The organism is Eubacterium sp. 1001713B170207_170306_E7 (genome assembly GCF_015547515.1).
Classification (GTDB): Bacteria; Bacillota; Clostridia; order Eubacteriales; family Eubacteriaceae; genus Eubacterium.
The window spans coordinates 115,344-346,029 of record NZ_JADMVE010000005.1 but is presented as its reverse complement, the minus strand read 5'-3'; the positions used below and the strand labels follow the sequence as shown (position 1 = coordinate 346,029).

Here is a 230,686-nt window from a genome sequence, read left to right as displayed (position 1 = left end):
AGCGCGTGATCAGCACGTCCATCTACAATAAAATGACCCATCCCACAGCCATTCAAAGGAAAACCCAGACCACTGCCGGCTTTATCCATCTGCTCACCCAGTCCATCGTTGATGAAGCCTACGATGATACAGAAAGACTGCTGGACGAATACTTTGATTACGCCAGAAACCAGATTCTTTATTATGGGCAGATATAAAAAGACAGGCTTGAGAGCGTCTGCTTCAAGCCTGTCTTTTTTGATCCTCCGGAAATGAAACACGAATCGACAGTATATTCTGCTCAAGGCAGGCGTCCGCTGTGCCCCGCATTTTTTCCGCCAATAATTTTACAATATAAAGCCCCAGTCCGGTGCTCCCGTCATTTCTGGAATCATCCGCTGTGTAAAAACGCTCAAACAGCCGTTCCATGTCGGGCGGGGTATCTGGTTTTACTCCGTTGGCGACGGTCAGAATGGCTGTCCCATATTCTTCCTCAAGGGTGACGGTCATGCTTCCCACTGTGTATTTCAGCGCGTTGGACAAAAGATTCTGGACAATACGCCGAAGCGCTGTACCATCCCCCACCACATACAGACTTCTATGCCCGAGCCGGATATCCGGTCTGAGGGCGGCCGCCTCAAATCTCGGAATAAAATCCACCACCGCTTCTGAGACAATATTGGTAAAATTAACGGGTTCCTCCGCGAATTTCGTCTGGTTTGATTCCATGACGGAAAGCTCAAAAAAGCTTTCTACCAGCTCCCGCATGGCATTGGCCTTTTTCAAAATCACCGCTGCCTTCTCCTGCTGTTCCCCCTTCAAGCCACTGCGCTCAAGCATCTGAATATAGCCGATGATCGCTGTCAGCGGGGTCCTCAGGTCATGGGAAACACCCGCGATGGAATCTCGAAGCCGCTGCTCGTTTTTGCGCGTGTCAATGCGCAGCTGCTTCTGAAGCTCAAGATTCTCATTGATCTGAGCGGCCAGCTCATTTAACCTGTTATCCACTAATGTGAGACTGATTTTCTTTTCAGTCCGCCCGGCCGATAAACCTTCCAGCTGGCGGCTTATGCTCCTTATCTCCCGCCGCATAACCCCTGTCCGAACCGTTAATACCACTACCGCTATGGTCAAAATCACAATGATTCCCAACATTGGCCTCACGCTTTCTTTTTTTCTTTATTTTATCTCTCTGTGAAAAAAGAAACAATAGGCTATGCAGAGAAATACCAAATTGTAGAAAATAGCCACCATCAGGATTTTCAGAATTTCTTCCAAAGTTACATTGACCAAAACTGAATACTGCTGCAATGTGAAAGGTAAATAGAATAGTGTTATTCCCTTTTGCGAAAGCACTGCAACAAGAATATACTGACCAAATAGTATCAACGCAGTAACGACTGCTGTAATTCCAGATTTTTGAAAGACAAATTTCAAAGCCAGAATAAAGTTAAAAATTGCACAGTTGATTAAAACCGTTAATATAACGATTCGTCCTATATATATTCCAATGGTATCTGAATGCACGCCCAAATATAATGGCATTCTGATCATTTCAATACAGATTCCTGATATTGGAAATAAGAACATTAAAATATTCATAAAAATCAAAAAAGAAACGACTTTTGCTGTAAAAATGCCTAATCGGCTATGTCCGGCGGTAAGGGCGGTTTTCGCTGAAGGGCCGTCTGTATCCTGTCCAGCGAAAAAAGCACCAATACTGCTGATTCCAATGTTCCAGATACCTGACATTAATAGTATTGTGCTAAAAACCCTTAATGCGTCAATTTTATCATTTCCTGCAATGCCCACCTGGTTTTCAAAAAATCCCAATGTTAGATACGACGCTGACAAAATCAGCAGCACTACCACATAAAAAAATTTATTGTGCAAAAGCTGATAAAACTCCACTTTAATTAAGTTAATCATTATATTACCTTATTTTATCTCTCTCTTTCTGAACACGCAATACCCTGCGCCCAAAAGCAAAGCCATAAAGCCCAGTGACAGCATCAAGATCAGGATAACCTGAGATGTTTCCAGAGGCGTAAGCACCGCTGCTCTGGCCATATAAGGCGGCAGCCACAGCGGCGCCAGGTTTCTTGACAGGAAAAATACCATTCCAAAGGCCTCCAAAATAATCATCAGCGTCGCACAGGCCGTCGTCTTGGCCGCATCCTGAAAGATGGCCATCAACAGGATGGAAACGCTGAAAACCGCGCAGTTTGCCAAAAATACCATCCCCGTGACTCTGAGGAGATATCCGGCAAAGGGCTCTGTAACCACGCCTTTGTCGAACCCATGCATCAGACCGGTGACAACGAGTCCAGCGAAAGGGTAAAGAAACATTACCACATTGACAGTCAGCAAAAATACCAGCGCTTTACAGAAATAAACCGAAGCGCGGCTGTGTCCCGCGGCTATGGCAAGCCCCAGCGTTTTGTCCCCGGCGCTCTGTCCGAGCATCAGAGCACTCATGGCCCCAGTGACAATGAGCCACATGGTAGAATCGTAGACCATTCCCCCAAAGACAGATAATCCATCGGCCATCGCTGTGCCAAAGGGACTCGTATCTCCTATGTACCCCGAGCACATCAGTGCGCCGAAAACAACACTGACTCCCGCCATCAGATAAAACAGTTTGTTACGGATAAGCTGATAAAACTCCATTTTGATTAAAGCAAACATCTTGTCATCTCCTCTATTTCAGCTCACGCTTTGAAAAAACCAGGCAGCCCAGACCCAGGAACACCGCCAGAAAAGCAAGATTGATGCCAGCCGCGGTCAGCCATTCCGGACTTCCCATGTCAAAAGACATTGCTGAAATCAGTTGGTTAACCGGCAGCACCCAGCGCAAACGCTCAGGCAGTCCAGCAGCAGATGCCACAAAAATATGCAGCAGCAATGAAAGAACTGCAAACAGCGTGGTCTTAGCCGAATCCCTGAAAATCACCAGAAACAGGAGCGGCGCGCAGTCAACCGCACAGCTGGCCAGAATGCAAATGACCGCTGTCCCGAAAAGGCTGTCAAACCCCGCCGGAGCCTGTCCGCTGCCCAGCGCACGCAAAAGCACAACAAGGCCGCCGGCAAGGACATAGGCTGCCATATCCATTAAAATGAGGATAAAATACGCAGCCGCTTTACTCATAAATATTGCCCGGCGGCTGTATCCTGCTTCCACCGCCAGACAAACCGTCTTTTCTGTGAAGCTCCTTCCCAGGTAAATAACGGCACAGACAGAAACGAGACCGCCCACAATAAAAGCTTCTGTCATCATCTGGGCAATGACCATTCCCCCGCTTTGTCCCGCAGCCATTACCGCTTTTACCGATTGGCTGTTCATTTCTGAAAAGCACATAAACAGGCCAAAAACCGCGCTGCCTGCCAGCAAGCCCCAAAACCACCGGGATTTCCTGAGCCGGTACCACTCCATTTTTAACAGATTAAGCATGGCGCACCTCTACTGTAAAGCCCGTCTGGCAAAGCAGAAAAACGCGCCGGCTCCCAACACCGCAATCCAGCCTGCGCCTGCTCCTGAAATCAGCCACAGCGACGCTGCCGGCAGTATCTCAGACAGGAGCAGCCGCTCCGCCGCCATGGGAATTACGTAATTCAAAAAGCTCAGCTTTGCCCCATAAAGATTTAAAACAAAGGTCAGAATCCCAAAAATAAACAGCGCGATACCAATGGTCTTTGCGACATCCCGGAATAAAAATCCTAAAAACAGGCCAAAAGCCATCGAAGCCGCGTTGAGCACCAGAACAATTCCGGCTGCCTTTATCAGATACAGGACAATCTCAGCGGACACAGGCCCACCAAAACCAAATGCCAGGCTGTGAAACAGAACGTTTAATACCGGAAAAGCCAACATCAGCACTTCGCAGCCGATAAAAAACACCGCGGCCTTGGCTAAAAAGACCTGAAGCCGGCTGTGGCCTGTCTCGATTCCATAAAAAATGGTTCCCTCGCCAAACTCACGTCCGATGAACAGCCCGGGAAACACGCATACCGGCAGAATCAATAAATTGGCGTTATGGAGCGCCGCTCCCATAACCTGCATTCCCGTAACGCTGTAGCCGTCAAAGCTGATGCAGCTTCCCAGAAACACCGTCACTGCCAGCACGGCGTAGAAGGTTTTATCCCGCCAGAGCTTGTACCATTCCAGCCGAAGCAGATCACCCATTTTTCCGTCCCCCGATGCTCTGCAGGAAATAATCCTCCAGACTGTCTCCCCGGACGCTGATGCCTGTCAGAAGCAATCCGCCCTGCGACAGGGCTGCCGATACGGCGCGTACCTCCTCCAGATGGTCGTAAAGCTTGATCGTCCCGTCCGGCATAACCTTATAATTATCGGTGTGCAGCGATTGCTCAATGACCGCGGCGGCTCTGGCCGTATCATCCACCTCTATGGCAATGTGCCGGCGGCACCGCTCATCCAGCTCCTCCTGTGTCAGCGCTTCGACAATATGCCCCTGGTCGATAATAATGAAATGGTCCACTGTCTGGTAGAGCTCGCTGAGAATGTGGCTTGAAATGAGCAGCGTGGTGCCGCGCTCTGTATTCAGACGTTTTAAAAGCTCCCGAATCTCCACAATCCCCACAGGGTCCAGCCCATTGATGGGCTCGTCAAGAATCAGAAATTCCGGATCGCTGATGAGGGCCATGGCAATGCCGAGCCGCTGCTTCATCCCCAGCGAAAAATGCCTTACGGTTTTCCGTCCGGTATCCGTAAGCCCCACCAGCTCCAGGGTTTTCTCCACCACCCGCTTGTCCGGAATTCCCCGCAGTATGCGCTGGGCCTCCATGTTCTGCCTGGCCGTCATCCCCTGGTACAGCGCTGGTGTTTCCACCAGACAGCCCATACGCTTTCTCCCTTCCCGCAGTCCTTTTTCTTCACGTTTTCCAAAGAGGGACAGCTCTCCAGCAGAAGGATAGGAAAGCCCGCACACCTGCCGGATAAAGGTTGTCTTTCCCGCGCCGTTCTGGCCGATTAATCCGTAGGTTTTCCCTTTCTCAATGGTCAGGCTCAAATGGTCAAGGGCTTTAAAGCTCCCATAGCTTTTACACAAATCTGTCGCTTTTAATACAATTTCATCCATCGGTATCACTCCTTTTCCTTGATGTCCTCATTCTACGCCGCAGGTTTAAAGAAGTTCTTAACCCATTTCTAAAGAAAACCTTAAATCAGTTCATCCGGTACCCCATGCCCCAGACCGTTTTGATATACTCTGTTTCCGGGTCAGCGGCTTTCAGTTTATTTCTGAGATTGCTCATGTGCACATTCAGGGTATTGTCCTCGCAGGCATACTCCTCATTCCAGACACTCTCAAAAAGGTTGGCCTTTGAAAAAACCTTGTGGGGATAGCGCATCAAAAGCTCCAGAATACTGTATTCCTTGGCGGTCAGCGGCAGCTCCTGGTCATGGACGATGGCCGTCTTTGACTCTGTATCCAGCGTCAGCTTCCCGACGCTCAGAACCTCTGGCGCGCTCTGGCTTTTTCTGCTGCCACAGCGCCTGAGAACTGCCTCTACCCGCACCAGTACCTCGTCCAGATCAAAGGGCTTGGTCAGGTAATCGTCTGCCCCCAGGTGGAAAAGATCAAGCTTGGTCTGTACCGTATCCTTGGCCGAGATGACAATGGCCGGCAAATCAGAGAAGTGCCTGAGCTCCTGCAGCACTGCGTCCCCGCTTTTATAGGGCAGCATCAAATCCAGTATCAACAGATCATAGCTTCCGCTTCTCAGTCTGGCGAGCCCTTCCATACCTGTGAATACTCCCTCTGCTGCGTAGCCCTTTGCGCTCAGCATCTCACACAGCATGCTGTTGATCTCCCGGTCGTCCTCGACCACTAAAATCTCCGTTCGCTCCATTTTTACACCGCCTTTATTTACAATGAATATATTCCTCTACCTGATCCCAGGGAACGTTAAAACCCGCGCCGTGAGAACAGAAAACCGAATCCGAGGTGTTCTCCACATCGTGCTTTTTGTCATAACCGATGCGCAGGATGACCGCCTCCGCATTATGGCAGGGCTCATAACCGGAAAAGGATACCCTGAGCAGTCCCCGGCCTTTGGTGAAGGACAGGAGCTCCTGACTGTAATTCATCATGGATGCCACCGGACAGAAACCGGTAATCACAGCCTGGTCACCCCATAGCTCGGGCGCTTCAAAACGCCCGGCCATTTTCTGGACATCCGACATAACGCGCCCCATGGCCTCTGACGGAACGTCGATCTCAAACCGGTAAACCGGCTCCAGCAAAATGGACTCTGCCTGCTCCAGCCCCTGGCGGATCGCGCGGTAAACTGCCTGCCTGAAATCGCCGCCCTCGGTATGCTTGAGATGGGCCCGCCCGTTAACCACAACGATACGCATATCTGTAATGGGCGATCCGGTCAGCACACCCCTGTGCTCGCGTTCAAACACATGGGTTTTTATCAGATTCTGATAATTGGCGTCCAGAATATCCACAGAGCATGCGCTGTCAAAAATAATGCCTGCACCCGGCGCGGCGGGCTCCAGCCTCAAATGTACCTCTGCGTAATGCCGAAGGGGCTCAAAATGACCGTAGCCAGTCACCGGAGCCGCGATGGTCTCCTTGTAGAGAATCTCACAGTCACCAAAACGGACCGCCAGTCCAAAGCGTTCTCTCACAATCTCCTCGAGCACCTCCAGCTGAATCGCGCCCATAATGTGGATATGTATTTCCTGAAGGCTTTCACTCCAGAGCACCTCCAGCATGGGGTCCTCGTCCTCCAGCTCCTTAAAGGCCTCAAGCACGGTTCTTACATTCAGGCCTTCATCATAGATGACCCTCGCTGTCAGCAGCGGCACAGTGGCGTAGTCGGCATGGTACCGGTTTTCACCTATGCCATCGCCAGGACGGGTGCCGCTGAGCCCTGTTACCGCACAGAGATCGCCGGGTGACGCTTCTGGCACCGTGATGTACCGTCCGCCGCTATAAATCCGGATTTCGTTGATTTTCTGCCGGACAGGTCTACCTTCCCTGTCCTCACCGGTCACCACTTCATCCTTGACCCGCAGCCTGCCCGCTGTCACCTTAACAAAGCTCAGCCTACTGCCCGCACTGTCATGAAGTATCTTATACACCTGCCCGCTGAAGGGCTGCTCTTCCGGGTTTTCTTCATTATGGAGCAGCTCTGTCATCGCTTTGATAAAGGGCTCAATTCCCGTATCGTTTAAGGCAGAACCAACAAAAACCGGAAAGATTTCTGTCTCTTTAAACAGCCGGCGCAGGGCTTTCTGCCAGACTTCGGGCTGGTATCCCTCATCCAGATAAACCTCAAGCAGGGCTTCATCTCTTTCCGCTACTGCCTCTGCCAGAGCGGTCTCCATGAGGCCCTCCTCGTAGTGCCCGGTAAACAACAGACAGTCCGAACTGCATTTTCTTTCCAGTGCTTTCATGACTCCGGGCACATCCGCACCTTCCCGGTCTGTTTTATTGATAAAAACCAGCGTGGGCACCCCATAGCGCCTCAGGAGTTTCCACAGCGTTTCGGTGTGGCTCTGAACTCCCTCCACGCCGGATACCACAATCACAGCCGCGTCCATCACCTGGATTGAGCGCTCGGTTTCCGATGAAAAATCCACATGCCCCGGGGTATCCACCAGATAAAAGGTATCTTCCCCGATTTCAAAGACTGCCTGATCCGAAAATATGGTAATGCCCCGCTCACGTTCGATGGGATGATGGTCCATAAAGGCGTCCTGGTGGTCCACGCGGCCAGGCTTCCTGATGGCCCGGGTGTGGTACAGCAGCTGTTCCGAAAAGGTCGTTTTTCCGGCGTCTACATGGGCCAGAATTCCTAGTACAAGCTTCATAAAATCTCCTGTAAAATCTGCTTTAGTGTGGGTCTATTATATCACTGGGACTTTGGACGCACAAACTAAAAAAGCTGCCCGAAGGCAGCTTAATGAAATTTATAGGTTGACGGCGTCTTAATCGAGTGGCGCTCTCGATGCAATCACGCAGGCTTTATCGCGGCTGGTAATTGCATATGAGAGAGGCTGTTCCAAACTGCGCCAGTATTTTTCTTTTTTATGATATCTGCTGTTCCTCCATGGGCTCAGTCATCAGTGTCGGGTCAAGGATTGTTTCCAGCTCTTCCTGGCTCAGCAGGCCCCTTTCCCTGACAATCTGAGAAACCAGCTTGCCGCTTAAGATCGATTCCTTGGCAATGTCTGAGGCTTCCTTATAACCGATATACGGGCAAAGGGCCGTAACTGTGACGATGCTGTGCTCAAGCAGCTCCTCACACCGGTCCTCGTTGGCGGTAATGCCGGTAATACAGTTGTCGATAAAAGTGGCAATGCCATTGGTCAGGGTCTCGATGGATTCAAAAAGGTTATAGAACAGCACAGGCTCAAAGGCGTTGAGCTCAAGCTGTCCGGCTTCGGCCGCCATGGTAATGGTCAGGTCATTGCCGATAACGTTAAAGGCCACCTGTGAAACCACCTCTGGTATAACCGGATTGATCTTGCCCGGCATAATGGACGAGCCGTTCTGCTTAGCCGGCAGGTTGATCTCCGCAAAACCGGTTTTAGGGCCGCTGGACAGCAGCCGGAAATCATTGGCCATTTTAGACAGGGTAACCGCCGCTGCCTTCAGCGCGCCGGAAACCGAAACAAAGGCGTCGAGGTTCTGGGTCGCGTCAATCAAATCCTCTGCCAGCACCATGTTGAAGCTTGTCGTCTTTTTCAGGTTCACGGGAATCCGCTTTAGATATTCCGGATTGGCGTTGATGGCCGTACCGATGGCAGTGCCGCCCATATTGACAATACAGAGCTCATTCTGGGTCTTTTTCAGCCGCAGGGTATCTCGGTCAATGGCGGAACGGTATGCATTAAAGGCCTGGCCCAAACGCATGGGAACCGCATCCTGAAGCTGGGTGCGCCCAACCTTTATAATATCATCAAACTCAATGGATTTCTGCTTTAAGGCTTCTCCCAGACGTTCCATCTGGAACAGCAGCTTCTGGGTGAGCTTGAGTCCCGTAATCTTGCCCGCGGTCGGGTACACGTCATTGGTGGACTGCGACATATTCACATGGTCATTGGGGTGGACAATGCTGTAATCTCCCTTTGTGCCGCCAAGCTTTTCAATGGCGATGTTTGCCACTACCTCGTTGGCGTTCATATTGGAGGAGGTTCCCGCGCCTCCCTGAATGGGATCGACGATGAACTGATCATGGTATTTTCCTGAAATCACGTCATTACACGCCGCGATGATGGCGTCAGCGATTTCTTTATCTAACTCACCGGTTTCATAATTCGTCATGGCCGCAGCTTTTTTAACCTGTACCAGGCTGACGATCAGGTCCGGATGGAGCTGCTTTCCGGTAATGTAAAAATTCTGTTTTGCCCTTAAGGTCTGTACACCGTAATAGGCGTCGACTGGAACTGGAAGCGCTCCAATCGAATCGTGTTCAATTCTTTCCTGCATTTTAACCCCTCTACAAAAAATGTATTTACTTTATGGACACATCATAACGCCGCACATCCTAAAAATCAATGTGCCCTAATAAAGTTTTACCTAAAAAATAACTGTTTTACAAGGTTGAAACCGATTTGTTACATTTATCTTTCAATGATTGGCGATTGTCTCTATTTCGAGGACAGTTTTGAAGATTATATCCAGGCTGGAGGTCCCAGATTAAAAATCTGCAACACCAGCCACAGCGATACTACAGGCAATAATCTTAACCTTTGTCAGCTTTATCCCTTTAATAATACGCTCCATAAGCATGAGAATAATCACCTTCCAGCTGACTTTAAACATGCTGCGGTCTTTTATTAAAATCCAGCTGCCGAAGAAAAGAAGCATAATCGTCGCCACCACAAATCTTGGGATGGAGCAGGCCTTAATCGTGAATTACTGCTCTGGCTACTTTATCCTGCCGGAACAGCTGAAGCACATGAATTATTTTAAGGTTAAATTTCTGAACCGATAAACCAAAACCAAAAGCCCCGCGGCGTTTAAGAAGCTTCTTAAACGCCGCGGGGCTTTTTCCGCTAAAACAGTTCAAAGGGACTGCTTCCGGTTTTATTCAGATCCTTCAGGTTTTTCACCGCACCGCAGACCATGCTGCGGACAGCCTCCTCAGTATAAAAGGCCATGTGCTGGGTCATGGTAACATGCGGAAACTGGCGGATATAGGCCATATCGCGATTGCTGATAATATCAACGGTATGATTGACATGATAGATGCCATCCTCATGCTCAATGACATCCAGACCCAGCGCGCCAAATTTTCTTTTTTCGATACCGTCAATCACATCTCCCACATCCATCAGGGATCCTCTGGCGCAGTTGATGAGCACCACGCCGTCCTTCATTTTCGCAATGCTTTCCCGGTTGATCATATGATAGGTGGTTTCCAGCAGTGGCGTGTGCAGAGTGATCACGTCGCTTTCAGCGTATAGGGTATCCAGCTCCACATATTTTGCCATATCGGCCACAGAGCCGTTTGGATAAGCGTCGTAAGCGAGAATCCGGCAGCCGAAGCCCTGCAGAATCTCGATGACTGTCCGGCCGATGCGTCCGGTTCCCACAACACCCACGGTCATGTTTTTGAGCTCGCGTCCCTCCAGCCCATCCAGCGAATAATCATTGACATTCCCCCGGAACATGGCCTGCTTATACTTTCTTAAGGACATGAGCATCAGCATGACGGTATACTCGGCAACGCCGGTCGGCGGGTAGCTGACATTACAGATTCGGATGCCCAGCTCCCTGGCGTATTCCAGATTAATGTGATTGTAGCCCACGGTGCGGGTACAGTAAAACCGAATTCCCGCGTCCCGCATAAGATTTAAAATCACACGGTCGATGCGGCTGTGTCCAAGGCTTGTCACGGCGGTGCAGCCCTCGGCAAAATCAAAGGTCTCCACATTCAACGGCCTGCTTGTAAAAACCAGCTCTACGCCATATTTTTCAGCAGCTTTCTTAAAATCCTCGATCTCGTCCTTTCGTACTTCAAAGGCAGCAATTTTCAGCATATTTTTCTCCTCGCTACAAAATTTCTTTTTAATAATGATATACCCAAAATCAAATTGCGGAATAAAATTTGGGGTTGTGGTATAATAAAACCACTTTTGTTTGGAGGTAACTTTATGGATCACAGCAGTAAACAGACCGTTTTAAAACAATACTTTGGCTACGACACCTTCCGGGAAGGACAGGAATTTCTCATCGACACGATCCTGTCCGGGCGGGATGCGGTGGGCGTCATGCCGACAGGCGCAGGAAAATCCATCTGCTTTCAGGTGCCTGCCCTGCTGATGGACGGTATGACACTGGTGGTCTCTCCCCTGATTTCCCTCATGAAAGACCAGGTCGGGGCCCTTACCCAGTCCGGTGTTCCCGCCGCCTTTATCAACAGCTCACTGAGCAGCGCTGAATACCGGGAGGTGCTCTCAGATATCCGCCAGGGCCTGTGTAAAATTCTCTACATTGCTCCGGAGCGCCTTTTGGCCGAGGGCTTTCTCAGCTTTATCCGCGAGCAGGATATTGCCATGCTCACAGTGGATGAAGCCCACTGCGTATCTCAGTGGGGTCAGGATTTCCGTCCCTCTTACCTTCAAATTGACCGTTTTGTCAAAAGTCTGGACCACCGTCCCATTCTCTCTGCCTTTACTGCCACCGCCACCGAGCAGGTGCGCCGCGATATTGTGGACCTTCTGGATTTGAAAGAACCCGAGGTGCTGGTGACAGGCTTTGACCGGAAAAACCTCTACTTTGAGGTTCAAAAGCCTGCTAAAAAGCTGGACACCCTCCTGGCTGTTCTGGCTGACCACCGGGATAAAAGCGGCATCATCTACTGCGCCACCCGCAAAAGCGTCGAGGAAGTCTGCGATAAAATCTGCGCTGCAGGTTATCCCGCAGTCTGCTATCACGCAGGCCTGCCCGACGCGGTGCGGAAGAAAAATCAGGATCTGTTCATCTATGATGAAAAGCCCATTGTAGTCGCCACAAACGCCTTTGGTATGGGCATTGACAAGTCCAACGTCTCCTTTGTGGTGCATTACAACATGCCTGGCGATATGGAAAGCTATTATCAGGAAGCCGGGCGGGCTGGCCGTGACGGCGAAGCCGCGGACTGTATCCTGCTGTACAGCGGACAGGATGTGCGGACTCAGCAGTTTTTTATCGAGAACGCTGGCCGGGAAAGCGGCGATCCCGAAACCGACGCGCTTTTAAAGCAGCGTGACCGCCAGCGGCTGAAGGACATGACCTTCTACTGCCATACCAACGACTGCCTAAGAGGCTATATGCTGAAATACTTTGGCGAAGAGGCTCCAGTCTGCTGCGACCACTGCGGAAACTGCCAGACCCAGTTTGAAATCCTGGACATCACCATTGAGGCCCAGAAGATTCTGTCCTGCATCAAGCGCACCGGGCAGCGCTTTGGCATTAAGGTGGTGGCGGATACCCTGCGCGGCAGTAAAAACCAGCGCATCCTCAGTCTCGGCTTTGATAAGCTCTCAACCTATAGCATCATGGCGGATGTCAGCGAAAAACGTATCCGGGATATCATCCATTACCTGGCGCTTGAGGGCTTTATCCACATCACCGATGACGAATACCCGGTCATGCGCTTTGGCCCCCGGGCCCGCGATGTGCTCTTCGGCGGCGAGCGCATTGAAATGAAGCTGCCAAAAGAAAAAGAACCTGCTCCCAAAACGGCCAGAGGCAAAACGAATGCCGCTGCCGAGACGCTGGAAAATCCCGGACTTTTCGAGCGCCTGCGCAGTCTGCGCGGTCAGCTTGCCGCCGAACAGAACGTTCCGGCCTATGTGGTCTTTTCAAACGCTGCTCTCACCGACATGTGCCGCCGCCTGCCGCGAAGCAACAGCGAATTTCTTGAGGTTTCCGGCGTGGGCAAAGCTAAGCTCGAGCGCTATGGCGAGGCCTTCCTCAATGAAATCCAGGACTGGCTTGAGGAACAGACACAATAAAAAGCAGGAGGCTGTACCGCGCAGCCCCCTGCTTTTTTCATATCTTACTGACCAGATTGTAGATACGCTCATATTCAAGCATCAGATTGTCATACACGCTCAAAAAAGCCTCGCAGCTGCTGTCCGCGTTTGCCATCACCGTATCGTAGCGGTCGATCACCAGATTACAGATTGCCGGACAGAGCTTTCCCTTTTCGCTCTGTTCCTCCAGCACCCCAATGATTTTTTCCTTTGGGAATGCCTCCTTGTAGCTTCTGCGCTGCCGCAGCGCGCTGAGCACATCGGCAATGGCTACGATTTTCTGGTTCTCACTCAGGTCGGCTTCCTTTAATCCTCTGTGGTAACCGGAGCCGTCCAGCTTTTCATGGTGCCGCACTGCGATCTCGCAGATATCGTCGGCCACAGCGCCTCTGAGAATATCCTCCGAAATCTGCACATGAGTTTTCATGATCTTCATGGCCTGTGGGCTCAGCTTTCCGGGATATTCCAGTATTTCAAGGGGAATGGCGATCTTACCCACATCGTGGAGCAGCGCACCGTAATAGACCCTCACCTTTTCCTCGGGCGTGTAGCCCAGAAGATTCGCGATTTCAACGCTGATTCCCACCGTGGTCACCGTGTGCGTAACCGTGTACTCACTCCTGAAGTCAATGGAATAGGCCAGCATCTGAAGATAAAGGTCGATGTCCTCTGGCGACAGCACCAGCCTGCTCTGAATCTCCGTGATTTCCCGCTCATAGCCGCCGCTGTTTATCTGATCAATGATGTGGTATTTCGCGTTGGCTTTTAAAAACATCTCCACATGTGCCGGATCAAACCGGCTGCCGGCGCCTTCGGTAATTTCTTCCAGATCAAAAACTCCGCCCCGGCCCTGCATGCTGATATCCACCCGGTCTGTCAGCTTGATCATCAGGGCGATGTCCTTAAAGGCGCTGTCAACCTTATCATAATGGTCATAATTCAGGTGATGAAACAGGATCGCCTCCGCCGGTTCCTTTAAAGGCGACAGGTACTTTAAAAAAAGATAGCCGTAAATTGAATGCTCCCAGACATTGTCTGCCTCAAACTTGACCATTTTGTCAATCTCGTCGGTTTTGTACGCACCGATATCATGAAAAACGCCAAGGTTAAAGATTTCAAGCGCTTCCTCCTCACTGTAGCGTTCACTGTCCCTGAGCATCTGGTACAGCATGTAGCCGACCCGCTCTCCGTGATTTACAAGGCGCTCATCCACCAGACCGAGGGTTTTTCTCACGATCTGAACCGCGTCCCCGCCCCGGATAATCTCTGTCTTCCCAATTTTTTTCATTCCTTTTCCCCTCGCAAAGTTTATGGTTCATTATCGCATAAAAGCTTTTTCTTTTCAATGCTGAAACAAAGCTGAAAGCCGGAGCTTCCCGGAGGGATTTCATTGTGGCAATATCCCGAGGGTGCTATAATGCATAGGTATAAACACAAAATATTAACCAGGAGGTGTACACAATGACACATCTTAAAAAGACGCTTACGCCTGAACAGGCCAAAAAACTTTTTAATATATTACAGGAACGTTTCATAAAAAATATGGACCGCCACAAAAATCTTGAATGGGAAAAGCTGCGCATAAAGCTGGAAGAACATCCGGAAAAGCTGTGGTCCCTCAATGCCATGGAGGAAACCGGCGGCGAGCCGGATGTCCTCGGCTACGACCACGAAACCGGCCGCTACATTTTTTATGACTGCTCAGAAGAAAGCCCGGCCGGCCGCAGAAAGCTCTGCTATGATCAGGAGGCGCTGGAGAGCAGAAAGGCAAATAAGCCGGCCGACAGCGCCGTGGCAGCCGCGGCCGCCATGGGTATTGAGCTGCTGACAGAAGCGCAGTACGCCGCATTACAGCAGAAAGGCGCATTTGACACTAAAACCTCCAGCTGGATTCTGACACCGGCGGAAATAAGAAAGCGCGGCGGCGCTCTGTTCTGCGACAGGCGTTATGACCATGTTTTTGTTTACCATAACGGCGCAGAATCCTATTATGCAGCCAGGGGCTTCCGGGGACGGCTAACCGTATAGCGCACCGCCCCAGTGCCGTGAATAGCTTCTAAAATAAAGTCTGCACCAGAAGCATATAAATGACGGTTCCGGCGCCAATGCTCAAAAGAGTATTTTTCTTCCATTTGTGAAGCGCTGCAATGCAGAGGATGGCGATCAGCTCAGGAAGGCCGTGGAAGCTGCTGCCAAAGGCATCCTTGAGACAGTAGACGACCAGCAGGCCGATCACCGCGTAGGGAAGCACGGTTCCCAGATACCGGATATAGGCCGGCGGAGTCTTGCCGTCAGGAAAAACCAGAAACGGCACCGCACGGGTTAATACAGTCCCGAATACAACGACCAGAATCGTGATGATACTTTGCGCGGTGGTCATCACAGGGCCTCCTTTTTTCTTTTTCTTCTCTCCCGGCTTAATGAAAAGCAGAGAATAATGGCCGCCATTGACGGCAGCATAAAGCTCTGGCTGCCGAAGAAAAGCAGGCAGACCAGCGAACAGCCAATCCCGACAAGGGCGGGCTGATGATTGTCGGTTTCCTCCCACTGGTTGATGAGCATAACCACAAACAGCGCCGTCATGACAAACTCGATCCCTTCCGTATCAAAGCGGATGATGTAGCCCAGAAGGCTGCCCAGCATTGCGCCTGACACCCAGTAAATATGGTTGAGCAGGGTCACAAAAAACATGAACCAGCCGCGGTCAATTCCCGGCGGCGGTGTTACTGTGCAGTTAATGGAAAAGGATTCATCGCACATCCCAAAGATCAGATAGAGTTTTTTCCAGCCGCAGTTCTTATATTTTTCCAGCATGGATAGGCCGTAAAACAGATGTCTGGCGTTTACCATAAGCGTCAGGAAAAAGGCATAAAGCGGATTAAAAGCTGACAGCAGCAGATTAACCGTGACAAATTCCATGGAGCCCGCAAAAATAAACAGGCTCATGAGCGTTGGATAAATGAATGAAAAACCCATGCTCCTCATCAGAAGCCCATAGGACATTCCCAGAAACAAAAACCCCACACAAATCGGTATGGTAAACGGCAGGGACGCCCTCAGTGCCTTTATCCTCATCCATCAATACCTCCTTTTATTTATCCTTGATTTTCCGTGAAAAATTGAATACAATAGCATTGTCAGCATAGCTTACAATCGTTCGGTATATCCGTCAATCGTCCTTTATATTATACGATCGTCCAATATATTTGTCAAATCAAAAAGGAGAATTCTATGGAATTAGGCAAAATCATTGCATTTAATCTCAGAGAGCTGCGAAATGAGCGCAATTTAAGCCTTGGCCAGCTCTCAAAAGAATCGGGTATCAGCAAAGCCATGCTCTCAGATATTGAAAAGGGCAGCAGCAACCCTACCATCAACACCATCTGGAAAATCGCCAACGGGCTGAAGGTACCGTACACAAGGCTGATCGAAGGCGTTGAAAAAGAGGCCGCGGTGATCCGAAGATCCGAGCCCGAGGCCCAGACCGGAGAAACCGGCGCGTACCGTGTCTACTGTTATTATAAAACCACCCCGGTACGAAACTTTGAGCTGTTTTACGTGGAGCTGGACGCCGGGGCCTCCAACAAATCCATCGGGCATTCCGAAAAGGCCCAGGAATATATTTACATTATCAATGGCGAGCTTGTCCTTGACACCGAAAGCGGCGATTACACGCTGCAGGAGGGAGATTCCATGGTTTTTGACTCCTCCATCAGCCACACCTATATCAACCGGCAGGACACGCTTTTAAGATTTATGGTCATTAACTATTATCCCCATTAGCTTTCACACTATGAGGGATCACTCATAATGCCCATGAAAAGCGGAATGCCGCTTTCATTATCCATGATAAAATAAGCATAGGGTGAATCCAGAACCAGCTCTACAGGCCCCTTCTGATCTTCCATCGGCAGCGCGGCCATTTCCATTTCCACCTCTGTGGCCGCGGCGGCTTCTGTTCCGCTTTCGTCCACCTTGACAGCCGATTTCTGGAGGACCTTTGACACAAACAGCGGAAAACCGTTCGTTGTCCCCATTTTAGAGAAGTCCGCCTGATTCTTATCAAAAATTATATCGAGTCCCATATCTGTGAGCAGATCGTTCATGTCAAGCTGATCATTCTGCTCAAATTTCGGCATGTACAGGTTCACCACCCGCGATTCGGATGTAGCCAGAGCATTATTGAGCGTGTCCTTCTCAAAGGCAGCGGCAAAATCATGGATATGCTGGCCGTCAGTTGGCCGAAGCGCGACAAAGGATTGCTTGCCGCCATTGTAAGACAGCTTTATGCCCTCGGCATTCTCTGTCTTAATATACTGCGTCCGATCCTTATAACTGTTCATAAAGGGAACCGTCACTGTTGTGCCGTTCTCTCTGTAGAAGGTTCTCTCTCCGGTGCTGCTTTCCTCAAACGGCCTGTCCCACACGCCGTTAAAATACAGCGCGTTGAACAAAAGCATGGCCTTGTCGCTTTCGGGCGCTTCATCCAGCATCTGCGGAATCATCCCGTTGGTTTTCTCCGATACCCAGCCGTTAATATCATCCGCAGACTCGCTCAGCACCGCTTCAAATATTTCCGCTTCATAATTTTCCCTGACAATACTGACAAACGGCTCCTTGGCTGAAAAGCTCTCATCGAGCCATATGGCGTTGGCGATATCCACCCTTCCCCCGTCTTCAGATTGCATCCTGAGCTTTGGAATCAACTGCGCACAGGCGGTGTTCAACTGTTCTACCGGCATGCCGAGCACCTGCTCAAAAGCCGCCTGTGTCGCTGCGTCTGAGCCGTTGGCTGTCATGGCCAGGGCGAGATAGGCCGACGCCGGTGAAATCAGAAGATTATCCTCCTCCGCTTCGGCAGTTTTGGCGTAAAGCTCAGCGGCGAAATGGCTGTATCCGCTGCCGCTGTTGATCAGAATATCCGGCACAGGCGCGGGCGTGGGGGCAGGCGTCGGCACAGCGCTCGGCCTTGTCTCTCCCGCTTCTGTTTTTTCCTTTTCCGTACAGGCGGTAAACATTCCCAGCGCCATCACGACAGCAAGAATAAGGGCGATTCTTTTTTTCATTTTACTTCTCCTTTGCGTAAAGCCTTTTGCTCATTATACATGATTACTGCCAATAAAAAAAGCAGATCCCCTTCTTTCAGGTCATCTGCTTCGGGCTACAGGCGCAGCCCCTTTATATCCTTAATCCGTGACAAAATAACATTACAGCTCATCTCCCGGATACCCGGCAGGGCGTAGATCACGCGACTCAAAAAATCATCCATCTCCTCGTTGCCTGCGGCGACCGCATGGACGTGGAGCTTGCTTTTGCCCGACACCTGGTAAATCTGGGTGACCAGATCATTTTGATCCAGAAGCGCCACCACCTCTGTAAACCTGGAGGGCTCCATTTCGAGCTCAAAATAACAGGAGATGGCCCCGCTGATCTTCTGAGGATTGATGATCGTTGTGTATTCCTCAATGATTCCCCGCTCCTCAAGGGCACTGATTCTGGCCTTAACGGCCACCCGGGACAGACCAACCGCTTCACCGATATCTGAATAGGACATGCGCGCGTTCTTAATGAGCAGATTCACAATCTGCTGGTCTGTTTCATCTAATCCGCTTAAAAACATGATGCTTCTCCTTTTTGAACAGTTTATTTTATCTTACCGCGTTTCACAGCAAAAGGCAAGGCTTTCTTTCCGAAAGTTTTTCTTTGACTTTTTGCTGTTAAAGAAATATAATATCTACAAATAGTAAGTTTTATATTCCGAATCGAAAGGATATTTTATTATGCAAAGAGACCTCACCACCGGAAGCGTCACCAAGGGGATGCTTTTATTCGCCGGTCCCATGATTCTCGGCAACCTGCTCCAGCAGCTTTATAATGTGGCGGATACGCTCATCGTCGGCCAATTTCTCGGCGCGGGGCCGCTGGCGGCGGTAGGCTCCTCCTTTACCCTCATGGTCTTTTTAACCTCCATTATTCTTGGCCTTTGCATGGGCAGCAGCGTTGTTTTTTCCATGCTCTACGGCGCAAAGCGTGAGAATGATCTGAAAACCAGCTTCTTTATCGCTTTTGTGTTCATCGCTGCCGTTACCCTTGTCATCAATGCTCTGGCCTTTGCCCTTATCGACCCGCTGCTGGGGGCACTGCAGATTCCCGCCGCCATTCTGGAGGATACCCGCGCCTACCTGCTCATCATCTTCGGCGGCATTGGCTTTACCTTTATCTACAATTATTTCGCCTCGCTGCTCCGGGGCATTGGCAACTCTGTGGTGCCGCTGGTCTTTCTGGCTGTCTCGGCAATTTTAAACATTGTGCTTGATCTTGTTCTGATCCTGCGCTTTAATATGGGGGGTTCCGGCGCGGCGCTGGCGACCATAACGGCCCAGGGCGTCTCAGCGGCCTCCATCGGTGTCTACAGCTTCTTGAAAATTCCGCTGCTCCGCCTGAACCGTACGCACCTGCGGTTCAACCGTGCCATTGTGCAGGATGTGGTACAGTACTCTCTGCTCACCTGTGTCCAGCAGTCCATCATGAATTTTGGCATTCTCATGATCCAGGGACTGGTTAACAGCTTTGGCGTACCGGTCATGGCGGCCTTTGCCGCCGCGGTAAAAATCGACTCCTTTGCCTACATGCCGGTACAAGATTTCGGCAATGCCTTTTCAACCTATATTGCCCAGAATTACGGCGCCGGAAAGGCCGACCGTATCCAGAAGGGTATCCGCTGTGCAATACTGGCGGCCCTGGTGTTCTGCATTTTTATCTCTGTCATTGTTTTCTTTTTCGGCAGCGCTCTGATGCTGATTTTTGTCAGGCCAGAGGAAGCCGAAATCATCGCCATCGGCACCGGCTATCTTAAAATCGAAGGCGCCTGCTACTGCGGCATCGGCTGTCTTTTCCTGCTCTACGGCCTGTACCGCGGCATTGGCCGCCCCGGCATCTCCGTGGTGCTGACAGTAATCTCCCTCGGCACACGGGTAGCGCTGGCCTACCTTCTGGCTCCGCTTCCCGCCATTGGCCTCCTGGGTATCTGGTGGGCGATTCCCATCGGCTGGTTTTTAGCCGACATTACCGGACTGCTCTACTGGCGATTCCGGCACAGGCGGCTCATGCCAAAATGCCAATAAAGTTTATCCTGAAGAATATTAAGCATTCTCCGGCACTCTCAAGACAGTGCACTATTTGATGAAGCAGAGTTGGTGTATCGTTTTTTACCAGCTTTTTATTTTGAAGCATAAAAAGGGAGCTCCCGTTCCAGTAGATTATTTTTCTACTTTTGCGGCAGTTCCCTATTTTGCGTTAGCGCTAAAATTGAAATAGGTGGAACGATACCAGGTTTCACTGCTGGCAATAAGGCTTCCCTTGCGGTTGGTGTAGGCGTGACGGGTACAAATGAGAATGCTGTTTTGTGGCAGACGCAAATGAGAAGTGATAAAAGCCGGGGCCCTTCGCCCTTCGATGTATAATTTTTTTTCCACGTTATGGAGAAAAACAGAATCGGCGAAAAGCTTCACAATACGTTGGTTATTGCTCTCAGAAGGCGCGTGCCGGGGTTTTTTTCTTAAAAAGAAGCTGCTGCATTGGAAGGCGGCGGGAATTCCCGAAGAAAAATACAAATACTCACAGTTAAAGGCCCAGGGGGCCGGACTTTCCGCCATCGATACGAAGGTCTGGGACAGCAGTTTTCTTTCGTTAAAACGAATGTCGTAATCCACCTCGTCAAAATGGAGAAGGTAGTCATTTTTTTCAGGACGGCTGATAAAATAACCAACCCGATAAACATTTTTAAGGTAAGACTCATCACAAAGCGTTTTGAGGGCCTTGCGCAGCGTCGATTTGCTCACCTGGTAATCGGCCATGAGGGTGATCTCAGAGGGCAGCTTGTCGCCGGGACGGTAGACTTGGGTTTGGATTTTATGTTTGATGTCGTTGACCAATTTTCTGTAGAGGGGCTGTTCCATCTTTTACCTCCGCAAACTTTCCATGGATAATTCACAGTGCATCTGCAATGACGTGATGGCAAAGTACCGGAGCGACCAGGCCAGCGGCTCATCCTCGTCATCGTTGATAAAGGTTTCAATAAGGCAAACAGGCGTATTTTCCGGGAGATTGAGATCTGAAACCTCTGGTGGACCGGTTTCCGTAACACCACAGGTGATTTTTTTAGAAATATCGTATAACGCCGTGTTCTGACCCAGGATATCCGTAAGAACAGCGCTTTGGAGGGTGTCTTCATCGATGACCATACCGCTAAAGTAGGGGAAAAAGTTTTCCTCGTAAGCTACACAGGTTTCCCCGGAATAAAACAGGCGCTTGATGGCCACCACATAGCGATCGCCGGGAACCCTCAAATTGTAGGAGATATCCACGTTGGGCAAGATCAAATCCACAGAAACCAGCTTTCCGCTGGTAATTTTCATTTTAAAAAGATTTTTTTCGTCGTAGGTCCAGGCATAAAGGTTGCGCCGTTTTTGGTTGACAAAGTATCCTTTGCTGGGAACTGCGTAGATGTAGCCCTCATCGGCCAGGCGGATGAGAGCTTTGCGGACCGTCACCCGGGCGGTTTGAAACTGCTTGCCAAGGGAGTTTTCCGAGGGAAGCATCTCGCCCACCATAAAGGCTCCGCTTTCAATGGCATCCCGAAGTTTTAAATAAATTTGATTATGCAGCGTTTCCATATTAAACCACCTAAATGCACCATGACTGGCAAATTTCCACACCCTGTTTGATGTCTGCGGCAAAGGCGTCTGCACCTGTATAGGTACAGGCATCCGCCGTGACGGGGTACCCGCCGATAAGAAACTTCACCCGACTACGTTCACCGCTTTTTTCAAAAAGGCGGATGACAGCGCTCATCTGCTGGATAGATTGGGTGAGAATACCGCTGAGGGCGATGATGTCAGCTTGGGTTTGGCAATATTGGTTTAAAAATACCTCCGGTGCAACGTCGACGCCCAAATCGATGACATGAAAGCCTGAAGACTGAGCTAAATCCATAAAAAGCTCCTTGCCAATGTCGTGCATATCGTTTTTGACAGTGCCCAACAGGATCGTATACCTTTTTGAGAGAGTGGTGCCACCGGAACTGGTCTTCATCTCTTTAAGCTTAAGGACATCTTTAAAAATCAGTCCAGCCATGATGAGATCAGCCAAGTAGTAATGCTTTTGCTGGTATAACTCGCCCACTTGGACGATCCCCTCTTGGATGCGTTCGATAATTTCGATGGGTGATACGCCTTCACTGCGAAGAAAGCAGACGATTTCCAGAGTTTTTTTGTCATTGAGGGCAATGATGGCGTCGATGAGTGGATCTTGCATAAGGGTGCCTCCAAAAAGTTCTGTATGATTGAAAGGGGTAAAGCCAGTGACCAGCCTTACCCCTTTTGAGTATGTTTTTAATTATATCACAGAAAATTTTGCTTTACCAGTTACAAAAATTTTCATTTAGGCCATGAGGATCGTATAAACAAATTCATTGACAAAAGCTTCGATATCATCCGGATCAGTGAGACCCAGAAATTCAGTGGCAACACGTTCAATGACAGGACGGTTTAATGTTTTTTCTTCCATATTAATTAATCTCCTTGTTTATTTATAAATGCCGTATTCGTTGGCAAAATCGAGGGCAGCTTTTAAATTTTCTTTCTTGGCGTCGATAGGGAAAGTCAGCGGAGTGGATGGTCCAAGCATATAACCGCCGCCGGGCGCCAGATCGTCGATGAGTTTTTTAACCATGTCGATACAATCCTGTTCGGTGCCGTGGTAGAGGGTGTTGGTATCAAGGCCGCCAACGATGGACATGGTGTTGCCAAGTTTTTCTTTGACAAGTTTTAAGTCCTTCATTTCGAAGATGCCCGCGATATTGGTCTTTGGTAATTCTTGGAGAAATTCAAAAAGATGGCCGTAATCTACTTCAAATTCAAAGAGAATGTTGTGACCCATGGCAACGATACCTTCAGTAAGTTTTTTGAAGGAAGGCCAGTAAACTTTTTCAAAATCTTTTGGTGTCAGGAAGGTAGGGAGGTGCATGGGGCAGAAGAAGGCTTTATGAGGCAGAACCTTTTTTGTGGCTGCGTATTTAAGAATACCGTCAACCATGGCTAAACCCGCATCCCGTACTTCTTCCGGACGCTTTTTAATGTCCCGTACGATACCGCGGAAATCACGCAGCAAGTCAAAAATGATGTCTACAGGATTAAAGTAAAGCTGGGCATCCTGGAGAACAACAATTCCAGCTTCTTCTTCAAATTTTGCACAATAGGCGCCGTAGGTCATATTGCTCTTCATCATACCGACGATTTTCTGGTATTTTTCTTCGTCATCGTTGCCTGCCAGGGTTTTGTAACGACGTGGATAGATTTCTTCAAGAAGGTAGTTGAAAGGATCTTTTATGAATCCAGGATAATCCTCGGGCTCCATAATCGTCACATTTTCAGGATTGATTTGTTTGATAAATTCTTCATTGACAACGTGAACACTGCCGCCCAAAGCTTCAATACAAGGAGAAAGCACCAGGTTCTGCGGTGTGTAGGGATAATAGGTACAATCGTAATTCAAATCAGCAGCCACCTTTTTTGAAATGTCCATAGCTTTGTCATAATCTGTAACATCGGTGGGTTTGAGGCCGAGGTAAAAGGGCGAATAGGCTTCGGCAGCCAGGAAAATCGGCACCTTATCCGGAATTTCGCGTTTGAAAGTTTTTGCGACGCGTTCTTGACGTAACTTAAGTTGTTCTTGTGGATTGCTCATTGTGAGAGTCCCCTTTCAAAATAATTCTAATGTATTTAATTTTTAGTTCCTACTGGTAGATACTAAATATTAAATACATTATAAATTGTTTTTACGAAAATGTCAAGATAATTGTAAAAATGAAATTTTATTTGAAGAAAATGGAAAATTTATGACTAAAGATCGTTTGTACGATTTAATTAAATATAGAATATTACTGTTTTCTGAGCTGCAAAGGCGCAGAAATAAAAAAACACCGAACCGCAAAACAACGGTCCGGTGTTTTTATTTTTACAAAATAATATTCTGCTGCTTCCCTGCCATCCAGGTTTCAATATTTTTAAAAACAATATCTGCCCGGATTTTCATGGACTCTTTGCTGGCAAAGGCAATATGCGGCGTAATGATGGTATGCTTTGCCTTGAGCAACGGATGCTCTGCCGGGAAAGGGGGTTCCATTTCCAGAACGTCGATGCCGGCTCCGGCGATTTTACCGCTGTTCAGCGCATCGGCCAGTGCCTGTGAATCGACCACCGGGCCTCTGGCGGCATTGATCAGATAGGCGGTGGGTTTCATATAAGCGATGGTCTCCGCGTTGATCATCCCCCGCGACTGGTCTGTCAGCGGACAATGCAGGGTGACAATATCAGACTGCTCAAGCATTTCTTTTAAAGGCATATAGGTGATATAATCCGGCTTGTTCCTGCCGCTGCCAAAGCCATTGTAAGCAACGATATTACAGCCGAAGGCATGGCAGAGCTCAGCGGTACGGCTTCCGATGGCTCCAGTACCGATAATCCCAACGGTTTTTCCCTTGAGCTCACTGCCCACCAGGCCGTCCTTGGTTTTCCCATCACGGGCGCGGGCATCCATCTGCGGGACATTGCGCAGCAGGGAAAGCATCATTTCGATGGCCAGCTCAGCGACAGACTCATTAGAATAGCCGGAGGCGTTGCTGACAGCCACACCTTTTCTTTTAGCGGCCTCCAGGTCCACGTGGTCTACCCCGGTAAAGGCAACATCAATATATTTAAGGTGCTCGCAGGCCTCAATAACCTCACCCTTTAAAGGCATATTGGCAATCATTAAGATGTCTGCATCCCTGGCTTCCTGAATTTGAATTTCCGGATCGTCGTTTCGTTCATAGGCTTTAAAGCTGTGGCCCGCGTCGGCCAGGGGCTTTACCAGCGCCTCCAGCGTTTCGCTGTCAACCGCCAGAGATTCTAACAATACAATGTTCATGGTACTTCCTTCTTTCTGAATCAATTATTACTCATAGTGTACCCCTAAAAGCTGTAAAAATCAATGGCCTGACCACTTACATTCTGACAATTCCGCTCACACCCTCCAAAGCGCCGGAGAGCAGCTCGCACACCATGATATTTTCCTGGTGATCCTCCGGCAGATCAAGGGAACAGCGGATATTATAAAGAAAGGTCGGGCCAAAGCCAAATCGCCTGTAATAGGCCGGATCGCCCAGCAGGAAGACTGCTTTATACCCCATATTCCGCGCTTTTTCCTGTCCGGCGCGGATCATTGACGCGCCAATGCCCTGATCCCGGAAAGACCGCAGCACAGACACCGGGGCCAGCAGCAGGGCTTCAAAGCACCCGTTTTCCTGCTCGACGATGGTTTTGGTAAACATAACGTGCCCCACCAGATTCCCGTCCTCCTCAGCGACGAGGTCCAGCTCTGGTATATAGGCGTCGCTGTTCCAGAGCTTCTCTGCAAAATCCTGTTCAGTGCCGTCGGCAACCCGGGCTGTCGCAAAGGCGGTTTCGATCAGGTCATAGATCAGGGGATGGTCATCGGGGACGGCCTGACGTATTTTCATGGCGGTTCTCCTTCTCTGCTTGGTTTTTCTCATTATAGCAGGATTTCCGCCCGATTTCACTATATTTAAGGTTTTTACACAGGGGTACAGGCGAAGTGCCCCGGCGACACCTCGTGCCATACCGGCTGTGCCTCGGTTTTTTCTGGCCTGTACCCAGCATGGCTTTGCCGCTGCCCCATCCCGGGGTCAGGAACCGGAATGGCCTCAATGAGGCTTTGGGTATAGGGGTGCACCGGGTGGCTGAACAGCTCCTTTCCCGGCGCCAGCTCTACCAGCCTGCCATGGCGCATCACCCCGATCCGGTCACTGATGTACCGCACCATGGCCAGGTCATGGGCAATAAACAGACAGGTCAGTCCACGCTCCTCCTGCAGCTTTTTAAAGAGGTTTACGATCTGGGCCTGGATGGACACATCCAGAGAGGCGATGGGTTCATCCGCGATGATGAGCTGTGGGTTCAGGGCCAGCGCCCGGGCGATGCAGGCCCTCTGGAGCTGCCCGCCGGAAAATTCCGATGGGTAGCGGTCCATCACGCTGCTGCTGAGACCCGTGAGTGCCATGAGCGCTGCTGCCTTTTCACGAAGCTCCTTTTTATCAGCTTTTTCGCCGCGTATTCTAAAAGGCTCGGTAATGATCTCGCCGATGGTCATACGGGTATTGACAGCCGACGCCGCATCCTGAAAAATCATCTGCATTTCCCCGGTGATGCGTCTGCGGTTTTTCCGGTAGACCGATTTATCTGAAATTTCCAGTCCCTCAAAACAGACGGAGCCGCCGGTCAGCTCAAAAAGGTGCATCAGCGCTCTGCCGGTCGTCGATTTTCCGGAGCCGCTCTCGCCCACCAGGCCAAAGATTTCGCCTTTGAGAATATCAAAGGAAATGCCGTCCACTGCCCTGACGGTGGTGTGCTTATCCAGCCTGTAATATTTTCTGAGCTCCCGGACTTCTACCAGCTTTTTCCCGTTCATCCAAAAACCTCCTGCCTCTTAATGACCCGGCCGTTTTCCACGCTTACCGGCGGCTCAATCCTGGGCGCCCGCGGGTCGAGCAGCCAGGTTGCAGCGTAATGTGTCCCGGATATTTTAAACATGGGGGGCGCTTCCTCATAGTCGATGGCCAGCGCGTAGGGGTTGCGCGGCGCAAAGGCGTCACCCCTGGGCGGATTGATCAAATCCGGCGGCGTGCCGGGGATGGGGTTCAGGGTTTCCTCATCGCCGTCGGTGGACGGCAGCGATGACAGCAGTCCCCAGGTATAGGGGTGACGCGGATCATAAAAAATATCATCAACGGTCCCGAGCTCCACCAGTCTGCCGGCATACATCACCGCCACCCGGTCAGCCATCCTAGCCACCACTCCCAGGTCATGGGTGATAAACAGAATGGCCACCCCTGTCCGTTTCTGTATTTCCTTGAGCAGTTTCAATATCTGGGACTGGATGGTGACGTCCAGTGCGGTTGTCGGCTCGTCGGCAATCAGAATATCCGGGCCGCAGGCCAGCGCCATGGCGATGACACTTCTCTGAAGCATGCCCCCTGAAAATTGGTGGGGATACTGGTCAAAGCGCTTTTGAGCCATGTCGATGCCCACCTGCTCCATCAGCGAGACGGCCAGCTTTCTGGCCTCTGCCTTATCGAGCTTTTGATGTGCCCTGACCGCCTCCACAATCTGGCTGCCAATGGACATCGTCGGGTTTAAGGAGGATACAGGGTCTTGAAAGATCATGGCGATCTCCTTTCCCCGAACCGCCTCCAGTGCTTTTTCCGGCAGGCCCGTGAGTTCCCTGCCCTTAAAGAGGACTGCACCGCCGGCCACCCGTGCCCGCACCGGCAGAATCCCCAGAATGCTCTTGCAGAACACGGACTTCCCGCAGCCCGATTCTCCCACAATGGCCAGGGTTTCACCCGGCTTCAGCGTCAGGCTCACGTCCCGCACCGCGTGGACACAGCCCTGATCTGTGTCGATATTGACGGACAGGTTTTTAATATCCAGTAAGGTTGTCATCTTATGCTCCTCTTCGTGAAAAATGCAGAAAGGAGAACTGCGCCGCTGTTTCATGCGACTCAATTCTCCGCGTTCAATTTAATTCAAAGTCCAGTCCGCAATGTTCCAGAAAATACCGACACCGTGATGGCCTAAAATGGTGTCTGGCGTAATCCCCTGAATATTGGCCTTGGCAACGTAGATGGCGTCCACATAAGCGATGAAGGTATAAGGCATATCCTTTGTCAGCTCTTCCTGAAAAGCCTTGTAGTATTCCATTCTCTGCGCGTCATTGTCGGTTTCACGGGCTTTCTGAAGAAGGTCATCTACCTTCGGATTGGAGTATCCGCTGTAGTTTGAGCCTTTGTCTGTCCCGAATACCTTGTAGGTGTGGTCATCTGGATCAAAGGGGCTTCCCCAGCCGATGAGATAGGTTTCCTGTCCGGCCCAGTCGGTTTCGGCATTGACAGAAACCGTCGCGTCCACACCGATGTCCTTCAGGTTCTGCGCCGCGACATTGGCAATGTCCACACGCACCTGATCGCCCTCTGCGATGTTGATCTTGAAGGCCAGGCGGGTTCCGTTCTTTTCATAGACGCCGTCGCTGCCTTTTTTCCAGCCCGCTGCCTCCAGCATTTCCTGGGCTTTGGCCGGGTTGTAATCAAATTTTTCAATGTCCGGGTTGTTGTAAGGCCCTGCCTGAAGCGGCGAGTAAGCCAGCTGCCCTTCCCCTAGCAGCACCGAATCAATGATAGCCTGGCGGTCAATGGCGTAGCTCAGGGCGTTTGGCAGCTCTCGGTTGTTTTTAAACAGATCATTGTTAAAATTATACAGAATCCCGCGGTAGTCGGCTGTTTCCATATCGTAAATTTTAAATTCGTCATTGCCTTCAAACTGCTTGGCATCGTTCGGCGGTACCTGCGCCATGTCCAGCTCGCCGGATTTCAGCTGCATGGCGCGGGCTTTGGTGTCCCCGACAATTTTGAAGATCACTTTGCCGATTTTTGGGGCGCCTGCGTAATAATCATCAAATTTTTCCATGGTAATGCTCTGGCCTTCATCCCAGGAAACAAGCTTGTAAGGGCCGGTGCCGACGGGGTTGCGGTTAAAATCATTGGTAGCCAGGTCCTTGCCCTCCAGCAGGTGCGCCGGCAGAATACCGATGGTCAGGTAATCCAGCATTGCGACGTTGGGCGCTTTGAGGAAAATCTTGACTGTCTGATCGTCCGGCACTTCAATTTTCGTGATGTCCTCATAGTTTGATGCGATTTCTGAAGCATTGTCCGGATTCATGATGGCTTCCAGTGTAAACTTGACATCCTTCGCTGTGAATTTCTCACCGTCCTGCCATGTAATACCATCCCGGATGTGGAAGGTGTAGGCACTCTCCGCGGCGTTCCAGTCCCAGCTCTCTGCCATTCCCGGAACAACCTTGTCATTTTCATCGTGGGCGGTCAGGCCGGCGAACAGAAGCAGGTTGATTTCGCCGTGCTCATACAGCGCCGGGTTGATCGCGGTGTAATCCTGGCTGCCGTATACCAGCGTGTTGCCATCCTTTGCGTCTATGCCGGCTGTCTTATTGCCGCAGCCTGCAAATACTGCTGCTGTCATCACCAGGGCAACGCCCAGAGCCAGCAGCCTTTTCAATTTTTTCATTTCTTTCTCCTTTTATTTTTATAACAGCCTCTGCTGTTTTAAACTAAATTTCCCGCATACCGCGGTTGTTACGCTTGCGGATATAGTTTCCGATATCCGTAATGCAGACCAGTGTCACCACCAGGAAAAGCCCCGGTATCAGAATAATCCACCAGTCGTTTGATAAAAGCGCCTGATCGGCGTTTGACAGCATACTCCCCCAGGAAATAATCTCAACGGGAAGCCCGATGCCCAAAAAGCTCAGCGTCGCTTCTGTGCCGATCGCTGCGCCGATATTTGTGACCACCATGAACATAATGGACGATACAAAGTTTGGCAGCAGGTGCCAGCGCAGAATGTAGAAGAAACCGCCGTCCATGGTTTTTGCCGCCAGAATATAATCCGCGTTGCGGATCTGCCGGACCTCGCTACGCACAATTTTTGAGATGTTCATCCAGCTGGTGATGCCGATGACAAAGGCGATGGTCAGGGGACCAGTCTGGCCGATGATGGCCTGGATAAAAATGACGATCAGGATGGACGGAATACTCAAAATAATTTCCGTGAGCCGCATCATTCCATCGTCGATCCATTCGTTTGAAAGGCCGCTGATGCTGCCATAGACCACAGCGATGAGCGTGGAAAGCGCCGTTGCCGCCAGACCGATAAACAGGGAAATGCGCCCGCCGTACCAGATCATGGAAAAAACATCCCGGCCCATCATATCTGTGCCAAAATAAAACTGGCTGCCGGGCGGCGCCGCCCGGTTGGCCAAGTCCATGTAAGTGGGGTCATGGTTCATGACCGCCTCACAGAACACACAGCCCAAAACAATGGCCGCCAGCAGGCCAATGGCCATAAAGGGAACGCCCTTAAGACGTTTCAGCCGTCCTCTGGCAGATGGTACGGCCAACTGCTCCAGCGGCCTGTAGTCTGGACCAACCAGCTCAAAAGCGTTTTTTTTCACAGCAGCTCACCCCTTTCGTGCTTCATGCGCGGGTCAATCCTGTCATTGATGATCTGGGCGACCATGTTTGAAAACACCACCACCATACCGGTGAGCAGACACAGCACCATGAGCATGTTGTAGTCGTGGTACTTGGCGCTTTCAAAGCTCAGTGTTCCCAGCCCCGGATAAGAAAAGACCTTTTCCACCACATAGGTCCCGCCGATAATGTGCGGAACCGATATGGCCATAATACTGATAAAGGTCGGCATGATGTTGCGCAGACAATGCCGCCATACAATCTGCTTCCAGGACATTCCCTTTGTCTTACAGAGCAGCACATAGTCCTTGCGGATCTCCTCCAGCATCCGGTTGCGCACCATATATGTATAGTACCAGAGATGCCCCAGAACCATGACCGTCAGCGGGAGGATCAGGTGGACGGCGCGGCTCGCGATACTGCCCGCCTGCCCCATGGCGTAGGCCCCGCTGGAGGGCAGGAGCTCCAGATTGATGCTGAACACCAGTATCAAAACCAAGGCCACCCAGAAGGAGGGAATACAATTGGTGATCGTCCCGATCTTGCAGATCACCCGGTCCACGGGCGAATCCTCATGCATGGCGCAGAACACGCCCAGAAGCAGTGCCAGCGCAAATGTCAGAATATAGGACAATCCGCCTAAAATCAGCGTGTTCGCCCAGACGCCCTCAATAACGCCCATGACATCCTGCTTGTACTTAAAGGAAATTCCAAAGTCTCCATGAAAGGCGTCCTCGACCCAGATGCCGTACTGGGCCCAGATCGGCTCGTTCAATCCCAGCTTTTCCCTGGCCTTCTCCTGCTGCTCAACGCTCATGCGCTCAACACTCTCGCCGTAGTATGCCCGAAGCGGGTCCCCCGGCGACAGACGCGCCATATAAAACACAATCAGCGACAGCAAAAAGATTACCAGAACAAACTGCAGTATCTTTTTTAGAAAATAAACCAGATTGTTTCTTAATCGCACTCCAATACCCACTCCCCCGTTCCGTAAAAAGCAAACAAAAAAGCCATGAAAACCGTCCGCGCCTTCAGCGCAAAACGAACCTTCATGGCTCTGTTATCTTTATTAATTGATTTGCACGGTTAATATACCATGAAAAATATTCAGTGTCAACAAGTATATACAGGCAAGGGTTATTTTTTTGAAAACGTCCTCTTGATTTGCCACAGCGCCGGATTTTCAAGAAGGATTTGAGAGGATTCAGAAAAATATTGGTGTTTTGGCGCTGTGGCTTCTATACAAACTCCCCTGAGGGACAGTACAGGCTTTATTCCGGCACGACCATTTTATAGCCGTTAATGGTGCCGATGCACACCGGCATCTGGTAAACCTCGCCGATACACTCGCAGGTCATAACCTCCTGCCCGCCGTAAGCGTGGACACTGCCGTCCTTTAAAAACAGAAAACGGTCGCAGTAGCGCAGAGCCATATTCAAATCATGGATAACGATAATCACAGCGATGTTTCTAGAATGGCAGATCTTCTGCACCAGTTCGAGCACCTCCAGCTGGTTTTTTAAATCCAGACTGCTGGTCGGCTCGTCGAGCAGCAGAACCTCAGGCTCCTGGGCCAGCGCCCGGGCGATCATCACCTTCTGCAGCTCCCCGCCGCTCAGCTCGTCCAGATAGCGGACCGCGAACTTTTCAAGGTGCATCTGGCTGATCACGCCGGATACAACAGCCTCGTCCTCCCGGGTGACACCCCATTTGATAAAGGGAATTCTGCCCAGCATCACCGCCTCAAACACTGTGACCCGGCTGTTGTCATTCTGCTGCGCCACAAAGGCCATGTGCCGGGCAATCTCCCCCTGCTTCATGGCAGTGATCTCCAGCCCATTCACACAAACCACCCCGCCGCCCGGCGACAGGATGCGGTTCAGGCATTTCAGCATTGTGCTTTTTCCCGCCCCGTTATTGCCGAGAATGGCAATACAGTGCCCGTCCTCCACATCAAATGAAATTTGATCAATAATTTTTCGGTTGGGTGTATAACCAAATACAAGATCCCTGACCTGTATCATCGTTTTGTGCCTCCCTTGAATAAAAGATACAGAAACAGCGGCGCGCCGAGAAATGAGGTGATGGCGCCGATGGGTAAGATGACCGGCGCGATGATCACCCGTGCCAGCACGTCGCCCAGGAGCAGCAGCACCGCCCCGGCCATGGCTGAGGCTGGCAGCAGCCAGCAGTAATTATTGCCTAAAAACCGCCGCATAATGTGCGGCGCAACCAGCCCGATAAAATTAATAATCCCGATGAAGGATACGATCACCGCCGCGGTCAAAGCGCAGACCAGCATATTGATAATCCTGGACCGGGCCACATTGACGCCAAGGCTGGCGGCTGTCTGCTCACCGCTCTCCATGGCGTTGTAATGCCAGCGGTTAAGCAGAAAATAGATCAGGGTGATGAGCACCACGATTGCGATGATCTGTACTTCTTTCCAGCCTGTTCGCCCCAGATCGCCGAAAGTCCAGAAAACCACAGAGGCCAGCTGGACATCATCGGCAAAATACTGGAGCAGCGTCGTTGCCCCGGTAAACATGGCGCTGAGCGCCACGCCACAGAGCACCATGGCTTCCGGCGTAATCCTGCGGAAACGGGAGAGCACCAGAATCACAACCGAAGCGCTGATGCTGCCGCCAAAGGCGCAGATGGTAATGAGATAGGGATGATTAAAGCTCATGCTGGCCGCAGTGCTGCCCTGCACGCCAGCTCCCAGAACGATGATGGCAAAGGCTGCGCCAAAGCCCGCGCCCTGCGAGATCCCCAGGGTTGTGGTGTCTGCCAGAGGGTTCTTGAGTATTCCCTGAAGCACTGCTCCGGTGACGCCGAGACCTACACCACTCAGCACCGCTGTCATAATCCGCGGCAGCCGGATATTCCACATGACCATGTTGTTCTGCCTGGTCGACTGTCCGCCGATCGCCCTTAGAATATCACCCATGTTTAAATCCGAGGAGCCTGCTCTCAGTGAAAACAGCATCGCCAGCGCCAGAAGTATTCCTAAAAGCGCCAAAACCATGATATTCCTCTTTTTAAGGGCCTGATAATCCTTAAGCTCTGTTTTCTCCGCTCCGGTCATCTTTATTATTCTCCCAGTGTGATTGGTCTGAAATTAAGCCCGGCGTCTTTAAGCTTCTGGCTGTAGGGCACGCCCAGCATCTTTTCTGTGATCTCATCGGTTTTTTTCGTAATGTCCACATCCGCAAAGGCTTCCGGATAAACCACAGTTCCCACATAATAGGCGTTCGCCAGAGCCAGCTCGGTATTTGTCCCGTTAAAACGGTAGGCCACCTGGGAATATACCTTTTTGTCCTGCACTGCCCTCAGTTCATTGTAAAAATCCGGTCTCACCGTGTAATCGTCATTGACCAGCTTCAGATTACCCGCGTCTAAAAACAGATAATCCGCATTCCATTTAAGAATCTGCTCGAGATCAACGTCAAAAGCGCCCTTCTTGCCGGTTTCATCCGCTACGTTTGTAATACCGATCGCTGAAAACGGCGGATAGCCCGCCTCAGTCCCTTCAATGCCGTGGGCTCCTTTGAAGGACACGGCGCCGCAGTAGGCTGTTGGTATTTTGTCCTGCGGAATATCCCTGGTGCGGCTCTTCAAATCCTCAGCCACTGATTTCATATAGCCGACCACTTCCTGGCTGCGCTCCTGTTTTCCCAATACGTCGCCTACCAGATTCAGCGCGTCATAAATCTCATCGTCAAAAACCTTATCGGTGACCGGCATGGTGACAACCGGTATCCCGGTTTTAGTCTGCAGGTCATCAGCGGCCTTGCCGTCGTTGGAGGTAATGATCACATCCGGCGCGGCTTTCATGAGCTCTTCCTCATAAGGTGTTCCGCTGTCTCCAATGACGGGCAGCTTCTTAAGGTCTTCCTGATACGCGTAGCTGGCCGCCTTGGTGACCGGCACGTCCAGGTCATTCTGCTCTACACCGGCCAGCTGGTCCACGCCGCCGTCATACAGAATATAACGCAGCGCGCCCACGCCAAGGGGCGCTACCTTTTTAACCTCGGCGGGGATGGTGACCACGCGTCCCGCCGCGTCAGTAATTTCACGTGTGCTGGCTGTGCCGCCGCTCTCGGTGTTTCCGCCGCTGCATCCCGCCAAAAGCAGGGCGGTTAATAAAACAGCGGCCACTGCCTGTCCCAGTCTCTTTTTCACTTTCATTGCTTACCTCTCCTTGTCTACCAGCCTCTGTTGTAGGGCTTAAAGCAGTCCTCACAGACTTTCCGGCCCTCCTGCAAATGGATTTTATGTTCCGGTGCGCCCTCGCCGCAGATATCACAGTAAATGGTGTTAAAGATCCGTGCCTTTTCCGGCAGATCAAAATCCGGTACCGAAAATTCAAAAATTTCCTCCACTGGCGCATCCAGAAGGTAGTACATATAAGCCTCCCTGTCCAGCTCATGGTTTTTAGGTTTCATACACAGCCGCACCTTTTCCCCGGTCGTCCGGTTAAAAAACGAGAAGGCCTGCTTGCCGGTTCCCCGGTATAAAAGATTCCCTTTTCCCATCGTACAGCTGAGAATGGCCTGAACCGCGTCGACACCGCAGGCGTCGTTCTCGGTGACACAGACAATTTCCTCGTCCTCCGACTGGCCAATTCCCAGCTTTAAAACCGCCGCTTCACTTGCCTTGACCCCAATGGCCAGTCCCGGACAGGCGTGCCCGTGAAAAGCCACTGCTTTTTCCCATAATTCTTGATTCATTTTTTCCTCCAGTTTTAATGGTTCTGTTTAAACGCGCGCATCAAACTTTTCCACAGACTTATGAATCACACCATTCTCCAGAATGCTCGCTTCAAAAAACAAAAAACGGAAGGCTCCACAGAGCTTTCCGCTATGTTCAGACTGGTTCATCCAGTCTTGTATATACATGTAATCCATTTACTTAAATCATACAGGATTCCTGACAAATTGTCAAGCCATGATTTTTTTGTCTCTCAGCTTAAAACTAAAAAAGCCGGTGACGCGTTTGCGCACCAGCCTATTTTTACTCAACCGGATCATGGCTTAAAAGGTACAGCGTCAGGATTTCCTGGGCGTACTTGGCCTTTTCAGGCGTGCAGCGTTCCAGAAGCTCTAAAAGCTCTGTGTATTTGACGCCCTTGTACTCTCTCGGGCCATATAAGATAGCGTCCGGTGACATTTTCAGAACATTACAGAACCGGTTCAGGCTTTTTAATGAGAAGCCCTTTGTGCCCAGCTCAATGTCAGCCAGAAAAGTGGGCGTAATACTGATTTTACGGGCCAGCTCATCCCGCGACATGTTTAAGAACGTGCGTTGTTTTCGTATCCGCTGGCCAATCTCTTTGTGATTGAGTTCGATCATATGATTCCTCTCCCTTTATTTTTATTTTCCCTATAAAACATTATATACTCTTACCGGATCGTTTGCAAGCGTTTATTATTTATCATACTTTTATTTAAACTAATTTTTAGGTATTTTATTTTAGTAATAAAAAACGGCGGCAGCAGCCGTCGTTTTTCATCGGGTATCCAATCTCTCTATTAAAATGAGTACGTCTGCTCCACCAGGCACTCAATTCAACCAACTTTATTGAATCCTATTTCACTTTACTTACTTCTTTTTTTTATATTATAAACATTTTTTTTGAAAAATTCAATATTATATTCAAAAAATTTGATTTTCATTATGCCACTCTGTTGCTTTGATTGAAGATATTTTTCCTTATACATCAAAAAAGCAGGCTCAATGCCTGCTTTTAGTGTCTATTCATATTTACCATAGGTTTTTGCGACTTCAACCATTGTTTTCGCGTGCTCAAAATCCATCTGCGCCGGATATTCGCAGCCTGTGGCCAGTACAAAGCCGCCGTCTTTTTTATAAGTGTCGATCTGTTCCCTGCACTGCTTAATCAAGTCTTCCTTGCTGGTGACCATGAGCTCACCCGGGTCAATATGCCCCAGAAGCGTGGTCTGGTGGCCGTATTTTTCCTTGAGCTCTTCCATGCTTTCGCAGTCATCTGGCAAATACAGGAAGGAGATCAGCTCAGGGTGCATCCGCTTGATCTGAACGTCGAAATAGATACCGTCGCCGCAGTTGTGGATCATCACCATTCTGCCGGCGTCATGTACCAGCTGTGCCAGTTCTTCGATGTATGGTCCTTCAAAATCATCCCACATTTCCTTGCGCATAATCGTCTTGGAGGAAAAAAGGGTATCAAACATAACCGCATCCGCTCCGGCCTCGATTAATGCCGTGCAGTATTCTTTGAGGGTATCGGTGATCGCTCTCAGCGCTTTGTGTACTTTTTCAGGATGCATGATCAGATCCATAAACATATAATCATGGCCCCGGAGCATGCCGAGAATTCCCAACGGACCAAAAACAAAGGCTACCACCGGCTTGGTTTCTCCTCTGGCGTCCACAAGCATTTTGGTCATACGGATCATCTCACTCATGCGCGGTGTTTCTCTCGGGTTGATCACCGGCAGTGTCTCATAGTCATTTTCAGATTTCAAAAAGAAGTCATTGTGGTCCGGGCAGGCTGCCTGATCCTCATAATAGATCATCTTCATTCCCCAGTCTGCCGCCTCCACAGATAAATCCACCAGGGTGCAGATACAGTCCACGTCCAGCAGATCCGTGGCTTTGATAATGGATTCCGCACACTTATCCGCATCCTTTGTCCATTCTTCGTAATTACAGCCAATGGTCTGACGCGACGCACTGTTGATCAGCGGATAAACCGGCACATGGTCTGCTTCCTTATGCTGAAGTGTCAGTGTCATTCTTTCTCTTGAGTTCATTCTCACATTTCTCCTTAATTCTTTTGTTTTTCAGAAATAAAAGCTTTCGTCCTTATGAGATTATTATAATCCCAGCGCTCTTTTAAGTATTGTTTTTAAATCGGTATTTTTGTAAAAAAGCAAGCGATTTCACCACACGATGCCACATGTTCTTTTCAGAAAAAACACAATTTTGGTAATCTTTTATGCTTTTTTGCACTCTTTTAGCCGATTTTACTTAAAGCTTTTATTCGTTTTCAAAATATGCTATTCTAAGCTCAAAGAAAAGGAGAATACCATGAACACTTTACCGAAGCTCTTTCTTTTTTCAGGCTTTCTGGGCTCGGGGAAAACCACCCTGCTCAACCACACTGCCCACTATCTGACTGAAAAGGGATTTAAAATTGCCATGATTATCAACGAGGCCGGAGAAACCGGCATCGATAACCTGTATATGAAGAAAAAAGGCTATGCGGTCAGGGAGCTCTTCGGCGGCTGCATCTGCTGTACGCTGGCACAAAATCTAAAGGAAATGGTTCTGGACTTAAACGAGCACTTCAGTCTCGACGCCATTCTCATGGAGCCTTCCGGCACCGCCAGTCCCAAAGCGTTATATAAACCGCTGTGCCAGGCCGGCTATGCCCAAGAAGCCATCCACCACATTTCTATTCTGGACCCTCTGAGGACCGAAATGTTCCTCGCCATTCTGGAGCCGCTCCTCGCAGAATCCCTGCCCCTTGCGGAAGGTATTGTCCAGAATAAAATCGATGCCGCCACCCTTGAGATGCTGGCCTTTTCCGATGAAGTCCGGAACCGCTTTAACCCGGCTGCCCCGGTATACCGTATGAATTTGCTGGATGGCCTCTCTTCGGGGTATTGCAGTTATCTGGACGAGGTGCTCTCACCGGACGCACCTTCCTGAAGCACCGCCGGAAAACGCATGTTGGGATAGACCCGCTTCATCAGGGGATCAGGATATTTGTGGTCAAACAGAACGGCCACGGCGTTTGACGCGGGCACTGCCCTTGCCCTTTCGGACCATCTTGCCACCGCGAGGCCGGAAACGGCCATGTTGACAGCCATAAAAATTATCAGGATCCAGGTCAGGCGCACGCCGGTCTTTTTGGGGATTCGCTCAACACCCTTTGACAGCAGAGGATAAAAGACCTGTATCCATAGAAGGCCGAGCACGCCCCAGAAAAAGGCAAACATGAGATTGGTCCGGCCGTTAAGATTCATGAACGTACCGCTGTATTCCCAGGACAATGTGCCAAAGCTCATCTCCTGCACCAGGCTGCAGAGGTACTCGACCGCTCCGCCCAGCAGCATACTGCCCAAAAAGATCCATATACGTCCCTTTTTAGAAAGCCGCTGAAGCCCCAGTGTCAGTGCCACAGCCCCAAAACCGTACACAGGATTAAAAGGACCGTAGAGAACCCCGCTGCGGCTTTCAATACAGGAACGTGTCCAGCAGCACCAGAGAGTTTCCACAATAACGCCCAGAACGCAGCCCAGCAGGAAAATCCAGAACAGCTTGTAAAGGCACAGCCCTTGCGCAAAACCGTTCTTATCCACTTCTTCCGAAGCGGTCCAATCTTTAAAAGTTCGCTTTAATGTCTGGATCATTGTCCCGGCCTCCCTTGTTTTATAGCTTTATTGTACGCGCAAAAAATAAAGAAAGGCCTACCTAATTTCTTAAGAATTATTAAATTAATCTTTAAGCATAAAAAAACCGCTGCTTTCACCGGCAGCGGTTTAAAAGGTTACAAAAACTTCCGTATCTCCCTGAGCACAACCTCCATCTCCAGAGGCTTTGCCAGATGGCCGTTCATTCCGGCCTCCCGTGTCGCTTTGACATCCTCCGTAAAGGCATTGGCGGTCATGGCCAGAATGGGAATCGCAGCAGCATCCGGCCGGTCCAGCTTCCGTATCGTCCGTGTGGCTTCCAGCCCGTCCATCACTGGCATCCGCACATCCATCAGGATCATATCATAATAGCCCTCGGCTGAACCTGCAAAGCGGCGGACCGCGCTTTCTCCGTCCTCCTCGCTTTCAATCTCAAAACCCTCCATCCCGAAAAGAATTTCAGCAATTTCCATATTCAAGGGGTTATCCTCTACGATCAAAAGCCGCTTTCCCTCAAAGCTGCCCAGTGGTTTTTCAGGCTCCTCTGTCTTTTTTTCTTCGGCGGAGGCTTCCGGCCAGTTTCCATCATCCTCTACAAAAGGCAGCTCGACGGTAAAACAGCTTCCCCTGCCCGGTTCACTGGAAATAGAGATGCTCCCGCCCATCAGGTGTACGAGGTTCCGGGCAATGGAAAGCCCCAGGCCAGTGCCCTCCTGTCCCTTTTCGCCCGTGTTTCCATCCTGCTTAAAGGGCTCGTATATATGATTCAGAAATTCCTCAGACATGCCGATCCCGTTGTCCTCAACCTCAAACCGGATCACACTCTTCTTGCCCTTTTTCCGGTCCTCATTGATACGCAGGGTAATTTTGCCGCCCTCAGGCGTATATTTCACCGCGTTGCTGAGCAGGTTCATCAACACCTGATTAAGCCGAAGGCTGTCGCCATAATACTCTGTCTCCATATGGGCCGGCAAGAGCACGCTAAACCGCTGATTCTTTTCCCTGGCCTGCGCATCAATGATGGCTTCCATTTCCCGGACCAGCGCGTACAGGTCAAAGGACTCACGGTTGATGGTCATTTTTCCGCTCTCAATCTTTGACATATCCAAGATATCATTGATTAAAGAAAGCAGGAAGCCGGCTGAAGTCTGGATTTTATGAATACAGTCCTCGGTTCTGGCCAGATCGCCGATATTGGCTTCGGCTATGGACGCCATGCCGATAATGGCGTTCATGGGCGTCCGGATATCGTGGGACATTCTGGACAGAAAATCAGATTTGGCATTGTTGGCCTGCTCTGCCAGGTTCAGAGCATCCAGAAGCGCGTTGCGCTTTCGTTCCTCCTCCCTTCGCACATCGTCCACATCGCGGAAGGTCAGCACCATGGTCCGCTCCTCGCCGGCCGCGCTTGTCACCAGAACGCCGATCATCTCCGTCCAGCGGTAAATGCCGTCCGGTGTCAGCCGCCGCATTTCCCGGACAATGATCTTTTCTCCGTCAGCGACGCTTTTCCGGATACATGCAAGCGAAAAGGCCTCCCGGAACATCTCCCGGTCGTCGGGATGTATCAGGGCATTGCAGTACGCGATATTCTGGGAATCAAAATCGCCCTGCACCGGAAACTCTGGAAAGGAGTTGTCGAACTTTGCGGTTGTGTAGGTGCCGTCCTCAAGATCAAGGAGCATGCACTCGCCAAAAAGAGTGGTAACGCCTGCATTAAAGGCTTCCCATTCCTGCTCCAGCCGTTTCCGGCTGTCAATTTGAGAGAGCATCAGGATTGCCTTTCCGCTGTCTGAGGTGTCCCCGGCATGAAGCAGCATCACGTTCATCCAGTGGTAAACATTGTCCTCATCCTTCTGTCTGAGCTCAAGCTGCAGCTCCCGTTTGCCATCCGCAAAGACCCTGAGCGCGTTTTCCCGGTCAAAGGTTTCTCTCAAAACGCCGCTGTAGAAGGGGTGCGTGAACCGGACTCCCAGCTCAAGCAGATCATCGTAGCGGCCGTACTCAGCCTCAGGAAGCCAGCAGCGCTCGTTATAGCCAATGATCTCGTAGGTGTTGCGGCATAAATCAACGGAAATGATCAGCCCGTAAACCTTGAGCGCCGCTGCGGCGAGATGGTTTCTTCTTTCCTCTGCCCTGCGCTCTGTTTCGGTTAAAACATGTGGCGTCACTGAGACCAGCACCGCCGGAATTTTGTCCTCCCACATCATTTTCGAGGCGGAAATATCCACCACTTCACCGAAGGGGTCATCGTAATTGATGGTGTTGTTCCGGTCTTTGCCCTCAAGGCCCGGGAGAGGACAGTTGCCGCAGGTACCGGCCCACAGCTCATGACAAACCGATCCGACTCTGGCGTTTGGTGTAACTTCCTTCACCCGGTCGTTAAAATATAATATCCGATGATCATCCTGACGAATCACATAGATTGCTGTTCCACCCAGATTATTGAGAATGGATTCAATGGTATTTTGTGTCATGCTGCTCCCCTCCTTTTTAACGGATCGGACTTTTTCAAAATATTTTATGCTTATTATGATCTATTATAAGCATATTATCAAGAATTTACAAGCATTCAACGCTTTCTTAATAGGACTGTAAAATAAAAAACAGCGGCTTTTTATAAACCGCTGTTTTACTTCAGGTCTGTTTTAAAAGAGCCTGCACCTGGCTCTGCTTCTGGAAAAGCGCACATCCGCCGTCATGCTCGCCGCCCACCAGAGCCTCCTGCTGCAGGCTGGCGAAAAACGGGGAGTCCAGCACCTCCAGCAGGGTGTGCTGCTTTAGGCTTCTGTCCGAATAGGGCGAAAACGGACAGGCCTCCGCCGCGCCATAGGCATTGATGTGGAAAAAACCCCGTCCGGCCGCCAGACAGCCGCCCATATGCTTTTCATCACCTGGAAAGGAGAGAAAAATTATCCCCGGCCATGTCTCCCTGAGAGCCGTCTGCCGCTGCTCCAAAACCATCCGCTCCGCTTCCGACGGCGCCAGCGAGGCACTGCTCTCCTCCACTGGCACATACTCCACAAAGAAAGCAATACGGCAGCCCTGTCTGTCGAGATTGCTGATAAAGGCGTCGCCGGTAACCGTATGAAGATTTTCCCTGGTGACTGTAATGGAAACGCCAAAGAGTATCCCTCTTTTCCTGAGACGCTCCATAACTGCCTGAACCGCCCGATGAGTCCCTTCGCCGCGTCGGCCGTCGGTCTGTGCTCTGTCGCCTTCAATGCTGATAACCGGTATTAGATGACGGTTTCCGGCAAAAAAATCCGCAGTGGCCTCGTCAATCAGCAAGCCATTGGTAAAAACCGGAAAGACCAGCTCTCTTACCTGGGCGGCCGCCTCCAGTACATCACGCCGCGTAAGCGGCTCGCCTCCTGCCAGAAGATTGAAGGAAACCCCCAGCGCGGCCGCTTCTTTAAATATGTTCTGCCATTCTGCCGCGGTCAACGACCTGTCCTCACCGGAGCCGCAGATGCCGTTGGCCCGGGCATAACAGCCTTTACAGTGAAGATTGCATTCTGTGGCAATGCTGGAGATCAGAAAGGGCGGAATGTGGCGTCCCCGCAGCTCGGCGGCCTCGCGTTTTTTCATGGCCTGCGCAAGCCGGTCCCGAAGCTTCAGAATAAAGGCGGTCTCTCTGGGATTTCTGAGGGTTCCTCTGACAATACCCGCCGCCAGCTTTTCAATGGCGTTATTCATATAACGCGTAAGATCTTTATTCTGCTTCATGGATATTCTCCCGCACATCATAAAGCGCCGCGAACTGCCGGACATGCCTTTCCAATGTCAGCATCACTGCTTTCATATCTGTAACCCCGGGCTCAAACTGGTTGAAAATCATATAGATGGGGCCGTGGAACTGCATCGCGGCCATTCGGGGATCGGCCCTGACAAAATATCCGTTGTCAATCATCCAGGCAAAAAGCCGGGCCTGGTAATCAAGAGCGCCGTCAATAAACATTTTCTGGTAAATAGCCTGTACCCTCTTGTTATTAAAGCGCTCAATGGACAGCATCCTGAAAAACTTAAAAAAGTAGTCATCGCAGAGGTACTGCTCTACTGACGCCAGCACCATTTCGACCAGACCGTCAAGGGTTTTCATATAAGCCATATTCTCAATGACGTTTCCCTCAAGGTGTTTTGGCGAAGCAAACTTCCCGAAAAAATTATCGGCGCGGGTATCATAGGTCTCGACCAGCTCGTCAAAAATCGCCTGTTTGCCTTTATAGTGATTGTAAATGGAGCTCTCCTTTATACCGGCCGCCCGGGCAATATCCCGAACCGATACGGCGCTGTAGCCCTTTGAGCTGAACAGCGTCAGCGCTTCACTGGCAATCCTTTCCTTTGTGTTCATAATATTCTCCTCAATAAAAAACTAACGATCGTTCGTTTTTATTATACACGAACGATCGTTAGTCTGTCAACAGGCCTTAAGGATTATCATTCCCATCTGAAAAAGCGGATGGAAACGGCAATGCAGACCACTGCCAGAATCACCATTACCGCAATCGGCACCGCAGCGTTTTCGATGGGCAGACCCAGTGCGGCGTTTTTCATGAGCTTTACTCCCTGGGTCAGGGGCATGATATCCGCCGCGTGCTGAAGGGCTGGCGGCATAACCTCATAGGGCAGGGTTGCCCCGGAAAAAATCAGCATCGGAAAATATAAAACGGTGCACAGCAGGTTGGCTGTCTTCATGTTTCCCGCCACGCTGGCCACCAGCATTCCCAGGCTGTAGATGGAGACTGTGACCAGCAGAAAGGACAAGGCAAAATAAAGGAGCGAGCCGCCCTCCCAACTGCCGCCGAACATGCGGCATATCCCATAAACCAGAGCCATGGCGACAAGAGCGTAAACAAAATTGACCACCATCTGTACAAAGAGCAGCATGCCCGGGCTCACGGGTGTGACCTCAAAGCGCTTGAGTATCTTCCGGTGGCGGTAATCCGCCAGGGAAAGGGGCAGCCCCATCAGTCCGGTCGCACAGATGCCAATGCCCGAAAGCGCCCCAAAGGACTGCGCCATAAAGGAATACGCTGCCCCGTCAAAGGCCGGCTTTGCTCCATAGATAACGCCAATAATCACAGCAACGACAGCTGGTGAAAAAAGACCAAATAAAATTAGGTTCATGGCCCGGATGGAGAGCTTGAGCTCAATCCAGAACAAACTTTTAAACGCGCGCATCATCGTCACCTCCTGTAAACCAGAGATAAGCGTCCTCAAAGCAGCCGCAGGGGCTTTTGGCTGTTATCGCCTCTATTGTTCCGCAGATCTGGGTTTTCCCTCTTTTCAGAATCAAGGCCCGGTCGCACAAAACCTCCACTTCGTCCATAAAATGGGAGGTCAGCACAATGGTCAGCCCGTCCTTTTTCAATTCCTTCAGGTAATGCCAGACCTCCCGGCGGGCCCGGGTATCCAGTCCTGTGGTCAGCTCGTCCAGAAAGACCAGCTCAGGATTTGGGATCAAGGCCAGCAGCACGGAAAGGCGCTGGCGCTCTCCGCCGGACAGCTGGCTTACCTCCTGCTTCTCAAAGCCCTGGATGTCAAACACCTCAAGCAGCTTCTGCCAGTCTGCAGGCTGCCTGTAGAGAGCGGCTGTCATCCGGCAGACCTCGCCTACCCGTATTTTATCCTGATAGCCTGTCTCCTGAAACTGGACGCCGATGCTTTCAAAAAGTTGTTTTCTTTTTTCATAAGGGTTGATTCCCAGAACCCTTACCGTTCCGGCATTTGCTTTTTTTACGCCCAGCATACACTCGATGCTGGTGCTTTTTCCGGCGCCGTTTGGCCCCAGAAGTCCAAAGACCTCTCCCCGGGCCACGCTCAGGCTCAGGCCGTTTACAGCCGTTACGCCGCCGTAGTTTTTACTCAGGTTCTGCACCTGTAAAACTTCTTCCATTTTCGCACCTCCTTTTATCTCTGCCTGAAAATTATATGCCATAGGCGGTAAAAAGGCTTGACCGCACTTGCGAAAAAACAGTGTTATCCACAAAAACACAGAAAATCCTCCACATATCCACAGTTTTCGCCAACAAAAAAGCGGCCGAAGCCGCTTAATCAGCGTGATTTTCAGTTTTTCACTGCCCTTACCGGCCGTGCCTCTATGTATCCCCGGTAGCCCTGGGGCTCCAGTTGAAAGCGCGGGCCATCCTCATCTGCCCATTCAAAGCCGTAGAGCTCAGGTTCATAGCCGTCAATTACCGCTTTGATGTCCTTAACCGCCTGATAAAATTTTTCATCCTCGAAAGGCTCTCCCTGAAAGACCATCATTTTGCAGGGCGGCAGTTCTATTAAATCGAACCCTTCGGCCACTGGGCCGTCATAATCCACAGGAAGCTCTACCCCCTGTGCATAACGTCCGGTATCCGCCGGACGAAAACGCTTGGGCATCCACAGCCCTACCGGCTCGTACAGGGCTTCCTTGACGCTGCACAGCACACCCCAGATATCACAGCCGACCTCCTCACAATAGGCAAAGTACTCTCCGGCTGATTTTGCCCACTTCACCATCAGCTTGCGGGCCGGCCTCTCAATAACCTGAACAAAAACCGTGTCGACCTGTTTTTCATAAATTTTCATGCGTTCCTCTCCTTCCTTCATGGTGAGATACCAGTCCTTTACCGGGTCTGGCATAAACAACTTGATCGGCGGAGGATTTTTGCTGTAGCGCCGGGGTGTAATGCCAAAGGCCTTTGAAAAAGCACGGGTGAAGCCCTCATGGCTGTCAAAGACAAAATCCAGAGCCACGTCCACCACCCTCACCTTTTCTTCGTCCCGCAGCTTGAGGGCTGCCTGGCTCAGGCGCAGGGCGCGGATATAGTCAAAGGGCGGCTTTCCTGTCAGCTCCTTAAAAATCCTGGAGCAGTGAAATGGCGAATAGCCCGCACAGTCTGCCAGCTCCTTCAGCGTAATGGTTTCTGTCATGTGCTTTTTGATATAGTCCTGCATTCTCTGAACCGCCAGCACCTTTTCTTCCCGTTTCATCAGCTCACCTCCGTTTTACCAGTATAGCCTTATCTCTCAGGAACGTCTTGACCGCATTTGCGAAAATTTTCAGCCGATTTCGAGGGTCAGCGGCATACCGATCACAATGGCCCTGGAATCCGGACCGTGCCCGACTTCCCGGGTTTTGGCAATGGGCATGGCCTCATTGCGGACGACCGCTTTTACCAGTTCTGCGATTTCCGGTTTTTCCTCTGCCTCCTCCATCTTCGTGAAGCTTCCCAGAATAATTCCGTTTATCTTGTCAAAAACCCCCATCTGACGATATTGATTGAGCAGTGAGACCATCCGGTCTGCGCCGCCGCTGTAGCTTTCGAGGAAAAGCAGCTTGTCTGAAAAATCCGGCAAATAGGGTGTGCCTGCCAGCTTGAGAAAGCATCGGATATTGCCCCCGACCACAACACCCTCCATACGGCTGCCCTGCAAAAACTCATAGTCGAAATCAAACAGGGACTGCCCGCCCTGGAACAGAGAGTCCTTAAAAAGGCTGAGCTGCTCGACCCGGAAGTCATAGATCAGATTCCGTATCTGGTACAGATATCCCGGATGTCCGGTTTCTTTATAAATGGCGTTGATCACAGCCGTCACATCGCTGTAGCCAAAAAAGGGCTTGGCGTTGTCCTTAAGCACCTGATAATCCAGATATTCCAGCACCTCATTGGCAAGGTCTCCGCCCGACAAATCAAAAATAGCCCTGATCGCATTGTCGCTGTAAAAATCCATCAGCGCTCTGGCTTTTTCCTGGGCTGTTCCGCTGAAATAACGGGATTTTTCAAAAATATAAGGACTGCAGACGGGGTCCAGGCCTGCCTGTCTCAGGGTTTCAAGTAGTTTTTCCACATGGGTCCGGTTGGCTGCGGGCTGCGCGTTAGAGCAGGCGACTATACCAACTTTATCTCCGGCTTTCAGTTTCATTGGTGTTGCTCCCTTCGTCAGTAAATTTGCCCTGCTGCTTGGCGCTGTGCCTTTACGAGGACATCTTATTTCCATTATAGTATGAACCCCAGTCTTTGTCTATTGTTAAGTTTTTGACTTATTTTTTCGGCAGCTTCAGCAGTCGTGCGTTGATGGCAACAATGACGGTGCTCAGGGACATCAGCACTGCCCCCACGGCCGGGCTGATGACTATCCCCTGATAATAGAGCACGCCTGCGGCCAGCGGCAGCGCCACCACATTGTAGGCTGTGGCCCAGATCAGATTCTGTACCATCTTCCTAAAGGTCGCCCGCGAGAGCTTTAAAATGCCAACCACATCCAGAGGATTACTCTTAATCAGAATAACGTCCGCGGTCTCAATGGCCACACTGGTGCCCGCGCCGATGGCGATACCGAGGTCCGCCCTGGCGAGGGAGGGCGCGTCATTGACACCGTCGCCGGTCATGGCGACTTTGCGCCCGTCTCGGTGAAGCTCGTCAATCTTCGAGACCTTATCCCCCGGCAGTACCTCGGCAAACACACTGCTGATATCCAGCTGCTGCGCCGCATAGTCCGCGGCCCGCCTGTTATCTCCTGTAAGCATGATGGCAGTGACCTCCATCTGCTTCAGCTCGTCCACTGCTTCCTTCGCTGTCGGGCGCACTCTGTCGGACAGTGCGATAAACCCCAGCAGTCTGTTGTCGCGCAGAATAAACACCACTGTTTTCCCCTCTTCAGCCAGTTTGTTGTAGGTTTCTTGATCAAAGCCAATGCCCTCGTGCTTCAGATAACCCGGGCTGACAATTTTAATGAGATGGCCGTCCACACTGGCCCGCAGTCCCTCACCAGTCAGATTCTGATAATCCGTTACCCTGAGTACTGCAAGGCTCCGCTCTTTTCCCGCCTGCACAATTCCTCTGGCGATGGGATGCTCAGAATTTGCCTCCACCGAGGCCGCAATGGTCAGGAGCTCGTCCTCCGAAACGCTGTCTGCCTGTATGTCCGTCACGCCAAAGCTGCCTTCTGTCAGCGTGCCTGTCTTGTCAAACACCACTGTATCCAGATTCCGGGCGTTTTCAAAGGCGGCCCGATTGCGGATCAGCAGCCCGTTTTTCGCCGCGAGGCTGGTCGATACCGAGGTCACCAGCGGCATGGCAAGGCCAAGGGCATGGGGGCAGCAGATGATAATGACTGTCACTGCCCGGGTAACGGCAAAATTCAGGTTTCCCTCAATCACCAACCATGAAGCAAAGGTGACAATGCCAGTTACCAGCGCAATGTAAAACAGCCATTTAGCCGCTTTGTCCGCAAGCCGCTGTGTGTTGGATTTGGAGGCCTGAGCGTCCCTCACCAGGCGGATCACCTGGGATAAAAAGGTGTCATTTCCGACATGGCTGACCTTAAACTTCAGAACTCCATCACCGTTGACAGAACCTCCGATCACCTCGTCCCCCTTTTTCTTTTCGACCGGTACGGATTCTCCGGTGATCATGGCCTCGTTGACCTCTGAATCCCCTTCATACACCACGCCGTCAATGGGAATCTTCTCCCCGGGCTTCACAAGCACGGCCTGCCCGGTTTTCAGCTTGCTGACCGGCATGTCCATCGTTTCGCCGCTGTCCATAATCATGTGGGCATTTTCGGGCATGAGCTTTGCCAGTTCCTCCAAAGCCTTTGATGCGCCCATCACCGAGCGCATTTCAATCCAGTGCCCCAGCAGCATAATGACAATCAGGCTCGCCAGCTCCCAGAAAAAATCTGACCCCTGCACGCCAAATACCGTTGCCGCGCTGTAACCATAAGCGACAATAATCGCCAGGGCGATCAGTGTCATCATGGCTGGAGATTTCTGTTTCAGCTCATCCTTAGCGCCTTTGAGAAAGGGCCAGCCGCCGTAAAAAAACAAAAATGTTGACAGCGCCAGCAGGACATAGGAATCCCCCGGGAAACGCCAGTCGACGCCTAAAAACATCTGGATCATGGGCGAAAGGATCAGGATGGGAATCATCACGATCAAGGACACCCAGAACCGTCTTTTAAAATCCTGAACCATCATCGCGTGGTGGTCCATGCCGCCCATCTGCATGGATGAATGGTCCGTTTCGCCCATCCCCTCCATGCTGTGGCTGTGCTCCATTGTATGGTGTGTATCGTTCATGGTATCGCTCCTTTTTTAAAAGGTATATACCCTGAATTCCGGTTTCACATCATATCATCATCTCCTTAGACCGTGCCGTTTCCGCCTGATATCCGGTCAGCTTTACCTGAACTAACATTCCATTCAACGTATCTTAATGAAATTCAGGGTGTTCCATAGCACGTTTGACCAGAAGCGGTTGAATTTTTGGATATGTCCATTGTTCTTCATCAGGCAGGACATCAAAAAGCCTGCGCTGTTCAATTTCCAATTCCGGCATCGGGCCAAAGGTGTGGATCTGTGCCAGATAAAGCATACCGAAGGTCTCCTCTTTTTCACCTGTCACCGAATAAACGCAAACTGGCAGCAGGTCAAAATCCACTGCGCCCGTTTCCTCATAAAGCTCCCGCTCTGCTGTTTCATCAATGGTTTCACCCTTTTCCCAATGCCCGCCAGGGCATTCGTAGGTGCGGCGGTCACGGTGCTTACAGAACACCCATTTTCCCGCATAACGCGCTATGATAACTGCGTATTTAAAAAAATAATCCTCTGATGCTTTATAAAACCGAACCTTTGGCATATTGTCAATCCTCCGTTCAAATCATTTTCTTTCTCAATTATATCGGCCTTTACTTTTTAAAAAAAGCCCCTATCTTGCATTCGGACAATACGCCCGTCCTTTACCACCACGGTGCGGCTGCCGCACTCGGCGGATTCGGCGGAGTGTGTGACCATGAGAATGGTTACACCGCTTTCGCGGTTAATACGCTGTAACAGCGTCATGATCTCTCCGCCGGTCTTGCTGTCGAGATTTCCGGTGGGCTCATCAGCAAAAAGAATCTCCGGGTCATTGACCAGAGCGCGGGCAATGGCAACACGCTGCTGCTGGCCGCCGGAAAGTTCGCGCGGTGTGTGCTTCCTCCGGTCTGTAAGCCCCACAATTTCCAGCAGATCCTCGAGGCGGGGCTGCAGAGCACGGCGGCTTTTGCCGTCCAGCAGCACGGGCAGCAGGATATTTTCCTCAACCGTCAGGTTTGGTATCAGATTGTAAAACTGAAAAACAAAGCCGATATCCCGGCGGCGCATCAGGCTTTTCCGCCTGTCGTCCCACCGTGAGATATCCTGTCCCTGCAGGATAACACTGCCCGAGGTCGGCGCATCAAGTCCTCCTAAAATATAGAGCAGGGTACTTTTTCCAGAGCCTGACGGTCCCATGATGGCTACAAATTCGCCCCGAAATATTTCCAGGGAAATATCTTTCAGAACCGAAGCCGATACTTCTCCCATCTGGTAATCTTTAATGACATGGCGGGCTTCCACCGCTGTTTTCTTCGTATGCTTCATTTTTTCTCCTTTACTCACATTTAATTTCTTCCACCAGCTTCATCTTCGAGCCTTTGATCACCGGAACTACCGCTCCGGCCAGGTTGATGAAAATTCCGGCTCCTCCCGCGGCCAGAAAAATCCATATATCCAGAGTCGGGGTCATGGCGATTTGCGGACCGGCCGCCAGAAAGATGGTCTGGATTAACAGCCATGAGACCAGCACACCGATTACCGCGCCGGTAAGTCCAGAGGAAAATCCTTCCAATAACGTCATTTTAATGTTCTGTCCATTGCTCATGCCCACAGATTTGTACATGGCACTGGTCCGGCGTCTTTGCAGATAGTTAATGAGCAGGTTGTTGACGATGCCCACAGCGGCCAGAAACAGAATAAAATACGTGAGTTTGTGCATGGGTGACAGAAAAGCGCCCACCACACCCGCAGCGTCCTGGTTAAATTCCTCAACGGTCCGGCTCCAGTTTTCTTTTTCGCCAAAAAGATCACGGATGCGGATCATCGCCGCGTCAGGATCATCGGCAGTATAGGCCAGAAAACCGTATTGTGACTGTCCGAAATCCGATATGGCGCAGGACGCCGGAATCACTGCCTGAGCGTCATCTGCCCGGGATTGAATGCTGCCAATCACCCTGTAATGAAAAGCCCTGCCGTCCATTGACAGCTCAATGGTATCACCAACGCTGAGTCCGCGCTGCTTCATGGCGTCGACATTCAAAAGGACAGACCGCCCCTGTCCAAAAGCAGAAAGCGCGGCCTTCTCATCTGCCTCATCGGAATATTGGACAGCCATCATGACGTTATACTGCTCCAGATCCGCCACTGCCTCCACACGGTCAAAGAGAATACCGCCGCCTTCGACCGCTCCGTTCATGACATACAGGGGCATAACCTGCCGAACGCCGTCAAGCTCCCGCACCTGCTGTACAAATTCCGGCGTCATCCGCGCGTCAGCGAAGCCGTCAAGGGCTGCGCCGCGGAACACATCGCTGATATACTGGTTCACAAAGCTTCCCACCACGCTGATGGCAATGACTGCCGACAGACTGATAAAGAGCAGTGTGATATTCTGGTGGACATTATGGTTTTTCCGCAGGTTTCGGGCCGCCAGCATTCCCTCATTTCCAAAGAAGCGGCTGTACAGCCGTTCCATAATCCAGGCGCTCCCGTCCGCGACTGACGGAATCATCAATATAGCTCCGACGAGAATCCCAAGCAGGGAAAATCCTCCGACAAGCAGCAGTCCGTTATCCGAAACAGGCAGCAAGCGCGGCGCGGCAGCCGAGGCAAGCAGCACCGCGGCGCCAGAAGCCATCCTTGTCCGGGTGGATACCCGTTTTTGTTCCACCCTGCCGAGCACCACCTCTTTGACTGGCAGCCCGCTGGCCCGGCGTACCGGAATGTACGCGCTGAGCAGCGATACCAGCACCGCCACAGCCCACGACAGGAGAATATTCACTGGCGATACCAGCATGGGAATGGCAATTCCCTGGGAAAGCGAATCGCCCAGTCCTCTGAGCAGCAGCCCTAACACGGCCACCCCCGCCGGAATCGCAAGGATTACACTCACCACGCCGTAAACCAGGCTTTCCATCAGCAGTATCCCTGTGACGGCCCGTCTTGTAGCGCCAATGCTTCTGAAGGTTCCAATCACCGGAAGCCGCTCCAGAGTGATGACCTGATAACTGCTGAAAATGATAAACACGCTCATAACCAGAGAAAAGAAGCTGATCAGGAAAAAGGGCATGGATTTTTGCCGGGCGTCGGCCTGGACCTGCGCTTCATTGTAGGTCTTTTCAACTTTATACGGTGTATCGGACAGGGCCGCGGAGAGCGCGAGGGACAGCTGGTCCGCTGATACGCCCTCTGCGGGGGACACCAGTATCCGGCTGTAGCCCGCCGCAGCTCCGCTCAGGTTCCTCAGGCTTTCCTCTGACACGAGGGCGTTAAAGCCGCGTGTGTTCCGTAAAAATACCGTGTCATAGGCTGCGACAGCCGCGACCTCAAAGGCTCTTTTCTCTCCGCCGATCTCAAGGCTGAAGGTGTCACCTGCCCTTATTCCATATTTCGAGGTGAATTTCTCCGGCAGGACAATTCCATTTTTCCCAAGGGGCCTGAGTGTCTCACCGCTTACCAGCCGAGGCTCATTGATCACAGACAGCTTCTCTGGATCCGCGGCCAGTAAATCAAAATTTTCATAATAGCCCTCCTCATTGTAAAGCCCTTTTGCTTCGAGTATTCCCACTGCGCAGCCAATCTCCGGCAGCTCCGGAACCGCGGACAGCGCGATGCTCACCGCACCGCCATCCTGATCCGGATTGGCTGATACCGCCACGGCTGCGCTTCCGGCCATGCCCCTTGCCATCTTGCGCTGGGCGGCCTCATAGGAATCGCCAATGCACAGTGATACAAAGAGAAGCACGCATGAAAGCACAATGGACAGCAGCATTACGGCTGTCCGCAGCTTTCGCTCCCGGACATTGTTTAAAATATACCTGAATATGATTTTCAAAAGCTCACCTGCTTTCCTCAATTTTGCCGCACGAAAAAACCGGCGGCTTATTCAAAGAATAAACCGCCGGCCTTATGCCTGCTTTCAGAAAAGCTTATTTTAACCTTAATTTGAGGGCAGCGTGATCCTGAACACTGTGCCCTGTCCCGGGTGGCTGTCCACTTCAATGCTTCCGCCGTGCAGCAAAATGATCTCCCGGGCAATGGCCATGCCAAGGCCGGTGCCGCCGCTTTCTGTGCCCGACGCGGCGCCGCGGTAGTAACGGTCAAAAAGGTGTTCCTGCTGCTCGCCGGACATTCCCGGGCCCTCATCCCAGATACTGATCTGGCAGGGCTCCCCTGTCATAAGCTTTATTCCGGCCTTTACGTCTCCGCCGCTGTACAGAAGCGTGTTGATGAGCAGGTTATTGAGGGCGCGCTTCATAAGCCCCGCATCAAAGCTCAAAAGCTGACTGCCCTCAGCCTCGAAAGCGAGGAGCCGTCCGTCATGGCGGGGATCATTCAGGCAGTCGATGACAAGCTCCCGCACAAACCGCACAATCTCCAGCGACTGCAGATCAAGCGGCACCATGCCGTTTTCAAGCTGATAGGTGAGCTTCAGATCATTGATGAGCGCCTCGGCATAGGCGGTGTTTTTTAAAATGACGGCACTGTATTCCTGAAGCCCGGCGCTGTCCGGCGTACCATCTGAAGCGGCCAGCAGCTCAGCATATCCCCGTATGGGTGACAACGGCGTTTTGAGGTCATGGGTAATGTTGGCGATCCATTCCTTTCTCATCCGCTCATCTTTTTGGCGGTCTGCCTCTGCTGTCTGAAGAACCTCATCCAGTGTGTTTAAACTGGCGTACACATCCTGAAAGGCCCCCTTTTCCCGAACCGGCGTATACCGGTGCCCGGCGATTTCAGCCACCGCCCTGGTCATTTTTGAAAGCCTGCGTGTTACAGCGAAGCCGTAGGCCAGTCCAAGACCGGCCGTCAGAAGAAGCACCGCGCCCGCGCCGAACAGCACATAGGCTTTTCCTGAAACGAAGCGCCCGGCGTTGACGTTCATGGTAATCCTGGCAATATCCAGAGGAAAACCGATGAGATAGGTCCAGCGCTGGCCGCCGCTCTCCGATATGCCGGAAAAAACAGCTCCGTTTTCCTGGCTCTCCAACACGCCGAGCAGCTCATCCGGCGAATAGTCCTCCGGTTGTCCTTCCGGCACAAACGCGCTTTTGACCACGTGACCGCTGCTGTCCAGAATCTGGAGCCACAGGCCGTTATCCTTAAGCGCTTCAAGCCCTTTTTGGGTAATTACCGGCTCCCCTTCCGCAAAGCTGATCTCTTCTGAAAAGGCCCCGGCAAACTCAGCCGCCCAGTCACTCCGTACAATTTCCCCGTCTGGCTTCCGAACTGTAACCGCATAAACCACCATGCCCGCGCCCGCTGCCAGAACGAGCACCATAAGCGCCAGAAACAATCCGTAAATATGAAAGGCGGACTTATAGCCAGAGTGCCTCATTGGCCTGTCCCTGATGCCAGCCGGTAGCCCAGACCCTTGACAGTCAGAATAAGCGTTGGCCTTGACGGATCTGCCTCGACCTTTTCACGGAGATGGCGGATATGAACCATGATGGTATTGTCACACACGGCACTCAGCTCGCCCCAGACCTGCTCGTAAAGCCGCTCTTTACTGATGATTTTCCCCGCGTTTTCAGCCAGATATAAAAGAATGCCAAACTCCCGGGCGGTCAGCTCAAGCTCCCGTCCATGCTGGTAAACCCGGCTGCCGTCCACGTCAATCTCCAGCCCGCCGGCGCAAATGCGGCGGCCCGCTGCCTTATCCGCTGTTTGATTGTATTCCAGCCGCCGCAGCTGGGCCTTGACACGGAAAACCAGTTCCTTTGGGCTGAAGGGCTTGGTAATGTAGTCATCCCCGCCGCTGCTGAGCCCGAGTATTTTATCCACATCATCGTTCCTGGCCGATAAAAACAGCACCGGACAATAGGAAAATCCCCGGATCGTGCGGCAGACCTGGATCCCGTCCATATCCGGCAGCATGATGTCGAGAATCACCACGTCCGGCGCGTTATTTTCACAGGCGGCCAGGGCCTCGCTTCCCGTAAAGGCCTTGTCAATGCACCGGAAGCCTTCCTTTCTCAGCGCTGTCTCTACCAGCTCCGTGATGTCCGGCTCATCGTCGACCAGCAAAATTCTTTTGTCATAAACGCTTTCCATGGCAGCCTCCTTTTTACAGCTTTGTTTTTTTCATTCACTATATGCCATTTAGCGTTCCCTGTCAAGCGCAGGCTTTTCTCAGGCCCTCATCCCACGCGCATCAAAAACCTGCCGCGCTGCTGCCACCGCGTTTAACACCCTCGGAAAACCCACGTAGGGAATGCACTGGATAAAAACCTCGATGATTTTTTCCGGGGAAAGCCCCACGTTTAAGGCACCGTTAATGTGAACCTTAAGCTGGGGTTCACAGCCGCCCGCAGTCAGCAGGCTGGCAATGGTGATGATCTCCCGCTCCTCCAGTGAAAGCCCCGCCCTGGGGTAAATATCCCCAAAGGCAAACTCCACAATATAACGCCCCAGATCCGGCGCGATATCCTTCAGCGACTCTACCACAGCCTCACCCGCACCGCCGTCAATTCGCCGCAGCATTTCCAATCCTTTTTCAAACCGTTTGTCATTCATTTGATCTTACCTCCTGTTTCTTTTATAATAAAAGTGTAGTCCTTAGACTATAGTCAAAGTCAAGCAGAAGATAAGGAGTCTTAAAAATGACCATCGGTGAACTGACCAAAAAGACAGGTATCGGCGAGCATACCCTGCGTTTCTACGAAAAAAAGGGCCTTATCCGGGTTCCGCGGGATGGACAGGGCCGCCGTTTTTACACAAAAAAAGATATTGAATGGGTGCGCTTCATCAAACGCCTGAAGGATACCGGTATGCTGCTAAAGGATATTAAAGTTTACGCCGACCTGCGCTACGAGGGCGGTCATACTGCCGCCCATCGCCTGGAAATTCTGAGAAAACACCGTGAATACGTCGAGGCGCAGCGTCGTCGATGGGATGAATATCTCGAAAACCTCGATGCCAAGATCGGGCTTTACGAGGAGATGTTAAAATGATCAGTCTCTCTGCGAGCATTTGGCCGCGTCAATGGCCAGCACGATCATTAAAGACAGCAGCATATCCTGCGGATCTGCGATGTCGAGCACATAGGTATCGGTAAAATTAAACAGCTGCTTAGACGCCTGCATGACCATACGTCCCCGGCTGTCAAGCACCTCGTATTCCCACTCAAAGAGATCGCCCTCCACACGCCAGTCGTTGCAGTTAAGGGTGAAAGCTGGCCTGAAGAAGGTGAATTTTTTCTGAATTTCTCCAATTTCACGTCCATCCTGGTACAACGCAAACCGCGGCAGCAGCGTAAGCACTTCTTCTTTGACAGTTCCCACATGCTCGCCGAAGCGGTCGTAAATCTCAAGGCAGTGTCCCCATGACAGGCGGCCCTTAACCGTAAAAACCGTTTCGCCTGCCTCGTCATAAATATCATAGCTGTCAAACCATGAGAACAGCCGTTGCTTGAATAATAATTTCATGTTTTTCCTTTCTTTATCAATCTGTAAAAGTATCCCAAATTATTTTAGGAAACACGCGCCTTCGGATACATTTCCTTCGAGCGATCTCGTCTTCACCCCGACCGCTTATTAAAGACTTTTTCTGTACAATATTATCCGAAACGCTGAGCATCGCAGTAATTTCAACCTGTGCCACCGCTGCTGCCTGAAACGCCGCTGCCGTCTCCATCTCAATCATATTACAGCCAAGCCCGATAATTTCGTCGATATAAGCAAACTGTGCAAAAATTGTATCTACACTGTAAATTTGTCCGCAGTAAAGGTTCACTCGCTCTGCTGCACATATTCTTTCAGCCGAATTTTTCAGCTTCTGAGTCAGCCGCGGAGTCGGGATGGCTTTATCCAGAAAAATATCTTCCTGTAATGTCCTTCCTGCCAGATAACGGCTCGCGCCGTCACCACAAAGCGAATACTCTGGAATAACAATATCGCCGATACTGATTGATTCGTCTAAAGCTCCGGCAGAACCAACAAAAACCACTTGACGGCATGGGCTGATTCCCAAAGCCAGCACAGCATCCATTAAAACGGGAGCGCCTATACCGGTTTTAATAAAGGTTGCACGCATACCTGATCGTTGAACCGTCCACACCTTGACTGCCTGCGACTCCGAAGCATTCACCAGTTGAACTTCATCAAAGTCATCAAAAATTTCCGGCTCCCACCAAGGTGCCAGAATAACCTTTTCTTCAATCTCATCGGGATTTACACCCAGGATACCTTTACAGGCTTCAGCAGGCGACGAGCCAAAGCGCTCCAATCCAAATATCAAATCTTTAAATTCCATAACGCTCTCCTTCAATGTATACTTGCCATGATACAACTATTTCCTTTAATTTTATGCTATAATGCACCTATTGATTGTATTTACAGGAGATGTTATGGAGAAATTATCACGAAAAAATACTTTTCTCATCGGGATCACGCTTTTCTCGATGTTTTTTGGCGCGGGCAATCTGATTTTTCCGCCTTTTCTGGGTGAACAGGCCGGAAGCCTGACCTGGCTCGCCTTTGCGGGCTTTGCCCTCAGTGCCATCGGACTGCCGATTCTGGGGGTTGCGGCCGTGGCAAAATCCGGCGGGCTGGGAGCTCTGGCCGGACGGGTACACCCTGCTTTCGCGGCAGTTTTCACCTTTTTAATTTATCTGTCCATCGGCCCCTGCCTTGCCATTCCGCGTACGGCCAGCACCTCCTTTGAAATGGCAGTGCTGCCGTTTTTGCCCGAAAACAGCGGCGGCGGTGCGGTCCTGCTGGTTTACTCCCTTGTCTTTTTTGCCGCGGCGCTGCTGCTGGCCCTCAAGCCGGATAAGCTCACTGACCGGCTCGGCAAAAAGCTGACGCCCTGCCTGCTGGCCCTGATCTTTATTATTTTTGCCGCCTGCGTGGTTTTTCCGCCCGGCCGCTATGGCGCTGCCACGGGCAGCTACGCCTCCAACGCCTTTGTTCAGGGATTTCTGGACGGCTATCAGACCATGGATACCATTGCGGCGCTTAACTTTGGCATCATCATCGCTCTGAACATCCGGGCTTTCGGTATCGGTGAGGACAGGCTGGTTGTGCGCGAAACCATCAAGGCCGGCTGGATTGCCGGCGGCCTTCTGCTGGTGGTTTATGCCGCCCTGACCCATGTCGGCGCTTTGTCCGGCGGCAGCTTTGGTGCTACCGCCAACGGTGCTCAGACGCTGACGCAGATTGTCATGCATCTTTTCGGACAGGCCGGGATCATCATTCTGGCACTGATCTTCCTCATTGCCTGTCTGAACACCTGCGTTGGGCTGATCAGCTGCTACAGCGAGTACTTCAGCGGTATTGTCCCGAGATTTTCTTATAAACAATGGGCCGTCTTCTTTGCCTTTATCAGTATGGTAATTTCCAACGCCGGGCTGAACAAGATTTTGGAAGTTTCCATTCCGGTGCTCAACTGCCTTTATCCGGTGGCCATTGTGCTGATTCTTCTGGCTTTCCTGCAAAAATGGATCAGCGGCTTTTCCCGGGTCTATCCTACGGCCATTTTGTTCACTGGCGTGATCAGCGTGATCTACGCGCTGGATCAGAAAAACCTGGTTATTCCGTGGATTACCGGGCTGACATCAAAAATTCCACTTTACAGCATTGGTCTGGGCTGGCTCATTCCTGCCGCCATTGGCATCTGTTTGGGCATTCTGCTGTCCATTGTCTTTAAAAAGAAAGCGGCTCAAACCAGCGGCTGACCCCATAAGACTGACGCATTTTTCCACAATAGAAACAATCCCCTCTGCCCATTGGGCAGAGGGGATCTTTTTTAAAAAACAACGCGTATTTTCTCTTCCAGATACCTGGCGCCTCCCCTGTTTCCGGCGTCCTCGGCCGCCGCAACTACCAGCAGAGGGCTTTCAGCGGTCTGATCCACATAAAACATGGCACACAGCGCCGTATCCTGATTTTCTCCAGAATTATCTGCGTTTTTCTGTAGCGCTGTGCCTGTTTTTTCCGCCATTGTTCTTCCCTTTGGACTCTTTGCCTCCTGCACAAGGGTTTCCCGGATAGCCGCGGCCTTTTCCTGTGGGAGCACATCCTTTTTCCAGTACTGCGCCATTGGGCTGGCATCGTATTTGATGTAAGGCTGAACCATGCTGCCGTCATTCACAAGGGCAGAATAGATCAGCGCCAGATGCAGCGGAGTGGCGGCCATGCCTGCCGTACCGCTCCCCGCAGCCGGCAGATCTCCGTCAACCGTGCCGCTCTCTGAAATTTTGGAGACCTCCATCCTAAAATCAAAGGGCAGCGTCTCCCCGAAGCCAAGATTTTTGAGCTGTTGGGTATATTCCTCTCCGGTCTGCACCCCTGCCTCAAGGGTTACGGGCTGGATCAGCTCGCCCGGCGCCCAGGCTTTCTCAAAACGGTTAACGAGAGGCCGGTCCGGGCTGCTGCTCAGGCTCTCCCACGCTGTGTCGCTCATGCCCAGAATAAAAGCATTGGGATTATAGGCCGGTGTGCTGACCAGCGCCAGCACCGCACCGGTTTTCGGATTAATGGCTGCCGCGGTGCCTTTATCCCCGGCGAGCTGGTCGTAAAGGGCAGTCTGGAGCCCGGTGTTGATGGTCGTCTGCACGTCGGAGCCCTTCACCGGAGCGCTTTCGCATAGAACCCGGCTTGTTTTGATGCCGTCACTGCTCGTATCGCTGACAGTGATGGTGCCTCCATCTTTTCCTCTCAGCTGGCGGTCAAAAACCTTTTCCAGCCCGCTTTTGCCTACAATGCTCGTCTCCCGGTAATCCCCTTCATCCCTCAGCGCTTCCAGCTCTTCGGCCGTAATAGCGCCGATATAACCTGTTAGATGCGCTGCCTTTTCGCCATAGGGATAGCTGCGCACCGCGGTCTCTCCGATCATAACGCCCGGTATCTGCAGAAGCGCGGCTTCCATCCCGGCGTCGATCTGCGGCAGCGTTTTGACCGGGACATAGATCCCGTCCGTCACCCAGGAGGCTGACAGCGCGTCCTCGATATCTCCGGTACTGATCCCCAAAAGCCCGGCCACTGCTGCCAGATCGGCCGCTCGGGTATCGGCGTTTATTTTTCCGGGAACAAAGCCCACCGAAGGCGCTGTCCCCGGTCCTGCCAGCATGTTTCCGTCCTTGTCCAGAATACTCCCCCGATCAGCCGCGGTTGTGCTTACACGGACTTTGGCCGTCTCGCTGAGGCCCGGCAAAATAACCGCGGCGTTCCAGACAAGCCGGTATTCTCCAAAAAAGCGGTCCTTCCGAAGCCTCACGTTGCCGGGATTGGCAAGCACGCCAGCAACCGTTTCCATTCTCAGGTTATAATAGGCCTGCTGCTGTTTTGCGTCCAGCTTCTCCACACTCATAACCTCCAGCTTCAAATCCCTGGCTTCAATACCTTCGTAGATATTTTTGTTCCGTGTGATAAAATCCTCCCGGCTGATGGTCTTTTTGCTATCATCGCTGATGAGCAGGTACATTTTGTCGTAATCCTGCTCGGCCACAGCCTTAAAGTAACGTTCAAGGGCGCGTTCCGGCGTGTTGACCGAATTGTAAGCCGCCAGGGCCAGCGCCGCGATGACAACGACCAATACCGCTATGCCGACCGCTATCTTAATTTTTTTACTGTCCGCTTTCATCGTCTCACCTCGACTTTCTTAAGCTCATTATATGCTGATTCTGCTTCTGCGTAAAGAAATTTTAAACGGACGCATAAAAAAAGATGCCTCACGTTGAAGCATCTTAATCCCGCCGGATTATCATTTCATGCAGCTCATTCCTCCAGGAATTTTTCAGGCCGCTGTTTTCAAACCGCTCAGTTCCGGTATTCACCCTTAAGGGTGACCTGGTCCAGCACATGTCCGTCCATCTGGCGGTAAAGTTCGTTGTAGTAAAAGCCGTTTTCCAGTTTCAGCAGGGTATCCAAAGCATACACGTGAATCTCGTAGATATGCGGCGCGTCCGGTGGGGCCATACCACCATAGAAGGACGACAGCACCCGGCTCTGTTTTCCTCCCTGAATACTCATACAGCTGTTTGCACCCTGGACAAAATCCGTGGCGGTCTGGCTCTCATTCTCCAGAAGCTCTGTGCGCGTGATATTGGCCGCTGTCCAGTGAATCCATGAGAAACCGCCGGTGACAGGAAAGGCGTCCTTATCCTCCAGAACCAGCGCAAAGGATTTGGTATTTTCCGGCGCACCCTCGATTTTCAGCGGCAGGGAGTAGGTCGGCATACCGTTTTCGTTGAACTGGCTGCCATGCTTTCCGTATTTATCCTCGATCACACCATTGACTATTCCAGTGCTTGTTACAATCATTTTTTACCTCCTGAATTTTTACTTGAATTTTGATTTTTCATAGTTGTAGGGTATGCTGGTTCCCACCACCACATCCTCAATCTTCTCAAGAATCAGCCAGTCGTCCATGTTGCCCTGATGGTCAAAGGGCATGGGCGCGATGGCCTCCACCTTCTCAAACTCAACCAGGCAAAGGCACTTTTTATGCCAGCGCTTTTTCTGTTTTTCGGAGAGATTAAGCTTGTCCTGGTTGGCCTCAAGGGTTTCGCCGATGGCTTCCTCTGACAGCTTCACAAAATTCTGAACATGCTTCACCACCGCCTTGGCCGAGATGGTTTTGGTGCCCTTTTCCATAAAGTAAAGCTTCTCACCCTCAAAAACCCGGCTGTGGGGAATCTTTCTGCCGGCCGCGCCCCGGACAACCATGGTCTTTGTGCCGTCCATGATTTTTTCCAATACTTTTTCCTTGTCGTCACAATAAACTAAATGCTCCATTGTTTCCTCCTGTCTCTATAAAATCGGTATCCATATTTCACTTTTATAATCCTCAGCAAAGCTGTTGCCCGCCGAATACCATTCCATTTCCGGGCAGTCCGCATGGTCAAAGGGATATTTAATAACCCACTCCTCATTCAGAAATTTCCAGCCCTTCTGGATTGCGCCCGGCATGGGGCCGATGCATTCAAAAACAGCCCAGGCCGCCGATGGAATTTCAATGGCCTCCAGACCTCTTCCCTCCGGCCGGCCGGTAATCCCGGCGATGTAGTAGTCCATTCGCCCATCCTGGTAATTTCCAAACACGCCAAAGGTGCCTGAGGGCTTCTGGGCTTCTGTATAAGAAATAATCTGCGCCAGCTTGCCGTTCTGCATAACCTCGTTCCAGAAGGCCGGGATCGCCCTGAAATTTTCGCCGTTCACACAGCTGATCGAACGCTTAACCCCAAGAAGCCGGAACGCCTCTTTATGCTCGACCCGCCACTTAATTTCGTTATCCTCGGTAAAATTCATCCGGGGATAGACCTTTAAAACAGCGGTTTCTCTTTTGGCCTCTGTGGGCGTCATACCGTGGAACGTCTGAAAGGCCCTGGTAAAAGCCGTGGGCGAATCATAGCCGTATTTCACACTGGCGTCCAGGACCCTGATGTCTGTGCTTTTAAAATCATACCCTGCCAGCGTAAGTTTGCGGTTTCGGATGTATTCCGCCAGGGTAATATTGTTCATATAGCTGAATATCCGCTGAAACAGCGAAAAGGAACAGCAGGCCAGCTGCTCGATCTTTTGCCGGTCAGGCGTCTCATGGCCCAGCTGCAGGCTGCTTTCAATATACTCAATGATCTTGTTTAAACGTTCTGTCCAGTCCATGCTTTCTTCCTTTCTTTTGTATCATAGCACACTTCCTTAAAGCCTTCCTCTCTTTTTGCGCCGTAAAAAGCAAGCTAAAGCTTTTATTAAAAAAGAGCGGAAGCCCGCCCTTTAAATTATTTCCGTCATATTATGCCAGCCCGTCTCAGGTCTGCTGTTAAAAAATCCTGCGGGCAGCCCTTATCCGCAAAGCCCGCCGCGCTGCACAGCTCCTCATTGATAAAACGGCTGTGCAGAATCTGATATTTCTGCGTTTTATCCACATCGGCGGTCAGGCTGAACAAGCGCTCCACCGCGCGGTTGAGCCCTGCCACCGGTCGGCGGCCATGCGTTTTGGTGATAAAAACTTCGCCTGCCCTTTCAAAATAAGCCCGTACCTGCTCTTTCGTACAGCCTTCACCGCTGAGCCCAAGGGAAATCCCCTCCTTCAGCAGCTCAGGATAACAGCCCCAGTCCGCAGCGGTCATGCCCCAAAGAATTACCGCGAAGCGGTTCCCTGCGTTCACAGCGATCAGTGTTTCCTTTCCCTGAAAAAGGATGACATGCGCCTCCCAGCAGTAAAAAAGATCCTCTGCCGCGCCGTAAGGCGGCCGGGGCGCTTTTAAGAATTTTTGAAGCGGAATGGTAATGCCTATCTGCATTTGTGCACCTCGTTATTTTCAGGAATGGCTTGCAGCATGACCTGCACCGTAAAGTTATTTTCATCATAGCGGATTTCCATCATTCCCTTGTTTTTTTCCACAATTCTTTTTACCGAGGCGATACCGATCCCCTCACCATCGTGCTTTGTGGAATAATACTGCTTATCCCTGAAAATCACGGCCCGCTGGTAGGTGTTTTGGATCACCAAAACCAACTGCCGCCCTTTCACATCCGCCTTAATCTGAACGGTTCTGGGTTCTTTCTCCCGGGCCGCGCAGGCTTCCACCGCGTTTTCCACCAGATTCCCAAAAACAATGCACAGATCCGTATCCGGAATGTTTAATCCCTCCGGCACATTTGCCGCCGCCGTCATATCAATCCCCTTATCTCTGGCCACGGTATAATAATGCAGCAGAATGGCGTTGACTACCGGGTTCTGGCAAAAGGCAATATCTGACTCCGCCGCGTATTCCGGAGCCAGCGCCCTCATATAGCTCTGCAGGCCCGCCATATCCTTATTGTCCAGAAAGCTGTCAATGGACAGCAAGTGATGCCGCCAGTCGTGCCGGAGCCTGGCGTTATTTTCCACATTTTCGATCATTCGGTGGTACTGGTCCTCCTGCATGCGCAGCTGCGATGAAACAAGCTTTGTCTGCTGGGCAGCGGTTATCCCCCGGTAGGTTTGAATCAGCATCAGAAGGGTCACCAGAAAGAAAGCATAGGTGGTAACAGACCAGAGAACCGTAAACATAATATCTGCCCCATCGGTCAGCGCATGTGCCTTCCAGTAATCGCCCACGATTTTTACAAAAAAGATCATATAGGTCAGCGCGGGAATCACCCAGATATATTTCCAGAAGCTGAAATCACCCTCAAACTCGACCACCTGCCTGTACAGGCGGACCAGTAAAACCCAGAGCAGAGGGATATAGACAATCAGCACGCCGATCACGATAAAAGCGTACGATACTGAATACGAAAGGTCCAGACTCACCGAATTGGCGATCACCTTCGCGATGGCGACAATATTGACGTACAGGTTTAAAACCATCAAAACAAGGAACAGAATCTCAAAGAAGCTGCCCTTAATGGCAATGTGAAAAATGACCACCGCCGAGACAATCCACAGGGCAATTCCAAAGCTGCTGTACGCTGCAAAAAATTTACCGGACGTTAAAAACAGAACAACGACCACGATCGTAAAGATTGTCAGCAGCACTGCCAGAAGCGCTGTGATGAAGTTATTGTATCGGAACCGGCTTTTGAAGGGCGTGAACAGGCAGTAGGCGAATACAATACAACAGGCGATAACCCGGAGCGTCGTACTTATAATATCAATGAGCATGCATTTTCTCTCTTTTCCAAAATCTGATTTCTATCATCCTCTCATCTGTTTCCATTATAATACATTTTTTTCTTCTTTTGTATCAGCATTTCTGTTTTTAATGCATTTTTCGACAAGAACCTCCAAAATTATGTAAATGTGCTCTCTTTATTCTAATATGACACTAAAGCTCCAGGAAAAACAACTCATTCTCCCTGTCATAGCGGTATCCTGCGGACAGCAGTGTATTTTGGGAAGCGCTGTTATCGGTATCGGGCTGGACGATTATCCTTTCGGCGTCCTTTTCCTCAGCGATCAGCCTGCCCAGCAGCCCCACGGTCGCGCCAGCATAGCCCTTTTGCAGGTTTTCCACCGCTCCAATGAGGTAATCAATGCTGTAGGTGCCCTCTAGGGGAAGATTCCCGTGCCAGTCTTCCCCGCTTTTCCAATAGGGGTAGTACTGACAGAAGCCAACGGGCGTGCCGCCTCTATGGATGATATAGTGATGGATCCAGTCATACGCTCCGTCGCGGTCATTCACCTCGTCAATCCATGACTGCGGGTCGGTGAACCAGGGCTTTACATGCTCCGCGTCCAGCCATCTGGTAAATAAGGGAACATCGCGATCCGTAAGCGCTCTGAGTTGGAGCGATGGTGCTTTCTCTTTCATTAAACCGTGGGCCTCCTTTTTTCGTAAATTTGAATACTCTGCCACGCTGTCTTTTTCCTAATATTAACATTATCCTGACCGGCCCGCAACTTCTTTGTTTTGACACCGCGCAGAGCACAAAAAAACCGCCGGACACATCTGTGCCAGCGGTAAGAAAACCTGGTTATTTTCTGTTCAGTTCATTCTGTGCTTTTTTCAGAGCGTCCAGCATTTCGACAATCTTGCCTTTACGGCTCGGGGCATTTAAAATACCGCTGGTGCCGCCGCTTCCATGGGCGCCTTCCATGACAACGCGGTAAACATCGTCACCGGTGCTGACCCCGGCCGCCTGAACGATCAGAATCGTGTCGTCAATGGATTTCACCGCGTCATTTGTCGCCTTGATATAATCCCCGCTGCTCGTGCTGCCTGTTCCGATCAGGCTGGCCGGCTCACAGATCATCATATCGGGTTTCAGCTGTGCCACGGCCCTTGATTCCTCCGGGGAATCGGCGCACACGATGGTGACGATCCCGAGCTCATCGGCGCGCTTTATGATTTTGTCGAGCTGCGCGGTCGTTACAGGGTGCTCCGCGTGGTTTAAAACAACGGCCTGAGCACCGGCAGCCTTAAGGCCTTCGGGTAAAATATGGCCCATTCCCCGGCCTGGCACAATGCCATCCATGTGCTGGGCGGTCACGACGATATGCTCGGTAGCGTCGGCAACCTTCTGAATATCCACATGCTGGACGGTAAAGAGAATATCCAGGTCGTATTCCCTTGAAAGCTGATCACAGACCTTTGCCAGCTCCACCGATTCCTCGCCGTAAATGTAGGCCTTGGGATTAACGATTAAAAAAGGGGCGCGTATTTTTCTTTTCATTTTTATTCCCCCATCACCACAATTTTGCACTGGCGCATCCGCGGGCGGGCGCGGTCAAAATCCGCAAAATAGATATAGCCTGTTTTTCCAACGCCCAGCGCTCCGTCATCCACGTCAAACACCTCGCTGGAGCCGATCAGAGTGGCTTTAATGTGAGCGTCGCAGTTCCAGATGGCGGTCCGGTCGCCGCCTGGCAGGTAGGACTCGATGTTCGGCCATTTTTCAACCTCTTCAAAATGCTTTTCACCGGGATAGCGGTACTGGTCCCAGCTTACCTGGTCTGGAATGATTTTTTCCAGAACATCGTTGAGATCGGCCTGAAGATACTCATCCCCATCCTCGGTATAATCGTGCACAAATTCTTCAAAAAAAACCGCGCAGGTGGTATGGGGCGAGATCACCGTGCAGGTGCCGTTCTTAATGCCGCTGTTGGCAATGGCTTCTCGGACCTGCGGTGTGATATTGATATAGGTTGGGGTATTTCCGTGGGATTCTACACTGATTTGTTCTTTATATACAGTCATTTTTTCCTCCTGATTAGTCTGTCAGTCAATTGGTTTCGTCTCAAAAACCGAATAATAGTGCTCCAGGCAGTCCTGCATGCCTTTCTTTGACAATGCCTTCACATCAAGATAGGTTTTCGGCGGTGCATCTTCCAGTGCTTTCATGGCCGCGGCCAGCAGATCTGAGAAAATATTAATTTTGGAAATACCGTTCACCGCGCATTTATTGAGGTTTTCATCTCCTGAGGAGGAACCTCCGTGGAGCACCAGCGGCGTGTCAATGGCCGCGGCGATCTCCTTCAAGCGGTCAAAATTGATTTCCGGAATACCTTTGTACATGCCATGGGCTGTCCCGATGGAGATGGCCAGGGAATCCACGCCGGTTTCCGCTACAAAGCGTCTGGCTTCCTCCACCGCGGTGTACTGCGAATCCGACTCATCGTGATTTTCATAATTCTCACCAGCGCCCACATGGCCGATCTCCGCCTCGACCACCGCGCCCCGCGCGTGGGCATAGTCGATAATTTCCTTTGTCCTGCGGACATTTTCCTCAAAGGATTCCATGGACGCATCGATCATTACCGAGGTGAAGCCCAGATCCACTGCCCTTTTAATGATCTCAGGATCCGTCCCGTGGTCCAGATGCAGCGCAACCGGCACCTTTGCCGCTGCTGCATATTTTTTTCCCACAAGCGCTGCGTCCTCGAGGCTGATATTTTCCCCGATATGCGCCTCGGCCAGCGGCAGAATCAACGGAACATTCAGCTTTTCCGCAGTCTCCACATGCCAGCGCAGGGATTCCAGGTCGATAAAATTTGGCGCTGGTATGGCGTATCCGCCCTCCCGTGCTTTTTCAAACATTTCTTTTGATGTGACTAACATTGCATCCTCCTGCTGTTATAAATTTTTCAGGCTTTGTACCCGCTCTGCCATTGTCTCGTTCTGGAATACATAGCTGCCGGCGATCAGTATATCCGCTCCGGCTTCGACCAGTCCCAGGCCGTTGCTGCCATTTACACCGCCGTCCACGCTTATCGGGACACGGCTGCCTGTTTTCACCATGATTTCCTGAACCTCCCGCAGCTTTTCAAAGATACACGAGTTCAGCGGCTGCCCGCCATAGCCCGGCTCTGCGCTCATCATGATCAGCCAGTCGATGTAGGGCAAAAGATACGCAAGCCGCTCTGTGCCGTAGGTCGGCCCGATACCGATACCGGCCTTTATCCCTTTTTTCCTGATCTCCTGGAGCAGATGCAGCGGGTTCGCGCAGGCATCCAGCTGAAAAGTCATGATATCGGCTCCACAGTCCGCGAAGATCGAAAAAAAAGTTTCCGGGTGGCAGACCTCAAAATGAACGGATACGGGCAGCCCGCTGATCTTTTTTAAATCCCTGACCAGCTGAGGGCCGTAGGTCATGTTCTCCACATACACGCCGTCCATGATGTCGACGTGTATGTAGTCAATGCCGGCCGCCTCAGCCTTGATGATCTGTTCTCCAATCCTTGTCTGGTCACAGGCCAGGATTGAAGCTGATACTAATGCCATAGTATCCTCCTTTTTCTGTCAATTATCTTATTTATGTGTAGTGACTGAGTGCATCCAGTCTTTGGCCAGTGCATAAAATTCCTTATATTTTTCATAATAGAACATATAAGCGTCATGGCGCTGCTGGTCTGGCTCTACCGTATAATCAACGGTGGTCATGGACTCAGCCGCAGTCTGGATATCCGGATAAACGCCGCCAGCAACCGCGCCGAGAATCGCTGAGCCAAGGCATGGGCCTTCTGTTACCTTTGTAACAATAATCGGTACATTGCAGACATCCGCGTGGGTCTGAAGCCAGAACCGGCTCTTGACTGCACCGCCGGAAACCACAATGCCGTCTGGTGAAAAGCCTGCCTGGCGGAAGGAATCAATGATGGTTTCCGTACCGTAGCAAATGCTCTCAATGACCGCGCGGTACATATGCGCTGGTGTGTGCCCCAGAGACAGTCCGTAAAACATACCGCGGACATCCGGATCGACATGCGGCGTGCGGTTCCCCTGGAAGAAATCCAGCGCGATGATGCCGTCCGCGCCGATGGGCAGGGCTTCCGCCTCATGGTTCAGAATATCATAAACGCTGCACCCTTCCTCTGCCGCCTGTACCTTCAGATTGCCGCAGAGCTGCTCCTTGAGCCAGTTGACAATGGAGCCGGTTGAAGTCTGTCCCCCTTCGACCATCTGCAACCCCTTGACGATGGCGTCCGGATAAGAGCCCCAGACTCCCTTGCTGTGGATGGCTTCCTTCACCTGGGCAATGTGCAGATGCGACGAGCCTGTGATGAGCGTAAGCTTTCCCGGCTGAACCGCATTGAGACCGATGACGCCGACAAAAGCGTCCGCGCCGCCTTCCCCCACCGGAATACCGACCACCAGGCCAAGCTCCTCAGCGGCATCCGCAGTCAAACCACCGACCAGTGAACCCATTGCCAAAACACGCGGCGGCAGTTTTTCCACCAGATCCTCCAGCCCAATCGTGTTGTAGAAATCAACCGGATAGCCGCCCTCCTCCGAATTGTAATACCAGCGGCTGGAAGCACAGTTAATACTGGCCGTATACTCGCCAGTCAAACGGTAGGTGAGCCAGTCCGTACATTCGTAGAAGCGTGTGGCTTTGTGGTACAGTTCCGGCTCATTTTCCTTCAGCCAGAGGGCCTTCGCCGGCAGGCACTCCGCTGAAACCATGCCGTATCCATTGTATTTCAGCGCGTCATGTCCGGTTTCGTACATACGCTTCGCCTGCTCTGAAGCACGGATATCCATCCACATAATCGCCGGTCTTAAGGGCATCATATCCTCTCCAGACAACAGTACCGTACAGCAGGTGGTGTCCACACTCATCCCCTTAATGCAGGATGGATCAATACCGCTTTCCTCAACGGCCCTGCGTGACGCCTTACAGATTGCCGACCACCATTCATCCGGGTTCTGCTCCGCACGCCCGGATGCCGGCGTATACAGCGGATAAGGCTCCTCACAGAATACGATCGGCGTCCCCTTTAAATCAAAGATACCTACACGCGCACCACCGGTGCCCATATCAATCCCTAATACGCAATCCAACTGTTTCATTGTATTACCCCCTTAAATTTTTGTACAACCAGGATTGTATTCTCCCCCAAGAGATACATTCGTTCCTAACTGTAACTTTTGATATCAACATCATACAACAATAACATATGTGTGTCAATATTTTTTTGCTTTTTGAACCGAACCCTTTATATTTCTTGACTTTTTAACAATGTTTAACGTATAATCAAATTAGATTTAGTAACAAATGTGCCTCTATTATGATAGAGCCCTAAGCCACTGAGAAAAGGAAGACAAAAATGAATAAAATCGAATCATCAGATTCCATGTTTAATAAAATGATCCTCATCGCAAATCTGTACTATAAAGAAAAATTGTCACAGCAGGAAATCGCAAAAAAACTGAATATTTCAAGACCCTGGGTTTCCAAACTCCTCGCCCGCGCCGAGGAAAACGGTATCGTGAAAATTGAAGTCATGACGCCCTTTACCGAAAATGCCGCCCTGGAAAGCGCGCTCATGCATAAATATTATATCAAGCATGTCGGCGTCATCAAAAGCGATAATACCACAAGAGATGACCTGGCTCTTGCCGCCGCCAACTATTTTATTTCAGAGCTGCGGCCAGAGGACGTTGTTGGCGTCGGCTGGGGTACCAGCGTCTCAAGACTTATCTCCGCCACCGAATCCCTGTGTTTCCCAAAGGTAAAGGTCGTTCCTCTGGCCGGCAGCTTCGGCAATACCATGGATCTTTTCCCCAACCTGAGCAGTATCCGCCTGGCCAAGATCATTAACGGCGTTGCCGAGGTTATCCACGCTCCAGCGGTGTGCAGCTCACCGGAGGAATACGAAGCCCTGATGAACAACGACCAGACACAAAAGCTTCTGTACATGGGTGAACACGCCGATATCCTGCTTCTGGGCATGGGTACCTTTGAAGTTTCCTCCCAGCCACAGTTCGGAATTTTTAAACCCGGCGATATCACCGAGCTGAAAGCCAAACAGGTCATGGGTGATATCGCCCTTCAATACCTCGACGTCAACGGAAACCCAATCGACACAGATTTCACAAGAAGACTGATCCGGGCAAACATCTTCAAGGCCAGCGCCAACGCGCGGACCAGCATCGGCATTGCTGAAGGTGCTTATAAAAAGGATATTATCCATGCCGTGCTCTCCCTGAAGCTGGTAAATGCACTGTTTACCGATGAGGAGACGGCACTGGCGCTGTTGGGGATATAAAAAAGCAGGCGTTTCGTGGGGAAACGCCTGCTTTTTAAATTATTTAAAATCACCGTCACTGCATTTTCGGATAATATGCTTTGTCTTCTCAATAGGGAAAGGCGCGGCTTCTTTTGAAAAGTATTCAATCTCTATCACCTTAACAACTGCCGTGTGATCGTCCTTTCCGGCTGGCACCACGACCAAATCGCCGACACGCCCTCGGGAAGGCTATTTTTATCATAGCTTCCTTGAATAATACGCCGCGGTTCTTTCTGAAGGCAAACTTCCTCTGCATCCATCAACAATACTTTTTTCCTCAAAAATTGTATGGAAATACAAACCTGTGAAAGAATTCTTGTCTTTCTGCTTTTGTCCTATACCTATACTTTTATACCCTTTATTGGATAGTGATCATAGTGTCAATTCTTTATGACTGCTTTCAAATTCTCTTTGCTTCACTAATCAATCTTGGATTTCGTTCTCTATTGTAAATGTTTTTTCAGTGCCAGCTTATTGTGGATTTTTCTACTCTAACCTCAAACGCTATATGATGTGCAAAGTGCTGAAACCTAAGAACTTTTACAAGATTTCTTTTTGCAAAAGCACTACTGTCTCCACATGCCCTCCATGCGGAAACATATCCACACAACAGACCTTCTCCACTGCATATCCCGCTTCTTTAAAAAACGGCAGGTCCCGCGCCAGGGAGGTGGCCTTGCAGGACACGTAGATAAAGGTATCGGGCTTGAAGTCAATGATTTTAAAGATCGCTTTAGGGTGGATGCCGTCTCTCGGCGGGTCGAGTATGATAATATCGGGATTGTCGGGCAGCTCGGTTACTTTTTCCATAACGTCGCCGGCGATAAAGGCGCAGTTGTGCAGGCCGTTGGCCTCGGCGTTGATCCTGGCGGCTTCCACGGCTTCCTCGATAAGCTCAATACCGATGACTTTTTTCGCCACCGGAGCCAGGACCTGGGCGATGGTGCCGGTGCCGCAGTACAGGTCAAAAATGGTTTTATCCTGGCGGTCTCCGACGTAATCGCGGACAACGGAATACAGCTTTTCTGCGCCCAGGGTATTGGTCTGGAAAAAGGAGAAGGTCGAGATTTCAAATTCCAGGCCGAGGATTTTATCGTGGATGCAGTCCTCGCCATACAAGATATGCAGGTCGTCTTTTTTGACCACATCGGCCACGCTATCGTTGATGGTATGGAGAATCCCCTTAATTTTACCGGACAACCCGAGCTTCAGGAGCAGCTCGGTAAAATCTACATCGTCCAGTTCTGCCTGGGAGGTGGTGACCAGATTGACGAGGATTTCTCCGGTCTGCTTGCCCTTCCGGATGACCAGATGGCGCAGGAAGCCCTCGTGGCTGCGCTTGTGAAAATAGGTCGCATTTTTTTCTTCAAAATAACGGAGGACAGCTTTCTGGATAATGTTAAAGTCCTCATCGGTCAGACGGCAGCAGTCGGTTTTGACAATGTTGTAAAAGCTGCCGCGCTCGTGCATGCCCAGGAGCAGGGGGCCGTCCTTCACATCATCGCCGAAGGAGTACTCCATTTTATTACGATACTCGAAAATCTCTGGGCTGGGGATAATTCCCCCAAATTCAAAACCGCTGATATTAGCTTTATCGAGCAGGTTTAAAACGTAATCAGCCTTTAGCTCAAGCTGTTTTTCGTAGGGCAGGCTCTGGTAGGTACAGCCGCCGCATTGGCCAAAGACCGGGCATTCTGCCGGGATCTCCAAGGGAGACGCCTCCAGAATTTCCAGAGGCTGTCCTTCAATTTTCTTACTGCGTTTTTTGGTAATTCGGGTTTTAATGAGCTGCCCGGGAATGCCATTTTTGATCACAACCTTTTTTGCGCTGCTCTCTTCCTCCACCATTCCCCAGGATTTCCCTGGAAATTCAATGCCTTCTATTCTAATATCGATAATATCGCCTTTTTTCATGGGTTCCTCTTTCTCGTGTTTAAATATATTGGTAATTTATTGTATCATCTTTAGGAAAAAAAAGAAACGCCGCGGCTATATTAAGATAAACAAAAAAGATAATGCGCTGTTAATATAAAAAAGTCTGGAGGATAACGGCGGTCCTCCAGACTTTTTATTCGTATAATTCTTTTTTCATAATCAGCAGCTTACGGATACCGGCCATGCGCAGTATCAGATTATCCTGTATCCCGGTGGTCTTAAAGCCCAGATGCCGGTACAGGCGGATGGCATTTCCATTTTCGCCGATCACGTCCAGGCTCAGGCTGGCAGCGCCGGTATTTTCGGCCACATACTGGATCATTTTTGTGGCAATACCCTGTCCTCTGCTGGCCGGGTCGGTGGCCAGAAAGTCGATATAGCCCTCGTCCTCCCTTTTCACCGCGGGCTTTCCAATAATGAACATGAGCTGGGCCTTTATGACACGGCTCTTTACAGGCCCGAACACCCGGGCTGCCCCGCTTCTTTCCACATCGAAAGCACGGCGTTTATTATCGGAATAGGCCAGCAGGCCCACCACCTTTTCGCCGTCCAGACAGACATAGGCCATATCATTTCGCAGCGCCGGCTCAAAAAGCTGAAACAGCACTTCCTTATCAGCTGAAATGGATTTGATCATATCGTAAAAGCCTTCGACGAACAAGCGGACAGCCTGGTGCCGGAAGCCGGACTCCAGTGTGTTGAGTTTGGTGATCTTATAATCCTTTTTCATGATTTCCTCCCGGTATTTTTACAAAGATTATACCCCGCTTCGCTTAAAGAAAATCGGACCGCTAAAAAAAGACCTGCTCTCACAGATCTTTTTCCTTTTATAACGAATTGCCATCCTCTATACTGATTTCATTGAATTTATCTGTCAGGTCGCGGACCGCCAGAGCATCCTTCACGTCGTCGGATTTATCGATCACGACGCTGCCGCGGTGCATCATGACCAGACGGTCGCCGTAGTTGATGGCGAACTTGAGGTTGTGTGTGACCATGAGCGTGGTCAGATTTTTTTCGCGCACCAGCTTTTCGGTGAGCTCCATGACGTTCTCGCTGGATTTCGGGTCAAGGGCGGCGGTGTGCTCGTCCAGAATGAGCAGGTCGATGGGCGTCATGGTGGAGATGAGCAGCGCCAGCGCCTGGCGCTGGCCGCCGGACAGGCTGCCAACCTGCAGATCAATTTTATCCTCCAGCCCCAGCTTTAAGAGCTCCAGCTGGCTTTTGTAAAAATCGATACGCTTTTTATTGACGCCGATGCCCAGGCCATAGGGCTTGCCCTTCCGGTCTGCCAGGGCCATGTTTTCGAGGATGGTCATGCTGGGGCAGGTGCCAAGGGACGGGTCCTGGAACACACGGCCGATAAAAGCCGAGTGCTGGTATTCTTTAAGCCCGGTAATATCCTTACCGCCAACGTAGATCTTTCCCTGATCCACCGGCAGGCTGCCGCAGAGCAGGTTTAAGATCGTTGTTTTGCCGGAGCCGTTGCTCCCGATGACGGAGACAAAGCGTCCCTTTTCAATATTCAGATTAAAGTCCTGAAACAGCACCACCTCATTGACGGAATCCGGATTGAAGGTTTTATAAATATGTTCCATACGGACAAGGGGTTCATGATTCTGCATGGTTTTTCTTTCTCCTTTCCGGGAAAAGCTTGCCGCCTACCAGCGCGATGGTAAAGATGATAGCCATGAGCAGCTTGAGGTAGTTGGTGGGCAGGCCGATCTGCATGGCGATGGCCAGGCAGGCCTTGTAGATGATGGCCCCGAAGATCACTGCCAGGGTCGGCTTTACAAAGGATACCCGCTTGAACAGGTTCATTCCGATGATCACTGAGGCCAGCGCCATAACGACCATCCCTGTCCCCACGGCCACGTTGGCGGATTCGGTCTGCTGTGCCAGAATACAGCCGGACAGAGCGGTACAGCCGTTGCCGATGGCCAGACCGATGATTTTCATCTTCCCGGGATCACGGCCCTGTGAGATCACATACTGCGGGTTATCCCCGGACGCGCGGAGCAGCATGCCAGACTGGGTTTTTAAATACAGGTCGATGAGCAGCTTGACCACAATACAGATTACCGCCACCATGATGACAAGACCGTAGCCCGAGGGCAGAACGGTCGCCAGCCCGGTGTTGAAGATGGTGGGCATGTTATAAAAGGGCAGCACTGCGCTGCCGCCGGTCAGGGCCAGGTTGATACTGTAAAGCCCTGTCATCACAAGAATCCCGGAGAGCAGGTCGGTGATGCCGAGCTTCACATGGAGAAAACCCGTAATACAGCCCGCGGCCGCTCCCACAATAAAGGCCGCGGCACACGCGAGCCACGGATTAACCCCGGCGGTGATCAGCATGGCGGTGAGACACATCCCCAGCGGGAAGGTTCCATCGACTGAAAGGTCGGGAAAATCCAGAACAGAATAGGTAATGTACACCCCGACGGCCATAATCCCGTAGATAAAGCCTTCCTCGAGGACGTTAATTACCAAGCCACCTATAATATCCATTTAACATAGTCCTTTCGTTGATTAACTGAAACGTACAAAACAGAGGCCGCCGCCCGGGCGCCTCTGCCTGATTTTATCTGTGCAACAAATTCGATTCTTCCTTATTTGGAAACAGCGGTCGCTGTGCTTAAATCCTGCGGCAGGGTTAAGCCCAGGGTTTCCATGACTTCCTTATTATAAACCGGTGAGCTTTCTGTCACTTCCTGAACGGCCATATCTGCGGCTTTTTCTTCACCCTTTAAGATTTTTGCAGCCATTTCGCCGGTCTGTTTTCCAAGGGCGACATAGTCGATGCTCTGTGAAGCCAGGCAGCCGTTCTTGACCTGTTCTTCCTCTGAGCCAAACACTGGAATTTTCGCGTCATTGGCGGCTTTTAACACGGTGCTCAGATTATCCACAACATTGTTGTCGGTAAAGTTATTGATGCAGTTAACGCCCTTTGATACCAGAGTCTGCGCACCTGCGGCAACCTCTGAAGCGTTGGTCACGCCCACAGCCTCTACCTCAAAGCCGTAGTTCGGGGCAATCTGTTTGAATTTTTCCAGATGCGATACGGAATTCGGCTCACTGGTGGTGTACAGGATGCCGATTTTCTTGGCATCTGGCAGGAAGGAGCGGATCATCTTAATCTGAGCCTCCAGAGGCAGCACGTCAGCTGTACCAGTGCAGTTGTCGCCAGGTTTTTCCATGGACTGGACGATCTTAGCCGATACCGGGTCGGATACGGCGGTAAAGACCACAGGAATATCCCCGCCTTTTGTGGCTGCATAGGCCGACATCGCCGCCGGTGTGGCGATACCGGCGATCAGGTTATACTTCTTAGATACCATATTTTTCGCGGCCATATCGGCATTGGCGACATCGCCCTGTGCGTTCTGGAACTCGATGGTCAGGTTGTCGCCTTCCTTAAAGCCGCCGGCTTCCAGGCCCTGCTTAAAGCCCTCGTAGCAATTATCAAGAGACGGGTGTGTGGCGTACTGAATGACCCCAACGGTGACCTTGCCGTCGTCTGATGCACTGCTGCCGCCGTTGCTGCTGCACCCTGCTGTAAAGCCTGCTACCATCGCTGCACTTACCACACCAACCAATACTCTTTTAAATAATTTATTCATTTCGTTTTCCTCTTTCTATCTTTAAATACTGAATTTTCCGTTTCTTTTTTTATTGATTGTATCCTTCCACCAGCCAGCCATATGGCATCAACTCCTTTTATGGATCATATTTTGTTGCTGCTTGCCTGTGCCCAGAGCGCTGCGGCATTTGGACAGAGCATCAAAAAAGCACCTGTCCCACACAAGGGACAAGTGCTTAACACCTGCGGTACCACCCAAATTGACGATCTATCGCCCACTCAAGTCCGTATACTAACATACACGCTCCCTTTATAACGGGTGGAGATCCCGTCAGAGATACTCGGCAATCTGCCTTTTACTCTGCCCTCATAAGCCCATTCAACTGACCGCACCTCACCGCTTTTCCACCGTCCGCGGCTCTCTATCCAGATGACATGCCTGTTTACTTACTCTTAATCACAGGTTTATTTTTTATTATGTTTCGTATTATAAGCTTGCCTGCGTCTTTTGTCAAGCCTTAAATTTTTTACCCCAACGGCACAGGAATAAACATTGAACACAAAAGGTTGCGTCTGGCCGCTCTTGCTTTTATAATAGAGTCAGAAAGGCGGAAACACCTATGATTATTCGCAACGCACGGGTTTACACCCCAGACGGCCATTTTATAAAAAAAGACCTCCACCTCGACGGCGCGTATATCCGCCGCCATACCTCTGACCCGGTGGAAATAGACGCCAACGGTCTCTACGCCATTCCCGGCCTTATCGACATTCATCTCCATGGCTGTATGGGCCATGACTTCTGTGACGCCGCCGCATGTACCCTCGATACCATGGCCGCTTATCAGGCCTGTAACGGCGTGACAGGCTTTGTCCCGGCCTCCATGACCCTTTCCGAGGAAAAGCTCTCCGGCATTTTCCAAAACGCCGCCCATCAGACGCAGGAGACCGGCGCCATGCTTTTGGGCGTCAATATGGAAGGGCCTTTTCTTGCCGAAACAAAGAAAGGCGCGCAAAACGCGCGCTATCTTATACCACCGGACATTCCGATGTTCCGCCGGCTGAACGCTGTTTCCGGCGGGCGTATCAAGCTGGTTACGCTGGCGCCCGAGCTCGCCGGAGCTTCTGAGTTCATCACAGCTCTGAAGGATGAAACGGTCCTGTCGCTCGGACACACTGAAGCCTCTTACGAAACCGCTTTTAACGCTTTTGAGCTGGGCGCCTCCCACGTGACTCATCTTTTTAACGCCATGCCGCCCTTTAATCACCGGGAGCCGGGGCTTATCGGCGCTGCCTTTGACCATCCCGGCGTCACGGCTGAGCTCATCTGCGACAATGTCCACGTCGCCCCGGCCATAGTCCGGGCCGCTTTTAAGCTCTTCACCGCCGAACGCATTGTGCTCGTCAGCGACAGCATGCGGGCTGCAGGGCTGGCCGACGGCGCGTATACCCTCGGGGGCCAGGCTGTTCAGGTCTGCGGAAACCGGGCAGCCCTTGCGGACGGTACTTTGGCCGGCTCAGTCACCAACCTTATGGACTGCCTGCGAAACGCTGTGTCCTTTGGCATTCCCCTGGCCGACGCGGTCCGGGCCGCAGCTGTCAATCCGGCGCGGGTCATCGGCGAGTCTGACCGTCTGGGCAGTCTGGAACCCGGTAAGCTCGCCAATGTGGTGCTACTGGATAAAAAACTGAATGTTGTGAAGGTTTTTGTGAAGGGAAAATGCTGTAAGGACAAATAAATTTATCCTTACAGCATTTTCATAAAATAAATCATCTCAGAATTCATTGGTAAATTTATTATCTGATATTTTAAATTCAGTTAATGTTATATGCTTTCTCAATCAATTTCTTTGATTGTTCAAAATCCTTTTCATTTTTTATAATCACCTGCAAATCTCCAGTTCCGTAATGCCCCACTGAACTCATATCCCGTGTAAATCCTTCTTCTAATTCTACATCTTTAGGGTTCAATTTTAAGTAAAGAATAATTTGTTTTTGATATATCTCTACACAAACAATATTTTGTACCTTTTTAAAAGCGACGTATAATTTCAGATGATTTTCTACGACATCATCACCTAATGATAAAATATAATCACATATACTTTCATAAATATTTTTCAACTGCTGTGGCACTGTTAACAATTTCTCATCATGTGTTTTCTGTTCATAACTTTTTTTGATACTGCTATCTACATAACTTTGCAATTTTATATTAGGGGTATTTAAATGTTCAAAAAGTATTAATCCTTTTCCATACTTTTTATACCTTACTAGTTTAATATTTCTTTGCATCTGATTAACCGCATGAGCATCGAACTTCGTGAAATCATTCGCAATACAAATAACGCATGGTATTGACCAATCTATTTGTTCCACAACCTTTGGCCCCAGTTTTTCCATCACCAGTAATTTAAAATCCGCTTTATGATCCAGTAGCCAATCTAAATAAAAAAGCCCTTGATTGATAACATTTTCATTGCTGCTACGTTTATATTCAAAGATAACAGGACAATTATTCTCATCGATTCCAATACTATCCATCCTGCCATTGCTAATAATATATTCACTTTTTAAAAATCTTACGCCAAAAAACGTTTCCATATTGTCCTCAATTAGATTTTGTAACTCTTTTTCTAAAATGACTTCAGATGATATGAGTTCTTCGACTTTGCCTTCTGTACAAAACAGTTTAATATCCGACATATAAATACCTCTTACTATCTTACCAAAAATTTTACATTGAATTTTATACTCTTTTTAAAATTATACCATATAAACAAAAAGCATACTGTCATTTTTAATCAAAAATAAAAAAACGTCATAGACCACATTAATGTAGTCTATGACGTTTTTTAACATTACTTTATTCTGCCGAATAATAATTCAGTTTATCTCTGAGCTCGGACTCTGGTCTCAAGCCCACCAGGGTTTCCACTACCTCGCCGTCCTTGAACAGCTTCATGGTCGGGACGCTCATCACACGGTATTCTGTGGCCAGCGCGCTGTTTTCGTCGATATCGACCTTGACGATCTTTACCCTGCCGCCCATTTCTTCGGACAGCTTGTCCACAATGGGGGTTAAAGCCTTGCAGGGTCCACACCAGGTCGCGAAAAAGTCGACCAGGACAACGCCCTTATGATCTAAAACTTCACTTTTAAACTCGCTTGAATTTACTTTATTTGCCATTTTGATGCCTCCTATAAATTTTTTATCTGCTGTGCCAGCGCATCCAGCTCGGCGACAGCTTTTTTATTTTCAAGTGCCGGTGTTTCATCGGTGTGGGAAATCTCCACAAAACCCATGGGTACGGCATTCAGATTTTTCAAATACCACTCCAGCGTGTACTCCATGCCCTTGAACTGGTGCCCGTAGGCCGGGGCGCCGCCCACTCCGATAAAAATAATTTTCTTGTTCGGAATGTGGGAATGGTCCTCCAGATTATAGATCATCTGGGTACGGTCGATGACGGTTTTAAGCTTGGAGGGAAACGCGGTAAAATACACGGGGCTGGCGATGACCAGCAGGTCACAGTCCATAAAGTCCTCGTAAATCCACGTCATGTCATCATCCCTGATCACGCACTCGCCCTGATGGGGAATGCAGTAGTCACAGCCCTTGCAGTGCTCAACGTGCACCTTGTTGACATTGATCAGGCGCAGCTCGTTATTCTCCCGGATCTGCTCCAGAAAATAATTGAGTATTTTATTGGTATGGCCATTGTTCCGATGGCTCCCCATAATTGCGGTAATTTTCATCCTTCTCTCCTCGTCCTGTTGGTAACTTTATCCTAAACCCTTTAACAGGAAATGTCAATATGGCTTCCCGTTTCGGTTTTTTCCACAATAATTTTGGTATCGATACGGTCCTTCAGCTCCTCAACGTGAGAGATAATGCCCACGGTGCGGCCGTCGTTTTTGATGGCCAGCAGACAGCTGATGGCATTATCAAGAGCCTCTGGGTCCAGTGTGGCAAAGCCCTCGTCGATAAAAATAGTATCCAGGGAGATGCCGCCTGCGTAGGACTGGACAATATCCGATAGCCCAAGGGCCATGGACAGCGCCGCCATAAAGGTTTCTCCGCCCGACAGGGTGTTCGCACTGCGGCGCAGCCCTGTATAGGCGTCCACCACCTCAATTTCCAGACCGCGGTTGCCGGATTGCCTGAAATCTCCCATGACCTCCAGCCGGTAACGGCCTGAGGACATTTTCTCCAGAAAAACGTTGGCGCTTTCCAGAATGTCCTGAAGATAAGCGGACAGGATATACCGTTCAAAGCTGATCTTGGGCTTTCCGGCCAGGGTACCCTTGATGGTCTGGTCCAGGTGGGTGTAAATTCCCTGGAGACGCTCCACCTCCTTCAGTTCCTGTGCCAGCCCTTCAATTTTCCCGATCTGCCGACGATTCTGGGCATTTTTTTCATTCAGGATAGTCGCCTCACGGCGGCAGCCTTCGATCTGCGCTTCCAGCGCCTGCTGGTCTTCACGGTAACGCGTAAGCTCAACGGGCGTTTTATCCCGGAGCCCGTCCTCGAGCTCCTGCACCCTTTCGGCAGTGCTTTTGAGGTTAAACCGGTACTGCTCCAGCGCGGCTTCCATGGTCTGGATCGCTTCACCGCTCATGTTATGGCAGCCCGCGTAGGCCTCCGGCGTAAGTCCGGCACTGCGGAGGGCATTGCTGTAGTCATTGTTCAGCTTGTCCTCATCTTCCGCTGCCTTTTCGAGCGTCCGGCTGCCGCTTTTGTAATTGGCGGCCTCGACGGCTTCCTCCTGCAATAGCTTCTGGTGGTTCGCCTGAATGTTATCTTTATACCCCTTCTTTTCTGCGATTAACGCGCGGGTATTACGCTCAAAACTTTCGATTTTATTTAGAAACTCTCCCGGATTGTCCATTTCAGGCGGAAATTTCAACGTCTCTGCCAAAACTTTTATCTGCTGCTCCATCTGGGAGAGCTGCCCGCGCAGCAGGCCGGCTTCCTCCCGGGCTTCTTTCAGCTGCTCCTCCAGGGCTCCATAGCTTTCCAGCTGGACTTTCAGCTTTTTTTCCACTGCTTCCAGACCGCTTTTCTCCTTTTGTTTGGCCTTCAGCTGCTTTTCAGCATTCTGGCATTTTGCGTGCAGAACCTCAAAACGCTCCTCCAAATTCTTTTGCAGGCTGCTCACTTCCGCTTTAGCCGGCAGCGCATTGTCCGTGACCGCCATGATCTCTGCAAGGCGGGTCAGAAGCTCTGCCTGTCGGGTTTCGATTTCCCTGCGCTGCAGGGTTCCATCATTTTTCAGGGAACCGCTTTTTATCTTCAGTGTATTCAGCCGCTCGGTTGTCTCTGACAGAACCGCCTCATCGACAGCTTCTTGGGCTTCGGCTCTCTGGGGATGATGGACGCTGCCGCACACCGGGCAGGGCTGGCCCTCCTCAAGGCCTGCGGCCAGGCCCGCAGCGGTTTGCTGCCGCTGTCTTTCCGCAAGAGCCTGGCAGGCTGCCTCCTGTGCCTTGATATGGTTCTGATTCTCTTTCCATTCCTTTCTCAGGTCGGCGATCCGCTGCTCCCGGCTTTCGATGACGCGGTAAATCTCCAGCGCTTCCTCCACCCGTTTCTGCCGGCCTGCCAAATTTTCCAGCTCGTGTCCGCTTCTCTGAAAGGCCTTTTCCAGCTCAAAAATTTCCTTATCCAGAGTATAGCTCTCATGCTCCAGCTTTTTTAATGACTCGCTGTCCTCCTGCTGGCGTTTTCCCTTTTCCTCAAGCTGTGCCAGCTCGCCGCTTCGTTTCTGCAGACCCGTATGCTTTTCCTCATAGGCGCGCAGGCTCTCCGCCAGCCTTTTTTCAATATCCAGCTTTTCCTGCAGCTGCTCGATCACCGCGCTGTACGCAGGCGCGCTGACCGCCTCGTATTCTGTCTCTGATTTTTCAAGGGCTTTTCGGCAGGTCTCCAGCCGTTCCCGAACGCCTTTCAGTTCGGCTTCGGCTCTTTCCTTCTGACGGTAAGCCCGGGTCCAGGCTTCCTCATAGGGCTTGACCGACAGGGCTTTTTTCGACAGGGCCAGAGCTTCCTCTTTTTCCCGGATCACGTCCCGCTCCTGCTCCAGCTCTTTCAGGCGTTTTCTTTGAGCTTCCAGCTGCTCAAACCGGCTGTTGATCTGCTCGCCGGCAGCCAGAGTAATGCGCAGCTGTTCCAGTGTCTGGACCGTCTGTTTTTCCTGCGCGGCCAGGGCGGCGATTTTGGCTGTGTCGGTCTGGATTTCCTTCCGGGTTAAATCCAGCACGTAATCCATGGTTTTGTCATTCTGGGCAAGGGTTTCCGCCAGCGCGGAATCCGCACTGCTTTTAATGTGCTGGCGTTCGGTGTCCATCTCAACGCTCAGATCATTGTGGCGTCCGCGGATTTCACGCAGGCCTGAAGCCACCTTGTCCTTGAGGTTATTGTACAAATCCATGCGGAAAATACTTTTTAAGAGCTCGACCCGTTCTTCTTCCCGGGCTTTTAGCAGGCGGCTGAACTCACCCTGGGGCAGCATGACGATCTGGCGGAACTGGTTGGCGTTGATGCCGAGGATCTCCTGGACCTTTTCCCCCACCTCAGCCACCGAGGCAGAGATCAGCTTTTCCTCACCGTGTGCCAGCTCGTACAGTACGGCTTCGTGCTTCTGCCGGGCTGTGCCCTGGCCGCGCTCTTTTTTTCTGTCCTGCTCAGGGATGCGCTTGATCCGGTAGGTTTTTTCCCGCAATTCAAAGGTAAAATCAACCCACATCATTTCCAGCGGGTCGCCAAACTGGCTTTTCATCTCCCGTGACTGGCGGAAGGTATTGCTGCCCTCGCCGTACAGAGCATAGCACAGCCCGTCAAAAATGGTGGTCTTACCGCTGCCGGTGGGCCCGGCGATCAGAAAAAGCTCCTTGTCCAGTTTTGTAAAGTCAATTTTCTCCTCCGTAAAAGGACCAAAATGGTGCATATAAAGGGCAATGGGTTTCATTTTTCTTCCTCCATGGTCGTCTCCAGCAGCTCCGTGATCACAGCCTGCTCGTCTGGCTGCATGGCCTCACCGTTGACAAAGGCGTAAAAATCCTCAAACAGCTTCAGCGGGTCCTGTATCCGCTCCTTGATGCGTCGGCTGCTCTTCTGCGCTTCAGTTTTTTCCCGCTTTTCATAGGCCATCTCCAGCACATTTGGGTAAACCCTGCGCAGCTTGTCCATGGGATTTACCAGCCGTTCCTGATCCTCCAGAATCACCTTCAGGTAGTCCTGCCGGCCCTCGGCCTCGTAGGCGGTGAGCGCGGTGAGCGCTTCAAGCTTCCCGTGGATGACCCGCAGGTCGCGCAGCGGTTTAAAGCTGACCGGCTCCAGCTTCAGCGACCCCTTTTCCCCGAGCTCCACCAACGTCACAGACTTTTTCTGGTTCCACTCCGAAAAGGAGTATTTCAGCAGAGAACCGGAATAGCGCACCTTATCCCACAGCACCTTCTGCGGCCTGTGCAGGTGTCCCAGGGCCACGTAGTCAAAGGCTTCAAAGGCTTCGGCGCAGGCGTACTCAATACCACCGATCTCAATGGGCCTGACCGAATCGTCAATGGTCTCGATATCCATTGCATTCCCTAAGATCAGGCCGTGCGAAACCAGCACATTCCGCTTGGCCGTGTCCATCCGCGCTGTAATCTCAGCGGTGATCTCCCGGTACATCTCATCATAGCTTATGGTTTTTTCAAGCTTGAGCAGGCTCCGGTATTCCACCGGCTTGATAAAGGGCACTGTCCAGAAGCAGACCTCGCCCCATTCGTCACTGAGCCTCACAGGCTCCTGTCCCGGCTGATAATTGCCCGCAATGTGGAGCCCCTGCTTTTCAAGAATACCGCCGTTCATGGCCAGCCGCTCACGGCCGTCGTGGTTACCGCCGATGAGCAGCACGGGAATTTTCAAATTCAGGATAATTTCCGAGAGCACTGTGTCCACCAGCCCAAGGGCTTCCTTGGAGGGGACAGACCGGTCGTAGATGTCGCCAGCCACCAGAAGCATGTCCGGCCGCTCCCGATCAAGCCAGTCCACCAGCTGCGTGAGCAGAGCCTCCTGATCTTCCAGCAGGCTTTTTTCATTGAGTGTCCGGCCAACATGCCAGTCTGAGGTGTGTAGTATTTTCATGATCATTCTCCTTTAAGACAAGTATAGCGGATTCGGGCAAAAAACACAAAAGCCGGAGCCACCGGGCCCCGGCTTTTATATAAATTAAAGACTTCTGTCTATACCAAAAATTTTACTTCTGTCACATCATTTTTCTGTATAAAACGCTCCATATCCAAAACCGTTTCATTGATCTCTTTTCTGGACAATCCGAAAAATGAGCCGGTAGACCGGAAGATAACGGACAGAAAGGTTTCATAGCGCACGCGGTCTTTTCTTTCCAAGTAATAAGTCATCAGCTGCCGCTGTATGCCAAAATAAGCGATCGAAAAAAGCTCCAGCTCCTCTTGGCTTGTAATGTCATGCTGTGTTTTAATCACTTCGTTCACAAGTGTTGTCAGCGGCTCTTCAAAATAGTAATCCAGGGACTTGTTATCCAAAAATTCGTACACCATTTTTTCATTGGCCGGATCGTTTGAAATAACATCGTAAAAAACCCTGAAAAAAAACATAAATTTCTGAACCGTACTCAGCGGTGTATCTGCGTATTTATCGACAAAGGCATAGATATTCCCGATTAATTCCTGATAGATCTCATAAAAGAATTCTTCTTTTTTATGATAATAGTATGTCACGGTGCCAACCTTCGCATCTGCGCTGTCCGCAATCTCCTTGATGGTCGTATCCAGATAGCCCTTCTCGTAGAAAAGCTTTTTCGCAGCCTCATAAATCTGCATTTTACTCGTTCTTCCCTTTTGCGTTGCCATGATTGAAATCCTTCCTTCAAATGCTTTATCTTCTTGTATTCTACGGATTTCTTAAAAATTTGTCAACAAGAGCCCTTAAGTTAAAAGAAGAAACTCAAATCCGAAAAGATATCCTTCTCTTACCTGATCGTCCTCAGGCAGGAAATCCATCTCTTTTTTCAATTCCAGAAACAGTTCTTCAACGTTTTTTTCTTTTTCGCCCATAATTATCCTCCTAATGCTTTCCGTATTCGTGCACAAAGGCGTTGACTGCCTTCAGATTCTCGATGTTAACATCGTTCGGAGCCAGAGCGGTTTTATCATTTGTAAAGATAAAGCCGCCGCCAGGAGCACAGTAGTCCACGACCTTTTTCGCATGATCCAGGCATTCCTGTCTGCCCCTGTAACGCAGCTGCTCCAGGGGCATGCCGCCGGCCAGCGTCACTGTCTTTCCGATCAGATCTTTTGCTTTAAAGATATCTGCCTTCTCAAGGATGGTAATCGCCGTATTTTTAGGGATTTCATTGACAAATTCATAGAGATGCTCCCAGCTTCCTTCCATAAAAATTAACATTTTTCCGTTCAGCGCCGCGATCTGATCCACCATTTTTTTAAAAGACGGCCAGTAAATTTTTTCAAACTGCTTCGCACTCATATAAGTCGGCAAAAATGTCGGGATCAGAAAACAGCTGTCGGATTCCAGCGATTGACGGCCATGCCTGATATTTTCAATGACCAGCGGAATCAATGCGTCCGCAGCCTCAATAATCCCTTGCGGATTGCGCCGGAAGTCACACTGAATATTTCTGAGGCCTCTGAAATAAGACATCAATATATCCACAGGCGAAATGGCAATTCCCTCCACAATGGTCGGCATCCCCAGATCTTCCTTAAGGCGGACAGCCGAGCTCATCATTTTCTGCAGATATCGGTTATAGGCCGCAAAGGCCTTTTTCAACGCCTCCAGGTTTTCAGGGTAGGGCTTGCTGAGCGCCGGATACATTCTCGGATACAGTTCATTTAATACGAATTTCATCGGATCAGCCGCCAGCTTTCCGTACTCGTCTGCTTCCATGAAAACATACTCCTTATGCTGAACTGTTACCCCATCGGAAGAATAGAAGTACGGACTTCCCTCCATGGGATTATAAATTGTGATGTCTCTGGTTAATGCAGAGGTATAGACCATATCGCAGTAAATTTCCTGACACATTTTTTTAAAACACTGGAGTTCGAGCTCCGGATCTTCCTCAACATCCGTTATTTTATGACCTGCGTAGCCAAGAACCCAGCTTTCCGCCAATGTCATAACCGGCACGGTGTCCGGCTCCTCATGCCGGATCGTAGTCTGAATGCGGCAGACCTTTTCATCATAAATTTCGTTGACTGATTTCATATTGTTACCTTTTCTCTCCAAAATAATTACATCATCGTATTAACCGGGACTTAAACTGCAGTTCATATTTTTATCATACAGCCCTTCTGTCTCTTTGTCAACATATTTCGTATTTTTATTTTTAAATCCGAAAATATTATTAATTTTCTTGACATTTAAACGTAATCGTTGTAACCTGTTATTGTATTAACCGGGAAAAATACGAATCACGCCTTCTCTGTGGCTGACGGGACTCTGCCTGAGAACGCGCGGTAATAAGGAGAAAATATGAAATCTTATCTGTTAAAAACCAGTATTGTTCTGGCGGTTCTGGTCGCTACGGCTCTCGTCATTGTCATGCATTCACCCTTTCCGGCAATGCTGTCCGTTTTTTTTATCGGTCTTGGCCTCACCTTTGCCGCAGGACCCACGCCAAAGCAAACCCCAAATTTTATTGCGTCTCTGCTGGCTGGCTCTATCTGGGCGCTGTTATACTTTCAACTCGACGGCTTTTTGCACGCCCTGGGCATGAATGCCGATCTGGCTTTCTGGCTCGGCATCTTCATTTTTGTGCTCTGCAGCGCGCCGCTCCACTTGATCGTCCTTCAGAAAACCTGGTTTAACCAGCTGCCGCTTGTTTACGGCGCGGTGACCTGTGTTTTTATGGAAGGTCCCGGACAAATACTGGGTGTTATTCTCGTTTTGACACTCGGGGTTATGGTCGCGGTTGTTTCCGGACCGATCGCCGAGCGTCTGCCAAAAACTGCCCGTGAAAAACCAGAATCGGTTTCACCCACACCTGATTCAGAATAGAGGCTCTGTATGAATGCCGATTCACTTTACCGCTCCCGGCTTCGAGATGTCATGGCGACCACAAACCACCGCGAGCCGTCACGCGTTCCGGTTCACGGTGATATTACTACCTGGGCCATTGCTTATGCTGGCGCCAAAACCAACGCTTTGCTCGACAACCCGGAGCTGCTGGCAGAAAAATGGACTTCCTTCCTAGACGATATCTATTTTGACACACAGCACAGCATGGGCATCTCTACCCCGCTGCGCATGATGGAGACGCTTGGCAGCAATGCGCTTTTTATCTCTTCAGACGGCGTTACCATCCAGCATCAGGAGTCCTGTATGATGGACGCCTCCGAATATCCCGCGCTCATTGACAATCCGAAACACTTTTTGTTCCACGCCTACCCGTTAAAAAAATTCCCAATATTGAACGATCCGGAAAAGCCACGCTATGAAACCTTGAAAAAATGTGCCGTTCAAACCCTTTCCTGGATTACTGCCAACGCCGCCGTTGAGAAAACTGCCCGTGAAAAATATGGTGTTTTTCCTCTTGCCACAGGTGCCTGCCGCGTTTACGCGCCGCTGGATGTGCTCTTTGACCGGCTGCGGGGCTTCAAAGGGCTCTCTCTGGACATGAAGCGCTGCCCAGAGTTGGTTGTCGCTGCCTGTGAAGCGATCTATTCGATTTATATCGAAGATACCCTGAAGGGTTTTCCGGGAGATTTTCCATTTGCTATGTCGCCGCTGCATTCACCGGATTTTATTGGTCCAAAAAAATTTGAACGTTTTTTCTGGCCGACCTATAAACAGATGGCCCTTGAAGTCGCTGGCCGTGGCGGTAAAATTTATCAGATACTTGAAGGGGATTACCGTCCTTACTATGACTACTTTCGGGAACTCCCAAAATCATCACTGGTCTGTGAGGTTGAAAATTATGAGGATCTATTCACAGCAAAAAAAGAAATCGGCGACGTCGCAACCCTCATCGGCGGTATCCCCATGGGGCTGCTGCGGCACGGCAGTGTTCAGGAATGCCTCGACTGCGCAAAAGAAATTATTGATGTATGTGCGCCTGGCGGTGGTTTTATCTACTGTACCGGAAAAGCCCTTTTATCTGCCAATGACGTCAACGTTGAAAACTTAAAAGCGGTTAACGCTTTCGTCCACGAATATGGAAAATACTGAGGAGGCCCTATGGAACAGGAAATGATTTTAGAACTTTTGGAAAAGCTTGCAGCAGATGCTTCGTGGTGCGAAGACGCTGACCTGAGAGCCGCTATCGCTTCGCTCACAGGCTTTAACCTCATCGAATACTAACCGTCAAAAAAACACAAAAGCCGGAGTACGAATACTCCGGCTGGTTTGTAAAAATTTTGAAAGAGGGTAACTTGTTTACAGCATTATCATACTGCTTTTTTCTTAATTGCCCCTTAAGCCTTTTTATTCTGGCTGACCTGGCTTTTTAACATCTTGTGAAATTTGGAGGAGCACTGGATTTTAGCGCCGCGTACCTGATCACCCTCACGGTAGAGCACCACGTATTTAGCCTTGTTTTCAATCCGGGCTACCGTATAATTTTTCACCCGGCCGCTGATCCCTTTAAAGGCTTCCTCCGGCACAACGTCAAACATTGCCTTTACCGGTATATCCGCAACCTCCTTGCGCCAGAAAAAGATTTTCCGCTCAATGCTCAGGCTCTGATGCGTCAGCAGCATAAAAAAGCCGGTGGTAATGAAACGCAGAATCACAATAAATACCACAATCATCACGACCAGAGCCGCAATGCCAATCCCTGTTTTCAAAGCGTAGTCGTCCATCTGACTGATGGAACGGTTGTAAATAAAAACGTAGGCCACGACAAACAGCCCGATCAGTATCATACCGATGGCGCTGAACTCCCGGCTGCGGACCTCTTCTCTTGCCTTAACTGCCATAATAATCTCCCTTGATAATCGATTCTTTTCAATTATCATACCCGATTTAGGCAAGTTTTGCAAGGCCGCCTCAAAATCACAAAAAATAAAAAATCCCTGGCAGTCCAGGGACTTATTCATAAGCCTTAATTAAGCTTCTGGTGAAAATTCGTCTTTGCTGACGCCGCATTCCGGGCAAACCCAGTCTTCAGGCAGATCGGCAAAAGCTGTTCCAGGAGCTACACCGTTATCCGGATCACCGACAGCGGGATCATAAACATAACCACAGATATCACAAACATATTTTTGCATTTTTTTCTCCTCCTTCGAAGGTTCAGAATTTATTTATCTTGTATATACCCCGGAGAATTTGATTTTAAACTCCGTTACCGCAATTATAACGAAATTTTCTCTATTTTTCAATGGAAACTTAAACATTTCGGGATTTTAAGGTATAATAGTTTTCGACACCTGTCATTGGAGGCGCTTATGCAAAAAATCAAACCCTATCTGGCCATTTCCTATACCCTTATCTTCTGGGGCATTTCTTTTATCAGCACAAAGATCTGTCTTCAGGCTTTTTCAGTATATTCTCTGATCTTTGGCCGTTTTGCCATCGCGGCCGTTATTCTGCTGCTGGTCAAGCGAAAGCTGGAGCCGGAGCAGCGGCTTTTAAAAAAGGACCTTCCACGCGTTTTAATCGCGGGGTTCATCGGCTTTACTGGCTACTATGTTTTTGAGGCAGTGGGCGTGGATCTGACCGGTGCCTCCATGGCTTCCATTTTATTGAGTCTTGTCCCGATTTTCTGCATGCTCATAGATACGGTAATCTTAAAGCAGCGGTTCACCCTGATCAAGGCTGCCGCCGTGGCCTTTTCGGTCGTGGGTGTTGTCATGATTGTGGGGCTTTCTGAAATTCAGATTAATCCCTGGGGCTGCGGCGCCATGATCCTTTCAGGACTTGGCTGGCTTTTATATAATTATCAGGCCAAGCCGCTTTACAGCCGTTATACCGGGCTGGATATTACCGCCTACCTTTCGGCCTGTATTGCCGGGGTTACCCTGCCCCTCACCATTGCTTTCCCGCCGGTTTTCAGCCTTTTTACCGGAGAGATCATCATCAATTTCCTGTTTCTGGCGGTACTGGTTTCCGCCACCGCCAACCTCACCTATATGTATGCCCTCCGGAGCATTCCGATTCTTACCGTGACCATTCTTGTCAATTTTGTACCAGTCGTCACGATTATCTTCAGTGCTTTTGTGCTCGGCGAGACCTTTACGGTTCTGCAGCTGCTCGGCGCGGGTCTGGTTGTTTTGTCGGTTTGCCTGACCGCTCTGCCGGAAAAACACCGGCGTAATTCTGAAAATGAAATTGAGCCGGAGGCCTGATTTCATTTTTGAATTTTTTCTAAACTCAAAATTTTACCCCCTGCCGGAGAGCTCATTGGGCTTTTCCGGCTTTTTATTCTGTCTTTCTGCACCTTTTTTTCCTTTATTCTTCCTTATTTATATATAAGGCAAACCGTACCGCTTAAAAGTGACCCATTCTAATTTTTCGTAAAATACCATTAATTTTAAAATAGAAATTCAGAATCAAGGAGAAAAATCAACATATTTCATCTTTGAAATCCTTTAATATTATTTTTTACAAAAAACGGCTGATTCTAGCCATTCCTTCCTTTTCGATTTTTTGGCACGGGACTTGCGTTATATAAAGGCATAAGAAAAAACACATAATGATCATGGAGGGTAATGATTATGACACGTAACTTTTATTCCAATTTATTCACTCGCAAAGAGGACATCGAACTGATTCACGACAAAAGCTTGTATCTGCTCGCAAATAAGGGGATTTTATTTGATAACGAAGAAGCTCGCGATATCCTGGCAAAAGCCGGCTGTAAGGTAGACGGCAAGATCGTCTATATCGGCGAAGATCTGGTTAATAAATGTGTGGCCCTGGTGCCAAAGACCTTTGACATGTACTCAAGAGGCATGAAGTTCACAACAGGCGTCGGACAGGAAATGATGGTTCAGTCTTCTCTGGGTCCGGTCAATGTTCTGGACAATGGCGTTTACCGCAAAGCCAACGCAGAAGATTATATCAACTTCATTAAAATTCATCAGGACAGCGACATCATGCACCTGATCGACGCGGACATCGTCGTTCCAAACGATATCCCCACCAAGATCCACACCGAATGGACTACTCTGGCAAACTTAAAATATTCTGACAAATTAATCGGCGGTCACAATGGTACCAAAGAACGCTGTGAAAAGTTCATCAAGCTGGTTCAGGACTTCAATGATGACCATGAACACTGCCAGACCATTACTCTGGCCACAAACTCTGCTCCATTTGCATGGAACAAGGAAATGTGCGACACCATCATCACTTACGCCAGAATGGGACAGGCCCTGGTTATCACCGGCGTTGGCTTAGCTGGCATGACCTCTCCACCGACCTTGGCTTCCACCACTGTTCAGAACAACACCGAACTGCTGGCCGGCCTTGTATTATCTCAGCTCGTTCAGCCGGGCGCACCGGTTATCTATCAGCTGAGCTCACTGGAATGTGACCTGAGATACTCTCTGTGCGTATGCGGCGGACCGGAAACCTTCCAGTCCTTCTGTACCATGCGTGAACTGGCAGATTTCTACGGACTTCCCTGCCGTGCCAACGGCTGTCTCGCAGACGCCAAAGAAGACGACTACCAGAGCGGCGCTGAATCCATGCTGATCTGCTTATCCGGCTACATGGTAGAACCCGAACAATTATACATGCTCGGCGGTATCTTAGATTCCTATGGTGCTTTAGGCTATGAAAAATACATGCTCGACGAACAAACGGCCCGCATCGTTAAACATCTCTTAAAAGGAACCACCATCAATGACCAGACACTCATGATGGATAAGATGGAAAAAGTTGAACACAAAACCAACTACATCGCCCGTACCAACAAGCTGTACAAGGCAGACTTCTTCCTGCCGCCACTGTACAACCGTCAATCCATTGGTAACTGGGAAGCGGCCGGCAGCCCGACCGTACAGGAACTTGCCCGCAAGGCCTGGCAGGACCGCGTAGCCAACTACGAACTGCCAACCAAGCTCGAAGCATTCCAGGAAAAGATCATCGCAGACTTGATTCCTGAAGAATTCATGTTCTAAATTCCTTAACAATAACTAACCCATTTCATTAGTGCAAAATAGGGATTCGGCAAAACCAAACTTATTTTGCACTACTTTTTTATCAAGGAGAGAGGAGACCTATGATGAATAACAGCGTTACCAATAAAGATAATCTAAGTAAATTCCGGACCATGCTGATCATTTTTCTGGTCAGCTTTGGCTCAGCCGTTCTGTTCCAGATTATTTATTTCCGTTTTTCGTTTTATGACACCATGATGACCAGCCTCAACATCAACAACGCCCAGCTTGGTGCTACCGGGGGCATCTACGGCCTGGTTGCCACCATCTGCTATCTTCCGGGGGGGATCATCGCAGATAAAATCCGGGCAAAATACCTTGCCGCCGTTGGTTTCTTTACCACCGCTGCTGTAATCTGCTGGTTCGCGACCCTTCCGTCCTACACCAGCGTCATGATTATTTTTGGCCTTCTCGGCGTGACCAGTACCCTGATTTTCTGGGGGATCCGCTATAAGCTGATCCGTCTGGTCAGCGATGACGCAACCTACTCCAGAAACATCGGCCTGAGCTATGGTATCTATGGGGTGGGCGGCCTGATCCTGGGCTTCGTCTCACAACAGATATTCAATGCTTTCGTTTCAGATTCAGCGGCTGGTTTTATCGTCGTATTAGTTGTCAGTGCTATCTTAAATGTTATTTTCGGTATTGCCACCCTGCTCTTTGTTCCAAAATTTGATGACGAAATTAAAGAGGGACAAAGCCTCAATCTCAACGAATTTAAAGAAGCCATCAAGCATCCCGGTGTTTGGCTGACCACAGCATCCATGTTTTTCGTTTACTGTGCCTACGCCGCCATGGCTTACACTACACCATACCTGACCGATGTTTTCGGCGCTTCCATGGGCATTACCTCAACGGTCGGTATGATCCGTACTTACGGTATCGCCCTGCTTTCTGCCCCGATCATCGGCAGCATTGCTACCAAAATCAACTCACCGGCCAAGGTCCTTATCCTGATCATGGCCTTGACGGCTGTCTGTTCAGCTATTTTGATTTTCCTGCCGACAACGGCTGGATTGCTCATGGTCGCCATTGTTTTAATCCTGGCCATCGGCTTCTTCCTGACTGGCGCATACGGGGTTGCATCTTCCCAGTTTACTGAATCCGGCGTGCCAACCACCATCTTCGGCGCTGCCACTGGTATCCTGTCGGTTATCGCTTTTATTCCCGATATGTTTGTTCCGGTGATCACTGGTAACTGGCTGGATCAATATCCGGGTATGCAGGGCTATCAGATGAGCTTTGGCTGCTTCCTGATCGCGGCTTCAGTCGTCGCAGTGCTCTGCTCTGTGGCTGTCCGCATCTATGTCAAAAAGAAAAATGCGCCGGAAGTTGACGCTTCCTCTGAAATGACCGAATAATCTCAGAATGTACTCTGAAAATTTGATGCAAAGGCCGGTCTGTGTGGCCGGCCTTTCTTTATCGTATGTCAATATCACTAGGAGGTGAAAAGACATGAAAAGCGATAAACCCAAAAAAGAAAAACCCGTTGAGGATGTCTACGATGTTGAGGTGGACAAAACCATCTATTTTACCGCGCTCATCGTCATCGTTTTGGTATGCGGATACTGTATTGTTTTTCCGGATTCCGCTTTATATGTTGTTGAAATTGCACGAAAATTTGTTGTCACGCAGTTCGACTGGTTCTTTATGACCCTCGGTCTTGCCGTGATTGTGATCTCCATCTTTATCGGCATCAGCCGCTATGGTAAAATCCGCCTGTCCAACGACGGCGAAAAGCCGGAATTTGGTTTCTGGAGCTGGCTGTTCATGATCTACTTTTCCGCCATCGGCTCTTCAACGCTGATGTGGGCGATCTGTGAACCGATGGAATATTTAATCAAGCCGCCTTTCGGCTATGAGCCTTTTTCTGAGCAGGCCTTTGATATGTCTGTTGTCTACGGCCTTTTTCATTGGGGGCCGATCGCCTGGGCGTTCTTTGCCTTGAGTGGTCTGGTGGTCGCTTACTGTTTTTATAAGCGCAAAAGAAAACGGCTTCAGCTCTCCCATGTTTTGTCTGATGTAATTGGCGAAAAAAATGCCAACGGCGTACTGGGAAAGGGCATTGACATTGCCTCAATATTCTTTACTTTCTGTACTTTTGGGCCAAGTCTTGGCTTTGGCGTTCCGGTACTGACCACCTTAATCTCAAGCCTGACAGGGCTGCCCAACAACGACTATCTGCAATTTGCTGTGCTCGCTATCTGGACTGCAATTTTCACTATCAGTGTCTACAGGGGACTGACAAAGGGAATCAAAGTGCTGAGTGATATCAATATGTGGCTTCTTGGAATTTTGCTGCTCCTTGTATTCTTCGTATCCGACCCGCTTTATATTTTAAGAAGCATTGTCGAAGAAACCGGGTCGCTCGCCACAAACTTTTTCCATATGGCCACCTATACTGACGCCATGGGCGGAGATACCTTTGCCCAGGACTGGACCGTTTTCTACTGGGTGTGGTGGATTGTGGATATTCCATTTATGTCCATCTTTATCGCCCGGGTTTCCAAGGGCAGAAGCATTCGAGAGCTTCTTTTCGGGATCATCGGCGCAGGCTCCATCGGAACCATGTCAGTTTTCTGGGTTCTCGGAAATTATGCGGTTAAGCTTCAATCCTCCGGCACCCTGGACCTGGCGGCCATCTATCTGGATAAAGGGCAAACAGAAGCGGTCCTCCAGACCGTTGATTCTCTGCCGTTCAGCAATGTCATTTCCATTGTCATGATTATGCTGTTCTTTGTTTTCCTGGCAACCTGCATTGATTCCGGGTCCTTTACCATGGGCTGTATTGCCTCTAAGGACATTCTGGATGGCCAGCAGCCTAAAAAGTATAACCGTGCCACCTGGGCCTTGACCATTGCCCTGCTCGGCGTAGCGGTTCTGCGTTTGGGCGGCGGTATTACGGCAATTAAAACCGTGGTCATCGTAGTAGGACTTCCCGCGGCTATTCTGCTGATCTTAATGATCTGGGCTTTGTTCAAATGGCTGCACCAGGATTATCCGAAAAAATATATAGAATAACCCACGTTTAATGGAAGATAACCCGATCTTCTGTTATATCCTTCCCTCAGAGGATTCAATGAATTCTCAAAAGCCCCGGATGTCTTTTCCTGACCATCCGGGGCTTTTGCACGCCACATCAAATTAACGTTTCCCGCTGTTGGACAAAGCGCCTGTAGTATAGTAAAATGATACCACCTTGCGAAAGTAAAGATTTTCCTGACCGGCTTATCTTTGCATGACAAAGGAGGTATGACCCATGAAAAAGTATAAAATTGATAAGTGGGCTATTATTATTACGCTGGCACTGGTTGCTGTCTTTTGCGTCTGCATCGTATGGATGCCCACAGCAGCGACGGAAATCCTGAATCAAATCCGGGTTTTCATTACGACTAAAATGGGCGTTTACTTTATTGTGATCACCATTGGTATCTTCGTCTTTAACTTTGCGGTGGCTTTTTCCAAATTTGGAAATATCCGGCTTGGCAAGGATCAGCCGGAGTACAAAACCTTCAGCTGGATCGCCATGATCTTCTGCGCAACGATGGGGGCCGGGCTTTTGTACTGGGCCGTACTTGAATGGGTCTATTACTACGTCACGCCACCCGCGGGTATTACGCCTGAGAGCATCGCTGCCGCGCAGGTGGCTGTATCCTATAATTTTTTCCATTGGGGCGTTCCCGCCTGGGGAATTTACGCCATCGGCACCATCCCTCTGGCCTATCGTTTCTATGTGCGCAGACAGGAGGGCCTCTCTCTGGCAAACGGCTGTGAGGGGATTACAGGCGGCCGGCCAATCTGGAATAAAATTATCAACATCATCTTTATCTTTGGAATCGTTTCAGGTATTATCTTAACCTTTGGAACAGGGATTCCTATGCTGGTCAACAGCCTGCACACCAGTCTCGGCACACCCGACAACTTTATCATGCAGGTCGTCATGGTGATCGCAATCACCATTTTCTTTACGGCCAGTTCCTACGCAGGCCTTGACAAGGGGATGAAATTCTGTTCAGACGCCACCATTTACCTGTGCTTTTTTTTACTGGCCTATGTCTTTATTTTTGGCGGGCCGCAGTTCCAGCTGGAAAACACCATCAAAAGCTTTGGCATGATGCTCGCCAACTTTGTGCCCATGATCACTGAGACCGAGCCCATCGTCAAGACCGGCTTTACGGCAGACTGGACCGTCTTTTACTGGGCCTGGTGGATTACCCTGGCACCCTGGATGTGGATCTTTATCGCTAAGATTTCCAAAGGCCGCTCCATCAAGGAGGTACTCCTGTGCATCACCGGCGCTGGCATGCTTAGCACGGTTCTGTTTTTTGGCGTGTTGTCCAACTATGGACTTCAGCTGCAGCTTGCCGGTTCCTTTAACTTTGTCGAAATCCTCCAGACCCAGAGTCCGGAACAGGTTATTTCAACGGTTATCGCGGCGCTGCCCTTCGGCAGAGTCATTCTGCTTGTCTGGTTTCTCACCGGCGCCATGCTGCTTATCACCACTCTGGATTCCGCTGTCTTTACCCTGTCCGCAGCTTCCATCAAAAACATCCGGGATGATGAAGCCCCGCCCAACAGCCTTAAACTGTTCTGGGCCATTGTCATCACGGCGATTCCCCTGTGCCTGATGTTTGCAAAGGCGCCGCTGGATTCTTTGAAATCAGCAATTATCATCTCTGCGCTTCCGGTCTCTGTAACGCTGATCCTCTGTGTCATATCTCTGTATAAATGGATGAAGCAGGATTTTGGCAGCCTGACCCGGACACAGATCATCGAGAAAGAAAAAGATCCGGCACCAGATTTTAAGCCGGAGGATTTTACTACAAAGTATGCGGAAGAAAAAAAGGATGCTTCTTGCGAATAAAAAAAGAGCCACTGTGGCTCTTTTTTATTTCTTCATCAAATCCTTGCAGTACTCGCTGACCAGACGAAAGGCCTTGGAATGGCTGATATCCAGATCTTCGGCAACCTTTTTCATGTTTTTGTATTTTTTGTAGGACTCCCGGATCAGCTGTTTGCCCACACTCTCCAGAATATAGTCGTAGCTTTCCTTGTAGGTTTCCTCCACCATGGCCATGCCCTCTGTCATAAATTCCGGTAAATCCTTCGGGGCAACCGGGCCGCTGGTGGACAGGAGCACGGTCCGTTCGACGAGGTTTTTCAGCTGGCGGATGTTGCCCGGCCAGTCGTAGGCGATGAGAATCGCCATTGACTTGGGCGAAAAATCAATGTCCTTGCCATATTTTTTATTATACTTTTTCAGAAAATAGGCGACCAGTGGCAGGATGTCCTCCCGGCGCTCTCTGAGCGCTGGAATTTCGATATTAATAGTGTTGATCCGCCAGTATAAGTCTGAGCGGAACTTCTTTTCCTCCACCAGCTTTTCCAGGTTCGCGTTGGTGGCTGCGACAATGCGGATGTCCACATACTTCATCTCGCTGCCGCCCACTTGGATAAAACGCTTGTTTTCCAGAACGTCCAGCAGCTTGGCCTGAAGGCCTGGGGCCATCTCCCCGATTTCGTCCAGAAACAGGGTTCCCCCGTCAGCCAGCTCCACAAGACCTACCTTGCCCTTGGCGCTGGCCCCGGTAAAGGCGTGGGGCGCGTAGCCGAACAATTCGGACTCCAGCAGATTTTCAGGAATAGTCGCGCAGTTGATAGCCCAGAAGGGCTTCGAGGCCCTCAGGCTGGTTTTATGAACATACTCGGCAATCAGGGTCTTTCCAACCCCGGATTCCCCGGTTAAAAGAATGGGCACGTCCGATTCTGAGACTTTTTTGATGGTCAGCAGAATCTTGCAGAAAATATAGCTCTGGCCGACGATCTCGTCATCGTCCTTGCCATCCGCCTCTGTGAGATGGGTTTTGCTTTTGCTCACGGCTTTTTCCTGGCCGTCCAGCTTCCGCCAGGTCATATCGTATTTTTCAGGAAGTTCATTGGCAATGGTGACCACCATTTCGATGTCGCCGTTTTTGTCAAAAATCGGTGTAAGCACCGTGGAAACGCTTTTTCCGATGAGCAGGTAATTCTGCTCTGCGAAAACCGTCCGTTTTTCCCTGATGCACTTGTCCAGCGCGCTGGGGGTCCATTTTCCTTTTCTGAAGGAAAAATTATTCTGCCCGATCATCTCCTTGGGGTCCACACCGTAGTGGCGGATGGAGTTAGGGTTCACATAGATAATCTTTCCCTCCTTGTCCATCACGTAGACATCCGATGAACAGTTTTCCAAAATTTTGATATAAACGTCCACCGGAATTGAGCGGAGGTATTCCAAATATTCCTCATCAATTCCAAATTCCTTATCAATCTTTACCATAGGGTACCTCTGTATAATCTCTCAAATCAATTGACACACTGTACAATTTCAATAGACTTATTATATCATAGCAGAGGCTGCTTTTTCCAGTCATATTATGGGATCCATTCCTTTTTCCGATACTGCCTTCACCGCCCTTATGGCCGTGGGAATGCAGACCATGGCCAGGTAGAGCAGCGCCCCAGTCCAGGCCACCGCAGCCGGCCCGAAAATCCCGGACAGAAAGAGCTTAAGGGGCAGAGACGCCACAGTATAAACCAGGTACATCACGATCTGAAACCGGATGATCTTCGCGCCGTTAAGCACCATAAAAAACGGACTGGTAAAGGACAGCAGTACCTGCGTCAGGCACATTCCTGACAGCACCGCATAGGATACCTGCACCGTGCCGCCGCCCAGAATCGCGAGCGCCGGCCCGGCAAGCAGCAGACAGCCCAGCGCGGCGGTCAGAGAGAAGCCCAGGGATATCTTAACCACTTTGCCGGTGGCCTGCTTTACCCAGCCGTAATCCCCGCGGCTCATGGCCTCGCCGTTGGCCGACCACATGGGTGTGCTGAGCATCAGCGTCACCATGCTGATCATGCCCGCAATTTTATATTGCAGGGCATAAGGGGTAACTGCCTCCAGACCGCTGACCCGCCCTACGATAAAATTATCCACAGACAGGCTCAGTGTGGTCAGAATGGACAGCACAAAAAAGGCCAGCCCAGTTTTCAGCACTGCCCCGGCAGCAGCTTTATCAAAAAAGCGAAGTGATGGCCGCAGCTCCGGCCGCTGGAATCCGTAATAGACAATGGAATTGAGCAGGGCGGTAACGACTGTTACCGAGGATACCAGCCCAATCATGACCACCGGTCCGAGATCGAGCCAGGCGGCCAGGAGCACCAGCCCAAGCCCCAGGCCGCTTCCAAAGCACTGCCAGAGATGGTACCGGTATCCCTCCTGCAGCGCCAGCTGTGTTCTCTGGATAAGGGATGCGGGAATGTTGATGACTGCCGGCACCACGATCACCAGAATGACGCTGCCCGCAAGCTGTGCTGCCTGCCCGGTCTGGGCGTTCAGGACGACCGGCCAGTCCACAAAGGCGCTGGCCAGTCCAAAGGCGACCAGCAGAACCGCCCCAATGCCGGTGAGCAATATGTAGATGCTGGAAATAATCCGACGGTTATCCGCTGCGCTGTCACGGGCTGAGGCCCGGCTCAGCTCTGTCTGCAGCCCGCTCCCCAGTCCCAGGTCGGCAAAAGTGAACATGGCAAAAAAAGAGGTGGCGGCGTTCCACAGCCCGTAGAGCTCCACACCCATGTATTCAAGCGTGACACGGACCGTAATGAGCGGAATCAGCGTCATGAAGATTTTCGACGCAGCTGCGGCCGCCGCGGTCAGCGCCACGCCGCGCTGGCGTCTCCGGTTTCGTTCATCCTCCGCCGAAGCGCCCGCGCTTCCCATAAAAAACAATTTGATCTGCCCGGCAATCCGGCTCATCCCTTTCACCCCATTTCGTCGCTTTCATAATTTTTATCCACTGGTTCCGGATTTCCGCCGGATCAAAAAGGCAGCTGGCCAGCTGTCTGGACCTTTCTCCCATCTCACACAGCTCCTGGTCCGACGCTTCCACGAATTTTGAGATCGCTTCGGCGATGGAGGCGGGCTCATCCGGATCACACAAAATACCGTTGCCCTTTACCAGCATCTCATAATCCGAGACACGGCTCATGATAATGGGCTTTCCGAGGGCCATGCCCTCGCATACTGCGTTGGGGAGCCCCTCGACTGTACTGAAAAGCCCCACGGCGTCTGCAGCGGCCATCTTTCTGTAAATATCAGTAGTTTCACTGTGAAGCTGAATGTTTTGTTCAATACCATACCGGCTCAGTTTTTCAGCCGCTTCCCGGTAAATCCGCTCATCTCCCTTTGTGGCCTCTTTTCTGCCGTACCAGTCAATCCGAAGCCGGTCTCTTATGACGCCCGGCAGGCGGTGAACGGCCTCGATAAGGCCGTCGATATTTTTCAACCGCTGATAGCTTGCGGCCACCACCAGCCGCCGGACCGGCCCAGTCCCGGTTTTGCCCCTGGTTAACGCTTCCGGAACACACTGCGGATTATAGATGACCCTCAGCTTTTTGGCGTACCCAGGATAGTATGCAGCCCACATGCGGCGGCCATTTTCAGAGTTACAGACCTTTATATCTGAACGCCGTTCCAGCGCATTGGCGGCTTTTCTTTTCAGAGAGCGGAACGTCGCTGCCTTGGCGCTGCTCTCTGTGGTGATCAGCCGCCACCTCTGTTTTCTGCCCTTCGCCAGACAGGCTAAAAAATTTGGCGTCTCGGTCACCGAGATTACCAGGTCACCGTCAAAGCTTCTGAGAAACCGGAGGATTTTCACCAGCCGGAGCAGCTTTGAGCGCGCGGTGATTCTTGTGATGGGAATCCCGGCCTCGCTCAGCGGCTTTCTGAAAAAATCACCTTCGCTGTAGGTCAGAAAGGAAACCTCGTGGCCGGCCTTCTGAAACAGAACGCCCAGATTTCCAAAACGCCGCTGGGCGCCGCCAGAGCCCAGACTATCAATAAAGCACAGAATTTTCACTGGCCTTTCCTTCCTTTCTTATCGCTGTCATAACGCAGTGCTTCCAGATTTCCATGACCCTCTCCGGCCCGTAGGCTTTGGAGCGCTCGCAGGCTTTTCCCCCCATTTTTTCCCGCAGGCCACTGCTTTCGCACAGCAGCAGTGCCCGCCGCACAAACTCCTGATTGTCGCCTGCTTTTACCACGAAGCCGCCACAGCCCAGCAGCGCTTCAATTCCCCTGTGACACCCGAATACAACGGACGGCAGCCCCACAGCCATGGCCTCACCCAGAGCGTTGGGAAAGCCCTCCTGCTCTGAGGTCATGAGATAAATATCACTTTTCAGCAGCTCCGGATAGGGGTTCCTTATCTTTCCCTTTAAAAACACCACATCCTCCAGGCTGTAACGGATCAGCATCTCCTCCAGCCGTTTCCGCTCTCTGCCCTCCCCATATATTTTGAGGCGGGTATTCGGGTTCTCTTCGTTTATTTTCTTAAAGCACAGGATCATCTGATCCAGCTGTTTGACCTTTGCCAGCCGCGAAAAGGTGACAAACTGAATCGGTTGATCCGCTTTCTTTTTCCTCTGCGCCTTAACCGCCGGCGCTTCTTCAATGATGTTGGGGATTACCATGGTTTTATGCACAAAACGTCCCCGGTCAAAATCCCGGAAATTTTCAAATTGTACCGCAATGCGGTCGGCTCTCCTGTAGGCAAAGCGCCGTAAAAACCGCCAGATCCCCTCTGACTCCTGGACCTTCACATTACTCCGCTCCGCTGCGATGACCGGGATCCGCTTGCCGATAAGGCCGAGTACTGCCAGGATGCTGTTGTTTGTAATAAAGGAGATCACCGCGTCATAGTCCCCGGCGCTGACGGTTCTGCGTATAAAAGCCATGGCTCCAAGCAACGGCCCGATACGTTTTTTTGTGCTGCCCACCCGGTTTTCAAAACAGGTAATTCCCTCCAGCCTGTACCGCGGCCGGGATCGTGCCCATAAAAACAACAGGCTGATGTCCATATCATAGTCTTTTCCGTGCTTTGCCAGCAGCTGCGCCATGTTGCCCGCGCCACCGCTGTAATCATCCACAATCAACAGTATTTTCATTTTTCACCTCATCCTTAATCAATTTCATCACCGGCGCCCTGTAGGTTTTGGGATTAAAAAGACTTTCCGCTTTTTTCCGGGCCGCCCGTTTTATCGCCTCAACCTGTTCAGGGTCCATGCCGGCCAGCTGCTCCAGAAGGGCTTCCAGTTCCCCGGTTTCTGCGATGACAAACCCCTCTTTTCCATTTTCAAAAAGCTGTTCCGGCCCGGCGACCTCGTTGCAGATCATGGCCGTTCCGCTGCTCATGCATTCTGCCATCTTTGTGGAAAAGCCTGCCCGCGCATACCGCCTGGCCTGCCTCAGCAAAACGCAGAAATCTCCGCGCCGGACCAGCCGGAGCGCCTCGCGGTGGGGCAGCCGTCCGTGGGCAAAAATACCGTACTTTTTATAATCCACAGGTTTCCAGATATTTTCCAGCTCCATCTCCGACACGCCGGCGATATCCAGACGCAGACGGATTCCATGGCGGTTAAGACGCGCCACTGCCCCGGCCAGGGGCGACAGCAGGTCCTTTTCTCCCGGTGCTCCGGCATAAACCAGATTGACCACCGGGTAAGGATAGTAGTCATACTTGAGCACAAACGGTCCCCGGTTTCCCTCCATCAGCGGCGGCACAAAAACAACCTTCATCCCCCGCCTTCTGTAATATTCATAAAAAAAATGGCTCACGGCAATGACGCCATCCAGATACCGGCTGTCCAGCTTCTGTATGCGCCGGTTTACCAAAAAAGGCATCAGACGTTCGCCCATTTTTCCTGTTTTCCGACGTTCATACCACTCTGTCACGTCGCCGATCAGCCTTATACCGTTTTTCCGGCAGTATTTTCCCAGGCGGACTGTCAGGGCGCCGGGGTCATTGTAAAGAATGACCGTATGGTAGCCCTCCTGCTCACACCGCGCCCTGACCCGTTTAAAAAGTCTGCCTGCTCTTACCAGCTCCAGCATGTTCGCTAAGCGGCCGGAGCCGTCCTTTGGCACAAAGTACTGAAAGCCCTGGTGCCTGGCTGTCCGCTCGCCGTCTGCCGCGCAGACAACACTGCCGGCGTTTTGGGTGTCTGTGGGCAGGGCGCACAGAAAATCCACCCTGCACCCGCTTTTCTGAAGCAGGCGCGCCATGCGGTAAACACGCAGTCCCGCTGCGTTTTCCGGCAGGCCGCAGCGGATCACGTATAAAATTTTATGTTTTGACAATGGCTTTTTTTCCTTTCCTTTTTTCCCGGTGAATGGCCAGGCTTCTTCCAATAATCACGGCGATGGCCAGGCATTTGATATCAAAAACCAGCATGGTGTAAACCGACAGGCCGCCCATGGCGCACATCCACATGATCAGCACAAAACCATACCCCTTGGCCAGCCGTTCCTTATTGTAAAAAAGGCTGTTGTAAATTCCCATGAGCATCATGAGCACATAAGGCAGGCAGATGGACAGCCCATAACGGATTGTCAGAAACAGATAGCCGTTATCAATATAGCTGTAAAAACCGCCCATGGTCTGCGAATAATACTGAAAGGCATAGCCCCGCCCGATCAGGTAGTCCTTAAGCGCCGTCTGGGCAAAAAGCTCCGCGTACTGAAAGGAGCGTGTGTCCCGGCCTGTCTTTTCCATAAAAGCCTCAAACAGATGCGGCTGAAAGTTTTCCACAAAAACCAGGGCCGCTCCGGCGATCAGCACTGCCAGCCAAACCCCGCGGAACCGTCCCCGCTTTTTCCGCGGGGTGGTGATGTAGGGGAACAGCACAATCCAGAGCATACTCTGAATCACGTAGCTTCTGGCGTTGAACAGCAGAGCCATAAGCACACAGATCATGAGCAGGAAATACACGTATCCCCGCTTCTGCTTTCTTCTGTAATAATCTATGCTACCGATAACCAGGAGCCAGAAGCCCTGCACATAAAAAATCAGCGCGGCGGAGTTGCCCATCAACCCGGACGGATGCCGGCCCAGAAAGGTGACGTAGAAAACCAGGCTGGCTGTCAGCGAGAGGACTCCGAGACGCAGGGCCATTTTTCCAAAGCTCTTGTACAGCGTATCGTCCAGCCCGATGACCACTGCCAGGATGGTCAGGTAAACCTCCGGCGAGGTGGCTGAGTACAAAACCGTCTTTGCGCCGTAGCGCATGAGGGTGATGCCTGTCCAGCATACCACCGCGCCGGCCATCACCAGCAGAGTCGTCATCCCCAGCTCGGTCAGCTTTTTTATGATTCGGGGGTACTCCACCAGAAAAAGCGTGACCAGCAGGGCCAGAGCCAGATAATCCAGGCCGATGGTTATCCCGCCGATTTTCGACAGCTGCTGAAAACCGTAGGTACTGTTCTCAATGAGTGTATAGCCGGTGCCCCAGTAACTGTAAATCTGCTTTGCCAGCAGGCTGTAAAAGATCAGGCAGACAATCAGCTTCCGGACCGGTATTTTTTTTGGCATTAACCACCTCGCAATCCTTCATGAATTCTTTTCCGTATTACAGGTTTTTCCGGTACCAGCCGATGGTCTGTTCAAGGCCGCGTTCAAAGCTGTATTCCGGGCTGTACCCCAGCATATTTTCCGCCGCTGAGATATCGGCATTGGAGTGACGGATATCGCCCTGGCGCTCGGGGCCGTACACCGGGGCGATGTGCCTGTCTAAAAGCACACAGAGCTTTTGATGCAGGCTGTTCAGACTGGTCTGAGCCCCGCAGGCGATGTTGTAGGCCGCACCGGCCGCGGCCTTTGGGGCAAGCATGCCCTTCAGATTAGCCTCCACCGCATTCTCCACATAGGTGAAATCCCTTGACTGGCTGCCGTCACCATTGATCACCGGCGCTTTGCCTGCCATCAGGCTCTTGACAAACCTCGGAATCACAGCCGCGTAGGCGCCATCAGGATTCTGCCGTTTTCCAAAGACATTAAAATACCGGAAGCCGATGGTTTCCAGTCCGTAAAGTCTTGTGTAGAGCCCGGCATACTCCTCGGCGGTGCGCTTGGTCAGGGCATACGGCGACAGGACGTTTCCCTCCCGGCCTTCTTTCTTGGGCAGCGCCGGCTCATCGCCGTAGACCGAAGAGGAGGACGCGTAGACAAAGCGTCTGACGCCGTTTTGCCTGGCGGCCTCCAGCATGTTCAGTGTGCCCCTGACATTGATGTCCTCATACAGCAGAGGCATTTCGATGCTGCGTGGAACGCTGCCCCAGGCGGCCTGGTGGGAGACGTAATCCATACCCTGGCAGGCTGCCATGCAGGTCTCAAAATCACGGATATCTCCGCGGATAAACTCAAACTGTGGATTGTCTGAAAAGGACCGGATGTTTTCCATGCTTCCGGTTGACAGATCGTCCAGACAGCGCACAGGGTGCCCCATGCCCAACAGGGCCTCACAGACTGCTGACCCGATAAAGCCCGCCCCGCCAGTGACCAGAAAACGGCTTTTCTCTGGAAATAAATAAAATCCGCTGTTCATTTTACAGCCTCCAGTAGGTGTAGCCGCAGGCCTCGCAGGCCTCCCTATCATAAATGCCCTTGAGGTCAAAAAGAATTTTCTCCTTCTGATTTTTAAACGCCCCGGTCCATTTCTCCGGAGCCGTTTCCTCAAAGCATTGATGCGCCACAGCCACCATCAACAGGTCCAGCTGTTCAAGCTGGCTCATATCTGCCAGCTCCACGCCGTACTCCTCTCTGGCCTCTCCGGCGTCAGCCTCCGGGTCACAGACCAGGGGCTCGATGCCGTACTCCCGCAGCTCCCGTATAATGTCCATCACCTTGGTGTTGCGGGTATCCGGGCAGTTCTCCTTAAAGGTAAACCCCAAAATCCCGACTCTGGCCTGGGGAATGGTCATATCCTGTTTAATCAGCTGTTTCACGGCGTTTTCCGCCACATAACGGCCCATGCCGTCGTTGATGCGCCGCCCGGACAGGATCACCTGCGAGCGGTAGCCCAGCTCCTCAGCCTTGTGAGTCAGGTAATAGGGATCGACCCCGATACAGTGGCCGCCGACCAGCCCCGGAGTGAAATCCAGAAAATTCCACTTTGTGCCGGCTGCCTCAAGAACCGCCTGGGTGTCAATGTCCATCCGGTTAAAAATAATGGACAGCTCATTCATAAAGGCGATGTTGATATCCCGCTGGCTGTTCTCAATGATTTTGGCCGCCTCGGCGACCCGGATGCTCTCTGCCCGGTGTACCCCGGCCAGAGCCACCAGGCTGTAGACCTCTGCCACAGTCTCCAGAGTTTCCTCATCCATACCCGATACGATTTTGACAATGTTTTCCAGCCGGTGCACCTTGTCGCCCGGATTGATGCGCTCCGGCGAGTAGCCGACTTTAAAATCTCTGCCGCACTGCAGCCCTGAGGCCTCCTCCAGCAGCGGCACGCAGACCTCCTCAGTGACGCCGGGGTATACGGTGCTTTCATAAACCACCACCGAGCCCTCTTTCAGGTTTCTGCCCAAAATGCGGCTGGCCTCCTCAACCGGGCCCAGCTCCGGGGATTTGTCCTCTTTGATGGGCGTGGGTACCGCCACAATGTGGAACCTCGCTTCTTTCAGCCGTTTCTCGTCTGCAGTAAAGTGAACGCCGCAGTTTTTAACCGCCGCGCTGCCCACCTCTCTGGTGGGATCTTCGCCCTGCCGGTAAACATCTATTTTGTCACCGTTGGTGTCAAACCCAATGACGGAAAGCGTCTTTGAAAACGCAACGGCAATGGGCAGGCCCACATAGCCTAAACCGATGACTGAAAGCTTGGTTTCTCTGTTTTTAAGTGCTTCATAATGTCTCATTTTTCCTCCATATTTCGTTGTATTGCTCGATAATTTTTTCAAGATTGTAATAGCCGCTGACCCGGTCAAAGGCCCGGAGACCCAGCGCTTCGCGCTCCTCCGGAGCATTGATCAGTCTGGACAGCGCCTGACTCAGCATCTGCGCGTTCTGGCTTTCAACCAGCACCCCGCAGCCCTCTAACATATCCGGCACAGCGCCGACGCGGCTTGCCACAATGGGCTTGCCCAGCGCCATGGCCTCCAAAACCGCGTTGGGAAAACCCTCCGTGTGGCTGGGCAGTACAAAAATCCCAGCCCTGTTAACCCTGTCCATGGCAGCTTCATGGCTTAGCTCGCCGGTAACTGCCACGCGCTCAAAGCCGAAGCGCTTTCTCAAGTCCGCCATAAAGGCCTTGTGGTATGGCCCGATGAGCTCAAGGGACCAGTCCGGGTTTTCCGCGCTCACGTTCTGCCATGCAGACAGCAGCTCCTGTATCCCTTTTTCGGGGGTCAGCCAGCCTAAAAAGGCAATTTTCTTCTCTGTCCTTTTCCGTGGCGCCGGGAGCTTTTCCAGATTGATAGGATTGGGAATATAGGCCAGCTTTTCCTTCGGCAGATACCGGCTAAGGCAGTCATAGGTCCGCGAATCAATGACAATGACCCGGTCCGCCAGGCGGCATGCCTTCAGCTGGCTTTTCCACTCACCGGACTGCTCCCGCTCCATCTGCGGAATTCTTCCGTAGCGGATATGGTAGCTGGTTGGAATGCCGTTTCTTCTGGCCGTCTTTAACAGCAGCAGGTCCCGGATGATCCCCAGGCGTCCACTGGTGGTAATATGAACAATATCCGGACGGCCTTTTCTGATTTCACGGCCCAGACGCTGGTTTAAGCCCAGCATTTTCAGTCCGCTGACCACCACCCGGTCCCAGAGGCTTCTGCCCTCGGTCTCCCGGCTGCCCACCGCGGTGTTTAAAACAGCCAGCTGAATGTCATGCTGCTTTTCATCAATATATTCTGCCAGCAGCCGTGTCCAGTTGGCAATGCCTCCATAGGGCGGCGGTACCGGCGCCACCAGACAGACCCGCCTCATGGCTTCCTCCAGGTTGTCTGGTTCACGATGGCAGTGTAGCTCTGGATCAGCCGGACCACCTTTGCGCTCACGTTATCATCGGCGTAATCTCCGGGCATCGCAAAGGGCTCCTTGTTTTCAGCCATCTGAACCGCCAGCGTTACCGCCTGCTCTATTTCTTCGGCGGTAATGCCGCCAACCACCAGGCTGCCCTTGTCCAGCACCTCCGGGCGCTCGGTGGAAGTCCGGATGAGCACTGCCGGAAAATCCAGCAGGGCGCTTTCCTCAGAGAGCGTCCCGCTGTCTGACAGTACACACCGCGCGTTTTTCTGAAGCTTATTGTAGTCGAAAAAGCCCAGCGGCTCGATGGAGCGCACCAGCGGGTGAAACGCAAACCCCTGCTCCTCAATTTTCCTGCGGCTCCGCGGGTGTGTGGGATAGATCACAGGCCGCTGATATTTTTCTGCCATGCGGTTAACAGCAGTCATCAGGCTCACAAAATGCCCGGCCTCGTCGATGTTTTCCTCCCGGTGCGCCGACAGCAGAAAATATTCTCCGGGCTTAAGCCCCAGCGTCTCCAGAATTTCAGATGACGCGATCGCCTCGCAGTGCGCCTCTAAAACCTCGCGCATGGGGCTCCCGGTGACAAAGATGGTTTTTCCGTCGATGCCCTCGCCCAGCAGATAGCGCCTTGAATGCTCTGTGTAGGGCAGGTGGATGTCCGCAATGTGGTCCACAACAGTTCGGTTGATCATTTCCGGTACATTCCAGTCCCAGCAGCGGTTCCCCGCCTCCATGTGGAAAATCGGAATTTTCAGGCGCTTTGCGCTCAAAGCGGCCAGGGCAGAGTTTGTATCGCCCAGGATTAGCAGGGCGTCAGGCTTTTCCGCCGCCATGACCTCATAGGCCCTGGCGATAATATTCCCCATGGTTTTTCCCAGATTTTCTCCGGCGCTGTCCAGATAATAGTCCGGCGCCCGGAGCCCCAGGTTTTCAAAAAAGATCTGGTTCAAGGTGTAGTCCCAGTTCTGCCCCGTGTGCACGAGCACGTGGTCAAAGTAAAGATCACATTTTTTTATGGTCGATGACAGTCTTATAATCTCAGGCCGTGTGCCCAGGATGGTCATAACCTTCAGTTTTTTCATTGCTTTCTCCTTCTTCCCTACCGCACTCTATCCGCAGAGGATAAGTGTCGGGGATCTGCGGGTCAAATGCCTCACAGGCCCATATCAGGGTAATCAGCTCTTCATCCCCGTCATTGACAATGGCGTGAACGTAGCCCGCGGGAATATCCAGTACCTCCAGACGCTCTCCCGAGAGCGGGTATTCCAGAATTCTCTGGCTTCCAAGCTTGCGGAGCCTCACTCTTCCCCTTCCCCGCACCACCAGGAATTTTTCATTCTTTGTATGATGCCAGTGCTCACCCCTGGTGACGCCGGCCTTTGAGATGTTGACTGAGACCTGCCCCCGGTCCGGCGTTTTCACAAATTCCGCAAAGGCTCCGCGGGCATCCCGGTGGGCGTCCAGCAGATAGTTCAGCTGGCCTACGGGCAGGTAGGTCAGGTAGGTGGCGTAAAGCTTTTTGGTCAGAGGCTCTGCCATATTGGGGACCTCCAGGGCCTCCCGGGCTTTTTTAAAGCCCCGGATCTTTTCCGCCAGGCCGCCCACGGTTATTTCGCAGGCTTCGGGCAGCTCATGCCCCTGTCCGTTCAGCGCTCCCAGCATGGCTTTCACCACGTCATCGATATAGACCAGCCGCAGCACAGCCCCGGGATCGTCGATCCGGACGGGCAGTCCCCGGCTTATCTGATGGCAGAAGGTTGCCACCACGCTGTTGTAGTGAGGCCTTGCCCACTTTCCAAAAACATTGGGCAGCCGGTAAATAAAGATCTCCACATTTTTTTCCCTGCCGTAGCGCACGAGGAGGCTCTCCGCTTCCCTCTTGCTTTTGCCGTAAGCTGTGTCCGTTTCTGCATGAACAGAGGAGGCCAGCAGCACAGGCGCCTGGTTATTATGCTTTTCAAGCAGCTCCAGCAGCATCTGGGTCAGCCCGGTATTGACCCGGGCAAAAGCCTCGTCATTTTCTGGCCGGTTAACGCCTGCCAGATGATAGACAAAATCGCACTCGGCCACGTAGCGCTCCAGAATTTCCGGGTTATCCCGACGTCCAAAGGCCAGAATCTGCGGTTTTTCCAAAGGCGTTTCCAGGTTTTCCAAGGCGGCGATGAGATTCTTTCCAATAAAACCTCCCGCACCTGTCACTAATATTTTCATGGCAATACTCCTATGCGCTCAGCTGAATTTTTTTGCCGGACATACGGTTCCAGCTGGCCAGTTCCTTCTGAATATCCGGCAGTGTTCTCAGCTTCTCCTTAACCTGTCCGACATCCAGCCGTTCGGTGTTCCCAGAGTTAAATTCCTCGGCAAGAGCCAGCTGCCCCTCCGAAAAATACTGCTCGTAATTCAAGTCCCGCTGATCCATGGGCACTCTGAAAAACGACCCGTGATCAATGGCTTTCCCGGCTTCCTCCCGGGTCAGCAGGGTTTCGTGAGCCTTCTCGCCGTGACGGATCCCGATGATTTTAATTTCCCGCCGGACATTAAAGAGCTCCTGCACAGCCTGGGCCAGTGTCCCAATGGTGCAGGCCGGCGCCTTGGGGATAATGATATCCCCTGGCTCGGCGTGCTCAAAGGCAAACAGCACCAGCTCCACTGCCTCCTCAAGGCTCATTATAAAACGCGTCATGGACGGATCTGTCAGCGTCAGCGGTTCCCCTGCCTTCAGCTTCTCAATAAAAAGCGGTACCACCGATCCCCGCGAACAGAGAACATTCCCATAGCGGGTGCCGCTGATAATGGTCTGCTCAGGCGCCACTGTCCGCGATTTTGCCATAAAGACTTTTTCCATCATCGCCTTGGAGGTTCCCATGGCGTTGATCGGGTAAGCGGCCTTGTCGGTGGACAGGCAGACCACCTTTCTGACGCCTGCCTCAATGGCCGCGCTCAGGACATTGTCTGTTCCGATGACATTGGTTTTTACCGCCTCCATTGGGAAAAACTCGCAGGACGGCACCTGCTTCAGCGCAGCCGCATGAAAGATATAGTCCACACCGCGCAGAGCGTCGCGGATACTGTCCCGGTCCCGGACATCGCCTAAATAAAATTTTATTTTGCTGTCGCTGTACTGCCTGCGCAGATCATCCTGCTTTTTCTCATCTCTGGAAAAAATCCTTATTTCCCGGATATCTGTGTCCAGAAAGCGTTTCAGCACCGCATTGCCAAAGGACCCCGTCCCGCCTGTAATCATCAGTGTTTTATTTCTCAACATGTTTTTACCTTTCTATATCAGTTCATACAGCCTTGTTTCCAGCTGCGTAATATGCCGTTCTTTTTCAAAATGCTCTTTAAAGTATTTTCGTCCACGCTCGCCGCAAAGACGGTAATTCTCCGGGCTTTTCGCAAACCGCCGCATCATCTCTGCCAGCCCGGCCGCGTCTCCGGCTCTGGCGCAGAGGCCGCAGCCGGCCTCTGCAATAATCTCGCTGGCCGCACCGTCAATCGCCGCGATAACCGGCTTGCCGGCGGCCATATAGCCCTGGAGCTTGCCCGGAAGCGTGAACCCCACAGCCGTATCACACCGCAGCGTCAAGAGACAGGCATCGGCCAGACGGTAGTATTTCTCCATTTCCTCCGGCGGCCTTCTCCCGTAAAACAGAACGCGCTTCTCCAGGCCTTTTTTGCGCACCAGCCTTTTACAGTTTTCCACATCGGAACCGCCGCCCACCAGATGGACGCGGATGCCTGGGGTTTCTCTGAGCCGTTCCGCCGCCTCTATGATGCAGACCACATCCTGGACTTTTCCGATATTGCCCATAAACACAAAATCCGCAACGCCATTGTCAACCGCTGTAAAATTTGAGGCTAAACAGCTCTCCTCGGCGTCCTGGGGCAGGTAGTCCATCCTGTCAGGAAATACGCCGTTGATACGCTCCATATAATCCATAAAGGGGCGGGAGGTCACAGCGATGTGGTCGCACTGGCTGTACAGCCACCTTGAAAACACCGCAACCATCCTGTACAGGAAGCTTTCGTCCGAAACGCCCCCGATCTTCATGCTCTCCGGCCAGAGATCCAGACAGTAATAAAAAATATTTTTACGCCGCATCCTTTTTAAGAGCACGGCCGGGCAGAGCGACGTGACCGGAGACGTACCATAGACATAGATCACATCGAATTCCCAGAGCATAAACAGGCAGTAAACGCAGGCGGCCAGCGCAAAGGAAAGATAGTTCAGACATCTGAAAAACATCCCGCTCCTCCGGGCGATAACCGGCACCCGTACCACCTCCACTCCGCCGATGTTCTGCCGCCGGTTTTTAAAGCCTTTATATTCCTCTGGTACTCGGGAGGTCGCATAATCCGGCAGGCCTGTCAGCACTCTGACGTCATGCCCCCGCTTCACGAGGGTGGCCGAGAGGTCATTGATCCTGAAATTATCCGGATAATAGTTCTGACTGATGATAAAAATACGCATTTCGTTTCTCCTGTAAAATAACCGCGTCGCCTTATTCGCTGGCGCCCTCAGCTGTCTCGTCGATAATCCGGCGGTCCTCATCCGGCATTTTTTCAAAAATATCCTGACGGCGGACCACATAAAGAATGGTCCTTAAAAAAATCATCATATCCATCCTAAAACTCAGACCTTCCGCGTAGACACAGTCAAGCGCTACCTTCTGATAAATAGAGACGCGGTCTCTTCCGTTGATCTGCGCCCAGCCGGTTATGCCCGGACGCAGACGGCCGGCCGCTGTTCTCTGCCGTGCTTCATTTAAAATCTGTTCATTTATCGGTACAGGTCTCGGGCCGATAAGGCTCATCTCTCCCTTAATGATATTGAACAGCTGGGGCAGCTCGTCCAAGCTTGTGTTTCTTAAGACACGGCCGGTTCTTGTAATGTACCGCTCTGGATTCTCGAGCTCCTTTACCGCTCTGTCCCGTGGTGCCGTCTGGTACATACTGCGGAACTTATAAATCACAAAAGCTTTTCCGTCCTGGCCGCAGCGTACCTGTCTGAAAAAAACAGGCCCTGCCGAATCCAGCCGGATAGCAGCCGCGATAACCACGAACAGCGGTAACAGGGCCGCCAGCACCAGCGCTGCCACGCATATATCCAGCATATATTTCAAATAATTTTTGTAAAACATTCGCTCACATCCCTTCCATGACAGAAAGTCAAATTGTTTATTTCCACTTCTTTTATTGAAATCCGCTTTTCCTAGCTATTTTCCATATAGCATTATCTATTATAAAGAAAATTTTCAAAGAATATACCGTCAAAAACGATTTTTCACGGTCAGAAGTTGCGCCATATGTGACACTTCCAAAAAAAACAAACTAAAAAAATTCACACTCTATACTAAAAGCGAAGAAAAAGGCCAAAACTTTCTCATGGAAAGCTTTGGCCTTTCGGCTAAAATAAAAAAACACCATCCCCGGAGGAATGGTGTTTTTTATTTGTATTCTTATTAGTCTTCAGGTACGATTGCTTCTACTGGGCACTGATCAGCACAAGCGCCGCAATCTGTACATAAAGCTTCATCAATTTCGTAGATGGAACCTTCAGAAATTGCTTCTACTGGACATTGATCTGCACAAGAACCGCAAGCGATACATTCGTCTGTGATTTTGTAAGCCATTTAATACACCCCTTTCTGAACAACATTTATTTTATTATATCTTATTTATTGATTAAAGCAAGACAATTATTTATCTTTTTTGCCTTTTTCAGGTTTTTTTTCGAATTTTTTTTCGCGTTTGCGTTCTGGCTTGCGATCAGGCTTTTTTTCCTGCTTTTTCTTCTGAATATCTGCCAGTAGATATTTTCGGACTTCGGTTTCATCCTTTTCCAGCTGCATTTTGACAAACACGGTTTCCTCAAGAATGCTCAGTTTAAAAACCTCGCCCTCGCCGTCCGGTGTAATGACCTGCTGGCCGACTCTCGGCATCTTTTTCGTGACTTCCTCGTAAAATTCCTGTTCGTAGGTCAGGCAGCACAGCAGCCTGCCGCAGATACCGGATATTTTAGTGGAATTCAGCGACAGATTCTGTTCCTTGGCCATTTTGATGGACACAGGAGTAAAATCTCCAAGCCACTGGGCACAGCAGGTGGTTCTGCCGCACACACCCAGGCCTTTAAAGATCTTGGCCTCATCCCGGACACCAATCTGGCGCAGCTCAATGCGCACCTTAAACACGGCGGCCAGATCCTTGACCAGATCCCTGAAATCCACACGGCCGTCAGCCGTAAAGTAAAAGATCGCCTTCTTTTTGTCAAAGGTATATTCCACGTCTATGAGCTTCATCTCAAGCTTATGGGCCCTTGCCTTTTCGATGAAAATATCCTTGGCTTCAATTTCCTTGCGCTTCAGCCGTTCAAAATCCGAGGTGTCCTTATCCGTGGCCTTCCGGATAACGGGCTTGATGGGCGCTGTAATCAGGTCATCCTCAATCTCCCTTGGGCCGAGGGCAACCTCGCCGTATTCCACGCCGCGGACGGTTTCGACAATGACATGGTCGTACTGCTCTACTTCCAGATTCTGTGGATCAAAATAATAAATTTTACCGACTTTTTTAAATCGGACTCCAACCACTGATTTTGCCATCTATAGTATCTCCTGTAATTTATATTTTTAATAAGACGCTTTCCCACTGCAGTCTCAGGTTGACATTATACTGCAGGAGATTCATGAACTCAAAAAGGATTTCCGCGATCCGGCTGTTTTGACGCGGCGTCAAAACCGAAGCGTATTTTACCTGCCAGCTGTAATAAGGATTGCCATCGTCCTCCGCTCCTTCCAGAAACAGCGCCATGCTGTGAAACCAGACAAGCAGAAAATTCAAAACCTCAACACTGGCGTTTTTATCCTTCCCGATTTTTTCACTGAAAGCGAACGCCTTAAAGGTATCTCCCTTTAGTATAGCATAAAATACATTCAAAGCTTCAATTTTTAAGCTTTCCAGCTCAGTATTTTCAAGAAATTCTAAAGCCTTTCCCGGTGATCCCTCACAGCTGTAAACCGCCTGGTCCACCGCCTCGCCGGGCTTATGGCCCCTCTGTTTCAAAATCTCACGGATACCCGAATCCGACACCGGCTCAAAGCTCAGCACCTGGCAGCGTGAACGAATGGTGTTCAGCATTTTTTCCAGATTTTCCGCGGTAATAATGAAAACATTGTGGGGCTCTGGCTCTTCCAGTGATTTCAGCAGGGCGTTCTGGGCCTCTGGCGTCATTTTGTCGCCGCCTTTGATAATGCTGACCCGCAGCTCGCTCTCATAGGGCTTGACCGGAAGGGTTGCGATGAGCCTGCGGATCTGGTCAATTTTAATGGCGTTCTCGCCCTTTCCCGGATGGGTAATTAAAACGTCCGGGTGGTTGCCATGCTCAATTTTGCCGCAGGGGATACAGGCGCCGCAGGGTTTTTCATCTCCCCGGCATAAAAGGGCCTTTGCAAACTCAAGGGCCATCATGGTTTTTCCAATGCCCTTTTTTCCCACAAAGAGATAGGCATGGCTCACCTCATGATTGGCAATACTCCCCGCCAAAAGCTTTTTGACCCGCTCCTGTTCAACAACCGCCTTAAACATGCCTGCTCCTTCCTAGTGCCATTCCCGCTCGGCCAGCTCAGAAAAATCCGTTTTCAACAGCTTTTTCGCTTCCTCAAGATCTCCTGGATCCACAAATATCTCAATGTTGGCCGTCGTGAAGGTACCCATAAAAATACTGCGGATCGGGCCGCCAAAGCCCTTTTCCCGGGAGGTAACCTTAATACCGTTAGCCTCCAGAAAGCTCCGTGTCATGGCAAATTCCATGTCCGAATAGGCTACCTTTAAAAGCGCATAGCGATCCTCAAACCGTTCCACTTGTCATCACCCTTTCGTATATTTCCTCGTGTATATCCTCAATGCCCCGGAGCCTGCCCTCCGCAACACATACAATCTCTCTCCAGTCGTACTTTTCAATGAGCTCAAGGGCATTCTGATACGCATGGATCAGATGCTCCGGGCTTTTTTCGTGTATATCCTTTTCCGCCTCGCCCGTGATTTTATTGGCCCGGCCCTCCATCAGCTTAAAGTTAATTTCCGGCGGAATATTCAAAAAGAAAACCGCATCGGGTACAGGCAGCTCCATCTTATTGAACTCATAATCCGAAAGCCAGTCCATAAAACGGCCGCGCTCTTCCGGATCACTGATTTTACCCGCCTGATGGACCATATTGGAGGTGGTGTAGCGGTCGGCGAGTACAATGCCTCCGTCCTTGTAAAAATCCTCGTAGTCCTCCTTGTAGGACGCGTAGCGGTCAGCCGTATAAAAGGTCGATGCGATATAAGGACTGATGCTGTCCGGGTCACTGCCAAAGGCGCCGGACAGGTAAAGCCGCACCATGGCCGAGGATTCCTTATCATAACGGGGATAGGAAACCTTCATAACCCGCTGCCCCTCCCGCTTCAGGCGGTCGTAGAGCTTTTCTGTCTGTGTCTGCTTGCCGCTGCCGTCAACACCTTCGATGACAATCAGCCGTCCTTTATTTTCCATTGATAAACCTTCTTTTCTCATTTTGTTTCAGGCAATATTATACCATAACAAACCACGCATTAAAACGGAGAATTTACAATGACCTCAATCATTCCCTCATGGTCTATCCCCACTACTGCTTCGCCGTTTTTCCACCGTCTCAGCAGCTCTGCCGCGGTTTCCTCTGTCACCAGGCTTCCCGGCAGCAGCACGGGTATTCCCGGCGGATACGGAATGACAAAGCCGGCGGCGGCCCTTCCCACAGCGTTCTCCAGAGGCAGCTTTCCAGCTTCCATATTGTAGAGCGCCTGCCACAGGGGATATTTTTCCTCGTGCTTCCAAAGACTGACGCATTCAGCCTCCGGCGGTTCTGAGACCTTGGGACGTTCCCTGTTCATATCTGCTACTGCCGCCATCAGGCGGTCCAGCTCGTCGGGTGTCGTGCCAATTCCTGTCATGGCCAGCACATAATTAAAACCGGACATCTCGCACTGGATGTTAAAATCTGTGAGCAGGCGCTTCTCAACATCTGTTCCCCGGCCGTCCTTTACCATCAGCAGCCACTTGCTTTTATCGTAGACCTGTCCTCTTTCCGGCGCGTAAAGGGCAATACCGTCGTCCGCCCCTGTCCGTTTCCGGTAAAAATCCCAACGGTCTGCGATGGCCTGAAAAACGGCTTCCCCTTTTTCACAGGCTTCGTCCACAGCGTTTTCCACGCTCATCATCAGCAGATAGCTGGGGCTGGAGGACTGGAGCATGGCCAGAAATTTTTTGACGCGGCCCCGCTCTACCAGGGGCCCCTGCATATGCAGCAGGGAGCTCTGGGTAAAAGCCCCCAGAAGCTTGTGCGTGCTCTGGATCACAATATCTGCCCCGCAAGCCACCGCGTCGGGCGGCAGCGCGGCGCAAAACCTCAGGTGTGCCCCGTGGGCTTCGTCTACGATCAGCACCTTGCCTTTTTTGTGCAGCAGCTCTGCAATGGCCGCGACATCACTGATGGTACCGTAATAGGTGGGATTGACCAGTATCATCCCCTTTGCCTCCGGGTGCATCCTCAGCTGTTCCTCGACCTGCCCGGGGGTAACGCTTTTTCCAAAGCCCAGCCGCGCGTCGTACTGCGGCTCAAAATAAATGCCCTTTATCCTGCCCAGCGCCAGCCCGGCATAAACCGAACGGTGGCAGTTCAACGGGACCAAAAGGCTCTCTCCCTCCCTGCACACGCCCATGATGGCGCTCTGTATGCCGGCCGTGCTGCCGCCCACCAGGATACAGGCTTCCGCTGACCCGTAGACTGAGGCCAGCTTCTCCTGAACCCTTAAAAGAATATCCGAAGGGTCGTGCAGATTATCCGCCCCCGGTATCTCTGTGGTGTCCAAGGTTGCCCAATTTTCATTATCAAAACAGTTTTTTCCCTTATGACCGGGCATGTGAAAGCGCAAAGCCCCTGTGTCACTGAGTTCTTTTAATCTCGTATATAAAAGTCCTTTTTTCATGGATTTATTTTATCATAAAATCCAGATTTTTCCCCTTTATTTTTAGGTAGATTATTGATATGATAATCACTGTAAAAAAATCCAAGGAGTGAAAAAGATGGCAAATATCATCTCTGTCGATATGACTAACTTTGAATCGGAAGTGTTAAACTATACGGAAGGCCCGGTGATGGTTGATTTCTGGGCTGAATGGTGTGGTCCCTGCAAGGCGCTTCTTCCGATTATCGAAGAAATCGCCGGCGAAGTCCCTGCAAATGCTAAAATCTGCAAGCTGAACGTGGATGAAAACACCGATCTGGCCAGACAGTTTCATGTCATGAGCATCCCGACCTGTGTATTCTTAAAGAACGGCAGCGAAGTGGAACGTTTCGTTGGAAGCCGCGGCAAACAAGAATACATCGATACCCTAAAAAATTTATAAGTTTTTTCAGACCATGCCCGGAGCATGGTCTTTTTTTATCGAACTACTTTTTATTAAATTTTTTTTCACAATACAGGGCGTTTCTTTTTTTATTCCATATTTATAACTATTATTTCTAAAACCCTTGAACCTTTTACAAAAATATGTTACTATGAAAATTGTTTATAGATTCCTTATTCTCAATCTTATCTGTCAAATACTCGGGAGGAACTTCAGATGAACAGTAAATACCTCGGGCAGCGGCTTCGCCAGTTTCGAAAAGATGCCCATCTTACACAAAACCAGCTGGCAAAAAAAGCCGGTATCACCCCCACCTACCTCAGTATTATTGAAAGGGGCGCGCAGCTGCCCCGGCTGGAAACCTTTATCCGGCTGGCCAACATTCTGTCTGTCTCCGCCGATGACCTCCTGATGGAAGAACCTGCAGAGAACCGGGACGACTCGCGCGCGGCACTCCATATTCTGTCCGACGATTTGACAGAGGAGCAGCTCGCATTAGTTGAGAATATGGTCAAACTGATGTGTGACCATTTCAAAATAACAAATCACTGAATTAATTGTTTAAATTCTTAGACAAAACTATAATTGAATATTGACTTCATTCGCATTGTGAGTTATAGTAAATACTATACATCCGAATCATTTTGAAATAGGGCAAAACTACTGAAAAGTAGTGACGCAAAGCCAAGGGTCTAATTCATTTAAAAATGAAACGACAGCCGGTTGCTCGGGTATTTAACTTACTGAATGCAATCTCCCTGCCCTTGGTTTATGCCGGGGTCTTTTTATTGCCCCAATCTCACGCAGAGGAGTTATTTACAATGGATAATAAAGTTATTGGCAGGCATATTCGTGAAGCCCGTCTCAATAAAAAACTGACGCAGTACCAGCTTGCGGAGCGCGTTCATATCACGCCGAATTATCTGAGCATGCTGGAACGCGGAACCCATCTGCCCAAGCTTGAAACGCTCATCACCATCTCCGACGCACTGGAGATTCCTGTCAGCGCACTTCTTGCTGATTTCCCCGTCGAGTCGTTTACCAGCCGGATTCACTTTCTGTCCACTGCAATGGAGGGGCTGAATGACGAGCAGTCCAAAATCGTGTGCGATGTCATCAAGGTAATGACCGACGGCTTTAAAGTTAAAAAATAAATAAAAACCCCCGGATCGCTGTGAAGTGATCCGGGGGTTTTTAAATTAAAAGTCCGAAGCCGGATAAAACAGATCGTTTCGCCGTCTTGCGGTATCCAGCATATTATTATAGAGCATCTGCCGGTATTCCAGGACATCACGGTCATGAATGGTCGGATCACCCTTTCTGAAATACTGCCCCTCATTGTCAATGATCCCCACCGAGTTGATAACCGGCAGTGTCTCGGACAGCTTCATGAGATAATCATTATAGGGCGTCCCCTGGATGCCCGCCTGCTCCAGTAAAAGGCTGGAGAGGTAGTTCACACTCAGCTTATCTACCTGCGCCTCCGGAATATCGTAATTTGCCCAGATGACAAAGGGCGTGACATAGCGCTTCTGAAGCTCCTCCGTACTCCACTGGTCCAGAGGCTTCTGCATGAGCTCTTCATAAAACGCCTGCTCAATATACGCCTGATGATCTCCGAACATGACCACCAGTGTCGGTTCTTCCTGTCCGCTGAAATAGTCGATCAGATTCTTAAAGGCCGCGTCCGAATCGCGCATCAGGGATAAATACTGCTCGGTTTCAGGGTAGCTTCCTTCCATGCCCTCCAGGAGCACCGGCTCCAGATCGTCGGCATTCAGCTGGTAGCCGGCGTGGTTCTGAATGGTCACATCAAAGACAAACAATGGATGATCGCCCTTGTTTTCGTAGAGCTCAATAACCTTGTCATAGGTGGCCGCGTCGCTGACCCACGACTCCCGCGTGCGGTCTGCATCGATAAATTCTTCATTCGAGAAAAACTGCTGAAAGCCAAAATTCGGATAAACCTTATCCCGGTTCCAGGCATTCCGTTCACCGGGATGGATGGCGTAGCTGCTGTAGCCCTCATAGTTCAGCGTCGACACGAGGCTGGGCGCCGGCCCCTTGACATACAGCTGGTAGGGCCTTGCGTTTTCCGGCAGATAGGCTGTGGTGTTCCCAGTCAGAAAAGCGTATTCGGAATCACAGGTGCCGCCTCCGAAGACCGAAACATAGAGATTTCCCTTAACGGTGTTTTCACTCAGGCTGTCAATAAAAGGCATGTAGTCAATATTGGTCGAGAAGTCGCCAACGGTCCGCAGGTCGCTGAAGGATTCGTTCATAATGGCAATGATATTGGGTTGATTATTTTTTTTCGCCACCGGGCCAGAAGCCGCTTTCTCCGTTATTCCGCCACGCCCCACTGCCGCTGTACTCAGAGGCTGCTGGGTATTTTTGATGCTCTCTCCCAGAAAGGCCAGATCATAGCCCTCCGGCTCCCTGACATGTGAGAGCTTGGCATTGACCGTAAAGGTGTAGGGATAACCATTAACCGGCATATCCCAGGCATAATAGTAACGCTCCACATTGGTCTCAAAAAACAAACCAAAGGTGATGGTCAGCGCGGCAAAAGCGGTCAGACGCAGCTTACGGCCTTTGTATTGATCCTGAACGCGGCGGTGTGCTTTAAAAGCCCAGAGCAGCAGCGCGGCCAGAACCAGCGTAGCGATCAGAATGGTGCCGCTGAGCTCAAAATGATAAGCCGAGGCAACCTGAAGCCCTGTCTTTGCTGAAAACAGGTCGGTGTAAAGCAGTATATCCCCTCTGAACACCCGCACAAAATAACCCGCCAGCCCAAAGGCGTACAGCAGAATGCCCCCGCCCATTAAGGATGCCCGCATCCGGCCGGTCAAAATATATAAAAACACATAGACGGCCATACAGCAGGACAGGTTCAAAAACAGACGGATGCCCTCTGTGTCAAAGGGCGCTTCCTGAAAGATCTGAAAAATAGTATAGGAAAAGGCTGAAGCCAGAATCAGCAGCAGCACATTCCATAAAGCCGCTGCCGGTCCCCGGCAGGTTATGTCTGAAAAGACCGTCAGACCGATCATAAACACACACAACCCCGCTGTGTTCAGGTAGCGCTCATCAAATCCCATCGTTTGATAGCAGAGGGCCAGCCCCATACTCAGCACGGCGGTCACCGCCAGCGCTGTCAATATTCTTTTTTTACTTGTTTTAAAAGTGATTACAGAATTCAAAAAAAACCTCCTGTTCTCTGATCATATATTATATCATTAAACAGGAGATTTTATATCATTTTCAATGCAAATTAAGTTTTATTCCGTTAGCTTACTTTCCCGCCGGCTGGGATCACGTCGCCGTCAACGGTCAGAATGCTCAGTTTTTTACCTTTTACAGCGGAAAGGATCATCCCGTTGGACTCGAGCCCGCGCAGCATTACCGGTTTCAGATTGGTACACACAATCACCTTTTTACCCACAAGGTCTTCAGGCTTGTAGTACTTGGCGATGCCGGAGATAATCTGGCGTTTTTCTGTGCCCAGGTCCAGCTGGAATACCAGCAGGCGGTCCGCGTCAGGGTGCTGCTCACAGGCGATAACCTCCGCGACCTTCATCTCAACCCTGGCAAAATCGTCAATGGTGATCAGACCTTCCGGCACCTCGGCTTTCTCTTCCTGCTTCGCCTGTTTTTCCTTTTTCGGCTGCTGTTTCTGCTCTGGTTTTTCCTTCTTTACTTCAATTCTCGGGAAGATCGGCTCACAGCGCTCTACCTGGATACCGTCCGGGTATTTTCCAAAGGACTGGATACTCTCCCAGGTTCTGAGTTCATCCGGCACCTTGAGCTCATCGGCAATCTTAACGCCGGTATCCGGCATTGCAGAGCTTACGAGCACAGAAATTATTCTGAGCGACTCTGTCAGATTATACATAACCATTGCCAGACGGGCTTTCTTTTCAGGGTCTTTGATCAAGACCCAGGGCTGGGTTTCATCAATGTATTTGTTGGTACGGGAGACCAGCTTCCAGATGGCTTCCAGCGCGCGGCTGAAATCCAGCTTGTTCATGTAATCTTCCACAACGCCGGGGGTTTCCTCTGCCAATGCGATGAGGTCCGCGTCAAAATCGCCGCTTTCGCGCTCAGCCGGGATCACCCCGTCAAAATATTTCACGGTCATGGCCACTGTACGGCTCAGCAGATTGCCCAGGTCATTGGCCAGGTCGGAATTGATGTGGCTGACCAGCAGGTCTTCGTTGTAGATACCGTCCGCGCCGTAGGTCATTTCACGCAGCACGTGATAGCGCAGGGCATCCACACCGTATTTTTGAGCCAGTTCAACCGGGTCGACAACATTACCCACAGATTTGGACATTTTACCGCCCTTTAACAGAATCCAGCCGTGGCCGTATACGTGCCCCGGCAGCGGCAGATCCAGCGCCATGAGGATAATCGGCCAATAGATGGTATGGAAGCGGATAATGTCTTTTCCGACCAGATGTACATTTGCCGGCCAGTATTGATCCATGAGCTGGGGCTTGTCATTCATGTAACCAAGGGCCGAGATATAATTCGGCAGGGCGTCGATCCACACATACACCACATGCCCCGGGTCAAAGGTTACGGGAACGCCCCAGCTGAAGGAGGTTCTGGAAACGCAGAGATCCTGAAGTCCGGGCTTGATGAAGTTGTTGATCATTTCATTCTTCCGGGACTCCGGCTGGATAAAATCCGGGTGGTCCTCTATGTACTGTAATAAGCGGTCCGCGTATTTGGACATTTTAAAGAAGTAAGCTTCCTCAGAGGCTTTTTCTACCGGACGTCCGCAGTCGGGGCAGTTGCCGTCCACCAGCTGGCTTTCGGTCCAGAAGGATTCGCAGGGGGTGCAGTACCAGCCCTCGTATTTTCCTTTATAGATATCGCCCTGGTCATAAAGCTTTTTAAAAATCTGCTGGATGGTTTTTTGGTGTTCCGGGTCTGTGGTTCGGATAAACTGATCATAGTTGATGTTCATCAGCTTCCACAGCTCCTTAATTCTTCCCACCACGTCATCCACATAGGCCTGGGGGGTAACGCCCTTTTCTTCGGCAACCTTCTGAATCTTCTGGCCGTGTTCATCTGTACCGGTCAGAAAATAGGTATCGTAGCCCGTCAGCTTTTTAAAACGGGTCAGGGTATCGGCGGCTACTGTGGTGTAGGTATGACCGATGTGTAAATCCCCGCTCGGGTAATAGATCGGGGTCGTGACATAAAAAGTTTTCTTTTCTTCCATGGTATTTCCTCCTTAAAAATTTCTAAAAATAAAGAGAGCCTCTCCATATAAGGACGAAGCTCTCGTGTTACCACCTTACTTTCCGCCTGTCTCACGGCAGACGGCTCAGCTAATAAACCGGCAGGGTTTATTATTTGTTTTTAACGCTCTCCGCGGCTCTGGCTTAGGTTAACCCTCACCAGCGCTTGCTCAGAGGCCATCTTCCATTCCTTGTCCGCAGCCGGCTTTCACCTTACCCGGTTCTCTGTATGCTTTCTCCGAATGTACTCTTCTCTTCATCGCAGTTCATATTTAATTTATTACTATACTATTATATCCAAATATTTTTAAATTGCAAGCCCCAATCTTTCCGGCTACCGTTTCAGTTCATTATAAACGTCCCGCTTGCTCACGCCGCGGTCTTTCGCCACCTGCTTCATGGCTTCCTTTTCGCCCATGCCCTGGTCTTGGTAATGGGCCATGTGATCTTCCAATGAAAGGGACGTCAAATCCTGGCTGCCCGCCGGAAGCCCGTCGCCGCCCTCAATGACCAGCACAAACTCGCCCTTGGGCGGATTATCAGAATACCAGTCCAGATGCTCCTGAACCGTGCCCGTACGGGTCTCCTCGTATTTTTTTGTTATTTCCCTGGAAATACTCATTTTTCGGTCCGGAATGACCTGAACCATGGCTTCCAGTGTTTTCACCAGCCTATGGGGCGTTTCGTAGAGAATAACGGTATTTTCGGATGCGGCTATTTTCCCGATACCTTCCCGGATTTCCTTATTCTGCTTTCCCAAAAACCCCATAAAGGTAAAGGCCCGGGCGTCAATGCCCGAGAGCACAAGGGCGCAGAGTCCTGCGTTTGGCCCAGGCACCACCTCCACCGGAATTCCGGCTTCCTTACACCGGCTGACAATGACTGAGCCCGGGTCAGAGATAATGGGCATTCCCGCGTCGCTGACCAAAGCAATGCTTTTTCCCTCTGTCAAGAGCTCCAGCAGCTTTTCACTGCCGCTCTGCTCATTGTGCTGATGGTAGGCCAGCAGGTGCTTCTTCAACTCAAAATGATTGAGCAGCTTGACAGTATGGCGGGTGTCCTCCGCGGCAACCACATCTGCCTCTTCCAAAACCCGGAGGGCTCTCAGCGTAATATCCTCAAGATTGCCGATGGGCGTTCCCACAATGTATAATTTTCCCGGCATATCATTCTCCATTTTTAATTGAACAAATTTCTCGCCACGTAGACGCCATTGACCGAGGCCTGCATCAGACCACGGGTAATGCCCGCGCCGTCGCCCAGCACATACAGATTTTTAATATTGGTCTGAAAATTTTCGTCCACGGCCACCTTGTTGGAATAAAACTTGACCTCCACCCCGTAGAGCAGTGTCTCATCGCTGGCCAGTCCCGGCGATACATGATCCAGGGCCTGGATCATTTCGTCGATATCCTTCATAATACGGTAAGGCAGCACCAGGCATAAATCTCCCGGCACCGCATCCTTGAGGGTCGGTCGTATATTGTTGCGGTGAAGCCGCTCCTCGTTGGTTCTGCGGCCTCTGATAAAATCGCCGTAGCGCTGCACCAGTATTTTATTCCCGGTCAGCATATTCCCAAGGCTGGCGATGTGTTTGCCGTAAGCGATGGGCGCATTGAAGGGCTCTGTAAAGCCTTTGGAGACCAGTAAGGCGAAATTGGTGTTGTCGGTTTTCAGCTCATCCGCTTTGTAGCTGTGGCCGTTGACCACTGCCAGATTATCATCATAATACTCAGTTGAAACCACTCCGCCAGGATTTGAGCAGAAGGTCCGCACCGCGTCGTCAAAGGTGGGCGTGTAGTAAACCAGCTTTCCCTCGTAGAGGGCGTCATTGATTTCCTTCATAATTTCGTTGCGTGTTTCAAGACGGACACCGATGTCCACCTTTCCCACCGTGGTGGCGACGCCGTAGGTGTCGCACATGGCTTTGAACCACTCTGAACCATCCCGGCCGACACTGGCTAAAATTTTATCCGCATAATATTCACTGTCGGCATTTACGCCGACTGCTACACCCTTCTCCACGATCAGACTTTTTACCGGATCACGGAATTTGATTTCAACCCCGAGATCCTGAATCAGATGATCCTGGATGCGCTTATAAATAGTGTAGCCTACCTCTGTGCCCATGTGGCGTATCGGGCATTCAATCAGCTTTAAGTTGCTCTGGATCGCTTTTGTTCTTATCTCACGGATCTTGTCCGGATTATCCATTCCATGTACCCTGGGGTCTGCCCCAAAGCGCAGATAGTGCTCGTCCACATAAGCGATAAGCGCTTCGGTTTTTTCATAACCGATGTAATCCGGCAGCTCTCCGCCAACATCCGGCGACAGGGAGAGCTTGCCGTCCGAGTAAGCACCGGCTCCGGCAAACCCGGTCGTGATGTTGCAGGGCTTACAGCCTACACACACGCCGGTTTTGCGCTTTGGACAAATTCTTTTCTCAATGGCGTTTCCTTTTTCCAGCATTAAAATACTGAGCTCGGGCTTTTCTTTTTTAAGCTCAAGCGCAGCAAAAATGCCGGCAGGGCCGGCGCCGATTATAATGACATCATACTTGTTCATGTCTCTACCTTTTACCCTTTTCGGTCAGGGTACCTTTGATAAAAATTAAAATTGGATTCAGCGTCAATACCCCGGGTCCTCGTAAAAGTCGGGAGCGGGATCGTTGAATTTGGTGTATTCAGGCAGCCAGGCAAGCTTCAGACGGCCGGTCGGGCCGTTACGCTGTTTGGCGATATCGAGCTCTGCAATGTGTGGCTCTGATTCTTTATTGTAATAATAATCACGGTACAAAAACATCACCACATCGGCGTCCTGCTCGATGGACCCAGACTCACGGAGGTCGGCGAGCATGGGATGATGGTCGGTCCTTGCATCCGGTGCACGGCTGAGCTGTGACAGGCAGATCAGCGGGCAGTCCATTTCACGGGCAAGGCTCTTCAGGCCGCGGGAGATTTCCGAGATTTCATTCTGGCGGTTTTCCGCTTTTCCTCTGCCGCTCATGAGCTGGAGGTAGTCGATGAGAATCATGTCAAGCCCTTTTTCGGTTTTGAGCCGCCGGCATTTTGATCTTACCTCTGACAGCGTCACCCCCGGGGTATCGTCAATAAAGATATTGGTATTGTACAAATGGCTGTAGCCAAGGGAGATGCTCTCCCAGTCCTCCGGCGAGAGCTCGCCGGTACGGATCTTGTTGCTGTCGACCAGGGATTCCGCGCAGAGCATACGCTGTACCAGCTGGGCCTTGGACATTTCAAGGCTGAAGATGGCCACCGCGGCGTTTTCCTTCAGGGCGGCGTTCTGGGCCAGGTTTAAGGCAAAGGCGGTTTTACCCATGGAGGGGCGCGCCGCCACAAAGATCAAATCTGACCGCTGCAGGCCGGAGGTATAAAGGTCAAGCTCTGCAAAGCCTGTGGTCAGGCCGGTCAGGTTACCCTGATTCTGCTGGATGGTTTCAATCTGCATCAGGGTTTCGCCCAGGGTTTCGCTGATGGGCTCAAAATCCCCGCGTTTTTTTCCCTGTGAAACCTTAAAAATACTCTGTTCGGCGCTTTCGATGACGGATTCCACGTCATCGTACTGGCCGTAGCTTTCATTAAGGATTTCGGTGGCGGTGTCAATCAGGTTTCGTATAACCGATTTTTCCTGAACAATCTTACAGTATTCCTCATAGTTGGTGTACATGGGAACCTGATCAACCAGACCAGCGATATAGGCCGGCCCGCCGATTTCTTCAAGAACACCCCGGTTTTTAAGCATATTGATCAGGGTTACGGTATCAATGGGCCGTCTCTCGTCATGCAGTGCCAGCATACACTCGAATATTCTGGCATTGGCGGTGCTGTAAAAATCATCCGGCGACAGCAGTTCTTCCGCCCTGGCAATATTGGATTCTTCCAGCAAAATCGCCCCGAGCACTGACTGCTCTGCTTCAAGGTTATGGGGTGGGGTTTTTGGATTAATCACCTGATTTCACCTCCTTTTCCAAAAAATTTCCCAGGAAATCGGCACGAATTTCCAAATTTATTTCGCAGCTTCGACCACCACTGTCAAATTGCCTTCGACGCCGGCATAGGTTTTAACCTTCACCTCAATGCGTCCAACATTTCTGACGGGTGCGTTTAAAGAGATCTTGCGTTTATCCACTTTAATTTCTTTCTGGCTTTCCAGTGCTTCGGCAATGTCCTTGCTGGTTACAGAACCGAACAGCTTGCCGTCTTCCCCTGCTTTTTCTGCAATGGTGACAGTCGTGCCGTCAATGACTTTTGCCAAAGCAACGGCCGCCTGGCGTTCTTCTTCCATCTGCTGTGCTTTGAGTGCCCGTGCTTCTTCTGCCTTGGCAATATTTTCCTTGGTACCCGGGAGCCCTTTGTTCGTCTTGATTAAAAAGTTGCGGCCATAGCCGTCCTTAACATTGACAATATCGCCGGCTTTACCGACATTTTGAACATCTTCTAATAATACTACTTTCATTTTTCTTCTCTCTCTTTCATATATTCTTCAATGGCGTCAAGTAACATCTGTTTTCCGGCATTCAGATCATTGATATCCGGAAGCTGGGCGCCCGCGATGGCCAGATGGCCGCCGCCGCCCATTTTTTCAAGGATCAACTGAACGTTGATCTCACCCATGGACCGGCCGCTGATCACCAGCCCGCTGCCGCTCTTTAAGAGGATGAAGGACGCGTTGATCCCCTTGATATTCAACAGCTCATCCGCCGCCTGTGCGGCGATGATCTTGGCATATTCTGATTCGTCTTCCAGCTGTGAGATGGCAATGCTGTCAAAATAGATTTTCGCGTTCCGCACCGCCTCCGAGCGGGTGGAATAGGTCACGAGATCATCCTGAAGCATGGTTTTGGCAATAATGGTATCCGCACCTTTACGGCGGAGATAAGAGGCTGCCTCAAAGGTGCGCACCCCGGTTTTAAAGGTGAACATCTTGGTATCCATACACATGCCGGCCATGAGGGCATTGGCTTCAGTTTCGTTCATACTTTCCTTCTCGTCGAGGTACTGGAGCAGCTCGGTAATCAATTCGCAGGTCGATGAGGCGTAGGCCTCCGTATAATTAAGAACCGTCTTTTCGATGAACTTGCCGGAACGCCGGTGGTGGTCAATGACCACAATTTTTTCAATCTCGTCGATCAGCTCCGGAACCTCCAGATAATTGGCGTTCTGGGTATCCACGATGATTAACAGGGTATTGGGTGTAATGTAGTCCTCTGCTTCCTTGGGCTTGATAAAGGATTCCCGGTACTCGTCGTTTTCCATGAGATACTGAAACAGCTCCTTGATGCTGTAGTTAATCTCTTTGATGACAATCTTGCCGGTTTTATTGAGGGCCTTGCAGGCGCCCAGCAGGCCAACCGCCGCGCCCAGACAGTCCATATCCGGCGTCTGATGCCCCATGATCAGGACATTGTCGGATTCGCGGATAAGCTCTCTGAGACCGTGGGCTTTAACCCTGGCCTTGACCTTGGTCCTTTTTTCCGTGGCTTCAGTGGTGCCGCCATAAAAGGCCATTTTTTCATCCTGTCTGACAACGGCCTGGTCGCCGCCGCGGGCCAGAGCAATATCCAGGGCCGCGTGCGAGAGCTCATCAGCCTCGCGGATGGCCAGCGGCTCGTCGGACACCCCGATGCCGATGCTCAGGGTTACCTGGGATTTTTCTTCGGTTTCCGTCTCGCGGATCTCGTCTAAAATATGGAACCGTTCTTCCTCCATGGCCCTGAGCTTTTCTTTTTCAAAGATCATCAGGTAATGGTCATTCTCGTATTGAATAATCACAGCGCCGACGGTCTTTGCCCATTCGTTGATCTTCAGGTCAATCTGGCTTAAAACCGCAGACCGCTCGTGGCTGGGAAGCTGTTCGATAATATCGTCATAATTGTCGATTAAAATATAACAGAAAACCGGTTCGTTTTCCTTATAGATTTCCTGCTGTTTTTTCTGGATGGTGACATCAAAAAAATGCAGCAGGATCAGGGTTTCATCCCCGTCGCTGAAGCTGTTCGACACAATGGTGTAGTCCACGTCTTTATGGATGAAGTCCTGTTCCTTTTCCTTGAGCAGCGCTTCCAGGTCGATGCCCAGCTCCTCCTGAATTTTTTTCCCGAAAAAATTGGTGGCTGTATCCTTTTTCTTGAAATTCCGGTCAAAATACTGGTTGTACCAGCAGATTTGCCCGCCTTCATTGACAATGACCAGGGCAATGGGCAGCTCGTACATCCGCTCCTGATTTAACCGGTCTATGTCGCCGTAAATGGTCTCAATGGCTTTTTGAAGGCGCAGATTGGACTGCTTTTCATCCTGGCTGTCACGCCAGTAGCAGATGCCGCAGAGCAAAACGCCCAGGCACCCCAGCGGGATATTGTAGAACAGGAGAATCAGCGACAGCAGAAAAATCACCAGGTAAAGCTTCGACGCGGTTGATTGCTTCTCTTTCATATGTTTGTACCATCTCGATTTTCTATAAATTTTCGTACATCAATGTAAATATCCGCGACGCCTATAAAAGAAATAATATAGGAGACATACGGTATAAACAAGCACAGTACGACGATCAGAATCTTCAGGCCCATGGATTCCTTTGCCCGTTTGCGGCCCAGGAGCCAGTAAACAAAGGATATCCCCATCAAAAAATACAGAAGATAGATCATCATCATCAGCGTATAGGTGTAAACGGCCGGAATCGCATCAATAGACGCCAGGTCAATGACCAAAAGGACAATGACCACCATAATCAGGAAATTCTTAAAAGATCTCGGCAGACGCCATTTGCTGAGCTTGGGCAGTGGTCTTACCGGCAGACGCATCCGCTTCAGGATCGCGTCTGAGATCAACACGTTGGCCCAGCCGATAAAAAAAGGCACGACCAGAAACGTCAGTGGAATGACCATTTTCATGGTTTCCTTCATCTGGTCAACAGCGGTTTGCAGCAGGCTCAGCTGATCCTCCGGAAAAGCGCCCAGAGAGCGGTAAACATCCATTACCTGTGCCGACGAGGTGTCGATGGTTTCGGTGAGCATTGCGACAAAATTCTGTCCTGTGAGGACCTGCAGCAGGATAATGATCAGAATGATCGCTGCGAAAATGCCCGCATAAGCTACCGCCAGTTTAAGAAAACCATCCTTACGCTTGTAATACATATACCCAAGACTGCAGCCTACAAAAATCATATAGATACCATAGCTCCCAGCCGTAATCGGGTCCATAAACATAAATAAAATCAGTGTTGCTGCCAGGCCCGCGATAAGCGTTACCTTAAAGCCCTGTTTTTCCGCCAGTATCACCATCGGCACTGGAATCAGGAAAAAAAGCAGCAGCAAAAAGGGAACATAAGAAGAAAACAGAGCGATGACTACCGCCAATGCGCACAGCATTGCACCCTCTGTTATGGCCTTAGTTTTCATTTTTTCATACCTTCCTTTTCAAGGCGCACATATCCGATTCTATTATACACGATACACCTTGAATTAGTTTTAAAATAACTGCCGTCCTAAAAAAGACTAAAATGAACCTAGATATTATACCACATTCCCGGCTTAATGAACACATTTCTGTAAATTTTACAACATTTTTGCAACCTTCTTTTTATCTTTGTGATTTTGTGGTATAAATAATAACAGCATTTAATTGAAGATTCTTTTGCGAAATGTTAAACTATTTTTAAGTGGATAACTGAAAGGAGAAACAATGTCTGATTATATTGTAAGAGCCACAGCTGCCGACGGCCAGATCCGCGCATATGCCGCGACGACCCGGGAGCTTTGTGCCCATGCGCATAAAATACACAACACCTCCCCGGCCGCTACTGTGGCCCTTGGCCGCCTGCTGACAGCCGGCAGCCTGATGGGGAGCATGATGAAAAACGATGATGAGGTGCTGACCCTGCAGATCAAGAGTGACGGTCCCATCGGCGGCATCACCGTCACCGCCAACAGCAAGGCTGACGTCAAGGGCTTTGTATTTGAGCCTCAGGTGAAAAGTGAAAACCCCCTGGAAACGGAAAGGGTCATCGGCAACGGAAATTTAAGTATTATTAAGGATATCGGATTAAAGGAACCCTATGTCGGTACCTCACCGCTGGTAACCGGTGAAATCGCTGAGGATTTAACCTACTATTATGCCTTTTCTGAGCAGATTCCAACCTCTGTAGCCCTTGGCCTTACCTTAAGGGAGGAGACAGAGGTCAACCAGGCCGGTGGTTTTATCATCCAGCTGATGCCTTACACCTCCGAGGAAATCATCGACCGGCTTGAAAAAAAATTAAGCCAGGCTGAATCGGTGACCACACTTTTGGAAAAGGGGCAAAGCCCTGAAGAAATCCTGGAAATTTTGCTGGGCGACTTTGGCGTCAACATCATCGACCGCCTGCCTGCCCAGTTTAAGTGCGACTGCTCCAGAGAACGTGTCACCAAGGCCCTCATCAGCGTGGGCGAAAAGGATTTGCAGGAAATGATCGATGACGGCAAGACCATCGAGGTCAACTGTGATTTCTGCAACAAGCACTACTACTTTACCCCAGAGGATCTCCAGATCCTGCTTCAGAAAGTGACAAAGAAAAAAATGCAGAAATTTAAACTCATGGACGCAGAACAATAAAAACAATCAAAAAACGAACTGAAAAATCAGTTCGTTTTTTATTTGCGTTTCAGGCACCTGCCTGCTCAACCATACGCAGAAAATAGCGGTACACGCTTACATCCCCGGTCAACTCCGGGTGAAAGGCGGTGGCCAGCATATTTTTCTGCCGGGCGGCCACAATATGACCGTCCAGCTCACACAAAACTTCAGCGTCTTCACTCACCGCTTCTATGTAGGGTGCGCGGATAAAAACCAGAGAAACCGGGGTCTTGCCAAAGGCCGGGATGACCTTTGTGGTTTTAAAGCTGTCAAGCTGGCGCCCATAGGCGTTTCGCCTGACCGCAATGTCCATAACTTCCAGGTATGGCACTTCCCCCGGCAGATGCTTTGCCAGCAGGATAAGCCCTGCGCAGGTGCCCCAGACCGGCATCCCTTTCAAAATACGTTTTTTCAGCGGTGCCATCAGGTCAAAATCCCGCAGCAGCTTACCGATGGTTGTGCTCTCGCCGCCAGGCAGGATCATTGCGTCCACTGTCTCGATGGTCTCTTTTCGCTTGACGGGAACGCCCTGCACCGGCAGGCGGCCCAGGCACTCCAAATGCTCCTCCACAGAGCCCTGAAGCGCCAAAACCCCAACGCGCGGTTTATTACCAGCCCCGTTCCGCATAGCGCGCTTCCTCGTTCAAGTCCTTCAGATCAATACCAGACATGGCTTTTCCAAGGCCCTCGCTGACCTCTGCCAGAACCTGGGGATCGTTGTAATAAGCCGTTGCCCTGACAATGGCTTTTCCTACCTTTTCGGGATTCTCCGATTTAAAAATACCCGATCCTACAAAAACGCCCTCACTGCCAAGCTGCATCATAAGCGCCGCGTCGGCCGGCGTGGCAATGCCGCCGGCCGAAAAATTGACCACGGGCAGCCTGCCGGTTTCGTGGACCACACACACCAGATCGTACGGCGCGCCGATCTCCCTGGCACAGGCCATGAGCTCCTCTCTGCGCATTCCAGCCACCTTACGCATGTCGGCCTGGATCGTCCGCATATGGCGCACTGCCTCGACGACATTGCCGGTGCCGGCCTCACCCTTTGTACGGATCATGGAAGCCCCCTCCCCGATACGGCGCAGCGCCTCCCCAAGGTTTCTCGCGCCACAGACAAAGGGAACCTTAAAGGCGGTTTTGTCAATGTGAAAGCTTTCATCCGCCGGCGTCAGGACTTCGCTTTCATCGATATAGTCTATTTTAAGCGATTCAAGTATCTGTGCTTCAGCGATATGGCCGATCCGCACCTTCGCCATCACTGGGATGGTCACCGCCTCCTGGATCTCCTTAATCATCTTCGGATCGCTCATTCTCGCGACACCGCCCTCCTTTCGGATATCCGAAGGAACCCGCTCCAGGGCCATAACGGCCACCGCGCCGCATTCCTGGGCGATTCTCGCTTCCTCCGGCGTGGTGACATCCATGATCACTCCGCCTTTAAACATCTGGGCCAGGTTTTTATTTAATTCATTTGACATAATTTTTCTCCAATTAATCTTTTTTATTGACAGATATCTGTAAGCTTGGGTATTATTATAGTTAAGAACTGACTCCTGCACAATAACCAGATTTAAAATAATTAACAGTATCAGATTGGAGCATTATGCTGACCTTTATTCTAAACCCCGATCACGAAATTCCACTCTACCAGCAGCTGTACAGCTTTATCCGGAAAGAAATCGAGACTGGCAGGCTGCATCCCGGCGAAAAGCTGACCTCAAAAAGAAAACTGGCGGCCCACCTGAAAATCAGTCAGAATACGGTGGCCACAGCCTACGAACAGCTGGCAGCTGAGGGCTATATTGTCTCAAAGCCTAAAAGCGGCTATTACGTGGCCGTTCTGGAGGACATGCTGCCCGGTCTGCCGGAGGCCTCTCCCGGGGAAACCGTCCGCACAGACGAAAAGCCGGCCCGTGAGCAATGGCTTTACGACTTTAAAACCAACACTGTCGACGCCAACTTTTTCCCCTTTCCCACCTGGGCCAAAATTTCACGGGAAATTCTCCACAACCGCAGCCGCAATCTGCTGAGGGCCGTGGATCCCCGGGGCTATTACCCTCTGAGAAAGGCCATCGCGGACTACGTGCACCAATACCGCGGGGTCAACTGCAGACCGGAGCAGATCATCATAGGCGCCGGGTCGGAATATCTGCTGGGCCTTGCGGTGCAGCTCCTTGGCCGGAAAAGCCGATATGCGGTGGAAAATCCCAACTACAACAAAGTCTATAAGGTCATCAAAAGCAATGGCGCAGACGTGAGCCTGATGTCTCTGGATAGCGATGGGGTATCGGTGGAAAGCCTGAAGCATTCCGGCGCGGATATTCTGCACCTCACGCCCTCACACCAGTTTCCCCTGGGCATCGTTATGCCTGTGGGCCGGCGCATGGCGCTGCTGAAGTGGGCGCTGGAATCCCCGGAGCGCTATATTCTGGAGGATGACTACGACAGCGAATTCCGTTTCAGCGGCCGCCCCATTCCTGCCCTCCAGGGGCTGGACACAGCGGATAAGGTGATTTATTTCAACACCTTTACCCGGAGCCTGGCCCCATCCATGCGTATTTCTTACATGATTCTGCCCGAGCGCCTGCTGCATTGCTACTGTAAGGATTTCTCCTTTTATTCCTCCACGGTCCCGCGCTTCGAGCAGCATACCCTGCACCAGTTCATGGAGGGCGGACATTTTGAACGGCATTTAAGCCGGATGCGCAAAATCTATAAGGTGCGGCGGAACAAAATGCTGGAATGTATCGGCCGTCTGCCCATGGCGGATAAAATCAAAATCTCCGGTGAAAACGCCGGGCTTCATCTTCTTTTGAAATTTGAACCGCCCTATACCGAAAAAGCGCTCATTGAGCAGGCAAAGGCAGCCGGTATCCGGGTCTACGGCCTGTCGGAATACTATATTGAACCGGATGCCAAAATGCCGCAAAACGTCATTGTCATGGGCTATGCCAGCTTTACAGAAGAAGAAATTGAAGCCGCTGTGGCGCTCTTAGGCCGCGCCTGGCGTGTGATTGGCTGAGGAGGTTATCATGAAACGCTATTATATCATCGTCGAGGGCCGCGTTCAGGGCGTCGGCTTCCGGTATTTTGTCCAGTCCATTGCCGCGGCCTATGGCCTGACAGGCTGGGTCCGCAATCTGGACAACGGGTTTGTGGATATGGAGGTACAGGGCAGTGAAGCTCTCATCGACAAGTTTATGACCGCTGTCCGCAAGGGGAATCATTTTATCCGGGTGGACGATTACTCTATGAAGCCCATTGCCCTTGGGGTCGATACCAAATTTAAAATCAGGTATTAAAAAAGCACCGGAATCTGTTGATTCCGGTGCTTTGCGTTTTTTAGTTGTTAGATGTGTAAGGTAATAATGCGATATTACGTGCACGTTTAACAGCTTCGGTTACCTTACGCTGATGTTTTGCGCAGGTTCCGGTAGCTCTTCTCGGTAAGATTTTACCACGTTCAGAAATGTATTTCTTTAACGTAGCCACATCTTTATAATCGACTTCTGTTTCATGTCTTTCACAGAATTCGCATACTTTTCTTCTTCTTTTAAACGGTTTTGGCATTGTTTTATCCTCCTATCTTAAAAAGGTACTTCGTCATCGTCTGCCATCAAATGGAAATCGTCGTCGAAATCTAAAGGCATATTATTGGCTGGCTGCGGTGCCGCTTTTGCCGGAGCCTGGTTATAGCCGCCGCCAAAATTATCATTGTAGCCGCTTCCGCCGCCGTCGTTTTTACTCCCGATGAAATCAAATTCTTCCAGAACAACCTCTGTCACATAACGTTTAGAGCCATCCTGAGCGTCGTAGGAACGGGACTGTAATCTTCCGGTCAGAGCCATTTGTCTGCCCTTGCCAAGATACTGGCAGATGACTTCAGCCTGTCTTCCCCATGCAACAATATTGAAAAAGTCGGCGGTTGGCTGACCTTCCTGTTTAAACCGTCTGTCAACAGCTAAAGAAAATGTCGCTACTGATTTTCCGGTGTTGGTTGTGCGCAGTTCAGGGTCTCTTGCTAATCTTCCTACTAAAATTACTTTATTCACGGTTTAACCTCTATTTTTCTTTTTTAACGATGATGCTTCTGATGAACTCTTCATTCATCTTGAATAAGTAGTCAAGGCTGTCTAATACAGACTGTTCAGCTTTGAATTCAATCACAACATAGTAACCTTCGGTATACTTTTTGTCGATTTCGTAAGCTAACTTTCTTTTACCCCATTCATCAACAGTTCCAACTTCACCTGCTGCTGCAATGGCGCCTTTAACCTTCTCAATCCAGGAATCTGTAACTTCCTTTTCTAATTCAGGTTGTAAAACAAATACTGTTTCGTAAGCTCTCATTTCAATTCACCTCCTTGTGGACTATGGCGCACCGCTTCTGCAATGCGCAAGGGTACAGTTCAATAGTATATCATAAAAACAAAAAAAAGCAAACTCTTTTTTAAAAAAGAATTTGCTGATATTTAATTATCCTCTATTTATCTTCCCCGTGGTGTTCAACAACTTTTTTAATCATCTTGTTAAACTTGGACCGGGGCACAATGACCATATGCTCACAGCCGGTACATTTTAATTTGATTTCTCCGCCCATGCGGATGATCTTCCAGTTGTAGCTGCCGCAGGGATGCTTTTTTTTCAGCTCCACAATATCCCCGAGGCCGTATTCCTTGTTTTCCATGCGGGCTCCTTTCTATTTTTCCATAATCTGCGGCTTGGACTGTCCATTGGAATAGACAACGTACTTGCCGTAAGGGATTTCGATTCCCTTTTCATCAAAAACTTCCTTGATGCGTTTTCTGAGCGCAGTTTCTGCCTTGACTTTTCTGGCGGCGTCCTCATCGGCAATGATGCGGATGTTCATGGAAGACGGATCCATCCGGGTTACCCCCAGCACCTCCGGCTTCCCGACAAACAGGGTTTCGTTGGCGTTGTAGACTTCCTCACAGATTTCACGCAGAACGGAAAGCACATAATCAATATTTTCCTCGTAGGCGACACCAACGTCTACTACCGCTTTGATGGTTCCCTTGGAGTGGTTGATGAGCCGGTCAATCTTTCCGTTATGGATAATGAACAGGCCCCCGTCCATTTCCCGGACCGCTGTTGTGCGGACACCGATGGTCTCCACCACTCCGTAGTGGTCATTGTCAATGGTGACATAATCGCCCACAGAAAACTGATTCTCAAAAATAATGACAAAGCCACTCATGACATCCTCCACCAGGCCCTGCGCGCCAAAACCAATGGCAAGAGTTCCAACTCCGGCAACTGCGAGAAGGGCCCCTACGTCGGTGAAAAAGGATAAAATGGTCAATAGTTCCGTGATAAGCAGAGCTGTCCTTAAAAAGGTCTTTAAAGCCTTTTTAAGGGTAAGTATTCTTTTTCGCTCCTGTAAGGTGATGTTTTTTTTGTTTTCATTAAAAAACTTATTGACAAGTCCATTGCACACCTTTATGAGAATAAAAAACGCAATGATGGTGATGACCACCGAAAACATTTTTTCCGTCAGTTCGCTCAGATCAATACCGCTCAGCAAATGCTGCCAGAGATCTCCGACATTTTCGTATACCATAAATCCTCCCTTCTAATGCAGATACAAGGCTACCGGTCCGGTGAGTGCGCCGTCCTTTACCATCTGCACAATGGTGACGTCTCCCGAAAAAATACCATAGTACAGAACCACTGCGACAACGATCACGGCGACCACCAGTCCAATAATCAACCCGATGGCCAGACCGGCCACACGGTTGGCGGTACCGATCACCGGCACACAGTTCATTCCTTTTCCAATATGTCTTATAATTCCAAAGGCAGCGCTGCACAGCAGCAGCAGGATCAAAAAAACAAAGCCATTAGCGATCTGGTAAATGACCGGCTGCAGCGCCTGGTTGACCGCGTCGGCGGCCGCTGTGCCGCCGGACAGCAGCGATGATCCGCTGATGCCGGACAGAAAATCCAACCCGCCAATTCCCTGAAGATTTGAAAGGGCGTCACTTCCATACTGCCCCACTGCATTCATCACATTCTGGGTAATCGTGTCGTTGATAAAATTTTTAACAGGTTCTACATTGAGTAACCAGTTTGTCACCGGTGCTGAAAAAATCCTTGCTATGACAAAAGATGCAATAAATCCCGCCAGACCTATGAGCGTATTTATTGCACCTTTTATATAACCGATCATTCCAACTCCGATCACCAGCACAATGCAGATGATATCAAGAGTTGTCATATTCATATTTATTTCCTTTTGTTTTTGTCATTCTGGGACATCAGCTTACGGATATGCTCCAGCTCAGCGGTAATGTCCTGTGTTTCTGATTTTTCCTTGTCAAGCACTTTGGCTTTTTCACGTGGCGCTTTTTGCGGCTGCTTCGCTGCCTTTAAGCCTTTTTGGGTTTCGGCTATGGCACGGTTCACCGCTTCGGTGTCAATTTCGTCGATGAGCCCCTTTTCCACATGATCCAGAATTTCTTCTGCTTCTCCGGATGGGCCGGCCGCGTCCGCCATCTTATTTTCAAGGTTTTCCCGTTTGCGCCGTTCTGCTTCTTCAAGCATTTCATCGGTTATCACAGAGAAGGCCTCGGTATAAATAATCTGTGGCTGATCATCGTCATCGGCAAAGGGGTCCTTGGGATCGGCCCTTTTGGGCTGTGGCTTTGGTGGTGCTTTTTTCTTTGGTTTTTGAGGTACCGACTGCGGACGGGCAGCTGGCCTCTGTTTTTTGTTGTAGGGCTCAATGGCCTTTTCAACACTGATCTGTTCTTTTTCTCTTTCCCGTTTTTCCGCGCGCTCACGCAGCTTCTTACGTCTGCCGGAGCCCATGGCGATCCCGATACTCTGAAAAACAATGACAAGTACCAGACAGATCAAAAAGTACACGGCGATGGGAATGGCAGCGCCGACAAAATGATAGATCAAGCCATAGGGCAAGAACCAGAAAATTGTCGGTGCGACCAGGAAAGTAAACTCATTCCAGGCGCTGGTAAAGCTTGTCCCCGGCGCTGTATAGATCACGACTGTGGATACGATGCTGAACACCAGTATGGGCAGCAGACTGAAAAATATGTATTTCGCATAGCTGCCGTCCTGATGGCTTGCCGGATTTCTGAACAAAAACCAGTTCAGGAATATCCAGTAAACGGCTGTGACCACTAACTCGATGGCGCCAAACCAGAGCTTATAGTTGCCATCATTTCCTATAAGGTCTAAAATATTTTTCAAAACCAGAACAAGCACGATATAAATCAGGTTGCCGAGCAGCGCTGTCTCTATCGGGCTCATCCTTTTTTTAATGTGATAATTATTCTGATTCATCATTACTCCCGTCATTTTCATATCCCAAAAGGTCCAGAATACGGTTCAGGTCTTCTGTGGAATAATATTCCAGCTCGATCTTTCCCTTATTCTTTTTCCCGGAGATTTTTACTTGAGTGGCAAATTTCTGTTTTAATCCGTCCTCCACCGCGGTAATATAAGGATTTTTTTCAGGCTTTGCCTTTTCCTCCTTCGGAGGATTTTTCAGCAGCTTCACCTTTCTCTCGGTTTCACGTACACTGAGCTTTCGTTCAATAATCTCTTCACACAGGTTCTCCATCTGTTTCTGGTCTTCCAGCGACAAAAGGGCCCTCGCATGGCCTGAGCTGATATGGTCGTCCAGAACCTCCTGACGTACCTTGTCCGGAAGATTTAAGAGCCGCATGGTATTGGTAATGGCCGCCCGGCTTTTACCAATGCGGATACCAATCTCTCCCTGTGTCAGATTAAAATGCTCCATCAGCGCGCCATAGGCTTCGGCCTCCTCGATGGCGTTCAGGTCCTCTCTTTGAACATTTTCGATGAGTGCCAGCTCCATGACATCCTTGGCCGGCAGGTCTTTCACAATGACCGGCACCTCTTTCAGCCCAGCCATGGTGGCTGCCCGCCAGCGGCGTTCCCCGGCGATAATGGTATAGCCGTTGTTTTCCGGCCTTACCACCAGCGGCTGAAGGATACCGTGCTCTTTAATGGAGGCGGCCAGTTCCTCCAGTTTTTCCCGGTTGAATTTTTTACGGGGCTGGTCGGCATTTGGTCTTATCTTATTGATCTGGAGAAAAAAGACCAGCTTTTCGGCATTATCCGCATCGCTATTGTCAATGCTCATAAAGTTCTCATCGGGAATTAATGCCTTCAGACCCTTTCCTAATCCTCTGCTTTTCGCCATGATCTACTCCTGCCTTTTTATAAACTCTTGTGAAAATTCTGAATAGGCCAGCGAGCCTTTTGAGTTGATCGCATATTCAAAAATCGTCTGACCATAGCTCGGCGCTTCCGCCAGCCGGACATTTCTGGGAATATAGGTATTATACACTTTATCCTTGAAATATTCCTTTACTTCATCCACTACCTGGAGTGAAAGATTGGTGCGGCCATCGTACATGGTCATCAGAACACCCTCAATTTCGAGTTTGGGGTTCAAGCCTTTTTTCACGAGCCCTACCGTGCTCATGAGCTGCCCAACACCCTCCAGGGCGTAAAACTCACACTGGATTGGTATCAAAACCGAATCCGAGGCCGCCAGCGCATTGATGGTTAAAAGTCCAAGCGACGGCGGACAGTCGATAAAGATAAAGTCATAAAAATCCTGAACGCTTTCCAGGCTGTGTTTTAACCGCAGCTCCCGCTGGCTCATATTAGTCAGCTCAATTTCGCTTCCGGCCAGTTCCAGATTCGATGGAAGGATATGGAGATTTTTGTACGAGGTTGTCAGGATAATCTCTTTGGGATCATCCCCGACAATGAGCGCGTCATAAATGCTTTTTTCCAGCTCATTTTTATTGATGCCGAAGCCACTGCTTGTGTTCCCCTGGGGATCGGTATCAACGGTCAGTACTTTGTAATTCATCATGCTTAACGCAGTGGTGAGATTCATGGTTGTCGTTGTCTTTCCGACACCACCCTTTTGATTAAAAATCGCAATAGTTTTTGCCATATCAGGGTCCTTTCCAGCATGTTTCACGTGAAACATACATAATCTCGGCACAGTTTGTACTCTAATATTATAATAAAGAACGGACTGGTTTGTCCATTTTTAATTGGTATCTTAAATATTTTTTTGCATAAAAATGCTTCTTCAAAAGAAGAAGCAAGATCGTTTCTCTGATGTTATGTGTTAAACCTTTGTTTGGAATAAAACAGCCGGTCTTTTCCATCACGCCTTATTTGGGAATAATGATTTTAATCTCGACATAGTCGTCCCGCTCAATCTCCTTATACTCTGCTGTGTTTCTGCTTTCCTTCACAGCCTTAAATGCCGTTTTTATGGTGTTGATGTAGATCTGCGCATTGATAAAGGATTTGACACGGGCTTTTTTTTCAGGCGTCAGCTTTTCTTCATAATTATTAGTCAGCACATCCTTACGGATTTTCTCGACCAGCTCTTCGGTCTTTTTGACCGTCATATCTTTTTTGACCACCTGCTTCAAAACCTCTTCCTGCAGCTCTGTATCTGGAATGCGCAGAAGCGCCCGCGCGTGGCGTTCTGTCAGATTGTTTTCAGTCAGGGTTTCGATGATGGACGGGTCCAGCTTTAATAACCGGATTTTGTTCGCCACAAAGGACTGGGATTTCCCGAGAAGCTCTGCGATGCGGTCCTGGGTCAGGTTATAGTATTCCATGAGCTGCCGGTAGCTTTCGGCTTCCTCAAAATAGGTCAGGTCTTCACGCTGAACATTTTCCATGATGGCGATCAAAGCGGAATCCTGGTCGGACATTTCCACGATGATTGCCGGGATGGTTTCCTCCCCTGCTACCTTACTGGCTCTCAGCCGCCGTTCTCCAGAAACCAGTTCATAAAACGCGTCACTGATCTTCCGCACCTGGATGGGCTGTATAACACCAAAGGATTTTATGGACTCCGCCAATTCTGAAATGGCTGAATCCTCAAAATGTTTTCTTGGTTGATTAGGATTAGGAAGGATTTTATCAACTGGTATCTGTTCAACATTTGATTCAATAATACTCTTCATTTGATTATCTCCTGCATGTGTTTCATATGATATGTTTCACGTGAAACATCTTAACCCGGGAAAGGTTCCTTCTTAATTTTTCCAAAGGATCTCGGAAACTTCACCGGTGTGTTTTTTACTTTGTCAACTAATATTATAACATGAACCAAGTCGCTTTGCAGTAATAAACAGGATTCTATTCCGGTTATTTTTCCTCCAAGAACTTTGATGGCTCTTTCTCCCTCATCCATTTCATCGAGATAATTTTTTCCCTTAAGGGCGATAAACTGTCCGCCCTTCCTTGCAAGGGGCAGACAAAGCTCCGAAAGTAAACATAAGTTCGCTACCGCGCGGGAGACAATACAGTCATAACCTTCCCGGTAGGCAGGATCTTTTCCAAACTCTTCTGCCCTTCCATGAAGAAACGCCACATTACTGATCCCAATCTCACGACAGATATCCTCAATCACCCTCAGTTTCTTTCCGGTGGCGTCCATCATGGTGATCTCTGCGTCCGGCAGCATAACAGCCAGCGGCACGCCCGGGAAGCCTCCTCCGGTGCCCACGTCTAAAATTGATTGAGCCCTTTTATAGATATGAGGCAGGCAGGTCAGAGAATCAATCAGATGCTTTTCGATGAACTCATCCACATCTGTAATCCGGGTGACATTGATTTTCTCATTCATAACGAGCAGCTTTTCCATATAAAGAATCATCTGGCGGCTCTGTGCTTCGTCAATGGGAATACCGCATTTTTCACCGGCTGCCATCAGCTTTTCAATATTATTCATTTTTGTTTTCCTCCACTGGCGCCTGCCTGCGGTTTTGTTCCAGATAGATGAGCAGAACAGACAAATCTGCCGGAGAGACGCCTGAAATACGTGAAGCCTGTCCCATGGATTTTGGCTGAATCTCTGTCAGTTTTTCCACGGCCTCAAGACGAAGGCCGCCAATGGCGCTGTAATCAATGCTTTCCGGAATCAGCTTCTTTTCCATTTTTTTAAACTGTTCCACCTGAGCGATCTGCTTTTTGATATAACCGTCATATTTAATCTGAACCTCCACCTGCTCGCACACAGCGTCGGAGAGTGCCGGGCGGTCCGGGTCAAGCGCCGCGGTATTGGCGTAGCCCACCTCTGGGCGACGGATAAGCTCAGCGAGGGTCACACCGCTTTTAATGGGTGAACTTCCAATTTCCTGGAGTGCTTTGTTCGTCTGTTCACCGGGTTTAATAATTAACTGGGTTAACCTTTTCTTTTCCTGCTCGACCGCGGCTTTTTTTTCTAAAAATGCCGCGTAACGCGCATCTGAGATCAGACCGATCTCATGGCCGATGGGCGTCAGGCGGAGATCGGCGTTATCCTGACGCAGAAGCAGGCGGTATTCGGACCGGGAGGTCATCATGCGGTAGGGCTCTTCTGTTCCCTTGGTGATAATATCATCAATTAAAACGCCGATATAGGCCTGGGAGCGATCCAGAACAACGGGTTCCTTCCCCTCTATGGCGCGCACCGCGTTGACACCCGCGATCAATCCCTGAGCAGCGGCTTCCTCGTAGCCCGAGGTTCCATTGATCTGCCCACCGAAAAAAAGCCCCTTAATGTCCTTGGATTCCAGACTGGCCTTCAGGCGCGTCGGGTAGATGCAGTCATACTCGATGGCGTAGGCCGAGCGCATAAATTCCACATTCTCCATGCCCGGAACAGTGCGGTAAAGAGCGATCTGCACATCCTCCGGAAGGCAGGAGGACATCCCCTGCACATAGACCTCGTTGGTGTGCAGGCCCTCTGGCTCCATGAAAATCTGGTGCTTTGGCTTGTCCGCAAAGCGCATGACCTTGGTCTCAATGGAAGGACAGTAACGCGGGCCGATCCCGACCACATCGCCGGTATACAGCGGCGACCGTTCCATATTTTCATTGATGATCCGGTGGGTCTCCTCGTTGGTGTAAGTCAGGTAGCAGGGGACCTGATCCATCTCAATCTTTTCGGTTTCAAAGGAAAAGGGAACGATTTTATCATCGCCGTACTGTATCTGCATTTTGGCGTAATCCACAGTTTTGGAATCCACCCGGGCAGGCGTGCCCGTCTTAAAGCGCTGAAGCTCGATGCCCTGCTCCAGAAGGCTGTCAGACAGCTGCATGGCGGGAAAAAGACCGTTTGGCCCGCCGTCATACTGAACCTCTCCAATAAAGATCTTCCCTTTAAGATACGTACCGGTGCAGATGACACAGGCCCTGCATTGGTAAACCGCGCCGGTCTGTACCTCAACCCCGGTAATCCGGCCGTCCTCCACAATAATACGGGTGGCCTCCTGCTGCTTTAGCAGCAGATGCTCCTGGTTCTCGATGACTTCCTTCATCCGGAACTGGTAGGCCTTTTTATCAGCCTGCGCCCGCAGGGAGTGGACCGCCGGCCCTTTACCGGTGTTCAGCATGCGGCACTGGATCATGGTGGCGTCGATATTTTTTCCCATCTCACCCCCCAGTGCATCAATTTCACGCACAAGGTGCCCCTTACCCGTTCCGCCGATGGACGGGTTGCAGGGCATCATGGCCACAGAATCGAGATTAATGGTTAATAATAAGGTTTCAAAACCCAGACGCGCAGCCGCCAAAGCCGCTTCCGCACCGGCGTGCCCGGCGCCGATGACCACCACGTCAAAGCTTCCTCCCTGATAATTCATAATACTCCTCTACTTTCCGATACAAAAATTCTTGAATATCTGATTGACGATGTCCGAGCCCACCGAACGTCCGGTAATCTCGCGGATCTTTTCAAGCCCGTCCTTAATATCAATGGAGACAAGCTCCAGCGGCATACCCATGCCAATGGTTTCAAGGGCGTTTTTCAGACAGGTCATGGCTTCCTCCAGCAAATGGACGTGGCGCACGTTATTGACAATATAGTCAGCCTCCTGATCCACCGAGCCGCCCATGACCATCTCGAGCATCCTGTTCCTGAGCGCCTCGATGCCTTTATCCTCTTTTAAGGACAGTGGCAGCCACCCCTCTGGAATCTCCCGGCTCTCGATCATGCTGTCTGTTTTATTGGCAATAAAAACCGTTTTTGATGGGTCCAGCTTCTCGATCAGCGTCTTTTCCTCTTCAGAGAAAGGACGGCTGAGATCCGTCATAAACAAAATAAGGTTGGTGTTTTTAATGAGCTGGCGGGATTTTTCCACACCGATCTGCTCAACCAGGTTATCTGTTTCACGGATGCCGGCCGTATCAATAATCTTAAAGGGGATACCGCCAATGTTGATGTATTCCTCAATAATATCCCTGGTCGTCCCCGGAATCTCGGTGACAATGGCCTTGTTTTCCATTAACAGGGTATTGAGCAGCGAGGATTTCCCGACATTGGGCTCACCCAGAATCGCGGTAGTGATGCCCTCGCGGTAAATTTTCCCGGTTTCAGAGGCCCTGAGCAGTGTGCCGACCATATCGATCGCCTGTTGAATATGGTCATTCAGGTACGCGGTGGTGACCTCCTCGATATCGTATTCCGGGTAATCAATGTTGGCCTCCACATTTGCCATGACATCAATGAGCAGATCATCGATGGCGCCCAGCCGCTGAGAAAGCTTTCCCTCAAGCTGGCCAACAGAATACTCCAGGCTCTTTTCGGTTTTGGCCGAGATAATGTCCATAACCGCCTCGGCCTGTGCCAGATCGAGCCGGCCGTTTAAAAAGGCGCGTTTTGTAAACTCGCCCGGCTCTGCCAGACGCGCGCCCGAGCGGATGACAGCGTCCAGGATTTTTTTCAGCGATACAATCCCTCCGTGACAGTTGATTTCCACCACATCCTCAGCGGTATAGGAGAAGGGGCCTTTCATTTTTGAAACCAGAACCTCGTCGATAATTTTTCCATCCTCAGGCTCGAGGATGTTGCCGTAAAGCAGCTTATGGGACTCTGCCCCTTCCACGGTTTTACCGGCGTGACTGACAAAAAGCCGGGTGACAATCGCCACTGCCTCCGGTCCGCTGACGCGTATAATGCCAATGCCCGCGCCGCCAAGTCCAGTGGCAACGGCGGCGATGGTATCTTCATTTAAGAATGCTTCGTTCATTTTTATTTCCTTTACTTGTTTTAACAATTAACAATAAATAATACAAAAGATTGTTCATTGGTAATGGCTAATGAAGGCCTTAATTTAGAAAAAACACTTTAATTCTATGAGAATCAAAGTGTTTTTCCTTAACATTATAGCATAGTTTTTGAAATAAACCTATAACAGGACTTCATCGCCTTATTTATCCTTTAGCTGGATAACAACATGGCGGTAAGGCTCATCGCCCTCGCTGAAGGTAAAGACCTTGTCACTGTTCTGAAGCTTTGCGTGGATGATTCGTCTTTCAGACGGATTCATGGGCTCAAGCGACATTTTCTTACCGTAACGCACCGCTTTTGAGGCCATCTTTTCAGCCAGCGCTTCCAGGGTTTTCTGGCGTTTACTGCGGTAATTTTCCGTATCCAGAACCACACGGATGTATTTTTCGCCGGAACGGTTGACCACCAGGCTCACCAGATACTGAAGGGAATCCAGTGTCTGGCCGCGGCGGCCAATCAAAATCCCCATATCTTTTCCCTCAAGCTCAACATGAAGCACATCGTCTTCCAAATGTGAGGTGATGGTGCATGGGATATTCATGGCATCCAGCATTTCACCCAAAAAGACCTCTGCCTTTTTACCGGCATTGTTTAACACCGTGACCTCAACAACCGCTTCCTTTTTTCCGAAAATACCAAAAACGCCGGATTCCGGTACCTGAACGACGTTGGTTTCCACCTCGTCCAGCGTTACTCCCAATTCTTTTAAACCTGCATTAATGGCATCTTCAATGGTTTTTCCTTTACCAACTACCATTTTATTCATGATTCTTCTCCTTAGCAGATATCCCGACTCCGGCCAGGGACCAGAGCGTCATTCCCATAATCCTATTCGTTTTCCGGCTCTTCCACCGAAGCACCCCGTTCAGGGATTTTCGTGATCGTCTGGCGTTTTACCTTTTTGCTGGAAGCCGGTCTTGTCAACGGCTTTCTGTCAGTCGGCTCTTCCTTCTTTTTCACGGTTTTGCCGGACTGAGCCGCCATGGCTTCTGCTCTGGCTTCACTCTGCTGCTTGCGTTCTTCCTTTTTCTTTTTAATCTCTTCGCGTTTTGCTTCTTCAACACGTTTTTCGGCTTCGCGCGGGTCAACTTTTTCAGCAGGCTTGCGCAGCATGATAAACTGCTGGACAAAGGTAAAGACATTCTGAACCACCCAGTACAGTGCGACACCGGCCGGCATACTGATGGCGGCAAAGCCGATGAAGATCGGCATGATGTAGAGCATCATGTTCTGGGTTTTTTCAGCCGACTTATCCATGGTTCCCTTTTGTACAGACATGGTAAACTTCTGTGTAATAAAGGTAAAGACCACACAAAGGATGGGCAGAATGTACCACGGGTCCGGGTTCCCTAAATCAGGAATCCATAAAAACTGCTGGCTGATGGCTGATACATCGCCGTTGGTAAATACCCATTTTCCAGGATCTCTCAGCGCTCCAAACAAAGCGTAAATAATGGGCAGCTGGATCAGAAGCGGCAGGCAGCCTGCCATTGGGCTGACATTGTACAGCTTGTACAGCTTCATGGTCTCCTGATTGAGCTTGTCCGGATTATTTTTATACTTCTTCTGCAGCTTCTGCAGTTCAGGCTGTAACGCCTGCATTTCTCTCATGGATTTTGTCTGTTTGATGTTCAGCGGCAAAATACAGAATTTTACCAGAATGGTAAACAGAATGACGGCCACGCCGTAATTCTGAACAAAATTATAGATTTGAAACAGTACAAACCCAAATGCCTGATATAAAATATGCATGCAATAGCTCCTTTAAAATTTCCCCTGAATTTTTCAGGGGAGCGGATCATAGCCACCCGGATGAAAGGGATGGCATTTTAAAATTCTTTTGGTACCGAGGAACAGTCCTTTGAATATACCGTATTTTAGTACGGCCTGGTAGCAATACTCTGAACAGGTTGGTAAAAACCGACACGAATGCGGCAGACAGGGCGAAATATAGCGCTGATAGCCTCGTATCAATTTTAAGATAAACCTTTTAATCATGATCCTGCCTCATAAGATTTTTCTTATAAAATAAATGCTTTAAAGATTTTTCGATAACCGGATATTTTTCATCTTTACAGCTGGCTTTGGCAATTAATACTAAATCATATCCCAGTGCAAACTGATTTTCATTAAGCCTGTAGGCTTCCTTGAGCTGTCTCCGGATACGGTTGCGCACAACCGCGCGGTTGGAAACTTTTTTGCTCACTATGATACCCAGACGATTGGTATCTTTCCCATTTTTTAAATAATGCATCACAAGATTACGATTGCCAAAGACCTTCCCTTTTTGGTACACAAGCTTAAAGTCTTTCTGCTTTTTTAATGTACAAATTTTTGCCAAAAAAATTACTCCTGACATTGAGTTTTTACCTGATTTACAGGTAAGCCATAGTAAACAAAAGACCGTTCAAGAGTCTTAAACGGTCCATACAAGTCTATGCAGATAATTTTGCTCTACCTTTAGATCTTCTTTTCTTTAAAATGACACGACCACTTGTGGTAGACATTCTTTTTCTGAAACCATGTTCTTTTTTACGCTGTCTTACTTTTGGTTGAAATGTTCTTTTCATTACGACACCCCCTGACTTTCCGATTTATCATCATTTTGTTTTCATAAGCATATTAGACTTTTACTTTAGGATTATATAATTTTGGCTCCCTGTTGTCAAGAAATTTTCTCAAAAAGCCATGTTTTCCTTTGTTTTTTTCAGGTCTTTTGTTCTGGTATTTTTTGTCCGAATCTGGTAAAAACCCGTTTTTTTATCCACAATCTGATTTAAGCTTATTGAATTATCCACAGGACTTTGTTATACTGTACTATACTGTTAATAAATATCCACAGCTTTCGTTTTTTGTTTATTAGTCTATGGATAAGCTGTGCACAACTTGATAAAAACTCTGAAACCGGCTTGTTTAGGCGGTTTTTCTTGCGGATAAATCTTTATTTTTTATTAACATCTGTGTTTACAATTAAAATAATTTAACACCTGTGCACAACCCTGTTTATTTTTTGTGCATAGACTCTTAATTAAAATAGCCCAATACTCACAAACAAATCGGAGGTTGACCTGTGGATGATTCAATTGTAAAAATCTGGGAGAAAGCCCTGAGCCTTATTAAGGAAGAGATGTCTGAGCTCAGTTACAATACCTGGTTTACAAATACGAAGCCGCTTAAAATAATCAGCGGCACTTTTTACCTTATTTCGGACAATGATTTTGAGCGCGGTATGCTTGAAACCCGCTACAAAGCCCTGATCACCAACGCCCTGACCCAGGTGATGGAACAGGAATGCAAGGTTCAGATCGTTTTATCCGAAAAGGAAGTACCGGATATTGCCGAACAGAGCGCTCCCATGCCTAAACCGGAGGGAGGCTTAAAGCCTGCCAGCAACGGCGGCAGCATGAATCCCAAGTATACCTTTGAAAAATTTGTCATCGGTGAAAACAACCGCTTTGCCCATGCGGCCTGCGTGGCCGTATCCGAGGCGCCGTCCGAGCGGTACAATCCTCTGTTTATCTACGGGGGCGTCGGTCTTGGGAAAACCCATCTGATGCAGGCCATCGGCAATTATATTTTATCCTATGCGCCCACCAAGAAGGTGGTCTATGTGTCCTGCGAAAAATTCACCAATGAATTCATCGACGCCATCCAGAACCAGAACAACATCGACTTCAGAAATAAATACCGCAACGTGGATATCCTGCTCATCGACGACATCCAGTTTCTGGCCGGCAAAGACGGAACACAGGAAGAATTTTTCCATACCTTCAACGCCCTGCACGAGGAAAACAAGCAGATCGTCATCAGCTCAGACCGTCCGCCCAAGGAAATTCCAAAGCTCGAGGAACGCCTGCGCTCACGCTTTGAGATGGGGCTTATCACTGATATCTCTGCCCCGAACTTTGAAACGCGAATTGCCATCCTGCGTAAAAAAGCCGAATCCTACAAGGAAGAGATCCCGAACGATGTGCTCAGCTTCATCGCGGACAGCATCCATTCCAATATCCGAGAGCTCGAGGGGGCTTTAACCACAGTGGTCGCCTACTCAAAGCTCCACGGCGAGCCCATCTGTCTGGAAACAGCCAAGGATGCCCTGAAGGATATTTTCAAGGCCAAGGAAAACATCGTCATCAACAGTACCTATATTAAGGAAATGACCGCTAAATATTTCAACGTCACCATTGAAGACATTGACTCCAAAAAAAGAACCAAGGCCATTTCACTGCCCCGGCAGGTCGCCATGTACCTGACCCGCGATTTAACCGACCTCTCTCTCCCCAAAATCGGCGAGGAGTTCGGCGGACGCGACCACTCCACAGTCATTCACGCCTGCCAGAAGATCAACGAGGAGATGGAAGCCAACACAGATTTTAAAAATCTGATCATCCGGATACAGAAAGAGATTACAGGAAACTGACGCCGAGTCCAAATTTTGAAAAAATTTGGCCGAACACGAAAAGGGAGCGGCAGCTCCCGAGTGTTCGGTAACGAGGCTAACGCATTTTAACTAAAAAATCATCCGAAGGATATTAAAAGATTTTTTAGTTAAAATACGATCCTTAACCCTGTGGATAACCTGATTTTTCTCAACATAGTACCCCCTTGTTTGTCCACAGCTTGTCCACTGTGAATAACTTTGGATTTTCGCAGTCCTCCGCTGTTTTCTGAGTTATCCACAGTCCCAACAGTCCCTACTACTATTATTACTAAAATAAATACTTATATATTATTTAATATTCAGGGAAGCAGCCTTCCCAAAAGAGAGGTGCCTTTATGAAATTCAGCTGCTCACGCGACGCGCTTATCAATGCTTTATCCATTGCCCAGAAGGGGGTATCCAACAAAACGACCCTGCCTGTGCTTGAGGGAATCTTGTTTCAGGTATACAATAATCAACTGGTTTTAACTTCCACCGATTTGGAAATCGGCGTTCAAACCAGCCTTCCAGCCAACGTGGACATGGATGGTGAGATTATTTTATCATCCAATTTGATCACCGAAGTGATCCGTAAATTATCGGGAGAAGAGGTTTTTTTCCAAAAAGACGACTCAAACCAGGTGAAAATTGAGTGCCTTCTGTCAAACTTTACCATTAAAGGCTTCCCCACCGATGAGTTCCCGGAATTTCCGGAAGTCATTGAGGAGCACAGCTTTGTCATTGAGGCGGGGGTTTTAAAGGAAATGATCCGCGGCACCATCTTCTCGGTGGCTGTCAGCGAAAACATTCCTGTGCTCACCGGTCTTAAAATGGAAATCGAAAATGATGCCATCAGCCTGATCGCGCTGGACGGCTACCGCCTTTCTTTAAAAAGGGGTAAGCTCAAGGAGCCCATCGACGGCAGCATTTCTGTGATTATTCCCGGAAAGAGCATGAACGAGCTCAACAAGCTGCTATCCGGCTACAATGAAAATGTCATCGTGAAGTTCTCAAAAACACAGATCTTCTTTGAAATGGGCAATACCCAGTTTACCTCCCGCCTGCTCGAGGGCGAGTTCATCAATTACAAGCACATTATCCCGACCGAAAAGGCCACTCAGGTCAAGGTTTCCAGAAAGCTTCTTTTAGAGAGCAGCGAGCGCGCCGCGCTTCTGGCGAGAGAGGGGAAAAACAACCTGATCAAAATGGACTTTAACATTGACCAGCTGATCCTGACCTCCAACGCGGAAATCGGGGATGTCTTTGAGGTCATTCCCATTGAAAACCAGGGCGACCCCATCAAGATCGCCTTTAACTCCAAATTTTTTATCGACGCGCTGAAGGTTATTGACCGGGATGAGATGAGTATTGAGCTGACCACCTCTGTGGGACCGGCTGTGATCGTGCCGGCTGGCGGTTCAGATGAATTTATTTACCTGATCCTGCCAGTCCGAATCGCTGAGGAAGCATGAGTTTTTTTGTCTCAGAGAAAAACCTGTATTATCATTAAGAAAAATCATGATTTTAAAGGATTTGTTTACAAATCCTTTTTTATTTGTGGTATACTATCTTATGTATGTACTTTTTATTGCTGTTTTTCAAGCGTATTTCCAATTTTAAGGGGAAAACGCGAGAAAAACTATTTTTTAAAAGGCTTACAAACTTAAAGAGGAATAAATATGGAAATTATCGAAATTAACACGGAGTTCATAAAGCTGGATCAGCTTCTTAAGTTTGCCGGACTGGTTGGTAATGGCAGCGACGCAAAAATGGTGATTCAGGATGAAATGGTGCGTGTGAACGGAGAAATCTGTACCATGCGCGGAAAAAAGCTCCGTCCCGGAGATGTGGTTGAGGTTGAGGACGCCGGAAGCTTTGAGGTTGCCGCCGCCCAATGATTCTCACCAGGCTGCACCTCGTCCATTACCGGAATTACAAGGATGAAACCTTTGCGTTTTCGCCGGGCATCAATGTCATCTGCGGCCAGAATGCTCAGGGAAAAACCAATTTGGTCGAGAGCATCCACCTGCTCTCCAGGGGCTATTCGCACAAGACGGGAACGCTCATGGATATGGTGGACTTTGACGAAGCCGGTTTTTTTGTCCAGGCGGATATTGTCAAAGAGGATATTTCCCATACCCTGTCCATCAAGATGCAGGATAAAAAAAAGACCATTCTTTTAAATGGTAAGAAGGAAACCCGGCGCGACGCAGTGCTGGGCGTTCTGACCACCATTTTATTTGAGCCCGACGACCTGAAGATCGTCAAGGAAGGGCCGGAAAAAAGAAGGCGTTTTATGAACAATGAGATCAGCGGCTTTAAGCCCAACTATCTCTATGTTTTAAAGAATTACGCCAAGATACACAATCAGCGCAATGCCCTGCTCAAGGAAATAAAGTACGACAGTACCCTGGCCCTTACCCTGGATTCCTGGGATGAGCAGCTGGTCAAATACGGCGCGGCACTCATGCGCTACCGCATTGATTACCTCAGACGGCTGAATATAAAGGCCCGTGAGCTTCACCGTGAGCTCAGCGGCGGCCGTGAGGAGCTGGTGCTTTTCTATCAGAATAATGTTCTTGAAAATCCTCAGGAGTTTTCGGACCTTGAACGGATTTTCAGAGAAAAGCTGAGGGCCTCCAGACAGGAGGACATTGCCCGCGGGTCCACCACCTACGGACCCCATGTGGACGATATTCTGATTCACTTAAACAATAAGGATGCAAAAAAATACGGCTCACAGGGACAGCAGCGGACAGCTGCTATTTCTTTGAAGCTTTCTCAGATTGAAATTTACAGGGAAAGCACCGGGGATTACCCTGTGGTGCTCCTTGATGATATTTTGTCCGAGCTGGATGACAGACGCCAGCGCAATATCCTTTCCATTTTGGGAAAGACCCAGGCGTTTATCACCTGTACGGACAGCAGTTTTATTGAAAATTACACCGAACTTCATTCAAAGATGATTAAAATAGAGAATGGAAAACAATTAGAAGCTGATCACTGTTAGCTTTGGTAACAAACGGAGGTTTTTATGTCAGACAATTTGAAAAATGAACAAAACGGCTATACTGCCGACCAGATACAGGTGCTGGAGGGCCTTGAGGCTGTCCAGAAAAGACCTGGGATGTATATCGGGAGCACGGGAAAGCAGGGGCTCCACCACCTTGTCTACGAAGTCGTGGACAACTCCATCGACGAGGCCCTGGCGGGCTACTGTAAAAATATCGTGGCCACCATTGATAAAAATAACGGTATCACCGTTGTGGATGACGGACGCGGTATTCCCACAGATATGAACCACAAAATGAAAAAGACCGGGGTTGAGCTGGCCCTGACGGTTCTTCACGCCGGCGGTAAATTCGGCGGAGGAGGATACAAGGTATCCGGCGGTCTCCACGGCGTTGGGGTTTCCGTTGTCAACGCGCTCTCCTCTGAGCTGACCGTTGAGGTTAAGCAGAACAAGAAGATTTTCCACCAGACCTTTTCCAAGGGAAAGAAAACCTCTGAGCTTGAAGTGACCGGCAACACCAACCGCACAGGCACCACCATCCATTTCCAGCCCGATCCGGATATTTTTGACGAGCTGGTATATGATTTCGACGTGCTGGAGCACCGCCTCAGAGAGCTGGCCTTTTTGAATAAAGGCGTCTCCATTACGCTGATTGACGAGCGTGAAGCTGAAAAGCGCAAGGAAACCTATTGCTACGAAGGCGGTATCCGTTCTTATATCGAGTACATGAACAAGAACAAGGATCCGCTCTATGAACAGATCGCGTATTATGAAAAGGAAATGGATGATTACAGCCTTGAGATTGCCTTCCAGTACACGGCAGGCTATTCTGAAAACATCTATTCCTACGCCAACAATATCTATACCCCAGAGGGCGGAAGCCATTTGAACGGCTTTAAGAGCGCCCTGACCCGCACCATCAACACCTATGCCAGAAAGAATAACTACATCAAAGGCAATGACAAAAACCTGACTGGTGAGGATGTACGTGAAGGTCTGACGGCCATCATCAGCATCAAGCTGCTGGACCCGCAGTTTGAGGGACAGACAAAAACCAAGCTTGGTAACCCCGAGGTCAAGGGGATTGTTGAAACCATTGTCGGTGATGAGCTCTCCGCTTTCCTGGAGGAAAATCCCACCATTGCCAAAACCGTTATCGAAAAAACCCTGAGCGCGTCCAGAGCCCGTGAAGCGGCCAAAAAAGCCCGTGAGCTCACCAGACGTAAAAGCGCTCTGGACACCACAGCCCTGCCGGGCAAGCTGGCGGACTGCCGTGAAAAGGATCCGGCCATGTCCGAGATCTTTATCGTGGAAGGGGACTCCGCGGGCGGCTCGGCCAAATCCGGCCGTGACTCCAGAATCCAGGCGATTCTGCCGCTGCGGGGTAAGATCCTGAACGTTGAGAAATCCCGTCTCGACCGTATTCTCACCGCAGATACGCTGAAATCCATGATCACAGCCTTTGGTACCGGCGTCGGTGAAGACTTTAACGTTGAGAAGGCCCGTTACCACAAGATCATTATCATGACCGATGCCGACGTCGACGGCGCGCACATCCGTACACTGCTTTTAACCTTCTTCTACCGCTACATGCGCGGCCTGATCGAGCAGGGCTATGTGTATATTGCCCAGCCGCCGCTCTTTAAGGTCGCCAGAGGACAGCATGTCGAGTATATCTACAACGAAAAGGCCCTCGACAAAATGTTTGAGGACAAGGAACGCAGCAAGTACACCATCCAGCGTTACAAAGGTCTTGGGGAAATGGATGCCCACCAGCTTTGGGAAACCACCATGGACCCCTCTGTCCGTATCCTGAACCGCGTCAATATCGACGACGCGGCCTATGCCGACGAGGTGTTCACCATCCTCATGGGCGACAAGGTACAGCCGAGAAAAGAATTTATTGAACGCAACGCGGCTAAAGTTAAAAATCTGGATATCTGACGCCGGGCACTGTGGCGGATGTATTATAAAATTGGGAGTTAAACTAAAATATGGATGAAATTATCGAATATGACCGAATAAAAGAAGTAAATATTGAAGAAGAGATGAAGGAGTGCTATGTGGATTATGCCATGAGCGTTATCATCGGGCGTGCGCTTCCCGATGTGCGTGACGGCTTAAAGCCTGTCCACAGACGTATCCTTTACGCCATGAGCGAGCTTGGCATGACGCCGGACAAGCCGACCCGTAAATCGGCCCGTATTGTCGGGGAAGTTCTGGGGAAATATCACCCGCACGGGGATACCGCGGTTTATGACGCCATGGTGCGTATGGCCCAGGATTTCTCAACCCGCTACATGACCATCTTCGGGCAGGGAAACTTTGGCTCCATCGACGGCGACGGCGCTGCCGCCATGCGTTACACAGAAGCCAAGATGTCCAAAATCGCGCTGGAAATGCTGCGCGACATCAACAAGGACACGGTTGACTTTATCCCGAACTTTGATGAATCCGAAATGGAACCGGAAGTCCTTCCGGCCCGTGTCCCCCACCTGCTGGTCAACGGCTCTGCCGGGATCGCGGTCGGGATGGCGACGAATATTCCGCCACATAATCTGGGCGAGGTCATTGACGGCACCGTGGCCTACATCGACAACCCGGAAATTTCCATCGACGAGCTGATGACCTATATCAAGGGACCGGACTTCCCGACAGGGGGGACTCTGCTCGGAAAAGCCGGCGTCAAGGAAGCCTACCGTACCGGACGCGGCCGCATCAAGGTGCGTTCAAAGGTTGAGATGGAAACCACTAAAAAAGGCCGTAAACAGATCGTTGTCACCGAGATCCCTTACATGGTCAACAAAGCCAAGCTGGTGGAAAAAATCGCCGAACTGGTCAAGGAAAAGCGCGTGGAAGGCATTGCGGACCTGCGCGACGAAACCGACCTTAAAAAAGGGATTCGCATCGTCATCGAGCTCAAGCGCGACGCCAATGAGACCATTATCCTGAACCAGCTGTACAAACACACACAGCTCCAGGATACCTTTGGGGTTATCATGCTGGCGCTGGTGGGCAATGAGTACGATAAGAAAAAGCTTGAACCAAAGGTTCTGAACCTGAAACAGGTGCTGCACTACTACATCGAGCACCAGAAGGAAATCATCACCAGAAGAACCATCTTTGATCTTAAGAAGGCAGAAGCCCGGGCCCATATTCTGGAAGGTCTGCGCATCGCCCTTGACAACATCGACGAAGTCATCGCGCTGATCCGCGCGGCCAAGGATGGCAAGGAAGCTAAAATCCAGCTGATGGAACGCTTTGCCCTGACCGAGATCCAGGCACAGGCCATTCTGGACATGCGTCTCCAGCGCCTGACCGGTCTGGAACGCGAAAAGATCGAGGAAGAATATGCTGAGCTGCAGAAAATGATCGCTGAGTACAAGGCGATTCTGGCGGATGAGCAGCTGGTGCTCAACATCATCAAGGAAGAGCTGACAGAGATCAAGGAAAAATACGGCGATGAACGAAGAACCTCCTTTGACATCGACGTGGAAGACTTTGACGTGGAGGACCTCATCGAGGAAGAGGAAGTGGTGATCACCATGACCCACATCGGCTATGTCAAACGGATTTCAGCAGATACCTACCGCTCACAGAAGCGCGGCGGCAAGGGGATCACAGCCCTGTCCACCCGTGAAAATGACTTTGTGGAGCACCTCTTCACCACCACCACCCACCACTTCCTGCTGTTCTTCAGCAATAAGGGCAAGGTGTACCGCCTGAAGGCCTTTGAGGTGCCGGAGGGCGGCCGTACCGCAAGAGGGACGGCCATCGTCAACATTCTTCAGCTGGATCCGGATGAAAAGATCACGACCATGATTCCGGTCAAGGAATTTACAGCGGACAAATGCCTGATCATGGCGACCAAGCAGGGGATCATTAAAAAGACTGATCTCACCGAGTACGATTCCTCCAGAAAGAACGGCATCATCGGCATTAACCTGCGTGAAGGCGATGAGCTCATCAATGTCCGCCTGGTGGAAGAGAACGAGGATATTGTCATGGGGACTCAGAAGGGCTACGCCATCCGGTTTACTTCCAAGGAAGTGCGCCCGCTAAAACGTACCTCCATCGGGGTGCGCGGCATCGAGCTGCGTGACGACGACGTGGTTGTGGGCATGGACATTGTATCGGATGACCTGTTTGTGCTCTGCGTATCCGACAACGGCTACGGCAAGCTGACCTCCGGCGACCAGTACCGCTCGCAGAAACGCGGCGGCAAGGGCGTCCAGACCTATAAGGTCACCAAGAAAACCGGCGAGCTGGTCGGCTTCTGTGTCATCAGCCGGGACGGCGAGATCATGATGATCAACAACCAGGGCGTGGTTATTAAGCTGGAAGGCAACGACATCTCCATGGTTGGCCGTAACACCCAGGGCGTCCGCCTGATGAAGCTTCAGGCCGGCGAACAGATCGCGACCATATCCAAGGTTTATAAAGAGGACCCGGAAGAGGAAAACGAGGACGGCCAGGTTTCCATTCTGGACGAAAAATAAAAAATGCTGATTGATCAGAAATACATTCAGGTAAATGTAGAGGCGGCGGACTGCTTTCAAGCGATAGAGGCCGCCGCCTCTCCCCTTTTAAGGGACCATAAGATTGATGAGGCCTACATCACGGCGGCCTGCGAGCGTGAAAAAATCTTTCCGACAGGGCTGCCAACGCCCATCGGTGTCGCCATTCCCCACGCCGAGCCCGACAATGTGCTGGAGGAGGCAGTGTCGCTTCTCACCTTAAAAAATCCCGTGGTTTTTCACGGCATGGGCGCGCCTGAGGAGAACATTGAGGTCTCCATTCTTTTTCTCTTAGCCATTAAGGACGGCGAAAAGCAGATTGAAACCCTGCAGAAAATTGTTCTGATGATACAAGATGAAATGGTTTTACATAAAATAGCAGGTGCAAAAAACCCCGAGTGGATATATAATTTAGTAAAAGATATCGACGGGCTGGATTAGATTTTCAGCCGATAAAGTAAGACGATCACTAATAAGAGAGAGGTACTCATTATGAACTACAAAATTTCCCCATCAATGCTGAGCGCGGATTTTGCCAACCTGGACCGTGATTTGAAATCCGTTGAGGCCGGCGGCGCGGACTGGCTTCACGTGGATGTGATGGACGGCCATTTTGTTCCAAACATTACCATCGGGCCAGATCAGGTAAAATGCCTCCGGAAAACCATCGGCCTTCCCTTTGATGTCCACCTGATGATCAGTGAACCGCTGAAATACATCGAACGCTTTGCCGACGCCGGAGCGGACATCATCACCGTGCACGTTGAGGTGGAGGATGACACCCGGGAATGTATCGAGCTGATTAAAAAATGCGGCAGCCAGGCCAGTCTGGTAATCTCCCCGGATACGCCCATCGACGTGCTTGCCCCTTTCATCGACGATATTTCCATGATTCTGGTCATGGGTGTGTACCCGGGCTTCGGCGGACAGAAGTATATTCCTGAAACCACCGAGCGTTTAAAGGGCATCCGCGCCATGATCGGCGACCGTGACGTTGACCTGGAAATAGACGGCGGCGTGAACTTTGAAACCTTAAGCACCGTAGTCGAAGCCGGCGCCAATGTCATCGTGTCAGGTTCCTGCCTGTTTAACGGCAATATGAAGGAAAATATCAGCCGTTTCAGAGAAATAATGGATGGTGTACAGAAATGAAAACTGTTTTAGTGGCCTGCGGCGCCGCTGTGGCGACTTCCACTGTAGTTGCCAAAAAAATTGAAAAAATTGCGTCGGAAAGTGGCATTGAATTGAAAACGGTCCAGGCAAAAGCGTCTGAGGTCGCCCAGAAAGCGGCTGAGATCAAGCCGGACATTATTGTATGCACCTGCCAGCTCGATGGCGACATCGACATTCCGGTCATGAATGGCCGTTCCTTTTTAACCGGCATCAATCTTCAGAAAACAACCGGCGAGCTACTGGAAATTCTGAAAGGATAACAGACAATTTTTTGAATCGTATTTCATTTACAGGCGGCTTCGGCCGCTTTTTTAATATCCGGATGCGTCTGCAAATGCCGCTTGTTTTTGAGAAAATTTAATGTTACACTTGAGTTGTTTTATGAGAAGAGGATTTATTATAAAGAAAGTAACGGGATAGAGAGATGAAACTAAAAATCAGTCTGCGGCTGACCACCTTTGTTTTTTGCGCACTGGCCATTATCGCAGCCGTTCTGTCTTTTATCAATACACAAAAGGTCGGTCTGAAAATACAGGAGGAGGCTGACCGGACGGAAAACCATAACCAGTGTGAGGATAAAATTCTGGAATTTACAAAAGCCTCCGATGATCTCACCACCGCCACGCGGCATTTTGTGGCGACTGGCGATCCGGTCTACATGAACCAGTACTGGCAGGAGGCAGACACCGCCCGCCACCGCGAGGACGCCGTAGACGGCCTTAAAGCCCTGGGGATCAGCGCCGCGGAGCAGACACTTTTAGACAACGCCATGGCGGCCTCCGACAGTCTCATGGAAACCGAAATTCTCGCCATGCGCTTAAAGGCGGACGCGGTGGGAATCCCCGCAAGCGAAATGCCGGCCGAGGTGGCCGGTTATGCCTATAAAAACGGCGAGGAGGCTGTCAGCGCGGCGGAGAAGGAACAGCTGGCCATCAGAAGTATCTTTAACGACGTCTATGAGAACCAGAAAAATGAAATCACCGACAGTATGGCAGGCTTCAGAAGCCAGCTGCACGAGCGGAAAACCAGTGAGACCACCCTCTCAAATATCCAGACGGAGCGCTCCTTGAACCGCATGCTGGCTTATGATTTTTTCCTGCTGTTACTGCTGCTGGTACTGTCTTTTTTTCTGATGTTTTTTGTGACTACCCCCCTGTACCGCTATTATAAGAGTCTTAAAAATTCCGGAAAAAACGGGACGGAGCGCTTAATCCCCGGCGGATCGCTGGAAATTCAGCAGTTTGCCGAGAGCTTTAACGCCATGGTGGACGACCTGAAAAATCAAAATGCCGAGCTGCTGGAAAAAAGCCGTAAGGACAGCCTGACCGGCCTGTATAACCGCGAAGCCTTCGATGTCTATATTAAGGAGACCATCGGGACACAGGACGGCAGAATGGCTTTGTTTTTCATGGATATGGACGAGTTTAAAGGGCTTAACGACCGGTACGACTACCTTGTCGGCGACCAGGTGCTGACAGAGGTTGGTCAGAGGCTGAAGAGCATCGCACAGGCATATGGCGGGAAGGCCGCAAGAGTCGGCGGAGAGGAGTTTGCCATGCTGCTGCCAGCGGTCCGGACACCGCAGGCGGCTCAGGAGGCAGCCGAGAAGGTGATAAAAGCCATCTCCGAGATAAAGCCCGAAAGCGGCCAGGCAGAGCGGAAGGATTTTCCGGTATCGGCCAGTGTGGGCGTTCTGCTCTGGGACAGCCGGAGGGACGCGCTGCCCCTGCGCGAGGTGCTGCACCGCTCCGATCTGGCCTGCAGCCGCGCCAAGCAGCAGGGAAAGGGCCACTTTAAGCTCTACTATGCCAACGACAGCGACCTCCAGGCCATGCAGTATACCCAGGAGCATGAGCAGCAGGTTGAGGATGAAATGTACGGCGCACTTGCCAGGCGGGAGTTTGAAGCTTACTACCAGCCAAAGTACAACATTGAAACCGGGGAGATCGTGGGAGCGGAGGCACTGGTGCGCTGGAACCATCCGGTCCGTGGAATTCTCTCCCCTGCCCACTTCATCCCGGTTTTTGAGGCCAACGGCTTTGTGGTTCAGCTGGATTTTTATATCTTTAAAAAAGTCTGCCGGACCCTTGCCGGACAGCTTGAAAACAATGAGCCCGCCGTACCGGTGGCGGTCAATTTCTCCAGCCGACATTTCGCCAACCCGGGCTTTGCCGACGAGGTCAGGCGCATCGCTTCGCTGATGTCAGTGCCGCCCTCCTTTCTGGAGATCGAGATTACAGAGACGACGCTCATGGAAAACTGGGATGAGACCATTACCCAGACCCGTCGGCTGCGGGAAATGGGCTTCAGTGTCGCGCTGGACGACTTTGGCACTGGCTACTCCTCCATGGGCGTTCTCCAGGAGCTCCCGGTGGATGTGATTAAAATCGACCGGAGTTTTATCAACCGGGATTTGAGCGAGCACCGCAACGCCATGTTTATCACCGGCATTGTCAATATCGCCCGGGTGCTGAAGCTCCGGATCATCTGCGAGGGCGTGGAGACCCGGGAGCAGGTTGACTTTCTGCGGCAAAACGGCATCCGTTTTGTCCAGGGCTATTATTATTCCAGGCCGGTTGAGGAAGCGGTATTTAAGGAGAAACTGTCAGAAAATAAAACGCGTTGATGGAGAGCCGGTAACGGCTCTTTTTTGTATTCTTTTTTTGCAGGATTGACAGGGCTTTCGCAGATTTCTATAATGGCTTTAAGGGGCGCGGCCCAGAGGGTGGCGCAGAAGGAGGAGAAAATGAAAAAGGTGGTTATCGGATGCAGCGTGCTTCGCAGGGAGATCGAGGCGGCGCTTGAGAATCAATCGGATTTTAAGTTCAACTGGCTGGAGGACCAGCTGCACAACGTGCCGGAAAAGCTCCACGAAAAGGTACAGGCCGCCATCGATGCGGAGACGGACGCGGAGATCATTTACCTGCTCTACGGCCACTGCGGCCAGGCCCTCACCGGCGTTGAGGCTCGAAACTGCCCGGTGGTGCTGCCAAAGGTAGAGGACTGCATCGACGTGCTGCTCTGCCACAACCCCAATACCGCCGAAATGCGGCGGACCTCGTATTTCGTGTCACAGGGCTGGTTATGGGGCGATGAGGGCCTTGGGTATGAATATGACCGCATGAAGGAAAAATACGGCGAAAAACGGGCTTTACGCGTCATAAAAGCCATGTATAAAAATTATAAGTACCTCATGTTTGTCAAAACCGGCGTGGAGGACCAGAGTGTCCGTGAAAAATGCGCCGGTGTGGCGGAAAAGCTGAACCTTGAGCTGAAGGAAACCGATGGCGACGTGGAGCTGGTCATCGAAATGCTCACCGGCAGCGCCGATGAGCGTTTTATCGTGATTCAGCCGGGCGAAGCCATACGGGAGGAAATGTTCAGAGCCTGTTAAATTCCCCGGCCCATTCAAAGCCTTTTTTGGCTGCGATGACGGCGATCACCTCATTGATGACCGCAGCGGCCGCGATGGTTCCCTGGATGATCCTGGCGCTTTCCGGCGCGGGAACAGACAGCACCGATACGGCAATGCCGGTAAAGACCAGCGAAACCCCCGAGTGCGGCAGCAGGGTGAAGCCCAGGTATTTCCGTACCGTATCCGGCGATTTTGTCAGCTTTGCGCCGATCCAGGCCCCGCAGTATTTTCCGCAGGCCCGGGCCACGATGTAGAGCGCTGTGAACAGGCCCGCCCCCAGGATAAGATGATAATCCAGCGGCGCGCCCAGGTTGAGAATCACAAGGATCATCGCAGCGCCGAGAACAGGGTTAAAGCTGCTGAGGATTTCTTCCAGACGCTGTGGAGACACCATGTTTGAAAAGACAGCGGAAAAGGCCATGCCCATGAGCATAAAATTGAGCACGGGCTTTGGCATCAGGAAGGTATTGCATAAAAATCCGAGGGCGGAGGTCAAAAGCAGCATGACGGCGAGAACAGCCACCGTGGCAGGCGCAGCGGCCTTTCGGCGCAGCATAAGCCCGGCAGGCAGCCCGGCCGCCGCACCGATAAGCAGGGGCAGCACCACCACAGCGGCGATCATGTAGGCTGGCAGCTTCTGTTCGGAGATACTGCCGGCCACGAGGGCGATGGTGGTAAAAAACACAATCACCCCCACCATGTCATCCAGCGCCGCCATGGGGATCAGGGTTCTGGTCACAGGCCCGTCAGTTTTAAATTCCCTGACGATTGAGAGGGCCGGAGCCGGGGCGGTGGCCAGGGCCACGCCGCCGAAGATAAAGGCCAGGTAAAGCGGAATGCCCGTTAACCAGAAAACAAAACCGAACACAGCCGACACCAGAAAAAACGTCCCCAGAGACTGGGTGAGCGTGGTGATGATAATGGATTTTCCGGATTTTTTAATGCGGCTCCAGACAAGCTCTGTACCGATCATCAGGCCGACGGTGCACTCCAGAACATGGATGATGGCCTGGTACCACCCGGCCTCCAGAATGGCGCTGTTTAAAAGGCCCGCGGCGTGAGGCCCCAGAAGCATGCCGGCGATGAGCCAGCCCAGAATGGCGGGCAGCTTTATCCTCGAGACAAGCTTGCCGGTCAGAAATGCCGCGGCAACGGTGAGCAGCAGTCTTAAAAGAGCGGTGATCATGCCTTACACCCTCTTTCTGCCAGGCCGTAAAGCATAAAATCCAAAAATTTTGACAGGTTGACCTCGTGGGCAGAGACGATGTCAGAAAAAGGCAGGTTACTGTACACAGGGCTGCTGAAATAGCCATTGAACATGTCCTGCATTAAGGAAAAATACGCCAGTGCGTCAGCCTCCGATACCCCCTGCCTTAAGGTCAGGGAGGAGAGCATTTTCTGGTAGAGCGCGAGATTGAGGGCCTTAAAATCCTTTTGGAGGTCTTTGATCTCTTTTTTGAGCGGCTCGGGCGGCTGGAGGATGGCCTCGAAAAAAAGACGGGTGGCGTATTCGTTTTCCTGGAAAAAGCGCAGACGGGCATCCATGTAGCCGCGCAGGTCAGAGCCCGTGTCTTTTTCTCTCAGATAAGCCGTTAAGGCGCTGAAGCTTTTCGCCACGCAGGCCAGGTACAGGGCGTCCTTGTTCTTGAAATTGTGGTAGAGCAGCCCCTTGGGGATCCCCGCGCCGCAGATGGCGTTGAGTGAAGCGGCGGAATAACCCTTTTCCCCGAATTCCCGCATGGCGGCAGCCATGATCCGTTCTCTGGTGATTTCTGTTTTTTCTTCTTTTTTCATAGCAGAACCTCTATATTATAGACTTATAAGTCTATAATATAGAAAACAGACCATGTGGTCAACAATTATTTTAAATTTAATACAACCCTATCCCATAAAATTGAGGGCCGCGTATATGCCCATGCCGATGACGCCGCACCCCAGCATGACATAAATGGGGTTGAGCTTAAATTTGCGGAGGATAAAAAGACTGGCGGCAAAGAGAACTACAGCCACAAAATCAAGGTTGTCCGCTGTGAACTGGACCAGACCGTTTTTGAAAAAAGCGACGATGACAATGGAAAGGCCGGCTGAGGCGATGAGGGCTACCACCGCGGGGCGCAGGCCTGAGAGCACCCCCTTGATCGTGTTCAGGTTTCGGAAGCGGTAGTAAACCGCAGCCAGAATCAGCACGATGATACAGGAAGGGGTGACACAGCCGACGGTCGCGATAACAGCGCCGCCGATGCCGGCGATTTTGATGCCCACAAAGGTGGCGGCATTGATGGCAATGGGGCCCGGCGTCATCTGCGAGATGGTAATGATGTCAATGAACTGGGTCATATCCATCCATCCGTGGAGGTTGACGACCTGCTCCTGAATGAGCGGCAGGGCCGCATATCCCCCGCCGATACTGAAAAGACCGATCTGAAAAAAGCTGACGAATAACTGAAGATATATCATGGCCGCCTCCTACAAAAGTTTTTTCCCGGTGCGTTTCGCCGTAAAGGTCACCAGGGCACCGATCAAACCGCAGATCAGAATGAGGATAATCACGTTCATTTTCACAAAAGCGCTGAGGATAAAAACCATCACCATCATGATGACCGGCAGGGCCTTGCGGGCCTTGAAAATATCCCCGCCCATGTCAATGACCACATCCACAATGACGGCGGATACCCCGGCCTGCATGGCCTTTAGCAGAAAACCAACGTACAGGTTGTCGCGGAAGGCGGTGTAAAAAAGTGAGATGACAGACAGAATGATCAGCGGCGGCAGTACGGTCCCGACAATGGCTATAAAAGCGCCGAGGACACCCGACACACGGTAGCCCACCAGAATGGAGGCGTTGACCGCCATGGCGCCGGGAGAGGACTGGGCAATGGCCGTGAGGTCCAGCATTTCCTGCTCCTCGATCCACCCCAGCTCTTTGACGAATTTTTTGCGCATAAGCGGCACGATCACGTAGCCCCCGCCAAAGGTAAACATGCTCAGGCTGAAGGTTGAGATAAACAATTTAAAGAGTTTTTTAGCATCCATATGAAAATCCTTTGCGTAAGATTTAATGACTCCATTGTACTTTAGAGGAATGAATTTGACAAATAGTATTATATAATTAAAAAGATAGGCAAAAACCTATCTTTTTTCGAGACTGCACCGGTAGCCCTCCTTTGTCCAGCGCCTGTAAAGGCAGTTGCAGCAGGTTTTATCCTGTTCGTCGAGGCATTCCTCCTCATCGTTGTCACGTTTGAAAAAGGCACAGCCCAGCTCCCAGCTCCCGTTTTTTTTATCTCCGGTATAAAGGTCGGATTTTTTGCAGAGCTCAAAGCGGCCCTGGTCGTCCCTTTTGGCCACGGCCACCAGCCGGTGGTCAAGCAGGACAATTTTCGCGTAGTCCTCAAGGTAAATCGGAGTGTCTGGCGTCAGCACAGCGCCGGAGCGCTCAAGGATATGTGAGACGCCGAGCCTGCTTTGCATCTCGGCTGTACTCAGGGTGGTCTGCAGCGTGCCGATGCCGGACTTGCCGCGGAGGCTGCCGTCGTTTCCGCTCAGCCTCAGCCCGACGCCGGCCAGTGCCCCGATGACGCCAATGCCTGTACCGCCGAATTCCTCAAGGCGCGTACCGCCGATGCTGCGGGCAAGGTCGTAGGCTTCGTTCTTTGCGATCACCCGGCTCTGGGCTTTTTTGCCAAAGGCCAGCAGCTTTTCGGGGGCTTTCAGCTGGTCCAGGCGGCAAAGGCAGAGACCCGGGTCAGCGGTTTCCGCTTTTTCTGTCTGGATAATGCGGACGGCCCGGTCCCACAGGGCGCTGATCTGTTTTTCTTCCACAGCGCCTGAAAAGCACATGGAGCTGTTGTGTGAGGTGTAGGCGATCGCGTCATCCAGGAGCAGCTGGTGCCTTGTGATGCCGTAATCAATGGTGCTGCCAAGGGCTTCGGCCTCTTTTTTGATCTGTTCAGCAATTTTGCCGGTACTGGTTTTTTTAGTCAGGTCGTCGGTATCGTCGACACAAAGGTAATATTTAATCATCTTAAGGCTCCTTACTTTCCTGAATTTTTGCCGCCCTGGCGGATATCCTTACCAGAGAGTATTTTTTCCCAGAGCGCGTCGTCGACCTGGATGCCGGCAACGCTCTGGTAAAAACCGGTCACCTCTGCCCTCAGGTCAATATCGCCGTAGACCTCTGGATAAACAGTGGTGCCAAGCCAGAGCATGCCAAAAAAGGTTTCGCAGCTTCCCTGGTGCCCCCAGCGGGTAAAGCCGATGGGAATGTTGTGAACCTGGTTTTCCCGGACGGCCCGAAGCCCCTGAAATTTTTCGTTGGTTTTAAAGTAATCCGCGGTGCTGGCGTCGTTGCAGATCACCACATCTGGGTTCCAGACAAAAATCTGCTCAATACTCGCATAGTAATCGTCCCCCTCGGATTTGAGCTCTGAGCCGACTGACACGTCGGTACAGCCCACTGTTTTTATCCAGTCACTGCCCAGAGAGCTCTCGCCGTCTGTCCGCACAGCCTCTGTGATGGAGTGGTAAACTTTGACGCGCTGATCCTCAGGAATTCTGGCGCTGCGCTCCTCACAGATCGCGATGACCTTCTCGTATTCCTGGCAGAGGGTCTCCATGTTTTCAGCGACCTTTCCGCCCATGACAGAAGCGATCAGGCGCAGCGCCTCAATCTGTTCCGCCATATTGTCATAGCTCACCACCACGTAGGGAATGCCCAGTTTGTCCAGCTTCTGCGCCTCGGCCTCACTCTGGTAGATTTCACGCTTGATTAAAACCACATCGGGCTTCAGCTCCATCAGCGCCTCGGCGTTGATGACGCCGCTGTTTGTGACCGTGACCGCGTCTTCGATTTCAGGATAAATTTCTTTGAGCAGCACATTGCGTTTCGTGCCGGCAGGACAGCTGACAACCTGTTCGCCGCCCTGGCTCATGACAATGGCCTCGGTCATAAAAGCGTCGAGCACTGCGGCACTCCTGATTTCAACCGGGATTTTGACCTGGCGGCCGGCGCTGTCGGTAACAGTGTGTGTCGGGCGGCTGTTTTCAGCTGTGCCGCCGGGCTGGGTACAGCCGCCTGAAAGCATGGTAACCAGCAGCAGAATGGACGCGAGAAAGGCGTATCCTTTAATCTTTTTCATTTTTATCTCCCTCTATTTTAAAGTACCTACAGGCAGAACCTGCTTTGTGCCTCCGGAATCAAGAATCCGGGCCTCAATGCTGTAAACCTGGCCCAGGTTGCCGGGCGTCAGCGTTTTGGCGGGCGGGCCTGTTTCCACAAGCTTTCCGCCGCACATCAGGCCTACGCGGACTGGTACCCCGCGGTTTTCAAGGTAAAAGGCCTGGTTGGGCGAGTGGGTTGCCATAAAGATGGTCTGCTGGCCGTCCCTGACCAGCGAGGCGATGGTTTCCAAAAACAAAAGCTCATTGTAATAGTCCAGATGGGCGGTGGGCTCATCCATAAGAATAAGCGGGGCTTCCTGAGCCAGGGACCGGGCCAGCATGACCATCTGGAGCTCTCCGCCGCTGAGCTGTGTATAAGGCCTTTCAGACAGGTGGGTGATGCCGATTTTGTCAATCAGTTTTTTGACAATGGCCTTGTCCTCCTGGGTAGGTGAGCCGAAACGGCCCATATAGGCGGTTCTGCCCATGAGCACCACCTGGAGCACCTTGTAAGGGAAGGAATGCTCGTGGCTCTGGGGCAGATAGGCCATCTCTCTGGCCAGCTCAGCCGGCTTGTAGGTGTCCACGCTTTTGCCGGAAATTTGAATGCTGCCGCTTTTCAGGGAATGGATCCCCAGGATACAATCCAGAAGCGTGCTTTTGCCGCAGCCGTTCCGGCCCATCAGGCAGAAGATCTCACCCGGCCTGGTTTCAAGGGAGATATCCTCAAAAATCAGCTGTTCGCCGTAGGCAAAAGCGGCGCCGGTAATTTTCAGCTCGCTCACATCTGCCACCCCCCGCCTTTTGTTTTCTTGAGCAGAAAGACAAAGAAGGGCGCGCCCACGAGGGCGGTCAGAACGCCCAGGGGAATTTCGGAGGTGGAGACGCTCCGGCTGATGGTATCAATGGTCACCATAAACACAGCCCCCAGACTCATGGAAACAGGAAGAAGCTTTCTTGTGTCATTCCCGATGAGCATCCTTCCAATGTGCGGGATAATAAGCCCGACCCAGCCGATAATGCCTGAAATGCACACGGCTCCAGCCGTTGCCAGCGTGGCGCAGGCGATGATCATGCGCTTGCTGAATACGACGTTTACCCCCATAGTACGGGCTTCCTTTTCTCCCATGGAAATCACATTGATCTGCCAGCTGAAAAAAGCCAGCCCGACAATCCCCGCCAGAATAACCAGAACCGCCCAGAAATCCCGGTAGCTCACAGAGGCGACACTGCCCATGAGCCAGTAGACAATGGCGGGCAGCTCGCTGTTGACATCGGCAACGGATTTGAGCAGGGTCAGCAACGCGCTGAAGACCGAGGAGACAATGGTACCACCGAGAATGAGCATGATGGTGGGCACAGCCTTGTAAATCTTGGCGATCAGATAGCTGAAAACCACAGCTAAAATACCAAAGGTAAAGGCAAAGCCGTAGGTGGCCAGGCTTGTGCCAAAGAGAAGAATGGCGAGCCCTGCTCCAAAGCCGGCCCCGGAGTTAACCCCCAGAAAGCCCGAATCCACGAGAGGGTTCCTGAAAACGCCCTGGAAGGCTGTGCCGCTGGCCGACAGACCTGCACCCACAAAGGCCGCGGCGATGGCTCTCGGCAGTCTTAACTGCAGCACCACAGTCAGCGTTTGGGGCGAGAGGCTGGCAGAGCCGGCAACAGGGCTGGCAAGGGCCTTTAAAACCTCAGAAACCGACACGCTGTAGCGGCCGATAAACAGCGCGGTAAAAATGAAAATCAGGGGCATCAGCAAAAGCAGAAGAATGAAAAGGACTTTTTTCAGGTAATGCCGGCGGTCCTGCAGGGTCGTATCAGTGTTCATATGCTTCTCCTGTTGTGATGATGTCCACGCCGCTGTTCAGAATATTCTGATCAATTATGGTGCCCGGAGCGACGGAGCCTGCCAAAGTGATTTTTCGGATGCTTTTGACCGCTGTCAGGAGCGCGCTTTGGGCAAGGGGTCCACTGCTTTTGACCGGGACCAGTTTTCCGGACGCTGTTTTGACCGTGGTGGTGAGCATACGTTTGGGCGCGCGCCACTCCTCCAGGCCGTAGCGGCGGCCCCGGCTGCACTGGTAACCGGCAATTTCCGGCGGGTCATGGGCAGTGTCAAAGCTCAGGATACAGCCCTTTGGACATAGAACGCAGAGGCGTTCATTTTCTTTCAGGCGGTTTAATACCTCGCAGGTCGGTTCTGCCTGAAGGTAGGCGTCCGGCAGCTTTTCCGGCTTCGTCTCCGGCCTGCCGGAGCGGTAGGCGGCCGCCGCTTCCCCGGCCCGTTTTCCGGCCATGCTGACCTTGTCCACCAGGTCGTGCACGCCCGTCACGTTGCCGCAGGCAAAGAGTCCGGGGACACTGGTTCCGCCGTTTTCGCGGATGCCGATGCCGCCATTTTCGCCAAGCCGGACAAAGTCCGGGTCCAGTATATCGGTTTCCGGAATCAGCCCGGCAGCGACCAGCAGCGTATCACAGGGAATATAGTTTTTTTTGGAGAGATCCGGCCGGCCGTTCTCAAGAACCGGGGCGATGCTCACACCCTTCAGGCGCTTATAACCGTGAACAGACACCACGGTGCAGCCAAAGCGGATGGGAAGCTCAAAATCCCGGATACACTGCAGATGGTTGCGGGCCAGTCCTGTGGCCTTTTCCCCGAGCACCAGCTTTACCCTTGCCCCCTCCAGTGTCAGCCGTCTGGCCATGATGAGGCCAATGTCACCTGAACCGAGAATGACCGCGCTTTTTCCGGGCAGCAGGTTCTGGATATTCATCATGTACTGGGCGGTCCCGGCAGTGTAGATACCGGCGGGGCGGCTTCCGGGGATATGCAGCTGTCCAAGGGTCCTTTCGCGGCAGCCCATGGACAGGATGACCGTGTCAGCTGTCAGCCGTGACGGCCCCTCCGCCTCACTCAGGTATTTGACGCTGAAAACCCCGCCTGTTTTTGTGACATCCAAAACCGATGCGCCGGTTTTGAGTATCACAGGGGTAGCCTTCAGCTGTTTTTTAAAATGGTCGGCGTACTCGGGTCCGGTTAGTGATTTTTTTAAGTAGAGTGTCCCGAAGCCGTCGTGAACACATTGGCGCAGGATGCCGCCAACATCCTGGCCGCGGTCCAGAAGCGCGATTTTTTTCACGCCCTGCCGGGCGGCTGAAAGCGCGGCGGCCATGCCGGCAGCGCCGGCCCCGATGACTGCACAGTCGTAATGCATTTTATTTTACCCTCCCTTTTACAAATGAGCTGCCCGGCTCTTCCTTCATGATCTTCTCGGGCGGCACACCCCAGGCTTTTGACAGAACGTCAAGAAGCCGCGGCGTGCAGAAGCTTCCCTGGCACCGGCCCATGGTCGTACGCAGCCGTTTTTTAAGCCCGTTCATATTTTTGGGCGGCAGCGGCTCCCTGAGCACCCGGACAATATCCCCCTCGGTAATATTCTCGCAGCGGCAGACCAGGTTGCCGTAGCGGGGATCCTGCTCGTACCATTTTTTCTGAACGCTCTCTGGCTGTGTCAAAAAAGGCTTTGGGAGGCTGAGCACCGGGTTATAATGCGGATTGGGGGCGGTGCTCAGGCCGTCCTCGATCAGAAGCTCGAGAATCATCTGGCAGAGGTATGGCGCGGCTGTCATGCCGGGGTTTTTAATGCCGAGCGCGCTGACCATCCGCGGAACCGAACGGCGGATGACAAAATCTTTTTCCTCCTTGACCACATTTTTGATGTTTGCCCGCACACCGGCAAAGGAGGTAATGACTGTACCCATATCCAGATCGGGCAGAATCTTCTTGGCGATCTTTTCAATGTGATGAATGCCCCAATCAGTGGTCTCGACATTTTTATAATCCGGCACATCCTGTGAGGTGGGTCCGGCGATGATATTGCCTTCGATGGAGGGCGCGAGCAGACAGCCCTTTTCGTCGGTTTCCTGAGCCTGATAGAGCACGTGGCGGATACTGTTTTTTCCCTGCCAGTCAAAGACCAGAAACTGGCCGCACCGGGGTTTGATGACCAAATCCTGCGGCCTTACGCCGCTTTCTACAGCCATGGCCATACCGCCAGCGGTATTGACCAGGTAGCGGGTCTTTAAGGTGCGTTTGGCTGTCAGCAGCTCAAAGTGATCCTCCCGCTCGATAACTTCCATAACCTCCTCGTCAAATGAGAAATGCACCCCGTTTTTCTCAGCTGACTGGGCAGTTCTCAGTAAAAGGGAAAAAAGCTCGATGATGCCGGTGGTTTTGGCGTAGAGGGCCATGGTTACCCGGTCAGAGAGCCCCGGCTCCAGCGCGCGGCTTTCATGCCCGGACAGGATTTTCATATCCGGCACTCCATTTTTCAGGCCTTTTTTGTATTTTTCCCGGATCATCGCTTCCCCTTCTTTGTGAAAGGCGACAAAAAGGGAGCCCGGATAGGCGATTTCGACACCGAGCTCTTTGCAGATCTGGGGATACATGGCGTTCCCCTGTACGCAGGATATGCCTTTCAGGCTGCCGCCCCTGGGGTGAAACCCCGCGGCCAGAACGGCGCTGTTGGCCTTGGAGGCGCCTTCACCCAGATCCGCGCCTTTTTCAAGGACAAGCGTGTCCAGATCAAAGCGGCTTAAAAGCCGGGCGGTGGTTACCCCGAGAATACCACCGCCAATAATGATTACGTCCAGCATTATTTTTTCTTTTTAAGAGACACCACGACCACAACGGCAATGATGATCACTACCGCGACACCCAGAAGGATATAAAGTGTGGTATTGCCAGAGGCCGGATTTTCGGCGGCAGTGTTTTCTGCCGTTGTTTTTTCCTCGCTGGCGGCGGCAGGGGCTGTGCCGGCAGTCTTGAAGGTCAGGGTTTTTTCTTCGCCGAGGGAAGCGCCGCTCTTGGCGGTCAGGGAATCCGCGATTTTAATCTGATACTCGGTTCCTGGCTCCAATGGGCTTGAAGGCGTGATGGTGATAAAGTTTCTGAGGTCTGGCTCAACCTGGTCGTCAGCCATGGTGACCTCGGCCGCAACGGGTGCGCCGTCCTTGTAGAGCGCGATGGCCGTCATATTTCCGTCTTTAACCTCTGCGTTGACCACATTTTTACTGAACTCGATTTTGATCGGGTCGCTGACTGAGGCTGAGGTTTCACCGTCAGCCGGAGTCGAAGAGACAATGGTCAGCGGTTCGTCGCTTCCACTGCCGTTACCGCCGCCTCCTCCACTGCCGTTACCGCCGGCGGCGAGAACGGTGTTTCCGAGACTGAGGGCCAGAAGAAGTGCCACAAGAATACCTGTCAGCTTAAATTTTCTTTTCATTTTGTACAAATCCTCCATTTTTTATTATCGTTTGATATTATCGCAATTTAGCTTCTTTGTAAAGGTAAAACAATTAAAAAAACAGGGTTTTCGGAAAATGCGCACAATAAAAAAGCACTTCTCAGACAGAAGTGCTTTGAAGCTCAGGCGTTCGGGTGGCTTTCTTGCCAGAGACGGTCGGCGCGGGTCTTCCAGGCTTCGGCGGCATCCCGGCATTTGCCTGACAGAGCCCTGACGTCCTCGGGATGGGTGAGGTCGGTAGAGTGCGCGCCGGAGTGCTCCACCATGCGGGTCAGGCGGCCTGGGTTATCGAGCAGTGGACAGGGGCGGAGATGGTTCGGGTTGAAGGGCTGGTTTTCATGGTACTGCATGAAAAGCGGCCGTCTGTAAGCCTCCAGCAGGGTCTGCTCATGAATGTTGGAATCCGAATAATGGATAAAAGCGCAGGGCTCAATGTCGCCACCGGCGTTGATGTGCAGGTAATTGCGGCCTCCTGCGATACAGCCCTGGACGTACTCGCCGTCATTCCAGAAATCCATGGTAAACAGGGGTTTGGTGCCTCGGAATCTGCGGATCTGGCGGTACATGTACTCACGCTGGTCCGCAGTGGCCATGAGCTCGGGGACAGCGTCGACGCCGACAGGCATATAGGTGAAGAACCAGCCAAACTTGCAGCCCTTTTCGATCATGGCGTCAAAATACGCTTCACTGCCGATGACATCGGTGTTTTGACGGTGGTAGCAGGTGGAGAAGCCAAAGGGGAGCTTCTTCTCCTTTAAAATATCCATGGCTCTGATGACCGCGGCGTAGGTCCCCCTGCCCCGCCGCATGTCCGTTTCCGCCTCAAAGCCCTCGACGCTGATGGCCGGGATAAAGTTCTGAACCCGCAGCATCTCATCGGCAAAGGCCTCGTCGATGAGGGTGGCATTGGTAAAGGACAGAAAGACGCAGTCGTCATGTTTTTCGCACAGCCGGATAATGTCCCTTTTCCGCACGAGGGGCTCTCCGCCGGAATAGAGGTACATATACGTTCCGAGCGCCTTGCCCTGTTCGATGATGCTGTCCAGCGTGTCAAAATCCATGGACATTTTATCGCCGTATTCCGCGGCCCAGCAGCCTGTGCAGTGGAGATTGCAGGATGAGGTGGGGTCCATGAGAATGGCCCACGGGATATTGCAGTCGTATTTTTCCTTGTTAAGATTCTGGCGTTTGCAGCCGATAATGACGCTGTTGACAATAAAATTGTTAAACAGGCGTTTCCTGACGCCGGGGTCAATATCGGTCCACAGGCTTTTCACCAGCTGATTCCAGTTGTTGCTTTCATCGGACAGGGCCTCCTTGACCGCTGCCAGCTGACCGGCTATGGTCTGGTCCTTATCAAACTTTTCGACCCAGTCAATGATCCGCGGAATATTTTTGTCCGGGTCAGCGTCCAGATACCGGATAACCTGTTTCATACCAAAGGATTTTATGTTTTCACTTAAACTCATATTTGCTGCCATTTTACAGCCTCCATTCTGTAAATCTAAATTACACGCGGTGCCCGATTTTCTGAGTTTAATATATCATCAAGCGGGTTGCCTGTAATTAGACAATGTGGGGCTTTGTAAAAAATTCAGACAAATGATGGGATTTGTCCAATTAAAAAAGCGGCCTTCCGGCCGCAGAAAACGCATTTTAATTTGTGACAATATCCCCTACCCCGTTTAAAATAAACTGGGGGCGGTAGGGAAATTCCTGGACGGTCTCCGCAGTGGAGACGCCTGAGAGCACCAGAATGGTGTGCATGCCGGATTCGATACCGGAGATAATGTCTGTATCCATGCGGTCGCCGACAATGGCGGCATCCTCAGAATGAACGCCGAGCATGCGGATACCGGTGCGGACCATGAGCGGATTCGGCTTTCCGACAAAATAAGCGGATTTTCCGGTTGCCAGCTCGATGGGCGCGGTAAAGGCACGGCAGGCCGGCACCAGGCCGCCTTCGGCAGGGCCGGTGAGATCCGGGTTTGTTCCGATGAGTTTGGCGCCTTTCAAGACAAAACGGACCGCCTTTAAGATGGTATCATAATTGTAATTATAGCTTTCGCCGACAACAACATAATCCGGATTCATATCGTTCATGGTAATGCCCGCGCTGTATAAGGCGTTGATGAGGCCGGGCTCGCCGATCACATAAGCCGAGCAGCCCGGAGACTGTGTGCTCAGGAATTTAGCAGTGGCCAGGGCGCTGGTATAGAAATGACTCGCGTCAATGTCAAGACCCAGGCGGGAAAGTTTTTCCTTTAACTCGAGGGGCGAGCGCTCGCTGGAGTTTGTGAGGAAGAGAAAATTTTTATCCTCACGGTACAGCCAGTCCACAAACTCAGGTACGCCGGGAAGAAGGCGGTTACCATGATAGATAACGCCGTCCATATCGCAGATAAAACCTTTGATGCTGTCAAGGGTTTCTTTTAATGCTTCATTCATCAATATTACCTCCAAAATTGAAAATCGATCCTATATAATTTTATTATATACGCTGTAGCTTAAATTTGTAAAGATAAAAACCGTTAATTATATCCTTAAAGAAAAGTTAATTCCCAAAAAATCATAAATCTATCACACAACGCCGAAATAATTATGATATAATAAAATCCATTAGGAACACCCAATGGATTTGAGGAGATTTATATGGAGAGAAAAAAACTTGCCATCGGCATTGTGGCGGTTGCGGTGCTCAGCCTTGTGCTGGCGCTGCTGACAACCGGCATCAGTACAAAGGTTAAAGCAGGTTCAGAGGCGGTAAAGGATGAAAAGCTGATTCTTGGAGCGTGGTCAGATGATTCCGGTGTGGACATTGAGTTTGCGGACAACAATGTATTCAGAATGTTTGGCGACGACGTCGCGACCTATACAATGGACACAAAGGAAAAAAATGTGGATATGAAGTATGCCCAGGCCTACGGCGGGCAGACCACCCATATGTCCTACGTTATCGACGGGGATACCCTGACGCTGACCGACCGGGACACAGGCGATGTCCATGTCTATAAAAAGACCCAGTAATGCAGGCAGCGCTTTCACCTATAGTGGTGGAAGCGCTGTTTTTATGGATTAGAAAACAGTCCAGAGTCAAAAAATAGCCGTTAAGAGCACAAAAAGTGCATTTAACCGATGCCATCAGAGTGATATAATAAATAAGTAAAAGTTTAGTATCAGCTTGGGGGAATTGCCATGGGGTGTAAAAATTTTAAAGACATCAACAAAGAAACCGTTAAGGACTATTTAAAGGAGTGTACAGGCTATTTTGCGCCGGACGCGCGTTTGAGCGTGTACGAAATCGGCGAGAGTGAGGAAGACGGCGACGGCTTCATCAATTTTCTGTACCGTGTCTGGGACGAGAACGGAAAATCTGTAATTGTCAAACAGGCAAAAACCTATTATAAGGCCTTTGAGGAAGGCGTGGGCCCATTTGTACAGGACCGCAACGCGCTGGAGGCAGATGTCATGCGCATCAAGGGCGCCATCACACCGGAATACATTCCCGAGGTCTATCAGGTAGACCTGGATAACCATATTTACCTCTGTGAGGATTGCAGTGACTTGAAAATCCTGCGCTTTGAACTCATGAAGGGTAAAAAATTCCCGGATTTCCCGGAAAAAATCGGGGAATTTATCGCCAAGTCCAACTTTTACACCTCCGAGTATTATTTAGACGCAACGGTCTACAAGGAGCTTCAGGCAAAATTCCTGAACCCGAATATGCGTCTGGTCTTTGAGATCGGCCTGTTCTTAAAGGACGAGCATGCCATCGACGACCACGACCCGCATGATGACCCGAACGCTGATCCCGAACGTCTGGCCATGGGCGACGCGCCCTGGAAAAGTGCGGCCTTCCGCACCGAGATGCTCAAGCTGCGCGACATTCACATGAAACACTGCGAATGCCTGGTGCACGGCGATCTGCACACCTCCAACATCATGATCAACGATGAAAAAATGAAAATCATTGACCAGGAATACGCCTTTATGGGGGCTTCATCCTCCGATACAGGCTATCTCATGGGCAGTGTGCTCTACGAATATATCCGCTGGTTCTATATGGATGATTATCCGGAGGACTTCTGTAAGGATTTCCGCGAGACCATTCTCGGCTATATGCGGGATATGATCCACACCTACAACGCGGTCTACACCGAGTGCTGGAAAAAGGACGCCAAGGTTACCTATCGTGACTATGACGATTTCCGCGAATCCATTCTCAAAAACTTTATTCAGGAGGTCTGCGGCTTTACCGGCTGCCAGATCACCAGCCGTGTCGGCGGACTGGTACCCCTGCCTGATTTTGACACCATCGAGGACCGGGCTAAACGCAATGAAGCCTGCCGCCTGTCCCTCACCATCGCCAACTACCTGATCCTGCACCGCATGGAAATAGAGAGCGTGGACGATATGGTGGATACCATAATACGGATTACAGAAAACTTTTTTAAGCTGATTAAGATTATTGATTAATCATAAAACCCCCATATGAAAACCATATGGGGGTTTTGTATAAGGAGAATCCAATGAAAAAGATTGATTGTCTCGGTGATATCTGTCCCCTGCCCCTTATGAAGCTGCAGCGGGAGGTAAAGGCCATGCAGTCCGGCGACCGCGTCATGCTCGTCACAGACCACAGCTGCGCGGTGAAAACCATCCGGGAATACTGCGAAAAGACAGGGCTGCACTGCGCCAGCGACGAGGTGATGAACGGAGTCTGGGAGATCACGGTCAGCAGATAGTATCGGCCAGAATCTTTTCGATATAGGCGGTCAGCTTCAGGAGGGTGCGGTCCCGGTATTCCGAAGCCTTTTTCTTAATAATATAGTAGTCGTTCTGCAGGGTAAGCCCCTCGACGCCGATGATTTTGAGCTGTTTATGATACAGCTCTTTTTTGATGCACATATAAGGCAGAAAGGCCATGCCATAGCCGTTGATGGTGGAAAGCTTGATGGACTCGATGGAATCCTGCTTGAACAGGATCATCAGGCTTTCCATGTCTACCCCCTCGTCCGCCAGGCGTTTTTCAAGGTGCTGCTCGGTTTTCTGGTCCGTTGTCAGGGTGAGCAGCGGATAGCGGCTGAGGTCTTCCCTCTGGATGGTCTGGGCAATGTCCATATCGCTGCTGGCCACCAGAAAGACGTCGTCTGAAAAGACCTTCTGCCCGGTCAGCGAAGGGTCGGACGGCGGGCCGGAAATAAAGCCGATGTCGCCCTGGTCACAGTTGATCTGCTGCTCGATCCTCTGGCTGGCCATGGAGGAAATCTCCAGCGAGTAGGTCGGAAAGTTTTTCTTAATATAGTACAGCGTACAGGGCAAAGCATAAGAAGCGATGATGGGCGTGGACAGAATATGAAGTACCCGGTTGCTCTCCTCGTTTTCCTGAAGCTCCCGGATCATGCTGTCATAGGTAGAGGTGAGGTGTACGGCGTACTCGTAGACGGTTTTCCCGCTGCAGGTCAGCGTTACGCCCTTGTTGCTGCGGTCAATGAGACTGGTGTTAAAAAGCTGTTCCATGGTTTTAATCTGCTGGCTCAAGGCGGACTGTGAAATGAAGGTCTGCTCTGCAGTTTTGGTAATGCTGCCGTTATCTGCGATTTTGATAAACATTCTTAAAGACTCGATATTCATCCTCTCGCCTCCTTTGTGATTGATTACAGTATATCACAGAACAGGAACAAGGTGATGAATTTCTGCCATCAGTTTTTCTTATGCTGAATCGTTTTTCGATGTTATTCAAATTACTGATGAGGTGCTATAATGGAATCATCAAAAGTTGATAGTTTTTTAACAAAGGAGGGGAAAGGATTTGGAAGAAGAAAAAATTCAGCGGTCTACCAGGACACGTGCGCCAAGGAAGCCGAAAAAGAACCAGATACCCATTGCCATTGTGGTAACGATTTTAGTCGTGGCCGCGGGCGTCTACCTCGGCCTGGGGAGCGAAAAACTGCCGGTATACTGGATCATCGGGCTCTGCTTTGGGTTTATCCTTCAGCGGGCGCGCTTCTGCTTTACCGCGTCGGTGCGTGACCCAAGCCTTACGGGGAGCACCTCACTGACCCGGGCGGTACTCATCGCCTTTGCGGTAACGACCATTGGCTTTACCGCCATCAAGTACGGCGCTTACCTCAATGGTCAGGAAATACCGGGCATGAGTTCAGTAGCGCCCATCAGCCTGCCACTGGCGCTGGGGGCGATATTCTTCGGTATCGGCATGGTCATCGCCGGGGGCTGTGCTTCCGGAACGCTGATGCGTGTCGGTGAAGGGTTCACCATGCAGATGCTGGCTTTGGTGTTTTTCGTGGTCGGTTCCTTCTGGGGCGCTCACGACATGGGATTCTGGGACGGTGTCTTTAACGTCAATGCCCCAAAAATCTTTTTACCGGATGTGTTTGGCTGGTTCGGCGCTTTGGTCGTCCAGGGATTGATTATTCTTCTGCTGTACATTGCCGCCAGGCAGTGGCAGAAAAAGAAGATGGGAACAGCGGATTAATTGGAATTCAAAAATCAGATGATAAGAAAAAGGAGAAATTAAAATGAGTGAATATACGTTAGATTGTTTAGGTGAAGCCTGTCCAGTGCCACTGATGAAAACCGAAAAGGAACTGGCAAAATTGAGTGTCGGCGATCTGTTAATCGTCGCCATCGACCACAGCTGTGCCATGAAAAATGTACCGGAATGGGCGCGCGCCCAGGGCCATAACGTCGAAATTGAAGAAGTGGACGACGGTGAATGGGAAGTTGTGATTGAAAAAACCAAATAACCCAATATGAGGGGGAGGTTGTTATTGTGAAAGAATTTTTTCAAAAGCTCAGTAAAAATGATTTTTATAAAAAATTGATGAAAGAGCCTTTGACCTATGTGGCCGGAGCGGTGCTCCTGTCTGTTTTCCAGATCGCGCACCTGGCGTCCCTCGGCAGTGCCTGGGGCGTTACCAGCGCCTTTGCGGACTGGGGCGCCTGGATTTACCAGGGCCTTGGCGGGGATGTGAGCTCCTGGGCTTATTTTGCCGGTGAAAAGGCGCAGCATACCCTGGCCGCAGGTTTCCTGCACGACGGTGGTTCAATCCGGAACATCGGGATCATCATCGGGGCTTTGCTGGCCACGCTCTACGCATCACAGTTTAAAATCAAAAAAATCAAATCCATCCGCCAGGTCGTGGCTGCTGTTTTAGGCGGGCTGCTCATGGGCTATGGCGCAAGAATGGCTCACGGCTGTAATATCGGAGCGCTGTACAGCGGAATTTCTTCCCTGTCCCTTTCCGGTTGGATTTTCGCTGCCTTCTTAATGGTCGGCGCCTTTATCGGCAGCAAGCTGCTGGCAAAATATTTTATGTAAACTGCAAACAATTAGGAGTATGGAATGAATAAGAAAACAGAGCAATATGATGTTGTAATAATCGGCGGCGGTGCCGCTGGCCTGACCGCGGGGATCTACTGCGGGCGCGCCCGGCTCAAAACCTTGCTGATCGAAAAAGCCCTGGTGGGCGGCCTGGCAACCTATACCAGTGAAATTGAAAACTATCCCGGGTTCCCCGAAGGCGCGAGCGGCCTGGGCCTCATGGACTTGTTCCACGAGCAGGCCAAAAAATTCGGTGTGAAGTTCAAGCTGACCGATGTGCGCTCCGTGGATTTCTCCGGTGAAACCAAGGTAGTCGAAACCTTCAGAAACCGCTTTGAGGCCAAGGTGGTCATTGTGGCTACCGGCGGAAAGCCGCGGCTGACCGGCGCTGAAAATGAAGATAAATATCTCTACGATAAGGGAATCTCCTTCTGCGCGACCTGCGACGCGGCCGCCAACACCGGCAAGACGGTCATGGTCATCGGCAGCGGCGACGCCGCCATCGAGGAAGGCACCTTCCTGACCAAGTTTGCGGATAAGGTCATCGTTTCCGTCATGCATGAGGAAGGCAAAATGGACTGCAACGAGATCGCCAAGGCCCAGGCGCTTGAAAATCCCAAGATGGAATTTATCTGGAATACCGTGGCCGAACGCTTTGAGGGTGACGGGCACCTGGATACCGTTGTGCTGAAAAATATCAAAACCCAGGAATCTATCCCCGTCAAGGTGGATACCTGCTTCCTCTTTATCGGCTATCTGCCCAATACCGAATGGTTTAAGGATATCCTGGACATGAACCGCGGCGGCTACCTCATTACCAACGAACGTATGGAAACCAAGGTGCCCGGCGTTCTGGCCGCAGGCGATGTCCGCGACAAATTCTTAAAACAGGTTGCCACCGCCGTAGGCGACGGTGCCATTGCCGGCTACGGCGCAGAAAAATATATCTCCGAGCTGGAAGTCTTTGAAAACCAGGTACTCAACAATGGCGAACCCTCCGTCGTTTATGTTTGGAACGCGGTAGACCCCAAATGCCGCGAGCTCATGACCACGGTTGAAGCCTTCCAGGAAAAGCACGCGGCCGATCTCCACGTCACCAATGTGGACATCTATAAATCCGACGGCATCGCCAGACGTTTGGGCATCTCCGAAGTGCCGGCGGTCCTCTACATCAAAAACAACGAAGTCCAGAAAACCCTGACCGAAAATATCTCCATGGAAGGGCTAGAAGGACTGGTTGAATAAATCCTCATTAAAAAATAAACCAACTCGTTAATACACCCAACTTAAACCACTTAGATACAAAAGCCCCGCTTGTGAAAAGCGGGGCTTTTGATGCCTGAAGTTTTTCTTTTTTTAATACCCCTGAGCTTCCCCGCCCTTGAGCATGGAGACCGCTGAGCTGGTGCCGATGCGCTCGCAGCCGAGCTTCAGGAAGTCAACCAGGTCTTCCTTGGTTTTTACGCCGCCTGCGGCTTTCATTTTCACGTTTGGACCAATGTGTTCCTTGAACAGGCGGATATCCTCTCTGGTGGCGCCGGCGGTACCGAAGCCGGTGGAGGTTTTGATAAAATCTGCGCCCGCGGCAGTGACCAGCTCGCAGATTGCAATTTTTTCTTCCTCGGTCAGGAAGCAGGTTTCAACGATCACTTTCAGGATATTATCCCCCACGGCTTTTTTGATTTCTGCGATTTCATTTTGGACAAGGTCGTATTTGCCGTCCTTTAAAGCGCCGATGTTGATGACCATATCGATCTCGGCCGCGCCTTCCTTTACAGCTTCTTTTGCTTCAAAAACCTTGGTGGCGGTGGTGTTATAGCCGAGCGGAAAGCCGATGACGGTGCAGATGGTCAGCTGGTCGCCGTAGGCTTCTTTAACGGGTTTTACAAAGGAGGGCGGGATACAGACTGACGCGGTTTTGTTTTCGATGGCGTCGTTACAGATTTCTGCGATCTGCTCCCAGGTAGAAAAGGGTTTTAGTAAGGTGTGGTCAATGTGGCTTAAAATTTCCTGATGGTTCATTTTGTCAGTTCCTCTATCTTTCTTTAGACATGGTGCCTTTTAGTTCTTCATATAATTCAACATAGGTATCGAATACCTTCTGGTAATCGTCGTAGACGTCCGGGTTTGGGGTAACGGTGTAGGCTTCCTTAACCATACCCTTGGTGGCCTGCTCGAAATCCGGGTAGGCCTTTGCGCCCACAGCGGCAACGATGGTACAGCCCAGGGCGCCGGCGCTCGGGTCAACGGTAACGATGATGGGCTTGCCTGTAGCGTCTGCAATGATCTGCATCCAGGTGGCGTCCTTGGTGACGCCGCCGCAGCCAACAACCATATCCACCGGACAGCCCTGTTTTTCAAAGTTGTCAATGATGTTTTTTGTGCCCAGGGCAACGGATTCCAGTAAAGCGCGGTAGATGTGCGCCTTGGTGTGGCTTAAGGTAAGGCCGTAGATAACGCCCTTTGCGTTTGGATCTTTGTAGGGCGTGCGGTTTCCCTGGAAGAAATCCAGAGCCACCAGGCCGTCTGAGCCGGGCGCGATTTTTTCGACCTGTTCATTCATGAAAGCATAGGGGTTTTCCATTTTGTTCAGGTCAAACTCACGCATGAACCATTTGACAATGGAGCCGGCAGAAATCTGACCACCCTCCAGCAGCCACGCGTTTGGCACAACCGGTTCGTTGTAAGGCCCCCAGATGCCGTCCAGCTTCAGCTTTTCATCGGCATTGGCAAAGGCGAGCTGCACAAAGCTGGTGCCCATGATCATGGCCATTTTTCCCGGTCTTGCAACGCCCAGGCCCAGCATGCCGATGTGGGCGTCGATGCCCCCCTGTACGACGGTCATATCTGGATTCAAGTCATATTTTTCCGCGAAGGCCGGGTCGATTTTCCCCAGTTCTTCGCCGAGACGCCGGACATCAGTGACGAGCTTTTCCTCGTAATCCTCCAGGCCAATTTTTTTGAAAAATTCGCCGTTCCAGCCGCCCTCGCAGGATACATAATTCCATTTGCAGGCAGCCTGGCAGATGGAGGTGGCAAAGGTGCCGCAGAGCTGATAGTTCATCCAGTCCAGCTGCTCGATGATCTTGTAGCTGTCCTTGTAGATTTCCGGCTTGTTGTTTTTGATCCAGAGTGTTTTGGGGATCATCCATTCAACGGAGTCTTCCCCGCCGCAGTATTCCAGCACCGGATCGGCAGTGGCGTTGATTTTTTCCATTTCCTTAACCGCGCGGGTATCCATCCACATGATGGCGTCCATCATCGGATTCCCCTGCTCATCGACGGCCAGAACCGTGGATGAGGTTGAGCAGACACTGACGGATTTGATGCTGTAGCGGATACCCATTGACAAGCTTTTGGTCACATTTTCAACCGCTTTGTTAAAACAGCTCCACCAGTCCGCGGGCTTCTGTTCAGCCCAGCCGGGCTGCGGATAATAGGTTTCATAAACCTGTTCGTCACTGGCGACGATATTTCCGCTGATATCTGCAACAACGACACGCACACTCTGTGTTCCAGTGTCGACTCCCATAAAATATTGAGCTTCGTACATAATGATTCTCCTCTTAAATTCCCTATAGATTTATTTTAAAAACAGATGGTATTAAACTGTGTCAAAATCCCCGTCATAACCGTCAGGATAGAACATAACTTTATTGTAGAAGTAGCCGCCCTTGGCAATTTCGCCGAGTACAGCGGGCGCATCGTCCAGTGGCAGACGGTGGCTGATGATATCTTTGGCGGTCATGCCCTTTTCGTCAAAGCCCTTTAAGGATTCGGTCCAGTCTTCACCTGGATAGGGCTTGGTGAAGGAGTTCCATGAGCCGATAACGCTCAGCTGGCTTCGCATGATGGTGTCCACTTCTTTTTCGCTTAAATCCAGGCCTTTGTGAGAAATGCCCAGGAAAACCACACGGCCCATCTTGCTGGCCATTAAGATACACTGCTTCTGCGCGACCGGCGCACCGGAAAAGTCAATGACGATATTGGCCCCCTTGCCATCCGTCGCCTGATGAACCGCTTCCACTGCGTCCTCCTTGGTGGAGTTGATGACTACGTCTGCGCCCACCTTTTTGGCGATGTCCAGCTTTTCATCCCAGACGTCCACGGCGATCACCTTTGAAGCGCCGTATAATTTGGCGTACTGCGCCGCAAATAAGCCGATGGGGCCAGTACCCACAACACAGACGCTGTCGCCTGCTTTAAAGCTGCCGCGCGTCAGGCCGTGGTAGGCGTTTGCACAGGGATCAAGGGTTGCGGCGTCCTCAAAGGAAACCTTGTCCGGAACCTTTAAGAGGTTGGATTCTTTGACAGATACGTATTCGGCCAGCGCGCCGTCACGTCTTGAACCATAGTAGTCATAATCTTCGCATAAGGAGTAAATCCCCTTCTGGCACCATTCACATTCGCCGCATGGAATGAGCGGCGGCACCACAACGCGGTCGCCGGGTTTGAAATTTTTGACATCCTTGCCCACCGCTTCGATTTCACCGGAAAACTCATGGCCGATGGTAATGGGAGAAACATGCGCCCCGTAGACCAGCGCTCTCGGAATATCGGAACCGCAGAGGCCGACCGCTTTCACCTTTACCATGGCTTCGTCGGCCATCATTTCTGGTTTTGGCACGTCTTCGACTCTTAAATCCCCGGGTTTATACATACGTACTGCTTTCATCATAATCCTCCTTAAATGAAAAAGTTTGTTCAAGTTATTTACGGTTTATTATTTACTAAAGTAAATTATTTACCGTAAATTTTGAACTTATTCTAGCATGATTTTTTGAGGTTGTCAACAAAAAGCGTAAAAAATTTTCTGTTAATTAATTTTTTGCGTTTTTTATCGTTTTACAAAAGCAAAATTATAAAGTATAATCAATCTTATAAAAATAATAAAAAGATTAATAAAATATAGAATGGAGGTAAAGGATACCTTGAAATCTCTTTTATCAGATATCAGAATAAAATACAATACTTTTTCAAAAGCACAGAAACGGCTGGCGGATTATATCCTATGTGAACCGGAGAAGGTGACGCTGCTGTCCATCACAGAGCTGGCCGGAAAGGGCGATACCAGTGAGACAACGGTCATGCGGCTGCTTAAAAAGCTGGAATACGATTCCTACCAGGTTTTCCGCATCAACCTGGCAAAGGAACTGACGGAAAAGCCCGGAGAAACCCTCAATGAAGAGCTGAGTGAGGAGGATGGCCTAGCCACCATTAAGAAAAAGGTCATCAAGCACAATGTCACGGCCATCAATGACCTGGAGCAGACCTTGAGTGAGGAAACCATCGCCGAGTTTCTTGAGTTTCTGGCAGCGGCCAAGCGCGTTCTCTTTTTCGGGGTGGGCGCTTCTGCGTCCATCTCCCAGGACGCGCTGCATAAATTCGGCAACATCGGTATCAATGTGTGCAGCCATCCCGACCCGCACCAGATGAATATTATCTGCGCGCATTCGACACCGGATGATCTTTTCATAGCGGTTTCGCACACCGGAGAGAGCCAGGAGGTTTTGAACGCAGTCTCCATTGCCCGGAAAAATGGCACTAAAATTATCAGCCTGACCAGCTACGCCAACTCAAGCCTGGCGAAGCTGTCGGATCTTTACCTGCTGAGCTCGACCAATGATAAAAAATATCATTCTGAGGCCATGGCCTCGCGGATTGTGCAGCTGACCATCATTGATATTCTCTATATCGCGACCTTTATGCAGAATGAGGATGTGTATTTTGAAGAGATGAACAAGTCCCGCATCGCGGTGGCGCTGAACAAGACCTGAGAAATAAATAAGAGCAGCCTTGCGGCTGCTCTCAAAAGACAGGAGATAAGTTTGATCAATGATATTCGGGAGGGTTTAGCGGTATTTATCCTGGAAAGCGACCACCTGGTCAAAGGCGCCGGTGGACAGGGATTTGTAAACCTGCTGCCAGGTACGGAAGGCGTCCTCGTAGCGTTTTACGTTTTCCGGATTCGGTTCATAGCGCCGGCGGATTTTAACCATGCGCTTTTCAGCTTCCTCAAAATCCTTGAAGATGCCGACGCCGACAGCGGCGACCATGGCGCAGCCGAGGGCTGTGGCTTCTTCCACAGCGACAACCTCGCAGGAGCGGTTGAAGATATCGGCCTGCATCTGGCACCAGAGCTCTGAGCGGAAGATACCGCCGGTCAGGCGCACCATGTCAAAGTCCGGAGCGCCGCCGTCAACCATGGCGTCCAGCATGTCGCGGATATCGTAATTGACACCCTCCATGGTCGCGCGGATAAAGTCTTCCTTGGTGTGGCCCACTGTCATACCGATATAGGTACCGCGGGCGTTGGGGTTCTGGTTTGGCGTAACCGCGCCGGCGAAGTAAGGCAGGAAGAACAGGCCGTTTGCCCCAGGGTTCGACTTGGTGGCCACAGAGGTCAGGAAGTCGTAAACACTGATGTCGAGGGATTCGGCGGCGAGCTGTTCAACGTCGCAGAACTGTTCTTTAAACCATTTGAAGGCAGAGCCCGAAGCGTTGGCAACCCCTTCCATAACCCATGCGCCGTCGGGTGTGCCTAAAACGTAGCATCTTCTGGACGGGTCGCGCAGCAGGTTAAAGGACTTGCCGGCCACGATACCGGCAGTACCGCCGCAGGCATAGCCGACGCCCTCGCGCACGCAGCCGCAGCCCAGACAGCCGGACTGCTGGTCGCCGGTACCCATGACGATGGGGGTGCCTTCGGCCAGGCCCGTTCTCGCGGCAACCTCAGCGGTTACCTTGCCGATGATGGTGCCCGGCTGGCGCAGCGGCGCCATTTTATGAATATCAATACCCAGGGCGGCGCAGATCTGTGGGTCGTACTGGAAGTCCGGACCGTTGAGCTGTACCCAGGGGGTATCGTTGATGTCATCGTAATAATCGTCCGCGCCGTAGGCCTTGGTGACGAGCCCCATCATGGTGTGGATGGTGGCTGCCTTTTCATAGGCTTCGGGCATGTTTTTCAGAATCCACTGAAGGTTGCTCTGGGGGTTGACGCCGCCCAGGGGCATGCCGCAGCGGTCGTACAGCTCATCGGCAGATAAGCCTGCCGCCACGAGCTTGCGCTCAACCTCAGGGATCATCTCAGCGCTGCGCATGTCCTGCCAGATAATGATGGGCATGGTGAAGCCGCCATTTTCGTCGCGCAGAGCCACGGTGCAGCGGAACACGTCTGTGCTGATGGCCGCGATTTCTTCAGGGTCAACGCCGCTGTTGTCAATGGCAAGGCGGGTGGTGCGGTATAAGTGCTTGATGAGCTCATCGCCGTCACATTCCTGCCGTCCGGGAGCCGGATAGGTCAGCGGGTTCATGATCTGGCCTGAGCCGATTTCATTGCCGTCAAAGTCAAACACAACGGTTCTTGCGCTGGTGGTTCCTAAGTCGATACCTACTACATATTTTTTTTCTTTCATGATTTTACCCCTTATTTTAAATTAATTTAAATTTACTCGATCAATTGTGTGTTATGCTAGCAAGCTTTTTTGTCGATATTTTTGGTGGCAATCACATTGACACCTGTGCCGCAGACATCCGGTACAATAATATCCCCTATTTTTACCGGTGCGGTTACAACGATTTCACGCATGGCCTCCATGCAGTCGAATATTTTATCCTTTGGTATGTCGGATTCTGTCTTGACGGATACCATCTGGATGTCCCCGCCGTTGACCTTGACAATGGAGGTGACGATCCGTGTCGGGTGCGTGACCTCTTTACGCGCGTACTTTTCGCCGCGCTTGCAGGTGTACCCGGTAATGTCTGTGATTTCCCCCTGTTCCATGGTGACCGTGACGGCACAGCCGAGCGGGCAGCCGATACAGGTAATTTGTTTTTCCATATGCTTAGGCCTCCTCGATTTTAATCAGAATCTGTTTTAAGTCCGGTTCAGCCTGGAGCTCCTGCCTGATGAGTTCGATTTCTTCCATTTCGCCTGGTGTGACAATTCTTTTTTTGCGGTGCTTGACACGTTTGTCGCCAAAGTAAACGGAAATGAAGCTGTTTTCGTAGACACCGCTGACGCGGAAGCGGACCTTGAGGGTTTCGCCCATGCGGCTCAGGTAAATGGTTTTGGGCACCGTGTAGCTGACGCCCTGCCCGGTGACCAGCTCGATGACAGGCCCCTGTACGGCTTTCTGCGGCTGCCGGACATATTCCGCCGCGCATTTTCCTGCGCAGGCGGCTTCTTCAGAAACGTAGTCGACCAGGTCGTGGACATGGAGCACATTGCCGCAGGCAAAAACGCCCGGGATATTGGTCTCAAAGCTCTCGTTGACCACCGGTCCGTTTGTTTTACGGTCAAGGTCTACGTTGATCTGGCTGGACAGCTCATTTTCAGGGATGAGGCCCACGGATAAGAGAAGTGTGTCGCAGGTGTAATCCTCCTCGGTCCCGGGAATGGGCTTCATGTTTTCATCGACCTGGGCGATGGTGACGCCCTCCACCCGTTCCTGGCCCTTGATGTTCACAACGGTATGGCTCAGTTTGAGCGGAATGCCGTAATCGTCCAGGCACTGGACAATGTTGCGCTTGAGGCCGCCGGAATATGGCATGATCTCGGCGACAACCTTTACCGTTGCCCCTTCCAGGGTCAGGCGCCGCGCCATGATCAGGCCGATGTCTCCAGAGCCCAGAATAACGATTTCGCGGCCGGGCATAAACCCCTCGATATTGACAAACCGCTGGGCCGTGCCGGCGCTGTAAATGCCGGCCGGGCGGCAGCCCGGTATGTTCAGCGCGCCTCTGGGGCGCTCCCGGCAGCCCATGGCCAGCACAATGGCCTTTGCCTGAAGCTGAACCAGACCGTCGGTGCTGTTCATGATGGTGATCACTTTGTCTTCTGTGATGTCCACCACCATGGTGTTCAGCTTGTACTCGATTCCGGAATCAACCACCTCGTCGATGAAACGCTGGGCGTACTCGGGGCCGGTCAGCTCTTCCTTGAAGGTGTGCAGGCCAAAGCCGTTGTGGATGCACTGGTTTAAAATGCCGCCGAGCCTCCGGTCCCGCTCCACGATCAAGATATCGCCGGCGCCTTCTTTTCTGGCGGAGATGGCCGCCGCAAGTCCGGCCGGCCCTCCGCCGATGATGACTATTTCATATGACTTCATAATCAACCTCTCATTTCTGTCCGATTTCTTTGTCACAGCTGACCAGAAGCTGTGAGGCACCGCCTTTTTTGGTGATGTCCGTCATCTCAACGCCCAGCTCCCGGGCAAGGATCTCCATGGTGCGCGGCGTGCAGAAGCCTGCCTGGCAGCGACCCATGCCCGCACGGGTTCTGCGCTTGACAGAATCCATGGATTTTGCGCCGATGGGACGGTTGATGGCGTCCATGATCTCACCCTCGGTGACCATCTCACAGCGGCAGACAATGTTGCCGTATTCAGGCTTTTCCTTGATCAGTGCGATTTTTTTTTCATTGGACAGGCTGTCGAATTTTAAGACGCCCTTTCGCTTTGCGATGAAGTTCGTTTTCTTTTTCAACTGCATTTTATCCGCGATGATCCCGGAAAGCATAACGCCAATGGCCGGCGAGCTGGTAAGCCCCGGCGACTCGATGCCGGCGGCGTCAAAGAAGTTTTCAGCGTCCGCGACTTCCTCGACAATGAACTCGTGATGGTCCTCGTGTGCCCGCAGCCCCACAAAGGAGGTGATGATTTTGTTCAGTGGCAGTGGGTTTTTATGCAGAAAATCAGGTGAAGCGGCGATGGCTTTCAAGGAGTCCAGGACCTCCTGCGTGGTCTGGAAGGATTCCTTGTCGTCCACGTCGGATGCGGTCGGCCCCACAAAGAAGTTGCCGTGGATGGTCTGAGAAGCGGCGATGCCCTTGCCCATTTTGCCGGGCAGCGGCACAACCGTCGCGTTAAAGATGGTTCCCAGTGATTTGTCAAAGAAAATGTACTCGCCCTTTCTGGGGGTGATGTGAATTTTCTTCTCACTGACCATGTTGTGGAATTTGTCGGCATAGACGCCGGCAGCGTTGGCGATGGCCTTTGTCTGGATATCGCCCCGGTTGGTCTTAATGGTGTAGAAGCCGTCGGTTTTGACAATGTCGAGGGCTTCGGTTTCAAATTTGAATTCCACGCCGTTGACATTGGCGTTTTCGCCCATGGCGATGGCGAGGTTAAAGGGACAGATCACCCCGCCGGTGGGCGCGTAGAGCGCGGCCACGGTTCTTTCGGTGAGGTTGGGTTCAAGCTTCAGGACTTCATCCCTTGGCACGATGCGGCAGCCCGGGACGCCGTTCTGGTTGGCGTGGTCCAGCTGCTCCTGCAGCTTGGGCAGGTCTTCCTCATGGGTACAGACAATGAATTTTCCGTTTTTCTTGACTGGAAAATCCAGCTCCTCAGAGAGCTCCCACATTAATCGATTACCTTCGACGCATAATTTGGCCATCAGAGAGCCCGGGTCGGCCTCAAGGCCGGTGTGGATAACACCCGTGTTGGCCTTTGAGGTTCCCGAAGCGACGTCGTCCCCTTTTTCGATGACACATGCGTTTACTTCGTATTTTGATATTTCACGCGCAATGCAGCAGCCGGTGACGCCGGCGCCGATGATCACAAGATCATACATTTTTTTCACCTGGCCTAGCTTTCTTTCAAAAGTCCGATGGCTGAGCTGGTACCGATGCGGTCACAGCCTGCGTCTAAGAACATTTCGAGGTCTTCGACGGTTTTTACGCCGCCGGAGGCTTTCATTTTGACAGCCGGCCCGATATGTTCTCTGAAGAGGTTGATGTCCTCAATGGTCGCGCCGCCTGTTCCAAATCCGGTGGAGGTTTTGATGTAGTCTGCGCCCGCGTTTGTCACCAGCTCGCAGACCTTGGCCTTTTCTTCTTCGGTCAGGTAGCAGGTCTCAACGATGACCTTTAAAATGTTGTCGCCGGCGGCCTTTTTCAGTTCAGCGATTTCATTCTGAACATAGTCGTAATCCTTGTCCTTTAAAGCGCCGATATTGATGACCATATCCACCTCGGACGCACCGTTGGCAATGGCGTCCTTGACTTCAAAAGCCTTGACGGCAGTCGTGTTATAGCCCAGAGGAAAACCGATGACCGTGCAGACATTCAGGGCATCGCCGTAGGTTTCCTTCGCTTTTTTTACAAAGGAAGGGGGAATACAGACAGAGGCGGTTTTATATTCCACCGCGTCGTCGCAGAGGGCTTTGATCTGATCCCAGGTTGAGAATGCTTTTAAAAGTGTGTGGTCAATGTGGCCTAAAATTTCTTGTTTGTTCATTTGTATACTCCTTCATTCATTCATTCTTGTCGTCTTTATTTCAGTAAATCAATGAGCTCATTGAGCGGCATGCCATCCTTTGGAATAAACTGGCGCCAGTACGCGCAGGTTTCCTTTAATTTCTTTTTGATTTCTCTTGGATGTTCAGCGTTGGACGCGAAAATCTCAAAGCTCAGACAGATGGACTCAGCCTTTGGCGGCATGGCCGTGTCCTCGGTTTCATAGGATTTCGCGATGGCCTTCAGGAGCCTGGCGCCGTCGATGATGCCCGCTGTGTTGTTGTCCTTTGTAAAGGCCGCGTGGGAGGAGGTAACGCCATTGGTCTGCTGCATGTGCATGATGGGGGAATAGCAGGCCAGCTGTTCAAGCCAGGCGTAAGGGTCAGAGTCAGCCGGATCAAAGGAGAAGAGGTACGGGTAGCGCGCCATGTCGGCTTCGATGGCGTTCAGGGCCGCGTCGCTGGTGTCTTTGTTTTGGACTGCCTTCTCCCAGATCGCGTAGGTGGTGTCGCCGCCCAGCCAGGGTTCGGTGAAGGCACCGCCTTTTACAGCGGCTTCAATGCTCTGGCGGATCTCGCCGCGGCCGGGCTTCCGGAAACGTACCTGGCCGACCATGTGCCCTAAATCAACTGTGGTGTAGATGGGATGATGGTCAATGCTGTAAATATTCCGGAGAAAGCGCTTTGTGCCCTCGATGGTCCAGGGGGTCTGGTGCGGGGCGTACATGGCCTCAACGCAGACGGGAATATTGCCGTTATCCTTTGCGATTTTGCCGATTTCGGACATAATTTCCGAAACCTTTTCTGTTTCTTCCCGGTAGAGGTCCGGGTCCTGCAACACCTTGTCAGGGTAAGCGTGAAGGGAAAAACCAATGCCGGAGCCCCGTGCGCCCAGTCTTTTTATGGCGGGTTCTACCCAGCCCTCCAGCAGATGGCGGGCCATTTTTGCATTTGGATGGGCGAGGCCGGCCGTCCGGTAGGTCTGGTAGCCGGTAAAAAAGCTGGCAACCCGGATATTCTGTTCAGCTTCCACAGCCTTTACACGGTCGAACCATTCGTCGAGGTACCACTGGGGTGAATAGAAAAAGTCGGCCTCGTTGTCAAAGCTGGCCTCGATATAGTCAAAGCCCAGCTCCTTAATGAGCGGTCCCCAGGTTTCCGGTTCCACCCAGCGCTTGATGGCAAAGCAGTTATCCAGGACCAGGTATATTTTTGGGTAATTCATAGATGATCTCCTGTTTTTAGTTTATGGATGAACAACAACCTTCATGATGTTTTCGTCGCGGATTGCGGTGAAGCCGTCCATGATGTTTTCCAGCTTTATGGAGCGCTCAATGTATTTTTTCGCGTCCAGCTTTCCCGTTTCCATGAGCTGCATGATCTCGCGCATGCAGTCCGGTGTGGTGGCGTGCACACCGCAGACCTGAAGCTCCTTGTAATGGATCAGATTCGAGTCGATGTAGCCCTTGCTCTCACCGGGAAGCCCGCCGAACAGGGAGATACGCCCCATCTTCGCGGCGATGACCTGAGCCTCTGTATGGACGGAAGGCACAGAGGTCGCGGTGATGACCACGTTGGCGCCGCGGCCCTCGGTGATGCGCTCAACCTCTGCCACAGTATCCTGCGTAAAAGGATTCACCCAGATCACGCCCGGAACCTTTTCCATGGCGATCTTTCCGCGTTTCTCAACCGGTTCCACAATAATGACCTTTGCCGCGCCCTTCTGGAAGGCAAGCTCGGCATGGATACAGCCGATCATGCCGCTGCCGTAGACAACCACGAAATCGCCGGGCTCGATGTGCATGTAGCGCTGGCCGTTTAAGGCGCAGGCGGCCGGTTCGATCAGGGTGGCGTCGTCATATTCGATGTTGTCGGGCAGCTTGATGACATTGTTCATTCGGATGGCCTGGGCCGGAACCTCCAGGTAAGGCGCGAACACACCCTCATACTGGAAACCGATGGTGGTCAGGTGGTCACACATGTTGGTGTGTCCGGTTCTGCATGGCCAGCACTCGCCGCAGCCGATGGCCGGAGCCACGGTCACACGGTCCCCAACATGGTAGCCGTGGGCCTGCGCGAGACTGCCGGCATGGACGATATCGCCGGCACATTCATGGCCCAGGACGCGCGGCACGTCAATTTTGTCATTTCCCTTTAAAAAAGTCCGCATGTCTGTGCCGCAGATGGAAGCGGATTTTACCTTGACGATGATGTTATCGTCACTGCCCTGAGGCTCGGGAACGTCCCGAACCTCAAGCGCTCTGTTTTCATTAAGTACGAATGCCTGCATCACTTCAGTTCCTTTCGATTATTCCTGTCCCCAGGGGTAGAACATCACCTTGTTGTAGAAGAAGCCGCCTTCCTTAATCTTGTCGAAGATACCCGGACAGTCGTCCAGCGGCAGGCGGTGGCTGATGATATCCCTGGCGGTCATTCCGCGTTCGCCGAACATTTTCAAGGATTCCGTCCAGTCCTCGCCGGGATAAGGTTTGGTAAAGGAGTTCCATGAGCCGATGACGCTCAGCTGGCTTCGCATGATGGTATCCACTTCTTTTTCGCTTAAGTCTAAGCCTTTATGGGAAATTCCGAGGAAGACAACACGGCCCATTTTTGAAGCCATGAGAATACACTGCTTCTGAGCTGCGGGAACGCCGGAGAAGTCAATGACCAGGTTGGCGCCCTTGCCGCCAGTGGCCTTTTTAACCGCTTCCACTGGATCTTCGTTTAAGGAATTGATGACCACATCTGCGCCCACCTTTTTGGCGATGTCCAGCTTTTCGTCCCAGACGTCAACCGCAATGACCTGAGAGGCCCCGCAGAGCTTTGCGTACTGCGCGGCGAACAGGCCGATGGGGCCGGTGCCGCAGACACAAACGCTGTCGTCCGCTTCAAAATTGCCGCGCATGAGTCCGTGATAGGCGTTTGCGCAGGGGTCAAGCGTCGCGGCGTCCTCGTAGGATACGCCCTCAGGAACCTTTAAAAGATTGGATTCCTTGACAGATACATACTCGGCGAGCGCGCCGTCACGTCTGGAACCATAGTAATCATAATCCTCGCATAAGGAGTAAATCCCCTTCTGGCACCATTCGCATTTTCCACATGGGATGAGCGGCGGAACTACCACCCGGTCTCCGGGCTTAAAGTTCTTCACATTTTTACCAACCGCTTCGATTTCACCGGAGAATTCATGTCCGATGGTAATCGGAGAAACATGAGCGCCATAGACAAGGGCTCTGGGAATATCTGAACCGCAAAGACCAACAGCGCGAACCTTCACCATCGCTTCATCGTCCATCATTTCCGGTTTTGGAACATCCTCAACTCTCAAGTCCCCAGGCTTATACATTCTTACTGCTTTCATTTTTAATCTTTGCCTCCTCTGATAATATTTATTTCATAAAAATGGTTTTAAATTTACGCTTGCTATTTACAATTCGTAAATTATAAACGAATTATAACATCATTTTTTGACGATGTCAACATAGCAATCGTAAATTATTAACGAAAGAGTGTTTTACTTTCGGAGAGTTATGAAGTATAATTAAGTCAAAAAGAGGAAAAAGGGAGAAATCTTATGGCTTCTTTATTAAGTGATATACGAACAAAATACAATCTGCTCTCTAAAACGCAGAAGACCATTGCGGACTACATACTGGATAATCCGGATGCCACCATTCTTTTGTCCATTACAGAGCTGGCCAATAACTGCAGCACCAGTGAGACCACCGTTATGCGGTTTCTTAAGAAACTGGATTATGATTCCTATCAGATTTTTCGGGTAAATCTGGCCAAAGAGCTGATTGACAGCCCCAGCGAGACCATCAACGAGGAAATAGCCGAGGGCGACAGCACCTCGGATATCAAGCGCAAGGTGATTAAGCATACCAATACGGCAGTCAGTGATCTCGAGTATTCCATTGACCAGGAGGATATTGATCAGTGCGCTGAGATGATACTGGACGCGAGGCGCGTGACGTTTTTTGGCATCGGCGCGTCCTCAGCCGTCGCCATTGACGCGCTGCACAAGTTTGGGAAAATCGGTCTGAATGTCAACGGCTTTCAGGATTCACACCTGATGAACATCCACTGCTCGCATATGACCCCAGAGGACGTGCTGTTTGTGGTATCACATACAGGTGAAAGCGTGGAGGTGTTAAATGCGGTCAGCCTGGCAAAGGAAAACGGCGCGAAGATCATATCGCTGACCAGCTTCAGCAATTCCAGCCTTGCCAAGAAGTCCGACGTGTTTTTATCCAGCTCCACCAATGACAAAAAGTACCACTCCGAAGCCATGGCATCCAGAATCGTCCAGCTGGTGATTGTGGACATTCTATACCTGTCCGTCTTTATGCAGAATGAGGCTAAGTTCTACAAAGCCCTCAACCAGTCGCGGATCGCGGTATCCTTAAACAAGACATGAAAAAAAGTTCCAGCCGAAACCCGGCTGGAACTTTTTAATTGGGACAAACACTTCCCTCTACCTCTATTATACCCCATTAAATTTTCCACTACAAGACTGTTTATTTCCAGAAAATGAGCGTACAATAGAGGATACTTTACATGAGAAAGGAAGTGTCTGGAAATGATGGATCTTATGAAAACAGCGGCAGAAGTACAGCTGGTGGAGGACACAAAAGCAGTGGCAGCCTGCAATGGGGAGAGCGAACACTTTGGACTTACCCTGTCCGGTGAGCAGGCGCTGGCAGTGATGGAAGCCCGAAATGAAAGCCTTAAGAAACACCAGCGTGTGGAGATCGGCCCCTGCGTCACCAAAAAGATCATCCACCTTTTTTGCGATTCCCAGTATATCTGGCAGGATAATTATGTCGAGACCCTCAAGCGGCTGCAGGATATTTTCTTCCTGTATAAAAACGAATGCGACGACCTGATTTCAGACGATGAGCTGCTGACCTTTATGCAGGAGCAGTTTGAGGGCGTGTGCTTCGGTGATCTGGATTACCTGGAGACCACCTGTCTCCAGCGCTTCTGCATGGCAGTTCAGGCCGGCTACCGCGGTTACCGGCAATCCGGCGGCCACGAGGAGTATCTTCAATTTGATGAGGAGCCCAGATGGGATAAAGGACTCTATATGCAGGTGCTCAGGGAGCTGGCCTGGGAGTAGAAAAAGTTTGCAGGCCTATTCTTAAAGCGTGCTGCCCGTTTTACTCAGAAAAAATTCTTTAAAATTTTCGGGTGTTCCCTTTGTGAAAGCATTCTTTTGAAGTACAAAATAAATATTTTTGCAGTAAAAAACAAAATGAAGATCATCCTCTTTAAAATTAGTGAGCTCGCTGTAGTCCAAATGCTTCATAAAAGTACAGTCAGCGTAATCTTCATAAAATAAAAATACAGGGGGTTCGTCTTCAACGTTATTCACTTTTCTTAGTCTGGCGCCCTTTAGCTTTGTCATAAAAAAGATAAAACGGTCATAGTTGCATGCATAAAGTTCAATGAGTGCTACAAGGCTCAGTGCAGCTAAGCCGATGAGTGAAATCAGATCAATTTTAAATCCGCTTAAAAGAAAAATGATTATTTCCATTCCGGCGATAAGCACTCCCATGATTTTTATGTTTGTCATGTCTTTGGATAAACCCAGGGTATTTTTTTTCAGAAGTTCTTCAGTATCCGCCTTGGTGTAGTGCGGCTCGTTTATGTATAGCGCTTCCATGGTGACCTCCCTATATTTTTTATATTATATCAGAAGAAAGCTCCCTTTAAAAGAGAGCTTTTTATGAGACGTTTATTAGTTATTATATGTATTGATGGCCAGCAGGACAGCAATCATTAAAGCTGCACCAGTAGATGCAGTAAGACCGCCCGTTGGAACAGCGGCTATCAGAAGTATTATCGCTAAAACAATCCCACCTGTATATAAAAGTGCTCTATGATTTGCAACAATATTATCAAGATCCTGTTGATAATCCGGTTGTCCTTTCATTTTAAAGGAAATTTCGAAATAAACATTTCTGTTTTCAACGGATGTACTGTAGACTAACTGTTTTACCTGAATATTAAATGTTGGGAATCCATCAACGGTTGAAAATGAAATGGTAAGCGTACCATGATTAATACTGTTGGCAAAAGCAACGGATGTTTGAATACCTCCAGAAGCATTGATGATAGCTTTATTGGTCGCTGTTAAAGTATCTAAAATTTTTTCTGCGGTAGTAATGTCTCCTTTTTCAAATTCGCCGTTGTTAATAGTAATTGTGGCTTTATCACTTGAAGGAATGGTACTGGTGTCTACCATTGGCGTAAATGAACCACTCAGACCGAACTTGTATTCAATATCAATGAACGGCCCAGGAATAGTGGTTTTCTGATTCCAATTCCAGCCAATACTTGGATCAATGTGTAGAATTTTAAGCATTTCATTACAAAGTCCTTTAGCGACATTGGGTATAGTAAGAGATGAAACCCCGGTATCCTGTCCTGAAGCCATTACCTTATCAATATTAATTTGCGAATCACCAGAGCCATAGCTTGTTTCATAAAATTGATCAAAGGCCCAATTACTTGGAATACGTACACCAATATTACCTGAAAAGCCTGTTGACATATCCGCGACATAGCTTGTTTGGGCATAACCTGCATTTGAGACTCGAGTGCAGACATTACGCGGTCCATAAATTCCCACATTGTAATGGAGTAAATATACTGAAAGTGCTCTGAAATATTCGAGAATATTGCTGTCTACCTCAAAATCATAAGCATCAAAATCGACAGCAAAGTAAATTGTTGTATTCTCGGGAAGACCTAACTCTTGGGCCGTTGATGCAGCATATAAAGCGTCCTGTCGTCCCTGTTCATGGGTAAAGTAGCTCGCATCGGTAACATCCATGTTCCCGGATAAATCATTCCCGGATCGTTCAAAGATAGGAACAAACTTCATTCCAGCTTCCAGAATTAAACTGATTTCTGAAATGGATACAGCCCAATAACCTGTAATATATCTTCCAACATAGTTAATCCCAATACTTTTTAGATACTGAGCACGCTGGTTTGTGATGCGGTCTGTACAATCACAGGCATTGCAGCTGCGATCTACATTTCCCTTGCTGATCAGCAGAGCCGCCCAGGTTGACAATCCAACCCAGCCATCGGCCTCCAGTGCCATGAGGCTCTGGAAATTGATCACAGCATTTTCAACACTGGTATCAAAAATACCATTAAAAGAGCCTGGGTTAAATCCATTGACATAGAGCATATATTGAAGCAGGTAAACTAAAGCGGTCTGTTTGCTGTTTAACGCAACGTTATGGTCATTCGCGCCTTGTGCTGTGCCAGGGCCGAATACACCGTTTGGCGCATCAATGCCTACTTCTTTCTGAAATGCATAGAGCAGCGCGTTGCAGGTGTTTCTGCCATAGACCCCATCACAAGGACAGATATTCAAGTCCATCCAGAAGTAAGCACTGTATTTATTGTTAAGTGCCTGCTGAATGGCTCGAATGCGGCTGTCACCGCCTGAAATTAAAACGACAGCATCTGTGGATAATAAGCCTTTCATAGTTTTTGCATCCACTTTCCCGTCAGCGGTAAGACCAGCTGCCATTTTAAATTGGTTTACACCAGAAACGGTAGTATTGTCAAAATCCTGAGTCAGATCTTGGGAAGAGAACCCCTTACACCACAACCCGCCCTGAATAATATTGACAATATGGCCTTTCGCGCCACTTTGGACGGTTGGACAAAGCTCTGCGGTCATTGGGCCAAACTCACCGGTTGGTGTAGAGACGCCAATTTCAATTTGCAGAGCTGAAATTAAAGATGCCACCGTGCCATTCCCTGTTTGACCATCTTCTGTACATGAGATATAACCATTTAAATTTTTATAGGTTGCATTTAACCATTTCTGCGTCATTAATACTTTTTGATCCATAATATAAATCCTTCTTTCTTTTTTTATTTGTTTTTTAGTAAACCGGCAATGTGCACCTGCCGGTTTAAGAAGGACCGGTCCTCTGCTTTAGTTTTTGGCCTTATGCAGCGTCGGGCGCTTTTATAATACTATTTTAGCCGAGTTTCTCTTCTTTGTCTGTGTGCAGTTTGTGTGTTTTTAATCATTCCACTGAAAATGCACAAAGCTTCTGTCATAATAGCGGATGGTCTTCAGGCCATACCACTCACCCGCGTCTGCCACCGCATCGACGGTATAGCCATTGGCGGCATAGACGGCAATATCCGCTGCCCGTCCCAGTTTATGGTAGGAATCCGGCACGCCGCCGACTTCTGCGTTGAGGATTTCACACCTTACGCCAGAGGTAACGACCAGGGGAATCCCCAGGTCTCTCCGAACCTGCTCCAGTTTTTCGATGAGCGTCCGGTTCATCGGGACTGGAAACCCATCGCAGTATTTGCCGCCGCACTCACATTTAAACTCCTGCATATTAAAATGCTCGGTTACCTGTTCCTGTGGATCAAAAGCCGGCGCCGGATCGCCTGCGGCATAGTCAAACAGGGCGGCTTCAGTGTTATAGCCGACGATGCCGTCTGCTGCGAGTCCAAAATCGACCTGCAATGCTTTGACGGCCGCATCGGTTAAGGGGCCTGGAAGACCATCCACCGGGCAGCCGCAGCCTTTTGCGTTTAACTGCGCCTGTATGCCGCGTACCTGCCCGGACAGATGGTCTTTTGTCACCGGACCGGCAATGCCGTCAGCCTCGATGCCATAGCCTTCCTGGGCCCGTCTCACCGCCGCCTGGGTTTCGGGGCCATCATAGCCATCGACCGTCCCCGGCGCGTAGTTGCAGAGCTTAAGGGCTTCCTGAACCTGTGTTAAGGTCATCTCCATTATTTTTTACCTCCTTCCTTTTGTCTTTCTTTTTTAATACCTGTTCTGAATCGCTGATGCTGGGGGTTGTCGGATCGACAATCACGCCCATTGCAACGGCACAGATGACAACTGCGTTTAAAATCTTTTCGATTAAAGGCACGTTAAAATCCGTTGAGATAAATCCCTGAGCGTACTGCAGGATCAAAACGATCAGGCCGATACAGGCAATCCAGAAGGCTTTGTTCTTTAATCGAATCTTTAAGTTCATTCCGATTATCACCACCTTTCTATCGAAGGCTACTGATGTTGTTGTATCGCGATAACAGCTATGCTTTCGATAAGAACATTATAGCACTGTGTCTGCAGGCTGGCTGTGCGCACTTTGTGCTGCGTTTGGCTAAAAGAAAAGAGCCTTTCGGCTCTTTGGGGCGAGTGGGAGCATTTGATTATCTGATCGGACGTTTCATCACCTGATTTGCTTTTGCAGCGACATGGCGGATATAATCATAGTCATACTCGAGCTCCTCGGCGATCTGTACCAGCGATTTTCCGGTATAGCGCTGCATGTAAAATACTTTTTTCTGAATGTTTTTAAGCTTGGGGATGGCCTCAAGAATAATTTTAAGGCTTTTTTCAAGTAAACGCTCCTGGCGGCGCTGTTCATCAATAGCCTCGCGGATAAGCGTTAGCTGTTTGAGGATTTGTTTTTTTCTTTCGACCCTGGTATAGGGTGTTTTTTCAGACAAACGCAGCCATTTTTCTTCTAGCTGAGCAAGACGGATAATCTCCTCCTGGATAATGGTCAGCTCGGCCTTTAAGCTGATAACCGTGTCGTCTTTTTCTAATAATGACATAGACTCCCACCTTTCGAATAAACTTTCTTTTTAAAACATATGTTCTTTTAAAATAATCATACGCTTATCAAGAGGAAATGTCAACGAAATCCATTGGAGTGGACAAATATTTACTCTAATTTAAGCAAGTGTTTTTTTGATTTTAAAGATAAATATTATCCCTTGCGGCTGTTTTTAAAATAAAATTTTAAGAAGCGTCATTATTTTGGACAGCCTTTCTCTATATAGTTAAATTTTCGTTAAAAACAGAGTTTTTAGATTTGTTGCTTTTTATGACAATGTCAATATTTTGAACAAAAATAAAAGAAAAACCAAGTAAAAAAATAAAATTACGGTGTTTTAAAGCGGTAAGTCCCATTATTTACGGTATATTTTTGGCATAAAAATTGCATTTACTAAAGATCAAGATTTAATGCTGCTGCATTTGGGAGGAATAAGATGAAAAAATATGAACAGTTTATTGCAAAAGAGGACGTTGAATTAATTCATGAGAATACCATTCGTATTCTTGAAAACGTCGGGGTTAAGTTCGAGCATGAGGAAGCTCTGGAAATTTTCAGGAGACACGGCATCCGGGTCGAGGGTGATGTTGTCTATATGGGTGAGAAGGATGTGCGCGCGGCTTTGTCGACGGTTCCGGAGACCTTTACGCTGTACTCTGGCAGGGGAACTGTGGCGGTCGGCGGCGGCAGCATGGTCAAGCTGCCGGTGGGCTGTCCGGCTTTTATCGAAGATCACGGCAATATCCGCAAGATACTCAATCAGGATATTATCGACCTGTTTAAGCTCATTGATACCAGTCCGCTGCTCGACTGCAACCACGTTAATTTTTTTACAGAAACGGAAGGCTTCTCCGATGATGTAAAGCGCTATTCTTACCTGGCGATGCTCATGAAATATTCCAACAAACCCTTCCCCTTTGCCATTCCGGACACCTCGGCGGAAAAGGGCAGCCTGCGGGAGGCCATGGCCGGGGGTATCCGCCTGATGAAGCGGTTTGAGGGCGTTGAGGACAAATGTCTGGCCTCGGTGGGGATCAATCCCCTTTCACCGCTCTGCTATGACCATGCCCCCATTGAGCGGATCATCGGTACCTGCAGCGAAAATCAAGGAGTCTGGCTGGCATCCTGTGTGATGCCGGTTTTAACAGCTCCGCCGTCAATCGCCTCGATTCTGACCATGGTGAATGCGGAGATTCTGGCGGGTTTTGTTTTTACCCAGCTCTTAAAGCCCGGAACACCGATGATTTACGCCAATGTGTCCGGCTCAACGGATTTGAGAACCATTCAGCTGAGCATGGGAAATCCAGAGGCCGCGCTGATGATTTACGGCACAGCGGCTCTGGCCGATTATTATCATGTGCCCTTCCGGGCCGGCGGCGCCATCAGCGACGCCAAGGACCTCGATTTCCAGGCAGGCATGGAATCCATGATGATGACAGAGGCGACCGTGGAGGCAGAGCCGGATATGATCCTTCACAGCACAGGCTGTCTGGGGACATACAATATCGTCAGCTTTGAAAAAATGCTGATGGACGAGGAAATCTTTGCCTATGCCGAACGGATTCACCGGGGCATTGACGTAACCGATAAGAAAATCTGCTTTAAAGAAATTGAGAAAACCGGGCCAAGGGGCAGTTTCCTGTCGGGCAGAACGCCGAAAATGTACCGTGAGGAATTTTATCTCACCCAGTACCTGAACAAGGCGGACGCCAACGACTGGCAGAATAAGGGCCGGGCCGGACTGAAGGAAAATGTGGGCAAAAAGGTGCGGGAGAGAATTGAGGCCTACCGGGCGCCGGAAATCACAAAAGAGCAGGAAGCGCTGCTGAGGCCGTATTTGCCGGAAGCTTACCGGGACCAGATTTAAGGGGGATGTTATGAGTAAGGGAAAACGTAATTTTCTTTTGGTGTTGATCAGTGTGATGGTGGGGATTATTTATTTTATCCCCTACCTCCGCTTTTTCTTCTACGACCAGATGCTGGACGGCTTTAATCTGACCAATCTGCAGCTGGGCACCCTCGGCTCGATCTACGGCCTGGTCGCGCTGTTCTGTTATCCGGTCAGCGGTTACCTGGCCGACCGTTTCAGTGCGCGCATTCTGCTGGCCATCTCGTTTTTAGCCATGGCAGGGCTGACCTTCTGGCAGTCTACTTTTCCGGGCTATAACATACTGGTGGTCCTCTATGTGCTGTACGGCTTCTTTACCACAGCCACGCTCTGGTCGCCCTATATCTGCTTTGTACGCCATCTGGGCACAGAGGAGGAGCAGGGCAAGCTCTTTGGCGTCAGCGAGGCCATGCGCGGTGTGGTCAGCGCGGTAACCGGCTTTGTGTTTCTCTGGATGCTGGGCCTTTTTGTGGACAGTGTGGGAGGGATGCAGGTGCTCCTGTGGATTTCGGTTGGGTTATATGTGCTCTTCGCAGCTTTGAGCCTGGTCTTTTTACCCAAAACGGAGAACAAAGCCGTTAAACAGAACGGTCCTCAGGAAAAAGGGATGAAAAACATTGTAAAAGCCCTCAGGCTCCCCGGGACGTGGCTGGTCGCCTTCTTTCTGTTCAGCTGCTTTTGCGTGATCAATACCGGGACCAACTACCTGGGTACATACACCACGCAGGTGCTGGGCGTATCGGCCTCTGTATCCAGCGGGCTGGCGATCTTCAGAAGCTATGTCATTGTTATCGCGGCCGGTGTGCTGGGCGGCATACTGGCAGACAGGGCAAAATCCAGGGCCATCTTTATCAGCGGGCTTCTGGGCGGCATCATCGTGTGCGCCGCGCTTTTAATTTTCAGCAGCAGTCTGGTGACCGTGGCCATTGTCATTACCATGGTCATGTCCTTTCTGTACTTTACGGTTAAATCCGTTTATTACTCTGTCATGGGCGAGGGTGGGATTCCCCTTGAGCTGACTGCGGCCGCCACAGGCATCATTTCCTTTATCGCCTATGCGCCGGAGGCCTTCATGACCACCATCATGGGCTCATGGATTGACGCGGACCCGGTGGCGGGTTTCAACAAAATATTTATCTGGATGATCAGTTTTTCGGTCATCAGCATCATACTGGCTGTGATTATTTACAGGCGGCACAAAAAAGCTGAGAGCATCTAGCCCTCAGCTTTTTCCAGTTGATACTTTTTAATTTTATTGTGCAGGTTTGTCCGGGAGATATGAAGCTGTCTGGCGGCCTGGCTGATATTGTGGCCGTTTTTCTCGAGCGCGCGCTCGATGATTTTTGCTTCGTAGGCGTTCATCAGCCGGGCCAGCGATTCCTCCCCGCCGGTGTCCGGCGGCTCCGGTGACGGCGGCACGGTCTTTGTCTTGAGCAGGTACTCGGGCAGGTGGTGGGGTTTGATAAAGGGCTCGTCCTTTTCCGCGAAGTAGATGGCCTGGGTAATAATATGCCGCAGCTCACGGACATTGCCGGGCCAGCTGTGGCATTCAAAGATCTGTTTTACCGCGGCGGACAGACGGGTGACCTTTTTCCCAAGCACTGGTGCCATGGCGCCGATAAAGAACTCGGCCGTTTCGGCAATATCCTCCCGGCGCTTGATCAGCGGCGGCAGCTCAAGGGAGAAAACCGCCAGACGGTAATACAGGTCTGCCCTTAAGTGGTTGTTTTCAATGGCCTGAAAAGGCTCCTCGTTGATGGCGCTGATAATCCGGCATTTGCACGGCTTTTCCTCCTGGCCGCCCACGGCGCGGAAACGCCCGGTTTCCAGAACCCGCAGCAGCTTTGATTGAAGTCCGATGTCCATGGCGTTGAGCTCATCCAAAAATAAAGTACCGTTTTCGGCCTCTTCCAACAATCCCCTGCGGTTGACCGCCCCGGTATACGAGCCCTTGCAGGTGCCAAAGAGGGTACTCTCAAGCAAAGCTTCCGGGATGGCGCTGCAGTTTACGGCCACGAAGGGGCAGGACGAAAAGGCGCTGTAATTGTGAATGCTCTGGGCAAAAACCTCCTTGCCGGTGCCGGTCTCGCCCCAGATAAGTACCGGAGCGTCGGTCTTGGCTGCGATTTTTCCACGGTAGACGGCCTTTTGAAGCATCGGGCTGCTGCCGACCACATGGTCAAAGGTGTGCTGGGTGCCATTTGGCAGATACTGGGAGGAGGCCTGGCGGTCGCTTTGCTTTTTATTGCCCTCGGCGATCATTTCCAGATAATCCGAGACCTCACGGTAAATACACAGGGCGTAGTCGATTTGACCGTTTTTTCCGTAGATGGGATAGGTGCTGCACAGAATATTGGCCTCATTGCCGCCGACGGTGGTGTAATAGTCCAGTGTTTCCCGGTAGACTTTTCCAGTTTTCAGCGTGTCGAGCACCATGGAGCGCTTTGGTCGGGTGAGGTTGGGGAACTGCTGGGGGTTGTAAAGGGACTCGGGGCTTTTGCCAATAACATCCTCGCGCCGCAGCGCCTCGATTTTTTCACAGCCCTTTGAATAGCAGATGATCCTGCCCGCGGCGTCCAGAATCATGACGGCCATGTCCGTGATGCGCTCCAGATCCCCGATGCTCAGCGGGCGCAGCGCTTTTAAATCCTGTTCCATGTCTATTCCTCCTTAACACAGTATTTCCGTATCAGCCGGCTGGCCTTTGACTGGGTGATGCCCAGCTCCTCGGCCACGCCGACAGAGGTTTTCCTGCGGCTGTAGCAGTCCTGGATAATGTAGCTTTTGATCTGGTCCAGGAGCTGGTCGTAGGAATAATAAAATTTATCGTCGGTCTGGGGAACGTGCATGCGGATTTCCTCGGGCACCTTGCTCTCGTAGATAATAGAGCCGCTGGTTAAGACGTACATGCGCTCAATGACGTTTTTAAGCTCCCGGATATTGCCGGGCCAGTCATAATTGACCAGGGCGAGCAGGGTCAGGGAATAAAAAACCTTGTTGGTGCCGTGCTTTAGATTTTGTTTTTTCAGATAGTGGAGTGAAAGGGGAATGATGTCCTCCTTGCGTTCTCTGAGGGGCGGGATATAGCTGATGAAGGAGCCGATACGCCAGTAGAGGTCCTCCCGGAAGTTTTTTTCCGCGATGGCGGTCTTTAAATCCTTATTGGTGGCGGAGATGATGCGCACATCCACATGGACGGGGGTGGTGCCGCCCACCGGCAGGAAGGATTTGCTCTCGATGGCGTGCAGGAGCTTTACCTGAAGGTTCAGGGGCAGGTCGCCGATTTCGTCAAGGAACACGGTGCCCTTGTCGGCGGATTCCAGCAGGCCCTTTTTCCCGCGGGTGCTGGCGCCGGTAAAGGAGCCGGAGGCATAGCCGAAGAGCTCGCTTTCCAGCAGATTGTCGGGGATGGCCCCGCAGTTGATGGACATGAAGGGGCCGAAGCCGCGGTCGCTGCACTGGTGGATATACTCGGCGATGAGGGTTTTGCCGGTGCCGCTTTCCCCCAGCAGCAGGATGGACATGTCTGACTTCGCGATCCGCTCCAGCTCCACGATCCGCTTCAGGAAAGCATGGCTTTCCCCCACGATGTTGCGCCGCTGGCGCTTTTTTACTTTTTCAGGCTTTTCCATGAGCTTGGCGTCAGCGTCAAAGTCCACATCCGAAAAATTTTCCTGAATCACGTAGACGGTAAAGTCAATATCGTCGGGATGATCTTCCTTCATGACGGGCGTGTCAATGATTTCCATGTAATTGCGCGACAGCATGTTTTTCTGCCTGTAAATCAGGGGTCTTTTCGCGACCAGCATATTTCTGTAGGCTGGCGGGTAGACGACGCCCTCCCACTTTCCCCAGTCGCTGTCCCCCACCAGATCCTCGGGCAGTCTGCCGTAATGCCTGGAGATGGCCGGGTTCACATAGATGGTTTTCCCGTTCTGGTCGCTGACAAAAACGCCCAGAAAAAGATTTTCCAGAATTTTGATATAGAGCTCCTTTGGAAGCGACATCAGATAGTGCATATAATCTTCGCTGTGCTGAAATGGATTGTTCATAAAATCACCGCCTTTCCCCTAGTATACCGGGATTCTTTATGAAAAACAAGCGATTTCCGAAAAAATAGTCATTTTTGCATAAATTGTTTGATATCACAGAGTATAGACAGTTAAAAATGATTAACTGGCGGCGCTGTTTTGGTTGAAAATGGCGTGTTTGGGTCTTTTTTAAAATTGGCACAGGTCTTGCGTTATTAAACGGCATGAATCGGAAAGCCGATACTTCCGCAATCTGCAGAATGCTGGAATCAAATGTAATCACAGAAAAATGCCTATGATATGAAAAACTGGAGGAGAACTATGTACCCAAACCGTAATTTATATGAAAAATATATCACAAAAGACGAAATTGAACTGATCCACGAATATACCCTGAAAATTTTATCCGAGGTCGGCGTGGTCATCGAGAGCGACTATGCCGCAGAGGTGTTCGCAAAGAACGGCGCCCGCGTTGAGGGGCACAAAATTTTCATCGACGAAGCCCTTTTAAAGAAAGGCCTTTCCACAGTGCCAAAGGAATTTGATATTTACAGCCCGTCTGGCAAGCTGACCCTTGGCGAAAGCGCGCCGACCATCTGCGCCGGACCAGTTGCCCCCACGACCATACAGGATTTTGAGAACAATACCTACCGCCCGGCCAATTTAAAGGACGTTGAGCAGTACTATATTCTCCAGGAGACCAGCAAGGTGATCAGCATGCCGACCCACTCCTGCCAGAATACCGACGACCTGGATAAATCCGGCGATGACTTCCACACCCCGCAGGTAGCCATGGGGCTCAAATACTGTCAGAAGCCCATTTATCAGGGCAACACCATCACTCCCATCAATTACAAAAAAGGCTCCCTGGTCGAAGCAAACCGGAAGCTGGTCAAGCTGCACCGCGAGTTTTACGACATCTGGGATAAGCCGGTGACCATGTCCAACTGCTGTGTGCTCTCGCCGCTGGCCATCGGCGCAGAGGTCGTTGACACCATTGTGGGCGCGGTGATTGAAAACCAGCCGGTGATCATTATCTCCTGCTCCATGACCAACTTGACCTGCCCGCCGACGCTGGCCAGCGCCATTGTGCAGGACAACGCCAACATCCTGGCCGGCATTGTGCTGACACAGCTCATCAGCCCGGGCGTGGGCGCGGTTTACGGCTCGGTTACCTCACCCACCGATATGCGCAACGTGCAGCTGGCCACCGGTGCGCCGGAAGCGGTGCTCATGCAGATGGGCCTGGTCGCCATGGGCCGTTACTACAATCTGCCGGTGCGCTCCGGTGTATCCGCCACCACTGCCGTTGACCTGGATTTCCAGTGCGGCGCGGAATCCATGATGACCCTTATGACCGGCATGCTCGGCAAAACCGATTTTATCCTGAACGCGGCCGGCGCTTACGGCGGCTATAATCTGGGCTCTCTTGAGAACTTTGTTTTGGATGAGGAAAACATCGCTTATTTGAAACGTCTTAACGAGGGACTGGACATCACCGAGGACAAGCTGTATTTTGACCTTATCGCAAAGACCGGCCCGCGCGGCAATTTCTTAAAGGGCCGTACGCCAAAGGATTACCGCAGGGAAAACTACTTCCCAAACATCTTTATCCGTGAAGGCGGTTCCCCGGCAGATGTTATTGAAAAGAACGGCAACCTGGCCGCCCGCGCCCGCAAGGTCGTCAACGAGCGTCTTGAAAGCTACGAGCTGCCGGATGTCACCACAACCCAGAAAAAGCTGTTGAACGAATACCTGCCAAAAGGCTACAAATACGATTTATAAAAGGAGCGTAAAAATATGAGATCAAATGACCGACAATTACAATTAGGGATGCACACCTACACCCTGCACCTCAGCGGACTTGGCGAAAGCTGGGGCTTTGATTCCACCCACGCCTTTGAAAAAGCCATCAACCTGATGCAGCTCATGGACCTGGCCGTGGAATGGGGCCTGGACGGTCTCCACATCACCAACGTGGATCTGGAAACCCTGGACGCGGGGCACCTGGCGGAGGTAAAGGCCGCCGCCGAGGCCCACGGGCTTTACCTGGAATACAACGTGTCCTTTGACGCCCCCTGCGACCCGCGCGTCAACTCCACAGTGCGCGACGCGCTGGTTAACGCAAAGGCCATGGGCGCAGATCTGGTCAAGTTCAGCCTGGATATTGAACGGCCAAAGCCGTTGTACGGCACCTGCTTCCACCCGGACGTCATGGCCCAGCTGGCAAAGCGCTACCATGCGTTTGAAGAAAACATTCCGCTCATGGAGGAGCTGGGGCTTCAGGTTTCCATCGAAAACCACTGCGATACCTATGCCGACGAGGTGATCTGGCTGGTCAAACAGCTGAACCATCCGAGTATTGGGGCATGCCTGGATACCATCAACTCACTGTGTGTGCTGGAGGGCCCGGAGGCCTGCGCAGAAAAGATGGCGCCCTATGCGAACTGCTGCCATTTCTGCGACAATAAGCTGGTCATTGACCCAGATGGCACACACTCCATCGGTGTAGCCATCGGCGACGGCGATATCGACTGCGCGAAAATCCTGAAAATGCTCAAAGAGCAGGCGCCTCTGGAACGCATCACCTTTGAGGTTGAGTACGAGATCGGGGAGGATACGCTGGAGGTCGCCCGTGAAAAGGAAATTGAGGCCTGCAAAAAAAGCATCGCTTACCTGCGCGATGTATTGAAGCTGGGCGTCCGCGGACGCTAAGTCAAGAGAGGGGGTAATATTATGAAAATAACTGGAAAAAAGAGATGGGTGGTCCTGGCGCTGGTGTCGCTGCTCGGCGGTATTATGGTCTATGTACCGTTTTTACGCTACAATTACTATGACCAGATGATCACTGTTTTCACACAGTTTAAGCCCATTGTATCCGAATCCTACGCCCATGAGTTCATCGGTGATATCGGCCTGTGGTTTGGGATCTTCTCGGTATTGATCTACCCGGTCGGGGGAATTCTGGCAGACAAGTTCAGCGAGCGCAATCTGCTGGTCATCGGCGCGGCCATCATGGGCCTGGCCTCCTTCTGGTACGGCCTTGTGCCCGGCAGCACAGAGATCATGATCATCCATATTCTCTACGGCATCGGCACCAGCATTTTCATCTGGTCGGCTTACCTGAAGGTTGTCCGTAAGCTTGGGACAGATGCCGAGCAGGGCAGAATGTACTCCACGTCGGAGTTTGTACGGGCCATTGTCGGGACAGCCATCGGTTTCTTTGGCGCAGGCCTTTTAAACAAGGCGATTTTTCCTGGGACGGGCGTCGATCCGCAGGTTCTGGGGCAGCAGTGGCAGCTGATGCTGTTCTTTAACGGCGCGCTGTTCATCATCCTGGGAATTCTGATTTTTATTCTTGTGCCGCGGAAGATTACCGGGGCGGAGGAGAGCAACGAGACGGTTCAGGAGGGCTTCAGTATGAAGAGTATTGTCACTGTTCTGAAAATGCCGGGCACCTGGCTGCTGGCGCTGCTGATTTTCTTCTGCTTTTCCTTTACCTCTGCGGGCGCGGGCTATCTCGGCACATACACCACCAATATTCTCGGCATTTCGGAAACGCAGGCCAGCAACTTTGCGGTTATCCGCAATTACATCATCGCCGGACTCTCCACTCTGGCCATCGGGTTCATCGCGGATAAGATCGGCTCAAAGGTTAAAACCCTGGGCATCTACCTGGTGCTGGCCACCGTCATGGCGGTTGTCATGATTCTGACCAAGGACGCGACCATGATGTGCATTGTCGTCACCTTTGTGTTTGCCACGGTTTATACCGGGATGCGGGGCATCTATTTCGCAACCCTGAGCGAGGTCGGGATTCCGCTGTCTCTCACCGGCGTGGCGACCGGGATCATCTCACTGATCTGCTACACCCCGGACATTTACTTCGCCAAGCTTGCCGGCTCCTGGCTGGACGCCTACGGCAACGCGGGCTATGATTTTATCTGGTATTGGGCCATTGGCTGCGGAATCCTGGGGATCATCACAGCCATCGTCACTCTGGCTTACGCTAAAAAGCTGCAGTCCAGGAAGGAAAAGCCGGCTGAAAATACAGCGGCAGATATGGAATAGAGGAGGAGAAAAAATGAAACAATCTTATAATTTTGCGGCAAAGGAAGAGCTGGAGCTGATCCACGCACATTCATTGAGGCTTCTGGAGGAAACCGGTGTTGTTTTCTACTGTGATGAAGCCCTGGAGGTTTTTAAAAAGCACGGCGCGCGTGTTGACGGAGAGACGGTTTTTATTGAGGAAAAAATGCTGAACGCGGCGCTTAAGACCATCCCGAAGACCTACGAATGGTACGGGCGGAACGGGTCGGTTACCCTGGGCGACGGCAAGCCCATCTATGCCTCCAGCTATGGCCCCATGTACGTGTACGAGGACGATGCCTATCACTTTCCAACCCCAGAGGATTTCGCGAATTTCGCCAAGCTTGACCAGAGCAGCAGGGTGGTGACCATCGGCAATCCCAACAACATGGATATGCCTCAGATCAAGCCCGAGGACCGGAGCAATTACGCCATGGCGGCCACGCTCATGTATCTGGACAAGCCGCTTATGGGCATGGTTGACGGCCGGAAAAGTGCCACAGACTGCCTGGAGATGGTCCGCCGCTTCTACGGTCTGGATGCCTCCGATAAGCGCTGCGTGGTATCCGGGCTCATCAACGTGGCTTCACCCTTTCACTATTCCCAGGCCATGTGTGAGGGACTGATGAAGTACGCGTCAGAGGGACAGGCGACCTTTGTGACCTCGGCAGGCATGAGCGGCCTGACTGTTCCCGATACCCTTGCCGGACATATTCTGGTGGCAAACACCGAAATTCTGGCCGGCGTCGTGCTGACACAGCTCATCAACCCGGGAGTTCCGGTGGTCTACGGCCTCCAGGGCCTTGGCTCAGACCTGCGCTATACTGTGGGCACCATGGGCAGCCCGGAACAGTCGCTGATCTTCCAGACAGCCAAATCCCTCGCGAACTTTTACGGTATGCCGGTCCGCACCGGCGGCCTCATGAACGACGCCAAAGACATGGATATCCAGTCCGGCGTCGAATCCTTCAACAGCGGCTATGCCGCCATCCAGTCCGGTGTGGATGTCATGCTCCTGTCCTGCGGCATGCTGGACTCGGTCAACACCATCAGCTATGATAAATACATCTACGACGAGGAAATGATCCAGTCCATCGAGCGTTTTGTCCGCGGCTACGAGGTAACAGAGGAAACCCTGCAGTTTAACAAAATACAGAAGGCCGGCCCCGGCGGCGATTTCCTCGGAAGAACCACCCGGCTGTACCGCAACGATTACTTTATGCCGGATATCTGTAACCGCCTGTCCCACGGAAACTGGGTAGCGGCAGGACAGCCCACCATCAAAAGCCGGACCAAAGCCGCTTATCAGAAGCGCCTGGAGGAATACGTGATGCCTGAAATGGATCAGGATCAGAAGGCGCTGATTGAAAAGTACATTTCAAAGGAACACTGGTATTAAGGGTTTTAAAAAAGCTGCGTAAGAAAAGAGGAGAGGAACATGTCAGGTAAAAATAAAGAAAAGAGTGTTTGGCAGGAAGTCGATAAGCGTGTGCTCATACCCGGAGGCATCTGTCTGCTCCTGGTCGTTGTGGCCGGGGCGGTATTCCCCACGCAGTTTGAGACAGCGCTGAGCGTCTGCGTGGACTGGATCATGGCGCATTTTAAATGGCTCTATATCGTCTGTGTCTGCGCCATTACGGTGGTCTGCTTCTGGTTGATTTTCAGCAAATACGGCAATATCCGGCTCGGCGGAAAAAAGGCCAAGCCAAGCTTCAGCATTTTTACCTGGTGTACCCTGTCCCTCACCGGCACCATCGCCGTGGGCATCTGTTTTTACGGCGTGTCCGGCCCGGTCAACGCCTTCATGAACCCGCCGGAATTTCTGAACGTGGCGCCCGGCAGTCCCGAGGCGGTGATCCCCAGCTTAAAGTACTGCTTTCTGCACTACGGCATCCCCCCGTACTTTTTGATGGTCTTTTTTGCCATGATCCTGGCCCTTGTCTATTACAATGGAAAACGGGACCTGCGGGGCAGCTCCACCCTTTTCCCGCTCATCGGCGAAAAGTCTAAAACCTGGATCGGCGGCATCGCCAATATTCTGATGGTGGTGTGCCTCATTGTCTGCGGGACCAATATGGGGCTCGCGGTCATTCAGCTGAACGCGGGCATTGGGACAGTGGCCGGGATGAGCGAGACGCCAAGCTTCGAGGTTACGCTGATCATTGTCTATACTGTGGCCACCGTGATCTTTGCCACCTCCGGGGCCCATAAGCTCATGGGGCGTTTGAGCAATATCAATGCGGTCTGCTACGCCGTGATTCTCGTTTTTGTCATACTGGCCACAAGCGCCAATGAAACCTTTACCCTGCTCTTCACAGCCCTCGGCGAATTTGTGCGGGATTTTATTCCCATGATCACCTTCGGCGACCCGGTCTACCAGACTGGCTGGCAGAGCAGCAACTCCATGTTTTATTATGCCTGGAACCTGGTGCCGGCGCTCATGCAGGCCCTGTTCTATGTCAGTATCGCCTACGGGCGCACCCTGCGCCAGTTTTTGCTGGTCAACTGCCTGCTGCCCTGTACGGTTGTGTTTACCTGGTACGCCGCCTTTGGCGGAAACGCCATGATGGGCATTTTAAACGGCAGCGGCCTGTTTGACCAGATGCAGCAGTTCGGCGACGGCATTGCCACCTTTGCCTTTTTAGATACCCTGCCCCTGGGCGCAGTCATGAAGTGGGTCTTTATCATTGTCGCCATGATGACCTTTATCACCTTCTCGGACTCTGTGGCCTACTCCTTCCCCATGCTTCTGATGAAAAAAACATCGACGGATATCTCAATGACCAAAATTCCCAAAGCCTTAAACGCAGCGGTTGCCATCTTCATGGGCGCACTGACCATGGTGCTGCTCTTTGTCGGCGGCTATGACGCCCTCAACCAGGTCATCGTCGCGCTGGGATTTCCAGCGGTTATCTTTACGATCATTGTGCTCATCGCCGGTGTGAAGTTTATCCTGCACCGCGATCGTTATGACGCGACTTATATTGAGGAGATGGAGGAGGAGAAGCAGAAGGAATACATGGAACCTCTAAACAAATAAATTTAAACCCCGTTTCTCTTTGCTCTAAGAGAAACGGGGTTTTGTTTTTAACGCAAGCCCTTTACAAAATTGTATAATGCATAACTGGTATCTGAGCGAGCTCTTTTTCAGCCCTGCCAATGTACTCCCGGGCTTCCTGATAGGAAAGTCCCATCATCAGCATGCGGGCAATATCTGTTTCATCACGTATTTCTTCGTAGGAGATTTCGATGGTACCGGAAATTTTTGCCTTGTTCAGAGCAGTCCAGATTCCATTGGACTTAATGCCAAGTTTTTCGGAGAATTGATAGTCCTCAGTCCGGTTCATATCCTGAAAGGCGTTATAGGTAAACAGAAATAATGGCGGTGATATATAGTCTGCATCCATCCAGGTTTCAATATAAAAATCTAAATCATTTTTACTGCTGAGCAGTTCACGCAATATGCAGCGGTAAAAAACAAGAGAGTAGAGCAAGGGGTCCTGATCATCCAGATAATCATGCATTGCTTTAGCGCATTTTCTTGAAAAATCATCACACATCATTTTTGCAATGGTGTACTTTCCATCTGGAAAATAATAGTAGGTTAAGGACACATTTACGCCTGCTGCCGCAGCGATATCACGCATTGAGGTTCCGTCATAGCCATTTTGCTTAAACAGATTTTTGGTTTCACTTAAGAGCTTATTATAGATTTCATTTTTATCTCTTTTTTTTGCCATTTTAACCCTCGGTTATCCTGTTTATGTATTTCATTCATTATACACTCTGAAAAAAACAAAGTCAACAGACTCAATATTTGTTTTAAATTATTTTGAACTGTTTAAAATAATTTAAAACAAATATTGACAAATTTAAAATATATTTATATAATGGGTTCAATAAAGGAATGAAGTCCTTTACCAAACTGTTGAGTAAGACACTGCTATTCTAGACGTGCCAGTGTTTACTTGTTTTTGCATAGGGGGAAAACATTGAAAGCATATGAAAGATTTATTTCAAAGAATGATGTTCTGAAAATCCATGAGAATAGTTTGGATATTTTAGAAACAGTAGGCATGGAATTTGACCACGATGAAGCCTGTGAAGTGTTTAAAACGCATGGCGCGAAGATTGATGGTCATAGGGTTTTTATTCCCAGAAAAATGGTTGAGGAAGCACTTAAGCTTGCAAGGCCAAGTTTTGAGTATACGAGCCATAAGTGCACGAAAACGGTCGGTAAGGGGTCAAAGCTTTTTGTTCCACTGGCCGGATATATTTATAATAATGACCATGGTAAAATTCGTAAATGTACGAACCGGGATTATGTTGAGCAGTTTATTCTGTCTGAAACAAGCGATGTTATCAATGTGTCTAACTGTAATTTTATGATCGAAACCGATCATTTAACGGACGCGCAAAGGCGTTTTGGCTCCATTGCCATTATGCTCAGGTATTCAAAAAAAATGACTTTATTTATCAGGCCAAATCCGCTTAAGGATCCGGCTGAGAAAATGCGGGCGATCTGCAGAGAGCTGTTTCAGTTTACGCGCCGCTTCGAAGGAGTGTCAAAAGATAAAATCTGTGGCCTTGGACTGACAACGACGCTGACACCGCTGAGCATGCACTTTGCTCCGGTCGAGATGATTTTCACCTGCTGCGAAGAAAATCAGGCGCTTTTGATAACCAGCGTGCCAATGCCTAAAATGACAGTACCGGGCTCTATGGCAGGAGAGCTTGCGGTCAGCAACGCAGAAGTTTTAGGCGGCTATGTGCTGGCAAAGCTTCTGAACCCAGAGGTTGCTGTTGTCTATGGGAATACACCCGCTTCTGCCAATCTGCACACCCTGCAGCTGTCAATCGGTTCTGCTGAAACGGCCCTTGGTGTCTATGCGACCGCCGGTCTGGCTGATCTTTATAATCTGCCCTTCAGGACAGGCGGAAGTCTGGCCGACTCAAAAACATGTGATTTTCAGGCAGGATGTGAAACAACCCTGATCACACAGGCAACTGTGGATGCGGATACGGATGTTGTTCTTCATGGTGCTGGATGCCTGGGACAGTTTAATGTTGGCAGCGCAGAGAAATTTGTTTTGGATGAAGATGTCATCCGCTACGCGCTTCGGATAAAAGAAGGTATAAATTGTGAGGACAAGCGGTTTTGCCGAGATGAAATTGAAAAGATCGGCCCGAAAGGGAGCTTTCTGATGGGAAGAACCCCTAAAATGTTCCGCGAGGAGTTTGTCGTGCCGCACCTGTTCAATAAAGAAGATCCGTTGAGCTGGCAAAACAACGGCAATAAAGACATCCTGGAAGCCGCAAGAGAGCATATTAAGAAACGTATTGAAGCATTTACGCCACCGGACATCACAAAAGAACAGCAGAAGATATTAGAGCCTTATTTGCCACCGGAATTCAAAGAACGCATTAATTAAGGAGACAGTAACATGAACGAGAGGACTAAAAAAAAGACGCTTGCGATTTTTATTCTTGTCAGTTTTGTATGCGCATTTGCCTATTATATGCCATCCTTGCGGTATACATTTTACGATCAGATGAAATCAGCGTTTATGCTCACAGATACGCAGATGGGTTTGGTTGCTTCGGCAAAGGCCCTGGCGAATACAATATGCTATCCTATTTCGGGATATTTTGCATCAAAATTTTCCACCAAGAAGCTTTTTATCGTTTCTTTAATCGGATTTTTGGTGTTGACTGCCTGGTATTGGCTGGCGCACACATATGTTGAGGTTATGATTATTTTTGCCCTGCATTCATTCTTTGCCATCGCGACTTTTTGGTCGGCTTATTTAAATGCCGTCCGTGCTCTTGGAACAGAAGAAAATCAGGGAAAAATGTTTGGCAGCAGTGAGGCAACGCGCGGGATTGCGCAGACCATCGCCGGATTCATTTGCCTGTGGATCGTCGGACAGGTTGGGAATTCACTTTTTACAGGATTCCGCGGCGCGCTCTTTTTCTGCATGATCGCCTATGTTTTGCTTCTGGTTGCGACAATTTTTGTTATGCCAGACGAAGACCCGGTTAAGGCCGGGGCAAAGAAAGACAAGTCTGGACTCAGGGGATTCATGGAGGCTGTGAAAGATCCGGCGATATGGGTAGTTACTTTTGTGGTTATGTGCGCCTATGTGTCGTGGACGGTTGGAAACGGCTATATGACAACCTACACAGTGCGGGTGCTCAATATTTCACAGCAGACGGCCAGCACAATTGGTATTGTCAGGAGCTACATAATTGTTTTGGTAGCCGGATTTTTAGGTGGATATGTTGTCGATAAATTTTCATATAAAGGACAGGCTTTTATTGTGCTTTTCACCTTAGTTGCAGGTTTGACCGCCGGTGTGATATTCACGTCCTTCAACGTCACTTTGTGTGTGATCATTACGCTGGTTTTGGCGCTTATTGTTAACATTATGAAATCAACCTACTGGTCAACAATGGGGCAGGCGGGTATTTCGATTGAAAAAACAGCCATGGCAACAGGCGTCATATCTTTTATTGCTTTTATTCCAGACTTTTTTGTAGGGCCAATCTGCGGATCCTGGCTCGATGCGGCAGAAGCGGCCGGCAATGTTGCGGTTGGATTTAATAAAATATTTATTTTTCTCATTGCTTTCTCAGTTTTGGGAATCGCCTCGGCAGTTATTCTGCTCAAAAGGACAAAGAACGCAGAAAAAAGCGCCGACAATACGATTTAAAATGTTTTGTACAAAAGAGACAGAACAGAATGGAGGGGGATCATGGAGTTTTCGTTTAACACTTTGCTGATTGACTTTGCTCTGGCGTCTTTACTGATAGTATCCGCACAGTTTTTGCGGTCAAAGTTAAAAATTGTTCAGAGGCTTCTGTTACCCGCTCCATTGATTGCAGGGGTTATTGGTTTGATTGGCGGGCGCTGTTTTTTGAACGTTTTACCCTTTAGTAAAGAAATTATCAATTATCCGGTTTTTCTCATTGTGATTCTTTTCGGCGGCTTATTTATTGGAAATAAAGGGGCAGGCCTGATGCAGGCCATAAAAAAGACACAGGACACTTTCTATCTCAACCTTGCGGCTGAGCTGGGGCAGTATGGATTTTCACTGTTGGTGGGATTTATCTTTATTCCTGTTCTTTTCCCGGCAGTCAATACGTCTATCGCGCTGCTGCTGCCGTCCGGATTTGTCGGCGGACACGGATATGCTGTTGCCATTGGGAGCACGCTTCAGGAGATAACAGGCTGGGAACATGCTGTTGCCATTGGCCAGACGTTTGCCACCATCGGTTTAATCGTGGCCCTCTTAATTGGGATTATCCTAATAAAGTATGGCATATCAAAAGGATACCCTACGTATATTAAAAGCATGCAGAAGCTGCCAGAGTCGATGCGGACAGGATTTTATTCACAGAGTGAGCAGGATGCCTATGGCAGAAAAACGACATCAGCGATTTCAGTTGAGACTTATACCTGGCATATTGGTTTAGTGTTAACCGCGACGGGCGGCGCCTATCTGATTGATTTCTATTATCAAAAGCTGGGTCTGCCCTTTGCCCTTCCGCTGGTCTGCCTTGCCCTTTTCTGTGGCATTGTGATCAATGCCTTTTTAAAAGCAGTTAAGCTTGATCGATATGTGGACAAGGAGATTATCACGCACATCGGCAGCTCCATTACCGATTATCTTCTGTTCTTCGGCGTGGCGTCACTGGATATTAAAATTGTGTTCACGTACTGGAAGCCCATACTCTTTCTTTGCCTGTTTGGTATTTTGTACTGTATTGCGTTTGTTTTTTTCATTGGAAAGCGTTATTTTGTATCGAACTGGTTTGAACGCGGCATCTTTATTTTTGGGTGGAACACGGGAATTGCAGCCATGGGAATCATATTACTCAGAATTCTTGACCCTGAATTCAGAACAACGGTTTTAACGGACTATTCCCTGGCCTATTCTGTCATCGCTTTGGTGGAGATTTTGATTGTGACATTTCTGCCGGTTTTTGTGGGATATGGATATGGTATTGTATGCGCCGCTTTCCTGATTTTGGCTTTTGCTTTGCTGGTTCTGCGGGCAAGACACTATAAAAATTTAACAGAAAAAAAATAACGGATTTTATGCCGATGCTTTAAATTTTAGCAGCCACCTTTTAACTCGCTGAAAAGTGGCTGCTTTTTGTTTTAACGCCAGTTTGACTGATTGAGCAGCCTCTTGTTTTTCTACCGCTGCTGGTTTCTCAAGGCCTGTTCCTTTGCCAGCTGCTGGCCGCAGGGCGTTGTGCATAAGCCGCCCTTGCAGGTGCAGCGCAGCTCGCTTGGCAGCTGCATGCCGACTCGGAACATTGTTTCTGCTGCCTGATCCAGCGGGATCAGCGGGTCATAGCCCCCCATCACCATGTTTGCGCTGACAAGGGAGTTGGCTACAGACATGGCGTTACGGCTGATGCAGGGCAGCTGCACCAGGCCGGCCACCGGGTCACAGATGGTTCCGAGAATATTCTGAACCGCGCAGGAGGCGGCCATCAGGGACTGCCTTGGCGTCCCGCCCATCAAAAATACGAGCGCCCCGGCCGCCATGGCTGACGCGGCGCCTGGCTCCACCTGGCATCCATACAGCTCTGCGGAATAATTGTGATCCTTAGACATGGCGATGCCGATGACAGCGGTGGTCAGCATGAGCTTTATTTTTTCATCCATGCCCAGATTTAACTGGTTTGCCGCCGCGAGAACTGCACCGGGAAAAATACCGGCAGAGCCGCCGGTAGGCGCGCAGAGCACCACGCCCATGGCGCTGCTGTATTCCATTGTCGCCATAGACCAGGGGACCATGGTATTTAAAAGCCCCATATCCAGAGCACTTCGGTCATGTGTAACGAAGTTTTCGATTTTTCCGGCAGTTGGTTTTAGCACGCCGTTCATTTCGATATCGCCCCTGAGAGCCTCCCGGACACCGGCTTCCATGGTTTCGATGACAAAGCGCATATAGTTCTCTATCGCCTCAGTTGTCCAACCACTTCTGGCTTTTTCGTAGTCGATGGCCAATTCCCAGAGCGCTTTATGGTTTTCTTCGGCTAAACGCTGCAGTTCCTCCGCGCTGTGAAAGGGGAGCGCCGCGTTTTTATTGGAAGTGACCACCAGAATCGGGGTGATAAGGTGAACACTCTCAACGTTTTCAAGTTGATTAATCCGGTTGATGGTTTCTTCGGGAATTTCCGTTCGACTTTTAATATTAATGAGACAGCCCTTATCTCCGGCTGAAAGCGAGAAGCCCTCGTTTTCGGAAAAAAGCGAGAGACAAGTCTGCATCAGCTTTTCGGCTGAGTTTTCTCTCGCTTCGCTCTGTACCACCAGCTCATAGCAGTCGCCTGTGATGGACACGTCGAACCCGTTTATTTTTAACAAACGTACAGTTCCTCCGCCTGTCGAGTCGGTATAGACCTCGGCGGTCTCTCCGCAGTCATCCCAGAGTGTCATACGCGAAAGGTTGGGCTTTGTGGGTACAAAGTCACTGATTTCAAACGTGACCTCCAGACCCGCTTCATCGGCCAGGGTAAAAGCGTCGCGCAGGCGCGGGTCCTCCGGTCTGTGGCCGAGAAGCCCGTTAATAAATCCCATATCCGAGCGCTGCCCCTGGTACATTTCGGTGTAAGCGCCGGTCTCTGCAAATTCAATTCGGACTTTTTTCAAGTTTCCCCTTACGAGCTGCCTGCACAGATAGCCGATTCTTGAAGGTGCGCACGTATGTGAACTTGAAGGACCAACCATAATAGGACCTACAATATCGTTAAATATACTTGGACTTTGACGTTGCATGATAAACCTCCTGCTCTCCATTGATCTTTAGCGGTATTATATAGGACTGCCGGACAAAAAGCAAGGAAAATTTCATATATATGAAATTTTAAATTATATATTTATGAAAATGAACGTTGTGTTTTTCTATAAATACAGTATAATAAGGATAAAAGAATTTTGTGCCAGAAAGGATTTGTGATGAAGAATAACAATCAGCACGCGCCTGCAAAGATAGGGGGAAAGCTCCGGGACTTAAGAAAGAAAAACAAGCTCACGTTAAGACAGCTTTCCGAAGCGGCAGAGCTTTCAATCGGCTATTTAAGCAATCTGGAGCGCGACGCCTGCAGTCCCACCCTTGAGAATATTCAGAAAATATGCGGTATTCTGGATGTTTCTCTGAACGAGCTGCTGGAAGAAAACGTCGAAAACCGTACGGTAATCCGCAAGAAGGAACGCAAGGTGGTCTTTGAAAAGGAAGATGCCGTCTGCTATGAATCCGTTGTGTTTGGCGAGGGCCTGATGGAGGGCTTATGCATTACGCTGGAGCCCCACACAAAATACGACGCCTCGAACTGGGTGCATAACTATGATGAAATCGGGCTCATTCTCGAGGGGAGCATGGATATACGGATCGAGAAGGAATACCATCATTTAAACAAGGGCGACGCGTTTTATATCAAAGCGAAAACAAACCACAGTCTGAGCAATGACACCGAATCCCGCTGTGTCAGCTACTGGGTAAAAAGTCCACAAACAAAGGGATGAAAATTTTATAAATATGAAATATTGGGCGCTTGAATTGGTAAGAGACAGAAAGACAGATTTTTAAAATTTCATATACAAAAAATGTGGTGAATGCCGCTGGATTTATGGCTGAGCAGCCTGCCCTCTCCGGGAAAATTTTTCTGGAGAGGGCTTTTTTCATAATTATTATACTGCTTGCCTTAAAACAGGTCATATTTTAATAAAATTGAAAAATAATTTTAACTGCTTTTTTGAGAAACGTCTGTTTACAGGGGTTTTGTACAGATTATAGTTTTGGCACAAAGCTTGCATTAGATAATTCACAACAAATGCGCATTGTAAATTTACGGAGGTATGGATTATTATGTATCAAAACAGAAAATTGTATGAGAAATATATCACAAAAGAGCAGGTTGAGCTGATTCATGAGTATTCATTAAAAATTCTGGAAGAGGTTGGCATCGCCATCGAAAATGACTATGCACTGGAGGTGTTTAAAAAACACGGTGCAAAGGTAGAGGGCCAGGTGGTCCGTATTCCAAGGCAGGTGGTTATGGAAGCGATCGCCAATGTCCCCGGAGAATTTACCGTTCACGGGCTGGAAAAGTCTGTCACCATCGGGGAAAAGTATGACCCGGTTAATACAGGGCCGAGTGTTCCAACCATGATTCAGGATTTTAAAAATGGCGGCGGCTACAGGGATTCGCTGCTTTCCGATGTGGTTAATTACTATAAGCTGCAGGAAACCAGCCCGGTGGTCAATATCGCCATGAACTCCTGCACAGACACGCCGGATTTGAACAAGTCCGTGGATGATTATTTCACACCGCAGCTGGCCCTGTCGCTCAAATCCGTCACCAAACCGATTTACCAGGTACACTGCGTGAATACGGAAAACTATAAAAAGACCGACCTGATTCAGGCCAACCGCAATGTTTTAAACTTTCAAAAGCAGTTTTATGATGAATGGGATAAATATGTCAGCCTGACAAACTGCTGCGTTTTGTCACCGCTGGCCATCGGCTCGGATGTCGCGGCGGCCTTGATCGGATGCGCGCTCGAAAATCAGCCGGTGATTCCGATCTCCTGTTCCATGACGAATCTGACTTCGCCGCCTTCTCTGGCAGGCACCATCACCCACGACAACGCGACACTGCTGAGTGCAATCACTTTGGTGCAGCTAATCCAGCCGGGCCTTGGCTGTGTCTACGGAACCGTCACCACACCGACTGACATGCGCACCATTCAGCTGGCCATCGGTTCACCGGAATCCTATCTGATGATGATGGGCTCAATTGCCATGGCAAGATTCTACGGCTTCCCGGTACGCTCCGGCGTTGGCGGAAGCAACAGCTTCGATTTGGACTACCAGGCCGGGGTTGACGCGTTTATGATGCTGGAACCGGGGTTCATGGGAAAGACCGATTTTATGCTTAACTCGGTGGGAAGCTATGGTACCTATAATCTCGGAAGCCCTGAAAAGGTAGTTCTGGACGAGCAGACGATTCTTTATCAGAAGCGCATCAATGAAGGGCTAAACGTTACGGCTGAAACCATTATGTTTGACAACATTAAGGAGGTTGGCCAAAGAGGCAGTTATCTCCAGGGGAGAACGCCTAAAATATACAGAAAAGAGCATTTACTGCCGCTTCTGTTTAACCGCGATGGCGGCAAGCCGGGCAGTTTGATGGAAAGCAAGGGAACACTGATTGAAAGAGCGACCAAAGAGGTGGAAAAAAGATACGAAGAATACAAAGCGCCCGATTTAACGAACAGGCAAAAAGAACTGCTGAACCCGTATCTGCCGGAAGGCTATAAATTTTAACATGCTGAAAATTCCTTATTCAGAAAAGCGTTGCTTTCTGAATAAGGATAACCCTTAAGGGGTGGAACAGAGGGGATTATTTAAAGAGGAGATTCTCATGAAAAAATTTAATTTTCAGACGTTTATGGTGTTTTTTATTCTGAGCGCCACGGTTGCGCTGGCGTACCAGATTCCCTATTTAAGGTATACTTTTTACGATCAGTTTGCTGCGGCATACCAGTTTTCAAACACGCAGATCGGCCTTTTAGCTTCGGCGTTAACCTTTACGAACACAATCTGCTACCCGATCGGCGGTTTTGTTGCGGATAAATTTTCAACCAAGACCCTGATCTGCATTACGCTCGCGGCCTTTGCCATTCTTACCGCTGTCTTTGCCTTTACAACAAACTTTATTGTCTTAATCATCGTTCATATTTTATACGGGTTTTTCGGAATCGCGACCCTGTGGTCTGCCTACCTTAACGGTATCCGCAACCTGGCGGACAAGGATAACCAGAGTAAAATATTCGGCAGCAGTGAAGCGACGCGCGGCATTATCCAGACCATTATGGGCTTTGCCTTTCTAGGGATCCTGGGACTGATGGCCAGCGACGCAGCCGGAATTAAAGCAGTGCTGCTCTTTGGCAGCGGCGCCTGCGTTGTATTCTTTGTTCTGGCGCTCATCTTTCTTCCCAAAACCGAGATCAAAGCCCCGGCAGCGGAAAGCGCAGAGGAAAGCGGCAGAAAATATTCTCTGATGGAGGTGCTGAAAAATCCGGGTGTCTGGATTACCATTTTTGTCATCATGTTTGCCTACATTTCCTGGACTGTGGGCAATGGATACCTGACGACTTATACCGTCCAGGTTTTAAACATTTCCCCGGCAACGGCCAGCGCCCTCGGCATTGTCAGAAGCTACATCATTGTTCTGCTGGCAGGCTTTATCGGCGGCTTTGTACTGGACAAGTTTACGTATAAGGGAAAGGGCTTTCTGGTGTTTTTTATTGCCATCATCGTTGCGATTATCGGCGTTATGTTCACATCTGCGGTTATTCCGCTGTGTATCGCTCTGACGCTTGTCATCGCGTTCCTGGCCAATATTATGAAATCAACCTACTGGTCCATCATGGATCAGGCAGGCGTTCCGCTGGGCATGACCGCCATCGCAACGGGCATTATCTCCTTTATCGCTTTTATTCCCGACTTTTTGGTCGGCCCGATTTGCGGTAAATGGCTGGATGACGCGGCGGCAGCCGGAAACGTAGCCGCCGGCTTTGACAAAATTTTTATTCTGCTGATCGTTTCCTCCGCCATCGGCATTGTATCCGCCATCTTGCTGACGAGAAGAACCAAAAAACTGGAGGCACAGCAGGAAAAACCAGAATAGGCTGATTGACGGGTAAAGCTAGCTCAAACGCCGTTATCCGGCTGCCGGATAACGGCGTTTTTTAAGAAATAAAAACGGCTGAGACTTTTTTGCTCAAATCTTTTATAATTAAGAAAACGGAAACAGAAGGGAGGACGCGTTTATGAGCCCGTGTGCGCTGGATAAAAAAATGATGCTGGAAATATTGAACAACCTATTTCCGGGTATTTTTGTGACAGACAGAGGAGGAAAGGTACTCTACGTCAATCCTGCCATTCTCAGGCAGTACGGAAACAAGCCGGAGGACCTGGTAAATGTGATCGACTGGGGAAAATGGGAGGGCATTGTTTTTCCAATACTTTACAGACATCAGCTCAGAGAGCAGCGGCTCCTGTTTTACAAACAGTACTTCCGGTTGTCCAATACCTATAATACCTCGGCGACCGTGCCGGTTTTTCATCAGAAGGGCCCGTATGATTATACTGTGCACGTAATTCAGGAAGACGGTCTGCGGCCAGACGCGCCGGAACCGGACCAGCCCTTCCCGGTCTTTTCCAAAAACGCCGCAATGCAGTCTAAGCTGGAGCAGCTGATGACCATAGCAGGTTCGGATTTACCCATACTGCTTCAGGGGGAAAGCGGAACCGGAAAAACCTATTACGCCCGCCTCATACACGCGAACAGCCCCAGAAGGGACGCGCCCTTTATTATGCTTAACTGCGGCGCGATTCCGGAATCCCTTATCGAAAGCGAGCTCTTTGGATACACCGGCGGCGCGTTTACCGGAGCGGAAAAAAACGGCAGGAAAGGCTTTTTTGAACTGGCCGATCACGGGACGCTTTTTCTCGATGAAATTGGGGATATGCCCATGCATTTACAGGCAAAGCTTCTGCATGTTCTCGAAAGCCAGACCATACGCCCGGTTGGCTCAACGGAGTCCATTCCCATTGATGTGCGTATTATTACCGCGACGAACAGAGATATCCACAGCCTTATCTCTGATAAAAAGTTCCGGCAGGATCTTTATTGGAGAATCAGCGCTTACACCAGCATCATCACCCCGCTGCGGGAACACAGGGAAGATATTATCACTTTAGCCCTTGAATTTTTAGAGGATTTGAACCGGGAATACCAGACCCATAAGCATTTTTATCCGCTGATTTTTATTTATCTGCTCGCCTACCCGTGGCCCGGGAATATCCGTGAGCTTAAAAATGCGGTCGAGCGCGCGTTTATTTTGACGAGCAGCAATGAGATCAATGAGGAACGCCTGCCCAAAGATATTCTGGGCGTTTTTAAAGACCGGCTGTACAAATACAGTCATGATTATGAAGGCATCGTCCGGCAGGCTGAGACTGTGCTTCTGAATATCGCCATCGTAGGTCAAGGGACGGATTCAACCAAAAAAATTGCCGAGTTTCTGAACATAACCTATACTCAGGCTTTATACCTAAAGGAAAAGCACCTGTCATGAAAAATTATAAAGACCATTTAAGCTTTCCAGAGTATTACTGGAATTATTTATACGACATGCCGGATCAAATATTTTCAGACACGCTGGAAAAGCTATATCTGGGCATAATCGTATGGGATGCCAGCGGGCGCGTTCTGTTTGCAAACCCTGCCGTAAGGAGATGTTATCAAACCGAGCCAGCATGGATGAGTGCGTATTTTGAGGATAAACCAGCGCGGACAGAGCAGCTCCCCTTTTCCCCGGAAATCCGGGAGCCCCTTGTTTTTGCGCCATCTGCGGATATGACCCCCTCCGTTCAGGTGAGGATCCTGCGGCCAGTCTTTTCAGATGACGATAAAACACAGCTTAAATTTGTCATCGAGCTGTTTCAGGAAAAGCTGCCCTATCTGGATGTGGATGGCTCAAAGGAAAACCTGTACGCGGATAAGGACAGTGCGATGCAGGATATTGTGGGACGGAGCCTGTCCTTTTTGCGGCCGCTGATTGAGTTGAAAAAAATTGCGGATTCCAATATGCCCGTTTTGCTTTTGGGGGAAAGCGGCGTCGGAAAAACACTGATCGCGCAGTATGTGCATGAATGCAGTCCCAGAAAAGAGCAGCGTTTTTTCTCAGTCAATTGCGGAGCGATTCCGGGTAATCTGCTGGAGGCAGAGCTTTTCGGCTATGCGCCCGGCGCTTTTACCGACGCCAGTAAAGCCGGACGCAAAGGAATTTTTGAGATTGCAGACCGAGGAACGGTCTTCTTGGATGAAATCGGCGATATGCCCCTGCCCCTTCAGGTCAAAATTCTTCATGTCATTGAAAATAAGCGTCTGGTTCCAGTCGGCGGCCGGGAAGCTATCCGTGTGGATGTCCGCATCATCACCGCTACCAATAAGAATCTGAAAGAAATGATCAGAGAAAATCTTTTCCGTTCAGATCTGTATTGGAGGATCAGCACCTTTTACCAGACGATCCCGCCGCTGCGTGAGCGTAAAGAGGATATTATTCCCCTGGCTCATTTTTACTTAAACCAGCTGAATGAGCGATACGATACCCATAAGATTTTTGACTTCACGACCCTGTACACCCTGATGGACTATGAATGGCCTGGAAATGTCAGGGAGCTCCGGCACGTTGTGGAGAGAATGTATTTTCTGAGCAGGAAATCCATTATCTATTTTCCGGATTTCGAGATGGTTCAGAAGGTGGAGGCAGAGGAAGAAAAAGCGCCGGAGTATGATTTCGAGTTTATTCTAGATGCCATCAAGGGCCATTTGGTACAGAAGTCCTACGCTGAAAATAAAACTTCACACCGAGTGGCCGAAGATTTAAACATTTCACCCTCCAAAGCTTACCGGCTGATTAAAAAGTATTGTGAAAGCTGAAACAGGAAAGAGAAGTATGTTTATCTATTTTTAAAATCAAAAAAGTAAACTTATCTAAAAATAAATAGCATTTTTTAAAATAAGGGTCATTTATCGTGAAAATCGGGTGAATCAGGCATGGCACGCTTCTTGCATTATATTAAAATCATAAAAACTATCCGACGATATAGTAAGGAGTTAAAAAATGAAAAAATATGAGCAGTATGTCTCAAAAGAAGATGTCTTAAAGATTCACGCGTATTCAGTCAAGATTTTGGAGGAGGTCGGCGTGCGGTTCGAGCACGAAAAGGCTTTGGCAGTATTTAAAAAGCATGGTGCCCGGGTGGAGGGCGAGACGGTTTTTATTCCGGAAAAGATGATCGACGAGGTGCTTAAATATGCGAAGAAGGAATTTACCATCCGGTCCTGCAAGGGGGACATCACCATCGGCGGGGGTGAGCAGCACAGCATTGGCATTTACGGGAATATCTACAGGCATCATCACAACGGCAGAATCGAGAAGATGACCAACCAGGATGTCCTGGACCAGTTTAAGCTGGCGGATACCAGCAAGATCGTGACAGCGGCGTCCATGAACTTTTTCCTGAGCTATGACAGCAGTTTTACAGAGGAGCAGAAAATATTCGGGAACATTGCCATGATTATGAAATACGGACACAAGCCCATGATTATGGCGAGCCCCAACACCTTTGGCATGGATGATGAGAAGGTTTCGGTCGCTTTCAGAAAAAATATTGAGCTCATCAACCGGTTTGAGGGAAATGAAGATGTCCACAACGCTTATGTGGTCAACACCCTGTCGCCGCTCACCCTGGATCATGACCCCATTGAACGGACCTTTATTTTAGCGGAAACCAAACAGGCCATCATTGTGACACCCTGCGCCATGCCGCTTATGACTGCGCCGCCGTCGATGGCCTCCATGCTGGCCATGACCAACGCCGAGGTGCTGGCAGGCTATACGCTGGCCAAGCTGCTCAACCCGGAGGTGCCGGTGGTTTACGGCAATACCTCTGCCGCGACGGATATGCGCACCGTGCAGCTTTCCATCGGGTCGCCGGAATCGGTGCTGGTCAGCTACGCGACCGCCGGACTGGCGGATTATTATGGTCTGCCCTACCGTACCGGCGGCGGCCTGAGCGACGCCAAGCAGCCGGATATTCAGGCAGGGGTTGAAACCATGATGAACATCGAGGCCACCAGAAACTGCGAAGCCGATATTGTGCTGCACACCTGCGGCTGCATGGGCTCCTTTAATGTAACGGACTTTGGAAAATTCCTGATCGACGAGGAAATGCACAACATGGCGCTTCACATCAACCGCGGGATCAACTGTGAGGATGAGCGCTTCTGCTTCGATACCCTGAAAAAGGTTGGGCCGAGAGGGGTGTTCCTAAAGGGAAGAACGCCGAAAATGTACCGGGAAGAGGTCTATCTTCCAAAATACTTTAACAAGGACGACCCCAACCAGTGGCAGAATAAGGGCAGCGTCACTGTTATGGATGCAGCGGAGCAGGATGTGAAAAAGCGGCTTGAGTGCTTTACGCCCAGTGAGATCACTAAGGAACAGAACGAGCTCCTGATGCCTTATATCCATGAGGCGTACCGCGAGAGCATTTGAGCAGGATAAAAAGGGAGCGTAAACAATGGAAAAAGTGATGATCCATACGAAGGAAGCGCCGGAAGCCACGGGCCATTACGCCCAGGCTGTTCTGGCGGGTGGTTTTATCTTTACCTCCGGGCAGCTGGGGCTTGTGCCGGAAACCGGCGAAATGCTGGAGGGGATTGAGGCACAGACAAAACAGGCTCTGGCAAATACCGAGAATGTTTTAAAAAAGGCGGAGATGAGCCGGAGCGATATTGTAAAGGTAAATATCTTTGTAAAAAATCTTGATGACTTTCCGGTGGTGGACGCGGTCTACGCTGCGTTTTTTCAGGATCACCGGCCTGCACGCTGCAGCGTGCAGGCGGCAAAGCTGTACCCGGGCAGCCTGATTGAAATCGAGGTGATCGGCGCAAAATAAAGAAAGCATTCCATGATTCACACTCTTTTAAAAGCGGCAGCAGTCTGCCGCTTTTTTATTTTTCCAGATCGGCACAGTATTTTTTCACAAGGCGGTAAGCCTTGTTTTGGGAAAGCCCCAGCTTTTTCTGTACTTTGGTAATATTTTTTTCCTTTTTGTAGCAGGCTCTTATAATATTGCGTTCATAGGCGTTCATCATCTCGTCAAAGGTGCCCTCGGGCTCATAGGGCGTATCGACGTCCAGGCTTTTTATTTTTCGGGGAAATTTATCCGGCGAGATATTGTAGCCCGGCGACAGGATATAGCACCGTTCGATGATGTTTTTAAGCTCGCGCACATTGCCGGGCCAGTCGTATTGCAGAAGATAGCTGATGAACAGAGGGTCCATTTTTTTGTTGGTGCCGTTCTCCCGGTTATTCTGC

The 230,686-nt window shown here is 50.4% G+C and carries 224 protein-coding genes, 1 riboswitch and 1 other annotated feature (2 of these 226 only partly in view); of the genes, 63 read left to right on the top strand and 161 right to left on the bottom strand.

Features of this window, described 5'->3' with window-relative positions:
• Positions 1-197, top strand: partial view of a GntR family transcriptional regulator gene (locus I2B62_RS14405; protein WP_195269770.1) — the 3' portion only. The gene continues 460 nt to the left of window position 1, outside the view; only the last 197 of its 657 coding nucleotides appear in the window; the start codon falls outside the window, past its left edge; it ends in the stop codon at positions 195-197.
• A gap of 25 nt (positions 198-222) precedes the next feature.
• On the opposite strand, the gene I2B62_RS14400 is transcribed toward I2B62_RS14405, so the two are convergent.
• From I2B62_RS14400 to I2B62_RS20695, 10 genes are all read right to left on the bottom strand, one after another.
• Positions 223-1,134 carry a HAMP domain-containing sensor histidine kinase gene (locus tag I2B62_RS14400; protein WP_195269769.1) on the bottom strand — a complete coding sequence of 304 codons (912 nt, stop codon included), beginning with the start codon at positions 1,132-1,134 and terminating at the stop codon, positions 223-225.
• A 24-nt stretch (positions 1,135-1,158) separates the two neighbouring features.
• Entirely contained in the window at positions 1,159-1,908 is a 750-nt protein-coding gene (locus I2B62_RS14395) for a hypothetical protein (RefSeq protein ID WP_195269768.1), read from the bottom strand.
• Between the two features lie 9 nt (positions 1,909-1,917).
• Positions 1,918-2,667: an ABC transporter permease gene (locus I2B62_RS14390; RefSeq protein WP_195269767.1), complete on the bottom strand. Its 750-nt coding sequence runs from the start codon at positions 2,665-2,667 to the stop codon at positions 1,918-1,920.
• A gap of 13 nt (positions 2,668-2,680) precedes the next feature.
• Positions 2,681-3,430, bottom strand: a complete 750-nt coding sequence (locus I2B62_RS14385) for an ABC transporter permease subunit (protein WP_195269766.1) — start codon at positions 3,428-3,430, stop codon at positions 2,681-2,683.
• A 9-nt stretch (positions 3,431-3,439) separates the two neighbouring features.
• Complete coding sequence (locus tag I2B62_RS14380; RefSeq protein WP_195269765.1) at positions 3,440-4,162, bottom strand: ABC transporter permease; 723 nt, start codon at positions 4,160-4,162, stop codon at positions 3,440-3,442.
• Positions 4,155-5,078 (bottom strand): ABC transporter ATP-binding protein, encoded by a 924-nt coding sequence (locus I2B62_RS14375; RefSeq protein ID WP_195269764.1) that lies wholly within the window; start codon positions 5,076-5,078, stop codon positions 4,155-4,157. Before I2B62_RS14375 ends, I2B62_RS14380 begins: the two co-directional genes overlap by 8 nt.
• Before the next feature lie 85 nt (positions 5,079-5,163).
• On the bottom strand, positions 5,164-5,850 hold the full coding sequence (locus tag I2B62_RS14370; RefSeq protein ID WP_195269763.1) for a response regulator transcription factor: 687 nt from the start codon (positions 5,848-5,850) through the stop codon (positions 5,164-5,166).
• A 13-nt stretch (positions 5,851-5,863) separates the two neighbouring features.
• Positions 5,864-7,825 (bottom strand): TetM/TetW/TetO/TetS family tetracycline resistance ribosomal protection protein, encoded by a 1,962-nt coding sequence (locus I2B62_RS14365; RefSeq protein ID WP_195269762.1) that lies wholly within the window; start codon positions 7,823-7,825, stop codon positions 5,864-5,866.
• A gap of 217 nt (positions 7,826-8,042) precedes the next feature.
• Positions 8,043-9,446, bottom strand: a complete 1,404-nt coding sequence (locus tag I2B62_RS14360) for an aspartate ammonia-lyase (protein WP_195269761.1) — start codon at positions 9,444-9,446, stop codon at positions 8,043-8,045.
• 210 nt (positions 9,447-9,656) lie between these two features.
• Positions 9,657-9,782 (bottom strand): hypothetical protein, encoded by a 126-nt coding sequence (locus I2B62_RS20695; protein ID WP_279354799.1) that lies wholly within the window; start codon positions 9,780-9,782, stop codon positions 9,657-9,659.
• Between I2B62_RS20695 and I2B62_RS14355 the strand changes: the two genes are divergently transcribed.
• Positions 9,781-9,954, top strand: coding sequence for a hypothetical protein (locus tag I2B62_RS14355; RefSeq protein WP_195269760.1), 174 nt, complete (start codon positions 9,781-9,783; stop codon positions 9,952-9,954). The genes I2B62_RS20695 and I2B62_RS14355 overlap by 2 nt on opposite strands.
• Positions 9,955-10,015: 61 nt before the next feature.
• Here I2B62_RS14355 and I2B62_RS14350 read toward each other — a convergent pair whose 3' ends face one another.
• Positions 10,016-11,002, bottom strand: coding sequence for a D-isomer specific 2-hydroxyacid dehydrogenase family protein (locus I2B62_RS14350; protein ID WP_195269759.1), 987 nt, complete (start codon positions 11,000-11,002; stop codon positions 10,016-10,018).
• A 114-nt stretch (positions 11,003-11,116) separates the two neighbouring features.
• On the opposite strand from I2B62_RS14350, the gene recQ reads away from it, so the two are divergent.
• Positions 11,117-12,961, top strand: coding sequence for a DNA helicase RecQ (gene recQ, locus I2B62_RS14345; protein WP_195269758.1), 1,845 nt, complete (start codon positions 11,117-11,119; stop codon positions 12,959-12,961).
• Positions 12,962-12,998: 37 nt separating this feature from the next.
• Here recQ and I2B62_RS14340 read toward each other — a convergent pair whose 3' ends face one another.
• Entirely contained in the window at positions 12,999-14,270 is a 1,272-nt protein-coding gene (locus I2B62_RS14340) for an HD domain-containing phosphohydrolase (protein ID WP_195269757.1), read from the bottom strand.
• A 173-nt stretch (positions 14,271-14,443) separates the two neighbouring features.
• On the opposite strand from I2B62_RS14340, the gene I2B62_RS14335 reads away from it, so the two are divergent.
• Positions 14,444-15,010 (top strand): DUF4256 domain-containing protein, encoded by a 567-nt coding sequence (locus I2B62_RS14335; RefSeq protein ID WP_195269756.1) that lies wholly within the window; start codon positions 14,444-14,446, stop codon positions 15,008-15,010.
• Positions 15,011-15,038: 28 nt separating this feature from the next.
• Here I2B62_RS14335 and I2B62_RS14330 read toward each other — a convergent pair whose 3' ends face one another.
• Together I2B62_RS14330 and I2B62_RS14325 are read right to left on the bottom strand one after the other, a co-directional pair.
• Complete coding sequence (locus I2B62_RS14330; protein WP_195269755.1) at positions 15,039-15,362, bottom strand: branched-chain amino acid transporter permease; 324 nt, start codon at positions 15,360-15,362, stop codon at positions 15,039-15,041.
• Complete coding sequence (locus tag I2B62_RS14325; RefSeq protein WP_195269754.1) at positions 15,362-16,057, bottom strand: AzlC family ABC transporter permease; 696 nt, start codon at positions 16,055-16,057, stop codon at positions 15,362-15,364. The genes I2B62_RS14330 and I2B62_RS14325 overlap by 1 nt, the downstream gene beginning before the upstream one ends.
• Before the next feature lie 156 nt (positions 16,058-16,213).
• Between I2B62_RS14325 and I2B62_RS14320 the strand changes: the two genes are divergently transcribed.
• A complete protein-coding gene (locus I2B62_RS14320; protein WP_195269753.1) occupies positions 16,214-16,765 on the top strand; it encodes an XRE family transcriptional regulator in 552 nt (183 codons plus the stop codon).
• Positions 16,766-16,773: 8 nt separating this feature from the next.
• Here I2B62_RS14320 and I2B62_RS14315 read toward each other — a convergent pair whose 3' ends face one another.
• Entirely contained in the window at positions 16,774-18,048 is a 1,275-nt protein-coding gene (locus I2B62_RS14315) for a serpin family protein (RefSeq protein ID WP_195269752.1), read from the bottom strand.
• Positions 18,049-18,143: 95 nt separating this feature from the next.
• Positions 18,144-18,602, bottom strand: a complete 459-nt coding sequence (locus I2B62_RS14310; protein ID WP_195269751.1) for an Lrp/AsnC family transcriptional regulator — start codon at positions 18,600-18,602, stop codon at positions 18,144-18,146.
• A gap of 160 nt (positions 18,603-18,762) precedes the next feature.
• Between I2B62_RS14310 and I2B62_RS14305 the strand changes: the two genes are divergently transcribed.
• Positions 18,763-20,106 carry an MATE family efflux transporter gene (locus tag I2B62_RS14305; RefSeq protein WP_195269750.1) on the top strand — a complete coding sequence of 448 codons (1,344 nt, stop codon included), beginning with the start codon at positions 18,763-18,765 and terminating at the stop codon, positions 20,104-20,106.
• 162 nt (positions 20,107-20,268) lie between these two features.
• Here I2B62_RS14305 and I2B62_RS14300 read toward each other — a convergent pair whose 3' ends face one another.
• The 18 genes from I2B62_RS14300 to I2B62_RS14220 form a co-directional block, all read right to left on the bottom strand.
• The gene (locus I2B62_RS14300) at positions 20,269-20,940 is read right to left on the bottom strand and encodes a GntR family transcriptional regulator (protein ID WP_195269749.1); all 672 of its coding nucleotides are present in this window, start codon (positions 20,938-20,940) and stop codon (positions 20,269-20,271) included.
• Between the two features lie 3 nt (positions 20,941-20,943).
• A complete protein-coding gene (locus I2B62_RS14295; RefSeq protein ID WP_195269748.1) occupies positions 20,944-21,657 on the bottom strand; it encodes a GntR family transcriptional regulator in 714 nt (237 codons plus the stop codon).
• A 10-nt stretch (positions 21,658-21,667) separates the two neighbouring features.
• Positions 21,668-22,297, bottom strand: coding sequence for a cobalamin-dependent protein (locus I2B62_RS14290; protein WP_195269747.1), 630 nt, complete (start codon positions 22,295-22,297; stop codon positions 21,668-21,670).
• A gap of 126 nt (positions 22,298-22,423) precedes the next feature.
• Positions 22,424-22,549 (bottom strand): hypothetical protein, encoded by a 126-nt coding sequence (locus I2B62_RS20690; RefSeq protein WP_279354798.1) that lies wholly within the window; start codon positions 22,547-22,549, stop codon positions 22,424-22,426.
• Positions 22,550-22,567: 18 nt separating this feature from the next.
• Entirely contained in the window at positions 22,568-23,728 is a 1,161-nt protein-coding gene (locus I2B62_RS14285; protein WP_195269746.1) for a uroporphyrinogen decarboxylase family protein, read from the bottom strand.
• Positions 23,729-23,998: 270 nt separating this feature from the next.
• Positions 23,999-24,949: a 2-hydroxyacid dehydrogenase gene (locus tag I2B62_RS14280; protein WP_195269745.1), complete on the bottom strand. Its 951-nt coding sequence runs from the start codon at positions 24,947-24,949 to the stop codon at positions 23,999-24,001.
• Between the two features lie 76 nt (positions 24,950-25,025).
• Positions 25,026-25,541, bottom strand: coding sequence for an N-acetyltransferase (locus I2B62_RS14275; protein WP_195269744.1), 516 nt, complete (start codon positions 25,539-25,541; stop codon positions 25,026-25,028).
• Positions 25,542-25,615: 74 nt separating this feature from the next.
• Positions 25,616-26,509, bottom strand: a complete 894-nt coding sequence (locus I2B62_RS14270; RefSeq protein WP_195269743.1) for an ATP-binding cassette domain-containing protein — start codon at positions 26,507-26,509, stop codon at positions 25,616-25,618.
• Entirely contained in the window at positions 26,506-27,543 is a 1,038-nt protein-coding gene (locus I2B62_RS14265; RefSeq protein WP_195269742.1) for an ABC transporter ATP-binding protein, read from the bottom strand. Before I2B62_RS14265 ends, I2B62_RS14270 begins: the two co-directional genes overlap by 4 nt.
• A 78-nt stretch (positions 27,544-27,621) precedes the next feature.
• Positions 27,622-29,178, bottom strand: a complete 1,557-nt coding sequence (locus I2B62_RS14260; protein ID WP_195269741.1) for an ABC transporter substrate-binding protein — start codon at positions 29,176-29,178, stop codon at positions 27,622-27,624.
• A 43-nt stretch (positions 29,179-29,221) separates the two neighbouring features.
• On the bottom strand, positions 29,222-30,124 hold the full coding sequence (locus tag I2B62_RS14255) for an ABC transporter permease (protein ID WP_195269740.1): 903 nt from the start codon (positions 30,122-30,124) through the stop codon (positions 29,222-29,224).
• Complete coding sequence (locus I2B62_RS14250) at positions 30,121-31,110, bottom strand: ABC transporter permease (RefSeq protein ID WP_347707824.1); 990 nt, start codon at positions 31,108-31,110, stop codon at positions 30,121-30,123. The genes I2B62_RS14255 and I2B62_RS14250 overlap by 4 nt, the downstream gene beginning before the upstream one ends.
• Positions 31,111-31,414: 304 nt before the next feature.
• Positions 31,415-32,167 carry an ABC transporter ATP-binding protein gene (locus I2B62_RS14245; protein WP_195269739.1) on the bottom strand — a complete coding sequence of 251 codons (753 nt, stop codon included), beginning with the start codon at positions 32,165-32,167 and terminating at the stop codon, positions 31,415-31,417.
• Complete coding sequence (locus I2B62_RS14240) at positions 32,164-33,231, bottom strand: iron ABC transporter permease (RefSeq protein ID WP_195269738.1); 1,068 nt, start codon at positions 33,229-33,231, stop codon at positions 32,164-32,166. The genes I2B62_RS14245 and I2B62_RS14240 overlap by 4 nt, the downstream gene beginning before the upstream one ends.
• A gap of 5 nt (positions 33,232-33,236) precedes the next feature.
• On the bottom strand, positions 33,237-34,334 hold the full coding sequence (locus I2B62_RS14235) for an iron ABC transporter substrate-binding protein (RefSeq protein ID WP_195269737.1): 1,098 nt from the start codon (positions 34,332-34,334) through the stop codon (positions 33,237-33,239).
• A gap of 17 nt (positions 34,335-34,351) precedes the next feature.
• Complete coding sequence (locus I2B62_RS14230) at positions 34,352-34,876, bottom strand: FmdE family protein (protein WP_195269736.1); 525 nt, start codon at positions 34,874-34,876, stop codon at positions 34,352-34,354.
• A gap of 283 nt (positions 34,877-35,159) precedes the next feature.
• The gene (locus tag I2B62_RS14225; protein ID WP_195269735.1) at positions 35,160-35,498 is read right to left on the bottom strand and encodes a helix-turn-helix transcriptional regulator; all 339 of its coding nucleotides are present in this window, start codon (positions 35,496-35,498) and stop codon (positions 35,160-35,162) included.
• 401 nt (positions 35,499-35,899) lie between these two features.
• Positions 35,900-36,940 (bottom strand): uroporphyrinogen decarboxylase family protein, encoded by a 1,041-nt coding sequence (locus tag I2B62_RS14220; protein WP_195269734.1) that lies wholly within the window; start codon positions 36,938-36,940, stop codon positions 35,900-35,902.
• 277 nt (positions 36,941-37,217) lie between these two features.
• Here I2B62_RS14220 and I2B62_RS14215 point away from each other — a divergent pair, with 277 nt between their 5' ends.
• On the top strand, positions 37,218-37,841 hold the full coding sequence (locus tag I2B62_RS14215) for a GTP-binding protein (RefSeq protein ID WP_195269733.1): 624 nt from the start codon (positions 37,218-37,220) through the stop codon (positions 37,839-37,841).
• Here the strand turns inward: I2B62_RS14215 and I2B62_RS14210 are convergent.
• From I2B62_RS14210 to I2B62_RS14140, 15 genes are all read right to left on the bottom strand, one after another.
• Entirely contained in the window at positions 37,802-38,545 is a 744-nt protein-coding gene (locus tag I2B62_RS14210) for a putative ABC transporter permease (RefSeq protein ID WP_195269732.1), read from the bottom strand. The genes I2B62_RS14215 and I2B62_RS14210 overlap by 40 nt on opposite strands.
• Positions 38,546-38,682: 137 nt before the next feature.
• Complete coding sequence (locus I2B62_RS14205; protein ID WP_195269731.1) at positions 38,683-41,022, bottom strand: PAS domain-containing hybrid sensor histidine kinase/response regulator; 2,340 nt, start codon at positions 41,020-41,022, stop codon at positions 38,683-38,685.
• 160 nt (positions 41,023-41,182) lie between these two features.
• Positions 41,183-42,274 carry a radical SAM protein gene (locus tag I2B62_RS14200; protein ID WP_195269730.1) on the bottom strand — a complete coding sequence of 364 codons (1,092 nt, stop codon included), beginning with the start codon at positions 42,272-42,274 and terminating at the stop codon, positions 41,183-41,185.
• Positions 42,261-42,899, bottom strand: a complete 639-nt coding sequence (locus I2B62_RS14195) for a TetR/AcrR family transcriptional regulator (RefSeq protein ID WP_195269729.1) — start codon at positions 42,897-42,899, stop codon at positions 42,261-42,263. The genes I2B62_RS14200 and I2B62_RS14195 overlap by 14 nt, the downstream gene beginning before the upstream one ends.
• A gap of 86 nt (positions 42,900-42,985) precedes the next feature.
• Positions 42,986-43,729, bottom strand: a complete 744-nt coding sequence (locus I2B62_RS14190) for an ABC transporter permease (RefSeq protein ID WP_195269812.1) — start codon at positions 43,727-43,729, stop codon at positions 42,986-42,988.
• Positions 43,716-44,444 (bottom strand): ABC transporter ATP-binding protein, encoded by a 729-nt coding sequence (locus I2B62_RS14185; protein WP_195269728.1) that lies wholly within the window; start codon positions 44,442-44,444, stop codon positions 43,716-43,718. Before I2B62_RS14185 ends, I2B62_RS14190 begins: the two co-directional genes overlap by 14 nt.
• A gap of 170 nt (positions 44,445-44,614) precedes the next feature.
• Entirely contained in the window at positions 44,615-45,529 is a 915-nt protein-coding gene (locus tag I2B62_RS14180; RefSeq protein WP_195269727.1) for an AraC family transcriptional regulator, read from the bottom strand.
• A gap of 69 nt (positions 45,530-45,598) precedes the next feature.
• On the bottom strand, positions 45,599-46,462 hold the full coding sequence (locus I2B62_RS14175; RefSeq protein WP_195269726.1) for a S66 peptidase family protein: 864 nt from the start codon (positions 46,460-46,462) through the stop codon (positions 45,599-45,601).
• Positions 46,463-46,580: 118 nt separating this feature from the next.
• Positions 46,581-48,620, bottom strand: a complete 2,040-nt coding sequence (locus I2B62_RS14170; protein ID WP_195269725.1) for a heavy metal translocating P-type ATPase — start codon at positions 48,618-48,620, stop codon at positions 46,581-46,583.
• A 133-nt stretch (positions 48,621-48,753) separates the two neighbouring features.
• A complete protein-coding gene (locus I2B62_RS14165; RefSeq protein WP_195269724.1) occupies positions 48,754-49,179 on the bottom strand; it encodes an NUDIX domain-containing protein in 426 nt (141 codons plus the stop codon).
• A gap of 56 nt (positions 49,180-49,235) precedes the next feature.
• Positions 49,236-49,943, bottom strand: a complete 708-nt coding sequence (locus tag I2B62_RS14160) for an ABC transporter ATP-binding protein (RefSeq protein WP_195269723.1) — start codon at positions 49,941-49,943, stop codon at positions 49,236-49,238.
• A 10-nt stretch (positions 49,944-49,953) separates the two neighbouring features.
• Entirely contained in the window at positions 49,954-52,452 is a 2,499-nt protein-coding gene (locus I2B62_RS14155) for an FtsX-like permease family protein (protein ID WP_195269722.1), read from the bottom strand.
• A gap of 105 nt (positions 52,453-52,557) precedes the next feature.
• On the bottom strand, positions 52,558-53,955 hold the full coding sequence (locus I2B62_RS14150) for a HAMP domain-containing sensor histidine kinase (RefSeq protein ID WP_195269721.1): 1,398 nt from the start codon (positions 53,953-53,955) through the stop codon (positions 52,558-52,560).
• Positions 53,952-54,671, bottom strand: coding sequence for a response regulator transcription factor (locus I2B62_RS14145; protein WP_195269720.1), 720 nt, complete (start codon positions 54,669-54,671; stop codon positions 53,952-53,954). Before I2B62_RS14145 ends, I2B62_RS14150 begins: the two co-directional genes overlap by 4 nt.
• 78 nt (positions 54,672-54,749) lie before the next feature.
• Positions 54,750-55,133, bottom strand: coding sequence for a carboxymuconolactone decarboxylase family protein (locus I2B62_RS14140; RefSeq protein WP_195269719.1), 384 nt, complete (start codon positions 55,131-55,133; stop codon positions 54,750-54,752).
• A gap of 86 nt (positions 55,134-55,219) precedes the next feature.
• Here I2B62_RS14140 and I2B62_RS14135 point away from each other — a divergent pair, with 86 nt between their 5' ends.
• Positions 55,220-55,570: a MerR family transcriptional regulator gene (locus tag I2B62_RS14135; RefSeq protein ID WP_195269718.1), complete on the top strand. Its 351-nt coding sequence runs from the start codon at positions 55,220-55,222 to the stop codon at positions 55,568-55,570.
• On the opposite strand, the gene I2B62_RS14130 is transcribed toward I2B62_RS14135, so the two are convergent.
• Both I2B62_RS14130 and I2B62_RS14125 read right to left on the bottom strand, forming a co-directional pair.
• Positions 55,571-56,044, bottom strand: a complete 474-nt coding sequence (locus I2B62_RS14130) for an LURP-one-related family protein (RefSeq protein ID WP_195269717.1) — start codon at positions 56,042-56,044, stop codon at positions 55,571-55,573.
• 16 nt (positions 56,045-56,060) lie between these two features.
• Positions 56,061-56,870 carry a phosphorylase gene (locus I2B62_RS14125; protein ID WP_195269716.1) on the bottom strand — a complete coding sequence of 270 codons (810 nt, stop codon included), beginning with the start codon at positions 56,868-56,870 and terminating at the stop codon, positions 56,061-56,063.
• A gap of 94 nt (positions 56,871-56,964) precedes the next feature.
• Here I2B62_RS14125 and brnQ point away from each other — a divergent pair, with 94 nt between their 5' ends.
• A complete protein-coding gene (brnQ, locus tag I2B62_RS14120; protein WP_195269715.1) occupies positions 56,965-58,293 on the top strand; it encodes a branched-chain amino acid transport system II carrier protein in 1,329 nt (442 codons plus the stop codon).
• A 71-nt stretch (positions 58,294-58,364) separates the two neighbouring features.
• On the opposite strand, the gene I2B62_RS14115 is transcribed toward brnQ, so the two are convergent.
• The 12 genes from I2B62_RS14115 to I2B62_RS14060 form a co-directional block, all read right to left on the bottom strand.
• Positions 58,365-60,200, bottom strand: a complete 1,836-nt coding sequence (locus tag I2B62_RS14115; RefSeq protein ID WP_195269714.1) for a penicillin-binding transpeptidase domain-containing protein — start codon at positions 60,198-60,200, stop codon at positions 58,365-58,367.
• 176 nt (positions 60,201-60,376) lie between these two features.
• Entirely contained in the window at positions 60,377-60,880 is a 504-nt protein-coding gene (locus I2B62_RS14110) for a YbhB/YbcL family Raf kinase inhibitor-like protein (RefSeq protein WP_195269713.1), read from the bottom strand.
• 18 nt (positions 60,881-60,898) lie between these two features.
• Positions 60,899-61,354 carry a hypothetical protein gene (locus tag I2B62_RS14105; protein WP_195269712.1) on the bottom strand — a complete coding sequence of 152 codons (456 nt, stop codon included), beginning with the start codon at positions 61,352-61,354 and terminating at the stop codon, positions 60,899-60,901.
• 15 nt (positions 61,355-61,369) lie between these two features.
• Complete coding sequence (locus I2B62_RS14100; RefSeq protein ID WP_195269711.1) at positions 61,370-62,221, bottom strand: AraC family transcriptional regulator; 852 nt, start codon at positions 62,219-62,221, stop codon at positions 61,370-61,372.
• 125 nt (positions 62,222-62,346) lie between these two features.
• Complete coding sequence (locus I2B62_RS14095) at positions 62,347-62,862, bottom strand: hypothetical protein (protein ID WP_195269710.1); 516 nt, start codon at positions 62,860-62,862, stop codon at positions 62,347-62,349.
• Positions 62,853-64,208 carry a sensor histidine kinase gene (locus I2B62_RS14090; protein ID WP_195269709.1) on the bottom strand — a complete coding sequence of 452 codons (1,356 nt, stop codon included), beginning with the start codon at positions 64,206-64,208 and terminating at the stop codon, positions 62,853-62,855. The genes I2B62_RS14095 and I2B62_RS14090 overlap by 10 nt, the downstream gene beginning before the upstream one ends.
• A 163-nt stretch (positions 64,209-64,371) precedes the next feature.
• Positions 64,372-64,857: a GNAT family N-acetyltransferase gene (locus I2B62_RS14085; protein ID WP_195269708.1), complete on the bottom strand. Its 486-nt coding sequence runs from the start codon at positions 64,855-64,857 to the stop codon at positions 64,372-64,374.
• A gap of 163 nt (positions 64,858-65,020) precedes the next feature.
• Positions 65,021-65,719, bottom strand: coding sequence for a triose-phosphate isomerase (locus I2B62_RS14080; protein WP_195269707.1), 699 nt, complete (start codon positions 65,717-65,719; stop codon positions 65,021-65,023).
• Positions 65,720-65,721: 2 nt separating this feature from the next.
• A complete protein-coding gene (locus tag I2B62_RS14075) occupies positions 65,722-66,243 on the bottom strand; it encodes a YjbQ family protein (RefSeq protein ID WP_195269706.1) in 522 nt (173 codons plus the stop codon).
• Positions 66,244-66,264: 21 nt separating this feature from the next.
• Entirely contained in the window at positions 66,265-67,104 is an 840-nt protein-coding gene (locus I2B62_RS14070) for a class II fructose-bisphosphate aldolase (protein WP_195269705.1), read from the bottom strand.
• 15 nt (positions 67,105-67,119) lie between these two features.
• Complete coding sequence (locus I2B62_RS14065) at positions 67,120-67,767, bottom strand: ribulose-phosphate 3-epimerase (RefSeq protein WP_195269704.1); 648 nt, start codon at positions 67,765-67,767, stop codon at positions 67,120-67,122.
• 27 nt (positions 67,768-67,794) lie between these two features.
• A complete protein-coding gene (locus I2B62_RS14060) occupies positions 67,795-69,336 on the bottom strand; it encodes an FGGY-family carbohydrate kinase (RefSeq protein ID WP_195269703.1) in 1,542 nt (513 codons plus the stop codon).
• Positions 69,337-69,593: 257 nt separating this feature from the next.
• Between I2B62_RS14060 and I2B62_RS14055 the strand changes: the two genes are divergently transcribed.
• Positions 69,594-70,535 (top strand): sugar-binding domain-containing protein, encoded by a 942-nt coding sequence (locus tag I2B62_RS14055; RefSeq protein ID WP_195269702.1) that lies wholly within the window; start codon positions 69,594-69,596, stop codon positions 70,533-70,535.
• A gap of 561 nt (positions 70,536-71,096) precedes the next feature.
• Here the strand turns inward: I2B62_RS14055 and rlmD are convergent.
• The 5 genes from rlmD to I2B62_RS14030 form a co-directional block, all read right to left on the bottom strand.
• Complete coding sequence (gene rlmD, locus I2B62_RS14050) at positions 71,097-72,470, bottom strand: 23S rRNA (uracil(1939)-C(5))-methyltransferase RlmD (protein WP_195269701.1); 1,374 nt, start codon at positions 72,468-72,470, stop codon at positions 71,097-71,099.
• A gap of 154 nt (positions 72,471-72,624) precedes the next feature.
• Positions 72,625-73,221 (bottom strand): N-acetyltransferase, encoded by a 597-nt coding sequence (locus I2B62_RS14045; RefSeq protein WP_195269700.1) that lies wholly within the window; start codon positions 73,219-73,221, stop codon positions 72,625-72,627.
• A 97-nt stretch (positions 73,222-73,318) separates the two neighbouring features.
• Positions 73,319-74,116 carry an ATP-binding cassette domain-containing protein gene (locus I2B62_RS14040; protein ID WP_195269699.1) on the bottom strand — a complete coding sequence of 266 codons (798 nt, stop codon included), beginning with the start codon at positions 74,114-74,116 and terminating at the stop codon, positions 73,319-73,321.
• Positions 74,103-74,999: an ABC transporter permease gene (locus I2B62_RS14035; RefSeq protein ID WP_195269698.1), complete on the bottom strand. Its 897-nt coding sequence runs from the start codon at positions 74,997-74,999 to the stop codon at positions 74,103-74,105. The genes I2B62_RS14040 and I2B62_RS14035 overlap by 14 nt, the downstream gene beginning before the upstream one ends.
• A gap of 101 nt (positions 75,000-75,100) precedes the next feature.
• The gene (locus I2B62_RS14030) at positions 75,101-76,111 is read right to left on the bottom strand and encodes an ABC transporter substrate-binding protein (RefSeq protein ID WP_195269697.1); all 1,011 of its coding nucleotides are present in this window, start codon (positions 76,109-76,111) and stop codon (positions 75,101-75,103) included.
• 580 nt (positions 76,112-76,691) lie between these two features.
• Between I2B62_RS14030 and nagA the strand changes: the two genes are divergently transcribed.
• On the top strand, positions 76,692-77,810 hold the full coding sequence (gene nagA / locus I2B62_RS14025) for an N-acetylglucosamine-6-phosphate deacetylase (RefSeq protein ID WP_195269696.1): 1,119 nt from the start codon (positions 76,692-76,694) through the stop codon (positions 77,808-77,810).
• A gap of 76 nt (positions 77,811-77,886) precedes the next feature.
• On the opposite strand, the gene I2B62_RS14020 is transcribed toward nagA, so the two are convergent.
• From I2B62_RS14020 to I2B62_RS13990, 8 genes are all read right to left on the bottom strand, one after another.
• Positions 77,887-78,777, bottom strand: a complete 891-nt coding sequence (locus I2B62_RS14020) for a DUF5655 domain-containing protein (RefSeq protein WP_195269695.1) — start codon at positions 78,775-78,777, stop codon at positions 77,887-77,889.
• A 160-nt stretch (positions 78,778-78,937) separates the two neighbouring features.
• A complete protein-coding gene (trxA, locus tag I2B62_RS14015) occupies positions 78,938-79,261 on the bottom strand; it encodes a thioredoxin (RefSeq protein WP_195269694.1) in 324 nt (107 codons plus the stop codon).
• A gap of 11 nt (positions 79,262-79,272) precedes the next feature.
• Positions 79,273-79,830, bottom strand: coding sequence for a flavodoxin family protein (locus I2B62_RS14010; protein WP_195269693.1), 558 nt, complete (start codon positions 79,828-79,830; stop codon positions 79,273-79,275).
• A 41-nt stretch (positions 79,831-79,871) separates the two neighbouring features.
• Positions 79,872-83,042 carry an AAA family ATPase gene (locus tag I2B62_RS14005; RefSeq protein WP_195269692.1) on the bottom strand — a complete coding sequence of 1,057 codons (3,171 nt, stop codon included), beginning with the start codon at positions 83,040-83,042 and terminating at the stop codon, positions 79,872-79,874.
• Entirely contained in the window at positions 83,039-84,202 is a 1,164-nt protein-coding gene (locus I2B62_RS14000) for an exonuclease SbcCD subunit D (protein WP_195269691.1), read from the bottom strand. Before I2B62_RS14000 ends, I2B62_RS14005 begins: the two co-directional genes overlap by 4 nt.
• Before the next feature lie 98 nt (positions 84,203-84,300).
• On the bottom strand, positions 84,301-84,948 hold the full coding sequence (locus I2B62_RS13995) for a TetR/AcrR family transcriptional regulator (RefSeq protein WP_195269690.1): 648 nt from the start codon (positions 84,946-84,948) through the stop codon (positions 84,301-84,303).
• 75 nt (positions 84,949-85,023) lie between these two features.
• Positions 85,024-85,152 (bottom strand): hypothetical protein, encoded by a 129-nt coding sequence (locus I2B62_RS20685; RefSeq protein WP_279354797.1) that lies wholly within the window; start codon positions 85,150-85,152, stop codon positions 85,024-85,026.
• A 10-nt stretch (positions 85,153-85,162) separates the two neighbouring features.
• Positions 85,163-86,323 carry a uroporphyrinogen decarboxylase family protein gene (locus I2B62_RS13990; protein WP_195269689.1) on the bottom strand — a complete coding sequence of 387 codons (1,161 nt, stop codon included), beginning with the start codon at positions 86,321-86,323 and terminating at the stop codon, positions 85,163-85,165.
• Between the two features lie 267 nt (positions 86,324-86,590).
• Between I2B62_RS13990 and I2B62_RS13985 the strand changes: the two genes are divergently transcribed.
• Genes I2B62_RS13985 through I2B62_RS20680 form a run of 3 tightly spaced genes read left to right on the top strand, consistent with a single transcriptional unit; the run spans position 86,591 to position 88,417 of the window.
• Complete coding sequence (locus I2B62_RS13985) at positions 86,591-87,115, top strand: DUF1097 domain-containing protein (protein ID WP_195269688.1); 525 nt, start codon at positions 86,591-86,593, stop codon at positions 87,113-87,115.
• 9 nt (positions 87,116-87,124) lie between these two features.
• Entirely contained in the window at positions 87,125-88,285 is a 1,161-nt protein-coding gene (locus I2B62_RS13980; RefSeq protein ID WP_195269687.1) for a uroporphyrinogen decarboxylase family protein, read from the top strand.
• Positions 88,286-88,294: 9 nt separating this feature from the next.
• Complete coding sequence (locus tag I2B62_RS20680) at positions 88,295-88,417, top strand: hypothetical protein (protein ID WP_279354796.1); 123 nt, start codon at positions 88,295-88,297, stop codon at positions 88,415-88,417.
• A 113-nt stretch (positions 88,418-88,530) separates the two neighbouring features.
• Here the strand turns inward: I2B62_RS20680 and I2B62_RS13975 are convergent, their stop codons facing one another.
• On the bottom strand, positions 88,531-89,034 hold the full coding sequence (locus tag I2B62_RS13975; RefSeq protein WP_195269686.1) for a hypothetical protein: 504 nt from the start codon (positions 89,032-89,034) through the stop codon (positions 88,531-88,533).
• Positions 89,035-89,163: 129 nt separating this feature from the next.
• A complete protein-coding gene (rd, locus tag I2B62_RS13970) occupies positions 89,164-89,325 on the bottom strand; it encodes a rubredoxin (protein ID WP_013382779.1) in 162 nt (53 codons plus the stop codon).
• 177 nt (positions 89,326-89,502) lie between these two features.
• Here rd and I2B62_RS13965 point away from each other — a divergent pair, with 177 nt between their 5' ends.
• From I2B62_RS13965 to I2B62_RS13945, 5 genes are all read left to right on the top strand, one after another.
• Positions 89,503-90,402, top strand: a complete 900-nt coding sequence (locus I2B62_RS13965; protein WP_195269685.1) for an EamA family transporter — start codon at positions 89,503-89,505, stop codon at positions 90,400-90,402.
• Between the two features lie 369 nt (positions 90,403-90,771).
• Positions 90,772-92,181 (top strand): trimethylamine methyltransferase family protein, encoded by a 1,410-nt coding sequence (locus I2B62_RS13960; RefSeq protein ID WP_195269684.1) that lies wholly within the window; start codon positions 90,772-90,774, stop codon positions 92,179-92,181.
• Between the two features lie 101 nt (positions 92,182-92,282).
• The gene (locus I2B62_RS13955; protein WP_243259534.1) at positions 92,283-93,581 is read left to right on the top strand and encodes an MFS transporter; all 1,299 of its coding nucleotides are present in this window, start codon (positions 92,283-92,285) and stop codon (positions 93,579-93,581) included.
• 94 nt (positions 93,582-93,675) lie between these two features.
• Positions 93,676-95,241: a BCCT family transporter gene (locus I2B62_RS13950; RefSeq protein ID WP_195269683.1), complete on the top strand. Its 1,566-nt coding sequence runs from the start codon at positions 93,676-93,678 to the stop codon at positions 95,239-95,241.
• 238 nt (positions 95,242-95,479) lie between these two features.
• A complete protein-coding gene (locus I2B62_RS13945) occupies positions 95,480-97,084 on the top strand; it encodes a BCCT family transporter (protein WP_195269682.1) in 1,605 nt (534 codons plus the stop codon).
• 24 nt (positions 97,085-97,108) lie between these two features.
• Here the strand turns inward: I2B62_RS13945 and I2B62_RS13940 are convergent, their stop codons facing one another.
• The 20 genes from I2B62_RS13940 to I2B62_RS13845 all read right to left on the bottom strand — a co-directional run bounded on the left by I2B62_RS13940 (position 97,109) and on the right by I2B62_RS13845 (position 118,070).
• Positions 97,109-98,536 carry a sigma 54-interacting transcriptional regulator gene (locus I2B62_RS13940; protein WP_195269681.1) on the bottom strand — a complete coding sequence of 476 codons (1,428 nt, stop codon included), beginning with the start codon at positions 98,534-98,536 and terminating at the stop codon, positions 97,109-97,111.
• A 90-nt stretch (positions 98,537-98,626) separates the two neighbouring features.
• Positions 98,627-100,018 carry an oligosaccharide flippase family protein gene (locus tag I2B62_RS13935; RefSeq protein WP_195269680.1) on the bottom strand — a complete coding sequence of 464 codons (1,392 nt, stop codon included), beginning with the start codon at positions 100,016-100,018 and terminating at the stop codon, positions 98,627-98,629.
• A complete protein-coding gene (locus I2B62_RS13930) occupies positions 99,951-101,120 on the bottom strand; it encodes a glycosyltransferase family 4 protein (protein ID WP_195269679.1) in 1,170 nt (389 codons plus the stop codon). Before I2B62_RS13930 ends, I2B62_RS13935 begins: the two co-directional genes overlap by 68 nt.
• Complete coding sequence (locus I2B62_RS13925; RefSeq protein WP_195269678.1) at positions 101,098-102,207, bottom strand: glycosyltransferase; 1,110 nt, start codon at positions 102,205-102,207, stop codon at positions 101,098-101,100. Before I2B62_RS13925 ends, I2B62_RS13930 begins: the two co-directional genes overlap by 23 nt.
• Positions 102,182-103,399, bottom strand: coding sequence for a glycosyltransferase (locus I2B62_RS13920; protein WP_195269677.1), 1,218 nt, complete (start codon positions 103,397-103,399; stop codon positions 102,182-102,184). The genes I2B62_RS13925 and I2B62_RS13920 overlap by 26 nt, the downstream gene beginning before the upstream one ends.
• A complete protein-coding gene (locus tag I2B62_RS13915) occupies positions 103,386-104,630 on the bottom strand; it encodes a hypothetical protein (protein ID WP_195269676.1) in 1,245 nt (414 codons plus the stop codon). The genes I2B62_RS13920 and I2B62_RS13915 overlap by 14 nt, the downstream gene beginning before the upstream one ends.
• A gap of 37 nt (positions 104,631-104,667) precedes the next feature.
• Complete coding sequence (locus tag I2B62_RS13910; RefSeq protein ID WP_195269675.1) at positions 104,668-105,642, bottom strand: SDR family oxidoreductase; 975 nt, start codon at positions 105,640-105,642, stop codon at positions 104,668-104,670.
• Position 105,643: 1 nt separating this feature from the next.
• Positions 105,644-106,957, bottom strand: coding sequence for a nucleotide sugar dehydrogenase (locus I2B62_RS13905; RefSeq protein ID WP_195269674.1), 1,314 nt, complete (start codon positions 106,955-106,957; stop codon positions 105,644-105,646).
• Positions 106,944-108,026 carry a glycosyltransferase family 4 protein gene (locus I2B62_RS13900; protein ID WP_195269673.1) on the bottom strand — a complete coding sequence of 361 codons (1,083 nt, stop codon included), beginning with the start codon at positions 108,024-108,026 and terminating at the stop codon, positions 106,944-106,946. Before I2B62_RS13900 ends, I2B62_RS13905 begins: the two co-directional genes overlap by 14 nt.
• Positions 108,023-109,150, bottom strand: a complete 1,128-nt coding sequence (gene wecB, locus I2B62_RS13895) for a UDP-N-acetylglucosamine 2-epimerase (non-hydrolyzing) (RefSeq protein WP_195269672.1) — start codon at positions 109,148-109,150, stop codon at positions 108,023-108,025. The genes I2B62_RS13900 and wecB overlap by 4 nt, the downstream gene beginning before the upstream one ends.
• Positions 109,107-110,279, bottom strand: a complete 1,173-nt coding sequence (locus tag I2B62_RS13890; RefSeq protein WP_195269671.1) for an NAD-dependent epimerase/dehydratase family protein — start codon at positions 110,277-110,279, stop codon at positions 109,107-109,109. Before I2B62_RS13890 ends, wecB begins: the two co-directional genes overlap by 44 nt.
• 10 nt (positions 110,280-110,289) lie before the next feature.
• Positions 110,290-111,333: a polysaccharide biosynthesis protein gene (locus tag I2B62_RS13885; RefSeq protein WP_195269670.1), complete on the bottom strand. Its 1,044-nt coding sequence runs from the start codon at positions 111,331-111,333 to the stop codon at positions 110,290-110,292.
• Between the two features lie 12 nt (positions 111,334-111,345).
• Positions 111,346-112,539, bottom strand: a complete 1,194-nt coding sequence (locus I2B62_RS13880; protein WP_195269669.1) for a glycosyltransferase family 4 protein — start codon at positions 112,537-112,539, stop codon at positions 111,346-111,348.
• Positions 112,540-112,570: 31 nt separating this feature from the next.
• Entirely contained in the window at positions 112,571-113,209 is a 639-nt protein-coding gene (locus I2B62_RS13875; RefSeq protein WP_195269668.1) for a sugar transferase, read from the bottom strand.
• Between the two features lie 321 nt (positions 113,210-113,530).
• On the bottom strand, positions 113,531-113,701 hold the full coding sequence (locus tag I2B62_RS13870; protein WP_013382801.1) for a 4Fe-4S binding protein: 171 nt from the start codon (positions 113,699-113,701) through the stop codon (positions 113,531-113,533).
• Positions 113,702-113,767: 66 nt separating this feature from the next.
• On the bottom strand, positions 113,768-114,667 hold the full coding sequence (locus I2B62_RS13865) for a stage 0 sporulation family protein (RefSeq protein ID WP_195269667.1): 900 nt from the start codon (positions 114,665-114,667) through the stop codon (positions 113,768-113,770).
• Between the two features lie 19 nt (positions 114,668-114,686).
• Complete coding sequence (holB, locus tag I2B62_RS13860; protein ID WP_195269666.1) at positions 114,687-115,649, bottom strand: DNA polymerase III subunit delta'; 963 nt, start codon at positions 115,647-115,649, stop codon at positions 114,687-114,689.
• A gap of 12 nt (positions 115,650-115,661) precedes the next feature.
• Positions 115,662-115,925: a hypothetical protein gene (locus tag I2B62_RS13855; protein ID WP_195269665.1), complete on the bottom strand. Its 264-nt coding sequence runs from the start codon at positions 115,923-115,925 to the stop codon at positions 115,662-115,664.
• On the bottom strand, positions 115,912-116,598 hold the full coding sequence (locus I2B62_RS13850; RefSeq protein ID WP_195269664.1) for a thymidylate kinase: 687 nt from the start codon (positions 116,596-116,598) through the stop codon (positions 115,912-115,914). The genes I2B62_RS13855 and I2B62_RS13850 overlap by 14 nt, the downstream gene beginning before the upstream one ends.
• Before the next feature lie 59 nt (positions 116,599-116,657).
• Positions 116,658-118,070 (bottom strand): aminotransferase class I/II-fold pyridoxal phosphate-dependent enzyme, encoded by a 1,413-nt coding sequence (locus tag I2B62_RS13845; RefSeq protein ID WP_195269663.1) that lies wholly within the window; start codon positions 118,068-118,070, stop codon positions 116,658-116,660.
• 97 nt (positions 118,071-118,167) lie between these two features.
• On the opposite strand from I2B62_RS13845, the gene trxA (I2B62_RS13840) reads away from it, so the two are divergent.
• The 3 genes from trxA (I2B62_RS13840) (at position 118,168) to I2B62_RS13830 (ending at position 119,645) form a co-directional block, all read left to right on the top strand.
• The gene (gene trxA, locus I2B62_RS13840) at positions 118,168-118,491 is read left to right on the top strand and encodes a thioredoxin (RefSeq protein WP_195269662.1); all 324 of its coding nucleotides are present in this window, start codon (positions 118,168-118,170) and stop codon (positions 118,489-118,491) included.
• 216 nt (positions 118,492-118,707) lie between these two features.
• Positions 118,708-119,043, top strand: coding sequence for a helix-turn-helix transcriptional regulator (locus I2B62_RS13835; RefSeq protein WP_195269661.1), 336 nt, complete (start codon positions 118,708-118,710; stop codon positions 119,041-119,043).
• Between the two features lie 91 nt (positions 119,044-119,134).
• Positions 119,135-119,222: riboswitch (cyclic di-GMP riboswitch) on the top strand.
• Positions 119,223-119,312: 90 nt separating this feature from the next.
• Positions 119,313-119,645: a helix-turn-helix transcriptional regulator gene (locus tag I2B62_RS13830; protein ID WP_195269660.1), complete on the top strand. Its 333-nt coding sequence runs from the start codon at positions 119,313-119,315 to the stop codon at positions 119,643-119,645.
• A gap of 45 nt (positions 119,646-119,690) precedes the next feature.
• Here the strand turns inward: I2B62_RS13830 and I2B62_RS13825 are convergent, their stop codons facing one another.
• The 8 genes from I2B62_RS13825 to I2B62_RS13790 all read right to left on the bottom strand — a co-directional run bounded on the left by I2B62_RS13825 (position 119,691) and on the right by I2B62_RS13790 (position 131,160).
• A complete protein-coding gene (locus I2B62_RS13825) occupies positions 119,691-121,694 on the bottom strand; it encodes an LTA synthase family protein (RefSeq protein WP_195269659.1) in 2,004 nt (667 codons plus the stop codon).
• A gap of 86 nt (positions 121,695-121,780) precedes the next feature.
• Entirely contained in the window at positions 121,781-123,724 is a 1,944-nt protein-coding gene (gene metG / locus I2B62_RS13820) for a methionine--tRNA ligase (protein WP_195269658.1), read from the bottom strand.
• A gap of 46 nt (positions 123,725-123,770) precedes the next feature.
• Positions 123,771-124,012 (bottom strand) — a binding site (T-box leader).
• Between the two features lie 65 nt (positions 124,013-124,077).
• Positions 124,078-124,908 (bottom strand): 16S rRNA (cytidine(1402)-2'-O)-methyltransferase, encoded by an 831-nt coding sequence (gene rsmI, locus I2B62_RS13815; RefSeq protein ID WP_195269657.1) that lies wholly within the window; start codon positions 124,906-124,908, stop codon positions 124,078-124,080.
• A 14-nt stretch (positions 124,909-124,922) separates the two neighbouring features.
• Positions 124,923-126,308 (bottom strand): FAD-dependent protein, encoded by a 1,386-nt coding sequence (locus I2B62_RS13810; protein WP_195269656.1) that lies wholly within the window; start codon positions 126,306-126,308, stop codon positions 124,923-124,925.
• 63 nt (positions 126,309-126,371) lie between these two features.
• Complete coding sequence (gene dnaB, locus I2B62_RS13805; RefSeq protein ID WP_195269655.1) at positions 126,372-127,712, bottom strand: replicative DNA helicase; 1,341 nt, start codon at positions 127,710-127,712, stop codon at positions 126,372-126,374.
• Positions 127,713-127,769: 57 nt separating this feature from the next.
• A complete protein-coding gene (gene rplI, locus I2B62_RS13800) occupies positions 127,770-128,219 on the bottom strand; it encodes a 50S ribosomal protein L9 (protein WP_195269654.1) in 450 nt (149 codons plus the stop codon).
• Entirely contained in the window at positions 128,216-130,195 is a 1,980-nt protein-coding gene (locus tag I2B62_RS13795) for a DHH family phosphoesterase (protein ID WP_195269653.1), read from the bottom strand. The genes rplI and I2B62_RS13795 overlap by 4 nt, the downstream gene beginning before the upstream one ends.
• Positions 130,192-131,160, bottom strand: coding sequence for a DUF2232 domain-containing protein (locus I2B62_RS13790; protein ID WP_195269652.1), 969 nt, complete (start codon positions 131,158-131,160; stop codon positions 130,192-130,194). The genes I2B62_RS13795 and I2B62_RS13790 overlap by 4 nt, the downstream gene beginning before the upstream one ends.
• Positions 131,161-131,443: 283 nt before the next feature.
• Here I2B62_RS13790 and hslO point away from each other — a divergent pair, with 283 nt between their 5' ends.
• Positions 131,444-132,352, top strand: a complete 909-nt coding sequence (hslO, locus tag I2B62_RS13785) for an Hsp33 family molecular chaperone HslO (RefSeq protein WP_195269651.1) — start codon at positions 131,444-131,446, stop codon at positions 132,350-132,352.
• 49 nt (positions 132,353-132,401) lie between these two features.
• Here hslO and pdxT read toward each other — a convergent pair whose 3' ends face one another.
• Together pdxT and pdxS are read right to left on the bottom strand one after the other, a co-directional pair.
• Entirely contained in the window at positions 132,402-133,001 is a 600-nt protein-coding gene (pdxT, locus tag I2B62_RS13780) for a pyridoxal 5'-phosphate synthase glutaminase subunit PdxT (protein ID WP_195269650.1), read from the bottom strand.
• On the bottom strand, positions 132,982-133,854 hold the full coding sequence (gene pdxS / locus I2B62_RS13775) for a pyridoxal 5'-phosphate synthase lyase subunit PdxS (protein ID WP_195269649.1): 873 nt from the start codon (positions 133,852-133,854) through the stop codon (positions 132,982-132,984). The genes pdxT and pdxS overlap by 20 nt, the downstream gene beginning before the upstream one ends.
• Before the next feature lie 125 nt (positions 133,855-133,979).
• On the opposite strand from pdxS, the gene I2B62_RS13770 reads away from it, so the two are divergent.
• Complete coding sequence (locus I2B62_RS13770; protein ID WP_195269648.1) at positions 133,980-135,398, top strand: PLP-dependent aminotransferase family protein; 1,419 nt, start codon at positions 133,980-133,982, stop codon at positions 135,396-135,398.
• A gap of 7 nt (positions 135,399-135,405) precedes the next feature.
• Complete coding sequence (locus I2B62_RS13765; RefSeq protein WP_347707827.1) at positions 135,406-135,678, top strand: acylphosphatase; 273 nt, start codon at positions 135,406-135,408, stop codon at positions 135,676-135,678.
• Between the two features lie 40 nt (positions 135,679-135,718).
• Here the strand turns inward: I2B62_RS13765 and rpsR are convergent, their stop codons facing one another.
• From rpsR to rpmH, 18 genes are all read right to left on the bottom strand, one after another.
• On the bottom strand, positions 135,719-135,946 hold the full coding sequence (gene rpsR, locus I2B62_RS13760; RefSeq protein WP_013382824.1) for a 30S ribosomal protein S18: 228 nt from the start codon (positions 135,944-135,946) through the stop codon (positions 135,719-135,721).
• Between the two features lie 17 nt (positions 135,947-135,963).
• Positions 135,964-136,428: a single-stranded DNA-binding protein gene (gene ssb, locus I2B62_RS13755; protein ID WP_195269646.1), complete on the bottom strand. Its 465-nt coding sequence runs from the start codon at positions 136,426-136,428 to the stop codon at positions 135,964-135,966.
• A 10-nt stretch (positions 136,429-136,438) separates the two neighbouring features.
• A complete protein-coding gene (gene rpsF / locus I2B62_RS13750; RefSeq protein WP_013382826.1) occupies positions 136,439-136,726 on the bottom strand; it encodes a 30S ribosomal protein S6 in 288 nt (95 codons plus the stop codon).
• Positions 136,727-136,859: 133 nt separating this feature from the next.
• Positions 136,860-137,063, bottom strand: a complete 204-nt coding sequence (locus tag I2B62_RS13745; protein ID WP_195269645.1) for a DUF951 domain-containing protein — start codon at positions 137,061-137,063, stop codon at positions 136,860-136,862.
• A gap of 12 nt (positions 137,064-137,075) precedes the next feature.
• On the bottom strand, positions 137,076-137,957 hold the full coding sequence (locus I2B62_RS13740; RefSeq protein ID WP_195269644.1) for a mechanosensitive ion channel family protein: 882 nt from the start codon (positions 137,955-137,957) through the stop codon (positions 137,076-137,078).
• 12 nt (positions 137,958-137,969) lie between these two features.
• A complete protein-coding gene (locus I2B62_RS13735) occupies positions 137,970-138,620 on the bottom strand; it encodes a CvpA family protein (protein ID WP_195269643.1) in 651 nt (216 codons plus the stop codon).
• Between the two features lie 2 nt (positions 138,621-138,622).
• The gene (locus I2B62_RS13730; protein WP_207736014.1) at positions 138,623-139,714 is read right to left on the bottom strand and encodes a hypothetical protein; all 1,092 of its coding nucleotides are present in this window, start codon (positions 139,712-139,714) and stop codon (positions 138,623-138,625) included.
• Entirely contained in the window at positions 139,686-140,585 is a 900-nt protein-coding gene (locus tag I2B62_RS13725) for a ParB/RepB/Spo0J family partition protein (protein ID WP_195269641.1), read from the bottom strand. Before I2B62_RS13725 ends, I2B62_RS13730 begins: the two co-directional genes overlap by 29 nt.
• A 3-nt stretch (positions 140,586-140,588) precedes the next feature.
• Positions 140,589-141,353, bottom strand: a complete 765-nt coding sequence (locus I2B62_RS13720; protein ID WP_195269640.1) for an AAA family ATPase — start codon at positions 141,351-141,353, stop codon at positions 140,589-140,591.
• Positions 141,354-141,579: 226 nt separating this feature from the next.
• Positions 141,580-142,389, bottom strand: coding sequence for a ParB/RepB/Spo0J family partition protein (locus I2B62_RS13715; protein WP_195269639.1), 810 nt, complete (start codon positions 142,387-142,389; stop codon positions 141,580-141,582).
• Between the two features lie 50 nt (positions 142,390-142,439).
• Entirely contained in the window at positions 142,440-143,159 is a 720-nt protein-coding gene (gene rsmG, locus I2B62_RS13710; RefSeq protein WP_195269638.1) for a 16S rRNA (guanine(527)-N(7))-methyltransferase RsmG, read from the bottom strand.
• The gene (gene mnmG / locus I2B62_RS13705; protein WP_195269637.1) at positions 143,152-145,053 is read right to left on the bottom strand and encodes a tRNA uridine-5-carboxymethylaminomethyl(34) synthesis enzyme MnmG; all 1,902 of its coding nucleotides are present in this window, start codon (positions 145,051-145,053) and stop codon (positions 143,152-143,154) included. The genes rsmG and mnmG overlap by 8 nt, the downstream gene beginning before the upstream one ends.
• Before the next feature lie 9 nt (positions 145,054-145,062).
• On the bottom strand, positions 145,063-146,439 hold the full coding sequence (mnmE, locus tag I2B62_RS13700; RefSeq protein ID WP_195269636.1) for a tRNA uridine-5-carboxymethylaminomethyl(34) synthesis GTPase MnmE: 1,377 nt from the start codon (positions 146,437-146,439) through the stop codon (positions 145,063-145,065).
• A 180-nt stretch (positions 146,440-146,619) separates the two neighbouring features.
• Positions 146,620-147,246: an RNA-binding cell elongation regulator Jag/EloR gene (gene jag, locus I2B62_RS13695; protein ID WP_038353309.1), complete on the bottom strand. Its 627-nt coding sequence runs from the start codon at positions 147,244-147,246 to the stop codon at positions 146,620-146,622.
• A 62-nt stretch (positions 147,247-147,308) separates the two neighbouring features.
• Entirely contained in the window at positions 147,309-148,232 is a 924-nt protein-coding gene (locus I2B62_RS13690) for a YidC/Oxa1 family membrane protein insertase (RefSeq protein WP_195269635.1), read from the bottom strand.
• 33 nt (positions 148,233-148,265) lie between these two features.
• Positions 148,266-148,478, bottom strand: a complete 213-nt coding sequence (gene yidD / locus I2B62_RS13685) for a membrane protein insertion efficiency factor YidD (protein ID WP_013382839.1) — start codon at positions 148,476-148,478, stop codon at positions 148,266-148,268.
• On the bottom strand, positions 148,471-148,821 hold the full coding sequence (gene rnpA, locus I2B62_RS13680) for a ribonuclease P protein component (protein ID WP_224168776.1): 351 nt from the start codon (positions 148,819-148,821) through the stop codon (positions 148,471-148,473). The genes yidD and rnpA overlap by 8 nt, the downstream gene beginning before the upstream one ends.
• Before the next feature lie 94 nt (positions 148,822-148,915).
• Positions 148,916-149,050, bottom strand: a complete 135-nt coding sequence (gene rpmH, locus I2B62_RS13675; RefSeq protein ID WP_013378361.1) for a 50S ribosomal protein L34 — start codon at positions 149,048-149,050, stop codon at positions 148,916-148,918.
• Positions 149,051-149,550: 500 nt separating this feature from the next.
• Between rpmH and dnaA the strand changes: the two genes are divergently transcribed.
• From dnaA to I2B62_RS13620, 11 genes are all read left to right on the top strand, one after another.
• Positions 149,551-150,900 (top strand): chromosomal replication initiator protein DnaA, encoded by a 1,350-nt coding sequence (gene dnaA / locus I2B62_RS13670; protein WP_195269634.1) that lies wholly within the window; start codon positions 149,551-149,553, stop codon positions 150,898-150,900.
• Positions 150,901-151,256: 356 nt separating this feature from the next.
• Positions 151,257-152,372 carry a DNA polymerase III subunit beta gene (gene dnaN / locus I2B62_RS13665; RefSeq protein ID WP_195269633.1) on the top strand — a complete coding sequence of 372 codons (1,116 nt, stop codon included), beginning with the start codon at positions 151,257-151,259 and terminating at the stop codon, positions 152,370-152,372.
• 207 nt (positions 152,373-152,579) lie between these two features.
• Positions 152,580-152,798: a S4 domain-containing protein YaaA gene (gene yaaA, locus I2B62_RS13660; protein ID WP_013378367.1), complete on the top strand. Its 219-nt coding sequence runs from the start codon at positions 152,580-152,582 to the stop codon at positions 152,796-152,798.
• Entirely contained in the window at positions 152,795-153,910 is a 1,116-nt protein-coding gene (gene recF / locus I2B62_RS13655) for a DNA replication/repair protein RecF (protein WP_195269632.1), read from the top strand. The genes yaaA and recF overlap by 4 nt, the downstream gene beginning before the upstream one ends.
• Before the next feature lie 24 nt (positions 153,911-153,934).
• The gene (gene gyrB / locus I2B62_RS13650) at positions 153,935-155,857 is read left to right on the top strand and encodes a DNA topoisomerase (ATP-hydrolyzing) subunit B (RefSeq protein ID WP_195269631.1); all 1,923 of its coding nucleotides are present in this window, start codon (positions 153,935-153,937) and stop codon (positions 155,855-155,857) included.
• A gap of 50 nt (positions 155,858-155,907) precedes the next feature.
• Positions 155,908-158,412, top strand: coding sequence for a DNA gyrase subunit A (gyrA, locus tag I2B62_RS13645; protein WP_195269630.1), 2,505 nt, complete (start codon positions 155,908-155,910; stop codon positions 158,410-158,412).
• 3 nt (positions 158,413-158,415) lie between these two features.
• Positions 158,416-158,871 carry a PTS sugar transporter subunit IIA gene (locus tag I2B62_RS13640; RefSeq protein WP_195269629.1) on the top strand — a complete coding sequence of 152 codons (456 nt, stop codon included), beginning with the start codon at positions 158,416-158,418 and terminating at the stop codon, positions 158,869-158,871.
• A gap of 51 nt (positions 158,872-158,922) precedes the next feature.
• A complete protein-coding gene (rpe, locus tag I2B62_RS13635; protein ID WP_195269628.1) occupies positions 158,923-159,582 on the top strand; it encodes a ribulose-phosphate 3-epimerase in 660 nt (219 codons plus the stop codon).
• Positions 159,579-159,863 carry a PTS sugar transporter subunit IIB gene (locus I2B62_RS13630; protein WP_195269627.1) on the top strand — a complete coding sequence of 95 codons (285 nt, stop codon included), beginning with the start codon at positions 159,579-159,581 and terminating at the stop codon, positions 159,861-159,863. The genes rpe and I2B62_RS13630 overlap by 4 nt, the downstream gene beginning before the upstream one ends.
• Before the next feature lie 164 nt (positions 159,864-160,027).
• Positions 160,028-162,229, top strand: coding sequence for a bifunctional diguanylate cyclase/phosphodiesterase (locus I2B62_RS13625; RefSeq protein WP_195269626.1), 2,202 nt, complete (start codon positions 160,028-160,030; stop codon positions 162,227-162,229).
• Positions 162,230-162,349: 120 nt separating this feature from the next.
• A complete protein-coding gene (locus I2B62_RS13620) occupies positions 162,350-162,997 on the top strand; it encodes a DUF1638 domain-containing protein (RefSeq protein WP_195269625.1) in 648 nt (215 codons plus the stop codon).
• Here I2B62_RS13620 and I2B62_RS13615 read toward each other — a convergent pair.
• The 13 genes from I2B62_RS13615 to I2B62_RS13555 all read right to left on the bottom strand — a co-directional run bounded on the left by I2B62_RS13615 (position 162,984) and on the right by I2B62_RS13555 (position 175,929).
• Entirely contained in the window at positions 162,984-164,204 is a 1,221-nt protein-coding gene (locus I2B62_RS13615) for a cation:proton antiporter (protein ID WP_195269624.1), read from the bottom strand. The genes I2B62_RS13620 and I2B62_RS13615 overlap by 14 nt on opposite strands.
• Entirely contained in the window at positions 164,201-164,812 is a 612-nt protein-coding gene (locus I2B62_RS13610; RefSeq protein ID WP_195269623.1) for a TetR/AcrR family transcriptional regulator, read from the bottom strand. The genes I2B62_RS13615 and I2B62_RS13610 overlap by 4 nt, the downstream gene beginning before the upstream one ends.
• A gap of 87 nt (positions 164,813-164,899) precedes the next feature.
• Positions 164,900-165,475 carry a chromate transporter gene (locus tag I2B62_RS13605; protein ID WP_195269622.1) on the bottom strand — a complete coding sequence of 192 codons (576 nt, stop codon included), beginning with the start codon at positions 165,473-165,475 and terminating at the stop codon, positions 164,900-164,902.
• Between the two features lie 9 nt (positions 165,476-165,484).
• Positions 165,485-166,051: a chromate transporter gene (locus tag I2B62_RS13600; RefSeq protein ID WP_195269621.1), complete on the bottom strand. Its 567-nt coding sequence runs from the start codon at positions 166,049-166,051 to the stop codon at positions 165,485-165,487.
• Between the two features lie 96 nt (positions 166,052-166,147).
• Positions 166,148-167,041 carry a DNA-binding protein gene (locus I2B62_RS13595; protein ID WP_195269620.1) on the bottom strand — a complete coding sequence of 298 codons (894 nt, stop codon included), beginning with the start codon at positions 167,039-167,041 and terminating at the stop codon, positions 166,148-166,150.
• An 11-nt stretch (positions 167,042-167,052) separates the two neighbouring features.
• Positions 167,053-168,156, bottom strand: a complete 1,104-nt coding sequence (locus I2B62_RS13590; protein WP_195269619.1) for an ABC transporter substrate-binding protein — start codon at positions 168,154-168,156, stop codon at positions 167,053-167,055.
• Positions 168,157-168,168: 12 nt separating this feature from the next.
• Entirely contained in the window at positions 168,169-168,963 is a 795-nt protein-coding gene (locus tag I2B62_RS13585) for an ABC transporter ATP-binding protein (RefSeq protein ID WP_195269618.1), read from the bottom strand.
• On the bottom strand, positions 168,960-170,003 hold the full coding sequence (locus I2B62_RS13580; protein WP_195269617.1) for an iron ABC transporter permease: 1,044 nt from the start codon (positions 170,001-170,003) through the stop codon (positions 168,960-168,962). Before I2B62_RS13580 ends, I2B62_RS13585 begins: the two co-directional genes overlap by 4 nt.
• Entirely contained in the window at positions 169,993-171,390 is a 1,398-nt protein-coding gene (locus I2B62_RS13575; RefSeq protein WP_195269616.1) for an FAD-dependent oxidoreductase, read from the bottom strand. The genes I2B62_RS13580 and I2B62_RS13575 overlap by 11 nt, the downstream gene beginning before the upstream one ends.
• Position 171,391: 1 nt before the next feature.
• A complete protein-coding gene (locus I2B62_RS13570) occupies positions 171,392-172,831 on the bottom strand; it encodes an FAD-dependent oxidoreductase (protein WP_195269615.1) in 1,440 nt (479 codons plus the stop codon).
• Entirely contained in the window at positions 172,831-173,460 is a 630-nt protein-coding gene (locus I2B62_RS13565) for an Ig-like domain-containing protein (RefSeq protein WP_195269614.1), read from the bottom strand. The genes I2B62_RS13570 and I2B62_RS13565 overlap by 1 nt, the downstream gene beginning before the upstream one ends.
• Before the next feature lie 143 nt (positions 173,461-173,603).
• Positions 173,604-174,962, bottom strand: a complete 1,359-nt coding sequence (locus tag I2B62_RS13560) for a radical SAM protein (RefSeq protein WP_243259532.1) — start codon at positions 174,960-174,962, stop codon at positions 173,604-173,606.
• A 175-nt stretch (positions 174,963-175,137) separates the two neighbouring features.
• On the bottom strand, positions 175,138-175,929 hold the full coding sequence (locus I2B62_RS13555) for an HAD-IIA family hydrolase (RefSeq protein WP_195269613.1): 792 nt from the start codon (positions 175,927-175,929) through the stop codon (positions 175,138-175,140).
• Between the two features lie 204 nt (positions 175,930-176,133).
• Here I2B62_RS13555 and I2B62_RS13550 point away from each other — a divergent pair, with 204 nt between their 5' ends.
• The 3 genes from I2B62_RS13550 to I2B62_RS13540 all read left to right on the top strand — a co-directional run bounded on the left by I2B62_RS13550 (position 176,134) and on the right by I2B62_RS13540 (position 178,226).
• The gene (locus I2B62_RS13550) at positions 176,134-176,508 is read left to right on the top strand and encodes a hypothetical protein (protein ID WP_195269612.1); all 375 of its coding nucleotides are present in this window, start codon (positions 176,134-176,136) and stop codon (positions 176,506-176,508) included.
• 168 nt (positions 176,509-176,676) lie between these two features.
• The gene (locus I2B62_RS13545) at positions 176,677-177,957 is read left to right on the top strand and encodes a phosphotransferase (protein WP_195269611.1); all 1,281 of its coding nucleotides are present in this window, start codon (positions 176,677-176,679) and stop codon (positions 177,955-177,957) included.
• Positions 177,958-178,010: 53 nt separating this feature from the next.
• A complete protein-coding gene (locus I2B62_RS13540; protein WP_195269610.1) occupies positions 178,011-178,226 on the top strand; it encodes a sulfurtransferase TusA family protein in 216 nt (71 codons plus the stop codon).
• Here I2B62_RS13540 and I2B62_RS13535 read toward each other — a convergent pair.
• Positions 178,216-179,115, bottom strand: coding sequence for a LysR family transcriptional regulator (locus tag I2B62_RS13535; protein WP_195269609.1), 900 nt, complete (start codon positions 179,113-179,115; stop codon positions 178,216-178,218). The two genes, I2B62_RS13540 and I2B62_RS13535, sit on opposite strands and share 11 nt — an antisense overlap.
• Before the next feature lie 178 nt (positions 179,116-179,293).
• On the opposite strand from I2B62_RS13535, the gene I2B62_RS13530 reads away from it, so the two are divergent.
• The 4 genes from I2B62_RS13530 to I2B62_RS13515 are packed head-to-tail and all read left to right on the top strand — an operon-like array spanning position 179,294 to position 182,071.
• Complete coding sequence (locus I2B62_RS13530; RefSeq protein WP_195269608.1) at positions 179,294-179,977, top strand: YeeE/YedE thiosulfate transporter family protein; 684 nt, start codon at positions 179,294-179,296, stop codon at positions 179,975-179,977.
• A 43-nt stretch (positions 179,978-180,020) separates the two neighbouring features.
• The gene (locus tag I2B62_RS13525) at positions 180,021-180,248 is read left to right on the top strand and encodes a sulfurtransferase TusA family protein (protein ID WP_195269607.1); all 228 of its coding nucleotides are present in this window, start codon (positions 180,021-180,023) and stop codon (positions 180,246-180,248) included.
• 26 nt (positions 180,249-180,274) lie between these two features.
• A complete protein-coding gene (locus I2B62_RS13520) occupies positions 180,275-180,823 on the top strand; it encodes a YeeE/YedE thiosulfate transporter family protein (protein ID WP_195269606.1) in 549 nt (182 codons plus the stop codon).
• A 24-nt stretch (positions 180,824-180,847) separates the two neighbouring features.
• Positions 180,848-182,071: an FAD-dependent oxidoreductase gene (locus I2B62_RS13515; protein ID WP_195269605.1), complete on the top strand. Its 1,224-nt coding sequence runs from the start codon at positions 180,848-180,850 to the stop codon at positions 182,069-182,071.
• Positions 182,072-182,182: 111 nt separating this feature from the next.
• Here I2B62_RS13515 and deoC (I2B62_RS13510) read toward each other — a convergent pair whose 3' ends face one another.
• The 3 genes from deoC (I2B62_RS13510) to I2B62_RS13500 are packed head-to-tail and all read right to left on the bottom strand — an operon-like array spanning position 182,183 to position 185,504.
• Positions 182,183-182,848: a deoxyribose-phosphate aldolase gene (gene deoC / locus I2B62_RS13510; protein ID WP_195269604.1), complete on the bottom strand. Its 666-nt coding sequence runs from the start codon at positions 182,846-182,848 to the stop codon at positions 182,183-182,185.
• A gap of 13 nt (positions 182,849-182,861) precedes the next feature.
• Positions 182,862-184,379: an FGGY-family carbohydrate kinase gene (locus I2B62_RS13505; RefSeq protein WP_195269603.1), complete on the bottom strand. Its 1,518-nt coding sequence runs from the start codon at positions 184,377-184,379 to the stop codon at positions 182,862-182,864.
• A gap of 51 nt (positions 184,380-184,430) precedes the next feature.
• Positions 184,431-185,504 (bottom strand): galactitol-1-phosphate 5-dehydrogenase, encoded by a 1,074-nt coding sequence (locus tag I2B62_RS13500; protein ID WP_347707823.1) that lies wholly within the window; start codon positions 185,502-185,504, stop codon positions 184,431-184,433.
• A 253-nt stretch (positions 185,505-185,757) separates the two neighbouring features.
• Here I2B62_RS13500 and I2B62_RS13495 point away from each other — a divergent pair, with 253 nt between their 5' ends.
• Positions 185,758-186,603: a MurR/RpiR family transcriptional regulator gene (locus I2B62_RS13495; protein WP_243259531.1), complete on the top strand. Its 846-nt coding sequence runs from the start codon at positions 185,758-185,760 to the stop codon at positions 186,601-186,603.
• Between the two features lie 75 nt (positions 186,604-186,678).
• Here I2B62_RS13495 and I2B62_RS13490 read toward each other — a convergent pair whose 3' ends face one another.
• The 8 genes from I2B62_RS13490 to I2B62_RS13455 are packed head-to-tail and all read right to left on the bottom strand — an operon-like array spanning position 186,679 to position 195,428.
• Entirely contained in the window at positions 186,679-188,244 is a 1,566-nt protein-coding gene (locus I2B62_RS13490; protein ID WP_195269600.1) for an FGGY family carbohydrate kinase, read from the bottom strand.
• A gap of 56 nt (positions 188,245-188,300) precedes the next feature.
• On the bottom strand, positions 188,301-188,669 hold the full coding sequence (locus tag I2B62_RS13485) for a DUF1667 domain-containing protein (RefSeq protein ID WP_195269599.1): 369 nt from the start codon (positions 188,667-188,669) through the stop codon (positions 188,301-188,303).
• Between the two features lie 4 nt (positions 188,670-188,673).
• Positions 188,674-189,939, bottom strand: a complete 1,266-nt coding sequence (locus I2B62_RS13480; protein ID WP_195269598.1) for an FAD-dependent oxidoreductase — start codon at positions 189,937-189,939, stop codon at positions 188,674-188,676.
• A 10-nt stretch (positions 189,940-189,949) separates the two neighbouring features.
• Positions 189,950-191,404 carry an NAD(P)/FAD-dependent oxidoreductase gene (locus tag I2B62_RS13475; protein ID WP_195269597.1) on the bottom strand — a complete coding sequence of 485 codons (1,455 nt, stop codon included), beginning with the start codon at positions 191,402-191,404 and terminating at the stop codon, positions 189,950-189,952.
• Positions 191,405-191,418: 14 nt separating this feature from the next.
• On the bottom strand, positions 191,419-192,069 hold the full coding sequence (deoC, locus tag I2B62_RS13470) for a deoxyribose-phosphate aldolase (protein ID WP_195269596.1): 651 nt from the start codon (positions 192,067-192,069) through the stop codon (positions 191,419-191,421).
• Positions 192,070-192,104: 35 nt separating this feature from the next.
• Positions 192,105-193,292, bottom strand: a complete 1,188-nt coding sequence (locus I2B62_RS13465) for a TIM barrel protein (protein ID WP_195269595.1) — start codon at positions 193,290-193,292, stop codon at positions 192,105-192,107.
• Positions 193,293-193,313: 21 nt separating this feature from the next.
• Complete coding sequence (locus tag I2B62_RS13460) at positions 193,314-194,357, bottom strand: alcohol dehydrogenase catalytic domain-containing protein (RefSeq protein ID WP_195269594.1); 1,044 nt, start codon at positions 194,355-194,357, stop codon at positions 193,314-193,316.
• A gap of 18 nt (positions 194,358-194,375) precedes the next feature.
• Positions 194,376-195,428 (bottom strand): galactitol-1-phosphate 5-dehydrogenase, encoded by a 1,053-nt coding sequence (locus I2B62_RS13455; RefSeq protein WP_195269593.1) that lies wholly within the window; start codon positions 195,426-195,428, stop codon positions 194,376-194,378.
• Positions 195,429-195,641: 213 nt separating this feature from the next.
• On the opposite strand from I2B62_RS13455, the gene I2B62_RS13450 reads away from it, so the two are divergent.
• Together I2B62_RS13450 and I2B62_RS13445 are read left to right on the top strand one after the other, a co-directional pair.
• The gene (locus I2B62_RS13450; protein ID WP_195269592.1) at positions 195,642-196,487 is read left to right on the top strand and encodes a MurR/RpiR family transcriptional regulator; all 846 of its coding nucleotides are present in this window, start codon (positions 195,642-195,644) and stop codon (positions 196,485-196,487) included.
• Positions 196,488-196,649: 162 nt separating this feature from the next.
• The gene (locus I2B62_RS13445) at positions 196,650-197,189 is read left to right on the top strand and encodes a DUF6323 family protein (protein ID WP_195269591.1); all 540 of its coding nucleotides are present in this window, start codon (positions 196,650-196,652) and stop codon (positions 197,187-197,189) included.
• Positions 197,190-197,210: 21 nt separating this feature from the next.
• Here I2B62_RS13445 and I2B62_RS13440 read toward each other — a convergent pair whose 3' ends face one another.
• The 5 genes from I2B62_RS13440 to I2B62_RS13420 form a co-directional block, all read right to left on the bottom strand.
• A complete protein-coding gene (locus tag I2B62_RS13440) occupies positions 197,211-197,735 on the bottom strand; it encodes a YcxB family protein (RefSeq protein ID WP_195269590.1) in 525 nt (174 codons plus the stop codon).
• 75 nt (positions 197,736-197,810) lie between these two features.
• Entirely contained in the window at positions 197,811-199,949 is a 2,139-nt protein-coding gene (locus tag I2B62_RS13435) for a glycoside hydrolase domain-containing protein (protein ID WP_195269589.1), read from the bottom strand.
• Between the two features lie 177 nt (positions 199,950-200,126).
• Positions 200,127-200,861: a peptidoglycan-binding protein gene (locus I2B62_RS13430; protein ID WP_195269588.1), complete on the bottom strand. Its 735-nt coding sequence runs from the start codon at positions 200,859-200,861 to the stop codon at positions 200,127-200,129.
• Positions 200,824-201,111 carry a phage holin gene (locus I2B62_RS13425; RefSeq protein WP_195269587.1) on the bottom strand — a complete coding sequence of 96 codons (288 nt, stop codon included), beginning with the start codon at positions 201,109-201,111 and terminating at the stop codon, positions 200,824-200,826. Before I2B62_RS13425 ends, I2B62_RS13430 begins: the two co-directional genes overlap by 38 nt.
• A gap of 178 nt (positions 201,112-201,289) precedes the next feature.
• Positions 201,290-201,697, bottom strand: coding sequence for a hypothetical protein (locus tag I2B62_RS13420; RefSeq protein ID WP_195269586.1), 408 nt, complete (start codon positions 201,695-201,697; stop codon positions 201,290-201,292).
• Between the two features lie 438 nt (positions 201,698-202,135).
• On the opposite strand from I2B62_RS13420, the gene I2B62_RS13415 reads away from it, so the two are divergent.
• Positions 202,136-203,566 (top strand): trimethylamine methyltransferase family protein, encoded by a 1,431-nt coding sequence (locus I2B62_RS13415; RefSeq protein ID WP_195269585.1) that lies wholly within the window; start codon positions 202,136-202,138, stop codon positions 203,564-203,566.
• Between the two features lie 10 nt (positions 203,567-203,576).
• A complete protein-coding gene (locus tag I2B62_RS13410) occupies positions 203,577-204,806 on the top strand; it encodes an MFS transporter (protein ID WP_195269584.1) in 1,230 nt (409 codons plus the stop codon).
• On the opposite strand, the gene I2B62_RS13405 is transcribed toward I2B62_RS13410, so the two are convergent.
• A complete protein-coding gene (locus I2B62_RS13405) occupies positions 204,803-206,245 on the bottom strand; it encodes a sigma 54-interacting transcriptional regulator (protein WP_195269583.1) in 1,443 nt (480 codons plus the stop codon). The genes I2B62_RS13410 and I2B62_RS13405 overlap by 4 nt on opposite strands.
• Before the next feature lie 2 nt (positions 206,246-206,247).
• Positions 206,248-207,639 (bottom strand): sigma 54-interacting transcriptional regulator, encoded by a 1,392-nt coding sequence (locus I2B62_RS13400; RefSeq protein ID WP_195269582.1) that lies wholly within the window; start codon positions 207,637-207,639, stop codon positions 206,248-206,250.
• A gap of 300 nt (positions 207,640-207,939) precedes the next feature.
• On the opposite strand from I2B62_RS13400, the gene I2B62_RS13395 reads away from it, so the two are divergent.
• Genes I2B62_RS13395 through I2B62_RS13375 form a run of 5 tightly spaced genes read left to right on the top strand, consistent with a single transcriptional unit; the run spans position 207,940 to position 214,747 of the window.
• Entirely contained in the window at positions 207,940-209,403 is a 1,464-nt protein-coding gene (locus I2B62_RS13395; RefSeq protein ID WP_195269581.1) for a trimethylamine methyltransferase family protein, read from the top strand.
• A 15-nt stretch (positions 209,404-209,418) separates the two neighbouring features.
• A complete protein-coding gene (locus tag I2B62_RS13390) occupies positions 209,419-210,333 on the top strand; it encodes a TIM barrel protein (protein ID WP_195269580.1) in 915 nt (304 codons plus the stop codon).
• Between the two features lie 21 nt (positions 210,334-210,354).
• Positions 210,355-211,689 (top strand): MFS transporter, encoded by a 1,335-nt coding sequence (locus tag I2B62_RS13385; RefSeq protein ID WP_195269579.1) that lies wholly within the window; start codon positions 210,355-210,357, stop codon positions 211,687-211,689.
• A gap of 13 nt (positions 211,690-211,702) precedes the next feature.
• Complete coding sequence (locus I2B62_RS13380; RefSeq protein ID WP_195269578.1) at positions 211,703-213,106, top strand: trimethylamine methyltransferase family protein; 1,404 nt, start codon at positions 211,703-211,705, stop codon at positions 213,104-213,106.
• A 39-nt stretch (positions 213,107-213,145) separates the two neighbouring features.
• Positions 213,146-214,747 carry a BCCT family transporter gene (locus tag I2B62_RS13375; protein ID WP_195269577.1) on the top strand — a complete coding sequence of 534 codons (1,602 nt, stop codon included), beginning with the start codon at positions 213,146-213,148 and terminating at the stop codon, positions 214,745-214,747.
• 61 nt (positions 214,748-214,808) lie between these two features.
• Here I2B62_RS13375 and I2B62_RS13370 read toward each other — a convergent pair whose 3' ends face one another.
• Entirely contained in the window at positions 214,809-215,447 is a 639-nt protein-coding gene (locus I2B62_RS13370; protein WP_195269576.1) for a TetR/AcrR family transcriptional regulator, read from the bottom strand.
• Between the two features lie 252 nt (positions 215,448-215,699).
• Between I2B62_RS13370 and I2B62_RS13365 the strand changes: the two genes are divergently transcribed.
• Genes I2B62_RS13365 through I2B62_RS13355 form a run of 3 tightly spaced genes read left to right on the top strand, consistent with a single transcriptional unit; the run spans position 215,700 to position 219,800 of the window.
• Positions 215,700-217,139: a trimethylamine methyltransferase family protein gene (locus tag I2B62_RS13365; protein ID WP_195269575.1), complete on the top strand. Its 1,440-nt coding sequence runs from the start codon at positions 215,700-215,702 to the stop codon at positions 217,137-217,139.
• 12 nt (positions 217,140-217,151) lie between these two features.
• Complete coding sequence (locus tag I2B62_RS13360; RefSeq protein WP_195269574.1) at positions 217,152-218,420, top strand: MFS transporter; 1,269 nt, start codon at positions 217,152-217,154, stop codon at positions 218,418-218,420.
• A 42-nt stretch (positions 218,421-218,462) separates the two neighbouring features.
• A complete protein-coding gene (locus tag I2B62_RS13355) occupies positions 218,463-219,800 on the top strand; it encodes a sodium/glutamate symporter (RefSeq protein WP_195269573.1) in 1,338 nt (445 codons plus the stop codon).
• Between the two features lie 110 nt (positions 219,801-219,910).
• Here the strand turns inward: I2B62_RS13355 and I2B62_RS13350 are convergent, their stop codons facing one another.
• Positions 219,911-221,377, bottom strand: coding sequence for an L-serine ammonia-lyase, iron-sulfur-dependent, subunit alpha (locus tag I2B62_RS13350; protein WP_347707822.1), 1,467 nt, complete (start codon positions 221,375-221,377; stop codon positions 219,911-219,913).
• A 306-nt stretch (positions 221,378-221,683) separates the two neighbouring features.
• On the opposite strand from I2B62_RS13350, the gene I2B62_RS13345 reads away from it, so the two are divergent.
• From I2B62_RS13345 to I2B62_RS13315, 7 genes are all read left to right on the top strand, one after another.
• Positions 221,684-222,250, top strand: a complete 567-nt coding sequence (locus tag I2B62_RS13345) for a helix-turn-helix domain-containing protein (RefSeq protein ID WP_195269571.1) — start codon at positions 221,684-221,686, stop codon at positions 222,248-222,250.
• 343 nt (positions 222,251-222,593) lie between these two features.
• On the top strand, positions 222,594-224,054 hold the full coding sequence (locus tag I2B62_RS13340) for a trimethylamine methyltransferase family protein (protein ID WP_195269570.1): 1,461 nt from the start codon (positions 222,594-222,596) through the stop codon (positions 224,052-224,054).
• 97 nt (positions 224,055-224,151) lie between these two features.
• Positions 224,152-225,420, top strand: coding sequence for an MFS transporter (locus I2B62_RS13335; protein WP_195269569.1), 1,269 nt, complete (start codon positions 224,152-224,154; stop codon positions 225,418-225,420).
• Positions 225,421-225,562: 142 nt separating this feature from the next.
• Positions 225,563-226,873 (top strand): sigma 54-interacting transcriptional regulator, encoded by a 1,311-nt coding sequence (locus I2B62_RS13330; protein WP_195269568.1) that lies wholly within the window; start codon positions 225,563-225,565, stop codon positions 226,871-226,873.
• On the top strand, positions 226,870-228,240 hold the full coding sequence (locus tag I2B62_RS13325; protein ID WP_195269567.1) for a sigma 54-interacting transcriptional regulator: 1,371 nt from the start codon (positions 226,870-226,872) through the stop codon (positions 228,238-228,240). The genes I2B62_RS13330 and I2B62_RS13325 overlap by 4 nt, the downstream gene beginning before the upstream one ends.
• A gap of 184 nt (positions 228,241-228,424) precedes the next feature.
• Positions 228,425-229,861, top strand: coding sequence for a trimethylamine methyltransferase family protein (locus tag I2B62_RS13320; protein ID WP_195269566.1), 1,437 nt, complete (start codon positions 228,425-228,427; stop codon positions 229,859-229,861).
• A gap of 25 nt (positions 229,862-229,886) precedes the next feature.
• Positions 229,887-230,264, top strand: a complete 378-nt coding sequence (locus I2B62_RS13315) for a Rid family detoxifying hydrolase (protein ID WP_195269565.1) — start codon at positions 229,887-229,889, stop codon at positions 230,262-230,264.
• A 55-nt stretch (positions 230,265-230,319) separates the two neighbouring features.
• On the opposite strand, the gene I2B62_RS13310 is transcribed toward I2B62_RS13315, so the two are convergent.
• Positions 230,320-230,686, bottom strand: partial view of a sigma 54-interacting transcriptional regulator gene (locus tag I2B62_RS13310; protein ID WP_195269564.1) — the 3' portion only. The gene runs 1,019 nt beyond the window's last position; 367 of the gene's 1,386 nt are visible here — the last part of the coding sequence; its start codon lies beyond the right edge, outside the window; its stop codon occupies positions 230,320-230,322.

Bases quoted from the DNA above. Each gene is read 5' to 3' on its own strand.
- I2B62_RS14400 (WP_195269769.1), bottom strand. From the start codon at position 1,134: ATGTTGGGAATCATTGTGATTTTGACCATAGCGGTAGTGGTATTAACG.
- I2B62_RS14395 (WP_195269768.1), bottom strand. From the start codon at position 1,908: ATGATTAACTTAATTAAAGTGGAGTTTTATCAGCTTTTGCACAATAAA.
- I2B62_RS14390 (WP_195269767.1), bottom strand. From the start codon at position 2,667: ATGTTTGCTTTAATCAAAATGGAGTTTTATCAGCTTATCCGTAACAAA.
- I2B62_RS14385 (WP_195269766.1), bottom strand. From the start codon at position 3,430: ATGCTTAATCTGTTAAAAATGGAGTGGTACCGGCTCAGGAAATCCCGG.
- I2B62_RS14380 (WP_195269765.1), bottom strand. From the start codon at position 4,162: ATGGGTGATCTGCTTCGGCTGGAATGGTACAAGCTCTGGCGGGATAAA.
- I2B62_RS14375 (WP_195269764.1), bottom strand. From the start codon at position 5,078: ATGGATGAAATTGTATTAAAAGCGACAGATTTGTGTAAAAGCTATGGG.
- I2B62_RS14370 (WP_195269763.1), bottom strand. From the start codon at position 5,850: ATGGAGCGAACGGAGATTTTAGTGGTCGAGGACGACCGGGAGATCAAC.
- I2B62_RS14365 (WP_195269762.1), bottom strand. From the start codon at position 7,825: ATGAAGCTTGTACTAGGAATTCTGGCCCATGTAGACGCCGGAAAAACG.
- I2B62_RS14360 (WP_195269761.1), bottom strand. From the start codon at position 9,446: ATGCAGGAAAGAATTGAACACGATTCGATTGGAGCGCTTCCAGTTCCA.
- I2B62_RS14355 (WP_195269760.1), top strand. From the start codon at position 9,781: ATGCTGCGGTCTTTTATTAAAATCCAGCTGCCGAAGAAAAGAAGCATA.
- I2B62_RS20695 (WP_279354799.1), bottom strand. From the start codon at position 9,782: ATGTTTAAAGTCAGCTGGAAGGTGATTATTCTCATGCTTATGGAGCGT.
- I2B62_RS14350 (WP_195269759.1), bottom strand. From the start codon at position 11,002: ATGCTGAAAATTGCTGCCTTTGAAGTACGAAAGGACGAGATCGAGGAT.
- recQ (WP_195269758.1), top strand. From the start codon at position 11,117: ATGGATCACAGCAGTAAACAGACCGTTTTAAAACAATACTTTGGCTAC.
- I2B62_RS14340 (WP_195269757.1), bottom strand. From the start codon at position 14,270: ATGAAAAAAATTGGGAAGACAGAGATTATCCGGGGCGGGGACGCGGTT.
- I2B62_RS14335 (WP_195269756.1), top strand. From the start codon at position 14,444: ATGACACATCTTAAAAAGACGCTTACGCCTGAACAGGCCAAAAAACTT.
- I2B62_RS14330 (WP_195269755.1), bottom strand. From the start codon at position 15,362: ATGACCACCGCGCAAAGTATCATCACGATTCTGGTCGTTGTATTCGGG.
- I2B62_RS14325 (WP_195269754.1), bottom strand. From the start codon at position 16,057: ATGAGGATAAAGGCACTGAGGGCGTCCCTGCCGTTTACCATACCGATT.
- I2B62_RS14320 (WP_195269753.1), top strand. From the start codon at position 16,214: ATGGAATTAGGCAAAATCATTGCATTTAATCTCAGAGAGCTGCGAAAT.
- I2B62_RS14315 (WP_195269752.1), bottom strand. From the start codon at position 18,048: ATGAAAAAAAGAATCGCCCTTATTCTTGCTGTCGTGATGGCGCTGGGA.
- I2B62_RS14310 (WP_195269751.1), bottom strand. From the start codon at position 18,602: ATGTTTTTAAGCGGATTAGATGAAACAGACCAGCAGATTGTGAATCTG.
- I2B62_RS14305 (WP_195269750.1), top strand. From the start codon at position 18,763: ATGCAAAGAGACCTCACCACCGGAAGCGTCACCAAGGGGATGCTTTTA.
- I2B62_RS14300 (WP_195269749.1), bottom strand. From the start codon at position 20,940: ATGGAACAGCCCCTCTACAGAAAATTGGTCAACGACATCAAACATAAA.
- I2B62_RS14295 (WP_195269748.1), bottom strand. From the start codon at position 21,657: ATGGAAACGCTGCATAATCAAATTTATTTAAAACTTCGGGATGCCATT.
- I2B62_RS14290 (WP_195269747.1), bottom strand. From the start codon at position 22,297: ATGCAAGATCCACTCATCGACGCCATCATTGCCCTCAATGACAAAAAA.
- I2B62_RS20690 (WP_279354798.1), bottom strand. From the start codon at position 22,549: ATGGAAGAAAAAACATTAAACCGTCCTGTCATTGAACGTGTTGCCACT.
- I2B62_RS14285 (WP_195269746.1), bottom strand. From the start codon at position 23,728: ATGAGCAATCCACAAGAACAACTTAAGTTACGTCAAGAACGCGTCGCA.
- I2B62_RS14280 (WP_195269745.1), bottom strand. From the start codon at position 24,949: ATGAACATTGTATTGTTAGAATCTCTGGCGGTTGACAGCGAAACGCTG.
- I2B62_RS14275 (WP_195269744.1), bottom strand. From the start codon at position 25,541: ATGAAAATACGTCAGGCCGTCCCCGATGACCATCCCCTGATCTATGAC.
- I2B62_RS14270 (WP_195269743.1), bottom strand. From the start codon at position 26,509: ATGAACGGGAAAAAGCTGGTAGAAGTCCGGGAGCTCAGAAAATATTAC.
- I2B62_RS14265 (WP_195269742.1), bottom strand. From the start codon at position 27,543: ATGACAACCTTACTGGATATTAAAAACCTGTCCGTCAATATCGACACA.
- I2B62_RS14260 (WP_195269741.1), bottom strand. From the start codon at position 29,178: ATGAAAAAATTGAAAAGGCTGCTGGCTCTGGGCGTTGCCCTGGTGATG.
- I2B62_RS14245 (WP_195269739.1), bottom strand. From the start codon at position 32,167: ATGATACAGGTCAGGGATCTTGTATTTGGTTATACACCCAACCGAAAA.
- I2B62_RS14240 (WP_195269738.1), bottom strand. From the start codon at position 33,231: ATGACCGGAGCGGAGAAAACAGAGCTTAAGGATTATCAGGCCCTTAAA.
- I2B62_RS14235 (WP_195269737.1), bottom strand. From the start codon at position 34,334: ATGAAAGTGAAAAAGAGACTGGGACAGGCAGTGGCCGCTGTTTTATTA.
- I2B62_RS14230 (WP_195269736.1), bottom strand. From the start codon at position 34,876: ATGAATCAAGAATTATGGGAAAAAGCAGTGGCTTTTCACGGGCACGCC.
- I2B62_RS14225 (WP_195269735.1), bottom strand. From the start codon at position 35,498: ATGATCGAACTCAATCACAAAGAGATTGGCCAGCGGATACGAAAACAA.
- I2B62_RS14220 (WP_195269734.1), bottom strand. From the start codon at position 36,940: ATGAACTCAAGAGAAAGAATGACACTGACACTTCAGCATAAGGAAGCA.
- I2B62_RS14215 (WP_195269733.1), top strand. From the start codon at position 37,218: ATGAACACTTTACCGAAGCTCTTTCTTTTTTCAGGCTTTCTGGGCTCG.
- I2B62_RS14210 (WP_195269732.1), bottom strand. From the start codon at position 38,545: ATGATCCAGACATTAAAGCGAACTTTTAAAGATTGGACCGCTTCGGAA.
- I2B62_RS14205 (WP_195269731.1), bottom strand. From the start codon at position 41,022: ATGACACAAAATACCATTGAATCCATTCTCAATAATCTGGGTGGAACA.
- I2B62_RS14200 (WP_195269730.1), bottom strand. From the start codon at position 42,274: ATGAAGCAGAATAAAGATCTTACGCGTTATATGAATAACGCCATTGAA.
- I2B62_RS14195 (WP_195269729.1), bottom strand. From the start codon at position 42,899: ATGAACACAAAGGAAAGGATTGCCAGTGAAGCGCTGACGCTGTTCAGC.
- I2B62_RS14190 (WP_195269812.1), bottom strand. From the start codon at position 43,729: ATGCGCGCGTTTAAAAGTTTGTTCTGGATTGAGCTCAAGCTCTCCATC.
- I2B62_RS14185 (WP_195269728.1), bottom strand. From the start codon at position 44,444: ATGGAAGAAGTTTTACAGGTGCAGAACCTGAGTAAAAACTACGGCGGC.
- I2B62_RS14180 (WP_195269727.1), bottom strand. From the start codon at position 45,529: ATGAAACGGGAAGAAAAGGTGCTGGCGGTTCAGAGAATGCAGGACTAT.
- I2B62_RS14175 (WP_195269726.1), bottom strand. From the start codon at position 46,462: ATGAAACTGAAAGCCGGAGATAAAGTTGGTATAGTCGCCTGCTCTAAC.
- I2B62_RS14170 (WP_195269725.1), bottom strand. From the start codon at position 48,620: ATGAACGATACACACCATACAATGGAGCACAGCCACAGCATGGAGGGG.
- I2B62_RS14165 (WP_195269724.1), bottom strand. From the start codon at position 49,179: ATGCCAAAGGTTCGGTTTTATAAAGCATCAGAGGATTATTTTTTTAAA.
- I2B62_RS14160 (WP_195269723.1), bottom strand. From the start codon at position 49,943: ATGAAGCATACGAAGAAAACAGCGGTGGAAGCCCGCCATGTCATTAAA.
- I2B62_RS14150 (WP_195269721.1), bottom strand. From the start codon at position 53,955: ATGAGGCACTCTGGCTATAAGTCCGCCTTTCATATTTACGGATTGTTT.
- I2B62_RS14145 (WP_195269720.1), bottom strand. From the start codon at position 54,671: ATGGAAAGCGTTTATGACAAAAGAATTTTGCTGGTCGACGATGAGCCG.
- I2B62_RS14140 (WP_195269719.1), bottom strand. From the start codon at position 55,133: ATGAATGACAAACGGTTTGAAAAAGGATTGGAAATGCTGCGGCGAATT.
- I2B62_RS14135 (WP_195269718.1), top strand. From the start codon at position 55,220: ATGACCATCGGTGAACTGACCAAAAAGACAGGTATCGGCGAGCATACC.
- I2B62_RS14130 (WP_195269717.1), bottom strand. From the start codon at position 56,044: ATGAAATTATTATTCAAGCAACGGCTGTTCTCATGGTTTGACAGCTAT.
- I2B62_RS14125 (WP_195269716.1), bottom strand. From the start codon at position 56,870: ATGGAATTTAAAGATTTGATATTTGGATTGGAGCGCTTTGGCTCGTCG.
- brnQ (WP_195269715.1), top strand. From the start codon at position 56,965: ATGGAGAAATTATCACGAAAAAATACTTTTCTCATCGGGATCACGCTT.
- I2B62_RS14115 (WP_195269714.1), bottom strand. From the start codon at position 60,200: ATGAAAGCGGACAGTAAAAAAATTAAGATAGCGGTCGGCATAGCGGTA.
- I2B62_RS14110 (WP_195269713.1), bottom strand. From the start codon at position 60,880: ATGATTGTAACAAGCACTGGAATAGTCAATGGTGTGATCGAGGATAAA.
- I2B62_RS14105 (WP_195269712.1), bottom strand. From the start codon at position 61,354: ATGGAGCATTTAGTTTATTGTGACGACAAGGAAAAAGTATTGGAAAAA.
- I2B62_RS14100 (WP_195269711.1), bottom strand. From the start codon at position 62,221: ATGGACTGGACAGAACGTTTAAACAAGATCATTGAGTATATTGAAAGC.
- I2B62_RS14095 (WP_195269710.1), bottom strand. From the start codon at position 62,862: ATGCAGATAGGCATTACCATTCCGCTTCAAAAATTCTTAAAAGCGCCC.
- I2B62_RS14090 (WP_195269709.1), bottom strand. From the start codon at position 64,208: ATGCTCATTGATATTATAAGTACGACGCTCCGGGTTATCGCCTGTTGT.
- I2B62_RS14085 (WP_195269708.1), bottom strand. From the start codon at position 64,857: ATGAAAGAGAAAGCACCATCGCTCCAACTCAGAGCGCTTACGGATCGC.
- I2B62_RS14080 (WP_195269707.1), bottom strand. From the start codon at position 65,719: ATGAAAAGAAAAATACGCGCCCCTTTTTTAATCGTTAATCCCAAGGCC.
- I2B62_RS14075 (WP_195269706.1), bottom strand. From the start codon at position 66,243: ATGACTGTATATAAAGAACAAATCAGTGTAGAATCCCACGGAAATACC.
- I2B62_RS14070 (WP_195269705.1), bottom strand. From the start codon at position 67,104: ATGTTAGTCACATCAAAAGAAATGTTTGAAAAAGCACGGGAGGGCGGA.
- I2B62_RS14065 (WP_195269704.1), bottom strand. From the start codon at position 67,767: ATGGCATTAGTATCAGCTTCAATCCTGGCCTGTGACCAGACAAGGATT.
- I2B62_RS14060 (WP_195269703.1), bottom strand. From the start codon at position 69,336: ATGAAACAGTTGGATTGCGTATTAGGGATTGATATGGGCACCGGTGGT.
- I2B62_RS14055 (WP_195269702.1), top strand. From the start codon at position 69,594: ATGAATAAAATCGAATCATCAGATTCCATGTTTAATAAAATGATCCTC.
- rlmD (WP_195269701.1), bottom strand. From the start codon at position 72,470: ATGAAAAAAGGCGATATTATCGATATTAGAATAGAAGGCATTGAATTT.
- I2B62_RS14045 (WP_195269700.1), bottom strand. From the start codon at position 73,221: ATGAAAAAGGATTATAAGATCACCAAACTCAACACACTGGAGTCCGGC.
- I2B62_RS14040 (WP_195269699.1), bottom strand. From the start codon at position 74,116: ATGCAGAATCATGAACCCCTTGTCCGTATGGAACATATTTATAAAACC.
- I2B62_RS14035 (WP_195269698.1), bottom strand. From the start codon at position 74,999: ATGGATATTATAGGTGGCTTGGTAATTAACGTCCTCGAGGAAGGCTTT.
- I2B62_RS14030 (WP_195269697.1), bottom strand. From the start codon at position 76,111: ATGAATAAATTATTTAAAAGAGTATTGGTTGGTGTGGTAAGTGCAGCG.
- nagA (WP_195269696.1), top strand. From the start codon at position 76,692: ATGATTATTCGCAACGCACGGGTTTACACCCCAGACGGCCATTTTATA.
- I2B62_RS14020 (WP_195269695.1), bottom strand. From the start codon at position 78,777: ATGTCGGATATTAAACTGTTTTGTACAGAAGGCAAAGTCGAAGAACTC.
- trxA (WP_195269694.1), bottom strand. From the start codon at position 79,261: ATGGCAAATAAAGTAAATTCAAGCGAGTTTAAAAGTGAAGTTTTAGAT.
- I2B62_RS14010 (WP_195269693.1), bottom strand. From the start codon at position 79,830: ATGAAAATTACCGCAATTATGGGGAGCCATCGGAACAATGGCCATACC.
- I2B62_RS14005 (WP_195269692.1), bottom strand. From the start codon at position 83,042: ATGAAACCCATTGCCCTTTATATGCACCATTTTGGTCCTTTTACGGAG.
- I2B62_RS14000 (WP_195269691.1), bottom strand. From the start codon at position 84,202: ATGAAAATACTACACACCTCAGACTGGCATGTTGGCCGGACACTCAAT.
- I2B62_RS13995 (WP_195269690.1), bottom strand. From the start codon at position 84,948: ATGGCAACGCAAAAGGGAAGAACGAGTAAAATGCAGATTTATGAGGCT.
- I2B62_RS20685 (WP_279354797.1), bottom strand. From the start codon at position 85,152: ATGGGCGAAAAAGAAAAAAACGTTGAAGAACTGTTTCTGGAATTGAAA.
- I2B62_RS13990 (WP_195269689.1), bottom strand. From the start codon at position 86,323: ATGAAATCAGTCAACGAAATTTATGATGAAAAGGTCTGCCGCATTCAG.
- I2B62_RS13985 (WP_195269688.1), top strand. From the start codon at position 86,591: ATGAAATCTTATCTGTTAAAAACCAGTATTGTTCTGGCGGTTCTGGTC.
- I2B62_RS13980 (WP_195269687.1), top strand. From the start codon at position 87,125: ATGAATGCCGATTCACTTTACCGCTCCCGGCTTCGAGATGTCATGGCG.
- I2B62_RS20680 (WP_279354796.1), top strand. From the start codon at position 88,295: ATGGAACAGGAAATGATTTTAGAACTTTTGGAAAAGCTTGCAGCAGAT.
- I2B62_RS13975 (WP_195269686.1), bottom strand. From the start codon at position 89,034: ATGGCAGTTAAGGCAAGAGAAGAGGTCCGCAGCCGGGAGTTCAGCGCC.
- rd (WP_013382779.1), bottom strand. From the start codon at position 89,325: ATGCAAAAATATGTTTGTGATATCTGTGGTTATGTTTATGATCCCGCT.
- I2B62_RS13965 (WP_195269685.1), top strand. From the start codon at position 89,503: ATGCAAAAAATCAAACCCTATCTGGCCATTTCCTATACCCTTATCTTC.
- I2B62_RS13960 (WP_195269684.1), top strand. From the start codon at position 90,772: ATGACACGTAACTTTTATTCCAATTTATTCACTCGCAAAGAGGACATC.
- I2B62_RS13955 (WP_243259534.1), top strand. From the start codon at position 92,283: ATGATGAATAACAGCGTTACCAATAAAGATAATCTAAGTAAATTCCGG.
- I2B62_RS13950 (WP_195269683.1), top strand. From the start codon at position 93,676: ATGAAAAGCGATAAACCCAAAAAAGAAAAACCCGTTGAGGATGTCTAC.
- I2B62_RS13945 (WP_195269682.1), top strand. From the start codon at position 95,480: ATGAAAAAGTATAAAATTGATAAGTGGGCTATTATTATTACGCTGGCA.
- I2B62_RS13940 (WP_195269681.1), bottom strand. From the start codon at position 98,536: ATGGTAAAGATTGATAAGGAATTTGGAATTGATGAGGAATATTTGGAA.
- I2B62_RS13935 (WP_195269680.1), bottom strand. From the start codon at position 100,018: ATGAGCCGGATTGCCGGGCAGATCAAATTGTTTTTTATGGGAAGCGCG.
- I2B62_RS13925 (WP_195269678.1), bottom strand. From the start codon at position 102,207: ATGAAAATACTGTTGATTGTGGATGATTACAGCGGTGGCGCGGGCAAC.
- I2B62_RS13915 (WP_195269676.1), bottom strand. From the start codon at position 104,630: ATGCCAAAAAAAATACCGGTCCGGAAGCTGATTGTCTGCCTGATCTTT.
- I2B62_RS13910 (WP_195269675.1), bottom strand. From the start codon at position 105,642: ATGAACAGCGGATTTTATTTATTTCCAGAGAAAAGCCGTTTTCTGGTC.
- I2B62_RS13905 (WP_195269674.1), bottom strand. From the start codon at position 106,957: ATGAGACATTATGAAGCACTTAAAAACAGAGAAACCAAGCTTTCAGTC.
- I2B62_RS13900 (WP_195269673.1), bottom strand. From the start codon at position 108,026: ATGAGGCGGGTCTGTCTGGTGGCGCCGGTACCGCCGCCCTATGGAGGC.
- wecB (WP_195269672.1), bottom strand. From the start codon at position 109,150: ATGAAAAAACTGAAGGTTATGACCATCCTGGGCACACGGCCTGAGATT.
- I2B62_RS13890 (WP_195269671.1), bottom strand. From the start codon at position 110,279: ATGAAAATATTAGTGACAGGTGCGGGAGGTTTTATTGGAAAGAATCTC.
- I2B62_RS13885 (WP_195269670.1), bottom strand. From the start codon at position 111,333: ATGTTGAGAAATAAAACACTGATGATTACAGGCGGGACGGGGTCCTTT.
- I2B62_RS13880 (WP_195269669.1), bottom strand. From the start codon at position 112,539: ATGCGTATTTTTATCATCAGTCAGAACTATTATCCGGATAATTTCAGG.
- I2B62_RS13875 (WP_195269668.1), bottom strand. From the start codon at position 113,209: ATGTTTTACAAAAATTATTTGAAATATATGCTGGATATATGCGTGGCA.
- I2B62_RS13870 (WP_013382801.1), bottom strand. From the start codon at position 113,701: ATGGCTTACAAAATCACAGACGAATGTATCGCTTGCGGTTCTTGTGCA.
- I2B62_RS13865 (WP_195269667.1), bottom strand. From the start codon at position 114,667: ATGGCAAAATCAGTGGTTGGAGTCCGATTTAAAAAAGTCGGTAAAATT.
- holB (WP_195269666.1), bottom strand. From the start codon at position 115,649: ATGTTTAAGGCGGTTGTTGAACAGGAGCGGGTCAAAAAGCTTTTGGCG.
- I2B62_RS13850 (WP_195269664.1), bottom strand. From the start codon at position 116,598: ATGGAAAATAAAGGACGGCTGATTGTCATCGAAGGTGTTGACGGCAGC.
- I2B62_RS13845 (WP_195269663.1), bottom strand. From the start codon at position 118,070: ATGAAAAAAGGACTTTTATATACGAGATTAAAAGAACTCAGTGACACA.
- trxA (WP_195269662.1), top strand. From the start codon at position 118,168: ATGGCAAATATCATCTCTGTCGATATGACTAACTTTGAATCGGAAGTG.
- I2B62_RS13835 (WP_195269661.1), top strand. From the start codon at position 118,708: ATGAACAGTAAATACCTCGGGCAGCGGCTTCGCCAGTTTCGAAAAGAT.
- I2B62_RS13830 (WP_195269660.1), top strand. From the start codon at position 119,313: ATGGATAATAAAGTTATTGGCAGGCATATTCGTGAAGCCCGTCTCAAT.
- metG (WP_195269658.1), bottom strand. From the start codon at position 123,724: ATGGAAGAAAAGAAAACTTTTTATGTCACGACCCCGATCTATTACCCG.
- rsmI (WP_195269657.1), bottom strand. From the start codon at position 124,908: ATGCCGGGAAAATTATACATTGTGGGAACGCCCATCGGCAATCTTGAG.
- I2B62_RS13810 (WP_195269656.1), bottom strand. From the start codon at position 126,308: ATGAACAAGTATGATGTCATTATAATCGGCGCCGGCCCTGCCGGCATT.
- rplI (WP_195269654.1), bottom strand. From the start codon at position 128,219: ATGAAAGTAGTATTATTAGAAGATGTTCAAAATGTCGGTAAAGCCGGC.
- I2B62_RS13795 (WP_195269653.1), bottom strand. From the start codon at position 130,195: ATGAAAGAGAAGCAATCAACCGCGTCGAAGCTTTACCTGGTGATTTTT.
- I2B62_RS13790 (WP_195269652.1), bottom strand. From the start codon at position 131,160: ATGAAAACTAAGGCCATAACAGAGGGTGCAATGCTGTGCGCATTGGCG.
- hslO (WP_195269651.1), top strand. From the start codon at position 131,444: ATGTCTGATTATATTGTAAGAGCCACAGCTGCCGACGGCCAGATCCGC.
- pdxT (WP_195269650.1), bottom strand. From the start codon at position 133,001: ATGCGGAACGGGGCTGGTAATAAACCGCGCGTTGGGGTTTTGGCGCTT.
- pdxS (WP_195269649.1), bottom strand. From the start codon at position 133,854: ATGTCAAATGAATTAAATAAAAACCTGGCCCAGATGTTTAAAGGCGGA.
- I2B62_RS13770 (WP_195269648.1), top strand. From the start codon at position 133,980: ATGCTGACCTTTATTCTAAACCCCGATCACGAAATTCCACTCTACCAG.
- rpsR (WP_013382824.1), bottom strand. From the start codon at position 135,946: ATGCCAAAACCGTTTAAAAGAAGAAGAAAAGTATGCGAATTCTGTGAA.
- rpsF (WP_013382826.1), bottom strand. From the start codon at position 136,726: ATGAGAGCTTACGAAACAGTATTTGTTTTACAACCTGAATTAGAAAAG.
- I2B62_RS13745 (WP_195269645.1), bottom strand. From the start codon at position 137,063: ATGGAAAACAAGGAATACGGCCTCGGGGATATTGTGGAGCTGAAAAAA.
- I2B62_RS13740 (WP_195269644.1), bottom strand. From the start codon at position 137,957: ATGGTATACGAAAATGTCGGAGATCTCTGGCAGCATTTGCTGAGCGGT.
- I2B62_RS13735 (WP_195269643.1), bottom strand. From the start codon at position 138,620: ATGAATATGACAACTCTTGATATCATCTGCATTGTGCTGGTGATCGGA.
- I2B62_RS13730 (WP_207736014.1), bottom strand. From the start codon at position 139,714: ATGACGGGAGTAATGATGAATCAGAATAATTATCACATTAAAAAAAGG.
- I2B62_RS13725 (WP_195269641.1), bottom strand. From the start codon at position 140,585: ATGGCGAAAAGCAGAGGATTAGGAAAGGGTCTGAAGGCATTAATTCCC.
- I2B62_RS13720 (WP_195269640.1), bottom strand. From the start codon at position 141,353: ATGGCAAAAACTATTGCGATTTTTAATCAAAAGGGTGGTGTCGGAAAG.
- I2B62_RS13715 (WP_195269639.1), bottom strand. From the start codon at position 142,389: ATGAAGAGTATTATTGAATCAAATGTTGAACAGATACCAGTTGATAAA.
- rsmG (WP_195269638.1), bottom strand. From the start codon at position 143,159: ATGAATAATATTGAAAAGCTGATGGCAGCCGGTGAAAAATGCGGTATT.
- mnmG (WP_195269637.1), bottom strand. From the start codon at position 145,053: ATGAATTATCAGGGAGGAAGCTTTGACGTGGTGGTCATCGGCGCCGGG.
- mnmE (WP_195269636.1), bottom strand. From the start codon at position 146,439: ATGAACGAAGCATTCTTAAATGAAGATACCATCGCCGCCGTTGCCACT.
- jag (WP_038353309.1), bottom strand. From the start codon at position 147,246: ATGAATAAAATGGTAGTTGGTAAAGGAAAAACCATTGAAGATGCCATT.
- I2B62_RS13690 (WP_195269635.1), bottom strand. From the start codon at position 148,232: ATGCATATTTTATATCAGGCATTTGGGTTTGTACTGTTTCAAATCTAT.
- yidD (WP_013382839.1), bottom strand. From the start codon at position 148,478: ATGATTAAAAGGTTTATCTTAAAATTGATACGAGGCTATCAGCGCTAT.
- rpmH (WP_013378361.1), bottom strand. From the start codon at position 149,050: ATGAAAAGAACATTTCAACCAAAAGTAAGACAGCGTAAAAAAGAACAT.
- dnaN (WP_195269633.1), top strand. From the start codon at position 151,257: ATGAAATTCAGCTGCTCACGCGACGCGCTTATCAATGCTTTATCCATT.
- yaaA (WP_013378367.1), top strand. From the start codon at position 152,580: ATGGAAATTATCGAAATTAACACGGAGTTCATAAAGCTGGATCAGCTT.
- recF (WP_195269632.1), top strand. From the start codon at position 152,795: ATGATTCTCACCAGGCTGCACCTCGTCCATTACCGGAATTACAAGGAT.
- gyrB (WP_195269631.1), top strand. From the start codon at position 153,935: ATGTCAGACAATTTGAAAAATGAACAAAACGGCTATACTGCCGACCAG.
- gyrA (WP_195269630.1), top strand. From the start codon at position 155,908: ATGGATGAAATTATCGAATATGACCGAATAAAAGAAGTAAATATTGAA.
- I2B62_RS13640 (WP_195269629.1), top strand. From the start codon at position 158,416: ATGCTGATTGATCAGAAATACATTCAGGTAAATGTAGAGGCGGCGGAC.
- rpe (WP_195269628.1), top strand. From the start codon at position 158,923: ATGAACTACAAAATTTCCCCATCAATGCTGAGCGCGGATTTTGCCAAC.
- I2B62_RS13630 (WP_195269627.1), top strand. From the start codon at position 159,579: ATGAAAACTGTTTTAGTGGCCTGCGGCGCCGCTGTGGCGACTTCCACT.
- I2B62_RS13625 (WP_195269626.1), top strand. From the start codon at position 160,028: ATGAAACTAAAAATCAGTCTGCGGCTGACCACCTTTGTTTTTTGCGCA.
- I2B62_RS13620 (WP_195269625.1), top strand. From the start codon at position 162,350: ATGAAAAAGGTGGTTATCGGATGCAGCGTGCTTCGCAGGGAGATCGAG.
- I2B62_RS13615 (WP_195269624.1), bottom strand. From the start codon at position 164,204: ATGATCACCGCTCTTTTAAGACTGCTGCTCACCGTTGCCGCGGCATTT.
- I2B62_RS13610 (WP_195269623.1), bottom strand. From the start codon at position 164,812: ATGAAAAAAGAAGAAAAAACAGAAATCACCAGAGAACGGATCATGGCT.
- I2B62_RS13605 (WP_195269622.1), bottom strand. From the start codon at position 165,475: ATGATATATCTTCAGTTATTCGTCAGCTTTTTTCAGATCGGTCTTTTC.
- I2B62_RS13600 (WP_195269621.1), bottom strand. From the start codon at position 166,051: ATGGATGCTAAAAAACTCTTTAAATTGTTTATCTCAACCTTCAGCCTG.
- I2B62_RS13595 (WP_195269620.1), bottom strand. From the start codon at position 167,041: ATGATTAAATATTACCTTTGTGTCGACGATACCGACGACCTGACTAAA.
- I2B62_RS13590 (WP_195269619.1), bottom strand. From the start codon at position 168,156: ATGAAAAAGATTAAAGGATACGCCTTTCTCGCGTCCATTCTGCTGCTG.
- I2B62_RS13580 (WP_195269617.1), bottom strand. From the start codon at position 170,003: ATGAACACTGATACGACCCTGCAGGACCGCCGGCATTACCTGAAAAAA.
- I2B62_RS13575 (WP_195269616.1), bottom strand. From the start codon at position 171,390: ATGCATTACGACTGTGCAGTCATCGGGGCCGGCGCTGCCGGCATGGCC.
- I2B62_RS13570 (WP_195269615.1), bottom strand. From the start codon at position 172,831: ATGCTGGACGTAATCATTATTGGCGGTGGTATTCTCGGGGTAACCACC.
- I2B62_RS13565 (WP_195269614.1), bottom strand. From the start codon at position 173,460: ATGAAAAGAAAATTTAAGCTGACAGGTATTCTTGTGGCACTTCTTCTG.
- I2B62_RS13560 (WP_243259532.1), bottom strand. From the start codon at position 174,962: ATGGCAGCAAATATGAGTTTAAGTGAAAACATAAAATCCTTTGGTATG.
- I2B62_RS13555 (WP_195269613.1), bottom strand. From the start codon at position 175,929: ATGAATGAAGCATTAAAAGAAACCCTTGACAGCATCAAAGGTTTTATC.
- I2B62_RS13550 (WP_195269612.1), top strand. From the start codon at position 176,134: ATGGAGAGAAAAAAACTTGCCATCGGCATTGTGGCGGTTGCGGTGCTC.
- I2B62_RS13545 (WP_195269611.1), top strand. From the start codon at position 176,677: ATGGGGTGTAAAAATTTTAAAGACATCAACAAAGAAACCGTTAAGGAC.
- I2B62_RS13540 (WP_195269610.1), top strand. From the start codon at position 178,011: ATGAAAAAGATTGATTGTCTCGGTGATATCTGTCCCCTGCCCCTTATG.
- I2B62_RS13535 (WP_195269609.1), bottom strand. From the start codon at position 179,115: ATGAATATCGAGTCTTTAAGAATGTTTATCAAAATCGCAGATAACGGC.
- I2B62_RS13525 (WP_195269607.1), top strand. From the start codon at position 180,021: ATGAGTGAATATACGTTAGATTGTTTAGGTGAAGCCTGTCCAGTGCCA.
- I2B62_RS13515 (WP_195269605.1), top strand. From the start codon at position 180,848: ATGAATAAGAAAACAGAGCAATATGATGTTGTAATAATCGGCGGCGGT.
- deoC (WP_195269604.1), bottom strand. From the start codon at position 182,848: ATGAACCATCAGGAAATTTTAAGCCACATTGACCACACCTTACTAAAA.
- I2B62_RS13505 (WP_195269603.1), bottom strand. From the start codon at position 184,379: ATGTACGAAGCTCAATATTTTATGGGAGTCGACACTGGAACACAGAGT.
- I2B62_RS13500 (WP_347707823.1), bottom strand. From the start codon at position 185,504: ATGATGAAAGCAGTACGTATGTATAAACCCGGGGATTTAAGAGTCGAA.
- I2B62_RS13490 (WP_195269600.1), bottom strand. From the start codon at position 188,244: ATGAAAGAAAAAAAATATGTAGTAGGTATCGACTTAGGAACCACCAGC.
- I2B62_RS13485 (WP_195269599.1), bottom strand. From the start codon at position 188,669: ATGGAAAAACAAATTACCTGTATCGGCTGCCCGCTCGGCTGTGCCGTC.
- I2B62_RS13480 (WP_195269598.1), bottom strand. From the start codon at position 189,939: ATGAAGTCATATGAAATAGTCATCATCGGCGGAGGGCCGGCCGGACTT.
- I2B62_RS13475 (WP_195269597.1), bottom strand. From the start codon at position 191,404: ATGTATGATCTTGTGATCATCGGCGCCGGCGTCACCGGCTGCTGCATT.
- deoC (WP_195269596.1), bottom strand. From the start codon at position 192,069: ATGAACAAACAAGAAATTTTAGGCCACATTGACCACACACTTTTAAAA.
- I2B62_RS13465 (WP_195269595.1), bottom strand. From the start codon at position 193,292: ATGAATTACCCAAAAATATACCTGGTCCTGGATAACTGCTTTGCCATC.
- I2B62_RS13460 (WP_195269594.1), bottom strand. From the start codon at position 194,357: ATGCAGGCATTCGTACTTAATGAAAACAGAGCGCTTGAGGTTCGGGAC.
- I2B62_RS13455 (WP_195269593.1), bottom strand. From the start codon at position 195,428: ATGAAAGCAGTAAGAATGTATAAGCCTGGGGACTTGAGAGTTGAGGAT.
- I2B62_RS13450 (WP_195269592.1), top strand. From the start codon at position 195,642: ATGGCTTCTTTATTAAGTGATATACGAACAAAATACAATCTGCTCTCT.
- I2B62_RS13445 (WP_195269591.1), top strand. From the start codon at position 196,650: ATGATGGATCTTATGAAAACAGCGGCAGAAGTACAGCTGGTGGAGGAC.
- I2B62_RS13440 (WP_195269590.1), bottom strand. From the start codon at position 197,735: ATGGAAGCGCTATACATAAACGAGCCGCACTACACCAAGGCGGATACT.
- I2B62_RS13435 (WP_195269589.1), bottom strand. From the start codon at position 199,949: ATGGATCAAAAAGTATTAATGACGCAGAAATGGTTAAATGCAACCTAT.
- I2B62_RS13430 (WP_195269588.1), bottom strand. From the start codon at position 200,861: ATGGAGATGACCTTAACACAGGTTCAGGAAGCCCTTAAGCTCTGCAAC.
- I2B62_RS13425 (WP_195269587.1), bottom strand. From the start codon at position 201,111: ATGAACTTAAAGATTCGATTAAAGAACAAAGCCTTCTGGATTGCCTGT.
- I2B62_RS13420 (WP_195269586.1), bottom strand. From the start codon at position 201,697: ATGTCATTATTAGAAAAAGACGACACGGTTATCAGCTTAAAGGCCGAG.
- I2B62_RS13415 (WP_195269585.1), top strand. From the start codon at position 202,136: ATGAAAAAATATGAACAGTTTATTGCAAAAGAGGACGTTGAATTAATT.
- I2B62_RS13410 (WP_195269584.1), top strand. From the start codon at position 203,577: ATGAGTAAGGGAAAACGTAATTTTCTTTTGGTGTTGATCAGTGTGATG.
- I2B62_RS13405 (WP_195269583.1), bottom strand. From the start codon at position 206,245: ATGGAACAGGATTTAAAAGCGCTGCGCCCGCTGAGCATCGGGGATCTG.
- I2B62_RS13400 (WP_195269582.1), bottom strand. From the start codon at position 207,639: ATGAACAATCCATTTCAGCACAGCGAAGATTATATGCACTATCTGATG.
- I2B62_RS13395 (WP_195269581.1), top strand. From the start codon at position 207,940: ATGTACCCAAACCGTAATTTATATGAAAAATATATCACAAAAGACGAA.
- I2B62_RS13390 (WP_195269580.1), top strand. From the start codon at position 209,419: ATGAGATCAAATGACCGACAATTACAATTAGGGATGCACACCTACACC.
- I2B62_RS13385 (WP_195269579.1), top strand. From the start codon at position 210,355: ATGAAAATAACTGGAAAAAAGAGATGGGTGGTCCTGGCGCTGGTGTCG.
- I2B62_RS13380 (WP_195269578.1), top strand. From the start codon at position 211,703: ATGAAACAATCTTATAATTTTGCGGCAAAGGAAGAGCTGGAGCTGATC.
- I2B62_RS13375 (WP_195269577.1), top strand. From the start codon at position 213,146: ATGTCAGGTAAAAATAAAGAAAAGAGTGTTTGGCAGGAAGTCGATAAG.
- I2B62_RS13370 (WP_195269576.1), bottom strand. From the start codon at position 215,447: ATGGCAAAAAAAAGAGATAAAAATGAAATCTATAATAAGCTCTTAAGT.
- I2B62_RS13360 (WP_195269574.1), top strand. From the start codon at position 217,152: ATGAACGAGAGGACTAAAAAAAAGACGCTTGCGATTTTTATTCTTGTC.
- I2B62_RS13355 (WP_195269573.1), top strand. From the start codon at position 218,463: ATGGAGTTTTCGTTTAACACTTTGCTGATTGACTTTGCTCTGGCGTCT.
- I2B62_RS13345 (WP_195269571.1), top strand. From the start codon at position 221,684: ATGAAGAATAACAATCAGCACGCGCCTGCAAAGATAGGGGGAAAGCTC.
- I2B62_RS13340 (WP_195269570.1), top strand. From the start codon at position 222,594: ATGTATCAAAACAGAAAATTGTATGAGAAATATATCACAAAAGAGCAG.
- I2B62_RS13335 (WP_195269569.1), top strand. From the start codon at position 224,152: ATGAAAAAATTTAATTTTCAGACGTTTATGGTGTTTTTTATTCTGAGC.
- I2B62_RS13330 (WP_195269568.1), top strand. From the start codon at position 225,563: ATGAGCCCGTGTGCGCTGGATAAAAAAATGATGCTGGAAATATTGAAC.
- I2B62_RS13325 (WP_195269567.1), top strand. From the start codon at position 226,870: ATGAAAAATTATAAAGACCATTTAAGCTTTCCAGAGTATTACTGGAAT.
- I2B62_RS13320 (WP_195269566.1), top strand. From the start codon at position 228,425: ATGAAAAAATATGAGCAGTATGTCTCAAAAGAAGATGTCTTAAAGATT.
- I2B62_RS13315 (WP_195269565.1), top strand. From the start codon at position 229,887: ATGGAAAAAGTGATGATCCATACGAAGGAAGCGCCGGAAGCCACGGGC.